Consider the following 230686-nt stretch of genomic DNA (forward strand, 5'->3'; position numbering starts at 1 on the left):
GCCCCCTCGGTGACGAACATTCCGATGCCGCGGCGCTTCTCCAGCACACCTTTGTCGACGAGTCGGTTGATGCCTTTGGCGGCGGTAGCCGGATTGATGGAGTAGAAGGTCGCGAGCTCGTTCGTCGATGGTGCTCGGGAGAGCTCGGGCAGGGTGCCGTTGAGGATCGAGTCCTCGACCTTCTCGGCGATCTGAGTGAACAGGGGTTTGGCGTCGTCGATCACATTCGCCTCCATGTAGGTTGGTTAGTTACTTAACTAATGAACCATGGTGCCAATGGTGGTGTCAAGGGCCGGAGACGATTCGATCGGGTAATCCTGGAACCCGCCCCAATTACTACCTGACGGCGGCTCAGCAACCTCGCGCGAGGTTGCTGAGCCGCCGTCAGGTAGCAATAGAGATGTGTCGGGGGTCAGCGGCGCCGGCTGTGGCGGATCATGTCCGTGCACAGCAGGATCACGGCGATCCAGATGACGAAGAACCCGATCCAGCGGGTCGTCGACATCATCTCGCCGAGCACCGTGACGCCGAGGGTGAATTGGATGGTCGGAGTGAGGTACTGGAGCATGCCCACCCAGGACAGCGGGATGCGGCGGGCGGCGGCGCTGAAGAGGATGAGCGGGATCGCGGTGGCGGGCCCGGTGATGATGATGACGAAGACGTGCCAGCCGCCGAAGCCGGTGAACGTCTGCAGTCCCAGCGAGCCGAGGGCGATGAGGTAGATCGCCGAGGGAACAGCGAGGACGAGACTTTCGACGGCCATGCCTTCGAGCGCGCCGACTCGGCTGCCGACCTTGTTCTTCACCAGCCCGTAGAGGCCGAAGGACAGGGCGACGGTGAACGCGAGGTAGGGGACTCGGCCGAGGCCGATGCCGACGATGATGACCGCGAGCAGACCGAAGCCCACGGCAGTCCACTGCAGCGGGCGCAGCTTCTCACCGAGGAAGATCACGCCCAGGCCGATGGAGATGAGCGGATTGAGGTAGTAGCCGAGTGAGATCTCGACGAGCTGGTTGGTTTCGACCCCGTAGATGAACGTCGTCCAGTTGATGGCGATGAGCACCGAGGCCAGAAGCAGCAGGCCGAAGAGGCGTGGTGAGCGCAGAATCTGCCAGGTGCGCAGGAATCCGCCGGTGAAGACGAGGAGGATGGCGCAGAAGACCAGCGACCAGATGACGCGATGGGAGACGAGTTCGAGGGCGCCGGTGGGAGCCGCGGCGGCGAAGAGCAGCGGCATCACACCCCACAGCAGGTAGGCGGAGAATCCGTTGATCAGGCCGGCACGGCGAATTGCGCTCTCATCGGGGGCAGGGTTCTGGCTCACATGCTTCAGTCTAGTGAGGGCTGGGTTCGAGGGAGCCGGCGGGATCGCCGGTGAGATGGCAGGGCGGCGAGGGGTGCAGTCTGCCGACCGGGCGGCGGTGATGCGAGTTTGGTCACGTCATTGTAAGGATGACCTACATTGACGATAGACTCGGTGGGACTGAATAGAGAGGTGTGAGAATGACTCGTCCCTTCCGGGTGGCCATCGTCGGCGCCGGTCCTGCTGGGATCTACGCGGCCGATCTCATGACAAAGGCGGAGCGTGATTTCGATCTGAGCATCGACCTCTTCGATCGTCTGCCGACTCCCTTCGGGCTCGTCCGCTACGGCGTCGCTCCCGACCACCCGCGGATCAAGGGCATCATCAACGCCCTGATCAAGGTCCTCGACCGAGGCGACATCCGCCTGTTCTCCAATGTCGAGTACGGAGTCGACCTCCACCTCGAAGAGCTCACCGACCGCTATGATTCGGTGATCTTCTCCACCGGCTGCTTCGTCGACGCCGCCCTCGATCTGCCCGGCATCGATCTGCCCGGATCCTACGGCGCCGCGGACTTCGTCAACTGGTACGACTCGCATCCCGACGTCCCGCAGTCCTGGCCGTTGGACGCCGAACGCGTCGCCGTCATCGGCAACGGCAATGTCGCCCTCGACGTCGCCCGCGTGCTGGCGAAGCAGGCCGACGATATGCACACCACGGAGATCCCCGATCACGTGTACGAGGGGCTGAAGTCCTCGAAGGTCACCGATGTCCACATCTTCGGCCGTCGCGGACCGGCTCAGGCGAAGTTCACGCCGCTGGAGCTGCGCGAACTCGGCGCCGTCAAGGACGTCGACCTCATCGTCTACCCGGAGGACTTCGAGTTCGACGAAGGGTCGATGCAGGCGATCGAGTCGAGCAACCAGACCAAGCAGGTCGCGAAGACGCTCACGGACTTCACCATGCGCGAACCCACCGGAGCGAAGCGGCGTCTCCACCTGCACTTCCTGCACTCACCGGTCGCCATCCTCGGCGAGGACAAGGTGACGGGGCTGCGCACCGAACGCATGGAACTCGACGGTTCCGGCGGAGTCAACGGCACCGGCAGCTTCCACGATTGGGAGCTCGATGCCGTCTACCGTGCCGTCGGCTATGCGGGCACTCAGCTGCCGCAGCTGCCCTTCGACGATCGCAAGCGTGTGATCCCGAACCACGAGGGTCGCGTCGTCGACTCCGATGATCAGACCACGGCCGCCGAAGCCGATGTCGTTCAGGGCGTGTACACCACCGGGTGGATCAAGCGCGGACCCGTCGGACTCATCGGCCACACAAAGGGCGATGCGCTCGAGACCATCGGCCACATCCTCGACGACCGTGCCGCCGGTGTGCTCACCGAGCCGGTGTACCCGGACGAATCGGCCATCATCGAGCTCCTCGAATCCAAGGGCGTCGACTTTGCCGATTGGGAGGGCTACCACCGCGTCGAGGCCGCTGAGAAGGCGGCCGGCGAGGTCGAGGGCCGTGAGCGCATCAAGCTCGCCACCCGTGAAGCCATGCTCGCCGAGGCGCGTGGACACGTCACCGCCGAATCCGTCGGCCAGCCGTCCGCAGGCAGCTGAGCCTGCGGAGCATTTCGCGACATTTCCTCCACTCCTGGGGTCATCTGGCACCGGCAGTGACTTCTCGCCTCGTTGCAACGGGGAGACGAGTCGCTGCCGGTGCCTGATGCTTTCACCACGTAGAGTCGGAGACGTCCAGATCACGCCAGCGCACACCAAGTCATGCCCGCGTGCAGCAGATCGCACCAGCGAGCGTGGACCATTGCACCGAAGGCCGGCAGGGGAGACCGCGTGAGAAACGAATCGCAGCTCAAGACGATCGTCGAACGTGCCTATGTCGAACGGCTCAACGCCTGGCAGACGGCGGCGGTGCGGATCAAACACTGGCTGACCGAACAGCAGAAGGGCCTGCTCAAGGACAAGGACATCTCCCGCCTCGACGTCGACGGCCATCGGATCAAGGACGCGGCACGGACCCTGGCGAAGTTGACGGAGAAGACCGACGGCGATCCGGATCTGACGATCACCTCCACCGAGGATGTCGAAGACCAGATCCGCGACATCGTCGGCGTCAAGGTGCTGTGCAAATCACCGCGCGATCAGTCGATGATGTTCGCCGCGCTGCGCGATCCCGAGCAGCTGGGCGCCTTCGAACTCATCGAGTGGAAAGACTATACGGACCCGCCGAAGGCCAGCGGGTACCGCGCCTGCCACGTCATCCTGCGCATTCCTTCCGACCAGGGGCCGCCTGTCTTCGCCGAGATCCAGGTCAAGACCCGGCTCCAGGACGCCTGGAGCGAACTGACCCACGAGGACATGTACAAACCCGGCGCTGCGATGAAGCCGAGCAAGCTGCACGGCGAATTCGCCCGTGCCATGGCGAACATGCTCGCGACCGTCGATGACATGGCCGATACCCTGGCCGTCGAGCTCACCGCGCTGACGAACCCGGAACCCGTCGTCGAACTCGACGAACTGCGGGAACAGGACACGGGCATCGACGTCCGGGTCCGCGCGACCGGCCCGAAATACGCGCTCGCCGTCGACGGTTCGGGACGGCAGGGGCTCATCCCAGCCTTCGCCATCCGTCGCCTCAGCGGCCAGAAGGGCACCATCAAGGTCAACGATTTCATCCACCTCGACGATCGCCTCCGGGCCAGCGTTGAAGAAGACTCGAAAGGTCTGTACTACATCCCGCTCGAGCTCCCCGAACACTGACCGGCCTCTTTCGGGTCACAGCGTTACGGGCGAATACGATACCGGCCCGGTCCGCACTCAGCAGTGCGGACCGGGCCGGCGTGGTGCGCTGTCGATCAGCGGTAGTTCGTGAACTGCAGGTCGACGTCGAGGTCCTGTTCCTTGAGCAGAGCGATGACTTCCTGCAGGTCGTCACGCTTCTTCGAGCTCACGCGCAGCTCGTCGCCCTGGATCTGGGCTTTGACGCCCTTGGGGCCCTCGTCGCGGATGATCTTCGAGATCTTCTTCGCATTGTCCTTGTCGATGCCCTCCTTGAGGGACGCATCGATGCGGTACTCCTTGCCGGAGGGGTACGGTTCGCCGTCTTCCAGGGACTTCAGAGAGATTCCGCGCTTGACCAGCTTCGACTGGAAGACGTCGAGAATGGCCTTGACCCGGTCCTCGCTGTTGGCTTTCAGCTGCACGGCTTCGCCGCTCCAGGCGATCGACGCATCGGTGCCGCGGAAGTCATAGCGGGAGTTGATCTCCTTCGCGGCCTGGTTGAGTGCGTTGTCGGCTTCCTGGCGGTCGACCTTGCTGACGATGTCGAATGAGGATTCGCTGGCCATGAATGCTCCTTTGTCTGCGATCGTTGATGCCCGTCGGAAACGGGCGTGGCTGTTGCCCCCGAGTCTAGTCGAGGCCCCGAACTGTGATCTGCGTCTACCGAGTTGGAGATTCGGGTCCGAGCCTTGTATTCTTTTCAGGTGCTCATCGAGCGCCACCTGCGGCAGATTGCCCGAGCGGCCAAAGGGAGCTGACTGTAAATCAGCCGGCATTGCCTTCATAGGTTCGAATCCTATATCTGCCACGCAGAACGGAGAAGCTCCGTGACCGAGAGGTCACGGAGCTTTTCTCGTTTTCCGCGCTTTCCCTTGCCCGGCGCCCGGCCGACGCCTACCGTGTGAGGACAGGGTGGAAATGCTCCGCTGAGGAGGGCGAACCGATGAGCGATGACACGGATGACACGCAGTCGCCTCGGCGTCTGAATTCGCTCGAGGACCGAAACGCTGTCGTCGAATCCGCTCTCGACCGAGCCATCAAGCGCGGTGATTTCGATGATCTGCCGGGTCTGGGCAAGCCGTTGTCCGGGTTGCACAGCTCATCTGATCCTGATTGGTGGATCAAGCAGAAGATGGATACCGAAGGCATCAACGGCGTCGCTCCGGCGGCGTTTCAGCTGCGCAAGGAGAACGCCGTCCTCGAAGACACGGTCGACGCTTTCTCCACCGAGTCCGAGGTCCGCGACTACCTCGCCGGCTTCAACGCCCGGGTGCGCGAGGCCGTGATGGATCTGCGCGACGGCCCGCCCGTGTTCACTCCGCCCCGCGATGTGGAGAAGGAGATAACCGCATGGCGGCGGCGTCGGAATGCGAAGAAGAACGACACCGTCACCGAGGCGGAACCGGGGGACCAGCCCGCCGCTCCGGAATCGGTGGGTTCACCTCGGCGATGGTGGCATCATTTCCGTCACTGATGCGGGAACGAGCGGTGGCGCTGTCTTCAGTGAGGTTGACGGTGATCGTGGTGCACACCAAGCCGAGGATGGCCAGTGGAAGGTCGAGTCCGTAGCTCGAGATCGCCAGGGATTGGACGACGAAGAGAGCAACGGCGGTGACGGTGACGACATCGGAGGGCCACCTCGGGGAGAGAACCGGGCGGGGGCTCTCCCAACGTTTCGTGATCGTCGAGATCGCCCACACGACGAGCAGGACGGCGATGACGAAGACCGGACGCGTCAGCCACCAGGCTCCGGTGCCGGGATCGGGCATCGGCAGCCACAGCAGCTGGACTCCGGTGAGCAGGACGATCGCCGGCACGTGCCATAGGTAGACGGACATGAGTCGGCTGCCGAGGAAGAACACGATGGCCTGGGCGAAGCGACGGTCCATGATCGCTGTCAGCGGTCGGTGGAGCAGGGTCAGCAGGGCGGCTTGGATGACGGCGAGGACGGCCAGCGGCAGGGTCGGCGGCCATTGGTTCGTGAGCATGGACGCCGAGTACTCCCCGAGGATGACGAGCAGTCCCAGGCAGGCGAATCCGGCGACGATCATGACGAGGTTCCACCAGCGGAGACGGGAGAACCAGCCGTCGCGCAGGCAGAAGCCGATCTGCTGGGCGAAGAGCCAGACGAAGCCAACGTTGGGCAGTCCGAAGAGTTCGTCGCCGATGCCGTAGCCGTCGGCGGGGATCCGATCGAGTCCGAGGCTTTGGATGCCGACGACGAGGCGGACGACGTCGACGAAGAACGCTCCGGCGAAGAGGACGACGAGGGCCAGCCACGGATTGCGTTCGTGCCAGCGAATCATCCAGGGTGCCAAGGCCTGGGCGAGAGCGTACGCGGCGAGGAACCACAGGACGGAACCGACGGGGACGGCGATGGCATCGGCCAAGTCCGGGTCGACGCCGAGGACTAGGACGGCGGTGAGAGCGGCGGTGAGGACGATGAATAGCGGCAGCGCCGGAAGCGCGAGGCGTCGCAAGCGGGTGCGGACGAAGGTCGAAGCCGATTCGCCGCGACGTTGTGCAGATTCCCAGCCGACCTTGGCTGCGAATCCACCGACGACGAAGAACATCGGCATGATCTCGGCGATCCAGGTGGCCGGGGCGAACCAGCGCTCGCCGGAGACCGGGTTGAAGATGAAAGGTGAGCCGTCCGGGTTGCGGCCGACCCCGACGAGCAGGAGGTGGACGAACACGACGACGAGCACACAGAAGACGCGGGCGAGGTCGAGGGTGAGATCACGGTGGCGGGGGATCGAAGTGTTCACAGTGTCTACGGTAGGTGGGTTCGCGCCTTGGCGGGTGGCGACGATGTGTCAGATCAGTTGCATCGCTGCGGCGGGGGAGTGCGGGCCCGCAAGCGTGTTGTTCGCCGGCAGCCGCACAGCGTCGTGCTTCCCCCGCGCGGCTATGACATTCGCGTCGCCTTCGCCAGTCGTTCGATCGCGAGGTGAGCAAGAAGCGCCGCTTGATCGCCGAGAACCGAATCGTCGAAGATGACGAAGGGGGAGTGGTTGTTGCCCTGGCGCTCTGCTGGAACGTCCGTGCGCTCGGCGCCGAGCATGAGATACGTGCCCGGCACCGCGGCTAAGACGAAGGAGAAGTCCTCACTCGGCATGATCGGCTGTTCGAGGAGCTTCACCCGATCCTCGCCGAGAAGGACTCGGAGTTCTTCCATGGCCCATGCGGTCTCGTCATCGTCGTTGACCGTGACCGGGTACTGGACATCGAAGTCCACTTCGGCGCTGCATCCATGGGCGGCGGCGATGCCGTCGGCAAGCTGCTTCGAGCGGGTGCGGACGATGTCGAGTGATGAGTCCGACAGTGTGCGCACAGTCGCACCCAAGGTGGCCGAGGCGGGGATGACGTTGATCGCGTCCGAGGCGCTCAACTGGGTCACTGACAGCGCGATGGGGTCGAAGGCGTCGATGCGGCGGCTGACCATATTCTGCAGGGCCGTGACTAGTTCGGCCAGCGCCGGCACCGGATCGACGGCGGTCTGCGGTTGGGAACCGTGACCGCCGCGTCCGTGGATCGTCACCCGCAGTGTGTTCGAACCCGCTTGGAGGGTGCCCGGCCGGGTGGCGACCACGCCGCGCGGACCGGGGAGCACATGCGCCCCGAATGCAGCGATCACCCGCGTCCCGGCTGCGTCGAGCACGCCTTCGTCGATCATCACCGACGCTCCGTTCCAGCCCTCTTCCCCGGGCTGGAACATGAAGACGATGTCCCCGGCAAGCCGGTCGCGCAGAGCGTGAAGGAGTTGCGCGACTCCGACGAGTCCGGCTGTGTGCAGGTCGTGGCCGCAGGCGTGCATGCATCCGTTCGTCGAGGCGAAGGGCTCATCCGTCTCCTCTGTCACTGGAAGGGCGTCCATGTCTCCGCGCAGCAGCACCGCTGGAGCGTCGGCCGGTCTGTTCGGATGGGTTCCGCGCAGAACGGCGATCACCGAGGTGGCGCCCTCACCCGTGGTCACCTCGAGGTCGAGGCCGGACAGGGCGGCCAGGACCACCGCCTGCGTGCGGGGCAGGTCGAGACCGATCTCCGGGTCCGCGTGGAGGGAACGCCGCAAGTTCTGGAGCTCAGGGAGCAGGGTCTGTCCTTGTGCGATGAGATCGTGCATGGGGTCCTTTCGTATGAGAGCCCGGGGTGTGCCGAGGGCCTGGAACTGGCGGGGATTGGGGCCGGTCGGGGTCAGAGCATACTGACGAGGACACTGGCAATGACGACGGACCCGGCGCTGACCGAGGTGAATCCGCCGACGAGCATCGGCGGGAGCATGACATTGAGCAGCGCTTCCTTTTCGTCGTCGTCACGGGCAATGGAGCGTGCTACCTCGTTGGTGAGCAGATAGTCGGCAGGGAAGCCGTACATCGCCGTCAGTGCCACTGACACTCCCAGTCCAGACTTCCAGCGCAGAAGCTTTGTGGCGACGAATCCGCCGAGGACGATGCCGGCGCCGCCGACGATGAGGATCGTGATGGTGGGGACGAATGCGTTGATGACGTCCTGCACCGAGGCGGTCACAAGCGGGGCCATGACGATGGCGATGACGCCGGCCATGGCGATGCCGAATGAGTTCGACCGTTCCATGGCCTTATCGGGGGACAATCCCACCGCAGTGGCGAGAATGCCGAGGAACAGGGCGAGGATCGACGACGGAATATGGGTGGGGACCGCCAGAAGTGTCGCTGCCGATCCGCCGACGAGAATGAGGAAGAGCATGAACAGCTGATTGTCGACGAGGAAGTCGGGAAGGTTGACGAGTTTCTTCTTCTTGGCTGCCTCCTCTTCCTCTTCCTTGTGGGCGCGAGCGAGTTCCTGAAGTTCTCCGCTGTCGCGCAGCTTCTTTGCATAACGACGCAGAAAGTAGTTCGTCAACGGCATCGAGGGCAGTGACTGGAGCATCAGAACAAGCGCGGGAAGAACGATGATCGACGAGGCGGCACCGTGCGCCGTCAGCCCTTCCGTCGTCAAGCTGGTGGCGACGATGCCGCCGGCCAAGGGGCCGGAACCGGCCACGAAGGTCTCGAAACCGAAGAGCGGGGCCACGACAGCCAGGATGAGCAGCACCGCCACGAGCATGCCCGAGACTGCGATGATGACCGAACGCCATTGCTTGAGCATCACACGCAGGGGGATGAGTGACCCCATATGGAAGAGCAGCGGCGCGACGAGGAACGAGTAGGCCTGAAGCAGCAGGGAGTCATCGATGACGGTTTCTGGGACTACGCCGATCTTGGCGAAGATGAAGATCCCGAGCATCGCAACCAGAAGGCTGGGGACACGCGCCTTCGACCAGATCGAGACCAGCTCACCGAGCGCGATGAAGGCGAGGACGATAGCGGCAGCGTAGATAGCTTCCATGGTGTGCCCTTCGAGTTGGGAGTGTGATGCTTCCCACAACCTATCCGTTCAGAATCGGTCTGTGGGGGATTCGACCGGAGTTTCCGATAGTTGGGACTTCTGACGTCGTGCAGGCAGTGGAATGAGGGCTCAGGGCATAGGCTGAAGCCATGAGTTTTCTGCAGTTCCTCCACGAACGGGGCATCGTCGAGCGCCCCGGATCCGGAAGTCGCCCACTGGTGATCGCGCACCGCGGCTATTCGGCTGTTGTGCCCGAGAACAGCCTCGCCGCGGTCGACGCGGCGCGCGCCCTGGGGGTCGACTTCATCGAGGTCGACACCTCGACCAGCGCCGACGGTGTTCCCGTGATCCTCCACGATCCGGATCTGGACCGAACCACGAATCGCAGAGGTCCCGTCGTCAATCTCACCGCCGAAGAGCTGTCGTTCGTCGACGCCGGTTCGTGGATGGGCCCCGGATTCAACGGAGTGCGCATCCCGACCCTGTCGGCCGTGATGAGGGATATCCAGCACCGAGGCGGGGAACTCCTCCTTGAGCTCAAAGGGGAGTGGTCATCGGGTGCGGTGGCGAGGATCTCCGAACTGGTGGTCGAAACCGGGATTGCCGACCGGATGATCGTCCAGTCGTTCAACATCGAGACGCTGGAGACCTGTCGGGACTTGCTGCCGATGGTCGCTCGCTTCCTTCTGCGCATGGTTCCCAAGCCCGAGGACATCGAGGTCGCTCGCGAACTCGGGGCGGTGGCGATCAATCCTTCGTACAAGGGATTCTCGATGCGCAAATCGGTCGTCACAGAGATCATGGACAACGACCTCGGCGTTTTCGTCTGGACTGCCGATGAGATGAACGAATGGCGGGAACTCCTCGGTGCCGAGGTCGATGGGATCATCACGAACCATCCGGGTCGACTGCAGGGATTCCTGGCCGGGCGATTCGACCCGGTGAAATAGATGCTTTCGCTAATGGCACCGATGCGGGGTAGGGATCGGTGGACGTTTTCGCCTCCGATTCCAGGGCGTGTGAGTGACGTCACTGAAATCCGATTTGCCCAGAGCGAGCGAACCCGTGTAAATTCTTACCTGTTGCCCCGATAGCTCAGTCGGCAGAGCATCTCCATGGTAAGGAGAAGGTCAAGGGTTCGATTCCCTTTCGGGGCTCTCGTGCCGCCTAGAATGCGGTGCTGGGGCGGGGTAGCTCAGCTGGTTAGAGCGCACGACTCATAATCGTGAGGTCGGGGGATCGAGTCCCCCTCCCGCTACCGATAAGCCCCTCACCAGGGATTGAGTCCCGGTGAGGGGCTATTTTTCTGCCCGATTCCCGACATCTATGCGGTTACGATGCGCTTTGAAACCATTCGTCGAGCACCCCAACCACGCCCTGCGGCCCAATACTGAGCTTCTGCACATAGTGCTTCGCAGTCACTCCCACCTCCGAATGCCCGAGCTGCTGAGACGCATTGTCGAGGCCGTCCGAACTGTATATCGTCGTCGCGACGGTCTTGCGGATCGTCTTCGGCGTCACCCAATCTAGTTCCGCGATCTTCCGCACTTGCCGGAAGTGAACACGGTACGCCGACGGGTTCCGCCACGTCCCCACCTCGGACGCGAACACTGCCTCCGATTCGGGAAGGAACTCGCGCTCCGCGGCCTTCCTCCGCAACGCCTCCGCCGCAATCGACGGGAGGTAGAGGGTCCGTTTCGAGGTCTCCGACTTCGGCGCCGGTTTCCAAACCACGCCTTGGCCATTCGCCTGTGTTACGGTGCCCATGACTGACACTGTCGGCACTTCCACGTCGAGGTCGATGTCCTGCCATCGAATGCCGAGCAGTTCGCCGGTGCAAACGCCGGTGCCGAGCATGACGTCGATACTGTCGAGGATGTCGCGCCGGTACGGCCTGAATGACTTATGTGGGGTCGCCTCCCCCTGTCGGGCCGCATTGCGCAGCGCTACCACCTCAGCTTGAGTCATGGCTCGCACCTGCCCCGCCTTCGGCTTAATTGGGGAGATGTCAAGCCCCGGGTTTCGTAGAGGCTCCTATTCTTGGTTTCCTAAGCAGCCGCGGGTTCTGTCCCGGACTGGTTGATCCATTCGGAATGGACCTCGACGGGCGGTCGGTAGTTAATCGCTGAATGCAACCTGGACTGGTTGTACCAAGCCACCCACTTCGACGTCTCCGCCATCACCTCGATCAACCCCGACCACCCCTTCCGGTCGATGAGTTCGGCCTTGTAGACCGAGTTCAGCGCCTCGGCCATGGCGTTGTCGTACGAATCCCACGCGACCCCACCGACGCCACGACCTCGGATTCCGCCAGGGTCTCGCCATAGCGAATCGATCGGAATTGCGCTCCGCGATCCGAGTGGTGCACCAGCCCGGAAACGTCTTCACCGGCCCGATATTTCGCAGCGAGAGCCATCGTCAGAGCGTCCCTGGCCAGGGACTCCCGCATGTGGTTCGTCACCTGCCAGCCGACGATCTCCCTGTGGAAGACATCGAGGATGAACGTCGTGTATACCCACCCAGCAGTCGTCGGAACATAGGTGATGTCCGCGACCCATAGACAATTGGGTGCCGGTGCTGCGAACTCACGCTCGACAAGATCATCCGGACACTCCTCAGCCCTAGCCGAAGCCGTCTTCGGGCGCTTCCTCCAGCGTCGAATACCGTCGATGCCTAACTGGCGCATCAACCGCTCCACCGTGCAGCGGGCCACCGGGCCGAACTGATCGGCGTACTCGCGGTTGATCGCCTTCCACATCTTCCGCACCCCGTAACACGAGTAGTTCGCCTCATAGACATCCTGGATGACGACCATCAGCGCCTGGTCTCGGCTGGCCCTGGCCGATGGTTCGCGTTTCTTGAACGCGTAATACGAGCTCACAGCAATCCGTGCCGCATTCCCGGACAGGGCGCGTACGATTGGCTCGACTCCGAACTCGTGACGATTGTCGTCGATGAAGACGACAATCACTTCGATGGGCGGTCGAGCTCCGCCGCGAAGAAAGCCGACGCTCTCTTCAAGATCTCGTTGGCCCGCTTCGCTTCAGCCAACTCCGCCCGCAGCCGACGGTTCTCCGCTTCCAAATCGACTGACTCAGTCGGTGTGGCCTTGCCGGAGTCTTTGTGCTTACGGACCCAGACTCGCAGGGTCTCTTTGCTCAGACCGAGCTCGCCGGCGACACGGGTGATTGCCCCGTCCGCCGTCTCCGGATCGGCCTGAGCATGAATGACGAGTTCGACGGCGCGAGCCTTGAGTTCGTCGGTATATTTCAATGGCAAGAGAGAATCTCCCTCTTCCAATCTCCCCGCCTCTATTATCCCCGGGGCGACTCATCTCGGTCACACCACACTGCGGCACAGGTGCTCATGCTGGGCGCATCGTTGAGGGCATGGCAATAGGGTAGCGGATGCAATGTAGGCCCCCACCGTGGTTACGGCGGGGGCCTACGTTGTTTCATGGTGGGATCGCCGTGGTTTGACGGGCCCGAGTGGGGGCTACTTTTCGCCTAGCACTCTCTTGACGAAGCTGGTGGCACGCTCGTTCAGTTTGTCGACGCGCATTGACACATGGGCTTCGAAGTCATTGTGACCTTCGACTGCGCGTGGAGGATTCCTGACGATCTCGGAGCACTCGAAATTGCCGTGTATGAGCGTCCCGAGCGAATTGCCGTTTCGTCCCGAAGGCCCGGCCTTCTTCGCTGTGAACATCCGTACGCCGGTGGTCTCGTGCAAGTCCTCGCACCAACTGCACATCGCTTGGGACTTCGCCATGGGCACTGCCCTGAGCATCAGTCCGCGTGGGACGTCGTCTACGGGGACGACTATATAGGCCCGTTGAGGAATTTTCGCATCAGCCCAACCAAAGTAGTCGAGCTCGGCCCACTCGATCTCAGCGAGATTGGGTGGCAGTGTGATCTTTTCCACTTCGCGGCGAGAGGTGTTGATAAAGGACTTCTTAATCTGGGTGGCATTGAGTTGCTGCATGACTGGCTTTCTCTGATTTCAGTAGTTGCCTGAAGTTGATTAGCCGTGAAGCCGGTGCAGTTTAGCCTTCGCGCATTCTTGCGGGCAGCTCTTTGGGGGTGCTGGCGGGCTTTGTTCGCACCAAGCATGACCGGTGAACGCGAGTGGCTAACTGAGAATGGTTAGCTTGGCTATCAGCTACGGCAACAGGGAATGGGTGGAGGCTAGGTCGACTGTGTTTAGGCACAGGTCACCTATCACCCGACCGGCTGTGAATGCGGAGTTCGGGTGATTCTAGGGCAGCAGGACTAGAAGCAGGCCACGAGGGCCACCATTCCTTTCTTCCTGAGATTTCAGGTGGTTCGGCGATAGTTTCCGAGTTTGACTATATCCAAGTCCGCGTCACTGGTTCAACATGGTTCTGTTGCGTACTGCTGGCGTCGATGCTTTCGGTGGGAAGTCGGTGCTAGCTCGGGTCGCGTGCGCTCGTGTCCGGTTCGGCATTTGGCTGTGGGTGGAGTATGGCGGATGCATAATAGAACACATGATCGAATATGAGGACTACGGCACAGCTACCTGGCGGTACTGGCAGAAGATCCGCAACGACGCCGGCGCCCGCGGTTCCTTCCAGAGCCGTCCGCCCGTGCCGGTGCGTGCTCATGTCATGTTCGAGCGCGACGGTGAAGTATGGCTCGACGGCACCGCGACGCGACTCGGTTTCGATGGTGCGATATTCGTTGAGATCAAAGATCGACGAGTCCAGGCGATCGGGGCGTGGTTGCCGCCGGATGATGTGTGGTGGGAGGGGAAGCCTGTCAGTTCTCAGTTGCGTTCTGCTCCATATACTTGAGCGCGATTGGGCATGTCACGTTCACCTTTAGCCACCGGCCGCGAGCATCTTCCAGAGCTCGTTTCATAATCTCCTGGCAGTGAGCGTCCTTGTCGGTGTCCTCGATCGCCTCGCAGTAGACGAACATGACTTCGTTGACTTCGTCGTCGATCTTGTAATGCAGCGATGCAACGAGTTTCCCGGGCAGGTACAGGTCGAATTTCGACTGTTCCTGGTTGTTGAGCATGGTGTACACGAGACACACTCCTTCTGTGGAATTGTCAAAGCACTGAATGAAAAAGACTCTAAACTGCTGGTCAGACTGCTGCAAGAGGGGTTTAGAGTCTTCCGACGATCTTCGCAACAGGCACATCTTCAACCCTTGTTCGGCTCTCGAGCTTCTCTGGCAGAGGCAACGTCATCGACGACAACAGCAATATGACGCATGCTCGTGATCAACGCCCCGTAGAGGGGCCACGAAGCGGTCGGGAGATGCTGGTCATCGGAGAGGGCTCTCGCCAGTGAGTCGAGGCGTTCATGCACGGGTTCAACGTCAGAATCGGGATCGCTGATCGAGCGCCCGGCATCTTTGACAATGTTTCCCCACTCGCGGCGAAAGCTGTCATCCCACTCGCCCTCGGCGTACGTCGCGTCGCGGAGCGTGCGCGTCAGATTCCTCAGATGCGAGATCCCTTCATCGACCCGCTGCAGGATATTCTCGTAGCTCGTTTCCTCCGCCTGAGACTGTGCTTGGTTGCGAACCCGAGGATTAAGCGACTTCCTCAAATCGCCTCTCGGGTTTGCTCGCCTGCTTTCCCTTGCGAAGCGAACGGACTGCCATGCTGTGTTGAGCTCGTCGCTCATGGACTCGGTCTCGCGGAACCACTCATCGGCGCGGTCTGTGTCCCAGGAGTCGCTGAACTCGTCGGACATGCTGGTCAGGACGTCGCCCATGCGCCGATTGATACTGTCGACGTAGCGAGAGGCCTGCCGGTCCCGGATCGGGGGAATGATGATCAAGTTGACGGCGAGCCCGACAGCGACGCCCAGCGCGATCTCAATGATTCGTTCTAGAAGGAGGGGCTGCTGACTGTCGAATCCGCTTCCGAGGATGAAAATCGCGGTGGTGGCGATGGCGATCCCCTCGTCTCGGATCCATGTCACCCTGGCTCCGAGAAGACCAACAAAGAGCGCCAGGGCGAACGTCCACAGGCTGACTCCGAGGTAGTTGCCAATCAGGAAGGACAAGCCCACGCCGATTGCAGAGGCCACTGTTGACTGGGCGCCTCGCGAAAGTGATCGGTAGACCGTCGCGTGGACGGTGAGCAGTGCAGTCCATGGCGCGAGGAAAGGCATCGCCGAGTCGAGTATTGCGTTTGACAGCCACCATGCTGCCGTTGCCGCGACGACAGATTTGACGATCTGGAGGAGATCGGTCGTGACTTCTGGGCGTTGGAGTAGTTCAGTGATCTTCTTCGTTGGAGTTGGCAAGGTCGCTCCGTTGCAGGTCCGTCGCTGTCATGATTACACGGTAAGCAAAGCTCGGTTTGAGACTAGCATTTGCCCTGGTCGAAGTCGTTTTGCTCTTGACGACTCAGGACTGAATTCGGTCGGCTGAGCGTCCTAGCGTCTCAGGCAACGATGTTCTCGGCAATCAAGGGGTGACGGTAGACCCTGTTCACGAGCACGACTGTCCGAGCGCACTCCTAGCCGAGACCCAGAGGCGTCCTTGGACTCTATTCACGAGCGCCGAAGGAGGCAAACATGACCACCTACGAAGAAGCAATCAAGCGGGCAGCAAAGCCACTCGCGGAGGCGTTCTTCCGCATCCAAGAGGGCACAGCGCGGGAAGCAGCTGAACTCGCCTACACGCCCGGTGGGCCGGGGCTCGACGAGCTCGAGGAGCGCATTCAGGCATGGCGGGACGAGTTCATGGTGCAGGATTAGACGGTTGCGACGATAGGTTCGGAAGTGCCTGCTGATGAGGAGGAAGATGCGTTTACGATGCGCTTTGGGTGGAAGTCGGCGAGACTCGCATTGTCGGGGGACTCGTGCTTTTCTCGTGCATCGTTCCTGGTCAAGCGGTCATTTCATATGCTTTCATGGTCTTTCATGTCCGCTCTGGTTTCGACCAGATTGGAATCGTGAGGTCGGGGGATCGAGTCCCCCTCCCGCTACCGATCAACTCCCTCATCAGGATGACGAATCCGATGGGAAAGTTTCTGTATTCGCGAACTCCTCGAGACGGTATTGCGCGACTCATTCCGGCCGTGCCAGTCTTGCCGAGTGAAGCACACAATGACTCTCGATTTCACCAGCGAAGCCCATGCACTTGCCGATGATCTGCGCGAACTGCGCCGCGACCTGCACCGGGACCCCGAAATAGGACTCGATCTGCCGAAGACCCAACGTCGGATCCTCGACGCCCTGGAAGGTCTGCCGCTTGAGATCACGCTCGGTCAGGAGCTCAGCTCGATCATCGCCGTCCTGCGCGGAGCGCACCCCGGCCCGACGGTGCTCCTGCGCGGGGACATGGACGCTCTGCCCGTCGACGAGGCGACCGGACTCGACTTCGCGTCGACGAATGGGAACATGCATGCCTGCGGGCATGATCTCCACGTTTCCGGACTCGTCGGAGCCGCGAAGCTGCTGTCCGCTCATCAGGCCGAGCTGAAGGGCACGGTGGCCTTCATGTTCCAGCCCGGCGAGGAAGGGATGGGCGGGGCGAAGATCATGCTCGAAGAAGGAATGTTCGACACCATCGGCAAAAAGCCCGATGCGGCTTACGCGATCCATGTGGCACCGGGGGTGCCGGGAACCTTCGTCACCAGACCGGGCACGATCATGGCCGGGGCGAATACTCTGCACGTGACGATGCACGGCAGCGGAGGCCACAGCTCGCGACCGGAAGATGCGGTCGACCCGGTGCGTCCGATTCTCGAACTCGGACAGGCGCTGCAAACGATGGTCACCGGATCATTCAGCGTGTTCGATCCCATCGTCGCCCAGGTGACGCAGTTGGAAGCGGGGGATGCCGTCAATGTCATCCCCGCCTCGGCGAAGCTCGGAGCCTCTGTGCGCACGCTCTCCCTCGAGTCGACGCGGAGGTTCCCCGAGCGCGCCACACAGTTGGCGGAGTCGATTGCGGCCGCACACGGGTGCACGGCCGAGGTGGTGTGGACCGAGCAGTATCCCGTCACGGTCAACGACGGCGCCGAAGCCGACTTCGCTCTAAGAGTTCTGGCCGATCGTTTCGGTGCCGAGCGGGCGGTGCAGGTGCCGGACCCGCTCATGGGGTCCGAGGACTTCTCCTTCGTGCTCGAGCAGGTGCCCGGTGCTTTCATGTTCTTCTTCGTGACGCCCGAAGGCATCGATCCGGCCTCGGCGGCGACGAACCACTCGCCGGAAGTCCAGTTCGACGATGCGCACCTGCCCGACCAGGCTGCGGCGCTCGCAACCCTGGCCTGGGAGCGGTCACTGCGCGGATGATCACCGCGAGGCCGACGACAACTGGTTCATCCCACTTCCACGGACCGAGGTATGGTTTTTGTGCGATTCGGCGCCTACTCTCGAAGTGACTGTTCGACCGACGTGGGAGATCGACGATGATCAGCACAGAACTGTCCGACTGGCTCCTCGACTCGGACCCGGCCCTGCGCTGGCAGGTCGAACGTGACCTGCTCGGAGCAGAGGAGACGACCTGGCAGGAGACCCGCGCACGCGTGGAACACGAAGGCTTCGGCGCAGAGCTGCTGGCCCATCAAGACCCGGACGGACAATGGGCAGGCGGGGCCTTCTTCCCCTCCGACTTCGCATTCGACGACGACGGATCACAGCCGTGGACGGCGACGACGTGGGCCCTGAAGGACCTGCGCGAGTGGGGGCTGACCGCCTCGGCGTTGGAGGGAACGGCAGAGAAACTCGAATCCGCACGCTGGGAATACGAGAATCTGCCGTACTGGGGCGGGGAAGTCGATGTCTGCATCAATTCCTGGACGCTGTCGAACGGCCTGTGGCTCGGCACCGATGTCGACGGCATCGTCGACTGGTTCCTGGGCCACCAGCAGCCCGACGGCGGATGGAACTGCGAATGGGTCGAAGGCTCGAAGGTCTCGTCGTTCCACTCCACCCTCAACGCCCTCGTCGCGCTGCTCGACTATCAGCTGGCTACAGGCGACGCCGCACGTGTCCGGCAGGCCCGAACCAGGGGAGAGGAGTACCTGCTGTCGCGGGACCTGTTCCGCACGCGCAGCACCGGTGAACCTTTCGACGACCGTGCCCTCGCTCTCTTCCACCCCCACCGCTGGTTCTACGGAATCCTGCCCGCACTCGACTACTTCCGCGAAGCGACAGGCGCGGACGGAACCGCCCCGGACCCGCGAATGGAAGAAGCGGTCGGGATGATCAGGGACAGACGCTCCGCCGACGGCAGCTGGACTCAAGACCATCGCCTCGACGGCGACGTCTGGTTCCACGTCGACGCTCCGGTCGGCGAACCCTCGAAATGGGTGACCCTGCAGGCCCAGCGTGTCCTCGACTGGTGGGACGGAACACAACCCGACTGAGCATCCACAGCTGCGGCCCAGAAACGCCACAGTCCTACGCCAGAGCCGGTCACCACGATGGTGTCATCACACATCATCGAAGGAAGGACAGCTCATGGCTCGCGTACCCGAACCCGACCAGACCCCCAACGGACCCGCTTACGAAGGCAGGCTCCTCGACCGTCCCGACGAGGAGGTCGTCGACCAAGGCGCCTCCTTCGACATCCGCACCCTGTTCAGCCGCCGAGGAGTCCTCGGACTCGTCGGCGCCGGCGTCGGCACGATGGCCCTGGCCGCTTGCACGTCCGGGGCCGCGGGGTCGACGAAATCGAGTTCGAGCGGCAGCGGATCGGTCACCGAGATCCCCGACGAAACGGCCGGTCCGTATCCGGCGGACGGATCGAATGGACCGGACATCCTCGAGGAGTCGGGAATCGTGCGTTCGGACATCCGCTCGAACATCGACGGGACCGACACCGTCGACGGTGTGCCCCTGACTTTCACCCTCAAGGTCACCGATATGGCCGGTGACAATGCTCCATTCGAAGGCGCAGCCGTCTACGCCTGGCATTGCGACGCTCAGGGCCGCTACTCGATGTACTCCGACGGCGTCGAGGACGCGACCTGGCTGCGCGGTGTCCAGGTCGCCGATGCGGCGGGAGAAGTCACCTTCACCTCCGTCTTCCCCGGCTGCTATTCCGGCCGGTGGACCCACATCCATTTCGAGGTCTATCCGGACGTCGATTCGATCACCGATGCCGAGAACGCCATCGCCACCTCGCAGATGGCCCTGCCCGAAGACGCCTGCAATGCGGTCTTCGCTCTCGAGACCTACGACGGATCGGCGAAGAACCTCTCTGCCATCTCCCTCGACGACGACAACGTATTCGGTGACGACGGAGGTGAGCACCAGCTCGCCACGATCAGCGGCGACACGGACTCCGGATACACCGCCACGCTCGATGTTCCCGTCGACACCGACACCGAACCGACCGGCGGCGCAGCCCCGGGAGGCGGCGGTGAAGGACAAGCTCCACCCGACGGCGCTCCCGAAAAGCCCTGACAACTCCGAGAAAGGCTCACCATCATGCTGCACAACCTCACGGGCTGGCACGCCCTCGTCATCCTCGCCATCATCATCCTCGTCTTCGGCGCAGCCAAGCTGCCCGCGCTCGCCAAGAGCCTCGGACAGTCCGTGCGCATCCTCAAGGACGAATCATCCGGCTCACGGGCGGGTGATGAGACGGAACCCGACTCATGAGCACCGCCGCGGAGAAGATGCCGCTGTCCGCGCACCTGCGGGAGGCGCGGACACGGGCGGTGCGCGCGGCGGTGGCGCTGCTCATCGGCACGGTCATCGGCTATCTCACCTCCGATTTCGTCATGGACGTCCTCCGGGCCCCGATCACTGAGCTCGCCGAGTCCCGCAGCGCTTCGCTCAACTATGACAGCGTCACCGGCGCCTTCGACCTTCAGCTGCGCATCGCCGTGTACTCCGGGATCGTCCTCTCCAGCCCGGTGTGGCTGGGGGAGATCTTCGGATTTCTCACCCCGGGACTGACGGCGAAGGAGAAGAAGGTGACGTTCGGCTTCCTCGGTGCCGCAGTGCCCCTCTTCGTCGCCGGCTGTCTCACCGGCCTCTATGTCTTCCCCCGGATGGTCGAAGTGCTCACTTCGTTCGCCTCGAGCGAGGACAGCACCATCCTGCAGGCGTCCTACTATTTCGACTTCGTGTTCAAGATCGTCATCGCCACCGGCGTCGCCTTCGTGCTCCCGGTCTTCCTCGTCGTCCTCAACTTCATCGGCCTGCTCTCTGCACGATCGATCGCGAAGGCCTGGCGAGTATCCATCGTGGCCATCGTGGTCTTCGCCGCACTGGTCACCCCGGCCGCCGACGTGCTCTCCATGTTCTTCGTCGCGGCCCCGATGGCGCTGCTCTTCCTCGCTGCGCTCGTCATCGCGTGCATCCACGACCGAGCACTGGGGTACTCCAGGTCCGTCGGCGATCCGCGCTCCGATGATGACCGGGCAGGTCGAGAGCAGGACACGCCAACGGAAAGGACTCGGGCATGTTCGGCTTGAGTTTCGAGAAACTGATCATCGTCGGCATCTTCGCTGCGATCGTCATCGGCCCACAGCGGCTGCCCCACTACGCGCAGAGACTCGGCGAGATCGCCCGCCTGCTCCGTGCCCAGGTCGACACGGCGCGGACTCGGGCCGCCGAATCGATGAGTGCCGAGGACTGGAGAGCGCTTGATCCACGACAGTACGATCCGCGCCGGATCGTCCGAGAGGCCCTGGACGAACCGGGCAGCGACCGGAGCCCGGAGACTGCGGACCCGGGTTCGGCCGAGCGTTCCGTACGGGCCCCGGACGGGAACAATCGATCACTCGCCGAGGCGGCCGGCAGCGTTGTCATTACCGGTTCGTCCGGACATCCGCGGAGACGATTCGTCGCCCGCACGGACGAAGGCCGTACGGGCGACGACGAATGTGCAGTCGCAAGCTCAGGGACTGATCGATGACCGGGGGTGGGGCCACCTCGGTGATCAGTCCTTGAAGTCGAGATCTTCTTTGTCGATGCCGGGGAACATGAGTTCGTACTTGACCATCTTGTCCTTGTGGTCGACGATCTTCACCGATCCGAAGAGCTTCTTCCGACCTTTGTAGGCGTCTTTGTCTTTGATGGTGACCTGGCACGACTTGTATCCGTACCACTCATCGAGCTCCATATCGGAATCGCATTTGGCTTCCTTGACCTTCAACCCGAGCTTGTTCTCGAACAGGTCGATGAGGTCGGCTTCGATCGAAGCGGCGGGAACTGTGCCATTGCCCTTCTTGTCGATCTTCATCCCGTCGTCACTGGCCCAGTTCGTCGTCTTTGCGGAATCGGCGAACGGGTCGGTCGATTTCGTGTCGGTGGGCTCCGCCTCGGCGGGTTCCGATCCCGGGGCGTCGGCCTCTTTCGATTCGACGGCTCCTCCGCCGAATCCGCCTTCTTCGGTCTGCGCGGCCTCGGACTTCTGATCCTCGGCGGGCTCGTCCCCTCCAGAGCCTCCGCAAGCGGTCAGGGACAAGGCGAGAACGGTTCCAGCGGCCGCCGTCAGCAGACGGGGCATCCAGGCGGACCGGCGAATCGGGGTCATCGTGTTTCTCCTTCGCGCTCAGGCGATCACAAGCGTTGTCGATACACCACGATTCTGCCACGGCCGGTTGCCGCGAACCCGGGGTCGGTGTGCGGATCCGGCGACACCTGTGGCGATTCGGGCACATCGGGGCTCAGCGACAGCTGAGTTTCAGGCAGGGAAGTGACCATCCCACACCGTTCCCTGCACACCCACCCGCTGCAGCAGGCTGTTATGCGAGGAACGGTGAGGGATGGCCGAGGAAGTGTAGGAGCAGATGCCGCCGGTGTGGAGTGCGTGCAACGGTGCGGGCTGCCCCCGGCTGGTGAGGTCGCACCGCAACGACCGGCTCCGCCTACACCGCGGTGAAGCGGCTCTCAAGCCCCGAATCCGGCGGTGGGAGGGAGCCAGATCCGGCCTGCTCCACGGCGACCTGCTCCGGCTACTCCGCGGCGGGGGAGTTGACGGCCTTCGCGAGAGCCTCGAATGCGCGGATCGTCGGGAACATCTTCGTCGCATCCTGCGGCAGCCCCCAGCTCGAGAGCTTGACGCCGAGGACGTTGGCACCCGGGTTCATATAGATCATCTGCCCGTGGATGCCGAGGGCGAGGAACGCATGAGAATCGGGGAACGGGAACCAGAACTGGTTGTGATACGCCCCGCCCGGCATCCGATTGTCTCCGGGCCCATCGGCGAACGCCTGACGCACATCCTCGGAGGTGGTCAGCGTATCGCCGATCCACGTCGTCGGCGCCACCTGCTGTCCGGTCAGCGACTGCCCGCGGTTGGTGTAGACGTAGCCGAATCGGGCGAGATCACGCAGAGTCGTGTTGATTCCGCCGTCGAACATCCCGACCCCGTATTGGTCGGTGGCGATGATCGCGTCCTGTTCGGCGCCGATCCGAGACCACAGCACCCGCGACATGAGCGACTGCATGCGCTCGCCGGCGATCTTTTCGCACACCCATCCGAGCACATCGGTCTCGCACGACCGGTATTCGAAGACCCCTCCGTGCTCGGACTTCGCCTCCAGGGTGGTGAGGAACTCGTACATGCCGATGCCCGGGTTCTCCCGTTTCGCCTCGGACCAGCCGATCGACTCTTCGATCTGCCGGACCTCGGACTTCGGGTCGAGGTAGTCCTCGGAGAAGCGGATGCCCGATCGCATATCGAGGACATGGCGCACGGTCGCCCCGGCGTAACCGGACTCGGCGAGTTCGGGCACATAATCGGTGACGAGGCGGTTCGGGTCGAGGTCACCCGAACCGGCGAGGACCCCGGCGACAGTGCCGACGAGCGATTTGGACACCGACATGAGCAGATGCTCGGTCGACGCGGTCATCTCCCCGAAGTACTCCTCGGTGAGCACGGTCCCGTTGTGCATGAGCATCCAGGCATCCGTGTCGGTGGATTCGATGACGCTGCGGACGCTGCGGGCCTCCGAGTACTCCGTCGCGGGAACCTCGATCTCGCCGAGATCCTGTGGAGCGGCGGGCAGCTCGGCCACCGGACCGGTGCCCCGGGAGATCGGCGTCGTGGGAAGGACCCGTGCGACGTTCTGGAATGACCAGCGCACATTGTCGGGATCCTGCCAGTTGTCCCGGTCGATTCCGGCCGCCGGATCGACGGGAGCCGATGGGGTTACGGGCTGGTCCGCCGGGGGAGTGGCCGCGGTCTGTTCCGGTGACGGTTCGATCACTCTTCACCTCTGATTCTCGCATCGGTCTGTCCGCGGAACGGCTCCGCGGGCGGCAGCTGGGAGCCGCCTCGGGTCGTGTTGAGATTATCACCGAGGCGGCTCCGCGCTTCGCGTCTATCTGCCCTTCGCGTATGAGGGAGCGGCCCCGGGCTCAGTCGCCTTTGGCCCCGGGTCCGCCGAGGGCCGGCGACGGATCGTCGGCGACGACCGGAACTCCGGCGTACATCGCCCTGATCGAATCGATGAAGTGCTTGGCCCGGATGCTCAGCGCATCGGGTCCGCCGACGTTCGTCTGCAGCGGATTCTTCGTCACCAGGACTCCGAGGTCTGCACCCTTCCACCGGTAGTCCCCGGCCCCGAAGATGCGCAGGAAGAACACCTCGCTGCCGTTCTGCAGGGGATGCCAGTCGAGTGCCGCACGTTTGTACGTCAGCGTCCCGTACTGGTCGAGATAGTACTGACCGGTCAGCGGGGAATGCGTGATGTACTCCGTGATCGGAGCCGTCTCCTTGATGATCATCTGGCTCCACTCGTCGGCGCCGGAGAGCTCCTCCCACCGCTCGTTGATCTCGGTGACGTCGAGGTCGAATTCGACGTCGAGGTATTCAAGCAGGTGGAACAGGAACAGGGGCACATCGGCATAGGCGCCTGCCGTGACGTTCGTGATCGCCGAAGCCCCGGAGATGCGCGGATTGAGCTCACCGAGGTAGCAGTCGTCGTTATCGAGATCGACGAGGACATCGACTTCGAAGAATCCTCGATAGCCGCGTTTGCGCAGACCTTCGCCCATCTTGCGCACGAGCTCACGGGTCTGCGCCCGCTGCTGTGCGTTGAGCACATCGGGCTTCATCTCGTTGCCGCACCAGCCGCCCTTGTACGGGGTGAGCTCGGCGAAGCCGGCCAGCTCTGTCAGATACGGACCGACGACGACACCGCTGGAGGTGATGACCGCCTCGACGGCGACCGGAGTGTTGTTGATCCGCTTCATCACCTTCAGCTGCTCGCCGATGATGTCGTCCTTGTGCGCCTCCCAACCCGAGGCATCGGCGATGAAGAACGTCGTCTTCCCGGAATCGCCATACGGGGTCTGCACGACGAGATCCGTACCCAGCCCCGCCTCGGCGGCCCGCTCATTGAGCTCTTCATAGGTGTCGGCAGTGGTCAGCACGTTCGGGACTGAGAACGCACCGGCCTCATTGCCGAGCTTCGTCGTCTCGATCTTCGAATCGAGCTGATTGCGCAGGGCTGCCGACGGCAGGATGAGGTCGTAGCCGAGCTCTCGGCAGATCCGCTCGGTCTCCTCGTCGAAGAAGACCATCGCGACCTTGACCCGCTCACCATGGGGGACGTTGCGCGTCATATGGGCGCGCACCTCGGCGTTGAGCAGCAGCCAGTTGTTGATCGCCTCACCCGATTCGAACTCGACATAGGGCTTGTAGCGCGGGGAGAAGACTCGCGGATGTCCGCCGTCCCAACCGTCGTAGTAGGTGATGTACGAGAAGTTGCGCACCCACCGGTCGAGACCGAGCAGGTTGAAGGGAGTGGCTCCGACGAAGAAGATCGGGGTCTGGTTCGTGCGGAAGAAGTGCCGGACCTCGGAGACGTTGCGCAGCGGTCGACGCAGCTGGACTCTGTCGGCTTCTTTGCCGGCGTAGGCGGCGTCGGTGGCCACCGCCACTTCGACCTGCAGCGGGTCGACGTCGGCCGGCGCCGGTGCCGGATCAGAACCGCCGGCTGTTGGTGCAGGCGCAGCGGGGGCGCCGGGGCCAGGTGTGTGCGGTGAGGGGACCGCTACTGCGTCTTTGACTCGTGCGCCGGGGGTCACCGTCTGTGCCTCGGGACTCTTCGGGTCAGCGCTGGGGGATTCGTTCGTCATCGCACTACTCCTTACCGAATGTGATGTGGACAACATATACCAGTTTCGAAGCCATGAGCCCGATGGTGCAGCAATTGTGTGAACCGGATACGAACGCGCGATCAATTATTCGCCGGTGAGCCTCATCCTGAGGCCGTGCTTTAGGCTGGTGTCGATACTGACCCCAGTGGAAGAGAGAGCGCATATGCCGGTGAATACGGAGAAGCAGGGGGCCACGTTCTCCCTGCCTCAGCCCTATGAGGTCTCCAGGGAGGCGATCGCGGAATTCGCGCTCGCCACCGGAGCGAAGGCCGATTACCATTTCGACGCCGAGGCGGCCACCGCGCTTGGGTACCGCGACGTCGTCGCCCCGACCACCTTCGCCGTGATCATCGCGCAGAAATCGGAATCCGCCTATATCTCCGACCCGGATTCGGGCATCGACTTCGCGAAGGTCGTCCACGGCTCCGAACAGTTCTCGTTCACCCGTCCCATCGTCGCCGGTGACGTCCTGTCCGCGCTCACCCACGTCGACGGAGTCCGGGCCGCCGGCAGCAACGCCATGATCACCACCCGCACCGAGATCACCGATGTCGCGGAGCAGCCCGTCGTCACCGTGACCTCGACCATCGTCGTGAGAGGAGACGGAGAATGAGCGCCATCGACTTCTCCACACTGACCATCGGAGACACCGTCGTGGAATCCGAGATCCCACTGTCGCGCGCCTCCCTCGTCGACTATGCCGCAGCCTCGGGCGATCACAATCCGATCCACTGGAACGAACGCTTCGCCCGCGAGGTCGGCCTCGACGATGTCATCGCCCACGGGATGCTCTCGATGGCGGCGGTCATCGCTCCGGTCGCCGAATGGCTCGGCGACCCCGGTGCGATCGTCGACTACCGGACCCGTTTCTCCGCCCCCGTCGTCGTCCCCGACGCCGATACCGGATCACCGACGACCCCGACAACTTCGCTCAAGCTCACCGCCACCGTCGGTGCCGTCGACCCTGCCGTCGGCACGGCCCGCATCGACATCTCCGTGAAGTCCGGCGAGGCCGATGTCCTCAGCCGCACTCAGGTTCGGATCTCGGCGTGACCGAAGCCCACCGGCAGGAACTCTCCAGCTTCACCACCTTCCGCCTCGGCGGACCGGCTCCGCAGGTCACTGTCGCGAACACCCGAGACGAACTGCTCGACTTCTGCGCCGCCCACCCCCTCGAACTCAGCGGTCAGGAACGGTCCCGCGTCTTGTTCATCGGCGGCGGATCGAACCTGCTCATCGCCGATACCGGATTCGACGGTGCGGTCTGCGTGGTCCGGACCACCGGAGTGGAGACGACCCAGACCACGACGACCGACACCCGGGTCACCGCCGAGGCGGGGGAGGACTGGGACGCCTTCGTCGCCCACACCCTCGACCTGGGGCTGTCCGGACTCGAAGCGCTGTCCGGGATCCCCGGATCGGTCGGTGCGACCCCGATCCAGAACGTCGGTGCCTACGGCACGGAGGTCGGCGAGCTCATCTCCTCCGTCGAGGTCTTCGACCGGGTGGCCGGTCAGATCCGCCACCTCACCGCAGTCGAACTCGAATTCGGCTACCGCACCTCGGCGCTCAAGCGCGCCCAGATCGCGGCCGGAACCCCGCAGTTCGTCGTGCTCTCGGTGACCTTCGACCTCCAGCGCAGCGACGAGTCGCTGCCGGTGCGCTACGCTCAGCTCGCCTCGACCCTCGACGTCGAGATCGGCACCCGCGTCCCGGCCGCACGGGTGCGCGAGAACGTCATTGCGCTGCGCAGGTCGAAGGGCATGGTCCTCGACCCGGCCGACCACGACTCCTGGTCGGCGGGATCGTTCTTCACCAACCCCATCGTCGAGAACGCCGAGATCCTGCCCGCCGAGGCTCCTCGGTACCCGGTGACCGACCCGCTCAGCGGAGCGAAGATCGAAGGGAAGACGAAGACCTCAGCGGCCTGGCTGATCGAGCACGCTGGGTTCTCCAAGGGCTTCAGCCTCGGTGAGGGACTGGCTTCGCTGTCGACCAAGCACACCCTGGCGCTGACGAATCGGGGACACGCGAGCACGGCCGATGTGATCGACCTCGCGTCGACCGTCGTCGCCGGCGTCGAGGACGCCTTCGGCATCACCCTCGAACCCGAACCGACCTTCATCGGCTGCTCCATCGACGACGGGAAACGTCCTTAGGCTGGTGGCCGTGTCATCACGTCGGAGAATCACCGCACTCGTCATCACCCTGGCTGCGGTTGCGCTTGTGACCCTGCCCTGGGCGCTGTTCACCTCCCGGGCCGATCTCACCTTCGGTCCGCATGAGGCGCAGTACCGGATCACCGCGGATTCCCGACTCACCGTCGACTTCGGCCCCTTGGGCAGACTTCTCGTCCCCACCGAGGATGTCATCCCCCTCGGCCTGGGACTGCACGTCGATATCGGTGAGATCCCCGTGTCCGGTGACTCCGGCGATGACGAACGACCTGCGGCCGATCCCGCGGAAGTGGCGGACACCGGCGGGGGAACCGTCGACGCGCTCGGGGGCGACATCGCCTCCTATGCCTCGCTGTTCTCGGCCCCGCAGGCGCAGATCGACCAGGTCACCGACGGACTCAGCCGGGAGATCCTCACCCGATGGGCGCTGGCCGTGTGCATCGTCACCGGGGGACTCGTCGGCCTGGCCCTCTTCCTCGGGCCTGCCCGGGTCGACACCATCATCCGCGCCTTCGTCGGCAAGGAACTCCTCGGCATCGGACTGGTGCTCGTGCTCGTCCTCACCGGACTGGGCACCGTCGTGCTCAACCGTCCGAAGCCGATCGCGGCCGATCCGGCGTTCGAGGGCACGCCGCTGGCCGGATCCCAGGTCACGGGCCGCCTCGGCGGAATCATCGACACCGCGTTCGGCGCTGTGCAGGACTTCGCCGACGACAACGACGCCTTCTACGACGAGGTTCTCGCAGCCCTGCGGACAAAATGGAACGACCGCCCGATCACCGGCAACTGGACCGATCGGGGACTCGTCCCGCCTGCCGGAGTCGACGCACCCGCTGCCGAGAGCGCTGGGGGCGAAGGGCAGAAGGGTGTGTCCACGTTCGTCTACGGCTCCGATATCCACTGCAATATCGGAATGGCGCGCGTCGTCGGTGCGGTGGCGGAGATGAGTCGGGCCGATGCCTATATCGACGGCGGAGACATCTCCATGACGGGCACCTCGGCCGAGAACTACTGCCTCGACGTCGTCGACGACGAACTGCCGGAGAAGCTGCCGCGCATGATCGTCAAAGGCAACCACGATTCGATGGGCACGACCCGGCATGCGAAGAGCCGCGGTTGGAAGGTGCTCGAGGACTCCACCGCGGAGATGGCCGGGGTGACCTTCTTCGGTGCCGCCGACCCGCGCCGGACCGTGTTCGGGTCGGGTCCGCAGCTGGAGACGGACCTCACCGCCGACCAGTACGCGCAACGGCTGCGTGACGACGCCTGCCGGGCCGATTTCGACATCATGCTCATCCACGATCCCGCCGTGGGCGGGCCGAGCCTGCGCTCGGGCTGCGCCGACTACGCTCTCAGCGGACACTGGCACCGACGGGTCGGACCGGAGAACTTCGGTTCGGGAACCCGCTACGTCAGCTCGACGACCGGGGGTGCACTGGCGAACGCACTGACACCGGGACCGCTGAAGATGAATGCGGAGCTGAGCATCATCCGCGTCGACAATGATACGAAGCGCCCCATCGACGTGCAGATCATCACGGTCACGCCGGACAAACAGGTGCAGATCGACCCCTGGGTGCGGTTTCCCGAACCCAGGCCACTCGTGGGCCAGCCGCCGGTCGACGAACCCGGTGGGTGAGTGAGCGTCGACACGTTCGGGACACTGCTTCGACACTCGGTTCGACGAACAACGGTCGAGCACGGTATGCTCGTTTCTCGTGGTCGGACACCACAGGGATCGACATGATCGCTCAAGTCCGATCAGAGGGGTGTGGCGCAATTGGTAGCGCAACGGTCTCCAAAACCGTAGGTTGCAGGTTCGAGTCCTGTCACCCCTGCGCAGTTGACTCTGCCGAAGTCTCATCGGCCAGGCGCCGTCCTCGACCGGCACGAACAATTGTGAAGCCAAACGAAACCGACCGAGTGAGGATGTGTGAGCGACACACCGGCAAAGCAGACTGGCAGCGCACCCAACAGTGCCTCCGGTCCAAAGAAGCTCGGATTCTTCGGACGAATCCTGCAGTTCTTCCGCGAAGTGGTGGCAGAGCTCAAGAAGGTCGTCACTCCGACCCGGAAGCAGCTGCTCAACTACACGCTCGTCGTGCTGGGCTTCATCCTGTTCATGATGCTTCTCGTCACGGGCCTCGACCTGGTCTTCGGCAAGCTCGTCGGCTGGGCGTTCGGCGGAACTCCGCTATGGCCCCTGTGGTGATACGGCCTCTGCCGTGAACCACCCCAAGCTCAAACTTCACTCCCTACCGGGAATCACAAAACGCGAAGCGAGGAATTGATCGGTGTCGGAAACCAACTCACCTGAGCAGGAGACCCCTGAGACCCAGGACGTCACTCCCGAGGAGTCGGGTGCCGCTGTGGTGCCCGAAACCGAAGAGGCGGCCAACGACGCCGAGGCGACCGCCCCCGTCGAGTCCGCTGACGCTGGCTCCGCAGAAGCTGCCGACTCCGCTGACGCGGCCGATTCGGCTGACGCAGCCGACGGCGAGCAGGACGATGCCGCCGAAGACGTCGCCGCCGCCGACGAGGTCGACCCGGCCGAAGAATTCAAGGCCGAGTTGCGCATGCAGGAGGGTGACTGGTACGTCATCCACTCCTACGCAGGCTACGAGAACCGCGTCAAGCAGAACCTCGAAAACCGCACCGTCAGCCTCAACCTCGAAGAGTTCATCTTCGAGTCGCAGGTGCCGATGGAAGACGTCGTCGAGATCAAGAACGGACAGCGCAAGCAGGTCCGTCGTGTGCGCATCCCCGGCTACGTGCTCGTGCGCATGGAACTGACCGACGAATCGTGGGGCGCCGTCCGCCACACCCCGGGTGTCACCGGATTCGTGGGCAACGCCTACGACCCGACTCCGCTGTCGATCGACGAGGTCTTCTCGATGCTCGCCCCGATCTTCGAAGAGCGCCAGGCCGAAGCCGCCGCTGCCGAAGGCCCCGCCGCCGAGGCCGCTGCGAAGTCCGCACCCATCACCGAGGTGGAGTTCGAGGTCGGCGAGTCCGTGCTCGTCAAGGAGGGCTCCTTCGAGGGCCACCCCGCCACGATCCAGGAGATCCGTCCGGAATCGCAGAAGCTCACCGTGCTGCTGTCGATCTTCGAACGCGACGTTCCCGTCGAACTCGGCTTCGACCAGGTCTCGAAGCTCTGATCGCCACATAGTTTCACTGGTCGCCTCGGTACGATCGTGCCCGAAGGGGCCCGGAGATTTCCGGGCCCCTTCGGCGTCCCCGCGTTCCCTGGCTCGGCCGCCTCGACGAGGGGAATGTCTCGATCAAGGCTGCGCCGGTTGTCGAACCGTCTACGGGGCGATATCCGGGCCCGCGCTTGAACGACGGCGCCGAGGCGGTCACATCAGCCGGCGACGCTGTCCCGCCTCGGCGAGGGGATGATCGGGTGATGCCCCTCACGAGCATTTGCCCGCGGGTGGGCGCGCATGGAATACTGGTGTGGTTTGATTGCGGCCCTTATCGGAAGGCCGCCGTCGAACGATGTGCCGTATATGTCTGGCACATCGAAACCTCAAGATTAAGGACCGTACATGCCTCCCAAGAAAAAGGTAGCCGGCCTCGTCAAGCTCCAGATTCAGGCAGGTGCCGCTAACCCGGCTCCTCCGATCGGTCCGGCGCTTGCCCAGCACGGCGTCAACATCATGGAATTCTGCAAGGCCTACAACGCCGCCACAGAATCCCAGCGTGGAAACATCGTTCCCGTCGAGATCACCGTGTACGAAGATCGTTCGTTCGACTTCGTGCTCAAGACCCCGCCGGCAGCCGAGCTGATCAAGAAGGCCGCCGGAGTGAAGTCGGGTTCGGCTACTCCGCACACCGTCAAGGTCGCTCACCTGAGCGCCGACCAGGTGCGCGAGATCGCCACCACGAAGATGCCTGACCTGAACGCCAACACCCTGGATCAGGCCGACCGCATCGTCGCCGGAACCGCGCGTTCCATGGGCATCACCACCGACATCGAGGTCTGAGGCCTCACCCCACACAGTGGCAGGGCCCACGCAGCCCACACCACGACTGCAAGGAGTAAAGCAGATGGCAAAGCGTTCGAAGGCCTATCAGGCCGCGGCTGAGAAGATCGCCGCAGATGTGAACTACGAACCGGCTCAGGCGATCGCCCTGGCCAAAGAGACCAACGTGGCGAAGTACGACGCCACGGTCGAGGTCGCTCTCCGCCTGGGTGTTGACCCTCGTAAGGCGGATCAGATGGTGCGCGGCACCGTCAACCTTCCGCATGGTACCGGTAAGACCGCTCGGGTCCTGGTGTTCGCTGCCGGCGACCGTGCAGAAGCTGCCCGTGAAGCAGGTGCTGACTACGTCGGCTCCGATGACCTGCTGGAGAAGGTGGCCGGAGGGTTCACCGACTTCGATGCCGCTGTTGCGACCCCCGACATGATGGGCAAGGTCGGTCGTCTCGGTAAGGTGCTGGGTCCCCGCGGCCTGATGCCGAACCCGAAGACCGGCACCGTGACCATGGATGTCGCCAAGGCCGTCAACGACATCAAGGGCGGAAAGATCGAATTCCGCGTCGACAAGCACTCGAACCTGCACTTCATCATCGGAAAGGTCTCCTTCTCCGAGGAAGCTCTGCATGAGAACTTCGATGCTGCGATCGAAGAGATCCTGCGTCTGAAGCCGTCCTCCTCGAAGGGCCGCTACATCAGCAAGGCCACGATCACGACCTCGAATGGCCCCGCCGTTCCGGTCGACCACTCGGGTCTGCGCATCTGATCTGATCGATGCACCGGCAGAGGGCGGGAAGCGATTCGTTCGCTTCCCGCCCTCTTCCTTCCCAATTGCTACCTGACGGCGGCCCAGCAACCTCGCGCGAGGTTGCTGGGCCGCCGTCAGGTAGTTCGGGGAGTGGACGAGCTCTTGTCCACGGACGGGTTCACGATTAGATTATGAGCAGTTGAGGCTCTCTTCCGACACCCGCCGATGGAGGTGGACCGTCCGCCATGGATTCGACGCTGCTGCTCGAAGACACCTATCAGCGTGCCGTTCGCCGCGCACATGAGCGTCTGGCCGGGCCATCGGATCCGCTCCTCCCCGCACCATCGTCGGAGCCTGGTGTGCGCGCCTCGGTGTTGGAATCCTGGGACCGGTCTCTGGCCCGGCTGCGCGACCCCGACAGCGTGCAGGTCCAAGTCCCCTTCGAAGCCGATCGCCTCGCCGAGGTGCGCCGACGCCATCCCTTCCACGCGATCATGCCGCTGCTGCGATCCCACCTCATCGAACCAGCCAAGGATGCCGGTCTGCTCGCCGCCCTCGGCGACGAACAGGGGCGATTGCTGTGGGTCGAGGGGGAGCGAGGCGTGCGCAACCGTGCCGAAGCCATGGGATTCGTCTCCGGCTCGGACTGGTCCGAAGAGGTCATGGGCACTTCCGCCCCGGCGCTGGCCCTGCTCTCGGGCCGTCCGGTGCAGGTCAGCCGCGCCGAACATTTCGCCCCCGACGTCCATTCCTGGAGCTGCAGCGCGGTCCCCGTCACCCACCCTCTGACCGGGCAGGTCATCGGCATCATCGATGTCACTGGGGGAGACGACGCCGTGTCCTCCATCGTCCTGCCGCTGCTGTCCTCGACAGCCAAGGCCGCAGGTGCCCAGTTGTCCCAGCTCTTCACCCCGCAGCAGATGCACACCGGCACCGAGGCGGCCGGAACCAGACTCACCGTGCTCGGTCCCAGCCCCGCCTTGGAAAGCCCGAACGGCACCCGGATCCCGCTGACCCGCAGGCATGCCGAGATCCTGCTCCTGCTGCACCGATTTCCCGACGGCATCAGCGGAGCCGGGCTGGTGGAGCGGCTGTGGACTGTCGGCGGCAGCGAAGTCACGGTCCGGGCGGAGATCAATCGTCTGCGCAGAACGATCGGCAGCCTCGGCGATATGCGCATCGATGCGCGCCCCTATCGACTGCGCGGGGACGTCGATTCGGATCTTGAGCGAACCGTTCAGGCACTGGCCAAAGGTGACGCGGATTCGGCCCTCGAACAATTCATCGGAACCGTCCTGCCGGGCTCCGAAGCACCGGGGGTGCGGGAGATCGGAGCGGAAGTCGACGCACTCATGCGCGAGACCCTGCTGCAGGACGGAACCTGGCAGCAGCTGTGGCGGTTTGCCGATCTTCCGGACTTCCGTGACGACGTCGAAGTCCTCATGACCGTGCTGCGTCTGGCCCCGCCCGAGGCCGCCGAACGCAACGCCGCGGTCGTGCGTCTGGAGGCGCTGGGTCTCTGAACTCGGCGAACCCATCGCGGTTCGGTGTGCGGGACGGTCCGACCGCCTCGGCGATATGATGCAACCCACATGCAACGTTGCGCTCGGTAGCGTCGTGGTCACACGGAGACAATCCGGTGGAATCAGACGCATCAAAGGAGTTGCAATGACTGTCTACGCACAGCCTGGTCAGGACGGGTCGCTCGTCACATTCAAGTCCCGCTACGAGAACTTCATCGGCGGTCAGTGGGTGCCGCCGGTCAAGGGCAACTATTTCGAGAATCCCAGTCCGGTCACCGGCAAGACCTTCACGGAGGTCCCGGCCAGCACCGCCGAGGATATCGAACTCGCTCTCGACGCCGCGCACAAGGCGGCTCCGGCCTGGGGCAAGACGGCGGTGGCCGAACGGGCCAACATCCTCAATCGGATCGCCGATCGCATCGAGGAGAACCTCGAGACGCTCGCCGTCGCCGAGACCTGGGACAACGGCAAGGCGATCCGCGAACCCCTCAACGCCGACCTGCCGCTGGCAGTCGACCACTTCCGCTACTTCGCCGGAGCGATCAGGGCGCAGGAGGGCGGACTCTCGCAGATCGACGAGGACACGGTGGCGTATCACTTCCACGAACCGCTCGGCGTGGTCGGTCAGATCATTCCCTGGAACTTCCCGATCCTCATGGGCGTGTGGAAGATCGCCCCGGCGCTGGCCGCGGGCAATGCGATCGTGCTCAAGCCCGCCGAGCAGACTCCGGCGTCGATCCTCGTCCTCGTCGAACTCATCGCCGACCTGCTGCCCGAGGGCGTGCTCAACGTCGTCAACGGCTTCGGTCTCGAGGCCGGCAAGCCGCTGGCGTCGAACAAGCGGATCTCGAAGATCGCGTTCACCGGGGAGACGACGACCGGCCGCTTGATCATGCAGTACGCCTCGCAGAACATCATCCCGGTCACCCTCGAGCTCGGCGGAAAGTCGCCGAACATCTTCTTCGAGGATGTTTTGGCCAAGGACGACTCGTATGCGGACAAGGCCCAGGAGGGGTTCACGATGTTCGCTCTCAACCAGGGCGAGGTCTGCACCTGCCCGTCGCGTGCGCTCATCCAGGAATCGATCGCCGATCCCTTCCTCGAGAAGGTCGTGGCCAGGACGAAGAAGATCGTCCAGGGCAACCCGCTCGACACGGACACGATGATGGGCGCCCAGGCCTCGAATGACCAGTTCGAGAAGATCATGTCCTACCTCGACATCGGCCGTCAGGAAGGCGCTGAGGTGCTCACCGGCGGCGGCAAGGCCGAGCTCGACGGGGATCTGGCCGGCGGATTCTACGTGCAGCCGACGATCTTCAAGGGCACGAACAAGATGCGCATCTTCCAGGAGGAGATCTTCGGGCCCGTCGTCTCGGTCGCGACGTTCTCCGACTACGCCGACGCCCTGTCCACGGCCAATGACACGCTCTACGGCCTCGGCGCCGGAGTCTGGTCCCGTGACGGCAACACCGCCTACCGGGCCGGTCGCGAGATCCAGGCCGGGCGTGTGTGGGTGAACAACTATCACGCCTACCCGGCGCATGCGGCCTTCGGTGGGTACAAGGCTTCGGGCATCGGACGCGAGAACCACAAGATGATGCTCGACCACTACCAGCAGACGAAGAACCTGCTCGTCAGTTACTCGGAGAACGCTCAAGGCTTCTTCTGACCCCAATTGCTACCCGACGGCGGCGCAGCAACCTCGCGCCAGGTAGCTGGGCCGCCGTCGGGTAGTTCTTCCACCTCAAGTTCAAACCCCGCATAGCTTCATCAACCATCATCACAAAGGAGAGACTGATGTCCGCAATGAAAGCTGCAGTAGTCGAGGGCTTCGGCCAGGAACTCGTCGTCGGAGACAATGCGATTCCCGACCCCGGCCCGGGCCAGGCCTTGGTCAAGCTCGTCGCCTCCGGCGTCTGTCACACCGATCTCCACGCCGCCCATGGTGATTGGCCGGTCAAGCCGAAGGTGCCCCTCATCCCGGGACACGAAGGAGTCGGCATCGTCGAAAAGGTCGGCGAGGGCGTCACCGATGTCGAGGTCGGTCAGATGGTCGGCAATGCTTGGCTGTGGACTGCATGCGGGACCTGTGAGCACTGCCGTCAGGGATGGGAGACCCTCTGCGAATCCCAGGTCAACGGCGGCTACGGCGTCGACGGCTCCTTCGGCGAGTACATGCTCGTCGATACGAAATTCGCTGCCATCATCCCCGACGGTGCCGATCCCTATGAGATCGCCCCGGTCCTCTGCGCCGGCGTCACCGTGTACAAGGGACTCAAACGCACCGAGGTGCAGCCGGGCCAATGGGTCGTCATCTCCGGAATCGGCGGACTCGGACACATCGCCGTCCAATATGCCGTCGCCATGGGCATGCGCGTCGTCGCCGTCGATGTCGCCGACGACAAGCTGGCGCTGGCGAAGAAGCACGGTGCCGAAATCACCGTCAACGCGTTCGCCGAGGATCCGGCAGAGATCATCCAGGACAAGATCGGCGGCTCACACGGAGTCCTCGTCACCGCCGTCCACCCAGCGGCGTTCGGTCAGGCGATCGGAATGACCCGCCGAGGCGGCACCATCGTCTTCAACGGACTGCCGCCCGGTGACTTCCCGGCACCGATCTTCGACATCGTGCTCAAGGGCCTGACGATCCGCGGTTCGATCGTCGGCACCCGACAGGACATGGTCGAGGCGCTGGAATTCTATGCCGCCGGCAAGATCCACCCGACGTTCACGAAGCGACCGCTCGAGGACATCAACGCGATCTTCGACGAGATGATCCACGGCAAGATCGACGGCCGCGTCGTCATCGAATACTGACGAACCTGCACACCCGCGCCCTAGAACTACCTGACGGCGTCGCAGCAACCTCGCGCCAGGTTGCTGCGCCGCCGTCAGGTAGTGTGGGAGGGGTCTCGGTGGTCGGATTGGACTTGCCGGGACAGACTTCGTTAGACTTGAACCACCAAAGACCGTCGGTCTCTGTGGAATCATCGGAATTCGCCATCGAATCCCGATGCCCGCAGGCGAAGACTCCTAGAGAGTGACCCACGCAGGTGAGCTCGAAATCCTTCCGTCGGATTCCTCTGGAATCGACGGCCAAGCGTTTCACGCCTTCCTGCGTGGAGCGCTTTTCTGTTGTCGGGACAGACCGGACGACTTATGAAAGGAACACCATGGCGAGGCCAGACAAGGCAGCCGCAGTCGAGGAGATCAAACAGCAGTTTGAGAACTCCGACGCTGTGTTGCTGACCGAGTACCGCGGTCTCACCGTCGCGCAGATGAAAGAACTGCGCGTCTCTCTCGGTGAGAACGTCAGCTACGCCGTGGTAAAGAACACGCTGACCAAGATTGCAGCCAAGGAAGCCGGAGTCACCGGTCTCGATGAGCACCTCAATGGGCCCACCGCGATCGCGTTCGTCAACGGCGAACCACCTGAGGCTGCCAAGGCTCTGCGTAACTTTGCCAAGGCGAACGACAAGCTCGTGGTGAAGGGCGGCTACTTCGATGGAGCCGCGCTCAGCCCCGAACAGGTCAACCAGCTCGCCGACCTCGAATCCCGCGAAGTGCTGCTTGCAAAGGCAGCCGGTGCCATGAAGGCAAGCCTCCACCAGGCGGCTTACCTCTTCACCGCTCCGCTGGTCAAGGCCGTGCGCACTGTCGATGCCCTCCGCGAGAAGCAGGACGACGCTCCTGCCTCCGACGCCTGAGCATCACCACAAACCGAACCGGTCGCTGATCGTGACCAAAACAGGAAGGACTAGCCACCATGGCTAAGCTCACCACCGACGAGCTCCTCGAGGCTTTCAAGGAGCTCACCCTCATCGAACTGTCCGAGTTCGTCAAGAAGTTCGAAGAAGAGTTCGACGTCGAGGCTGCCGCTCCGGCCGCCGTCGCCGCTGCTCCTGCCGCTGGCGGAGCCGCTGAAGCCGCTGCTGAAGAGCAGACCGAATTCGACGTCATCCTCGAATCGGCCGGCGAGAAGAAGGTTCCCGTCATCAAGGAAGTCCGTGGACTCACCTCCCTCGGACTCAAGGAAGCCAAGGACCTCGTCGACGGAGCTCCCAAGGCCGTCCTCGAAGGCGCTTCGAAGGAAGACGCCGAGAAGGCCAAGGAGACCCTCGAGGCTGCCGGCGCCACCGTCACCCTCAAGTGATCTTCTGCGCAGCAGCCTGACTGCTGCATAGGCTTCGAACCCCCACGGTCCGCCGTGGGGGTTCTCTGCATCCCCATCGGGAATGACCACTCCAACAGGAATGCCCTAGGAACGTCCTCATTCGCCGAGGATGTCCGCCCGTCCCGTGTCGATGTGCCCGATTCGGAACACCGATCGACAAGGGCCGGGCAGAAGCTGAACTATCCTTGACTGGTGACTGAGACGACGAGCTACGCCCGCGCACAGCAGCAGCTGCGCGATCGCATCCGCGGAACCTGGGCGCAGCATCCCCTCTACATCGACGAGATCATCAGGCCCGGACTGACCGAGAATCAGATCAAAGCCATTCGGCAAGCCTCACAGCAGACCGAGGACACCGGCCTCACCCACTATCTCGCGATCATTCCCGGACTCCTGACCATGGGCTACGGCGATTGGGCGAAGTTCACCTCCGACTTCGCCTTCGACATGCATCAGGAATCGGGGGAGAGGCAGACCCTCGTCCTCTTCAGTGAAGGCGAGACCTCCGCCCGCTCGTTCGCCTACCTCGTCACCGACAACGGACCCGTCGTCCCCACGGGTGCCCCGGAACTCATGAAGTCCAGCAGCGACGACTTCATCCCCGTCGAACTCGCCGTGCGCTACTATCTGCAGGTCCTCGTCGCCGCAGCCAAGGGCACCGAACCTCCCCAGGCACCGGATTTCGACACCCGCGACGTGGGTGACCGCGATGAGGACTACATCGAACGCTTCGGCCTCGACAACTCCGACCCCGATGCGCTCGTCTTCGGTGCCACGGCCGTCGCAGCCCTCGGTGCGACCCTGTGGCTGCTTCGTCGCCGTCATCGCTATTCCTGGCGGTCGAAGCTGACCACGACACCCGAACTGGTCACGTCGCGCAAACTGAAGAAGGCCGTCACCGAGGCGGCTGCCCCGATCCCCGAACCCGACCATCCCGATGACGACACGTGGGCCCTGTATGACCGAGGCAGACGAATCCAGGATGCGCTGGCGGCTCTGACCGCGGCCCACCCGGATTGGGCAGAATCGGTCGACTTCGCCCACCGCAACGGCGTATTCGTCCTCGTCGCCCTCGACCGTTGGCTGCGCCGACAGCTGCGCAGGCGCTCCAGCCGAGTCGAAGACGAACCGCGTTTCTGCTTCCTCTTCCCGCATCATCGCAAGGACATTGAGGACCATGTGCTCAAACAGTCGGGCCGCAGCCTCACCGTAGGGCTGTGCGCCGACTGTCGTCGGGAGCTGGCGAGCGGCCACGACCCGGAACGACTGATGGTGCCCAAACGTCCCGGCTCCACCCGTGCAGTTCCGTACTTCCAGCGCGATGACGCTTACGCACTCTCCGGTTTCGGCAGTTTCCAACCTCTCGACGAGGCGGTGCTGGATGAAATGAGCCCACAGCGCTCCGCCGCTGTCGGAAGGAGCCGATGATGGCCGCCGGAAGCGTGCGTTCGTACACCCCACTCGACTGGCTCATCGCCGTCGTCGCGGTCGCCGCAGTGTCGATCGGCGCCACTCTGCTGAGCACACATCTGTTCGATCAGGCGAAGGCCGAGAGGATCACCGCAGCCGACAGTGACGCGATCGTCGTCGACTCGATCTACGACGACCGCATCGAAGGCGCCCACGACCCGAACTACTCAACAGACCGCTACCAGGCGATCGCGAAGTCCTTCGCAGCAGATCCCGTCTACTTCGACGGCTACCCGGAGTTCGAGATCGACGAGGGCGATGTCGACTCCATCCGCGCGGAGATCGCCGACGCCGACAGTCCGATCTATGTGGCATTCCTCAACGTCTCGGATCTCGACGATGCCGATGGAGACCTCGATCTGTTAGCGGCTCGGATCGCCACCGAGATGGATGACCCCGAGGCTGCAGTGCTCACGGTCGACGCCACCGGACGCATGGGACTGGCGGAGAAGGGCCTCATCCGACCTTCGCTGCTGACTCTGTCGGGGGACTTCGACGACAGCGACTCCGGCGCCGCGCTCGCGGGAGTGCGCAAAATAAGTGCTGCCGAGACCGAGGACGTCGCATCGCGCTACTCGCACCGTCACGATGACGACGGGAACCCAGAGGTGACCTCCGAGGACACGACGAAGGACCCGCACACGCTGTCGTACAGCACCGGCGGCGCTGTGGCGGGAGCCGTCTTCGGCATCCTCGTCGGCGCGGGAATCGGTGTCGGAACATACTTCATCCGCCGCGCACTGAAGAAACGGACAGCGAAGCAGTGACCCAACAGGCCCAGACGATCGCCGAGGCGCTCAACACCGATCCCGTCTACGTGACGAATGCCGCGAAGGGGGAGATCAACGAAACGCTGCTGCAGAAGGCGGAGTCGAAGATCGACAGCCTCGACTTCGATGTCTACGTCATCGTCACCGGAGGCGAGGGAGCCGACCGGGACCTGCTCGAGCAGGTCAAGGTGTTCAACGGCGGTGAGGGTGCGTTCATCATGATCGACACGAAGACCGACCTCGCCGTCGACTACACCTTCGAGGACCAGCACGATCTGCAGATACAGGTGATGGAGCAGATGTCCGTCGGGCGCGAACAGTGGAGCCTCAGCACTCCGTCGCAGACGAAGCTGAACATGCTCCTCGACCTCTACGCCGATCCGCAGGAAGCACCTGAGTACGAAACCGGACAGGAGGCACCCGGCAGCGAGGTGCAGACGGTCGACGGTTCGAACTCGACGGCCACTCTGTTCCTCGGGGGAGCGGTTCTGGTGCTGGCGCTGGTCATCGCCGTCATCTGGTTCGCGAGGTCTCGGCGAGAGAGGGCGAAAGCCGCCCGCACCCGCCGCCGCTTCGAACTGCCCGCACGACTGCTCGACCGGGTCGATGACCTGCAGCGGAAGACCCTGCGAGAAGGACTGAACGAGGACACGACAGAGCTGGCCGACGAGATCACGCAGCTGCAGACCCAGGACCTCAGCACCACAGATGCCGAGGGAGTGGAAAGAGCGCTCGACGCCTACCAGATGGCCAGATCCATCGTCGACGACACCGAGTCCGAACGCATCGACCTCGCCGGGGCCATGGTGCTGCTGCGCCAGGCCGGACGCGAGATCGCCGAGGTGAAGCTGCACAGATCGACCAAGCGCGGGGCGAGGACCGGAAAGTCCGATTCTGCCCGCGCCTCCGGCTCGACGAAGTCAGAAAAGACGCGGGGACTCCCGCAGAGTCTGTGCACGGTCAACCCCCTCCACGGAGAGGCACGATCGAACCGGCTGGTGAGCACCGAGCGCAAAGGCCACCTGGCGGGAACGAGCGTTCGCGTCCCCGTCTGCAGCAGCTGCCTGTCCGATCTGCACTCCGGCCGCGAACTGCAGTGGATCTTCGACGGCGACCGACCCTACGTCGAGGGCCGCAGCGTCTGGGCACAGACTCTGTTCGGAGCGATCGGCGGCGATCTCGTCACCGCCCTGCACCGGCACGGCTCCTAGGGAACCGGCCGGCTGAGTCCACTCAGTCAGTGCACGTCCGACCATTGCTCAGGCAGGTCCGGAATCAGACCAGGCGGTGCTCCCGGGGAATCGTCCGATCATGGTCACCCGGCATGGAGCGGGCGGGCAGAGCCACCTCGGCATCTCCCTGATCGACTCTCAGACCCTCGATATCGGCGAGCTGACGGGCAACGAAATCACGGTCGACCGTGACCCCATGACCGGGAACGAAGGTCGTCGCCTCAGGAAACGACAGCAGGGTGTGCAGGCTCGATGCCCATTCGCTCAAGGACGCATCGGCGCCGGCCTGAGGGGCATCGGCCTCCTCGACGAGGTCGCCGGTGAAGACGATGCCGAGCTCGGGCAGCCGGACGAGGAGGTCGGCCGTCGAATGTCCTCCGAGCACATGGAACTCGACCGGACAGTCACCGAGGTCGAGGTGCCACACATCACCGGGTGTCGGATCGACGGGCGAGACGTCGACGATGAGCTCACCGGGATCCGTGGGTAGGCTCGACCGATAATCATCCGGGAAGTCACCGCCCGCGACTCCGTCGAGAGCGATCCAGGCCGTGGCCTCCTGATCGGCGGCGAACGATGACGATGCGTACACGGCGGTGACCCCGGCGGAGACGGCTGCGGCGGCGCCGAAGAAGTGATCCCAATGATCATGGGTGATCGCGAGCTCGATCGCGCGCGACCGATCACCTCCGATCTCCTCGCCGAGGCGGCCCGCCCGCTCCACCAGATGTGCGGCGGCCGCGGGGCCGGGTCCCGCGTCGACGAGCAGAGAGCGATCGGTGCCGACGATGATTCCGCAGTTGACCGCGGCCGGATCGAAGCTGAGGATACTCACTCGTGTCATGGTCGCAGTCTAGAATGTCTCCCACCGGCTGTCAGCGCGACGATGCGCGAAGGAGACATTGCAACGCGAGGCGGCCCTCAGGGACGACAGGGGCCACAGATGGAGATCACCCGGATCAGGTCCGGACACGGCGATCCGGCGGAAATCGAGTTGTTGCTGCCCGAGCTGCTGGCTTTTGACACAGTGATCAATCGAGCATCCGGGCTGGGGGAGGACTTCGACCCGATTCCCGAAGACCTGCGGCACTCGCTGACCAGCAGGAGCGAGTACCGGGCCACGCTCACATGGATCGGTCGCCGCGACGGAGACATCGTCGCCAGGGGAACTGCAGACCTGCGTCTGACGAGCAACACCGACACCGCAGAGCTCTGGTGCGCGGTCCGACCCGATCTGCGCCGACGAGGACTGGGCGCGGCCCTGCTCGAGCGGATGGAGTCCGACCTGGCGGCAGACGGACGGATCGAGCTGTCGACCTATTGTGAGATCCCGGAGTCTGTCAGAACTGCCGACCTGCGCGGGGCTCATCTTGCCGCCGAGACCGGTGCCGGGACGCTGCCGGTCGCTCTGCCGGAAGTGTCGTTCCTCAGCGCTCGCGGGTACGGGCTGGCTCAGATCGAGCGGTGCTCGGTCGCTCCGACCGCCACCGCGGCCGAGCTCGGCTTCGGTGCCATGGTCGACGACTACGTCATCGAGACATGGCGAGGTCCGGTCCCGGAACAGCGGCTCGAGCACATCGCACTGTGCAAGCGCCGGCTGAGCACCGACGTGCCGGGAGCGGCGAAATTCGGAGGAGAGGAGACCTGGGACGGTGAGCGGGTGAGGGCCCTCGACGCAGAGAAGGAAGCAAAGGGCGAATCCATGGCCACGGCGCTCGCCCTCCTCGACGGGGAGCCGGCGGGATACACGCAGGTCGGACACTCGGCCGATCGGCCGACCGTCGGGTGGCAGGGCGGAACCCTGGTGCTGAGCGAGCATCGTGGCCACCGCCTCGGCGCCCGGCTCAAGATCGCCAATCATCGCAGCCTCGCCGAGAACACGGCGGTCGACCGGGTGTACACGTGGAATGCAGTCGAGAACTCGTGGATGCTGGCGATCAACGATCAGGCAGGATTCGCCACGTGGGCCTGGGTGGGGCTGTGGACGAAGAATCTGCACTGAAACCGTCTTGCCAGACTTGACCAGATGCTATAAGCTTGATATTTGCATCGTTCTGCCTGTGGTGTGCCTTCATATAGCGGTGGGCACAGCATTTCCACTCAAGTGAACCATGCCGACGCCGGGAGTCGAAATCTGACACACCCCGTGTATGTCGGGGTTGTCCGGACGTCGCCGGAGCGAGTGGGCAGACGAAGTATCAGATGGTGAAGCACTCGGAAGGAACCAATTGGCCGCCGCCAACGACAACACCAGGACCGCTAATCCCCCCAAGAGAATTTCCTTCGCGAAGATTCGCGAGCCCCTCGAGGTTCCCGATCTGCTCGGTCTGCAGACGGACAGCTTCGACTGGCTGATCGGATCGGAGGCGTGGCAGGACCGCGTCGCCGAGGCCATCGAGATCGGGGATGACTCCGTCGCAACCACCTCGGGACTCGAAGACATCTTCGAAGAGATCTCGCCGATCGAAGACTTCGGCGGATCCATGTCGCTGTCGTTCCGCGAGCACCGGTTCGAAGCTCCCAAGTACTCGATCGATGAGTGCAAGGAACGCGATATGACCTACTCGGCGCCGCTGTACGTCACCGCCGAGTTCATGAACAACAACACGGGCGAGATCAAGAGCCAGACCGTGTTCATGGGTGACTTCCCCCTCATGACCGACAAGGGCACGTTCATCGTCAACGGCACCGAACGCGTCGTCGTCTCCCAGCTCGTGCGTTCGCCCGGCGCCTACTTCGAATCCAGCGTCGACAAGACCACGGACAAGGACATCTTCACCGCGAAGATCATCCCGTCCCGCGGTGCCTGGCTGGAGTTCGAGGTCGACAAGCGCGACCAGGTCGGTGTCCGCCTCGATCGCAAGCGCAAGCAGTCCGTGACTGTTCTGCTCAAGGCCCTCGGCTGGTCCGAAGCGAAGATCCTCGAAGAGTTCGGCGAGTTCGAATCGATCCGCGAGACGATGGCCAAGGACACCGTCACCACGCAGGACGAAGCGCTGCTCGACATCTACAAGAAGCTGCGCCCGGCAGAGCCCGCGACCGCTGAGGCCGCTCGCAACCTGCTCAACAACCTGTACTTCAACCCGAAGCGCTACGACCTGGCCAAGGTCGGCCGCTACAAGGTCAACCGCAAACTCGGCGTCGAAGCCCCGCTGTCGGACTCGGTGCTCTCCACCGAAGACGTCGTCGCCACCATCCGCTACCTCGTGTCTCTGCACGCCGGAGTAGACACGGCCAAGGGCACCCGCGACGGCGAAGAGGTCGAGATCAGCGTCAAGCTCGACGACATCGATCACTTCGGCAACCGCCGCATCCGTGCCGTCGGCGAGCTCATCGAGAACCAGATCCGCACCGGTCTGTCCCGGATGGAGCGCGTCGTGCGTGAGCGCATGACCACTCAGGACGTCGAGGCGATCACCCCGCAGACCCTGATCAACATCCGCCCCGTGGTGGCTGCGATCAAGGAGTTCTTCGGCACCTCGCAGCTCTCGCAGTTCATGGATCAGAACAACCCGCTCGCGGGTCTGACCCACAAGCGCCGTCTCTCCGCACTGGGACCCGGCGGTCTCTCGCGTGACCGTGCCGCCATGGAAGTCCGTGACGTGCACCCCTCGCACTACGGCCGCATGTGCCCGATCGAGACCCCCGAAGGTCCGAACATCGGTCTGATCGGTTCGCTGGCGTCCTACGCCCGCATCAACCCCTTCGGCTTCATCGAGACGCCTTACCGCAAGGTCGTCGACGGTGTCGTGACCGATGAGACGCAGTACCTGACCGCCGATGACGAACTCGAGTTCAACATCGCCCAGGCCAACGCACCGCTGACCGACGACCAGCGTTTCGCCGAGGTCGAGGTCCTGGCCCGTCCGAAGGGCGGCGGCGGTGAGGCCGAGCTGGTCCAGCACGACCAGATCGACTTCATGGACGTCTCCGCACGTCAGATGGTGTCTGTGGCTTCGGCTCTGATTCCGTTCCTCGAGCACGACGACGCCAACCGCGCCCTCATGGGTGCGAACATGCAGCGTCAGGCCGTGCCTCTGGTGATGGCCGAATCCCCGGTCGTGGGCACCGGCATGGAATACCGTGCCGCCGTCGACGCCGGCGATGTCATCACCGCTGAGAAGTCCGGTGTCATCACCGAGGTCTCGGCCGACTACGTCACTGTCCTCGCGGACGACGGAACCCAGCTGACCTACAAGGCTGCGAAGTTCAAGCGGTCGAACCACGGCACCTCGTACAACCAGCGCATCCTCGTCGACGAAGGCGATCGCGTCGAGGCCGGAACCGTCCTCGCCGACGGACCGTCCACCGAGAACGGCGAGATGGCTCTGGGCAAGAACCTCCTCGTGGCGTTCATGTCCTGGGAAGGCTACAACTACGAGGATGCGATCATCCTCTCGCAGCGTCTCGTCCAGGACGATGTGCTCTCCTCGATCCACATCGAAGAGCACGAAGTCGATGCTCGCGACACCAAGCTCGGTGCCGAAGAGATCACTCGGGACATCCCGAACATCTCGCCCGACGCCCTGGCCGACCTCGACGATCGCGGAATCATCCGCATCGGCGCCGAGGTCACCGACGGTGACATCCTCGTCGGCAAGGTCACACCGAAGGGTGAGACCGAGCTGACCCCGGAAGAGCGCCTGCTGCGCGCGATCTTCGGTGAGAAGTCCCGTGAGGTCCGCGACACCTCGCTGCGCGTTCCCCACGGCGAGATCGGCACCGTCATCGGTGTGCGCGTCTTCGACCGCGAGGACGACGACGAGCTCTCGCCCGGCGTCAACCAGATGGTCCGTGTCTATGTGGCTCAGCGCCGCAAGATCACCATCGGTGACAAGATGGCCGGTCGTCACGGAAACAAGGGCGTCATCTCGACGATCCTGCCGGTCGAGGACATGCCGTTCCTCGCCGACGGCACCCCTGTCGACGTCATCCTCAACCCGCACGGTGTTCCCCGTCGTATGAACATCGGACAGGTCTTCGAGGTCCACCTCGGATGGATCTCGAAGCAGGGCTGGAAGATCGAGGGCAACCCCGAATGGGCTGCCGAGCTGCCGGAGGCCGCTCGCGAAGCCGAGGCCGGCACCAACCTGGCCACCCCCGTCTTCGACGGTGCGCACGAGCAGGAGCTGCGTGGACTGCTGGATTCGACGACCCCGAACCGCGATGGGGACCGCCTCATCGATTCCTCGGGCAAGGCCCAGCTGTTCGACGGACGCTCCGGTGAGCCGTTCCCGTACCCGATCTCGGTCGGCTACATGTACATGCTCAAGCTCCACCACCTCGTCGACGACAAGATCCACGCGCGTTCGACCGGACCGTACTCGATGATCACCCAGCAGCCGCTCGGCGGTAAGGCGCAGTTCGGTGGTCAGCGCTTCGGTGAGATGGAAGTCTGGGCCCTCGAGGCCTACGGCGCCGCCTACACCCTGCAGGAGCTTCTGACGATCAAGTCCGATGACATCCCAGGCCGTGTGAAGGTCTACGAAGCCATCGTCAAGGGTGAGAACCTGCCCGACCCGGGAATCCCGGAGTCGTTCAAGGTCCTCATCAAGGAGATGCAGTCCCTGTGCCTCAACGTCGAAGTCCTGTCTTCCGACGGAGGCCATGTCGAGATGGGCGAGTCGGAGGACGAGGTCTACCGCGCCGCCGAAGAGCTCGGCATCGACCTCTCCCGCCGCGAAGCACAGACCGTAGAAGAAGTCTGAGGACTTCCACTTCAACCGACACAACTTTTTGATGAACGATTCGTTCATCGCCAGGAAAGAGGATTTACGTGCCTGACGTCAATTTCTTTGATGAACTGCGCATCGGTCTTGCCACCACGGAGAACATCCGCGGCTGGTCACACGGTGAGGTGAAAAAGCCTGAGACCATCAACTACCGCACCCTGAAGCCGGAGAAGGACGGACTCTTCTGCGAGAAGATCTTCGGCCCCACCCGCGACTGGGAGTGCGCCTGCGGAAAGTACAAGCGAGTCCGCTTCAAGGGCATCATCTGCGAACGCTGCGGCGTCGAAGTGACCCGTGCCAAGGTGCGTCGTGAGCGGATGGGCCACCTCGAGCTCGCCGCTCCCGTCACCCACATCTGGTACTTCAAGGGTGTGCCCTCGCGTCTGGGCTACCTGCTGGACCTGGCTCCGAAGGACCTCGAGAAGGTCATCTACTTCGCGGCCTACATGATCACCTCGGTCGACGAGGATTCCCGTCACCGTGATCTGCCCAGCCTGCAGAACAAGATCGACGTCGAGAAGCAGCAGATCGGCACCCGCCGTGACGCCGACATCGACCGTCGTGCCAAGAAGCTCGAAGAGGATCTCGCCGCACTCGAGGCCGAAGGCGGAACCGCCCAGGCCAAGAAGAAGCTGCGCGACACCGCCGAGAAGGAAATGGACAAGCTGCGCAAGAACGCCGACCGCGAGGTCGACCGTATCGAGCAGGTGTGGGACCGGTTCAAGAACCTCAAGGTCAACGACCTCGAAGGTGACGAGAGCCTGTACCGCGAGATGTTCCACCGCTTCGGCCTGTACTTCACCGGTGCCATGGGTGCCGAAGCCATCCAGAAGCGCCTCATCGACTTCGATCTCGAAGGCGAAGCCGAGAAGCTGCGTGAGCTCATCGCCACCGGCAAGGGACAGCGCAAGACTCGTGCGCTCAAGCGCCTCAAGGTCGTCAACGCGTTCCTGACCACCGACAACAACCCCGAGGGCATGGTCCTCGACGTCGTTCCGGTGATCCCGCCGGAGCTGCGCCCGATGGTGCAGCTCGATGGTGGACGCTTCGCGACCTCGGACCTCAACGACCTCTACCGTCGCGTCATCAACCGCAACAACCGCCTCAAGCGTCTGCTCGATCTCGGTGCTCCCGAGATCATCGTCAACAACGAGAAGCGGATGCTGCAGGAAGCCGTGGATTCGCTGTTCGACAACGGACGTCGCGGACGTCCGGTGACCGGACCGGGCAACCGCCCGCTCAAGTCGCTGTCGGATATGCTCAAGGGCAAGCAGGGACGCTTCCGTCAGAACCTGCTCGGTAAGCGTGTGGACTACTCGGGCCGTTCGGTCATCGTCGTCGGTCCGCAGCTGCACCTGCACCAGTGCGGTCTGCCGAAGACCATGGCTCTCGAGCTGTTCAAGCCTTTCGTGATGAAGCGTCTGGTCGATCTCAACCACGCTCAGAACATCAAGTCGGCCAAGCGCATGGTCGAGCGCCAGCATCCGCAGGTGTGGGACGTCCTCGAAGAGGTCATCACCGAACACCCCGTGCTGCTCAACCGTGCACCGACCCTGCACCGTCTGGGCATCCAAGCGTTCGAGCCGCAGCTCATCGAGGGTAAGGCCATCCAGCTGCACCCGCTCGTCTGCTCGGCGTTCAACGCTGACTTCGACGGTGACCAGATGGCTGTGCACCTGCCGCTGAGCCCCGAGGCGCAGGCCGAGGCCCGCATCCTCATGCTCTCTGCCAACAACATCCTCAAGCCCTCGGACGGCAAGCCCGTGACCATGCCTTCGCAGGATATGATCATCGGTCTGTTCCACCTCACCTCCGAGCGCAAGGGACTGGCCGGCGAGGGCCGTGCGTTCTCCGGTATGGGCGAAGCCATCATGGCCTTCGACCGCGGAGAGCTCGACCTCGGTTCACCGATCACCATCCGCCTGGAAGACGTCGTTCCCAACGCGGACATGGAGCTTCCCGAGGGCTGGGAGGCCGGCGACCCGTTGGACGTGCAGACCACTCTGGGACGCGCGACGTTCAACGAGTACCTGCCTGCCGACTACGCGTTCGTGAACTCCACGATCGACAAGAAGGCCCTGAGCCGGATCGTCAACCACCTCGCCGAGGAGTACCCGAAGGTCGAGGTTGCGCACACGCTGGACAACTTCAAGGCCGGCGGCTTCCACTGGGCCACCCGCTCGGGCATCACCATCGCGATGTCGGACGTCGTCTCACCCGAGGCGAAGACCGAGATCATCGACGATGCCGAGGTCATCGACACGAAGGTTCAGCAGCAGTACGAACTCGGTGCACTCACCGACGACGAGCGCCGCAACGAGCTCGTCAAGCTGTGGACGGAGACGACCGAGAAGGTCGACCAGATCATGCGCACGAACTTCCCCGAGGAGAACTCGGTGCTGCGTCTGGTCGAGTCCGGTGCCTCCGGTAACTGGATGCAGGTGCGTCAGCTGGCCGGTATGCGCGGCCTGGTGACGAACCCGCAGGGTGAGATCATCCCGCGTCCGATCGTGTCGAACTACCGAGAGGGACTCGCCGTGCTCGAGTACTTCATCGCCTCGCACGGTGCTCGTAAGGGTCTGGCCGATACCGCTCTGCGTACCGCTGACTCCGGTTACCTGACCCGTCGTCTCGTCGACGTCTCGCAGGATGTCATCATCCGCGCTGCAGAGGCCGAGTCGAACAAGGGCATCACTCTGCCGATCGCCGAACGCGATCACGAGGGCAACCTGGTTCCGCACGAGTACGCCGAGACCAGCGTCTACGGTCGTCTCTCCGTCTCCGATGTCACCGACGCCGAGGGCAATGTGCTCCTGCCGGCCAAGTCCGATGTCACCGGTGCAGTGGTGGACATGCTCGTGGCCAACGGCATCGAAGAGCTCAAGGTCCACTCCGTGCTGACTGCCGATTCCGATGCGCAGATCTCCGCCGAGCACTACGGTCGCTCGATGGCGACCGGCCAGCTCGTCGACATCGGCGAGGCCATCGGCACCGTCGCAGCACAGTCGATCGGTGAGCCCGGTACCCAGCTGACGATGCGTACGTTCCACACCGGTGGTGCCGCCGCTTCGACAGGTGATATCACGCAGGGTCTGCCGCGTGTGACCGAGCTCTTCGAAGCTCGCACGCCGAAGGGCTTCGCCCCCATCGCCGAGGCGACCGGACGGGCGAAGATCGACGACAGCCGCAAGACCCGCTTCGTCATCATCACCCCTGATGACGGCAGCGAAGAGATCGAGCACGCGGTGTCCAAGCGTGCCCGTCTCATGGTCGAGGACGGTCAGCACGTCAAGGCCGGAGAGCAGCTCATCGTCGGTGCCGTCGACCCGAAGCAGGTGCTGCGCATCCGCGGTCGCCGTGAGGCCGAGCGCTTCCTCGTCGAGGAAGTTCAGAAGGTCTACCGTTCGCAGGGCGTGGGCATCCACGACAAGCACATCGAGGTCATCGTGCGGCAGATGCTGCGTCGCGTGACCGTGATCGAGTCGGGCGATACGAACCTGCTGCCCGGTGAGCTCGTCGACCGCGGCCGCTACCAGGCGGAGAACCGTCGTGTGGTCGCCGAAGGCGGCCAGCCGGCATCGGCTCGTGACGAGCTGATGGGTATCACGAAGGCTTCGCTGGCCACCGAGTCGTGGCTGTCGGCCGCATCCTTCCAGGAGACCACCCGCGTCCTCACCGAGGCGGCCATGGAAGGCAAGTCCGATACGCTCATGGGTCTCAAGGAGAACGTCATCCTTGGTAAGCTCATCCCTGCCGGCACCGGCCTGCAGACCCACCGCAACCTCGTGGTGGAGCCGACCGAAGAGGCCAAGGCCGAGATGTTCACCAACAGCTACGGCGACTTCTACGCAGGCATCGGAGCCGATTCCGGTTCCGCCATCCCGCTGGAGGACTACGACTACGGAGCGTTCAGCTGATCAGCTGATCTCCCGGCCGTAAGGCAGGCAGGAGGGGCATCCACTGTTCGGTGGATGCCCCTCCTGCTATTCATGTCTGCGGCATCGAGGAACGGGTGGAGTGTCGAAACACGGGCGTGTGCGCCCGTATCTCGACACTCCACCCGTTTCTCGATGAAGATGTCGCGAGCGTTCAGCCGAAGAGCACCTGCGCCTCTTCCCAGCGATGCAGCGGCACCGATTTGAGACTGTGCACGGCCGAGGACATCTCCACGGAGACGATGTCCGTGCCTTTGAGGCTGGCCATCTTCCCCCAGTGGCCATGCTGGGCGAGGTCGACCGCCGCCATGCCCAGCCGGGTGGACAGTACGCGGTCGTACGCAGTGGGGGAGCCGCCTCGCTGCAGGTGTCCCAAGATCGTGGCCCGGGATTCGATACCGGTGATCTCTTCGATCTTCGGAGCGAGGTAGTTCGCGATCCCGCCGAGGCGGACCCGGCCCTTGTTGTCCACGCCGTGGTCGGCGACCTGGGAATCGAACCCCTCGGGAACGAACCCTTCCGCGACGACGACGATCGGTGCGCGTCCGCGATCTTTGGCCGAGGTCACCCATTCGGCGATCTGATCGAAGTCGACGGGGAACTCGGGCATGAGGATCGCATGGGCACCCGCGGCCATGCCCGCGTGCAGAGCGATCCAACCGACGTTGCGTCCCATCACCTCGATGACCATGCAGCGGTGGTGCGATTCGGCTGTGGTGCGCAGCCGGTCGATCGCTTCCGTGGCGATGGACTGAGCGGTGTCGAAGCCGAAGGTGTAGTCGGTGTTGCCGAGATCGTTGTCGATGGTCTTGGGCACGCCCACGATGTGCAGACCCTCCTCGTTGACCAGACGCGAGGCCCCTGCGAGCGTGCCCTCGCCGCCGATGGCGATGAGCGAATCGATGCCGTGGGCGGCCATGACCTCGCGCATGCGCTCGGGACCGCCGTCCTCATACGGGTGGGTGCGTGAGGTGCCGAGGATGGTGCCGCCGCGACCGGAGAGGCCTCGGACATCGAGCATGGTCATATCGAACATGTCGTCGTGGAGCAGACCTCGCCAGCCGTCGCGGATGCCGACGAATGAGGCATTGTGGGTGCGGATTCCCTTGCGGACGATGCCGCGGATGACAGCGTTGAGGCCCGGGCAGTCTCCGCCCGATGTGAGTACACCGATCTTCATTCCAGTTGACCCTGATCCTTTGCTCGGTAGCCTTTGGCCAGATGGACATCGTGTCCGGCCATGAGTGAGAAGCCCTTGAGGACGACGGTGCCGTTCGATCCGTCGCCCCGCGCGGACTGACGGACCTCATTGCCCGCCATGATGTTGATCGTCTCGTCGCGGATGCGCACACCCGGCGGGACGTAGATGTCGTTGCCGCCCCACATCGAGTAGGAAACCAGCTCGATGGTCACACCCGGTCCCATGACGGCGCACAGATCGATATTGTCCCCGCCCATGAGCGCATAGGTGGTGACCTGTCCGGTGCCTGGTGCCACGTCGATCTCACGACCGGACATGATGGCCACCGAGTTCGTGGGCGGGGCGGAACCAGGATCGACGGCCGGGCTGAGCTCGGCCGGTTCCCGTCGCTGCAGAGCCGACCCCGGGCCCGATCCCTGATCGTGACCGGTCTGGCTGGCGAGCCTCTGGTGGAGTCGGTGACCCTCCGGCAGATCGTCGATCAGCGGCATGAGGTCGTCGAGGAACTTCGCGGAGATGGCATCATCCTGCCGCTGCGCGGTCTCCTCGGGGTCGAGGCGTCCGTTCGTCACCGCCTCCGTGATCACGGAGAGGACCTCGTCCCGGTCCTTGTCGGAGGCACGGATCCGGCGCTTCGGGGCAGGGGAGTCATCGTCGGCCATGGCCACCAGTGTAGCGGGAATCACCCCCACGGACCGGGCCTTCCGCCGAGGCGGTCGGACAGGGCTCTGTGTCGTGTCGTCCCGTCCACAGCCGGGCCACAGCTGCGACCGATGGTGGGCCTAAGCAGGGACGCGAATGTGGTCTCCATGAGATACGAGAGCAGCGCCGGGAACCAGCCCGCAGCGCACCCAGCAGCCCCGTCCCTGCGAACGCCCACGACCGTCGACCTCGTCGTCCCGGTCTACAACGAGGAGGCTTCGCTGGCCGCCTCGATCGAGACTCTCCTGGCCGTCGAACCCTCCAGAGGCACCGAGGTCACGATCATCATCGCCGACAATGCGAGCACGGATGAGACTCCCATCATCGCCGCGACCCTGGCGGCGACGCATCCGCAGGTCGAATACGTCCGCCTCGAGCAGAAGGGCCGCGGACGCGCATTGAACCAGGTGTGGCAGGCCTCGTCGGCGGACGTCGTCGCCTATACGGACGTGGATCTGGCCACAGACATCCGTGTCCTCGACCCGATGGTCGAGATCATCCGGTCGGGACTGGCCGATGTCGCCATCGCCTCGCGCCTCCAACCCGGTCTTGCGGTCGAGCGCGGGGTCACGCGAGAGATCATCTCCCGCTGCTACAACCGACTGCTCAAGCTCAGCCTCGGTGTCGGGTTCAGCGACGCCCAATGCGGTTTCAAAGCGCTGTCGGCACGGGCTGCGAAGGAACTGCTCCCGCAGGTCGAGGACAGTGAGTGGTTCTTCGACACTGAGCTGCTCGCCCGCGCCGAGTGGGCCGGGTACCGCATCCACGAGTTCGGTACGGACTGGACGGATGACCCTGACTCCTCCGTCGACGTCGTCAGCACGGCGTGGAAGGACATCAAGGGCATCGTCCGGCTGCGCACCGGCGGACGCATCCGGACCAGTCACGAAGTCCCCGCACCGAACACCGGAGCACAGATCCTCCACTTCATCGACGTCGGGATCATCAGCACCGTGCTCTACGCCGTGCTGTTCCTCCTCGGCATCCAATTCGTCTCGGAACCCGCGGCGAACATCCTTGCGCTGCTCCTTTCGACGATCGCGAACACGGCTCTCAATCGAAGCCACACCTTCGGAGTGAGATCTCCGCACCGCCGCCTGACCTCCCAGTTGAAGGGCATGGCGGCCTTCGGCCTGTGCCTGGCCTTCACCTCGGCAGGTCTGGCCGTCGCCGATGGTTTCACCGGGCCGTGGGCAACTGTCGGCACGCTCGCCGTGCTGACGGCGGCGAACCTCGCCGCCACCGTGGTCCGGTTCGTGCTCATGCGCACATGGGTCTTCGCCCGCGGTTCCCACCAGAGCGTCCACCGCGCCACCACGACTGCTGTAGCCGGAACGGCGCACCCGAACGACAAGGACATCGACCATGTCTGAGACCCCCACCCGATATGCCCGCACCCGCGGACTGCGACGGCATTGGTACCCGATCACACTCACCGTTCTCACCCTCGGCACGATCGCGGCATTCCTCGCCAACCTCAGCGCCAACGGGTGGGCGAACTCCTTCTATGCGGCGGCCGTGCAGGCCGGTTCGGAGAACTGGGAGGCGTTCCTCTTCGGCTCCCTCGACTCGGCGAACGCGATCACCGTCGACAAACCCCCGGCCTCCCTATGGCTGATGGCCCTGAGCGCCCGCGTCTTCGGCTTCTCATCGTTCTCGATGCTCCTGCCCCAGGTCCTCCTGGCCGGGGTGAGCGTGCTCCTCATCGTCCATTCGATGCGGCTGAGCCTGCGGCACCATGTCGGACCAGGGCTTGAGAAGGCCGCCGCTCTGGGGGCCGGCGCGATCTTCGCCGTCTCCCCGGTCGTGGCGCTGATGTTCCGGTTCAACAACCCGGACGCGCTGCTGGTGACCCTGATGATCGGTGCGGTCGTCGCGACCCAGCACGCCCTGCGCACGCTCACCGAGGCCCACCGGCGACGCTCGGCCCTCCGCATCGTCGGCTGGCTCGTCCTCGCCGGAGTCTGCCTCGGGCTGGGCTTCCTGACCAAACAGTTCCAGGTCCTCCTCATCGTCCCCGGCCTCGCTGTGGCCTGGGTGCTCTTCGCCCGCACCTCCTGGCCACGTCGTCTGCTGTGGCTGCTCGTCCCGCTTGGGTCGATGATCGTCAGCGCCGGCTGGTGGATCGCCCTCGTCGAGCTCACTCCCGCCGGCTCCCGACCCTACGTCGGCGGCTCCCAGTCGAACTCCTTCCTCGAACTCACCTTCGGCTACAACGGCTTCGGACGGCTGACCGGCAACGAGACCGGGTCCGTCGGCGGAGGAGGCGGCCAGGGCGGCGGATGGGGCGAGACGGGCATCACCCGCCTGTTCACCGGCAGCTTCGGCCAGCAGGTGTCGTGGTTCCTGCCCACCGCACTATTCCTCCTGATCGTGACGGTCGTTCTCCTCATCCTCGCCGAGGCGGCCCGCCGTCGCCGTGTCCCCACCGTCACGGACGGAACCGTTCCGACCGGAACACGTTCGACGGACACCATCCCGGACACCGTCACGGACGGTGACAAGGACACTGGCCGTGCGGTGCGCTCGTCCGCCGCAATCGGCACGGGCAGCCTCGGCGCGGGACTGCTCATGTGGGGTGCATGGCTGACCGTCACGTGGCTCGTGCTGTCGAATATGAACGGGATCGTCCACGAGTACTACACGGTTGCGCTCATTCCCGCGATCGCCGCCGTCATCGGCCTCGGCGTCGCCGTGCTGCTCGCCCATGACGGGTTCCTCCCACGTCTGCTCCTGGCGGTGGCTTGGGCCCTGACCGGAGCGTGGCAGTTCATCATCAGCTCGCAGATGACCGGGTTCCCGGGCGTCCTGCGCTGGTGCGTGCTCATCGTCTCGATCCTCGGCGCTCTGGTCCTCATCGTCACCGCACACCGGCGGATCGGCACGGCGCTCGCCTCGGTGCTCGTCGCGCTGGCCATCCTCGGCAGCGCTGCGATTCCGGCTCAGCTGGCCGTGCGCACGATCGCCGGGACGACGCAGGGTTCGATCGTCACGATCGCCGGCACGAGCTCGGGCATGGGCGGTGGACCCGGCGGTGGCGGAATGCCCGGCGGCGGAGCCAGGCCCGGCGGAGGCGCCGACGGCACGGATGGCACGACCGGCGGTACGCCCGGCGGGACAGGCAATTCCGAAGCCGGCACGGGCGGCACCGGGGGGATGCCCGGCGGCGCCAAGACAGACGGCGGCACCGGCGGCGGAGGCGGAATGAGCGGTCTGCTCAACGGCTCCGAACCCTCGGACGAACTCACGCAGCTGCTCGAACAGGATGCCGCGGACTACACATGGGTGGCTGCGACGACCGGAGCGAATCAGGCGGCGGGATATCAGCTCGCGCTCGAAGAGCCCGTGATGGCGATCGGCGGGTTCAACGGCACCGATCCTTCGCCGACCCTCGCCGAGTTCAAACAGCTCGTGGCCGACGGCAAGATCCACTACTACATCGGATCGGGCTCCGGCGGCGGTCAGGGTCCCGGCGGCGGGAACTCGGACTCCGCGTCGTCCCAGATCGCGGCCTGGGTGGAGGCGAACTACGAGGCGACGACCGTCGACTCCGTTTCGCTCTACGATCTCAGCGCGGGTTGAGGGGATAATCGAGCTATGAACCCGACAGCGAATCCGCCGGCGCGCATCCTCATCGTCGACGACGAGGCGAACCTCTCCGAGCTCCTCGTCATGGCCTGCCACGTCAGAGGTTGGGAAGCCGAGGGCGTCGGCACCGGCCGCGAGGCCGTGGCGCTGGCCAGGAGCGAACGCTTCGACGCCATCGTCCTCGACGTCATGCTGCCCGACCTCGACGGGTTCGCCGTGATCGAGAAGATCCGAGCCGAGGGCATCGACACTCCGGTGGTCTTCCTCTCTGCCAGAGACGAGGTCGACGACAGGCTGACGGGTCTGCGGTTGGGCGGGGACGACTACGTAACGAAGCCGTTCAACCTCGATGAGGTCATCGCCCGGATCGAGGTGCGTCTGCGCCGAGGGGTCTCGAACGGTCCGGTCGACGAGGATGATGTGCTGCGCGTGGGTGACCTCGAACTCGACGAACGCTCTCATGAGGTCACCCGGGCCGGCCATCCGATCGAGCTGACGGCTCGCGAATACGAGGTGCTGCTGCTGTTCATGCGCAACCCGCGGGTGGTGCTGTCGAAGGCCCAGATCCTCGACCGCGTGTGGGACTACGACTTCGGCGGCAACGGCAACATCGTCGAACTCTACGTCTCCTACCTGCGGAAGAAGATCGACACCCCGTTCCCCGACCTGCCGAACCTCTTCCACACCAAGCGCGGAGCCGGCTACATCATGCGGGCGGAACAGTGACTCTGCGTCGCTGGCGGCTGCAGACGAGGCTCATCGTCCTCGCCGGTCTCGTCCTCCTCCTCGTCGGCGCCGGAATCGGCACCGCCTCCTGGCTGAGCGTGCGCGGATCTCTGATGACCGACCTCGACGCCCAGCTGACTTCGATGACCTCACATGCACGCTCGGGTGACGGCCCCGGTGCGGGCCCCGGGACGAGCGGCAATCCGGGCACCTCCGGTGGGGGCGACGACTCGATGGCGGCGGTCGATTCGGCTCTGCGCTATCTCTTCCAGCCGGGGGTCGGCGACGGAGCTCTCGTCGTCGTCGATTCCGGCGACGGGGGAGAGGGGCTCATCGCCGAGGCGGGGCTGACCCGTCCGCGCTCTTTGTCCGCCGAAGCGATCGATGCCCTGCTCGACGTCGATGCTCACGGCGGCGAATCCGCCCATGAGTCCGTGCGGGTGCCCGGGTTCGGTGCCTACCGGGTCGTGGCCTTCGATGACGGCGCAACCACCACCGTCTACGGTGTCCCGCAGGGCAGTGTCGATTCCGCGCTCGAACGCACCGCCTGGACGACCGCGATCGTCGTCCTCATCGGCGTCATCGCCACAGCCGCGCTCATGGCTGTGATCATCCACCGCCAGCTGCGGGACCTGCGCGACGTTGCCCGCACTGCCAGGGAGGTCACCGACCTGGAGCTGAGCGCCGGCAAACCCGAGCTCGCGCTGCGGGTTCCCGCCGAGCTGGCGGTGCCGGGCACGGAGGTCGGCGATGTGGGAGCCTCGGTCAATCGGATGCTCGACCACGTCGGCTCCGCCCTCGAGGAGCGCTACCGCGGCACGGAGCAGATGCGCCGCTTCGTCGCCGACGCCTCCCATGAGCTGCGCACTCCGATCGCGACGATCCGCGGCTGGGCCGACCTCACCCGCCCGTACCGTGATGATCTGCCCGCCGAGGTGGCCACCTCCTTGGGCAAGATCGATTCCGGAGCGATGCGGATGTCCTCCCTCGTCGATGATCTCCTCCTCCTCGCCCGACTCGAAGCCGGCCGCCAGCCGACGAGGGAGGACACCGTCGACGTCTCCTCCCTGCTCGTCGAACTCGTCGAGGACGCCCATGTGGTCAATCCCGACCATTCGATCTCCCTCGATGTTCCCCCGGAGGCCCTCGAGGTGCGCGGAGCAGCCGATCAGGTCCGTCGGGTCGTATCGATCGTGCTCACCAACGCCTGTGTGCACACGCCCCCGGGCACCAGCGTGCACGTCGAGGCACTGGCGGCCCGGAAGCCGGTCTCCGGGCAGCTGCCCAGCGATGTCGTGGCGATCCGCATCAGCGACGACGGTGGGGGCATTCCGCCCGAGATCCGGGACCGGGTCTTCGACCGCTTCGTGCGTGGAGACCCCTCGCGGGCACGGCAGGACGGAGCCAAGGGAGGTTCCTCGGGGCTGGGACTGTCGATCGCCACCGGACTCGTCGAACTCATGCGCGGCGGCATCTCGATGTCGACCACGGACGCTGGTACGAGCTTCGAGCTGCGCCTGCCTGCCGCCTGAGGCGAGTCGCACAGGTTGGCCACAGGCACGACTGGGAGGGGCTACAGCGAGTCGGCGGAGAGTGGAATCACCGACAACCAGAGGAGATTCCATGACCGAGAACCAGAACCCCGACCAGAACCCCAATCCGGACCGCAACCACGCGGAGAACACAGCGTCGGGCCCGAACGCCGCTGACAGCACCCGTAGGGTCGAAGCTCAGGAGGGCATGGCAGGACCTCATGCCGGACCCAACTGGGCGATGCAATCGGATCCGGGAGTCCCGGGCAGGGCTAACGAATGGGGCGAGCAGACGACCCGCTCGGCACCCGATCCGCGGGCCGGGAGCCCGGAGGGACAGCGGCCGTGGGTGAACCCCTATGACCGGTCCGCTCCGATCGCCCAGTCCGGCGGTTCCGAGGGACCACGCAAGCAGAAGCGACGCGTCCCGCTCATCCCCGCAGTGCTCGCCGGATCGGCTCTCTTCGTCGTCGGCGGTCTCGCCGGAGGAGCGATCGGTGCATCGGTGGCCATGGCGACGAACGATTCGGGGACGAGCCAGGGGCCGGGAGGCCAGAACGGACCCGGCGGAATGGGCGGCCAACAGGGCGGTGCTCAGGATGGCGGCGGACAGTCGAATGGCGGCGGAATGCCCGGAGGACAATCGAACGGCGGAGGCATGCCCGGCGGACAGGCCAACGGAATGCAGGGTAATCAGAGCGGCAGCGCCGACTCCGGGAGCTCCTCTGACGGATCCAGCTCGGACGGAACCAGCTCGGACGGCAGCGCCTCGGGCTCCGACGGATCGGACGCGAGCGCTGACACCACCTCGGCGGACACCGACGAGACAACGATCGAGAACGCAGCCGTCACGCACTTCGACAGGATCTTCACCGGATTCGCCGTCCTCAACCGGGAGGAGTGAACGCCGCCTGATATCGGCGAAGCAAAGACGATGCCCCCACCGATCGGTGGGGGCATCGTCATGCTGCCGCGTCGGTCACCTCGGTGACCGTCGCCGGATCAGCGCTTGAGGTCGAAGCGGTCGGCTTCGACGAGCTTCGTCCAGGCCTTGACGAAGTCGGCGGCGAACTTCTCGTTCGCGTCATCCGAGCCGTAGACCTCGGCGATCGCGCGCAGCTCGGAGTTCGCTCCGAACAGGAGGTCGATCCGGCTGCCGGTCCACAGCTTCTCGCCCTCGGGGGAGAAGCACTCGTAGACATTGGCCGTCTCTGACGGTCCGACAGGCTTCCAGACGTTGCCGAGGTCGAGCAGATTGACGAAGAAGTCGTTCGTCAGCTCGCCGGGGCGGTCGGTGAAGACACCGAGTTCGGAGTCCTCGTAGTTCGCACCGAGGACGCGGAGTCCGCCGATGAGGACCGTGAGCTCCGGCGGGGTCAGACCCAGCAGGCTGGCCTTGTCGAGCAGGAGGTACTCGGCCTTGAGCGGAAGCCCCTCGGCGAGGTAGTTGCGGAAACCGTCGTGAGTCGGCTCGAGGTAGCCGAACGAGTCGACATCGGTCTGCTCCTGGGTGGCGTCGCCGCGACCGGTGGAGACCGGAACCGTGATCGGGTGACCGGCTGCCGCGGCAGCGATCTCGACTCCGACGGCACCGGCGATCGCCAGCACATCGGCAAACGACGCGCCGGTGGACTCGGCGATGCCCTCGAGCACGGGAAGCACCTCGGCGAGCTTGGCAGGTTCATTGGCCTCCCAGCTGCGCTGCGGTTCGAGACGGAGTCGACCTCCGTTGACGCCGCCGCGCATGTCCGAGACGCGGTGGGACGAGGCCGCGGCCCATGTCGTCGACACGAGCTGCGAGACGGTCAGCCCGGACTCGCGGACGGAGGCCTTGACGGCTTCGAGGCCGGCGTCATCAAGCGGGGTGCCGGCCGGAACCGGGTCCTGCCAGATGAGCTCCTCGCTCGGAGCTTCGGGGCCGAGGTAACGGGTCGCCGGGCCCATATCGCGGTGGGTGAGCTTGAACCAGGCGCGAGCGAAAGCATCTTCGAACGCCTTCTGGTCGTCCTTGAAGCGGCGCGAGATCTTCTCGTACGCCGGGTCGAAGCGCAGCGACAGGTCGGTCGTGAGCATACGGGGCTCGCGGCGTCCGTCGCCCTGGGCCATGGGGACCATATCGTCCCCGCCGCCGTCCTTGGGCCGCCACTGCAGGTGTCCGCCTTCGTTCTCGAAGACCTCCCACTCGTAGGCGAAGAGAATGTGGAAGAACTCGTTGTCCCAGCGGGTCGGGTGGTAGGTCCACGTGACCTCGATGCCCGAGCCGATGGAGTCGTTGCCCTGCCCCGTGCCGAAATCGGATTTCCAGCCCAGGCCCTGCTCTTCGAGCGGAGCGGCTTCCGGATCGGTTCCCTTGTGCGATTCGGGACCGGCACCGTGCGTCTTGCCGAAGGTGTGTCCGCCGGCGATGAGAGCGACGGTCTCCTCGTCGTTCATGGCCATGCGTCCGAAGGTCTCACGGATGTCGATCGCGGCCTTGACCGGATCGGGTTCGCCCTCGGGGCCCTCGGGGTTGACGTAGATGAGGCCCATGGTGGTCGCCGCCAGAGGCTTCTGCAGCTCACGGTTGCCCACGTAGCGCTTGTCGGTGCCCAGCCATTCGGTCTCGGAGCCCCAGTACACATCGTTGTCGGGTTCCCAGACGTCCTTGCGGCCGCCCGCGAAGCCGAAGGTCTTGAAGCCCATCGATTCGAGAGCGACGTTGCCGGCGAGGATGAAGAGGTCGGCCCATGAGATCTTCTTGCCGTACTTCTTCTTCACCGGCCACAGCAGACGGCGAGCCTTGTCAAGCGAAACGTTGTCAGGCCAGGAGTTCAGAGGCGCGAAGCGCTGCTGACCCTCGCCGCCGCCTCCGCGGCCGTCCTGCACGCGATAGGTGCCGGCCGAGTGCCAGGCCATGCGGATCATGAACGGACCGTAGTGTCCGAAATCAGCGGACCACCAGTCCTGGTTGTCCTTCTGCAGGGCTTCGATGTCTGCCTTGAGCTGGTAGTAGTCGAGGCTGTTGAACTCTGCGTCGTAGTCGAAGTCAGGATCCATGGGGTCGCGTGCCGGCTGCCCCTTGGCGAGGATCTTGAGGTTGAGGCGGTTGGGCCACCACTGAGCGTTGGCATCGCCCTGAACGGGGTTGACCAGCTGGTCGGATTCCGGCGCCGTCGCCGGCTCCGTACTGGTGTGGACGACTGGGCAGCCGCCGGTGGTCGGAGTGGTCATTGTGTTCCTTTCACAGTCGAGCCGCGGTCGACGACTCGGATGACGGGATGAGCCGCCCTCGTAAAGAGGGCATAGTCGTGTCCTCGGGAGAAGACGGGTGATGGCGAACGGAAGCCCGGAGTCACACGGTCGAGAGCTGATCGTCGCCGGTCAGCTGAGCACCGGTGGCCGTGCAGTCGGGGCACAGGCCCCAGAATGTCACTTCGGCCTGATCGATGACGAAGCCGGCATCGTTGGACGGGGTCAGGCACGGGGCCTGACCGATCGTGCAGTCGACATCGACGATGAGACTGCATGACCGGCACACCAGGTGATGGTGATTGTCCCCGATGCGGCGCTCGTACCGAGCCACAGAGCCCGAAGGCTTGATGCAGCGGAGGAGCCCTACCTCGGTGAGAGTGTGGAGCGAGTCATAGACAGCTTGGTGGGAGACCGCCGGCAGCGATTCCCGCACCGAGCGGATGACGCTCTCGGTATCCGCATGCGGATGATCGCGCACGGCATCGAGGACTGCGACCCGCTGTTTCGTCACACGCAGTGACGTCTGACGCAGAGCCGCGGCAGCGTCTTCGTCGTGTTCATGCTTCGTCCCGTTCACAGCAACAGAATGCCTGCTTCTTTTGAATGAGTCAAGGAAAGTATGGATCAGCCCTCGCCGAGGCGGCCGCCCGGTCACGCTGTGAGTGCGGGAGTCCGGGTGGTGCGGTTCGCCGGCAGTCGAGGAGTATGTTGCGGTTCCGTGTCGTCCGAGGTGAGAGACGTGGTCCTCGCGGCTCGCGATGTGCTGCGTGATTTCCGCGGCAGGGCGGGGTATGATGGCTGACCGCCATTTTGACCAGACGTGCTCGAGAGAGATATTCTGGTAGGCGACTGATTGTGTTATCTGCGTCGTCGATCGATCCTGCCGGGTGTTCTGTGAGGCCCGGAATCCTTGAGAGAAGTCGTCGCTGCAGGCCGCCGAGAAGTCGTCGCTGCGCTTCCGTGTCCTTGCGACACACCCGGGCGCAGGGGTCGGTGACTCGCGTGGTTACTGGCATCGGGAGCCAAGCTTCACCCGGTGTCCGGTCGGATATGTCCCACGGTTCACAGAGACGACTGCGGTCGTGGCCGAAATTGGGAATTAGGTCTATCGAGAAGCAAATGGAGAACGCTTAGTGCCGACTATCCAACAGCTCGTCCGCAAGGGACGGCATGTCAATACAGCAGGATCGGACGCTCCTGCCCTCAAGGGCAGCCCGCAGCGTCGTGGAGTGTGCACCCGTGTGTACACCACTACCCCCAAGAAGCCGAACTCGGCTCTTCGCAAGGTCGCTCGTGTCAAGCTTTCGAGCCAGATCGAGGTGACCGCATACATTCCGGGCGAGGGACACAACCTGCAGGAGCACTCGATCGTGCTCGTGCGCGGTGGCCGCGTCAAGGATCTGCCCGGTGTTCGCTACCGGATCGTCCGCGGTTCGCTCGACACCCAGGGTGTCAAGGGTCGCCAGCAGGCCCGCAGCAAGTACGGTGCGAAGAGGGAGAAGAAGTAATGCCACGTAAAGGTCCTGCACCCAAGCGACCGATCGTCGTTGACCCGGTCTTCAGCTCACCGCTCGTCACGCAGCTGATCAACAAGATCCTGCTCGACGGCAAGCGCTCGACCGCAGAGCGGATCGTCTACGGTGCCCTCGAAGGCACCCGCGAGAAGAACGGCAACGACCCCGTTGTCAACCTGAAGAAGGCTCTCGACAACATCCGTCCGTCCCTCGAGGTCCGCTCCCGCCGTGTCGGCGGTGCGACCTACCAGGTGCCGATTGATGTTCGTCCGGCTCGTTCGACCACTCTGGCTCTGCGGTGGCTCGTGGGATACTCCCGCCAGCGCCGTGAGAAGACCATGACCGAACGACTCATGAATGAGATCCTGGATGCCGGCAACGGCCTCGGCGCAGCAGTCAAGCGCCGCGAGGACACTCACAAGATGGCCGAGTCCAACAAGGCCTTCGCCCACTACCGCTGGTAATCGCCTGCCCTGTGCGCCGGTCGGCGGACCTCGTCCGCGAGTTCTGTCGGCCGGCAGCGCAGGGGAGTCGAGCAAATCATCGATTGAGAGAGAGACACCGTGGCACTTGACGTGCTCAGCGACCTGAACAAGGTCCGTAATATCGGCATCATGGCCCACATCGATGCCGGTAAGACAACTACGACCGAACGCATCCTCTTCTACACCGGCGTGAACTACAAGATGGGCGAGACCCACGACGGCGCCGGCACCATGGACTGGATGGACCAGGAGAAGGAACGCGGCATCACGATCACGTCGGCCGCGACGACCTGCTACTGGGACGACAACCAGATCAACATCATCGACACCCCCGGTCACGTTGACTTCACGGTCGAGGTCGAGCGTTCGCTGCGCGTCCTCGACGGCGCTGTCGCTGTGTTCGACGGCAAGGAGGGCGTTGAGCCCCAGTCCGAGACCGTGTGGCGTCAGGCCGACAAGTACGATGTTCCGCGCGTCTGCTTCGTCAACAAGATGGACAAGCTCGGTGCTGACTTCTACTTCACCGTCGACACCATCAAGGAGCGCCTCGGCGCGAAGCCGCTGGTCATCCAGCTGCCGATCGGTGCCGAAAGCGACTTCGCCGGTGTCGTCGACTTGCTTGAGATGAAGGCCTACGTCTGGCCCGATGAGACCAAGATGGGTCAGGACATGACCGAGGTCGAGATCCCCGAGGATCTCAAGGACAAGGCTGTTCAGTACCGTGCGCAGCTCGTCGAGGACGTCGCCGAGAGCTCGGAAGAGCTCATGGAGAAGTACCTCGAGGGCGAAGAGCTCACGACGGCTGACGTCAAGGCCGGTATCCGCGAACTCGTCATCAAGTCCGAGGCCTTCCCGGTCATGTGCGGTTCCGCGTACAAGAACAAGGGCGTGCAGCCCATGCTCGACGCGGTCATCGACTACCTCCCGTCGCCGCTCGACGTGCCTCCGATGATCGGTCACAACCCGAACAACGACGAAGAGGAACTGACCCGCAAGCCTTCGACGGACGAGCCGTTCTCGGCTCTGGCCTTCAAGGTCGCCTCCCACCCGTTCTTCGGCTCGCTGACCTATGTGCGCGTGTACTCCGGTCACGTCAAGTCCGGTGAGCAGGTGCTCAACACCTCGTCGGGCAAGAAGGAGCGCGTCGGCAAGCTCTTCCAGATGCACTCCAACAAGGAGAACCCTGTCGAAGAGGCGTTCGCCGGCCACATCTACGCCTTCATCGGTCTCAAGGAGACCACGACGGGTGACACCCTCAGCGACCCGGCGAACCCGATCGCTCTCGAATCGATGACCTTCCCGGAGCCTGTGATCTCCGTGGCCATCGAGCCGAAGACCAAGGGCGACCAGGAGAAGCTGTCCTCGGCCATCCAGAAGTTCGTCAAGGAAGACCCGACCTACCAAGTCGAGCTTGACGACGAGACCGGCCAGACCGTCATCCGCGGAATGGGCGAGCTGCACCTCGACATCCTTGTCGACCGCATGCGTCGCGAGTTCAAGGTCGAGGCGAACGTCGGCAAGCCGCAGGTCGCCTACCGTGAGACCATCCGCCGCACTGTCGAGAAGTACGATTACACCCACAAGAAGCAGACGGGTGGATCGGGACAGTTCGCTAAGGTGCAGGTCACCTTCGAGCCCCTCGAGGTCGAAGGCGATACGATTTACGAGTTCGAGAATGCCATCACGGGCGGACGCGTTCCGCGCGAGTACATTCCGAGCGTCGACGCCGGCATCCAGGACGCCATGCAGTTCGGTGCCCTCGCCGGTTACCCCATGGTGGGTGTCAAGGCCACTCTGGTCGACGGCGCCTACCACGATGTCGACTCTTCGGAGATGGCATTCAAGATCGCCGGTTCGATGGTCTTCAAGGAGGCCGTCCAGCGGGCGAACCCGGTTCTTCTCGAACCGGTCATGGACGTCGAGGTGCGTACCCCTGAGGAATACATGGGTGACGTCATCGGCGACCTGAATTCCCGGCGTGGACAGATTCAGTCGATGGACGATGCTTCCGGCGTGAAGGTCGTCAAGGCTGTGGTCCCGCTCTCGGAGATGTTCGGTTACATCGGTGATCTGCGGTCGAAGACCCAGGGCCGTGCGGTGTACTCGATGACGTTCTCCAGCTATGCGGAGGTCCCGAAGGCTGTTGCCGAGGAGATCATCCAGAAGGTGCGCGGCGGAGAGTAATCTCCGAATTCCGGTCGCCCCGGTGATCAAGAACATGGTCGCCGGAATGAAAGATAACCAACAAAAGGTCTAAGATATGAACCGCATATCTTTTGACAACCACGAGGAGGAACCCAGTGGCAAAGGCTAGTTTCGAACGGACTAAGCCGCACGTCAACATCGGCACCATCGGCCACGTTGACCACGGAAAGACCACCCTGACCGCCGCGATCACCAAGGTCCTGGCGGATCAGTACCCGGATCTCAACGAGGCACGCGCCTTCGACCAGGTCGACAACGCACCTGAGGAGAAGGAGCGCGGCATCACCATCAACGTCTCGCACGTTGAGTACCAGACGGAGAAGCGTCACTACGCTCACGTCGATGCCCCGGGTCACGCCGACTACGTGAAGAACATGATCACCGGTGCCGCTCAGATGGACGGTGCGATCCTCGTCGTTGCCGCCACCGACGGCCCGATGCCCCAGACCCGTGAGCACGTGCTGCTCGCTCGTCAGGTCGGCGTTCCCTACATCGTCGTGGCTCTGAACAAGTCCGACATGGTCGATGACGAAGAGCTCCTCGAGCTCGTCGAATTCGAGGTTCGCGATCTGCTCTCCAGCCAGGAATTCGACGGAGACAACGCTCCTGTCGTTCCGGTGTCCGCTCTCAAGGCGCTGGAAGGCGACGAGAAGTGGGTCAAGAGCGTTCAGGAACTCATGGCAGCCGTCGACGAGAACGTTCCCGAGCCGGAGCGCGATGTCGACAAGCCGTTCCTCATGCCCGTCGAAGACGTCTTCACGATCACCGGTCGTGGAACCGTCGTCACCGGTCGTGTCGAGCGCGGCGTCCTCCTGCCGAACGACGAAATCGAAATCGTCGGCATCAAGGAGAAGTCGTCCAAGACGACCGTCACCGCTATCGAGATGTTCCGCAAGACCCTGCCGGATGCCCGTGCAGGTGAGAACGTCGGTCTGCTTCTGCGCGGCACCAAGCGCGAAGACGTGGAGCGCGGTCAGGTCATCGTGAAGCCGGGTTCGATCACCCCGCACACCAAGTTCGAAGCTCAGGTCTACATCCTGAGCAAGGACGAGGGCGGACGTCACAACCCGTTCTACTCGAACTACCGTCCGCAGTTCTACTTCCGGACCACGGACGTCACCGGCGTCATCACGCTGCCTGAGGGCACCGAGATGGTCATGCCCGGCGACAACACCGACATGTCGGTCGAGCTCATCCAGCCGATCGCTATGGAAGACGGCCTCCGCTTCGCTATCCGCGAGGGTGGACGCACCGTCGGCGCCGGTCGAGTCACCAAGATCAACGCCTGATCTGACTCACTGAGTACCACCGGCTAGGGCCGCAGTTCTTCGGAACTGCGGCCCTTCCGCATGTTCAGGCCGCACTTGCCGACGACCGGTCAGATGATGCTGTTTGGGGGAGTTGCGCAGCGCCGTCTGATTGAGGGCCGGCATGAATCGGGTTCGCGCCGTCCTTGAGAGTTCCCTCACAGGCACCGTTCGCGGAATTGCGCGGGTGAAGTGCTCTGTGACAAGATAGTGAAGTTGCGTTTTGGGCGTTGACCCCTGCACTGCGGTAGTGATACCGCGAACAGCCTGAAACACTATCGGATCGATGAATCTGCATCATGCGGGTTCGGACCGAGCAGCCAATGAGTAGAAGCGCCGTCGGCGCTTGGGGGGAGAAGTGAGAATTTCTCCGCCAGGATTAGCCGACACGCCCGACCTCGGGGGTCGGTCATGGTCAGCCGGCACAGACGGCAGAGTGTCTCCGACGTTCTGCGAGTTGATGGCCGGAAGCAACTAAAGAAAGAGACGACGCCATGGCGGGACAGAAGATCCGCATTCGGCTCAAGTCGTACGACCACGCTGTGATTGACAGTGCTGCACGCAAGATCGTGGACACCGTCACTCGCGCAGGTGCGACTGTTGTGGGCCCCGTGCCGTTGCCAACGGAGAAGAACGTTTACTGCGTCATCCGTTCGCCGCACAAATACAAGGACAGCCGTGAGCATTTCGAGATGCGCACGCACAAGCGTCTGATCGACATCGTCGACCCGACGCCGAAGGCAGTCGACTCGCTGATGCGTCTCGACCTCGCTGACGACGTCAACATCGAGATCAAGCTCTAAGGGAGGCAGCAATGGCGAACACTCGTTCATCCGCTCTCCCGACTACCCGCAAGGTCAAGGGCCTTCTGGGAACCAAGCTGGGCATGACCCAGGTCTGGGATGAGCAGAACAACCTCGTGCCGGTGACCGTGGTGGCCACCGGAAACAACGTCGTAACTCAGGTCCGCAACGAGGAAACCGATGGTTACCCCGCTGTGCAGATCGCGTTCGGCGAGATCGATCCTCGCAAGGTCAACAAGCCGACTGCAGGCCACTTCGAGAAGGCTGGTGTGACTCCACGCCGTCACCTCGTCGAGCTGCGCACTGCAGATGCTGCTGACTACGCGCTCGGCCAGGAACTCGGCGTCGACACGTTCGAAGCCGGACTCAAGGTTGATGTGACCGCGAAGACCAAGGGCAAGGGAACCGCCGGTGTTATGAAGCGTCACGGCTTCGCCGGTGTCGGTGCCTCCCACGGTCAGCACCGCAACCACCGCAAGCCAGGTTCGATCGGCGGAGCCGCGACACCTGGTCGCGTGTTCAAGGGTATGCGCATGGCCGGCCGTATGGGCGCTGTCAAGCACACCACCCAGAACCTCACGATCCACGCCGTGGACAACGAGAACAACTTCCTGCTCATCAAGGGCGCCGTTCCCGGCCCCAAGGGTGGAGTCGTCCTCGTTCGCTCGGCCGCGAAGGAGGCCTGAACGTCATGACTGATGTCAAGACAGTCGACGTCATCGATGCCGCTGGTGCCAAGGCCGGCTCCGTTGATCTGCCCGCCGAGGTCTTCGGCGTGCCGACCAATGTGCCCCTGATCCACCAGGTCGTCGTTGCTCAGCTGGCTGCGGCCCGTCAGGGTACGCACAAGACGAAGACCCGCTCCGAAGTTCGCGGTGGCGGTCGCAAGCCCTACCGTCAGAAGGGAACCGGCAACGCCCGTCAGGGTTCGATCCGCGCTCCTCAGTACAACGGCGGTGGAATCGTGCACGGACCGGTCCCACGCGATTACTCGCAGCGGACCCCCAAGAAGATGAAGGCCGCCGCTCTGCGCGGAGCCCTGTCCGATCGTGCACGCCTCGATCAGGTCTTCGTGATGAAGAACCTGGTCACCGGCGACGCCCCGTCGACGAAGCAGGCGAAGGCCGCACTGGCCGGACTGTCCGAGCGCAAGAACACCCTCGTGGTGCTCGAGCGTGACGACGAGCTCACCTACCTGAGCGTGCGCAACCTGCCCCACGTCCACGTGCTCACCGCCGATCAGCTCAACACCTATGATGTGCTGCTCGCCGATGACATCGTGTTCACCGAGGCAGCTCTGGCCGCGTTCCTGAGCGGAAACCGCAAATCGGAGGACGCATCATGAGTCTGAACTTCAAGGACCCGCGCGACATCATCGTCGCACCGGTCGTCTCGGAGAAGACCTACAGCCTGATGGACGAAGGCAAGTACACCTTCCTCGTCGACCAGGACTCGAACAAAACCGAGATCAAGCAAGCCATTGAAACGATCTTCGATGTGCAGGTCGCCAAGGTCAACACCCTGAACCGTCAGGGCAAGCGCCGCCGCACCCGCACCGGTTGGGGAAAGCGCAAGGACACCAAGCGTGCCATTGTCGCCCTCAAGGACGGATCGATCGACATCTTCGGTGGATCGCTCTAAGCGATCCTTCGTCAAAGAAGGACAAGACTCATGGGAATCCGTAAGCACAAGCCGACGACGCCGGGCCGCCGTGGCTCGTCGGTCGCCGACTTCGTCGAAGTGACCCGGTCTACACCGGAGAAGTCGCTTCTGCGCCCGCTGCCCAAGCGCGGCGGCCGCAACAGCCAGGGACGCGTGACCACCCGCCATCAGGGCGGCGGTCACAAGCGTCAGTACCGTGTCATCGACTTCCGCCGCCATGACAAAGATGGCGTTCCGGCGAAGGTCGCGCACATCGAATATGACCCGAACCGTACGGCTCGCATCGCTCTGCTGCACTATGCAGACGGAGAGAAGCGCTACATCATCGCCCCGCAGAACCTCAAGCAGGGCGCACAGGTGGAAGCCGGTCCGGGTGCAGACATCAAGCCGGGCAACAACCTTGCCCTGCGCAACATCCCAGTCGGCACCGTGGTGCACGCAGTTGAAATGCGTCCCGGTGGCGGTGCCAAGATTGCTCGTTCTGCCGGTTCTTCCGTGCAGCTCGTGGCGAAGTACGGCCGTTTCGCACAGCTGCGGATGCCTTCGGGCGAAATCCGCAACGTCGATGCGCGCTGCCGTGCGACGATCGGCGAGGTCGGCAATGCCGAGCAGTCGAACATCAGCTGGGGCAAAGCAGGCCGCATGCGTTGGAAGGGCAAGCGCCCGACCGTCCGCGGTGTCGTGATGAACCCGATCGACCACCCGCATGGTGGTGGCGAGGGCCGTACTTCGGGTGGTCGTCACCCGGTCAGCCCGTGGGGTCAGTTGGAGGGCCGCACACGCCGGCCGAACAAAGAGAGCGACAAGTACATCGTGCGCCGTCGCCGGACCGGCAAGAAGCGCTGATTGGAGTACTGACTTATGCCTCGTAGCCTCAAAAAGGGTCCTTTCGTCGACGAACACCTCTTCCAGAAGGTGGCTCGTCAGAACGAGAAGAACACCAAAAATGTCATCAAAACATGGTCTCGTCGCTCGATGATCATCCCGGACTTCCTGGGACACACCATCGCAGTACATGACGGACGCAAGCATGTCCCCGTCTTCATCACTGAGTCGATGGTCGGACACAAGCTCGGCGAGTTCGCACCGACACGGACGTTCCGTGGCCACGAAAAGGACGATCGCAAGGGTCGCCGCCGCTGAGGCGGGGCACTCTTTCGATCCTAGAGAAGAGAGAAGGAAGCGATGGAAGCCAAGGCTAAGGCGCGGTACCTGCGCGTTACGCCTCGCAAGGCTCGGCGCGTCATCGACCTCATTCGTGGTCAGCAGGCGACCGAAGCACTTGCAGTGTTGAAGTTTGCAGAACAGTCGGCATCAGATCCGATTTACAAGCTCGTGGCCTCCGGCATCGCCAATGCGCGTGTCCGGGCCGACGAGGAAGGCGTTGCGTTCGACGAGAACGAACTGGTCATCTCCGAAGCGTTCGTGGACGAGGGGCCGACCATGAAGCGGTTCCGTCCGCGTGCCCAGGGTCGCGCTTTTCGCATCGAAAAGCGCACCAGCCACGTGACAGTGGTCCTGGCCAGCGGTGACGACCTGCCTCAGCGCAAGAGCCGGAAGGGGAACCGTTAATGGGCCAGAAGATCAATCCGAATGGATTCCGACTCGGAATCACCACGGATCACAAGTCGAAGTGGTTCGCTGACTCGACCAAGCCGGGGCAGCGCTACCGCGACTACGTGCTCGAAGATGTCAAGATCCGCCAGATGATGAACACCGGCCTCGAACGGGCCGGCATCTCGAAGGTCAACATCGAGCGCACGCGTGACCGTGTCCGCGTCGACATCCACACCGCACGCCCGGGCATCGTCATCGGCCGTCGCGGAGCCGAAGCAGACCGCATCCGCGGTCAGCTCGAAAAGCTCACCGGCAAGCAGATTCAGCTCAATATCCTTGAGGTGAAGAACCCCGAGGTCGACGCTCAGCTCGTCGCCCAGGGCGTTGCCGAGCAGCTCGCCAGCCGTGTGGCCTTCCGCCGCGCGATGCGCAAGGCGATCCAGAGCGCCCAGCGCGCAGGTGCCAAGGGCATCCGCGTGCAGTGCTCCGGCCGCCTCGGCGGTGCCGAGATGAGCCGGTCCGAGTTCTACCGCGAAGGTCGTGTGCCGCTGCACACCCTGCGCGCGAACATCGACTTCGGCGTTCACGAAGCCCACACCACTTTCGGACGCATCGGCGTCAAGGTGTGGATCTACAAGGGCGACATGACCGACAAGGAGCTTGCCGCCGAGCAGGCGAAGGCTCCTGCTGCTCGTGGCCCGCGTGGCCGTGGGCGCGGTCGTGGAGGCCGCGGACGTGGTCAGGAAGGCGCACCGCGCCGAGGCGACCAGGCCCGTAATACTGAGAACAGCGCCGAAGCCCCCGCGGCTGAGGCCGGATCGGAGGGCTGAGAAATGCTGATCCCTCGTCGAGTGAAATTCCGCAAGCAGCACCACCCCAACCGGGGCGGCGCCGCCAAGGGAGGCACGACGGTGTCCTTCGGTGACTACGGCATCCAGGCTCTCGAGCCGGCTTATGTCACCAACCGTCAGATCGAGGCCGCACGTATTGCCATGACCCGCTACATCAAGCGCGGCGGCAAGGTGTGGATCAACATCTACCCTGATCACCCGCTGACGAAGAAGCCTGCCGAAACCCGCATGGGTTCCGGTAAGGGTTCGCCGGAGTGGTGGATCGCCAATGTCAAACCCGGTCGAGTCATGTTCGAACTCGGCGGTGTGTCCGAGGAAGTTGCTCGCGAGGCTCTGCGCCTGGCGATCCACAAGCTTCCGCTGAAGGCCCGTATCGTGGCCCGCGAAGGTGGTGAGTGAGAATGGCTATCGGTTCGAAGAACCTTTCCATCGACGCGCTTGACGGTTACGACAACGAGCGTCTGCAGGAAGAGCTCAAGAAGGCCAAGGCCGAGCTGTTCAACCTGCGTTTCCAGTCGGCCACCGGCCAGCTGGAGAGCCACGGTCGCCTCAAGGCCGTGCGTCGCGACATCGCTCGTATCTACACCGTGCTCAACGAACGGGAGCTGGACATCCGTCCGAACCCCGCTGATGCCAAGGAAGAGAGCAAGTGATGGCGGAGACCACGAACACCGAGGCCACTGCTGCGGAACGCAACTCCCGCAAGACCGCACGTGGCTACGTCGTATCCGACAAGATGGACAAGACCATCGTCGTCGAGGTTGAGGAGCGCATGAAGCACCGCCTCTACGGCAAGGTCATGCGCAAGTCGGTCAAGTACAAGGTTCACGACGAAGAGAACACCGCCGGCATCGGCGACCTCGTCCTCGTGGCCGAGACGCGGCCTCTTTCGGCCGCGAAGCGTTGGCGGCTCGTCGAAATCGTCGAACGCGCCAAGTAGCCAACGCCACCCCACCCACCCGGTCCCGCCCGCGGCCTCCTGCAGGCCGCGGGCGGCTACCGGGAACGGGGTGAAATGTCAATGAATCCGTTCCGCAAGGCTCGCGCTCAGGCGTGAGAACCAGCGCGACGACAGGAGAAAATAGTGATTCAGCAAGAGTCGCGACTCAAAGTCGCCGACAACACTGGCGCCAAGCAGATCCTGGCAATCAGGATCCTGGGTGGCTCCGGTCGGCGCTACGCCTCGATCGGTGACACCATCGTGGCAACCGTCAAGGATGCAATCCCTGGCGGCAATGTGAAGAAGGGTGACGTCGTCAAGGCCGTCATCGTTCGCACTGCCAAGGAACGTCGTCGTCCCGACGGCTCCTACATCAAGTTCGATGAGAATGCAGCTGTCATCCTCAAGAACGATGAGGAACCACGCGGAACCCGTATCTTCGGGCCCGTGGGACGCGAACTCCGCGACAAGAAGTTCATGAAGATCGTCTCCCTGGCACCGGAGGTGTTGTGAGCATGGCGAACAAGCTCAAGATCAAGAAGGGCGACCTCGTCCAGGTCATCGCCGGCGCTCGGCAGTCCCGTGGTGGCGATCGTGGGAAGCAGGGCAAGGTCCTTGCCGTCTACCCCGAACGCAACCGCGTCCTCGTTGAGGGCGTCAACCGCGTGATCAAGCACAAGAAGGCTACGCAGACTCAGGCCGGCGGCACCGCTGGTGGCCGTGAGACCCACGAAGCCCCCATCCACGTGTCCAACGTGGCGCTCGTTGATCCCAAGGACAACAAGCCCACCCGCGTCGGATACCGCGAAGAGAGCGTCGAGCGCGACGGTCGCACCAAGACCGTTCGGGTTCGCATCTCGCGTCGCACCGGGGAGGAGATCTGATGACGGAAACAACCACCAGCCGTCCCGCACCGCGTCTCAAGCAGATTTACCGCGAAGAGATCGTTGCGAAGCTGCAGGAAGAGTTCAACTACGCCAACCCCATGCAGGTTCCCGGACTGACCAAGGTCGTCGTGAACATGGGCGTGGGAGACGCAGCACGCGATTCCAAGATGATCGAAGGCGCGATCAACGACCTGACTCTGATCACCGGTCAGAAGCCTGTCGTGACCCGTGCCCGCAAGTCCATCGCACAGTTCAAGCTGCGCGAAGGTCAGCCCATCGGCGCCCACGTCACCATGCGTGGAGCCCGGATGTGGGAGTTCATCGACCGCGTCATCACTCTGGCACTGCCGCGTATCCGCGACTTCCGCGGACTCTCGGATCGTCAGTTCGACGGAAACGGTAACTACACCTTCGGCCTCACCGAACAGTCCATGTTCCATGAGATCGATCAGGACCGGATCGACCGCGTCCGCGGTATGGATATCACCGTCGTCACCACCGCGGCAACCGACGACGAGGGACGTGCACTGCTGCGTCACCTCGGGTTCCCGTTCAAACAAAAATAATCGCTACGTTGCAGGTCCAAGCACAGTACGTGGGCGGAAACCGTAACGAGGAAGGGCAAGTGCCCAAATGACAATGACTGATCCAGTCGCAGACATGCTTACGCGTCTGCGCAACGCCAACTCGGCTTATCACGAGGACGTCAGCATGCCGTTCTCGAAGCTCAAGTCGAACATCGCCGAGATCCTCAAGACCGAGGGCTACATCACCGGCTGGAGCGTCGAAGACGCCGAAGTCGGCAAGACTCTGCTCCTGGACCTGAAGTTCGGACCCAACCGGGAACGTTCGATCGCCGGCCTGCGCCGTGTGTCGAAGCCGGGACTGCGCGTCTACGCGAAGTCCACGAACCTGCCCAAGGTTCTCGGCGGCCTCGGCATCGCCATCCTGTCGACCTCGTCAGGCCTCCTGACGGACCGTCAGGCCGCCAAGAAGGGTGTGGGTGGGGAAGTCCTCGCCTACGTCTGGTAAAGGAAGGAGAGAAGAACATGTCACGTATTGGCAAGAACCCGATCTCCGTTCCCAGCGGCGTCGAGGTCAAGGTCGACGGCCAGGATGTCGCCGTCAAGGGACCTAAGGGCGAGCTGTCCGTCACCATCGCCGAGCCGATCACCGTATCGCTCGAAGACGGTGTCATCACGGTTGCCCGTCCGGATGAAGAGCGCGAATCGCGTTCTCTGCACGGACTGTCCCGCACGCTCATCAACAACATGATCGTCGGTGTGACCGATGGCTACTCCAAGGCCCTCGAGATCGTCGGAACCGGTTACCGTGTCCTGGCCAAGGGATCGAACCTCGAGTTCGCCCTCGGCTACAGCCACCCGATCGTCGTCGAACCGCCGGAGGGAATCTCCTTCAGCGTCGACGGTCAGACCAAGGTCGCTGTCCACGGAATCGACAAGCAGCTCGTCGGTGAGACCGCTGCCAACATCCGGAAGCTGCGCAAGCCCGAGCCTTATAAGGGCAAGGGTGTGCGCTACGCCGGCGAAATCGTCCGTCGCAAGGTCGGAAAGGCTGGTAAGTAAAGATGGCCTTTGGCAAGAAGGAAAGCTACGGCAAAGGCAGGGCAGCTGCTCGCAAGCGTCGTCACGCTCGACTGCGCAAGCATGTCAGCGGCACGACCGAGCGCCCTCGCCTCTCAGTGACTCGCTCCACGCGCCACGTCTTCGTCCAGGTCATCGACGACACCGTCGGCAAGACCCTGGTCTCGGCCTCCACCATGGAAGCCGACCTGCGGACATTCGAAGGCGATAAGACCGGCAAAGCCCGCAAGGTGGGCGAGCTGGTTGCTCAGCGCGCCAAGGACGCCGGAATCGATTCCGTCGTCTTCGACCGTGGAGGCAATGCCTACCACGGCCGTGTGCAGGCAATCGCCGAAGGTGCCCGTGAAGGAGGATTGGCCCTATGAGCACTGAAGAGAACAAGGAACAGCAGGCAACTGCTGAGACCCGCACCGACAACAGCGGTGACCGTTCCTCCCGTGGCCGCGGCCAGGGTGGACAGGGCGGTCAGGGTCGCGGACGCGGCGAAGGCCGTGGACGCGGCGGTCGCAACGACCGTGAAGACAAGAACCAGTTCATCGAGCACGTCATCACGATCAACCGCGTGTCGAAGGTCGTCAAGGGTGGACGTCGGTTCTCCTTCACGGCTCTCGTCGTGGTCGGTGACGGCGACGGCATGGTCGGCATGGGCTACGGCAAGGCGAAGGAAGTTCCTGCCGCCATCGCCAAGGGTGTCGAGGAAGCGAAGAAGAACTTCTTCCGCGTTCCCCGCATCCAGAAGACCATTCCGCACCCCATCCAGGGCGAGGAAGCCGCAGGCGTCGTCCTGCTGCGTCCGGCCGCTCCGGGTACCGGTGTCATCGCCGGTGGACCCGTTCGTGCGGTCCTCGACGCGGCAGGCGTCCAGGACGTCCTGTCCAAGTCGCTGGGCTCGGCGAACGCGATCAACATCGTGCACGCTGCGATTGCCGCACTGAAGGGCCTTGAGCGTCCGGAAGAGGTCGCGGCTCGCCGTGGCCTGCCCGTCGACGAAGTTGCTCCGCACGCACTGCTGCGAGCAGCTGCTGAAAGTGGGGCGAAGTCCTGATGGCAAAGCTCAAGATTACTCAGCGCAAGTCCGCAATCGGATACCGTCAGAGCCAGCGTGACACGCTGCGTTCGCTCGGTCTCAAGCGGACCAACGACGTTGTGGTGCAGGAAGATCGCCCCGAGATCCGGGGAATGATCAACGCTGTCCGCCACATCGTGACTGTGGAAGAGGTCGATTGATATGTCGAACAACGACTCGCTGAAGCTGCACGATCTGCGCCCTGCCCCCGGAGCCAAGACCGCCAAGACCCGCGTCGGTCGTGGTGAGGCTTCGAAGGGTAAGACCGCCGGACGCGGAACCAAGGGCACGAAGGCCCGCTACCAGGTTCCGCACGGCTTCGAGGGCGGCCAGACCCCGATGCACATGCGTCTGCCCAAGCTGCGTGGATTCAAGAACCCCGCCAAGGTGGAGTTCCAGGTTGTCAACCTCGACAAGCTGTCCAGCCTGTTCCCCGAGGGCGGAGACGTCACCGTCGCCGATCTCGTGGAAAAGGGCGCAGTGCGCGCAAAGCAGCCCGTCAAGGTTCTCGGCACCGGTGAGATCACCGTTGCCCTGAACATCACTGCAGACAAGTTCTCCGGCTCCGCAGCCGAGAAGATCAAGGCTGCAGGCGGAAGCACCAACGAGGCCTGATCCGTTCCACTCGGAACGGTTTCCCGGCTTCAACGCTGGTCAAGGGGGCGGTCACTTCGGTGGCCGCCCCCTTCTGCTTCCCTGAACGCCGGCTGCGGTGGTCCGCATACCGGACCGAAACCGCCCAGACGCGCTCTCGAACACTGCGTGAAACCGATCCGATGCCATCTCAACCCCTGTCTGAATCCGCTCTGTGACCGCCTCGAACACAGGTCGCGCAGAGTCCCCGCAGGGCTTCGCCGGTTTCGGCCTGGAGGGCATACCCTGGTAGTCTTTTGCAGGTATTTGTCTCAATCGCCAGGTCGCGACCACGACTCTGACTTTTCATCCCCCAACGAGGAGGACGCTTGATCGGCGCAATCCGGAGGGCCTTCAGAACGCCCGACTTGAGGAAGAAACTCCTCTTCACCCTGGGCATTCTTGTCATCTTCCGACTCGGCTCGTTCATTCCTTCGCCTGGAATCGACTACACCAAGGTGCAGGAATGCGTGGCTTCGCCTCAGCTCAATGAGGGCGGATTCGCCATGATCAACCTCTTCAGCGGCGGCGCGCTGCTGCAGCTGTCGATCTTCGCCCTGGGCATCATGCCGTATATCACCGCGAGCATCATCGTCCAGCTGCTGCGAGTGGTCATTCCTCGCTTCGAAGCCCTCCATAAGGAAGGCGCCTCTGGTCAGGCGAAGCTGACTCAGTACACTCGCTACCTCACCATCGGTCTCGCGATCCTCAACTCGACGACCCTCGTGGCGACCGTGCGCTCCGGCGCACTGTTCGGCGACGTCCAGAACTGCCAGGACCTCATCGCCAACGACACCTGGTGGGGCATTGCCGTCCTCGTCCTCACTCTGACCGCGGGAACCGGCCTGATCATGTGGCTGGGCGAGCAGATCACCGAACACGGTGTGGGCAACGGAATGTCGCTGCTTATCTTCACGTCCGTCGCTTCTGCCTTCCCGTCCTCGCTCGGTGCGATCTTCCGCGAGCAGGGCGTCGACATCTTCATCATCGTCATGGCAGTGGGACTCGTCCTCATCGCCCTCGTCGTCTTCGTCGAGCAGTCGCAGCGCAGGATCCCCGTCCAGTACGCCAAGCGCATGGTGGGCCGTCGGATGTTCGGCGGAACGTCGACCTACATTCCGATCAAGGTGAATATGGCCGGTGTCATCCCCGTCATCTTCGCCTCCTCGGTGCTCTACCTGCCGAGTCTGATCTCGCAGTTCTTCGACCCGGAATCCAAGGCAGTCGAATGGATCAACACCTACTTCACCCGCGGTGACCACCCCCTCTACATCACCGTGTATGCGCTGCTGACGATCTTCTTCGCCTACTTCTACGTCGCGATCACCTTCAACCCTGAAGAGGTAGCGGACAATATGAAGAAGTACGGCGGCTTCATCCCGGGTATCCGTGCCGGTCGCCCGACCGCCGAGTACCTCAGCTACGTACTCAGCCGCATCAACTTCCCCGGCTCGCTCTACCTGGCCTTCGTCGCCCTCATTCCGCTGATCGCTCTGGTGCTCATCAACGCCAACCAGAACTTCCCGTTCGGCGGCACCTCGCTGCTGATCGTCGTCGGCGTCGGCCTCGAAACGGTCAAGCAGATCGACGCGCAGATGCAGCAGCGCCACTATGAGGGTCTGCTGCGCTGATTCGACCGGACGCTGACGTTCAGCGGACATTCCATTGGAAGGACACCTTATGAGTTCACGCATCATCCTGATCGGCCCTCCCGGCGCCGGCAAGGGCACCCAGGCCGCACGCCTGTCGGAGGCGCTCGGCGTCCCAGCGATCTCGACCGGAGACATCTTCCGGGCGAATGTGAAGGGTGAGACCGAACTGGGCAAGCTGGCCAAGCGCTACATGGATGCGGGCGAGTACGTGCCCGACGAGGTCACGAATTCGATGGTCGCCGATCGACTGGCACAGGATGACGCAGCCGAAGGTTTCCTCCTCGACGGGTATCCTCGCACCAGCGCCCAGGTCGACGAACTCGACAGGATCCTCGCTGCCGAGGATAAGGCGATCGAGCACGTGGTCGAGCTCACGGCCGACACCGACGAGGTCGTCGCTCGTCTGCTCGCGCGGGCTCAGACCGAGGGCCGCAGCGACGACAGCGAAGACGTCATCCGCCATCGCCTCGACGTCTACGAAGAGCAGACTCAGCCGCTGACCGATATCTACCGCAGTCGCGGACTGCTTCGTCAGGTCGACGGACTCGGCGAAGTCAACGACATCACCGAACGCATCCTGTCGACCATTCGATGATCTTCGGACCACGTATCGAGCTGAAGACTCCCGCAGAGCTTGAGCTCATGCATCGGGCCGGGCAGCTGACAGCAGAAGTGCTCTCAGCGGCCCGGTCCGCGGCCGTTCCCGGAGCCACCACCGCCGAGGTGGACGCCGCTGCAGAAGCCGTCATCGACGCCGCCGGTGCCCGCTCGAACTTCAAGGGCTATCAGGGGTTCCCTGCGGTCGTGTGCATATCCGTGAACGAGGAGATCGTCCATGGCATCCCGGGGTCCCGTGTCCTCGAAGCCGGGGATATCGTGTCGATCGACGGCGGCGCCGTCGTCGACGGCTTCCACGGGGACTCAGCGCTGACCATGATCGTCGGCGGCGACGAAGCAGGCACCACCGCCGACCGTGAGCTGTCCTCTGCCACCGAGGCGGCTATGTGGGCAGGTATCGCGGCGTTCGCGACCGGTACGAAGGTCAGCGACATCGGAGACGCCATCGATGACTTCGTCTCCGAATCATTCCCCCATCTGGGCCTCGTCGAGGAATTCACCGGGCACGGCATCGGCACTTCCATGCATATGGCACCTGAGGTCCTCAACTACCGTGCACGCTCCAACGGCCCGAAGATCAAGCCCGGAATGTGCCTGGCGATCGAGCCGATGCTCACCACGGGTGGTGCGGACACACGCACTCTCGCCGACGACTGGACTGTCGTGACGGCGGATGGGTCACGGGCGAGCCACTGGGAACACAGCGTGGCCCGCCATGACGGGGGAGTCTGGGTACTCACAGCCGTCGACGGGGGAGCGGCCGGGTTGGCGCCGTTCGGAATCACTCCCGTGGCTCCGAAAAACGCCTGAGGGGGAGAAATCAGGTGGTCGGCATCTGCCTTCTCAGGGCAGACCTGCCGACGAAGTAGACTGCGGCGAAAGTTCCGGACGCCGCCATCAGTGCGAGTGCGAACATCCACGTCGCCGTCTCGGCGATGGTGAATCCGAAGATCTGGAATGCACAGAAGGCGATGAAAGCCGTGATGGCTCCCGCCAGCAGTCCGGACGTGCGGGCCGTCTGGTATGCGCGCTGATCTAGTGTGTGCTTCTCGTCATCCATGTCGTGGCTCCTCGTCGCTTGGCTGCGATCTCGGTTCTGTCGGCACCGATCCTTGTGTCTTCACGGTAGGATCTGGCCATGACGAGTGTCCACGATGTCCCGAAACGTCGGACAGATGTGGGTGATCGGTATCGGATGACGCGGATCGCCTTCGACGTGATCTCCGTTTTCGGATGCCTGCAGGCCGGTGGACTGCCGGGACCCGTCATCGTCGGGGTGCTGCGTGAACACGGGTATTCCTCCTCGAGCGTTCACAATCAGCTCGTGCGGATGGTCCAACGAGGCATCATCAGCAGCGAACGGATCGGGCGGGTCTCCATCTACCGTCTGAGCAAACACATCCTCTCGGACTTCGGCGACATCGCAGGCGATCACGTCTTCCCCGACTATGAGGGCCGCTTCCACACCATCGTGTATTCGGTTCCGGAGGCTGAACGCGGGCTGCGCGACCGGCTGCTGTACATTGCGCGGAGCTTGGGATACAGGCAGCTGAGACCGGGAATCCTCATCGGCTTCGCAGACCAGTCCATTCAGCTCTCGACGCGACTGCCGGACATCTCTGTTCCCGGCTGGTCAGAGGCAGGAGTGCTGACACCCGAGTCCCTCGCGGCGGCACGCAGGATGACGACTCGGGCATTCGAACTCGACGCCGCTCTCGCTCAGCTGCCGCCCCTGGAAGAGCGCATGAACGCATTGAGTTCGGGAGGTTCGGCACCCGGCACGGGATGCGCAGGGCTGAGCCTGGGAAGCTTCTTCGATCTGTACTACGACGTCGCCCGTGCAGTGATGACCCACCCGCTGCTGCCGGAAACTCTCGTCGACGGGACTCAGCCGGCTTTGCGGTTCCGTGCGCTGATGCGGCAGTGCAATCTCGAATACTATCTGCGTTTCGATCAGCTGATCCGCGAGTGCGCGGGAGCAAGCTCATCCTTCGAACTCATCGAATGGCTGCCCGAAGACTGATCAGTGTCGGGCGTGGAGGCCATCGGACATGTCGGTCAGCGGGCCCAGGGCATGGTGGTCAGAGTATCCGGGCGATCCTCTTGACCGCTTCGGTGAGCAGAGGTCGGGGGAGTGCGAAGTTGAAGCGGATATGTCCGGCCCCGACCTCACCGCAGAGTCGACCTTCGGTCACGGCCACCTCGGCGCGGGATCGGATGTGATCGGACAGGTTCGACTCCAGTCCACAGCCGCGTAGATCCAGCCAGGCCAGATAGGTGCCTTCCGGTTCGATATAGGCGGCACCCGGCAGCAGTGACCCGACGAGATCGGTGAAGTGGTCGCGGTTGCCCTTGAGGTAGCCGTTGACTTCGCTCAGCCAGTCATTCGCACGCGTGTAGGCGGCGGTGGTGGCGAGTATCCCCGGGTTCGACGCGGCTCCGGAGACGAACTGTCCCTTCTTCGCCCAGACCTCACGGTCGCTGGGGGAGGTGAGGATGAGCTGGGCGCATTTGAGGCCGGGGATGTTGAAGGCCTTCGACGCGGCTGTCGCGGTGGCGGTGTGGGCGGCGGTCGCCTCGGTGAGAGTGGCATAGGGAATGTGCCGCGCGGGGGCGTAGACGACCGGTGCATGGATCTCATCGGAGAACACCCGGGCACCGGCCTTCTCCACGACGTCGGCGAGGGCCAGCAGTTCGGCCTCGGTGCAGACCTTGCCGATCGGGTTGTGCGGATTGCACAGGACGAACGTGGCTCCGGGAGTGAGGGCAGAGGCGATGGCATCGAGGTCGAATGACCAGCCGGACTCCGATCGGAGCATCGGGACTTCGATGAGTTCGCGGCCGGTCACTCGCGCGACATCGAAGAACGGCATATAAGCCGGTGTCGGCAGCACGATCGGAGTGTCCGGTGGGGTGAGGTGGGTGAGGACGCCGAGGAACGCGGCCAGCACATCACTGGCCGGTTCGATATGACCGACGGGGATCCGCCACCCGTAGTGCTCGGAGCAGAAACGCGAGGTCGATGTTCTCAAGTCAGCGGTCAGGTCGGCGGGAGCATAGCCGTAGAGGTCACGGTCGTCGATGGTCTGCAGCGACTGCCGCACCGCGGGCGCCACCCCGAAGTCCATCTCGGCGATGAAGGCGCCGATGGAGCCGGGGAAGGACGACCACTTGCGGCCGCCCTTCGCGACAAGGGACTCCTCGGTGATGGCATCAAAATCGGACATCTCTGTACTCCTCTTCGGGGACTGCGTCTGGTGCGGTTCTCACGCTAGCAGTCGGGGCGGCGGAGGTGCGCTGCATTCGTCGTCAGGGGACATGGGAACGGTGCGCCGCCTCGGCGAAGATGGGATTGTAAGGGACTTCACGCTCAGAAGCGAACACCGTGTGGAAGATTCTTTCTCCGTAGTGTAGGGTTGATGATTGGTCTGTTCTCATTCAACTCACCCTTTTTCAGATGTGGGCGGCTTCTGCCATCCACTTCTTTTATGTGGTGACGAGGACTGCAGACCGAGGGGTCACCGGCATTGAGTCGGTGATACACGATTACGTCGAACGCGAAGGTTTCGCGGGAATACGAGGTTAGCGAACGATATGGCCAAAAAAGAAGGGGTCATTGAGATCGAAGGCACCGTTGTCGAGGCTCTGCCGAACGCATCGTTTCGGGTCGAGCTGAGCAACGGGCACAAGGTGCTCGCACATATCTCCGGAAAGATGCGTCAGCACTATATCCGCATCCTTCCCGAGGACCGGGTCATTGTGGAGCTGTCTCCATACGATCTCTCGCGCGGACGAATCGTTTACCGCTACAAGTAAGGATCTTCGATCATTCGCGTCCTGTCCGGCCGGGCAGGGACCGAAAGAAGGAAAAACGATGAAGGTTAAGCCCAGCGTCAAGAAGATCTGCGAGAACTGCCAGATTACCCGCCGTCACGGCCGGGTCATCGTCATCTGCTCCAACCCGCGCCACAAGCAGCGCCAGGGCTGAGCAGCTCGTTTCGAGCAGATCGAGGCTCCACAGCGGAGCCTCAGCAGCACCACACCCGCGCAAACCTCGCCATCTGCGTTCGGAGCCAAGCGAAGTGAGAGCTTCCGGGGAACGGACACAGGACGATACCTCCGGTCGGGGGCCGGAGACCTTGGGAGACCAAGGACAGGTTTGCATCAGCACCTCCGAAACAACAACAGGAGACAGTACCCATGGCACGACTTGCCGGAGTCGACATCCCGCGTGAAAAGCGCGTGGAAGTCGCCTTGACTTACATCTATGGTGTGGGCCGCACCCGTGCGCGCCAGACCCTGACCGAAACGGGAATCAGCCCTGATACCCGTGTGAAGGACTTGAGCGACGCAGAGCTCGTCCAGCTGCGTGACTACATCGAGGGCACATTCCAGGTTGAGGGTGACCTCCGTCGTGAGGTGGCCGCCGATATCCGCCGCAAGGTCGAAATCGGAAGCTATGAAGGCCTGCGTCACCGCCGCGGTCTGCCGGTTCGCGGTCAGCGGACCAAGACGAATGCGCGTACCCGCAAGGGCCCCAAGCGCACCGTGGCCGGTAAGAAGAAGTAACACGCTCACCCGGTTGGCTGAGGCCAACCACCTCGATCAGGAGTAGGACAATATGCCTCCCAAGTCACGCGCCGCTACAGTGCGCAAGCCTCGCCGCAAGCTGAAGAAGAATATCGTTGCCGGCCAGGCTCACATCAAATCAACCTTCAACAACACCATCGTGTCGATCACTGATCCGACCGGTGCTGTCATCTCCTGGGCCTCCTCAGGCGAGATCGGCTTCAAGGGTTCGCGCAAGTCGACCCCGTACGCCGCTCAGATGGCTGCTGAATCGGCTGCTCGCCGGGCGCAGGAACACGGCCTGAAGAAGGTCGACGTGTTCGTCAAGGGACCGGGCTCGGGCCGCGAGACCGCCATCCGTTCGCTGCAGGCCGCCGGCCTGGAACTGGGAACCATCCAGGATGTCACCCCCGTTCCGTTCAACGGCTGCCGTCCCCCCAAGCGCCGCCGCGGCTGATCCTTCCGTGGAACTGCAACGGATGACGGGTGAGAGCCCGACATCGGTCGCAGAACGGATTCCCAGATAACCCGAACCGTTCTTCATGGCCTCGTCGCCATGACGTGCAGTGCGAACGTCATATAGCGGATGTTCGCTGAAAGGAAGCCCACGTGCTCATTGCACAGCGCCCAACGCTCACGGAAGAAGTCGTCTCCGATAACCGCTCACGGTTCGCCATCGAACCGCTCGAGCCCGGATTCGGCTACACCCTCGGCAACTCGCTTCGCCGGACCCTGCTGTCCTCGATCCCTGGTGCCGCCGTCACATCCATCCGGATCGACGGAGTGCTCCACGAGTTCAGCACCGTGCCGGGAGTCAAAGAGGATGTCACCGAGTTCATCCTCAACCTGAAGTCCCTGGTCGTATCGTCCGAATTCGACGAACCGGTCGTCGCCTACCTGCGCAAGCAGGGACCTGGCACCGTGACCGCTGCCGATGTCTCTGCTCCTGCCGGGGTCGAGATCCACAATCCGGACCTGCACATCGCCACACTGAATGGTGAGGGTCGTCTGGACATGGAACTGACCATCGAACGTGGACGCGGATACGTTTCGAGCGCTCAGAACAAGAACGCGGATGCAGAGATCGGCCGGATTCCGGTCGATTCGATCTACTCCCCGGTTCTCAAGGTCACCTACAAGGTCGAAGCCACGCGTGTCGAACAGCGCACCGACTTCGATCGTCTGGTCCTCGACGTCGAAACCAAGCCCTCGATGACCCCGCGCGATGCCATCGCATCTGCGGGCAAGACCCTGGTCGAACTCTTCGGCCTGGCTCGAGAGCTCAACGTCGAAGCTGAAGGCATCGAGATCGGGCCCTCGCCTGTGGACGCGGCACTCGCCGCCGACCTGGCGCTGGCGATCGAAGATCTCGACCTGACCGTGCGCTCCTACAACTGCCTCAAGCGCGAAGGCATCCACACCGTCGGCGAACTCGTTGCTCGCAGCGAAGCCGACCTGATGGATATCCGCAACTTTGGTTCGAAGTCGATCGACGAGGTCAAGGCGAAGCTCAACGAGCTCGGCCTGAGCCTCAAGGACAGTCCTGCCGGGTTCGAAGCCGGTCTCGTTGATGAGGACCAGTCCTACGTCGAAGACGAACAGTACTGATTAAGACCTAGGAGTAACTGACAATGCCAACCCCAACCAAGGGTCCCCGCCTCGGCGGTTCGCCCACACACGAGCGCATGATGCTCAACAACCTGGCAGCCCAGCTGTTCGAGCACAAGCAGATCAAGACGACCGTGACGAAGGCTAAGCGTCTGCGCCCGGTTGCCGAGCGCATGATCACGAACGCCAAGAAGGGTGACCTGGCCGCGCGTCGTCGCGTGCTCGGCCAGATCTCCGACAAGTCGATCGTGCACGAGCTCTTCACCTCGATCGCCGAAACGATGGCCGAGCGTCCCGGTGGATACACCCGTATCACCAAGATCGGCCCTCGCCCCGGCGACAACGCCCCGATGGCCGTCATCGAACTGGTCCTCGAGCCCTACTCGCCGAAGCAGGCAACCGTAAAGGAAGCCGAACAGGCCACCGCCGCTGCCGCTCCGGCAGAAGAGGCACCGGTTGAGGCTGAAGTCGTCGACGAGGCTCCGGCCGAAGACGCCGCAGTCGAGGCGGAGGCAGTCGAGGCTGACGCCGAGACCGCTGAAGAGTCCTCCGAGGCTGCCGAGGAGAAGTAAGCTCCTCGACCGACTGACGGCTCGGATCTCCGCAGCCGTGAGCCGCACACTTCAGGCGGGCACCGACACAGGTGCCCGCCTGAAGTGTATTCACCGCTGGCGCGGGGATCGACAAGGACGTGGGGTCCGCTTCGGCGGGGTCAGTGTCCACGGACCTGTCCGGCCGCCTCGGCGTGAATAATCGCTCTTCGAACCAATCATCGGTTTCAATTCAGATGATTGGAACGAAAAGCGATTATTCCGGTACGCAACCTGAGGCTCTCAACGTAATGTGATGTCATCGCATGAGTGACCGGCGCCCCTTCTGATCGGGCGGGCATCTGCAGCCGTACCGCGATCCGTTCAGTGCGCCGACGGTAAGTAAGCCATGGGTCAAACTGACGTCTCGATATGACGAGGGCCAGAACACCGTCGTGTCCCGGCCCTCGATCAGTTCGCGTCGGCTCTCACTTCACGCGTCGGTTCTCACCTCACACGGGAGAGTTCCACGGATTCGTCGAATTCGATGTCAGAGGCCTCATCGTGCTTGTAGGTGAAGCGACTGACGACGACGGCGACGATGAGGTTGACGATGAAGCCGGGAATGATCTCGTAGATCGCATCCGTCATCGGGGTGCTCACCTGGCCCCAGACGAAGGCCACGACCGCGCCGGAGAGCAGACCGAACAGGGCGCCCCAGTTGCTCAGACGCTTCCAGAACAGAGTGAGCAGGACGATCGGTCCGAAGGAGGCGCCGAAGCCTGCCCACGCGAAGGCGACGAGGTCGAGGATGCTGTTCGACGGTGAGATCGCGAGGATCACTGCGATGACGGCGACGACGAGCACGCCGAGGCGGCCGAGCAGCACGTAGGTCTTGTCCTGCAGCGTCCGCGTCGATCCGGTGCGCAGGGCGACGATCTTGAACAGGTCCTCGATGAGTGCCGACGACGTGACGACGAGCTGCGAGGAGATCGTCGACATGATGGCTGCCAGCACCGCAGCCAAGACGAGGCCGGCGATGAACGGGTGGAAGAGGATCTGCGCGAGGTCGAGGAAGACGGTTTCCGCGTCGGCGGGTTCCATATCCGCGTGCTGCGAGAAGTAGGAGATGCCGACGATGGCGGTGGCGACGGCACCGAGTGCCGAGATCGCCATCCAGCCGACGCCGATGCGCCGGGCGACGGTGGCATCGGCGGGAGTGCGCAGAGCCATGAAGCGCACGATGATGTGCGGCTGGCCGAAGTAGCCCAGTCCCCAGGCTAGGGCGGACACGATCGACGCGATCGTCGCGAAGGTCCAGAAGTCGTCTGAGCCGAAGAGGCTGAGCAGACCGGGATCGATTTCGGTGACGTTGTTGATCACCGTCGTCGGCCCGCCGGCGTTGATGACGGCGACGATCGGCACAGCCACCAGAGCAGCGAACATCAGCAGACCCTGGGCGACATCCGTGAGAGTCGCGCCGAGGAAACCGCCGAAGAGGGTGTAGATCATCGTGATCGCGGCGACGAGGAGCATTCCGCCGAGGTAGTTGAGTCCGAAGCTCGACTCGAAGAATTTGCCGGCCGCCACCATGCCCGACGAGACGTAGAAGGTGAAGAAGACCAGAATGATGATGCCGCAGACGATGCGCAGCAGTCGTGTCCGGTCTTTGAGCCGCTGTTCGAAGAAGCTGGGGATCGTGATCGAGTCCCCGGCTTTCTCCGTGAACGCACGCAACCGAGGGGCGACGATCTTCCAGTTGACCCAGGCACCGACGGTCAGGCCGATGGCGATCCAGGCTTCGATGAGCCCGGAGACGTAGATGGCGCCGGGCAGACCCATGAGCAGCCACCCCGACATATCGGAGGCGCCGGCGCTCAGCGCGGCAACGCTGGGTCGCAGTCCACGTCCCGCGAGCATATAGTCGTCGAGGTTGTTCTTCGTCTTGCGGTAGGCAAACCAGCCGATGGCCAGCATGCCGATGAAGTAGAGGACGATCGCGATCGTGCGGAGAGTGGTTTCCGACATTTGAGCTCAGCTCCTTCGATAGGCCGAGCCGACCTTACAGGACAAGAGGTCGCAGGTGTGAATTCCCTGTGCGCCTACCTATTGCGAGGATACACCGCGACACTACCGGAGCGGCAGATTCAGTCGAAGACGACCGTGCGGTGGCCGTCCATGAGCACCCGGCCTTCGGCATGCCAAGCGACGGCCCGAGCGAGCACGGCTGCCTCGACGTCCTGACCGCGCCGGACGAAATCGGCGATCGCCTGATTGTGATCGACGCGGGCCACATCCTGTTCGATGATCGGCCCCTCGTCGAGGTCGCTGGTGACATAGTGGGCGGTCGCGCCGATGATCTTCACGCCACGGGCGTGCGCCTGATGGTAGGGCTTCGCGCCCTTGAAGCTCGGCAGGAACGAATGGTGGATATTGATGACCCGGCCCTCAAGGCGGTCGCAGAGGTCGGGGGAGAGGATCTGCATGTACCTGGCCAAGACGATGAGTTCGACATCGAGCTCATCGACGAGAGCCGAGAGCCTCGCCTCGGCGTCGGCCTTCGTCTCCCGGGTGATCGGAATATGGTGGAAATCGTGGCCGTGGAATTCGGCGAGCGGACGCAGAACGTCATGGTTGCCGGCGACGCCGACGATGTCGATGGGCAGCTGACCGGCGGAATGCCGAAACAGCAGAGTATTGAGGCAGTGCGCGGCCTTGGACACCATGATCAGGGTGCGGGTCTTCTTCTCCACCGGCTGCAGGCTCACGGTCATCGCGAACCGGGGAGCCACCTCGGCGAGGGCCTCTTCCACGGTCTGGGCCGTGGTCTGTGCGGGCGTCGAGAACTGCAGACGCAGGAAGAACTGACGGGAATCGGGGGAGGAGAACTGCTGGGATTCGGTGATGTTGCCGCCCAGGCCTGTGAGCACCCCGGTCACGGCGTGCACGATGCCGGTCGAATCGGGGCAGGTGACTCTCAGGATCCATTCGCAGCTCATGGACTCGATCCTAATCGGTGGCTGCGCTCAACGCCCACTCCGAGTCGGCATCCGGATGGCGGTCGCGGCCCCGGAAGCAGGCGGCGTCGCTGTTAGCATGGTGCCGGGTGACGGCCGCGGTTTGCGCGCTGCCTCGCTCCCATCATCGGATGCCACAGGAGAGTACTCATGACCGAAAACTCGATGCAGGCTTCGCTTGCCGACATCGACCCGCAGATTGCCGAAGTCCTCGACCTCGAGCTGGGCCGCCAGCGGTCGACGCTCGAGATGATCGCCTCGGAGAATTTCGTCCCGCGCGCCGTGCTGGAAGCACAGGGGTCGGTGCTGACGAACAAGTATGCCGAGGGGTATCCCGGCAAGCGCTACTACGGCGGCTGCGAATACGTCGACGTCGCGGAGAACCTCGCCATCGACCGCGCCAAGAGCCTCTTCGGCGCCGACTACGCGAACGTCCAGCCCCATTCCGGTGCCTCGGCCAACGCCGCTGTCATGCACGCTCTGGCCCGTCAGGGTGACAAAATGCTCGGGCTGTCCCTGGCACACGGCGGTCACCTCACCCACGGTATGAAGATCAACTTCTCCGGGCGCCTCTACGATGTCGCCTCCTATGAGGTCGACCCCGATACCTACCGCATCGATATGGACAAGGTGCGCGAGAAGGCTCTCGAACACCGTCCCGAGGTCATCGTCGCCGGGTGGTCGGCCTATCCGCGTCAGCTGGACTTCCAGGCCTTCCGCGATATCGCCGACGAAGTCGGTGCGAAGCTGTGGGTCGATATGGCCCACTTCGCCGGACTCGTCGCCGCCGGTCTGCACCCGAACCCGGTGCCGTTCGCCGATGTCGTGTCCTCGACGGTGCACAAGACCATCGGCGGACCCCGTTCCGGATTCATCCTCGGCAAGGAGGAGTACGCGAAGAAGCTCAACTCCGCTGTGTTCCCGGGACAGCAGGGCGGACCGCTCATGCATGTCATCGCCGCGAAAGCCGTGGCCTTCAAGCTCGCGGCCTCTGCCGAGTTCAAGGAACGTCAGGAACGCACGGTGCGCGGTGCTCAGATCCTGGCCGAGCGCCTGCTGGCCTCCGACGTCGCCGACGCCGGAGCCACCGTGCTCACCGGCGGCACCGATGTCCACCTCGTGCTCGTCGACCTGCGCAACTCCGCCCTCGACGGACAGCAGGCCGAAGATCTGCTGCACTCGGTCGGCATCACCGTCAACCGCAATGCCGTGCCCTTCGACCCGCGCCCGCCGATGGTCACCTCGGGGCTGCGCATCGGCACCCCGGCACTGGCCACCCGCGGATTCGGGGATCAGGAATTCACCGAGGTCGCCGACGTCATCGCCGAGGCGCTCAAGCCTGGTGCCGACGTCGAGGCACTCGCCGCCCGCGTGCAGAAGCTCAGCGACGACTTCCCCCTCTACGAAGGACTGGAGCAGTACTGATGAGTGCACAGATCCTCGACGGCAGAGCCTGCGCGAAGCAGATCAAGGCCGAACTCACCGAGGCGGTGGCGACCCTGGCAGAGTCCGGAATCGTTCCGGGCCTCGGCACAGTGCTGGTGGGGGAGGACCCCGGTTCGAAGTGGTACGTCGCGGGCAAGCACCGTGACTGTGCCGAGGTCGGAATCAGTTCGATCCGCCGCGACTTACCCGAGTCGGTGAGCCAGGAAGAGCTGCTGGCGGTCATCGACGAGCTCAACAACGATGACGCCTGCACCGGCTACATCGTGCAGCTTCCGCTGCCGGACCATATCGACACGGACACGATCCTCGAAGCCATCGATCCGGCCAAGGACGCCGACGGCCTGCATCCGACGAACCTCGGCCGGCTCGTGCTCAACGTGAACTCGGAGATCACCACTCCGCTGCCGTGCACTCCGCGCGGTGTCATCGAGCTGATCACCCGCAACGGCATCGATCTGGCCGGCAAGCATGTCGTGGTCATCGGTCGCGGGGTCACCGTGGGCCGGTCCATCGGCGCACTGCTGACTCGGCGTGAGCACAATGCGACCGTGACTCTGACGCACACCGGTACGCGCAACCTCGATGAGCTGTTGGCTCAGGCCGATGTCATCGTCGCTGCCGCTGGTGCGGCTCGCATCGTGAAAGCGGAGGCGGTCAAACCCGGAGCGATCGTCCTCGACGTGGGAGTCTCGCGTGAGACTGACCCTGAGACGGGCAAGTCGAAGATCGTCGGAGACGTGGATCCGGCGGTCGCCGAGGTGGCGTCCTGGGTCTCACCGAACCCGGGAGGCGTCGGACCGATGACTCGAGCCCTGCTGCTCAAGAACGTCGTCGACACCGCCCAACGCTCAACCGACTAACCCCTATTACTACCTGACGGCGGCCCAGCAACCTCGCGCGAGGTTGCTGGGCCGCCGTCAGGTAGTTCTGGGAGGGTGGGCGGTGCCGGGTGCTCAGTCCTCGGGGAACTTGAGCTCGAAGAAGACGCGCGGGTTGCCCGGGCCGGCATAGTCCTCGATGAGCTCTCCGTTGAAGCCCATGGAGGAGTGGAACGAGATCGCACCCGAGGACTCCGGCATCGTCGTCGCCTGCACCGAGGAGGAACCGAGCTGACGGGAATGGTCGATGAAGTGCTGGTAGAGATGACGACCGATTCCCTGGTGACGGAAATCCGACCGCGCTGCCACCAGGTGGATGTAGGCAGGACCATCATGGGGAATGACTCCGAGCAGGTATCCGACGATCTCCGAACGGTAGCGGGCGACGAGCCCCGAGGTGACGAACTGACGGAACCAGTAGGCATCATGGTCACCGCTGAGATCGCGGTCTCCCCAGAAGTTGGCTTGGGCGTCGAGCAGGAATTCGCGCATCTCGCGGGCGTCGACCTCATCGAGCGGACTGATGCTCAGCTGCTCGGTGTCGATAGTTTCGTCAACGGCCATTGCGCCTCCTGATGTGTTCGTACTTACCCTCACTCTATAACGCCCCGTCCCGGAAGAATAGTGCGCTCCATGTCATCATAGATCACATGATTCGGATTGCTTCAGTCAACGTCAACGGAGTCCGCGCAGCATGGCGAAAGGGGATGCCCACCTGGGTCGATGCAGCGAAACCGGACTTCATCACCCTCCAAGAAGTGCGCGCCGCGAACGATATCGCGCACGGTGTCCTTGCCGACACCGGATACACCACGATCAGCCATGATGCCGAGGCGAAGGGCCGCGCCGGCGTCGCCGTGATGGCCCGCACCGAACCCGAGGCAGTGCGCGAAGGACTCGGCGACGACGGCTACTTCGACCGGGCCGGACGCTGGGTGGAGACGGACTTCCGCCTCGGCGACGGATCGCTTCTGACCCTTGTGTCCGCGTACGTCCATTCCGGTGAGGCCGACACCCCCAAACAGGACGACAAGTACCGGTTCCTCGACCGCATGATCGAACGGATGCCGCAGCTGGCGAAGACCGCCGACCATGTGCTCATCACCGGCGACCTCAACGTCTGCCACACCGAACGCGACCTGAAGAACTGGAAAGCCAACCGGAAGAAGTCCGGATTCCTCCCGGAGGAACGAGCCTACTTCGACAAGTTCTTCGGTGAGATCGACTATGTCGACGTCCACCGCGAACTCAGCGGCGACATCGACGGACCCTACACCTGGTGGTCGATGCGCGGTCAGGCCTTCGACAACGACACAGGATGGCGCATCGACTATCAGATGGCCACTCCGGCCCTGGCCGAAACCGCGGTCAAGGCCACCGTGGACAAAGCCGACAGCTGGGCCGAACGCTGGTCGGACCACGCTCCGCTGGTCATCGACTACGACCTCCCGTCCGTCCAGGCCTGACCGCAGCCCGAACGACAGACGAAGAGCCCGGGGCTCAGGACGAAATGTCCTGAGCCCCGGGCTCTTCGTCTGTCGTCTCTGCGTTCAGAGACGCAGGCACCTTCAGAATCTCAACAGCAGCGGGCCTTGGGATTGCGGTCCTGCTCATCGGTGAGATCTCGCCAGAAGGCTTTCTCCTCCATCGCACCCTCACGGGTGCCGTGTCGGCGCTCGTAGGATTCGAGGTAGTGGATATAGGCGTTCTCGCCCATGATCTCCTTGAGGTACCAGTGGAGCCAGGCCCCGCCTCGGCGCAGGGATCCCCACGGATCGCTGGCGATGCGGGTGAGCGGATGTGCGGTGCTCATTCCTTCTGCCTTCCTGCTGCGTGTTCGTCCCACTGCGCCTGCAGCTCGCGCTCGGGTTTGCGAGCGATGAGACCGGCTGGAGCGAACATCTTCGTCTCGACGAACGGCTCCTCCGTCGTCGGCAGGGACCCCTTCCTGATGGCCTCGATGGACTTCCAGACTGCCATGACGACGACCATCGCGACAAGAAGTGCGAAGACGATCGACAGGGTGCCCTGGACGAATGTGTTGCGCACGACTGCGCTCATCGCCGCGACGCCCTCGGTATTGCCCATCGAGGTCTCTCCGGCGGCCAGCGCGTCCTTGTAGGCGAAGTGCTGAGCCCAGTAGCCGAGCTTCGGGTCGGAGGAGAAGATCTTCTGCCACGAGGCGACCATCGTGACCACCAGATCCCAGACCAGCGGGATGCCGGGGATCCATGCCCACTTGGCCAGACCCATCTTGCACACGATGGCGAAGACGACGGCCAGAGCAATCGCGGCCAGCAGCTGGTTCGAGATGCCGAAGAGCGGGAACAGCGTATTGATTCCGCCGAGGGGGTCGGTGACACCCATGAGCAGGATCGATCCCCAGGCGGCGACCATGATCGCCGTCGTCAGCCACGCGCCCGGAGTCCACGAGGGGTCCCGGAACTTCTTCGAGAAGTTGCCGAGTGCATCCGAGAGCATGAAACGGGCCACGCGGGTACCCGCATCGATCGTGGTGAGGATGAACAGGGCCTCGAACATCACGGCGAAGTGGTACCAGAACGACATCCAGGCCGGCCCGCCGAAGACGTTGTGGAGGATGTGCGCCATTCCCATCGCCAGCGTCGGGGCTCCGCCGGTGCGAGAGACGATGCTCTCCTCACCGACGTCCTTGGCCGCCTGATCGAGGATCTCCGGACTCGTCTCCACTCCGGACATGCCCAAGGAGTTGTTGATGAAGTCCGATGCGCCCTGCACCGTTCCGCCGGTGAGCGGTTCGGCGGCATTCATCGCGAAGTAGAGTCCCTTGTCGAGGCAGATCGCGGCGACCAATGCCATGATCGCGACGAAGGACTCCATGAGCATGCCGCCGTAGCCGATGAGGCGAGCCTGCGTCTCCTTCTCGATGAGCTTCGGAGTCGTGCCTGAGGAGATGAGGGCGTGGAAGCCCGACAAGGCTCCACAGGCGATGGTGATGAACAGGAACGGGAACAGGGCACCGGCGAACGCCGGACCGGCCGAGTTGAAAGCGAACTCGGTCAGCGCAGGCATCTGCACGGTCGGGTTGACGATGAGGATGCCCACGGCCAGAAGCACGATGGTGCCGATCTTCATGAACGTCGACAGGTAGTCGCGCGGGGCCAGCAGCACCCACACCGGAAGCACGGCGGCGAGGAATCCGTAGATCATCAGGCACCAGGCCAGAGTCACCTTGTCGAGGTGGAAGATCTCGGACCAGAACGGCGAGTTGTGGACCCAGCCGCCGGCGATGATCGCGATGACGAGCAGCACGATGCCGATGACCGAGGTCTCGACGACCTTGCCGGGGCGCAGGTAGCGCATGTAGATGCCCATGAACACGGCGATCGGGATCGTCATCGCGATGGAGAAGACGCCCCAGGGGCTTTCGGCCAGCGCGTTGATGATGACGACGCCGAGGACCGCGATGAGGATGACCATGATGAGGATGATGCCGATGGAGGCGATGATTCCGCCCGTTCGACCGAGTTCATCGCGGGTCATCTGTCCCAGCGATCGGCCGTTGCGGCGCATGGAGAAGAACAGCACCATATAGTCCTGGACACCGCCGGCGAGCACGACGCCGAAGACGATCCACAGGGTTCCGGGCAGGTAGCCCATCTGGGCTGCGAGGATCGGCCCCACGAGGGGGCCGGCACCGGAGATCGCCGCGAAGTGGTGGCCGAACAGGACCCGACGGTCGGTCGGCGCGAAATCGCGGCCGTTGTCGTTGAGCTCTGCCGGGGTGGCTCGCTTCGGGTTCGGGCGGCAGATCTTCCATTCGATGAGCTTCGCGTAGAAGCGGAAGCCGATGAGGTAGCTGCCGACGGCTGCGGCGACGAACCAGCTGGCCGACAGCTCTTCACCGCGCACGAACGCGATCATCGACCAACCCGCGCCGGCGATGAGGGCGATGACCACCCACAGTACGATCTTCGCCGGTGTCCAGCGTGGCTTCTCGACCACGGCGACCGGCGGAAGGTCGCCCTCGGTCTTGACGTATTCGACCGACATAGTCCTCCTCCTTGAGAGACGACGCATCAGGTCCGTAAGAGATGACGCATCGGGATTGTTGAGTTCTCAGCATGATCAGACCTTCGCTGGCCGCTGCTCGACAGATGTTCGAGAACTGGGAGACACCTTGGCGAATCATGTGATCTGGTACGAACTATACCGCTGGTGCGCGGCTAAGCGTGATCCCCGACACCAGACCGGATGCCTGAACAGACCCGACAGGGGAGATGGCATCATAGGACTATGACGAACTCTTCACAGCCACGCACTGTCTCTGGTATCCAAGCCACCTCCGATTCCCTTCATCTCGGCAACTACATCGGAGCCCTGCAGCAGTTCGTGACTCACCAGGAGTCGCACGATGCCTTCTACTTCATCGCGAACATGCACGCGATCACCGTCGAACAGGACCCTGCCGAACTGCGGGAACGCACCCTGCGCACGGCGGCGCAATTCATCGCCGCCGGTCTCGATCCGGAGGAGTCGACGATCTTCGTCCAGTCCCAGGTGCCCGCCCATCCGCAGCTGTCCTGGATCCTCGAATGCACCACCTCGATGGGTGAGGCCAGCCGGATGACCCAGTTCAAGGACAAGTCCGCGAAGCAGGAGCATGTGTCCCTGGGGCTGCTCACCTACCCGGCGCTGATGGCCGCCGACATCCTCCTGTACAATCCGCAGCTCGTTCCCGTCGGTGAGGACCAGCGCCAGCACCTCGAGCTGACCCGCAACCTCGCTGAACGCTTCAACTACCGGTTCGGCAAGACCTTCACCGTCCCCGAGGCGCAGATCCTCAAGGCGACCGCGAAGATCTATGACCTGCAGAATCCGGGCGCGAAGATGTCGAAGTCCCAGCCCAGCCCGCAGGGACGCATCGACATCCTCGACGATGCGAAGGCCCTGACGAAGAAGATCAAGTCCGCCGTGACCGACGACGGAACCGAGATCGCCTTCGACCCGGAGAACAAGCCGGGAGTGTCGAACCTGCTGACGATCTATTCCTCCCTGACTTCGCGTCCGGTCGACGATATCGTGGCCGAGTACGAAGGGAAGATGTACGGTCACCTCAAGGTCGACCTCGCCGAGGTGGCTGTGGAGACCCTGACGCCGGTGCGGGAGCGGACGCTGGAGCTCCTCGAGGACCGGGCCCAGCTGCAGGCGATCCTCGATCGCGGGGCGGAGAAGGCCAGCGCCATCGCCGAGGCGACCCTGCGCGAGGTCTATGACAAGATCGGCTTCATCTGATCGTGGCGAAGAAGAAACCCGAAGAGGGGCCGCTCAACCTCACACCGGATATGCTCCACACTGCTGCGCGGGTGGAGGACCGGTTCAACGGCTGGATCCAGAATCGGGCCACCGACCACGCCTACCATCGCACCGTCATCGCCTACGACACCTACGGCGGGACCGGTTGGGTGCGGGTGCTCGGACGCCTGGTGCTCACCCCGAACGGTCAGCCGGCCGCCGATGTCCACGCGAGCATCCGCGGGTGGAAGTCCTTCGTCAGTGTGCCTCTGCCCAATGACACCGCATGGGTGCGCGTGAACGACGAAGAGCATATGGTCACCTCCGATCGCGGAGGCATCATCGACACCGTGATCCCCGGAGACTTCGAACCGGGGAAGACGGAGATCGAACTGTGGACCGACGGCTCGCTCGTCGACTCTGCTGCCGTGCGCATCATCGGTGAGGACTCGACCTTCGGCATCATCTCTGATATCGACGACACGGTCATGGTCACTTCGCTGCCGCGTCCCTTCCTCGCCGCGTGGAACACCTTCGTCCTCAGCGAGCACGCGAGGTCCCCGGTGGCGGGAATGGCCGTGCTCTATGACCGGATCACCTTCATGCGTCCGGACACTCCGATGGTCTATCTGTCGACGGGGGCGTGGAACTCGGCATTGACGCTCAAGCGCTTCCTGTCCCGCAATCTCTATCCGATGGGCCCGCTGCTGCTCACCGACTGGGGGCCGACGACGACTCGGGTGTTCCGGTCGGGCAAGGAGCACAAACGCAATTCTCTGGAACGTCTGGCCAGGGAGTTCCCGTGGATGAAGTGGCTGCTCATCGGTGACGACGGGCAGAACGATGAGGAGATCTATGGGGAGTTCGTCGAGAATCATCCGAAGAACGTCGCCGCTGTGGCGATCCGACAGCTCACCGTCGGTGAGGCGGTGTGGGCCGGCGGACGGTCGAAGCGCCACGGCCGCGGCCAGGGTGTGCCGTGGATCTACGCCCCCGACGGTGCCGGTCTGGCTTCCCGTCTGACAGAACGAGGAATCATCTCGACGGTCTGAACGGGCTGAGGTGGTCTTTGAGGCGCTCGGTCGGATCAGCTCAGCTGCGCCTGCAGCTGCTGCTTCGCCTCATCGAACTGAGCGGCGAAGGTCTCGACGAGCTCGGCGGTCGTCCGCTGCTGGCCGAGCGCGCCGATGCCTTGTCCCGAGCCCCAGATGTCCTTCCAGGCCTTCGAATCCGAACCCGAAGACGAGCTGAAGTCCATCTTCGTGGGATCGGCGTCGGGCAGATTGTCCGGGTCGAGGCCCGAGGCGACGATGGACCCACGCAGGTAGTTGCCCTTCACACCTGTGAAGTAATTCGAGTACACGACGTCGTCGGCGCCGGATTCGACGATCATCGACCGATAGTCGTCGACGACATTCGCCTCGGGCGTGGACAGGAAGGCCGAGCCGATGTAGGCGAAATCGGCACCGGCGGCCAGAGCCGCAAGGATCGAACGGCCGTGGGCGATGGCGCCCGACAGCAGCAGGGGACCATCGAACCAGGAGCGGATCTCCTGGACCAGGGCGAACGGCGACTGCGCCCCGGCATGCCCGCCCGCACCGGCGGCCACGGCGATGACGCCGTCGGCACCCTTCTCGACGGCCTTGTTGGCGAATCGGTTGTTGATGACGTCGTGAAGGACGACGCCGCCGTAGGAATGGACGGCTTCGTTGACCTCTTCACGGGCACCGAGCGAGGTGATGACGATCGGCACTTGGTGGCGGACCACCTCGGCGAGGTCCTCCTCGAGGCGATTGTTCGACCGGTGGACGATGAGGTTGACTGCGAACGGAGCGGCGGGCTGCTGCGGATTCGCCGCAGTGTGGGCGGCGTTCGACTCGGAGATCTCATCGAGCCAGTCGGTCAGCTGCGAGGCCGGACGGGCGTTGAGCGAGGGGAAGGATCCGACGATCCCCGCCTGGCACTGGGCCTTGACCAATTCGGGTCCCGAGGCGATGAACATGGGGGATCCGACGACGGGCAGACGGAGTTGGGAGCGCAGATCGGTGAAGCTTGTCACGGTGCCTCCTTGCGAAGATGAATGCATACACTCACTCTAACTGAACGATTGTTAAATGCGAGACGGAACACATTCTCTTTCGTCTTCTGGCCCGCATTTCGGCTGATCAGACGACGAAGGCGCAGACTCTCTGAGGAGTCTGCGCCTTCTGCAGTGATAAGAAGCTGGATCAGGAATCCGTGAAGTTCGGGTCCCGCTTCTCGACGAAGGCGGCCATGCCCTCGGACTGATCGTTCGTGGCCAGGGACGAATGGAAGAGTCGGCGCTCGTAGCGCAGTCCCTGCTCCAGGGTCGTCTCGAATGCGGTGTTCACCGCTTCCTTGACCATCGCCGAGGCGATGCGGGACTTCGATGCGATCGTCTGCGCGATTTCGTTCGCCGTGTCCAGGAGCGCTTCGGGTTCGACGATGCGAGCGACGAGTCCGGAGCGCTCGGCCTCCTCGGCGCCCATCATCCGACCGGTCAGGCACATGTCCATGGCCTTGGCCTTGCCGATGGCGCGGGTCAGTCGCTGCGATCCGCCCATGCCCGGGAGCACGCCGAGGTTGATCTCGGGCTGTCCGAACTTCGCCTTCGTCGAGGCGATGAGGATGTCTCCCATCATCGCCAGTTCGCAGCCGCCGCCCAGGGCGTAGCCGCCGACGGCGGTGATGACGGGCTTGCGCACGTCGGTCAGTCGGGTCCATCCGGCGAACCAGTCGGCCTTGTAGGCGGTGGCGAAGTCGAGGCTCGACATCTCCTTGATGTCGGCTCCGGCGGCGAAGGCCTTCTCGCTGCCGGTGATGATGATCGCCTTGACCGAATCATCTGCGTCGTAGGCGGTCGCGGCATCGGTGATGTCGGTGAGCACCTGCAGATTGAGCGCATTGAGCGCCTTCGGTCGGTTGATCGTGATGGTCGCGACGCCGTCGGCGACGTCGGTGAGGATGGTTTCGAATTCGCTCATGAGAACACCTTGTCTTCGTGGTCGGTGGTGAGGATGGACTGAACCTGTTCGTCGGTGACCTCGGCCAGGGAGGCGGGATTCCACTGCGGGTTGCGGTCCTTGTCGATGACCTGCGCGCGGATGCCTTCCTTGAGGTCCGGCAGGCCGGTGAGAGTGACGGCGACCCGGTAGTCCTGTTCGAGGACGTCGGCCAGGGTCATCGATGCGGCGTTCCGGACCGCTGCCAGCGTCACCTTCACCGAGGTGGGGGCCTTGGTGCCGATGAGTTCCGCGGTGGCCTGGGCATCGGGGTTTGCGTGCGCGGCGAGAGCCGCGACGATGGCTTCGGCGTCGTCGCCGGCGTAGCAGGCGTTGATCCAGGCGGCCGCCTCGGCGAGTTCGTTCTCCGGAACATCGGTCGCGTACCGGCCGATGATCGCGTCGAGGTCCTCACCGGCGGTGAGCTCGGAGATGAGATCGGGGATCTGCGCATCGGGGACGAAGTAGTCGGCGAGGCCCAGTGCGATCGCAGCGCCGGCCCCGACGGGCTGCCCGGTCAGCGCAAGGTGGGTGCCGAGCTCTCCGGGGGCGTTGGCCAGCAGGTGGGTGCCGCCGACGTCTGGGAAGAGCCCGATTCCGGTCTCCGGCATTCCGACCTTCGTCGAATCGGTGACGATGCGGTGCGATCCGTGTCCGGAGATGCCGACGCCGCCGCCCATCGTGATGCCGTTCATGATGACGACGTAGGGCTTGGGGAACTCGGAGATCGCGAAGTTCATCTTGTATTCGCGATTCCAGAATCTCGCGTTCTCGTCGCTGCCGGCCACGATGTCGTTGTACACGGCCTTGATGTCGCCGCCCGCACACAGTCCGCGTTCTCCGCGGCCGGTGACGAGGACGAGGTTGACCGCCTCGTCGTCGCGCCATGCGTTGAGGGCGTCGTCGATGGCGCCCACCATGTCCTGGCTGAGCGCGTTGATCAGCTTCGGTCGGTTGAGTTCGATTCGGCCGACCCCGTTGGATACCGAGGTGATGACGGAGGTGTCCGCCTGCTCTGCCGAAGGTTCTGTCATATCAGCCCACTCCTGTGCTCTTGCGCGAGATGATCACGCGCATGATTTCGTTGGTGCCTTCCAGAATCTGGTGGACTCGCAGGTCACGCACCAGCTTCTCAATTCCATACTCTGTCAGATAGCCGTAGCCGCCGTGCAATTGGAGTGCCCTGTTTGCGACATCGAAACCGGTGTCGGTGGCCTTGAGCTTGGCCATGGCTGAGAGCAGAGAGGTGTTCGGATCGCCTGCGTCGTAGGCGCCTGCGGCCCGCCACAGTAGGGAGCGAGCCCCTTCGAGGTCGGCCTGCATCTGAGCGACCTCGAAGCGCAGAGCTTGGAAGCCGGAGAGTTCGGTGCCGAAGGCCTGACGCTCACCCATATAGGCGATGGCCTTCTCGAGCGCGGCCTGACCGCCGCCGAGCGAGCAGGCGCCGATGTTGAGACGTCCGCCGTCGAGCCCGGACATCGCGATCTTGAAGCCCTGACCGGGTGCGCCGAGCATGTTCTCCTTCGGAACCCGCACGTTCTCCATGATCACCTGTCGGGTCGGCTGGGCGCGCCAGCCCATCTTCTGCTCATTGGGCCCGAAGCTCAGACCCTCCATACCTTTCTCGAGGATGAAGGCGGAGATTCCACGCGCTCCGTCTTGGCCGGTGCGGGCCATGACGAGGTAGGTATCCGAGGTGCCGGCGCCGGAGATGAATTGCTTGACTCCGTTGAGCACATAGTGGTCGCCGTCCTCGCGGGCGGAGGTGCGCAGGGCGGCCGCATCGGAGCCGGCATTGGGTTCGGTCAGGCAGTAGCTGCCGAGGTGCTCCATGGAGACGAGCTTCTCGAGGTACGTGGTCTTCTGCTCGTCGTTGCCGAACTTGTCGATCATCCACGCGACCATATTGTGGATGGAGATATAGGCGGCGACGGAGGGGCATCCGGTCGACATCGCCTCGAAGATCAGCGCCGCATCCATGCGGCCCATTCCGGTGCCGCCGGACTCCTCACTGACGTAGATGCCGCCCATTCCGAGTTCGGCGGACTTCCTGATGACGTCGACGGGGAAGAAATGTTCGGCGTCCCATTCGAGGGCATGGGGAGCGACTTCGGTATCGGCGAACTCGCGCACCATCCCAGCGACGGTCTGCTGTTCGTCGGTGAGACCGAAAGGTAGGGCAGCGGCTGTACTGCGGGACATGATTCCTCCAAGAATCGGACGCGTATTCGGTGATCGACACCACGATACGTCCATATTACTTGGACGTCCAACTAATTCCTCGCCGAGGCGGTCCCGATGGCCGATGGTCCGTTCAGTGGACTGCTTCGGTCGGCTCAGGCGCCGGCTTCGAGCCCCGAACGCAGCGTTGCGAGATGGGGGAGCAGAGAGTCGAGGTCGATGCCGGCGAAATCGGGGGAGGAGAAGACCTCGGCGTTGAGTGCCTTCGTCGCCTGAGCGGCGAGCTCGCGACCGGCATCAGTGAGGTCGACGAGCGTCGTTCGGCGATCATCGGGGTGGCTGCGCCTGGCGACGAGGCCGGCCTTCTCGAGGCGGTCGACAGAGTTCGTCGTCGAGGTCGCATGCACCTGCAGTCGAGCGGAGATCTTCGACATCGGCAGGGTCCCGGCTCGTGTGAAAGATAGGAGTGTGAGGACTTCATAGCGCGAGAACGTCAGCGCGAAGGGCTTGAGGGCGGCATCGACTCGAGCCAGGAACAGCTGGTGGATCCTCATCACTGAGATCACTGTCGTCATTCCGTCGGCTGCGTCGTCCCATCCGTGGGCCAGCCATTGCCGACGGGACTCTTCGATCGGGTCGAACCTCGTGCCTGTATTCTCTTCTGCCGCCATTGTCGACAGTGTAGTGAAGTGAGAAGATGGGCGCATGTGCGGTCGACTCAATATGTCTCTCGATCCGGCGGATCTCGCTGATGAGCTGCGGTTGGATGTCGTCTCCTATGACTACGCGCCGCGCTTCAATGTGCCCCCGGGGTCATTCGTGCCGATCGTCGTCGAGCGACTCGATGAGGATGGTCAGTTGCATCGCCGTCTCGAAACCGCGTCCTGGGGGCTGGTACCGGCGTGGGCGAAGGATCCCAAGATCGGCTTCAAGGCATTCAATGCCCGTTCCGAGACAGTGCTCGAGAAGCCGATGTTCCGGCAGGCTGTCCGACGTCGTCGCTGTGCTCTGCCGATTCCGGGCTATTACGAATGGGAGAACACAGAAGACGGCAAGCAGCCGTGGATGATGACCGCTGCCGGCGAGGATCCCCTCTTCATGGCGGGACTCTTCGAGTTCTGGAAACAGCCGGATGAGACCTGGTTGGTCTCCACGACGATCCTGACGATGGAGTCCGCGGGGCACCTCAGCGATGTCCACCATCGGATGCCCGTGTTCCTCGGGCGCGACCAGATCAGTGACTGGATCGACCCCGGAGTCCTGACGAATGATGTGCCGGATCTGTTGGCGGCGACACTCGATCAGGTTGATCCCGCCAGCGTCACTCGGCACAAGGTCGGCAAAGCGGTCGGAAACGTCCGCAACGATTCTCCCGAACTCGCCGAACCCGTGGCGTAGGTCTCTCTTAACGCTGTGCGGCGGAGACGTTCGCCCGAGATCTCGGGGTTCTTCGGAGCGGGGTTGTGGGCACGTGCGGAGCGGTTTTGCAGGTGGGCGAAGATGTGTGTATTGTTGTCCAGGTTGCCAGGCCGCAAGGAACGGTAGCAGTCGCTCTGATCGGGAACGATACGGGCAAACCGAAGATGAACTTCGAGTTGCGCGGATCAGAACAACCATGTAGAGTAGACATCCGCTGGCACAGCGAGTCGCAAGACGAAAAGTGCAAACAGAAACTGATACCCCCAGTGAACACGCTCGTTTTTCGGGTGGTGGTGATGGGTGTGTGTTTGTGGTTTGAGAATCCAATAGCGTGTTTGTTTGAACAAGTTGTGATGCCAGAACAATTTATTTTCTGGTAAGACAATCACCTGGCCAAACATTGGTTCACCCCGTGGTGGGTGGTTCTTCGCCGAACCTCCCGCATCACATTGGGTGGCTGTGTGTTTGGTCAGTTATTTTGTGGTCAACCTTCTCACCCCGTGAGGGGTTGGCTGTCTTGCTGGGATTCATTCGTAACATAAAGTTTTTTATGGAGAGTTTGATCCTGGCTCAGGACGAACGCTGGCTGCGTGCTTAACACATGCAAGTCGAACGCTGAAGCCGACAGCTTGCTGTTGGTGGATGAGTGGCGAACGGGTGAGTAACACGTGAGTAACCTGCCCCTGATTTCGGGATAAGCCTGGGAAACTGGGTCTAATACCGGATACGACCAATCCTCGCATGAGGGTTGGTGGAAAGTTTTTCGATCGGGGATGGGCTCGCGGCCTATCAGCTTGTTGGTGGGGTAATGGCCTACCAAGGCGACGACGGGTAGCCGGCCTGAGAGGGCGACCGGCCACACTGGGACTGAGACACGGCCCAGACTCCTACGGGAGGCAGCAGTGGGGAATATTGCACAATGGGGGAAACCCTGATGCAGCGACGCAGCGTGCGGGATGACGGCCTTCGGGTTGTAAACCGCTTTCAGCAGGGAAGAAGCGAAAGTGACGGTACCTGCAGAAGAAGTACCGGCTAACTACGTGCCAGCAGCCGCGGTAATACGTAGGGTACGAGCGTTGTCCGGAATTATTGGGCGTAAAGAGCTCGTAGGTGGTTGGTCACGTCTGCTGTGGAAACGCAACGCTTAACGTTGCGCGTGCAGTGGGTACGGGCTGACTAGAGTGCAGTAGGGGAGTCTGGAATTCCTGGTGTAGCGGTGAAATGCGCAGATATCAGGAGGAACACCGGTGGCGAAGGCGGGACTCTGGGCTGTAACTGACACTGAGGAGCGAAAGCATGGGGAGCGAACAGGATTAGATACCCTGGTAGTCCATGCCGTAAACGTTGGGCACTAGGTGTGGGGGACATTCCACGTTCTCCGCGCCGTAGCTAACGCATTAAGTGCCCCGCCTGGGGAGTACGGTCGCAAGGCTAAAACTCAAAGGAATTGACGGGGGCCCGCACAAGCGGCGGAGCATGCGGATTAATTCGATGCAACGCGAAGAACCTTACCAAGGCTTGACATACACTGGACCGTTCTGGAAACAGTTCTTCTCTTTGGAGCTGGTGTACAGGTGGTGCATGGTTGTCGTCAGCTCGTGTCGTGAGATGTTGGGTTAAGTCCCGCAACGAGCGCAACCCTCGTTCTATGTTGCCAGCACGTGATGGTGGGAACTCATAGGAGACTGCCGGGGTCAACTCGGAGGAAGGTGGGGATGACGTCAAATCATCATGCCCTTTATGTCTTGGGCTTCACGCATGCTACAATGGCTGGTACAGAGAGAGGCGAACCCGTGAGGGTAAGCGAATCCCTTAAAGCCAGTCTCAGTTCGGATCGTAGTCTGCAATTCGACTACGTGAAGTCGGAGTCGCTAGTAATCGCAGATCAGCAACGCTGCGGTGAATACGTTCCCGGGCCTTGTACACACCGCCCGTCAAGTCACGAAAGTCGGTAACACCCGAAGCCGGTGTCCCAACCCTTGTGGAGGGGGCCGTCTAAGGTGGGACTGGTGATTGGGACTAAGTCGTAACAAGGTAGCCGTACCGGAAGGTGCGGCTGGATCACCTCCTTTCTAAGGAGCACACATTCAGATCCTCATGGCATGACCCGCATGTGGTCATCATGAGAGCTCAAGGGTGGAACATCACTTCTTCCGCTCGTCCACTCAGCGTTGTTGGGGTTAGTGCCTCGACGACGATGAGTATCCGGATGGGCTAGAACAAACACGTTATTGGGTCCTGGAATCACAAACCCCACACAGTGTGTGGGTGTGGTTTCAACCAACAGGACCAACCCGACCACCAGGCAGCCACAGTGTGGGTGTGTGGTGGTGGGTGTTTGGTAGTGGTTTGAGAATCGTATAGTGGACGCGAGCATCAAACAACACAATTCTTTGTGTTGTTTATGTAATGTGATTTTTCTTGTCATCATCTAGTAAAGGTGAATGAAACAATATTTTTCGCGCACATGAGCCGATCCCTTTTGGGGGTTGGGTGAGTGTGTAAGAGCGCATGGTGGATGCCTTGGCATCAGGAGCCGATGAAGGACGTGGAAATCTGCGATAAGCCTCGGGGAGCCGATAAACAGGCGTTGATCCGAGGGTCTCCGAATGGGGAAACCCCGCCACTCGTGAGGGTGGTGACCCGTGTCTGAATATATAGGGCATGTGGAGGGAACGCGGGGAAGTGAAACATCTCAGTACCCGCAGGAAGAGAAAATAACAATGATTCCGGGAGTAGTGGCGAGCGAAACTGGATGAGCCTAAACCGTGTGCGTGTCAAGCGTGCTGGTGTTGCGTACACGGTGTTGTGGGGTGTACATGGTCCGGTCCAGCATGGCCGGTCTGTGAGTGTGGTTGGTGTAGTCGAACCTGGTGGGAAACAGGACCGGAGTGGGTGAGAGTCCCGTAGACGAAACATCAACCGTTCACAGTATGTAGACGCCCGAGTAGCACGGAACTCGTGGAATTTCGTGTGAATCTGCCAGGACCACCTGGTAAGGCTAAATACTTCCTGATGACCGATAGCGGAATTAGTACCGTGAGGGAATGGTGAAAAGTACCCCGGGAGGGGAGTGAAAGAGTACCTGAAACCATGTGCTTACAATCCGTCAGAGCAGTATCTAGATGACTGTGATGGCGTGCCTTTTGAAGAATGAGCCTGCGAGTTAGCGGTGCGTGGCGAGGTTAACCCGTGTGGGGTAGCCGTAGCGAAAGCGAGTCCGAATAGGGCGATTGAGTCGCGTGTCCTAGACCCGAAGCGGAGTGATCTAGCCATGGGCAGGGTGAAGCGTGTGTAAGAGCGCGTGGAGGCCCGCACCCACTTCAGTTGAAAATGGAGGGGATGACCTGTGGTTAGGGGTGAAAGGCCAATCAAACTCTGTGATAGCTGGTTCTCCCCGAAATGCATTTAGGTGCAGCGTTGCGTGGTTCTTGCTGGAGGTAGAGCTACTGGATGGCTGATGGGCCCTACCGGGTTACTGACGTCAACTAAACTCCGAATGCCAGTCAAGGTTCAGCGTGGCAGTGAGACAGTGGGGGATAAGCTTCATTGTCGAGAGGGAAACAGCCCAGACCATCAACTAAGGCCCCTAAGCGTGTGCTCAGTGGGAAAGGATGTTCAGTTGCGAAGACAACCAGGAGGTTGGCTTAGAAGCAGCCATCCTTGAAAGAGTGCGTAATAGCTCACTGGTCAAGTGATTGAGCGCCGATAATGTAGCGGGGCTAAGTACACCGCCGAAGTTGTGGCAGCACCACGTATAACCGTAATGGTGTGGTGTTGGGTAGGGGAGCGTCGAGTTGCCGGAGAAGCTGCCGTGTGAACGAGTGGTGGAGGCGATTCGAGTGAGAATGCAGGCATGAGTAGCGAAAGACGGGTGAGAAACCCGTCCACCGGATGACCAAGGGTTCCAGGGCTAGGCTAATCCGCCCTGGGTAAGTCGGGACCTAAGGCGAGGCCGACAGGCGTAGTCGATGGACAACCAGTTGATATTCTGGTACCGACACACAACCGACAGTACCAAAACACACGAAACTAACCCCTAAACTCGCCCTTTTCGACTTCGGTCGAGTTGGGTGGAGCGCGGGGGGACCTGAGTGTGGAGTCGGTAAGCGTGAGGTGTGACGCAGAAAGGTAGCCAGGCCGTGCGATGGTAGTCACGGTCTAAGGTTGTAGCACGTGGGGGTAGGTAAATCCGTCCCCACAGGTGTGTGAGAGCTGATGGGCGCCCCACATTGGTGGGGTGATCTGGTGATCCTCTGCTGCCGAGAAAAGCATCGACGTGAGGGTGTGTGTTGCCCGTACCCTATAACCGACACAGGTGGTCGAGTAGAGAATACTAAGGTGATCGAGAGAATCGTGGTTAAGGAACTCGGCAAAATGCCCCCGTAACTTCGGGAGAAGGGGGACCATCCCGGTGAACCCAACTTGCTTGGGGATGTGCTGGTGGTGGTCGCAGAGGCCAGAGAGAAGCGACTGTTTATTAAAAACACAGGTCCGTGCGAAGATGTAAGTCGATGTATACGGACTGACGCCTGCCCGGTGCTGGAAGGTTAAGAGGACCTGTTAACCCGTAAGGGTGAAGCGGAGAATTTAAGCCCCAGTAAACGGCGGTGGTAACTATAACCATCCTAAGGTAGCGAAATTCCTTGTCGGGTAAGTTCCGACCTGCACGAATGGCGTAACGACTTCTCTGCTGTCTCAACCACGAACTCGGCGAAATTGCATTACGAGTAAAGATGCTCGTTACGCGCAGCAGGACGGAAAGACCCCGAGACCTTCACTATAGTTTGGTATTGGGATTCGGTGTGGTTTGTGTAGGATAGGTGGAAGACTTTGAAGCCCTGACGCTAGTTGGGGTGGAGTCGATCGGTGAAATACCACTCTGACCATAGTGGATTCCTTAACTTCGGACCCTGATCGGGTTCAGGGACAGTGCCTGATGGGTAGTTTAACTGGGGCGGTTGCCTCCTAAAGAGTAACGGAGGCGCCCAAAGGTTCCCTCAGCCTGGTTGGCAATCAGGTGTCGAGTGTAAGTGCACAAGGGAGCTTGACTGTGAGACGGACGTGTCGAGCAGGAGCGAAAGCTGGGACTAGTGACCCGGCCATGGCTTGTGGAAGCGTGGTCGCTCAACGGATAAAAGGTACCTCGGGGATAACAGGCTGATCTTGCCCAAGAGTCCATATCGACGGCATGGTTTGGCACCTCGATGTCGGCTCGTCGCATCCTGGGGCTGGAGTCGGTCCCAAGGGTTGGGCTGTTCGCCCATTAAAGCGGTACGCGAGCTGGGTTTAGAACGTCGTGAGACAGTTCGGTCCCTATCCGCTGCGTGCGTAGGAAATTTGTGGAGGTCTGTCCTTAGTACGAGAGGACCGGGACGGACGAACCTCTGGTGTGCCAGTTGTTCCGCCAGGAGCATGGCTGGTTGGCTACGTTCGGGATGGATAACCGCTGAAAGCATCTAAGCGGGAAGCCGGCTCCGAGATGAGATTTCCAACCAACTTTTGTTGGGGGAGGTGTCCTATAGATGATGGGGTTGATAGGCCGGGTATGGAAGCACTGTGAGGTGTGGAGTTGACTGGTACTAATACACCGATCACTCACCAACTTTTCCCTTTTGTGGGGTTGGTGTGTGCGAGAGTTTGTTTCTATGAGTAGTCTTTTCTAGTTGTGATGAGAGAATGCGCCCCGTTTTGTGGGTGTGCATGACATAGTTTTTGGTGTTCGCGTTCGCTGTGCGGTTCTTGGACCACTACCACCCAAACTTGGGTTTGGGTGAGTGTGGTTTGTTGGTTTTGCGGTGGTGATAGTGGTGGGGAAACGCCCGGTTAACCGTTCCGATCCCGGTAGCTAAGCCCATTCGCGCTGATGGTACTGCAACTTGGTGGTTGTGGGAGAGTAAGTGACTGCCGCAATATTTTTTAAGGTGATGGCCTCGTCCAACTGTGTTGGGTGGGGCCATTGCTGTATTCACGAACGTGTGGTGTTTGTGTTCGTGTGTGGGTGGGTTGCTCGGTGCTTGTTGCTACCTGACGGGGGTTGGGCTACCTGGCGCGGGGTTGCTGGGCCGCCGTCAGGTAGTAATAGTGAGGAAGGTTTGGAAGGCGTCGGCGCCGGTGATTTGTAGGTCGTTGCCTGTGCGGACATAGTCCTTCGAGTGGAGGACCATGCGGTGTTCGGTCAGGACCGTGCCCTTCTGCCCGACAGTACTTCGATCGCCATTGGGGGAGTAGCCGAGCTTCTCCGATACCCGCCGGCTGGCGTCATTGCCGTCGAAGTACGCTGTGTCGAATCGTGCGGCACCGAAGTATCTGGCGAAGGCTTCGATGATCATCCTTCGCATTCTGGTGCCGTATCCGCAGCCCTGTTCAGGCAGCGCCAACCATGATCCTGTCGAGACTGTCCTCGTGAGTGGAAACCGATGTCCGTTCACACCCTGAACTCCGATGGCGCGGCCATTGACCCTGACCGTGAACTCGATGCTCCACTCATCAACGGTGAAGTTCGCCCGAGTGGACCAGTGGTACTGAGCGAGACTTCGTGCTATCTGCTCATCGGTGCCCGAATCCCAATCGACGATGAATGCTTCGACTCCATCACGTCTCACTCCGCCTCGCGCGATCTCTGCGAGTTCCGGAATATCGGCCTCTCGAACGGGCGAGAGCTCCATATCATCTGATTGCAGATGAAGTGCGAACGGCGGCCAGATCTCCGAGATGTCCATGTGCCCTGTGCCCATTCTTTCCTGTTCAGTGGTCCTAAAACTGCGCGGAAGACTTATATCCCACTTGAAGTGAGCGGACAACGTTGTCCATTATCTGGTCGCTCGGATTGTTGTTATACGGGTCACGGTATGTTTGTGCGCATGAGTCTACATCCATCACTGCAGCCAATCTTCGACACAGTGCTCCAACGTAACCCTGGAGAGTCGGAGTTTCACCAAGCGGTACAGGAAGTTCTCTATTCCCTGGGCCCCGTCGTGGACAAGCACCCCGAATACCTGGAACTCTCCGCGCTCGAACGGCTCTGCGAGCCCGAACGCCAGATCATCTTCCGGGTCCCCTGGATCGATGACTCCGGTGACGTGCAGATCAACCGTGCCTTCCGAGTGCAGTTCAACTCGGCTCTCGGCCCATACAAGGGCGGACTGCGGTTCCACCCCTCGGTGAACCTCGGCATCGTCAAGTTCCTCGGCTTCGAGCAGATCTTCAAGAACGCCATCACCGGCCTGCCCATCGGCGGCGGCAAAGGCGGATCGGACTTCGATCCGAAGGGCCGCAGCGACCGCGAAGTCATGCGGTTCTGCCAGTCGTTCATGACGGAGCTGTACCGTCACATCGGTGAATACCGCGACGTGCCCGCAGGTGACATCGGAGTCGGCGGTCGGGAGATCGGCTACCTCTTCGGTCAGTACAAGCGCATGACGAACTCATACGAAGCAGGTGTGCTCACCGGCAAGGGACTGTCCTACGGCGGTTCGATGGTTCGCACCGAAGCCACCGGCTTCGGCGTCGTGTACTTCCTCAAGGACATGCTCGCCGCTGCGAAGAAGAACATCGACGGGCGCACCGTCTCGATCTCCGGATCCGGAAATGTCGCAGTGTTCGCGGCCGAGAAGGTCACGGCCTTCGGCGGCACCGTCATCACGATGTCCGACTCGGCCGGCTTCATCCATGACCCGGACGGAATCGACACCGAACTCGTCAAGCGCATCAAGTTCGAAGAGCGGGGACGCATCTCCGAATACGTGGAGCAGCGCGGGGGACGCGCGACCTACCACGAGGGCGGCAACGTCTGGGACGTCGAGGTCGACGTCGCACTGCCATGTGCGACTCAGAACGAGCTCGACGGAGACTCGGCCGCGACTCTGGTCAAGAACGGAGTCATCGCCCTCGCCGAAGGCGCGAACATGCCCTGCACGCCGGAAGCCGTGAAGATCTTCTCCGATGCCGGTGTTCTCTTCGCCCCCGGCAAGGCCGCAAACGCCGGCGGTGTCGCGACCAGTGCGCTCGAAATGCAGCAGAACGCCAGCCGCGACTCGTGGGACTTCGACTTCACGGAGGCGCGCTTGGCCGAGATCATGGGCGATGTCCACGACAGCTGCGCGGCTGCGGCCGACGAGTTCGGCCAGCCCGGAGACTATGTCGCGGGTGCCAACATCGCTGGCTTCATCCGCGTCTCCGAGGCAATGCTCGCCCAGGGAGTCGTCTGATCGTCTGATCCATCGGCGGTCGGGCGACCAAAGCACCGGTGCCCAGCCGACGGGCCGACCGCGATCAGCACTGGCAGCCGAGGCTGACGACCCAAACCACAAGACAGGCCCTGCTCAGGACCGACGAACTTCTCCACGAAGCCGTCGATCCGGAGCAGGGCCTCTGTCGTGCCCGGTAGGCGCGTGGTCTATTCAGATGGCCGCGTCGTACCGGTCAGCCCATGTTGACCGTGCTGGGCGGGCCCGTGCCTGCGGCACGGTCAGAGCCCGACGGAATGGTCAGCGTTTTCCGATGGTTCCGTAGCCTTTTCGCCAACGCAGCAGGGGGCGACTCGTTCCCGCATCGGTACCCGCGCCCATGGACACCACCTCGCCGACGACGAGATTGTGGGTCGCGACCTCGAGAACCTCGGTGAGCTCGAGCTCGAACCAGGCGATCGCCTCGGTGAGCACCGGTTGTCCGGCCTGCGGTGCGGGAAAAGTATCGATGCCTTTGAGTGATCCGTACAGCGGCTGGCCCGAAGCGCCGAGGCGTTCGGAGATGTCGCGCTGGTCGGAGTTGAGCAGCGAGATCGCAAAGTGGGAACTCGTCTCCAGAGTCTCCATCATCCGTGAGCCGGAATAGACGCTGACCGCCATCGTCGGGGGATCGTACGACACGTCGAGAAACGAATCGACGGTGATCGCATGCAGGGCACTGCCGCGGGTAGCGGAGACCACGGCGACCGCCGCAGCGATGTCGTCGCTGAGCTCGCGGTAGCGTTCTGTGAGGGAATCGTCGTAGGCCTGGTCCATGACTCTCATTCTAGGGAACTACAATGGAGCCATGACCATTCCAGCTTCAGGCGGTTCAGCAACGATCGAGCGCGAGCAGTCCGAGCAGCTAGTCGAGCCCGGCGATCACGAGCGTTTCAGCCACTACGCGCCCAAGGACAAGATCATGGAGTCCATGGTGACCGGGACTCCGCTGATCGCCTTGTGCGGAAAGGTGTGGGTCCCCACGCGCGACCCCGAGCGGTTCCCGATCTGCCCCAAGTGCAAAGAGATCTACGAGACGATGTCCGAAGGACCGCAGGAGTAGATGTCCGCGGATCGTCTCCCAACAGCACCAGGGACCTCCGCGGCAGAACAGCTTCCACCGGCATTCCCCGAGCGCGCAGCGTGGGGAACGGCGGGAAAGCTGCGTGCCTGGCAGGCTGAGGCTCTCGAACTCTACTTCCAGAAGCAGCCCAAGGACTTCCTCGCAGTCGCGACCCCAGGGGCCGGTAAGACCACCTTCGCCCTGCGGCTGGCGGCCGAACTGCTGGCCCAACGAGTCGTCAACCGTGTCACGGTCGTCGCTCCCACCGAACACCTCAAGGTGCAGTGGGCCGACTCGGCTGCACGCGTGGGCATCAAGCTCGACCCGCACTTCAAGAACTCCCAGGGCAAACACGCACCCGGCTACCACGGCGTGGCTCTGACCTACGCGCAGGTCGCTGCCAAACCCGTTCTCCACCACAACCGGACGGCCGCCGGCCGCACTCTGGTCATCCTCGACGAGGTTCACCACGGAGGTGACGCCCTGTCGTGGGGCGATGCCGTGCGAGAGGCGTTCGGCCCCGCGGTCCGTCGGCTGTCCCTGACCGGAACACCGTTCCGTTCTGACACCTCACCGATCCCATTCGTCACCTACGCCCCCGACGAGAACGGCATCCGCACCTCGGTGGCGGACTATTCCTACGGCTACGGTCGAGCGCTCAAGGACTCCGTCGTCCGCCCCGTCCTCTTCCTCGCCTACGCCGGCGCCATGACTTGGCGGACCAAGGCCGGCGACGAGATGTCGCACGTCCTGGGTGAGGAGACGACGAAGGACATCAACTCGCAGGCCTGGCGCACGGCCCTCGACCCGAAGGGCGACTGGATACCGGCGGTCCTCAAAGCCGCAGATATGCGATTGACCGAGGTCCGGCGCACCGTCCACGACGCCGGCGGCCTCGTCATCGCCACCGACCAAGAGGCGGCCCGAGCCTACGCCAAACGACTGCACGAGATCACCGGTGAGAAGCCGACCGTTGTGCTCTCCGACGAAGCGGGAGCCTCGGCGCGGATCGAACAGTTCCAGAACTCCACCGACCGGTGGATGGTGGCCGTGCGGATGGTCTCCGAAGGCGTCGACGTTCCCCGACTGTGCGTCGGCGTCTACGCGACCTCCTCGTCGACGCCGCTGTTCTTCGCGCAGGCCATCGGGCGCTTCGTGCGTGCCCGCAAACGCGGCGAGACCGCCTCGGTGTTCCTGCCCTCGGTGCCCGTGCTGCTGGCCCTGGCCAACTCGATGGAAGCCGAACGCGACCATGCCCTCGATCGCCCGAAGAACGAGGACGAGAACGATGTCGTCGTCTTCGACGATCAGGCCATGGAACAGGCGAACCGAAACGAGGGCGCCTCGTCGGACCAGCTCGGCTCCTTCGAAGCCCTCGGCGCCGAAGCCCTGTTCGACCGTGTCCTCTACGACGGCGGTGAATTCGGCACCGGCGGAGCCATCGGCTCCGAGGACGAACTCGACTTCATCGGCATTCCCGGCCTGCTCGAACCCGATCAGGTGCGTGAGCTGCTGAGCACTCAGCAGGCACGGCAGGCGAAGCGCAAAACAGCGGCGGCCCCTCCTGCCCCTGAGACGGAGACGAGCGAACTCGAGCACCGAGCGATGAAGGAAGAGCGCAACCAGCTCCAGAGCCTCGTGGGCGCCTGGTCCAGACGCACCGGAACGCCGCACCAGAACGTCCACGTCGAACTGCGCAAGGCATGCGGGGGACCGGCCGTCGCCCAAGCCACGAGGGAGCAGATCCAGGCTCGGATCAAGAAGCTGCAGGGCTGGTTCGTCGGCAAGAAGTGAGCGCCGGATGTCGGCAGGGGCAGACCCTGTCGGCGTGAGGCCGACGAAGCCGCCGAGGCAGACAGTGCGTCCGCCTCGGCGGCTTCGTCGATTCGCGGTGGGCCGAGTGCGGATCAGGCGGAGTAGAACACGGTGGGAATGGCGGGCTCGCCGTCCTGCAGGCGCCTGGCCGAACGCGGCAGCTCCGCCAAGGACTCGTCATGTCGGGCGCAGGCCTTCTTCACTCCTGCCGCACCGATGAACGACTCATCGACCTCACCGTCGACGACGAGATCGGCGCTGAGCCGACGGCCTTCGCCGAGATCATCGGGCAGGCTCGGAATGCCGACCGCTTCCTCCACGGCGATCGGACCATCGATGAGGCGCAGCGCTTCCTTGTGTCCGCCGCGTGAGGGCTTGCCGGAGGAGTTCTTGGCCACCGAGGTCCATTCGCCGGCCTCATCGGCACGAGCCACGAGCTTGTACACCAGCCCGGCGGCCGGGGCACCTGAACCGGTGACCACCCGCGTGCCGACACCGTAGGAGTCGACGGGGGAGGCGGCCAATGCGGCGATCGCATACTCGTCGAGATCGCTCGTGACGGTGATCGTCGTGTCGCGGGCGCCGAGGCGGTCAAGGCTCTCGCGCACCTCACTGGCCTGTTCGATGAGATCGCCGGAATCGATGCGCACTCCGCCGAGGTTCGGCCCGGCCAGTTCGATCGCCGTGGTCAGCGCCTCCTCGACGTCGTAGGTGTCCAGGAGCAGAGTCGTATCGGTGCCCAGCGACTTCAGCTGAGCGGCGAAGGCCTCCCGCTCGGAATCGTGGAGCAGAGTGAACGAGTGGGCCGAGGTGCCGATCGTGCGCAGACCGTACTGCAGACCGGCCGCCAGGTTCGACGTCGAGGCGAAGCCGCCGATGACCGCGGCCCGAGCCGCAGCCACGGCCGCATGCTCGTTCGTGCGTCGCCCGCCCATCTCCGCGCAGGGTCGATCGCCGGCCGCCTGCGCCATTCGGGACGCCGCCGAGGCGACCGCACAGTCATAGTTCATCGCCGACAGGATGAGCGTCTCCAAGATGACGCCCTCGGCGAACGTCGATTCGATCGTCAGCAGCGGTGAGCCGGGGAAGTAGATCTCCCCTTCTGCATAGCCGCGGATATTGCCGGAGAACCGATAGTCGGCCAACCAGTCGATGGTGCGCTTGTCGACGATGTTCTCCCTGCTGAGGAACGAGAGCTCGGCATCGTCGAAGCGGAAGTCGCGGATCATCTCGAGGATCCGGCCGGTGCCGGCGACGACACCGTAGCGGCGACCTGCGGGAAGGCTGCGGCCGAAAACCTCGAAGAGGCTCCTCCGGTGAGCGGCACCGGATTCCAGGGCCGCCTGCACCATCGTCAATTCGTACTGATCCGTGAAGAAAGCCGTCGAATCGGTCCGTGTGAGATCACTCATAGGCGCGATCTTACGTCACGACAGCGTCAGTGTTCTGCCGTATGGTGGAAACGTGAGCAACCCAACGACACCAGTCCTGGAGCCGGAGGTCGACGTCCGACCCTCCGAGAACCTGGCCAAGCCCTGGCGGACCGTGGTCTTCAACGACCCGGTCAACCTCATGAGCTATGTCAGTTTCGTGTTCCAGACCTACTTCGGCTACTCCGAGGAGAAAGCCCACTCACTCATGCTCGAAGTCCATGAGAACGGGCGCTCCGTCGTTGCCACCGGAGGCCGCGAAGCCATGGAACGAGACACCCAAGCGATGCACGAATACGGCCTGTGGGCCGCGTGCCAACCCGATTCAGGATCCGACTGACACATGGCCGCTATCGACGCACGAGGGGACGACGTCGTCCTCACCCTGCAAGACAACGAACGCTCGCTCATGCTCACGGTGTTCACCGATCTCGCGGCTCTGCTGGCCGAAGACAGCGACAGCGATGACGACCGTCCGGACTCGGAGAACTGGGAAGCCCGGCTCGGACTCGTCGACCGCCCCCGTCCGGAGGACCCGGCGCTGCTGCGGCTGCTGCCCGACGTCGATCCCGAGGACGACGAGCGTTCAGCGGAGTTCCGCCGCCTCACCGAGTTCGATCTCAAACAGGCCAAAGCGCACAATGTGCGCATCGTGCTGCTGGGACTGAGCAAGGGCAATGACATCTCCCTGACACGGGACGAGGTGCTCGCCTGGATGAAGGGCCTCAACGATCTGCGACTCGTCCTCGCCGTCCGCCTCGGGATCGACACCGAGGAGGCGCAGGAGGAGAAGTACGCCCACCGTGAGGACCTCTCCGAATCCGAAGACCTCACCCTGACCCTGTACGACTTCCTGACGTGGATTCAGGACCGACTGACCACGACCTTGCTCGACCAGACGCAAGGGGATGACGAGATATGAGACTCACCGCAATCGGCACCGCAGGCTCTTTCCCAGGACGCGGCGCCCTCGCCAGCTGCTACCTCATCGAAACCGATGAGGACGCACCCACTCGCATCATCCTCGACCTCGGGTCCGGTGCGCTCAGTCCCCTGCAGGAGACGATCGACACCGATCGCCTCTCCGGAATCGTGCTCAGCCACCTCCACCCGGATCACTGCATGGACATGACCGGCCTCTACGTCAAACACTGCTTCGACCCGAAGTTCTTCAACGGCGACATCTCCGACACGGGAACGATCCGCACGCGCACTCCGGTGTTCGCTCCGGCCGGTGCGAAGGAACGCCTGTCCCGGGCTTATTACACGGATCCCGGAAAGTCTCCGGTGGCCAACGGGGGAGACGACTCGGACTTCGACCACGCCTTCGAGTTCACCGACATCGACCACGGCAGTCGCCACCAGATCGGCTCCCTGACCATCGAATCCTTCCTCGTGGACCACCCCGTCGAGGCCTATGCGCTGCGGATCACGGATGCGGCCGGCAAGGTCATCACGTATTCGGGCGACAGCGATGAGTGCGACAACCTCGTCGCAGCGGCGAAAGACGCCGACCTCTTCCTCTGCGAAGCCGCTTTCCAGGAAGACCGCGACACTGCGCGCGGCATCCACCTCACCGGCAAGCGCGCCGGACGGGTGGCGCAGAACGCCGAAGCGTCCGCGCTCGTGCTCACCCATATCCCGGTCTGGACCGACTGCTCCATCGTTCGCGGTGAGGCGGCCGGGGAGTACCGTGGACCCATCGAGCTGGCGAAGCCCGGAGCCACCTGGACCGTGTGAACCGGCGACGATCGCCGGCGACCAGCAGACACCACCACCGAGACGAAAGAGGCAGACAGTGCGAGCAGACGGCCGTGCAGCAGACGAACTCCGTGAAGTCCGGATCACTCCGGACTGGATCAACACAGCCGAAGGGTCCGCGCTGGTGGAATTCGGCAACACCCGCGTCCTCTGCGCGGCCTCGCTGACCGAAGGAGTCCCGCGCTGGCTCAAGGGCCAGGGCCGCGGCTGGGTCACCGCCGAATACGCCATGCTCCCGCGAGCCACCGATTCCCGCAGCACCCGCGAATCGGTCAAGGGCAAACAGGGCGGACGCACTCACGAGATCTCCCGTCTCATCGGCCGCAGCCTGCGCGCCGTCATCGACATGGACAAGCTCGGAGAGAACACCCTCGTCCTCGACTGCGACGTCCTCCAGGCCGACGGCGGCACCCGCACTGCCTCGATCACCGGTGCCTACGTTGCGCTGGCGAAGGCCATCGACAAGGGGCGCTCGACCGGGCTGATCCCCGCCGCCCACCAGCCGCTCATCGACTCAGTGGCGGCCGTCAGCGTCGGCATCATCGACGGAGAACCCCTCCTCGACCTGCCGTACGTCGAAGACTCCCGCGCCGAGACGGACATGAACGTCGTCATGACCGGGTCCGGAAAGTTCATCGAAGTCCAGGGCACCGCGGAGGGCGCACCGTTCGACCGCGATGAGCTCGGCAAACTGCTCGACCTCGCCGGCCACGGGTGCACCGAACTCACCCGCATCCAGTCCGAAGTGCTCGCCGGATGACGACCGTCGTCCTCGCCACTCACAATGAGGGCAAGAAGCGAGAGCTGCTGACCATTCTCGGACCCGTCCTCGGCGCCGACACCCAGGTGCTCACCGCCGCCGAGGCGGGACTCGGCGATGTCGCCGAAACCGGAGTCACGTTCACCGAGAACGCGCTCATCAAGGCGCGTGCCGCGGCCGCTGCGACAGGACACACCGCCATCGCCGATGACTCGGGAATCAGTGTCGACGTGCTCGGCGGTGCACCGGGCATCTTCTCCGCTCGCTGGTCAGGCCGGCACGGAGACGATCGTGCGAACCTCGAACTCCTGCTCGCTCAGCTGGGCGACATCGCAGCCGAACACCGCGGAGCGCAGTTCCGCTGCGCGGCGGCCGCGGTGACCGCCGACGGTCGCGAATTCACCGCCGAAGGAGTCATGCCCGGGCGCCTGGCCACCGAACCCAAGGGTGAGAACGGCTTCGGCTACGACCCGATCTTCGTTCCCGAGGGTTCCGAACTCAGCGCCGCCGAGATGAGGCCTGAGGAGAAGAACTCACGCTCTCACCGCCGGTTCGCCTTCGACGCACTGGCCGCGATTCTCGCCGACGAGCCGAATCTCTGAAGCACCTGCTCGAGACGCCCAGCATCTGAACACAGCCGCCTCACCAGCTGAGAACTTCGGATACACTGACGATGCTTGAGTGTTGGCGAACGACCCTCTTCGTGGTCGGCGAAATCGAGGAGAACAATGAAGACTCCGCGCATCATGACGTGGGTGGCGGCAGCGGCCGCCACGAGCCTGCTGATCACAGGCTGTTCGGCCGGAGCCTCCGACACAGGAGGCGATGCGCAGAAGAAGGACTCGATGACGATCGCTTTCACCGCCGAACCGGTCAACCTCGACTTCACCTCCACCTCGGGAGTCGCCATTCCCGAAGCGCTGATGGAGAATGTCTACGAATCGCTCGTCCGCCTGGACGGCGAAGGGGAGATCCAGCCCGCACTGGCCAAGGACTGGACACTGTCCGATGACCGCAAGACCTACACCTTCGAACTCCAGGACGGTGTGACGTTTTCCAATGGTGCGGACTTCACCAGCGAAGACGTGAAGTACTCCTATGAACGAGTGCAGAAGGACTGGAAGAATGCGCTGAAGTCGAAGATGGACATCGTCGAGTCCATCGAGACCCCGGACGACTCCACCGTCACGATCGAACTGAAGAAGCCGTCGAACACCTGGCTGTTCAACCTCACCAGCCTCGTCGGTGCCGTCTTCGACACCGAAGGCACCGACGATCTGGCGAACGAAGCCATCGGCACCGGTCCCTTCGCGATCGAGAAGTTCACACGCGGACAGTCCATCGACTTCGCCGCCCGCGACGACTACTGGGGCGAGAAACCGTCTCTGAACTCGGTCCAGTTCAAATACTTCAAGGACGCGGTTTCGGCTTCGAACGCCTTGAAGTCCGGAGAGATCGACCTCGTCTCCAACCTCCAGGCACCCGAACTGGCCGGAGAGTTCCAAAGCGACGACTATCAGATCGTCTCCGGCACCACGAACGGCGAAGTCGTGCTGTCGATGAACAACGCCGAGGGCATCTTCAAAGACAAGAAGGCCCGCGAAGCCGTGATGCACGCGATCGACCGCAAGGCCGTCCTCGATACGGCCTGGGCGGGCTACGGCGAGCTCATCGGCTCGATGGTGCCACCGACCGACCCGTACTACGAAGATCTCACCGGGGTGTGGAAGTACGACCCGAAGAAGGCCAAACAGCTCGTCGATGAAGCCGGGATCAAGGGCGAGGAATTCGCCTTCACCGTGCCGAACCTGCCGTACGCGAAGGCGATCTCCGAAATCGTCTCCGCGCAGCTCGAAGAGGTCGGACTGAAGGCGAAGATCTCGACGCAGGAGTTCCCCGCCGTGTGGTTGGACAAGACCTTCACCGAACACGACTACGACATGTCGGTGATCAACCACGCAGAACCGCGCGACATCCTCACCGTGTTCTCGAAGGACTACTACATCGGCTACGACGATTCGACGATCAAAAAGCTGGCAGACAAAGCCGATACCGGAACCGAAGACGAGTACATCTCGGGAATGAAGAAGATCGCGCGGACGATCACCGAGGATGCCGCCTCGGACTTCCTGTTCCTGTTCCCGAATCTCGTCATCGCCAAGTCCGGAGTCGAGGGGATACCGGCCAACCGCGTCTCCGACGCGTTCAAGATCGCCGACCTCAGCTGGTCCTGACCGCGCACGTCGATGCTCACCTACGCAATCAACCGCGCGATCCAGTTCGCGCTGTCCCTCCTCGTCGCCTCGGTGGTGATCTTCGCCCTGATGAGCCTGCTGCCGGGCAACGCGGCACAAGTGGCACTGGGAACGAACGCCACCCCGGAGGCAGTAGCGTCGCTCGAAGCCCAATACGGGCTTGATCGGCCGCCGCTCATCCGGTACTTCGACTGGATGGGAGGAATGCTCACCGGAGACTTCGGCGCCTCCTACGTCACCGGTGCCGAGATCACTCCCGTCATCGTTGACAGTGTCCAGGTCACGGCGATCCTCGTCATCGCCGCCATCGCCGTGTCCATCCTCATCGCCGTGCCCCTGGGCACCTTCGCCGCCCTCGAGCAGCGCAACTGGATCGGCGTGACGATCTCGGCCATCAGCCAGGTCGGCATTGCGATCCCGAACTTCCTGGCCGCGATCATCCTCGTCATCATCTTCTCGCTGACCCTCGGATGGTTCCCGTCCCAAGGCTGGATGGCTCCGGTCGAAGGCCTCGGAGGCTTCCTGCTCCGCCTCGTCCTGCCGGTCGTGTCCCTGGCACTCGTGCAGGCCGCGATCCTCACTCGCTACGTTCGTTCGGCCGTGCTCGATGTGATGCGGGAGGACTATATCCGCACCGCCCGCGCCAAGGGACTGACCAAGACGAAGGCACTGTTCGCGCACGGACTGCGCAATGCGGCGATCCCCGTCATCACCGTCGCCGGCGTCCAACTGGCCACCCTGCTGGTCGGGGCCGTGATCATCGAACAGATCTTCGTTCTGCCCGGAATCGGCTCCGAACTCGTCCGCGCCGTCGCCAACCGCGACCTCGTGGCGGTGCAGGGCATCGTCATGGTCCTCGTCCTGCTCGTGCTCATCATCAACCTCATCGTCGACATCCTCGTGCCCATCGTCGACCCCCGGATCAGGAATGCCGCATGAACACGACCCCGACCGGCGCCCAGAGCCCCAGCGGCCATGTCGATCCCGTCGCTCACGACGCGACCGACGCGACCGCCTCGGCGAAGATCGGTCCGGCCCGGTCCCGCAGGAGCGGACGGCGGGCGAACGCATCGATGATCATCGGTGCGGGCCTCGTCGTGCTCATCGTCGGACTCGCTCTCATCTCCTTCGTGTGGACCCCGTACGACCCGACCACGATCGACCCCGCCGCCCGGCTGCAGGCCGGCAGCCTCACCCACCCGTTCGGCACCGACACCTTCGGACGGGACACGCTGACCTGGGTGATGGTCGGGGCACGGATCACGCTGCTCGTCGGGGTCGTCGCCGTCGGCATCGCCCTGCTCATCGGCACCCCGATCGGAATCATCTCCGCATTCTTCGCGAAACAACCGTGGGGAATGTGGATCGACGCGGTGATCATGCGGGCCAACGACATCCTGTTGGCCTTCCCCGCTCTGCTGCTGGCAATCATCTTCGCCGCCGTCTACTCGCCCGGGACGGGACCGGCCATGGTCGCCGTCGGCATCGCCGCGATTCCCGGCTTCGCGCGCGTCGCACGCTCCGGGACGCTGCAGGTCCTGGGCTCCGAATACGTCCGCGCCGCGCGAGCCTCGAACCGTCGGATCCCGGCCATCGCCGTCGTCCACGTGCTGCCGAACATCGCCGGAATGGTCATCGTCCAGGCGTCCGTGGCGTTCGCGATCTCCGTCCTCGCCGAGGCGGGACTGTCCTTCCTCGGACTCGGCACCCAGGCCCCGACTCCGTCGTGGGGCCGGATGCTGCAGGAGTCCCAGCAGTACCTGTCCACCCACCCCGAACTCGCCCTGTGGCCGGGAGTGTTCATCGCGCTCGCCGTGCTCGGGTTCAATCTCTTGGGCGATGGGCTGCGCGACCGGTTCGACCCGAAGATGGAGGCCCGAGGTGCCTGAGAACCTGCTCGAGGTCCGTGACCTCACCATCACCCCTGCCGGAGCGGACGCTCCGGTGCTCCACGATGTCAGTCTCAGCCTGGCACCGGGTGAGCGGGTCGGACTCATCGGCGAATCCGGGTCGGGGAAATCCCTCACCGCCCAATCCGTGATGGGCCTGCTGCCCGAAGAGCTGCACGCCCGTGGCCAGGTGCACCTGCAGGGGCATTCCGGGAACCTTCTCGAGGCGAACGAGAAGACCCTGGCCGGGCTGCGCTCGGACATCGTGTCCATGGTGTTCCAGGAACCCATGAGCGCCCTCAACCCGCTCATGCGCATCGGCGACCAGATCGCCGAAGTGCTGCGCATCCACGGAAAGGCGCCGCGGGGGCAGACCCCGACACGTGTGCGCGAACTGCTCCACGACGTCCACATGCCCGACCCTGACAGCGCCCGGTTCGCCTACCCGCACCAGCTGTCGGGCGGGCAGCGGCAGCGCGTCATGCTCGCGATCGCCCTGGCCAATTCGCCGAGGCTGCTCATCTGCGACGAGCCCACCACCGCCCTCGACGTCACCGTGCAGAAGCATATGCTCGACCTCATCGCCGAGCGGGTCTCGGCAGTCGAGGCAGGGCTGCTGTTCATCACGCACGACCTCGCGGTCGTCGCCGGAGTCTGCGATCGGGTCATCGTCATGTACCGCGGCCGCATCGTCGAGTCCGGCAGCGTCGACGAGATCTTCACCGCACCCAAGCACGAATACACGCGAGGACTCCTGGCATCTTCGGATCTCGAAGCCACCGACGACCGCGGCCGACTCTTCACGCTCAAGACCGCGCTCGCCTACTCGGGGCCGCAGATCGGCGAAGCAGAGTCTTCGGCCGAGGTGGGGGAGCCGGGGGATCTTCGCGACGAACCGCAGACCTCGACCCGACCGGATCACCCCGGCACGTCCGTCGCGGGGTCGACGGACGAAGACAGCGTCAGGACCGCCTCGGCGGGGGACGGCGTCAGGACCACCTCGGTGAGGGACGGCGTCAGGACCACCTCGGTGAGGGAATCGGGGCCGCTCATCGAGGTCTCGGACGTCACCCGGGTCTTCCGCGGACGCGGACTCTTCGGTCGCAGACGATCGGACGTCACCGCCCTGGGCGGGATCGACTTCAGTGTCGCGGCCGGAGCCCGCCTGGGCATCGTGGGGGAGTCGGGATCGGGGAAGTCAACGCTGCTGAACATCCTCTCCGGCCTCGATCGACCGACGACCGGGCATGTGCGCGTCGGCGACATCCGAGTCGAAGCCGCGAGCTCACAGGCTCTGCGCCGCTTGCGCGAGAATCTGCAGATCGTGTTCCAGGACCCGTTCGCCTCGCTCGACCCGCGGATGCGCATCGCCGATATCGTCGCCGAACCGCTCATCGCCGCCGGAGTCGACAAGGACGAACGCGCAGCACGGGTCGAGGAGATGATCGCCGCCGTGGACCTCGACGCGGACTCCCTGCGCCGGTACCCGCACCAGTTCTCCGGCGGGCAGCGACAGCGCATCTCGATCGCCCGGGCCCTCGTGACCAGACCGCAGATCCTCGTCGCCGATGAACCGGTCTCCGCCCTCGACGTCTCGGTGCGTGCGCAGGTCCTCAACCTGCTCACCGACCTCGTCGACGAGTACGCACTGACTCTCCTCTTCGTCTCCCACGACCTCGGCGTCGTCAAACACCTGTGCTCCGAGGTCATCGTCATGATAGCCGGACAGATCGTCGAATCGGGTGCGACGGAGGACATCTACGCGAACCCGCAGGAGGAGTACACGCGGCGCCTCATCGCCGCCACCCCGAGCCTGGCCGAAGCGCTCGCCGGATAGACCGGCTCGCGCGCGGGACGCGACGAACCATCGAGAGAAAGGGCAGCATATGACCACATCGCTTGCCGACCGCAGTGCGGCCGAAATGGCAGCCGGATTCGCCGGCGGGGACTTCGACCCGGTCGAGGTGCACTCCGCGGTCGTCGACCGCATGAACGACTGCGAACCGACCATCAACGCCCTGTTCCACCGCGACGACGAACGCTCCCGGGACGCCGCCGCTGCCAGCGCAGCACGCTGGCGAGAGGGCCGACCGCTGAGCGACCTCGACGGGGTGCCCGTGACGATCAAAGAGAACATCGCCCGCCGCGGAGTTCCGCTGCCCAGCGGCCACGCCTGGGTGGAGATGCCGGTGGCCGGCCACGACGCCCCGATCACCGAGCGTCTCGAAGCAGCCGGAGCCGTCATCCTCGGGTCGACGACGATGCCCGACTGGGGAATGCTCTCCTCGGGAGTGTCCTCTCTGCACGGAATCACCCGTTCACCGCTGGACCCGAGCCTGACCACTGGAGGGTCGAGCGCAGGAGCCGGAGCCGCGGCAGCCGCCGGATACGGGCCCATCCACATCGGCTCCGACATCGGCGGATCCATCCGCCTGCCGTGCACGTGGCTCGGTCTGGCCGGGCTCAAGCCCAGCTTCGGCCGCGTGCCGCTCGACGCCCCCTATCTGGGCAGGTGCGCGGGACCGCTGGCGCGGACGATGGCCGATGTCAAAGCCGCCATGGACATCATCTGCGCCCCGGACGATCGCGACTATTCGCGGCTGCCGCGCTTCGCCGCCGATGATGCGCAGTCTCTGCCGGGCAGCGACTCGGCTGAAGCCTTCGACCCGCGGGGACTGCGCATCGGCGTGCAGCTCGACGCAGGGTGCGGGGTCGCCGCAGATGCGCAGGTGCGTTCCGCCGTCACCGAGGCAGCAGAGAGGTTCTCTGCGGCCGGAGCAGAAATCGTCACGGTCGATCCATTCATCGACGATGATCTGCTCCGCGACATGGATCTGTTCTGGCGGGTCCGGTCGTGGGCCGACCTCAAGGCGCTGCCCGTCGACGAACAGGCGCTCATCCTGCCCTATATCCAGCAGTGGGCACAGGACGGAGCCGATACCAGCGGAGTCGACCTGATGCGCTGCTATCACAGCGTTCAGGAGATCCGGCGGCGGACGATCGATGCCACTGCCGAGTTCGACCTGGTCATCTCGCCGACGGCTCCGGACGCGGCATTCCCAGCCGAGCAGCCGATGCCGTACCCGCAGGTGCACGAACCGATGGGGCATATCGGGTTCACCATGCCGTTCAACATGTCAGAACAGCCGGCGGCGACGGTACTGGCCGGATCCATGGACGACAGGCGGACCATCGGAGTGCAGATCGCCGGACGACGGTTCGCCGACGAACTCGTCATGGCCGCCGGTGCCTGGTTCGAAGCCGCGGCCGACTTCGAACTGCCGACTCGGTCGGTCGGGGTCTGAGAGAACGACGACAGCGGGCCTGTGACGACCGGGAATCGGTCGTCACAGGCCCGCTGTGACTTGAACGTCGCCTCGGTTACGGTGGTGTCTCAGCTCGGGGAGGTGCGGTGCACCGTCTCGGAGGTAGAACCTGGGATCAGAAGTCGAAGAATTCGACCGAGAGCTTGTCTCCGTCGATCTTCACGTTTCCGGACACCGACAGGGAGTTGCCGTTGGAGAAGTACGAGGAGCCGGCGCGCTTGCCGTCGACGGAGAAGTTGAACTTACCGGGCTTCTCGGTGAAGAACGAGCCGGTGCTCGTGTCCCCGGCGCCGAAGCTGGCCTTCACCTTCGGCATCTCCTTCATGTCCCATTTGGCGGTGTTCTTCTTCGCCAGATCATCGAGCTTCTTGTCCGAACCGCCGACGGGGATCTCGGTCGGGTCGTACTTGATGAAGTCGCACTTCGGTTCGATGCTCTTGTTGTCGAAGCACTTCTTGAGTTCCTTCTCGACCTGTTTCTGAACTTCCTTGTCGAAGGCACCGGTCGGGGACAGATCGAGGTTGAGGGTGGTGGGGGACACCTGGCCCTTGTTCGGCTGTCCGCCGGGGGCGAAGGCCTTCGGGAAGTTCACCTTGGCCGTATCGGAAGCCTCGGAGATCCACTTGCTCTTCGGAATCGTGAAGTCGTAGCTGCCGGGGTAGACGGCGAACGACGTGGTGCCCGACTTCGCCTTGTAGTCCTTGCCGTTGACGGAGAGACCGTCGGCACCGGGAACATCGAGGGAGATGACGTTGAGGTCGGGGCCCTTCATCGTCCACTTGTCGAAGAACAGGTCCTGTTTGCCGTCCTTCGTCGCGGCGAGCTCCACATTGTAAGGGCTGCCGTCGAGCTCGTAGGACACGACGACGGTGCCCTTGTCCCCGTCGGTCTTCGACGATTCGACCTTGGCCTTCTCGATCCTCGCCGATGAGGAATCGGTGAATTCCTTCTGCAGCAGATCGAGGTTCGTGCCCTCAGGCCGTGTCGAGGGGGCGATCTTCTCCGCGGCTGCGAAATCACCCTTGTTCAGGGCTTCGACGTAGTCCTCGGCGACCTTGTCGGGTCCGTACTTGTTCTTGTTCACGCTGCCGATGACGAAGAACCCGACGAGGACGAGGATGATGACCAGCGCGACCGCACCGAGAGTGATGAAGAGCGGAAGCTTGCTCTTCTTCTTGTCGGGGCGATTCTCGGCACGCGTCGCGGTGCTCTGACCGCCTGCGAAACCCGGAGCCGGTGCAGGCTGCGGAATCGCCTGCGACGGACCGGACCCGGTCTGTTGGGCGTTCGGACCCGACCCCGTCTGATACTGCCCGGACTGGTTCTGGGCGGAGTTGTACTGGCCCGGCGGGTTCTGGGCGCCGGGGTAAGGTGCCTGATTCGACGTCCCCGGATATGCCGCATTCGAATACTGACCGCCTGGCTGCTGACCGCCCTGCGGCTGAGCGCCTTGCGATTGAGCCCCGGGGTAGCCGCCGTTCGGCTGCTGCGGGCTCTGGTATTGGCTGTTCGGATACTGCCCGTTCTGAGGCTGGTCGCTCGGAGACGGGGCGCCGGGATAGGGACCCGCCTGTGGGCCGCCCTGACCATTCGCTCCGCCCTGCTGGCCGGAGTTGAAGGACTGATCGTTCTGGGCGCCGGGACCCGAGTACTGAGGCGGTTCGTTCTGCTGAGAAGCAGCCGGAGCGACCGTCGGTCGTTCCGGCGCATCGCTGCCAGGAGCTCCCAAGGGCGGTGCCTGGTCATCGGGCACCGAGGAACCGCTGCCGGACTGAGCCGAACCGTCGGTTGCGGTGGGGGCATCATCGGAGGAGGTGTCATCGGAGACCGAATCCGGAAGGCCCTCATCCGTCGGCGGCTCCGACTCGGGCTTCGGTCCGCCGTTCTCCGGAGGCTCGCTGGGTGGTGGCGGGAAATTGGGGTGATCGTTCCCGTTGCTCATCGTGGGGTCATCCTTTGCGTGTACAAGCCTGTCCTGGCGCAATTGTACTTCCCGGAGCAGGGAATCGCGTGGTCAATACCGGGAAGCCGAGCCGGGTTAGGCGAAAATGGTCCTGATGCACACTTCTCCTCACCCTCAGCCCTACCGTCGGACGATCTTCGCAGCCCTCATGGAAGTCGTGAAGATCGACCTCATCGTCGTCCCCGCTGGATTCGTCGTCGCCATCGTCTTCTGGATCATCGGGCTCGGCTCGCAGCTGCCGTACTCGGCGATTCCCGAATGGGCGTTCGCACTGTGGGCGACGGTGTCAGGACTGAGTGTCTCGACCCTCGGATTCGACTTCTCGCTGGCACCGAGCCTCGTGACTGTCGGCCTGTGGCTGTTGGTGGCAACGGGGGCCAAACGAGTGGCCCGCAGCACGGCAGCGGACAGCCCGGCCGAGAGCGACGACGATTTCGGCGGATGGTGGGCGCTCATGGGGACAGCTCTGGGCACCTTCGTCGTGGCCTACACCGGTCCTCTGCTCGTCGTAGCGATCCTGGTCGGGCAGGCCACGGTGACTCCGCTCGGATTCCTTCGGCTCTTCCTCTTCCTCGTCACAGCTGTGGCGTGGGCCTTCATTCGGGTGCGAGGAATCGGTGACATTCCCGGATTGGCTGTGGTCGCCGACGACACCTGGAATGTCTCCGTCGGACTCGCACGCCGTCTGCTGTGGGCCGCTGCGGCACTTGGTGCGATCGTGCTCGTCGCCGGAATCGTGATCCGCTGGAGCGATGTCGCCGACACTGTGCAGGTCTACAGCTCACCGGTCGCCGCCGGCATCGGCCTCATCGTCGTTCAGGCGCTCTTCGCCCCGAGCATCCTCTTCTCAGCCTTGTCATGGACCGCCGGGACGGGAGTGAGCATCGGCGGGGCCGGGACGAGCTCTGCATTCTCGTCGTCTACGGTGCCCGTGCCCGATGTGCACGTGCTGCAGCTGCTGGACGGTGACTATCCCGCGTGGACGGCGGCCGCACCGGCACTTCTCGTGCTGCTCGGCCTGCTGTGCGTCATCCTCGGTCGCGAGCGAGCACGCGACATCGCCGCAGAGTCGTGGACGGGACTGGGGCTTGCGATCGGGATTCTGTTCGTCGCCCTCGAGGTACTCGCACTGTTCGCCGGTGGAGCCCTGGGCCCGCTGGGCCTGTCCGGATTCGGACCCTCGGCACTGACGTCGGCGCTGGCGATCACTGGGTGGATCGGTGTGGGAATGGCCGCCGGCCTCCTGCTGATCAGACTCTCCGGTCTGCACGTCGAATATTCCGAATTCGCCGAGGACCACGAAGAGGACGCTGACGACGAGGAGGGCACGGCGGACGCGTTCGAAGAGGACCGTACAACGGATGCGTTCGATGAGGACGAACCGGAATCGCTCGCTGACGACATCGTCGACGAAGACGAACCGCGGTAGACGAGGGCGCCGCCTCGGTGACGGAGTGGGCTGCCTCGGTGAGGCAGCGTACTCACCGCGGCTGTGGCGTGAACGGAAGTCCGCCTCGGTGACGGGTCAGGCGTGAACCGAGGGCATCCTCGGTGAGGGGTCAGCGCTGAACGATCAGGGCCTTGCCCCGTGGATCACTTGGTGCCGGGCAGATCGAGATCCTGACCGGTGACCTGCTTGAACCAGTCACCCAGACCCGACTGATACTCACTCGAGCACGAGAGCTGCGCCTGCTGTGTGATCGCATCGCGCAGGCATTCCTCGTACTTCGACTGCACCGGCCAGAGGATGACCGAGGACATCGTGGAGAAGATGAGGTAGATGCTGAGCAGACCGCCGAGGATGCCCAAGGACATGTTCCGGCGCTGCTTGGTCTTGACGACGGCGACGATGTACTTCACCGACCAGACGACGGCAGCGATGGCGAAGCCGATGGCGGCGAGCTTGAACGGCAGCTGATACGTGAACGTCAGCACCGAAGCGAGGATCAGCAGTATCAGGACGAGCCCGTGTCGTGCCGGTGCGGCCTGTGCCTCCTCTTCGGGAGTCGGCGCCTTCTTCTCTTCGGTATTCTGCGGTGACGTCACCGGATCAGTTTCTCACAGTCGACTGACAAATGCCTCGGCGGGCTGTGTCCGCACGATGACAGCAGGGCATCGTCCATGTGCTGCAGACGTTAGACTGTGCGGGTGCGCATCGTTCTTCTGGCATCAGGATCCGGTACCCTCACGCAGTCCGTCATCGACGCTTTCGCCGACGGGACCCGCGGAGTCGACATCGTCGCCATCGGGGCCGACTCGGCCACCGCAGGGGTCCTGACCCGAGCCGAACAGCATGAGATTCCCTCCTTCGTCGTCCGGCCCAAGGACTTCGCCGACCGCGACGAGTGGAACCTGGCGCTGAAGGACACGGTGGCCGAGCTCGCACCGGACTGGGTGGTCTCCGCCGGTTTCATGCGCATCCTCGGTCCCAGCTTCGTCGACGCCTTCCCGTCCCGGATCATCAACACCCACCCGGCGCTGCTGCCGTCGTTCCCGGGTGCACACGGGGTCCGCGACGCGCTCGCCCATGGGGTGAAACTGACCGGCGGAACCATCCACCTCGTCGACACCGGAGTCGACACCGGACCGATCATCACTCAGTACGCGGTGCCCATCGGCGATGACGACACCGAGGAGACCGTGCACGAGAACATCAAAGCCCGGGAACGCGAAGAACTCGTGCGCCTGCTGACACATCTGGCCCACACCGACCTCGTCGTCGAAGGGCGACATGTCCGCGGATATGTCGCCTCGGCGATGACCGCCCACTGACCCCGCCGTGAGAAGAACCGACCGGCAACCGAACCTCGAGGAGGATCTGTGACAGGAACCCGCGCGATCAAGAGAGCGCTGATCAGCGTTTACGACAAGACCGGGCTGGAGGAGCTGGCTCGCGGCCTCCACGCCGCCGGAGTCCAGATCGTGTCGACCGGATCCACGGCAGCGAAGATCGCCGAGGCGGGAGCCGCGGTGACGAAGGTCGAAGACCTCACCGGGTTCCCCGAATGCCTCGAAGGGCGGGTCAAGACCCTTCACCCACGCGTCCACGCCGGCATCCTCGCCGACACCCGCAAGCCTGAGCACCTGGAACAGCTGTCCGAACTCGAGATCGAGCCCTTCGACCTCGTCATCGTCAACCTCTATCCGTTCGCCGACACCGTCGCGAGCGGAGCCGGCTTCGACGACTGCATCGAACAGATCGACATCGGCGGACCCTCAATGGTGCGTGCGGCGGCGAAGAACCACCCCACGGTCACCGTCGTGACCGATCCGGCCGACTACTCGGCCGTGCTCGACGCAGCCGCCGGGGACGGCTTCGACATCGATGCCCGCCGCACCTTCGCCGCCCGCGCCTTCGCCCACACTGCGGCCTACGACGCGGCAGTCGCCTCCTGGTTCGCCGCGGAACTCGCCACCGATGAGAAGGCCGCATTCGCCGGCCTCACCGGAGAGAAGATCGCCGACCTGCGCTATGGAGAGAACCCGCACCAGGCTGCCGCCGTGTACTCCGACGGCACCGTCGGAATCGCCGGTGCGAAACTGCTCGGCGGCAAGGCGATGTCGTACAACAACTACACGGACACCGATGCCGCGATTCGCGCGGCATTCGATTTCGAGCAGCCGGCCGTCGCCATCATCAAGCACGCGAACCCCTGCGGAATCGCCGTCGGAGAGACCGCGGCCGCAGCGCACAAGGCCGCCCACGAATGCGATCCGCTGTCGGCCTATGGCGGCGTCATCGCCACGAACCGCGAGGTCGACGCAGAGCTCGCAGCATCGATCAAGCCGATCTTCACAGAATGCTTGGCCGCTCCGTCGTTCAGCCCCGAGGCACTTGAGATCCTCACGGCGAAGAAGAACCTGCGACTGCTCGAACTCGGCGACATCGCTGTGCCCACAGACGAGATCAAGCCGATCAGCGGTGGATTTCTCGTGCAGGACCGCGACGCCTTCCAGGCGGACGGCGACTCCGTCGAGAACTGGACCCTGGCCGCTGGTCCGGCAGCTGCACCCGAGGTCCTCGCGGATCTCGAATTCGCGTGGAAGGCCGGACGGGCTGTGAAGTCCAACGCGATCCTGCTCGCCAAGGGCGGAGCCTCGGTGGGTGTGGGCATGGGCCAGGTCAACCGCGTCGACTCGGCCAAACTCGCCGTCGAACGTGCCGGAGCCGAACGCGCCACCGGTGCGGTCGCAGCCTCCGACGCCTTCTTCCCCTTCCCCGACGGTCTGCAGATCCTCATCGACGCAGGAGTCACCGCCGTGGTGCAGCCCGGCGGATCGATCCGCGACGATGAGGTCATCGCGGCCGCGGAGGCGGCAGGGATCACGATGTACCTGACCGGGAGCCGCCATTTCTTCCACTGAGATGAAGCGACCTCACCCCCGCCATGCACGGCGGGGGAGAGGACCGGTCGCGAAGCGATGGATCTACTGGAAACGGCGATACGCGCATCCCACCCGGCGTGACTGGGTGCTGCTCGGCTGTCTCCTGGGAGTCGCCGCCGCCGCGGCGTGCTCCGTCATCGACTTCCGCCTCGGTGCTGTCGTCCTCGCGGTCGTCCCCGCCGGCCTCGCCGGGTTCCGTGCGATGCCGCCGCCGTGGACCGAAGTGTGGGCGAATCGGTCGAAGGCCGTCGACATCACGACCTGTCTGCTGTTCGCCGGACTGCTGGTCGGGCTTGCGTTCCTCGTACCGCTGACCCGCTGAGGAGCCGGTCTCGGCGACGTTCTATATGTGCATTTGCTGAGAAATGGGACGCGCAGGTGTCGTCACGTCGACAATAGTGGCAAGGTGAGTGGCGTCAGAGGTTCGCTTCGAACCTTTTCCGATGAAAGGAGACAGCATGGGACTCGACGATCTTACTAACAAAGCCAAGGACGCCTTGAATAGCGATAAGGGTGAAGAGATCAGCGACCAGGGCCTGGACAAGGCCTCGGACGCAGCCAACAATGTCACCGGTGGAAAGTTCGAAGACCAGATCAATCAGGGTCGCGACGGAGCCGATGACAAGCTCGGCAACGAATGATCTTTAATCCATAGCCGCGTCCGGCATGGATGAGCGCCGAGGAGAATGTGATTCTCCTCGGCGCTTTCTTGTGTTCTGGCTAGCGTCAGTCGATACAGTTTTCGGGACACTAGTGGCTTCGCTGCGCGAGCGAACGGCTCAGTGCAGTGGATGCACGGCTCGGCCGTGCATCCACGTGCACCGTTGCCTCAGCTGAGTTTTTCGATCGGGGCGTAGCGCAGCAGCAGCCGCTTCGATCCGGCCGAACCGAAGTCGACGACGGCCACGGTCTTGTCTCCGACACCGTTGACTTCGGTGACGGTGCCGAGCCCGAAGGACTCGTGCGAGACCTTCTCGCCGACCTCGACGGAGATGACCTCACGATTGGGTCGGATCCGATTGGGGAATCCGGCAACCGGTGTCGACGAACTCGCACTCGCGCGTGAGCGGGAGCTGCCACCGGACGACCGTGATGACCCGAAGCCGCGCGATCCTCCCGAGTATCCGGACGAATAGCCGCCGGAGCCAAAACCTCCGGAACCGAAGCCGCCCGAAGCGAACCCGCCGGAGAAGCTGCCCGTGTTCTCCCAATTGATGAGGTTCTCCGGGATCTCGGACAGGAACCGGCTCGGCGGATTGTATTGAGGCTGACCCCACATACTTCGAGTCTCGGCGCGAGTGACGAGCAGACGCTGCCGTGCACGCGTGAGCCCGACATACGCCAGACGTCGCTCCTCCGACAGCTCCTGCGGATTCTCGAAGGAACGCGAATGCGGGAATCCTCCGTCTTCGAGCCCGGTGAGGAAGACCACCGGGAACTCGAGTCCCTTGGCCGTGTGCAGAGTCATCAGTGTGACCTGACCGAGTTCGGCGTCGGGGATCTGATCGGTGTCCGAGGCCAGAGCCACCTGTTCGAGGAACTGATCGATGGCCGCCGCGCCGACGCCCGGGTCGGTGGAGGCGTCAGCGGAACCGGCGTCATCGACGTCGGGGTCGACCGCCTCGGCGGCGGTTTCGGTCTCTGTAGCGGTCGTCTCAGGCGCGGTGGTCGCCTCGGTGTCGGTACCTGTGTTGGTGTCGCTGTCATCCGGGGTGTCCGGTTCCGCAACCGCGGCAGCCTCCCGAGTGGCGACGAAATCCTCGGCCACGGCGACGAGTTCGGCGAGGTTGTCGACACGGGATTCGTCCTGCGGATCGGTGCTCTTCTGCAGCGATTCGAGGTACCCGGACTGTTCGAGGATCGCCTCGATGACCCGGGAGAGCGGGGAGGACTCGGCTGTGGAGCGCAGATCCTGCATGAGATCGTAGAACTTCTGCACCGAGGTCAGGGCGCGCGAACTCAGGTGCGGGATCTCGTCGAGGCGTCCCAGTGCGGTGAAGAAGCTGATGTTCTCCCGGTCGGCGAAGTCGGCGATGATGCCCTCGGTGCGGTCGCCGATGGAGCGTTTGGGCACATTGAGGATGCGGCGCAGATTGACGTCGTCATCGGGGTTGGCGACGACGCGCAGGTAAGCGAGGGCGTCCTTGATCTCCTTGCGCTCGTAGAAGCGGGTGCCGCCGACGACCTTGTACGGGATTCCGGAACGGACCAGCGCATCTTCGATGGCGCGCGACTGAGCGTTCGTGCGGTAGAACACGGCGAAGTCACCATAGGTGTACTTCTCCTCGTCGATGAGGTCATCGATGCGGTCGACGATGAACCGGGCTTCACCTTGTTCGTTCTCGGCCACCCAGCCGACGATCTGCTCGCCTGAACCCTCCGAGGTCCACAGCTTCTTCTCGCGGCGGTCGTCGTTGTTCGCGATCACGGCATTGGCGGCGTCGAGGATGTTCTGCGTCGACCGGTAGTTCTGTTCCAACAGAATGGTGTCAGCGTTCGGGAAGTCCTTCTCGAACTCGACGATGTTGCGCACCGTGGCGCCGCGGAAGGCATAGATCGACTGGTCGGCGTCGCCGACGACGGTGAGTTCGGCACCCGTCGGCCCTCCTGCGCCGTCACCGGCCAGGGCTTTGATCAGGGCGTACTGTGCGGGGTTCGTGTCCTGGTACTCGTCGACGAGGATATGGCGGAACCGGCGGCGGTAGGAATCGGCCACCTCGGGGAAGGCGCCGAAGAGGTGGACGGTCTCCGCGATGAGGTCGTCGAAGTCGAAGGCATTGGCCAGCCGCAGACGGGAGGTGTAGCGCTTGAAGACGTCGGCGAGCACCTCATCGGCGGGATTGTTGGGCCGCGGGATGAAGTCGTCCGGGGTCTGCAGGTCGTTCTTGAGGTTCGAGATCCGGTGCAGGATGGCCCGCGGGGCGTACTTCTTCGTGTCGAGGCCGAGCTCCTTGAGGATCTGGGCGACGAGCCGCTGCGCATCCTGGGCGTCGTAGATCGTGAAATTCGACTTCATGCCCAGCACCTTCGCCTCGCGGCGGAGGATGCGCACACACGAGGAGTGGAAGGTCGAGACCCACATGGCGCGGGAGGCAGGGCCGACGATCGAGGACACACGTTCGGCCATCTCTTTCGCAGCCTTGTTCGTGAACGTGATCGCCAGGACTTCGCCGGGGTGGGCGCGACCGGTGGCCAAGGCGTAGGCGATACGTCGGGTGAGCACGGTCGTCTTGCCCGATCCGGCTCCGGCGACGATGAGCAGCGGGGATCCCGTATGGATCACGGCCTCGCGCTGCCTGGGGTTGAGCCCGGTGAGGAGTTCGGCCGCTCGGGAGTCGGCGCCGGCGGCATGGTCGGTGTGTTCAGCTGCAGCAGTCATGTCGCCCCCAACGATACCGTCAGCCTCAGACACGAGCTCACACCCCTCAGAACTACCTGACGGCGGCCCAGCAACCTCGCGCGAGGTTGCTGGGCCGCCGTCAGGTAGCAATTGGGGAAGGTCAGTGGATGAAGACGGCCACGATGACGTTGATGACCGCGAAGGCCACCACCAGGTGCGCCATGGTCGCCGACGGGTTCGCCACCTTCACGCCTGCCCCGCCCTCTGCAGGGGCAGAGGCGGCGAAGGCCTTCTGCTTCTTGTTGCCGATGAACGCGAAGACAGTGACGAGGATCGCCACGACCAGTTTGATGCCGAGCTTCATATGGTTGACCTCGCCATCGCCCATCTCGGCGAGACCCATGAGCAGCAGGCCGGTGACCAGCTGCAGATAGGCGCCGTGCAGCATTCCGGGCATCACTTTGGGGGAGCGGATGACGGTGAAATAGCCGCCGACGATGATGGCCATACCCAGCAGATGCAGGGTCAGAAGAATCTCGCGTAGAATTTCCATACAGTTAATCGTAGTGGCATGATGGTGTCTCGTGAGCGCGGGCCCCTCTACTGGTGCACGCTGTTCCGCCCTGGTGTAATGGCAGCACGCCGGCCTTTGGAGCCGTGCAGTATAGGTTCGAATCCTATGGGCGGAGCTGGCCCAACCCGACATGCGAAGGATTCAACTATGTCGCAGACTCATCCGACCGCCGTCATCGTTCTGGCAGCGGGCCAAGGCACTCGAATGAAGTCGGCTCTTCCCAAGGTGATGCATCCCATCGGCGGACGCTCCCTGCTCCATCACTCCGTCGCCGCGGCGGCTGGAACCTCTCCCGACCACCTCATCGTCGTCGTCCGCCATGAGCGCGATCAGCTCGTCGCCCACCTCGACTCCCTTCCCGTGTCCTCCCAGAGAACCCTGCTCATCGCCGATCAGGATGAGGTTCCGGGCACCGGTCGCGCCACTGAATGTGCGCTCACCCAGCTGCCCGAGGACCTCAGCGGAACCGTCGTCGTCACCTACGGCGATGTGCCGCTGCTGACGACGGAGACCATCAACGGCCTCGTCGAGATCCACGAATCCAACGCCAACGCCGTGACCGTCCTGTCCGCCGAGGTGGACGACCCGACCGGGTACGGCCGCATCGTCCGCGACGCGAACGGATCCCTGCTGCGCATCGTCGAGCAGAAGGACGCCGGAGACGAAGAACGGGCCATCCGTGAGATCAACTCCGGCATCTACGCCTTCGACGCCGCGGCGCTCAAAGAGGGCCTGGCCTCGCTGACGACCGACAACGCGCAGGGTGAGAAGTACCTCACCGACGTCATCGGACATTCCCGTGAGACGGGTCGCCCCGTCGCCGCCACGGCCACCGACGACCTGTGGCAGGTCGAGGGAGCCAACGACCGCGTGCAGCTGGCGAACCTCGGCAAGGAGCTCAACCGCCGGCAGTGTGAGAAGTTCATGCGTGCCGGTGTCTCCATCATCGACCCCGACACCACGTGGATCGACGTCGACGTGTCCATCGCCGCCGATGTGACGATCCTGCCGGGCACCCAGCTGCTGGGCGCCACCGACATCGGTGCCGGCGCCGTCGTCGGCCCCGACACCACCCTCAAGGACACCGAGGTGGGGGAGAACGCCAAGGTCGTGCGCACCCACGGTGAACTCGCCGTCGTCGGTCCGGAAGCCAACGTCGGACCGTTCGCCTACCTGCGTCCGGGTACCAAGCTCGGCGAGTCCGGAAAGATCGGCACCTTCGTGGAGACGAAGAACGCCGATATCGGCAAGGGTGCGAAGGTGCCCCACCTCTCCTACGTCGGCGATGCGGAGATCGGGGAGGGCTCGAACATCGGAGCCGCCTCGGTGTTCGTCAACTACGACGGCGTCAACAAGCACCGCACCGTCATCGGCAAGCATGCACGCATGGGCTCGGACAATATGTATGTCGCCCCTGTCACCGTGGGCGACGGCGCCTATTCGGGTGCAAGCACGACGGTGCGCAAGGATGTCCCTGCAGGAGCGCTGGCCATCTCGGTGGCCCCACAGCGCAACCTGGAGGGCTGGGTTCAGACAAACCGTCCGGGCACGCCTGCAGCGCAGGCGGCCGAAAACGCATCCGAAGGGGAACGGATCAGTGAATGAGATAACGACGGCGGGCGATAAGAAGCTCGTCCTGGTGAGCGGTCGGGCAAATCCCGAACTCGCCGAGCAAGTCGCGGAGAATCTGGGGACCGAACTCCTCCCCACCGACATCTACAACTTCGCGAACGGCGAGATCTACGTCCGCTACTCCGAGTCAGTGCGCGGCAGCGACGTCTTCGTCCTCCAGTCCCACTGCGCTCCCATCAACGAATGGCTGATGGAGCAGCTGATCATGGTCGACGCCCTCAAGCGTGCATCGGCCAAGCGCATCACCGTCATCGCACCGTTCTTCCCGTACGCCAGGCAGGACAAGAAGCACCGCGGACGTGAGCCCATCTCCGCTCGCCTCGTCGCCGATCTGTACAAGACCGCCGGCGCCGACCGCATCATCACCGTCGACCTGCACACCGCACAGATCCAGGGCTACTTCGACGGCCCCGTCGACCACCTGATCGCGATGCCGATCCTCGCCGGCTACGTCAAGGACAAGTACCCCGGCGACCTCGCCGTGGTCTCGCCCGACGCCGGTCGCATCAAGGTCGCGGAGAACTGGTCGAACTCGCTGGGCGGAGTGCCGCTGGCCTTCATCCACAAGACCCGCGACATCACCCGACCGAACGAGACCAAGGCCAACCGCGTCGTCGGTGAGGTCGAGGGCCGCACCTGCGTGCTCGTCGACGACATGATCGACACCGGCGGCACCATCGTCCAGGCCGCCGATGCCTGCATGGCCGCCGGCGCCAAGGGCGTCATCGTCGTGTCCACCCACGCCGTGTTCTCCGGCCCGGCCGTCGAACGCCTGTCGAACTCCGTGGCCGAAGAGGTCATCGTCACGAACACTCTGCCGCTGAGCGAGGACAAGATCTTCGACAAGCTCACCGTGCTCTCGATCGCCCCGCTCATCGCTCGTGCCGTGCACGAGGTCTTCGAAGACGGATCGGTCACGAGCCTCTTCGAGGTCTGATCCCGAAGGCTGAGACCCCGTGATCCGCGCAGTCGCGCCGGATCTGATGCGAACCCCGAGTCGATGCGGCTCGGGGTTCGCATCGTCTGGACTGCCGTGAGGTCCTACACTGGAGGCAAGACTTCGGCGAAGGGATCAGGGACGATGTCCTCACACGATTACAACCGGTACCGCGTGGACGTCCCCGGCGGGCAGCTGTCCGTGGGAGTGTGGGAGCCGGTGGCGAGCGGCCCCGGGCGTGTGCCCACCGTGTGCGTCATCCACGGCATCACCTCCAACCACCTGTTCTTCGCGGGCCTCGTCTCCGCCCTGCCCGGCGTCCGCATCATCGGGCCCGACCTGCGCGGACGAGCCGACTCGCGCACCCTGCCCGGCCCGTTCGGGATGGCCGCCCACGCCGAGGATGTCACCGCCGTGCTCGATGCCTTCGCCCCGGAGGGTCCGGTCACCCTGGTCGGTCATTCCATGGGCGGGTTCGTCGCCATGACGCTGGCCGGAATGTCGGCTGAGCAGAACGTCGACACCGGCGCCGAGGCGGCTCGCCGTTTCCGCGGACCCGTCCTCATCGACGGGGGACTTCCCCTGCCTGTGGGGCAGCCCCATGGAGACGGCCCCGTCGATGACCTCAACGATGAGGACCTCGACACCGATGATCTCATCGCCGCCGTCCTCGGCCCGGCCGCCGAGCGGCTGTCGATGACCTTCGGCAGCGTCGAGGAGTACTTGGCGTTCTTCGCCGCTCACCCCGCTTTCGTCGACGGCCTCGACACCGTGGCGACCGAGAGCTTCGTCTACGATCTGGCGGCCAAGGACGACCATTCGTTCCAACCGTCGACGTCGGTGGAGGCGATGCAGGCCGATTCGGCCGACATGTACACCGGTTCCGCCTACCGTGATGCCCTGGAGGCGATCATGGGCAGTGACGGAACCCAGTCCGACGTGGTCTTCCTCTTCGCCGAGCGCGACCTCGTCGCCGCCGAACCGGGCCTGTACCCGCCGGAGACGACCAACGATTTCGCTCGGCAATGGCCGCAGATGGACATCGTCGATGTGCAGGGGACGAACCATTACGACATCCTCCTCACCGAAACCGGAATCGATGCGTGCGCTGCAGCCGTGACCTCTCGGATTGGTGCCGAAACGGACGGTGCCGTAGAATAGTCGGGTTGCCTCGGCGAGGGAGACTGATGTCTCCGTGATCGACGCGGTCCTGACCCACGAAACGAACCCATCGGGTTCGTGGTTCGCGTGGGTGCTCAGGCTGTTTCGCCGTGGTGCTCGAAGGTAAGTTCACCACGAAGGAGAGAAAATGGCTGACTTCAAACTTCTGGCCGAAGCTCGCAACGAGTTCGGCAAGGGCGCAGCGCGCCGCGTCCGCCGCGCGGGACGCATCCCCGCTGTCATCTACGGCCACGGCGGAGACCCCGTGCACGTCTCGCTCGAGGGCCACGCCACCATGCTGGCTCTCAAGCACGCCAACGCGCTGCTCGAGATCGAAAGCACCGACGGATCGAAGAACGTCCTCGCCATCGCGCGCGACGTCCAGATCGAGCCCGTCCGTCGTGATATCGAGCACCTCGACCTCATCATCGTCAAGCGCGGCGAGAAGATCGAGGTCGATGTGCCGATCCACGTCGTCGGTGAAGCCGCCCCCGGCACCATGGTCTCGCAGGAAGAGTCGACCATCGCCGTCAAGGCCGATGCGACCAAGCTGCCCGAGCTCATCGAGGTCTCCATCGAAGGCCGTCCCGCCGGCGAGCACGTCCTGGCCGGTCAGGTCGAACTGCCTGCAGGCGTCGAGCTCATCGCCGACGAAGAGCAGCTCATCGTCAACGTCTCCGAAGAGATCGAGATGGACACCGAGTCCGACGCCGAGGAAGAGACTGAAGAGTCGGCCGAGGAAGAGGCTGCTGAGGAGTCCGGTGAGGAAGAGGCCTCCGAAGAGGAGTGATCTTCACTCCTCCCAGCTCTCAACGTGCCGTGAGGAGCACTGACTGACTACGCTGTTCGGTGGGTCGCCTGTTGGGCGGCCCACCGAATGCGTTTCTCAAGAGAGAACCCGGCACGCGCCTCGCCCGGCGGCGAGCAGAAGCCCCACCGCCCGGTCAGCGGGCACGGACAGGACGGACAAGGACGGCAATGTCGAACGAAGCATGGTTGGTCTTCGGACTGGGCAATCCCGGACCCAAGTACGAAACGACACGGCACAACATCGGACAGATGGTCATCGCCGAACTCGCCTCCCGCATCGGAACCACGCTGACGCGGTCGAAGCTGCGCGCAAACGTCGGCACCGGGCGGCTGCCTGGGGGCAGCGTCCCGGGGCTGCCCGGTCCGCGGGTGGTAGTGGCCACCTCGACGGGTTATATGAACGAATCCGGCGGCCCTGTGCGCGCGCTGGCCGACTTCTACGGAATCGCCACCGACCGGATCATCGCCGTCCATGACGATGTGGACATCCCCTTCGATGCCATCAAAGCCAAGCTCGGCGGGGGAGAGGGCGGGCACAACGGTCTGCGTTCGATGACCTCGGTGCTGGGGACGAAGGACTATCTCCGGGTGCGAGCGGGAGTCGGACGTCCCCCGGGGAGACAGGACACCGCCGACTATGTGCTGCGCCCGTTCACGAAGGACGAACGCACGACCCTGCCGTTGTTCATCTCCGACCTCGCGGACGCTGTCGAAGAGCTCATCGTCAATGGGCTCACCGATATGCAGCAGAAGTTCCACTCGCGCTGATCGCACCTGGGGTGCTGACCAAGCAGCGGGCGATGCCCGGGACTCAGGCCGTCTTCTGCTTCTCCGGGCGACGGTGCAGCCACCATGCGGCGACGATGCCGCCGGCGAATCCGAACAGGTGGCCCTGCCAGGAGATGTCGTTCGTCTGCGGCAGCATGCCGAAGATCATCGATGCGCCGTACGTGACGAAGATGAACAGGCCGATCGCGAAGTAGATGATCTTGCGCAGCAGGTCATCGGTGAACCAGGTGCGCAGCGCGAGGTACCCGAAGAATCCGAAGACGATGCCGGACGCACCGACGATGTGCTGGCCGGGCAGTGTGGTCAGCCACGCCCCGAGACCGGAGCTCAGTGCGGTGATGCCCGTGACTGTCCAGAAACGCCGCTTGCCTTCGAAGGCGATGACGATGCCGAGGACGAGGAACGGGAAGGTATTGGCCAGCAGATGGCCGAATCCGGAATGCAGCAGCGGCGAGGTGACCAGGCCGTAGAGCGAGAGCGGATTCCATGACTGCAGACTGAAGACGTCGAGGTCGACAGGGAGGATCGCATCGACGATCTCGATGACCCACATGACGGCCAGGACGATCAGCACCGGAGCGAACCGGGAAAGCAGATGCGACCGGTCGACGGTGGTGTTCAAGTGCGCAACTGGGGGATTCGCGGAACGGCCGGAGCGGGGAGATCCGGAGTCGGTGGAATCAGGGCCGAAGAGGAGTCGGGATTCCTCGGCGGAGAAACGGGGGGAGTGGTCGGTCATGGTCCAATTGTGGGTGATGAAGATTGGAGAACCCCGAACATCCGGGCCCTTCGGGCAATCGTGATCGTTCCGTTAGGCCCGTTATCGCCTCGAAATAATCTTCGCCGGACCCGAATCACTTGCTTTGGGATTCTGCTCTGGTCGACCCGAGGGACTTGCCGTTCGCGTCGAGAGCTTCGACGACGATCGTCGAACCGTTCGGGGTGATGTCCGCCGCCGTCTCGAAACCGCTGCGCTCGACCTCGGTGTTCTCGACGAGGTGCTCCTCGTCGTCACCGCTGAGCACCCTCCATGAAGCCACCTCGGTGGCACCGTTCCAGCTCATGTGCACCCGAGTGATGTCGGCCTGCGGCTGCGACTTCGTGGCCGTCGGGGGAGCGGTCGGCTGGGCATGCCAGTCGAAGCGGTAGGCGCGGTAGTTCGATCCGCCGGTGAAGGTGAGGTCGGCGAGCAGCTTCCCGTCCTTGGAGAACTCGGAGACATAGGGCTCCGAACCCCAGCCGAGGACGACGTTGCCGTTGGGCAGCTCCTGGAAGTTGCCCTGACTGCCCGACGAACGGTCGTCGGGGGCGGGATACTCCGTGACCACCTCGGCGCGCTTCTTCTTCTCATCGACGTCGAGGCGCAGTCCGCGGGTGTCACCGAGCCGGGGAGCGGCGTGGTTGTCGAACAGGGTCAGCGTTCCATCGGAGCGGCGCTGGGCATCGTGCTGCCAGGCGAACTGTGCGCCCTCACCCATCTCGAAGTCCGAGGCTTTGCCGCCGAGGACCCAGTTGAGGTCGGCACTCTTCCGGTCGAGCTGGTACACCGCATGGGTATTGCGTGCCGAGACGAGGAGGGCCTTGCCGTCGTCGTCCTCGGACACGGAGTTGAGGTGGATGTAGTCGAAGGGCTCGTCCTTCGTGCCCTCACCCTCCTTGAGCTCCGTCTCGGTCTGGTCGATGGGCACGGCGTCGAGGGAGCGCCATTCGAGCAGGGGATCACCGGTTGCGATGTCGACCTCCTGGACGATGCCCTCCCAGGCCCAGCCGTCCTCGGCTCCGCCGACTGAGCTGAGATCCGTCTGCGTCTTCACATAGGAGATGAGGAACATGGTGTCATCGGAGGTGATCGTCGTCTCGTGCAGGTCGGACGTGTCCTTGGGAAGCTCTCCGCCCATGCCGACACGGGCGATCTCCTGATACGAGGTGTCGAGGACGACGACCTCACCGGCGGTGTGCGGGGTCTCGGCCAGACCCTCCCACCACGTGAGCACCGGCTTCCCCTGATACTCCTGGACGCGCAGATCCCACAGTGCCTCGGAGTCGTCTCTGATCCACACCGGGTCACCGGCGGAGTCGAGGATGAGCCCACCCACCCAGGACTTGTCATCGGTCTGCGTCTGTCCCTTCGGGGCGAGGAAGGTCTCCAGGTCTCCGTTGTCGTCGGGGAAGGCCCCGGAGTCGATATCGACCTTCGGCGGGGCGAGTTCGGGGCGGGAATGGAAGTCCCACCGTTCGGCGACTGCGATGTCGTCATCGGCATCGGCCGTGCACCCTGCGAGCAGGAGCGTCGCCGCAGCCAAACCTGCAAGGACGGTTCTCTTCATGGCCATATGCTCATCCTCACACGATTTCGACTCCCGCGCTCCTCGGGCTCCTCGATCAGGCACCGAATGGGTCGTGTCAGCCGCGTGGCCTAGACTGTTCGGGTGCTCAACGGACTCGATCTCACCCGCCGGAATCCCACCATCACCGAACTCGTCGCGGCCTTCAACGACGCGAACACCGACGGTGGCACGATCGATGCGATCAAGGGACTGTGGCCGTCGATCCTGCGCCGCACCGACGGTGCCGCCTCGGCGCCTCAGCTCATCGTCACCGCCACGACACGTGAGGCCGAAGACCTCGCTCAGGCGCTGGCCGACTGGGTGCCGTCGGCGTCGATCGCGATCTTCCCCAGCTGGGAGACCCTGCCGCACGAGAAGCTGTCGCCGCGGTCGGACACCGTCGGCCAGCGTCTCGAGGTGCTGCGCCGCCTCGCCCACCCCACTCCCGGCCGGGAGCTCACCTTCATCATCGCGCCCGTGCGCGCCTTCCTCCAGCCGCTGGCCAAAGGGCTCGGCGAGATCGAACCGGTCGAGCTCGCCGTCGGCGACGAATACGAGATCGATGACCTCGCCGAACGGCTCACCGAACTCGCGTACTCCCGAGTCGACATGGTCTCCAGACGCGGCGAATTCGCTGTGCGCGGCGGAATCGTCGATATCTTCCCGGCCACCTCGGAGCGAGCGCTGCGTGTGGAGTTCTTCGGAGACGAGGTCGACGAGATCCGCGAATTCTCCGTCAGCGACCAACGCTCCATCCCCGCCGACGACGGTGACGAACCCCTGGGCCTGTCGGCACCGCCGTGCCGGGAGCTGCTCCTGACCGATTCGGTGCGGAAGCGGGCCGCAGAACTCGCCGAGGATGTGCCCAGCGCCGCCGACATGCTCGACAAGATCGCCGGCGGAGTCGCCGTCGAAGGGATGGAATCGCTCTCCGCCGTCCTCGCCGACGGAATGGAGCCGATCATCGCTCTGCTGCCGGCCGGATCGAAGATCATCATCACCGAACCCGAACGCGTCGACGCCCGCGCCGCGGACCTCGTGGAGACGACGAACGAATTCCTCGAGGCCGCCTGGACCGGAGCAGCCGGTGGGGGAGAGACCCCGATCGACCTGTCTGCCGCCAGCTTCCGCACCGTGGCCGAGATGGCCGAAGGCGCTCGCCTCATCGGCCTGGCCTGGTGGGAGATCGGCGGATTCGCCACCGACGAGGAGCTCGCCGGTCCCGAGGAGAACATCTTCTCAGTTCCTGCCCGCGTCCCGAAGGGCTATGCCGGAGACGTCGAGGCGATCCTCGCCGACGTCAAGGGACTCATCCACGACAAGTGGCGCATCCTCGTGCTCACCGAAGGCCAGGGCCCCGGTCGTCGCATGGTCGAGGTGTTCTCCGAAGCCGGAGTGCCCGCCTCATTCGTCGACGACCCGACCGATCTGCCCGAAGCCCTGGTGACCGTGACGACGGCCGTGTCCTTCGGCGGCTTCGTCTTCGACGATCTCAAACTCGCCGTGCTCACCGAGGCGGATGTGCTCGGTCGGGCAGCGGCCACCTCGACGCGGGATATGCGCAAGCTGCCCACCCGCCGGCGACGCAACCAGGTCGACCCGCTCAACCTGGCCCCCGGCGACTACGTCGTCCACGACCAGCACGGCGTCGGACGATTCGTCGAAATGACGCAGCGGACCACAGGCCGAGGTGCGAACAAGCACACTCGCGAGTACCTCATCATCGAATACGCGCCTGCCAAACGCGGACAGCCCGGTGACCGCCTCTACGTTCCCAGCGATGCTCTCGACCAGGTCACCCGCTATGTCGGCGGGGAGAGCCCGAACCTCAACAAGATGGGCGGCGCCGACTGGCAGACGACGAAGGCGAAGGCCCGCAAGGCCGTCAAGGAGATCGCCGGGGAACTCATCCGACTGTATTCGGCCCGCCAGGCCACCGTCGGCCACGCCTACGGACCGGACACCCCCTGGCAGCGCGAACTCGAAGACGCCTTCCACTATGTCGAGACCGCCGATCAGCTGACCACCATCGACGAGGTCAAATCGGACATGGAGAAGACCGTGCCGATGGACCGTCTGATCTGCGGCGATGTGGGGTACGGGAAGACGGAGATCGCGGTCCGTGCCGCGTTCAAGGCGATCCAGGACGGCAAACAGGTCGCCGTGCTCGTGCCGACGACTCTGCTCGTCCAACAGCACTATGAGACCTTCGCCGAACGCTACTCGGGGTTCCCCGTCACCATCGGCGCCCTCTCCCGGTTCCAGACCAAACAGGAATCGGAGAAGGTCAAAGAGGATCTGGCCGCCGGCAAGCTCGACCTCGTCATCGGCACCCACCGACTGCTCAGCGGCGAGGTGCGGTTCAAAGAACTCGGCCTCGTCATCATCGACGAGGAGCAGCGCTTCGGCGTCGAACACAAGGAGACTCTCAAGGCGCTGCGGACGAACGTCGACGTCCTCGCTATGTCGGCGACCCCGATCCCGCGCACCCTGGAGATGGCGGTGACCGGCATCCGCGAGATGTCGACCCTGGCCACACCTCCGGAAGAGCGGCACCCGGTGCTGACCTATGTCGGCAAACGCGAAGACAAGCAGATCAAGGCTGCGATCCGACGCGAGCTCATGCGCGAAGGCCAGGTCTTCTACATCCACAACAGGGTCCGCGATATCGAAGCCGTCGCCGGACACATCGCCGAAATGGTGCCCGAGGCGCGAATCGCCATCGCCCACGGCAAGATGAACGAGACCCGACTCGAACAGGTCATCGTCGACTTCTGGGAGAAGAAGTACGACGTGCTCGTGTGCACGACGATCGTCGAAACCGGAATCGACATCGCCAATGCGAACACGCTGATCATCGACAACGCCGACAAGTACGGGCTCTCCCAGCTGCATCAGCTGCGCGGACGCGTGGGACGTGGACGTGAACGCGCCTACGCCTACTTCCTCTACCCGCCGGACACTCAGCTGACCGAGACCGCACACGATCGTCTGACGACTCTGGCCGCGCACACCGAACTGGGTGCCGGAATGCAGGTGGCGATGAAAGACCTCGAGATCCGCGGGGCCGGCAATCTGCTCGGCGGCCAGCAGTCCGGCCATATCGAAGGCGTCGGCTTCGACCTCTACGTCCGACTCGTCGGAGAGGCCGTGGCGAAGTTCCGCGGCGAGGAGACCGAACCCGAGGCGGACATGCGCATCGAACTGCCCGTCGACGCCCACCTGCCGGCCGACTACGTCGACCACGAACGACTGCGTCTCGAGGCCTACCGAAAGCTGGCCGCAGCGACCGACGAAGCACAGCTGCAGGAAGTCCTCGACGAGCTCATCGACCGCTACGGCCCCTACCCGGAGCCCGTCGGTGTCCTCGCCGATGTCGCCAGGCTGCGCATCCGCGCCCGCGCTTCCGGGGTCAACGACATCGTCATGCAGGGCAACTTCATCCGCTTCGGACCCGTCGAACTCTCCGACTCCCAGGTGGTCAGGCTCAAGCGTCTGTACCCGAAGTCTCTGCTCAAACCGGCGCTGCGTTCGGTTCTCGTCCCGAAGCCGATGGCGGGCACCGGATTCGATTCCAAGGAGATGACCGATTCGGACATCCTGCGGTGGTCGCACCAGTTCCTCGACGCCATCCTGCCTGTCATCGCGTCCGAAGCCACGGAGGTCAAGGAGGCCGGAGCTGCGAAGAACGGTTGAGAACTCTCCGACTGTTCACCGCTGTTCGGCCCACGAGCCAGAGCGGTGGCGTAGAGTGCGAAATGCGGAGACATCCGCAGCAAGTGCAGATCACGCAGGTGTCTACTAAGGAGAATCCCCATGGGTGTTGACGACAAGTTCGAGAACAAGGCCGAAGACCTCGGCGGCCGTGCCAAGGAGACCGTCGGTGATGTGACCGGTGACGACCAGCTCAAGGCCGAAGGTGCCACCGATCAGCTCAAGGCCAAGGCCAAGGATGTCGGTGAGTCGGTCAAGGACCTCGGTGCCTCGGTCAAGGACAAATTCTCGAAGTGACCGACGAATCGGCCCTCACCGCTTCTGCGGTGGGGGTCTTTCGTGCCGGCGGGAGGATATTTCGTGGGTGAACGTGACGAACCGGAACTCCAAGCGGTGATCGAAGCCATGGCGACTCTGCGGAGACGCTGCCCCTGGTCGAGCCGACAAGATCATCAGAGTCTCGAGAAGTACGCACGGGAAGAGACCGACGAACTCATCGTCGCCCTCGGGGATTTCACGACAGAACCCACTGCTGAGAATCGGGCGGCCGTCGTCGACGAGCTCGGCGACGTGTTCTACCAAGTGCTCTTCCACTCCGCCCTGCTCGATGAAAGCAGCGGGCGAGACTACGGTCACAGCCTCGGCGCCATCATCGATGGTCTCGAGGCAAAGCTCATCCGTCGTCACCCCCTGGCCTTCACCGACGATCCGGGAGATGAGATGGCATCGTTGGAAGACGTCGAACGCGAGTACCGCCGGATCAAAGCGGAAGAGAAGGCCGCAGTGCGAGGAGAGGACGGAAGTCGATGAGTCTGGAGAGGCTCGAGATCGAAGGCACGTTCAACTTCCGTGACCTCGGAGGGCCCGCCGCCGAGGCGGGGGAGAGCCGAGTGCGATCCGGGAAGGTGTTCCGCGCCGACGGTCTGGCGCAGCTGAGCGATCGGGCGCGCGCCGATATCGGCGAACTCGGCATCGGCACCGTCATCGATCTGCGCGATATCGGCGAGAGGGCGAAGCTGCCCGATGCGCTCGACGGCCTCGACATCCGACATATCGAGCTGCCCGTCTTCGACGACCACTTCTTCCCCAGCCGACCGTTGAGCAGGGAAGAGATGAAAGCCGCCGCCGAGGCGACTGGGATGGATCTCAGCGACCGGAGCCTCGGCCGCATCTACGAACTCATGATCACGCACTTCGGTCACCGACTGGCTGCCGCCGTCGACCTGATCGCCGAACACTGCGCTGATGGTGTGGTGTTCCACTGCTCTGCCGGGAAGGATCGCACCGGTGTGATCGGAGCATTCCTGCTCGACCTCCTCGGTGTGGGACGGCAGGAGATCGTCGACGAATATGCGATCACCTCCACACACCTGTCCGGGGGTTTCCTCGAGGCGATCACCAGGAACTTCTCCGATGCCGGGATCTCCGGCAACCTTGCCCAGACCGCCACCGCTGCTCCTCCCGAACTCATGCACGAGGTCCTCGACCGGATCGAGGCCGAGCACGGGACCGCCTCGGCGAAGGACGGGGGACAGCCGGGGGGAGTCGAAGCCTACCTGCTCGCGCACGGGATGGACCCGGCGACGCCCGAGCGACTGCGGCAATGCCTGCTCGAGTCCGAGCCCAACCGGGGCCCGGACCGAGGGTGAGCCTGGGCGCGCGGTGCATTAAGCTGTCCTCCAGGCACATGTTCCCCATGTGAAACCAAACGCTAAGGAGTACTCAGTGGCCGAGATCGTTGCCGCAAACGCCCGTGAAATCCTGGATTCCCGGGGAAATCCCACCGTCGAGGTGGAAGTGCTGTTGGCCGATGAGTCCGTCGGTCGCGCCGGCGTTCCGTCCGGTGCTTCCACCGGAGAATTCGAAGCCGTGGAGCTGCGCGACGGAGATCCAGAGCGCTACCTGGGCAAGGGCGTCACCCAGGCCGTCGACGCTGTCGTCGACGAGATCCACGAAGTCATCGTCGGGCTCGAAAGCGACGATCAGCGTCTCGTCGACCAGGCGCTCATCGAACTCGACGGCACCGACAACAAGTCCCGCATCGGCGCGAACGCGATGCTCGGCACCTCGCTGGCCGTGGCCCGCGCGGCAGCGGTCTCGGCCGATCTGCCCCTCTACCGCTACCTCGGCGGACCGAATGCGCACGTCATGCCCGTGCCGATGATGAACATCCTCAACGGTGGATCCCATGCCGACTCGAACGTCGACATCCAGGAATTCATGATCGCCCCGATCGGCGCCGCCAGCTTCCACGAAGCGCTGCAGTGGAGCGTCGAGGTCTACCACGCGCTCAAGGGAGTGCTCAAGGAACGCGGACTCTCGACCGGACTCGGCGATGAGGGCGGGTTCGCTCCGAACCTCGACTCGAACGCCGCGGCGCTCGACCTCATCATCGAGGCCATCGACATCGCCGGGCACCGTCCCGGACGCGATATCGCCGTCGCCCTCGACGTGGCATCCTCGGAGTTCTACACCGACGGTGCCTACGAGTTCGAAGGCAGCAAGAAGACCGCCGAGGAGATGGCCGCCTACTACGAAGAGCTGCTGGCGAAGTACCCGCTCGTGTCGATCGAGGACCCCCTCGATGAGAACGACTGGGACGGCTGGGCGACTCTGACCGAGACGATCGGCTCGAAGGTGCAGCTCGTCGGCGACGACCTGTTCGTGACCAACCCCGAGCGTCTGCAGCGCGGTATCGACAACGCCACGGCGAACTCGCTGCTGGTCAAGGTCAACCAGATCGGCACCCTGACCGAGACCCTCGACGCTGTGTCTCTGGCGCAGACGAACGGCTACACCACGATGATCTCGCACCGTTCCGGCGAAACCGAAGACACGACCATCGCCGACCTGGCAGTGGCGACCAACGCCGGTCAGATCAAGGCCGGCGCGCCGGCACGATCGGAGCGCGTCGCGAAGTACAACCAGTTGCTGCGCATCGAAGAGCAGCTCGGAGATGCCGCACGCTACGCAGGTCGCAGCGCCTTCCCGCGCTTCGAAGCCTGAGGCGAGCAGGGGTCTGAACTCCCCGAGGCGGGGCCGGACGATCACAACGATCGTCCGGCCCCGCCTCGTTGTTTCCAGCTTCGGCGTTCCCTCATCCGAGGCTGCACTTCTCACCGGGAAGTCTCCTCACCGCGAAGTCTCCTCACCGTGAAGTCTCCTCATCGCGATGATTCTCCGTTGCCGGGCCCGGTTCTCCGCGTCACCATCTGTCACCGGTGGTCTCATATCCGCCCACTGGCGGCTGAGCCACGCGTTCCTCGCAAATGGCACCGGTGCACCACTCTGACGAGTCACTGCGGGTGAGGGTTGGCCACGTACCTGTATGGGCTGTCAGCAACGGTGAGGGATGAAACTCTCTGAATTGCGCCATTTGCGCCCATATGCCCGACGCAGAGGGAGTTCGTATAAGCAACGGTGCGGGATGCGACTCAGGCCTGAGGTGTACCCACTGTGCGGGACGTGCCTGCGGGTCCGGCCGCGCCCGGGTTGAGTGGTGTGCTGCGGCACGAATGACCGCGGCGGGGATCAGGCGGTGGCGTTCTGCGTGCGGCGGATGACGCGGAGGATGTCATAAAACTTTGCTTCCTCGAACAATTCCTTCCAACTGATCCGAATCACCTGCCAACCTTGGTCGCGCAGCCACTGCTCGCGACGGCGTTCCTGTTCGAGCTCCTCGCGGGGGACACCGGAGCCGAGATAGAGCTTGCCGATGCCGTCGATCTCGATGATGAGTCGAGCCCGGCGGTGACAGAAGTCGACGCGGATATCGCGCCTCAATGAATCGGCGTGAAACGTGACTTGGGGTTCCAGCCCTGTGATCCCGTGTTCGTAGAATCGCACTGCGGCGACCGCCTCGGCGGGGGATTCTCGACGAGAATCGGACAGATCGATGGCCAATCGTACTTTGGCGGAGTTGCGCTTCTCCAAGCATTGGGCGAATGTCGTGAGGATCTTCTCTCTGGTTGTCAGCTCGCGGTGCAGCGCATCATCGATCATCGGCACGGAGACGTCGAGATTGTAGCTGCGGGCGACGTCGATGAGTGTGCGTTCGAGCGTGGTCACCTCGGCGCCGTCGATCGTAGCGCGATGGTTCTTCGGGATGCGACTGCCGCGGACGTGGATGGTCTTGAACTTGCGGTTGGTGCCGGGCCGGACGACCTCGACTTGATGAGTGACAGGGTGGGAGATAGGCAGATTGTGGATGAGGGCCGCGGAGATGTGCGAGAAGATCTCCGCTGGTGGGTTCGCTTTCGCATCGTCGGTTCTCCGATCAGAACGTTGAGCGAAGTGAGCCATCACCGAGGCGCTGAGATCGTTGATCTCGTCCCGAATGTCTCCGTGTTCGATGAAGACCTGGTGGATCTGCTCGTCGATGCTCGCCCAGAGCGGGCGATGGAAGCCCAGCTCACAGACACGGCGGACCAGATATGTGCCCTGCGACAGTCGTCGGAGGCAACATCTGCGGGCGCGCCTGATGTCCCCATAATTGAATCCGAGTCGAATGATGTCATCAGTGCTCAGTAATTTATACATGCATCCAAAATGCAATAAACGTCAGTAAACGGCAATCCATAGTTTCTAGGCTGTGGATAACTCTGTGGATAGATCTCTGATGGAGGAGGGGCTGCGTGAGATGACTGGTCGCATTCTGCCTGCTTGCCGGTGACGGTTTGCGGGCATCGGGCACCAGGAGACGCATAACGCACCGCTGGAACAGTGCGGGTTGGCGCCGACAGCGAGGAATGCGTTGGCAGGTGTAGGAGAAGTGGCTGCCGGGAGGACTCAGAGGTGAAGGTGAGGGATGCACGGCGGCAGCCGGGCAGACCGTGAGACGTGACGGAGGATACGTGAGAATCGAACACGCCACGAGCTCGAAATCCTCGCGCAGGGAATGCGGACACGGCACACTTGGAGATGTTGCGACACTCTTCCCCGATCCCCAGTCGCAGAGGAAAGAAGCATGGTCCCGAGCAAGCCCAGACGAAGTGCCCCGAAATCGGCTCCTGGCAAAGCCACCCCTCGTCGACGCCCGAAACCGGTCATCGAGGCCGATGCCGGCACGGACGCCGAGGCGCGTGGCCGCCGCATGTCGGTGCGCACGGGCGTCTTCCTCCTCGTCGTCGCCATCGTCCTCCTCGCGTTCCTCTCGCCCCTGAACTCCGCACTCAAACAGGCCCAGCAGATCGCGGCCCTGAATAACGAGATCGAGACGACGAAAGCCGAGGTCAAGAGCCTCGAAGAGAAGAACGAGAACCTCAGGGACCCCGCCTACATCAAACGCAAGGCTCGCGAAGACCAGTACTACGTGGAAAAGGGCAAGAACGCGGTCATCGTCACGAATCAAGAGGCCGTGGACGAGGAATCCGAGACCGAACGGCCGGTTCGCAAGCAGGCCTGGTACCTTGAGTTGCTGGAGTCCATTCAGGAGACCGGCAACACCGTGGAGAAGAGCTGATGATCACAGAGTGCACCGAGGCGGATTTCGCTGTCCTCCAAGACCAACTCGGACGCATTCCCCGAGGCGTCGTCGGCATCGCCGCCCGCAGCGCATCCGGTGAACCTCTCGTCGTCGCCACCGCCCCGCGCCTCGAGGACGGCACGCCGTTCCCGACGACCTTCTACCTCACCCACCCTGCCTATGTGGCCGAATGCTCGCGGCTGGAAGCATCGGGAATCATGGCCGAATGGACCGCGGAGATCGGCGAAGACGACGAGCTCGCTGCCGCCTACGCCGCCGCGCACCGGGCCTACCTCGACGTCCGCTCTGAGATCGGCTCCGCAGCGGGCCTGGCGGAGGTCGAAGAGATCAAGGACTACTCCGCGGGCGGAATGCCGAACCGGGTCAAATGCCTCCACGCCCTCGTCGGCCACTCGCTGTCCGCCGGGCTCGGCATCAACCCCATCGGCGACCGCGCACTGTCGTTCATGAGCGATGTGCCACCGCTGGCCGAGACCGCTGCCACCACCGAATCCACCGACTAGGATCTGCCATGCGTGTTGCTGCCTTCGACTGCGGGACGAACTCCCTGCGCCTGCTCATCGCCGATGTCGCCGCCGACGGCACCCTCACTGACCTGCGTCGCGAAACCCGGATTGTCCGTCTGGGCCAAGGCGTCGACGCCACCGGCGAGTTCGCACCTGAGGCGCTCGAGCGCACCTTCGCCGTGGCGAAGGAATTCGCCGAGGTGGCCGCCGACTACCAGCCGGAGAAGCTGAGGTTCGTCGCGACCTCGGCCAGCCGCGACGTGAAGAATCGCGATGAGTTCTTCGCCGGGATCTTCTCGATCCTCGGCGTCGTCCCTGATGTCATCGCCGGTGAAGAAGAGGCCCGCCTGTCCTTCCTCGGCGCCACTGTCGGCTTGACAGATGCTGACGGACCTTATGTCGTCATGGACCTCGGCGGCGGCTCGACCGAGCTCGTCCTCGGCCAAGACGATGTCCAAGCGGCAGTGAGCATGGACATCGGGTCGGTGCGTCTGACCGAAAGGCACATGCCGGTCGAAACCCCCAACCAGGACCAGATCCAGGCAGCACTGGCCGATATCGACGGCCAGCTGGACCAGGCCGCGCAGATCGTCGACTTCGCCGCCCCGCGCACCTTCATCGGAGTCGCCGGCACCGTCACCACCATCACCGCAGGCATCCTCGGACTCGAGAGCTATCAGCGAGAGCGCATCCACGGAGCACATATCAGCGTCGCGGACGTCGCAGGCGAATCCCGAAAACTGCTGGCCATGCACCGCCGGGCACGCACGGAGCTGCCGTATATGCATCCAGGACGCGTCGACGTCATCGGAGCCGGATCGCTGCTCTTCGCCAGGATCGTCGCCCGCTTCGACCAAGCCGTGACGGCCGACGGAGGATCGCTGGATATTCGGATCTCCGAAACCGACATCCTCGACGGGACCGCGCTCGACCTTGCGCTGACGAGCTCGTGAGAGCCGCCGCGCGACTCCTTGCCGTCACGACCGTCGTCCTCGGACTCGTCGTCGGCACCACCCAGCCGGTCATGGCCGCGCCGAAGGCCGGACCCGGCCAGTGGTTCATCAAGGACTACGGAATCGACAAGGTCTGGAAGAAGTCCACGGGCAAGGGCGTCAAGGTCGCGGTCATCGACTCCGGCGTCAACGCCGACCACGAAGACCTCAAAGGCGTCGTGAAGAAGTCCAAGGACTTCAGCGGGTTGGGCAAGGACGGAAAGACCCCGCTCGGCGGAAAGACCACGATCCACCACGGCACCGCCGTCGCCGGAGTCATCGCCGGCCGAGGAGTCGGTGCCGGACCGACCGGCGTCGCCCCGGACGCAGAGATCCTGTCGGCGTCGATGTGGCTGGGCCCCGACCGCCCCAAGGAATCCGGATCGACTCGAGAACAGGCCGATGAGGCCATCCGATGGGCCGTCGACTCCGGTGCGAAGGTCATCAACATGTCCTTGGGATGGGACGATCCGGGCTGGCCCGAGAGCTGGGACGAATCCTTCGCCTACGCATACAAGAAGGACGTGCTCGTCGTCGCCTGCGTCGGCAACGCCTCGCAGGGAGCGACCCAGGCGTGGTCGCCGTCGACGGTACCCGGCGTCATCGGGGTGGGCGGACTCGACCAGAACGGGAAGGTCCTCGACGACTCGACTGCCCCCGGCACCGCCGTCGACCTCATGGGGCCGGCCAAGGACATTCCCATTCCGTACTACAGCGGCGGCTATGCCGAAGGCCAGGGATGCTCCTTCGCCTCACCCGTCGTGTCCGGTGTGGCAGCGCTCATCCGCTCCGAGAACCCCGACCTCAGCGCCGATGAGGTCCGAGCCAAACTGCAGTCGAGCGCCAGACCGGTGGACGGTCACAAGGGCGTGAGCAAGAAGGGCAAGCCCGACCCGATCGTCGGCTGGGGGCGCGTCGACCCGCAGAGCGCCATCAAGGCGAAAGTCCCCAAGAACGTCTCCTCCGCCGAGGATGAGCTGGCGGATTGGGTGAAGATGCATCGTCGCGGGGATGCGAAGGCAGAAGAGACCGAAACCGCAGCACCGGATGAGACCGAGAGCCCGAAGGCTCTCGCGCCGACCGATATCGTTGCCACGCAGTCGACGCCGACTCTCGGCTTCGCCGTCCTCGGTGCCGGAGCCCTGATCGCCGTGGTCCTCATGATCGTCTCGATCGTCTCCTTCGCCCGCCGTCGCCGCTGAATGCGAGTGACGAAACTGCTCTGATCTGGGGCGTTCGAGTCCGTGAGGCAAACAATTAGTGAAAGTTTTCACAAGGGTCTAGCATGGGATTATGGCACTCATCAGAAACTCAAAACTGCGTCCACGAATCCTCGTTGTCGGTGGCGGCTCAGTCGGCCTGCTCGCCGCTCAGAATCTGCTGAAGAACCTCGGTCGGGGCGAAGCCACCGTCACCGTGGTCGATCCCAACCCGTACATGACCTACCTGCCGTTCCTCCCCGAGGTGGCAGCCGGGTCGATCGAGCCACGTCACGCTGTGGTGCCGCTGCGCCGCAACCTGCCGGGTGCCGAGGTCATCACCGCGAAGGTCACCTCGATCAACCACGCCGAGAAGTTCGCCACCATCGAACCTGAGAACGATGAAGCGTTCGAACTCGACTACGACCACATCATCCTCGCCTCCGGTTCGGTTGCCCGTGCACTGCCGATCCCGGGCCTGAAGGAGAACGCGATCGCGCTCAAGCGCATCGAGGAAGCCGTCGCGCTGCGCGATCACCTCCTCTCCCGCCTGGCCGACGCCGCTCTGATGGAGGACGACGAAGAACGCCGCAAGGCTCTGACCTTCGTCTTCGTCGGCGGCGGATTCGCCGGCATCGAGCTGCTGACCGAACTCGAGGACATGGTCCGTTCGGCAATCGCCCAGTACGAGACGCTGACCGAAGCCGATGTCCGCTTCGTCCTCGTCGAGGCCCTCGGTCGCGTCATGCCCGAGGTCGGCGAAGCTCAGGCCCGTTGGGTCGTCGAGCACATGCGCGAACGCGGAATCGACGTCTACCTCGAGACCTTCCTCCAGGACTGCACCGACAAGCACGTCAAGCTCTCGAACGGCGAAGAGTTCGACGCCGACACGATCGTGTGGTCCGCCGGTGTCAAGGCCAACCCGATGCTCATCGACTCCGACCTGCCGATCAACGAACGCGGCAACGTCACCGTACGCGCCGACCTGCGGGTCGAGGGCGATGACGGTGTCGTCGAGGGTGCTTGGGCTGCCGGCGACAACGCCGCCGTTCCCGACCTGTCCGGCGGCGGAGTGGCAGGCTTCTGCGTGCCCAACGCTCAGCACGCTGTGCGTCAGGCTCCCGTGCTCGCCGCCAACGTGCTTGCCGCACTGCGCGGAGAGACCGAGTTCAAGCAGTACTTCCACAAGACCATCGGTACGGTGGCAGGCCTGGGTCTGTACAAGGGTGTTTCGCAGATGGGTGACTTCGAAGCCCGCGGACTCCTCGCCTGGCTCATGCACCGCGCCTACCACGGCTACGCGATTCCGACCATGGATCGCAAGGTCAGGGTCTTCGGCAACTGGTTCGTCAGCGCCGTCCTCGGCCGCGATGCCATGCCGCTGGCTGACCTCGATGTTCCGCGCAAGAACTTCGTCGAGGCCGCCAACTCGAAGCCGGCGCCGAAGAAGGAACCTGCCAAGGCCTGATTCGAGGCAGCCGGTGCCATCCGGCGACAAGCCCTGATGAGACGACCGACGCCGGGGATGCATCTGCATCCCCGGCGTCGGTCATTTCTGCGGACTCTGCTGCGAGTGCGTCCTGCTCAGTTCGCCACGGTGAAGCGGGTGTCGATGTGCGCAGGCTTGGCGATCTCATCGACCATGGCGACAGCGAAGTCCTCGGCCGAGATCGAGTCGCCCGCTGGCACCTCGAGCTCGACGTTGTAGGAACCGGTGCGCTCACCCGGAGCGATCTCCGGGGCGGGGGAGATGAGCGTCCACGGGGACGGATTGGCGGCACGCAGCAGTTCGAGAGCCTTCGTGCCGGTTTCGGCCTCGGCCTTGTATGCGGGAGGGAAGCCCTCGGTGTCTTTGAGCATCGTGTCCCCGGCGAGCAGCGAACCGGCACCGCCGACGACGAACAGTCGAGTATCGCCGCTGGCCTCGGCCACGGTCGACAGAGCGTCGAGCCATTCCTGGTGGTCCCCGCCCGTGCGGCTGGGGCCGGTGGTGGAGACGATGACATCGTGATCGGCGGCCATCCGTGCTCCGAGCTCCGCATCGGCCATATCGCCGGCGATTGAGCGGGTCGCTCCGGCCACCTCGGTGCCGGACCGGGTGATGGCGGTGACCTCGATCCCTTGGGAGGCCGCCTCGGCGACGACGCGAGAGCCGATCATTCCCGATGCTCCAAAGAGTGCGATCTTCATAAGAGTCCCTTCGTTCTTCGTGCGGCGCGACTGCGGTGCACGGTGGATGTCGTAGTCTGACTTTCCTAAGGTATCTTTTGGATATCGAGTACCTCAAGGATACTATTGGGTTATGAGTATGAAAGTTCGCTGGGAAGGCGATGCCTTCGACCCCGAATGCCCGACCCGAGTGGTTCTCGACCGCGTCGGTGACAAGTGGACGGTGCTCATCGTCGACATTCTCGATTCCGGTCCGAAGCGCTTCAACGAGATCCGCCTGGCCATCGGCGGGATCACCCCGAAGGTGCTGACCTCGACCCTGCGGTCGCTCGTCGCCGATGGCCTCATCGAGCGCGAGGTCTTCGCCGAGGTGCCGCCGCGGGTGGAATACTCGCTCACCGATCTCGGGCGATCGCTGCAGGATCCCGTGGCCGCGCTCCGGAAGTGGGCAGAGGCCAACGTCGCGGAGATCGTCGAGAACCGGGACCGCCATGACGAGGTTGAGCTGGCAGGCCGCGCCTGAGACTCCGCATGCCGCGCAGGCCTGAGGCCCCGCGGGCCGAGTGCGCCTGAGCCCTGGTCTCATGCGCTGAGTGCGTAGTCGTGGGAGGACTCGCCGACGACGCGCAGATCGCCGGCACCGAGGCTGTAGACGCTCTGCCATTGGGTGTGGGCCTGGCGGACGTCGTCGAGGAGTCTGATGGCGTCGTCTACGGAGACCCGGCCGCCCGCCGATTCGAGGGCGTCGGCGCAGGCCGCGTACCGGGGCTGTCTGCTGCGCTGCGCCTCGGCGACGGTGGACATGTGGAAGTTCTCCAGACACATCCACGGTTGTTTGGCCGGAGGGCGGATGACCTGCAGCTCACCGGCGTCGAATTCGACAACGGCCTTCGCTCCGGAACGGTCGGCGATCAGGTAGTGCAGGCCTGGCCCGCCGGCGAAGTCGACGTTGTAGGCAGCGAAGATCTCGAGCGCATCGTCGACGTCGTCGGCGTGGTCGAGGATCATGCGCTGGATGCTCAGTCCGCCGATCCATTCGCGGCCTTCGGTCACGCCCGGTTCCGCTTCGTAGTCGGCGGCGAGTCCGATGAACACGCCCGCATCGTTCATCCCGTCGAAGGAATACGCCTGGATGCGGCCGAGTTCTTTCGTCTTCTCCGCATCGTCGAGGTCGGCCTCGGAATCGATGCCGGCATACCTCAGATCAGTCACGGACAAGGTCGTTCGGCCGCTGCTCAGCGTCGATTCCACCACCGAGGCAGGCGCCGGGTCCCAGTCGAAATTCCGAGCCACCAGCGCGTCGCCGTCGGGAATCGATGGTCGCCTGAAGCTGCGCATCGGTCTGGGCGACCGTCAGGGGAGTGGTGGTCGATCTCTGAAGTGCCATGAGCGGTCCGTCCTTGGACGCAGGGGCCGAGAGGTGAACGGTCGATGCGGGGTCATCGGTGTGGGGTGAACACTATCAAAGTCGTCTCTGCGGCTAGCCGAGTTCACCGAGAACCGTGACGAACTCACGCAGTCTTCCGGCGACACGGTAGAGACGCGGGGACCCAGAATACACCCAGTTGTTCGTGATGATCGAGGCACTGCCGCCGTTGGTGGCGATCTTGAACTCGGCGACGTCGAGCGTCGCGAGGTGATCCTCGACGAGGCGGCTGCGCAGCTGCGGTCCCATCTGCACCCAATGATCGGCGGCCTCGAAATCAATCTCCTCCCAATCGGCGCCGGCTTCCCGGTAAGCCAGGGGGCGAGCATTCGCCACTGATGCCTCGGTAGTGGACGTCTCTGCGGGGGAGGCAGGGAAGGAGAGGATGACTGCGGGCCCCGGGTGGGCGAGAGCGGCAGCGTCGTCGATCGACGCGATCGGCTGCGGGGTCCTGTCGGAGCTGAGGAGGATGAGTGGCATACGTCGATCTTGCCGTACTTTCCTCTGATCGGCGAGGGCGATCCGTTCCCGTCCGCCAGGATCGTCCCGGTCTGCCTCAGTCCCCGTGCGTCAGGACGGGCGGCTGAGAATCCAGAACGTCGTTTCGCCGAGGCAGCTGATGTCGAGGCCGACAGCGGACGCCTCCTCGGTCACCGTGGCGATCGAGGGGTGGTGATAGATGTGGTCCATGGCGTCATCGGTGAGTACGCGTTCGCCCTCGAGTACGAGGTAGGTCATCCGCCATTGCATCCGCTCGCCCCCGATCGGCCAGGCTTCGGCGATGGCCTCGTACCGGATCTGGCCGATCGTCGCCGCCGTGAAGACGAACGGTTCGACGCGGGTGGGGGCCTCCGGCTGCTGGAGGTCGATGAGCGCCGCGCTTCCGACGGTGAGCCTGGCAGCGAGTTCGGCGAAGACCGCGGCTCGCTCGCCGGCATCGAAATGCCCGAGCACGCCGAGGAGGATCGCACCGCCGATCGACAAAGGCAGAGGGGCGGAGAAGAAGCCCTCCGGCCGCACTGTGACCCGAGGGAACCATTCCGGCTGCGCGGCGATGCGCTGGAGAGCGAGGGCACGCATCGACGGGCTCGGCTCGATTGCGAAGACCTCCGCTTCGGGAAGTTCGGTGAGGACCCAGGCGCTGTTGAGTCCCGATCCGCATCCCACGTCGAGAATCGGTCCCGCTGAGGGCTTCAGATGTGCCTGGAGAGCCTCCAACGCTGCCACCTGGTCGGGCCTGTAAGCCGCGGTGAAGAGGTCATAGGCACCGGCACTCGCCGAGTAGCGATCGTGCACGGAGGAGGAGCTGGGTGGAATGCCGTGTGACGGGTGATCAGCAGCCATGTCGCCACGCTACCCTGGTAATGATAATCAGTAGCAATAAAATTTCGGCAAGAACCGGAACGAAGAAGATGGGTAACTGTGGGGTTCTCGACTCCATATCGGAATCAACTCATCCGCGCGAAAAGCATCATTGCAGGTCAGAGTGATTCCTATGGTCCCCCCAGTGGGACTCGAACCCACACTGAATCGATTTTAAGTCGACTGCCTCTGCCGATTGGGCTATAGGGGGAATGCTCAGAACACACTTTATCGGCAAAGCCCGGCCACCGCGATCTGAGACATTCCGCGGACGATCCGGTGGCGCGGCTAACCTGGAACGATGACGACGAACGGACCCACCCGGCAGGCCTGGGTGATCCTCGTCGTCGGCGTTCTCACGCAGATGGCGGCGACCATCGCGATCGCCGGACCTGCCTTCCTCATCCCCTATATGCACTCCGACCTCGGGTTCACACTCACCCAGGCTGGCACCGTCGCTGCCGCACCGAGCTTCGGACTCATCCTCACCCTCATCGCCTGGGGCGCATTCGCCGACCGTTTCGGCGAACGGCTGGCGATGACTTTGGGGATCGGGCTGACCGCCGTGTTCTCGGCCGCCGCGGTCCTCGTCGTCGACTCGCCGATCTGGATGGTCATCGTCATCGCCGCCTCCGGTGCCGCGGCCGCCTCGGTGAACTCTGCATCCGGCCGCGTCGTCATGGGTTGGTTCCCCCGTCACCGCCGAGGACTTGCCATGGGCATCCGCCAGATGTCCCAGCCCCTGGGCACGAGCGTGGCCGCTGTGACCATCCCGGGGATCGCCGCTGCCGGCGGATTCCCCGCCTACCTCTGGTTCGTCGCCGCCGTGACCGGCGTACTCGCCCTCGTCTGCTTCGCCCTCATCCGCAACCCACCGGACCCGACCCCCACTCGCGCCGAGGTGGCCGACCCCGACCGCGACACCGAACCGGAGACGGAACGCCACGGACAGAACGAACCGGGCACCGCCTCGGCGGGGGAGGGGAAGCCCAGCGCCGCCTCGGCAATCAATCCCTACCGCAGCGATTCCTTCCTGTGGCGCATCCATGCGGTCTCCGCGCTCCTCGTCGTCCCGCAGTTCGCGTTCTCCACCTACGGGCTCGTCTGGCTCATCGTCGTCCAGGGGATCGGCGCGGGCGTCGCCGGAGCGATCGTCGCGATCGCGCAGATCGTCGGCGCAGTCGGCCGCATGGTCGTCGGCGCGCTCTCCGATCGCACGGGATCCCGCGTCGGCCTCATGCGCATCGTCGCCGTCGCGGCCCTGATCTTCGTGGTGGCCATCGCCATCCTGTCGCTGACGGACCTGCCCGCCGTCGCCGCAGTCGTCTTCATCCTCGCCTCGGCCGTCTCCGTGGCCGACAACGGACTGGCCTTCGCCTCGGTCGCCGAAGCCGCCGGACCACGTTGGTCGGGCAAGGCGCTGGGAGCCCAGAACACGGGACAGTTCGTCATGTCGGCCCTGCTCGGCCCCGGATTCGGTGCCCTGGTGACGGCGTTCGGCTATCCGCTGTCCTTCGGACTCATCGCCCTGGCCCCACTATTGAGCGTCGGAATGATCCCGCGACGCGACGTCGATCGCATAACCTGATATTCATCTCGGCACATTATCGTGCACGAGGCACACACCGGTGTCGACAGCGAAAGGGAAGGATCTCGTGAACAATCTGTTCCAAGAGAATCTGCGGGAGTACATCGACAAACTCCGCCTCGAAGGGTACACCGTCGAGGACAGTCAGACCACGGATCCGCACCTCATCGACCCCATGGGCCGGGCCGTCGAAACGTGGCGGGAAGGGTACCCGTACGGCGAACAGATGGACCGCGAAGAGTACGAACTCGAGAAGTACAGACTGCAGGTCGAACTGCTGAAATTCCAGTACTGGGGTCAGGACACCGGCGCCAAACACGTCATCGTCTTCGAGGGTCGTGACGCCGCCGGCAAGGGCGGAACGATCAAACGCTTCACCGAACACCTCAACCCGCGTGCCGCCCGCGTCGTCGCGCTCAACAAACCCTCCGACCGCGAAGCCGGACAGTGGTACTTCCAGCGCTACATCTCCCACCTGCCCACGAGCGGGGAGATCGTCATGTTCGACCGCTCCTGGTACAACCGGGGCAACGTCGAGAGAGTCATGGGATTCTGCACCGACGACGAATACGAGACCTTCATGGAACAGGCTCCCGTGTTCGAGAAGATGCTCATCGACTCCGGAGTCCACGTCACGAAGTTCTGGTTCTCCGTGACCCAGCGTGAACAGCGGACCCGGTTTGCGATTCGTCAGATCGACCCGGTGCGGCGGTGGAAGCTCTCACCGATGGATCTCGAGTCCCTCGATCGCTGGGACGACTACACGGAGGCGAAGGAAGAGACGTTCCGCCGCACGGACACCGACCACGCTCCGTGGATCACGATCAAGAGCAATGACAAGAAACGCGCCCGCCTCAATGCGATGCGCTACTTCCTCAACCAGTTCGACTATGAGGACAAAGACCCCTCGGTCGTCTACGAAGCCGACCCGCTTCTGGTCCGCCGCGGCCGCGACGCCGTCGACGACTGATTCCAGCTTCGACGACCAGTTCGACAGTCGTCCACCGTCACCGAGGCGGCTGACGGGACACGGAGATCGGAGATCGGGGATCGTGGGCATGGTCCGCGGATGATTCCGGGCAGAAATTCGGCCGGGTGGAAGGGGAAAGACCACCCGGCCGGAACCGTGGAGCGGGGCTGGAACCCGCTGTACAGTGACGTGCTGCTGTGCCGCCGGAGGCCGATGCTCCGGACTGCGGCGAAACCGAATCAGATCTCTGCCTCGGCGTCCTTCCGTGCCTTGCGCAGCGCCCGGCGCTTCTTGTGACCGGTGAAGCTGAGCAGGAAGAGGATGATCGCCAGGAGCACGAACAGCCCGCCGCCGGCGATGCCCGCATCGACCCAGAACTGAGGCGGGAAGAGGCGGATGAGCGAATCATCGGCATAGAACTCCCAGGTCCCATCGGCGAAGAACACCTTGTGGAAGCCGCGGAAGAAGCTGTCCCAGCCGAGGACGGCGACAACGGCGACAGCGGCCATGAAGATGATGCTGAAGATCGACCCCAGACGCACACCTGCATGGATGCCCGACCCGTTCTTGCGGCACATGTAGATGCCGAAGAGCACAGATCCGATGATGCCGACGAGAGCCACGAGGTAGAGCAGCGAGATCAGACCCTTGACGTCAGCCATATGGCTGAGTTCGTCGGAGATGAAGATCGGCTCCCCGTTGGGCATGACGATATCGGCGAGGTAGCGCCGGGAATCGAAGTTGTGCAGGTAGTCGATGACATAGGTCCCGTAGTGCTCACGGTCGGCGGCACTGAAGCCGAACTGGTCGGCCGGGAAGCCGGGCCGGAAGTATTCGAACTTGAGGAAGATCCCCGAGGCGACGAAGCGCACCGCCAGAGCCAACAGGACGAAGGGGGTGGCGAGCATGATCCAGATCGTGCCGATGACATCGAGCACGGACCGACGTCGTTCGGGCACCTCGGGATCACGGGCATCGGTCGACGTCGCCGCCTTCGACACCGCAGCCCAATCGGCTTCGCTCATCACCGCGGTGCGCGCATTCTGCGGCACCTCGCGTGTGGCACCGGTATCGGTCGAGGATGATGCCCCGGCCGTCGATGCAGCGGCGGCCGAGCTCGTGCCGGCGGACTTCTGCGCGGCGGTGTGTTCGGCGGTACGCGTGCTCGCGGTCGCGGGCTGAGAGGCCGGATTCGTCGAATGGGCGGGGGTCACCCTCACCGGACCCGTCGAGGGCTTCGCATCCGCGGAATGCTTGGGGGCATCCTCGGCGATGGGATCCGTGATCGGATCGAACGCCTCGGTGTCGGTCGAGGGATCATTGGCCGCCTCCAGAGGGGCCTGCGACTGCTTTTCGGCAGCACTGGCAGACCCTGAACTCATCCGCCTGCTCAGGAGGTCTTCGGTCTCGTTCTTCTCGTCTCTGGACACATCCCCATTGTCAGTGACCACAGGGTCCAAGCCCGGGAGGACACGCCACGGCGGCCGATTTCGCGGCGTCAGCCGAGGAGGGCGGCGATGATGACGAGAGCCGGAACGGAGAGCACGGTGGTGATGAAGACGGCATCGCGCATGAGAGCCTCGGACTGTCGGTACTGCATCGAGTAGATATAGACGTTCTGCGCGGTCGGCAGGGCGGAGGTGACGACGATGGCGAACAGGTCGATCCCGTCGTAGCCGAGCAGGGGACCGCCGACGGCCCAGGCGATGACCGGCTGAGCGATGAGTTTGGCGCCGGTGATGTAGCTCAGCTGTGCGCGGCTGCCCTTGACGGGGATTCCCCACCCGTCCTTGAGCGAGATGCCGAACGCCAACAGGGCACCCGGGACCGCGGTCGCGCCGATCATGTCGATGGGTTCGAAGACGAAGCGCGGCAGCTCGAAGCCCGTCGCCGAGGCGGCCACACCGGCTGCAGCACCGAGGACGATGGGGTTCTTGAGGACTTGGAGGATCGCGGAGTACCAGTGCGAATCATGCTGCTTCTTGCCCGCACCGTCGAGCACGGCCATGCCGATGGGGGCGAGGACGAGCAGCTGGAAGAGCAGGACCGGGGCGACATAGCCGATGTCGCGGAGGACATAGGCGGCGATCGGGATGCCGAGATTGCCGATGTTGACGTAGCTGGTCGCCCACGCGGAGAACATCGCCTCCCCGGTGCTGCGCTTTCTGATCCACTTGGTGAGGACGAAGAGGGCGGCACCGACGATGAGCGCCGAGCCGCCGGTGGCGAAGAGGGCGGTGTTGAAGATCAGCCCGAGGTCGGTCTCGGCGACCGTGACATAGAGCAGGGTCGGGGTGCCGGCGTAGAAGACGAGCTTCGCGATGACCTGCTGACCGTGCGGACCGAGAACGCCGGAGCGGCCGAGGACGAACCCGACCAGAATCACTCCGGCGATGACGGCGAAACCTTCGAATACGGCCAGCATGGGCTGCTCGGGTCCTCGCTTCCTGCGTCTGGGAGTGCTGCGGTCAGTCTGGTACGGCTGGTGTCAGCCCCGTAGTGCGGGTATCAGTTCGGGACGGTCGGGGTCCGCGCCGGGCGGAATTCGCGGCGGCGTGCGGAGGTCGGGCCTCCTCCGCGATGGGGTCAGTCCGCCTCGGCGATATCGGAGACGACATAGGAGGCTGCGGCACTGACCGCGCTGACGGCGAACACGGCCGGCCATGCGCCGATCTTCTTCGCCAGAGGATGGGAGGCGCCGAACCCGCCGAGGTAGGCCAAGCTCAGCCCGGTGGCGGCCGGCCAGCCCTTCTTCACATACCAGGAGCGGGCGGCGTAGGCGCCCGCTGCGGCGAGGACGACTCCGCCGAGGGGGCGGATCCCGGTCTCGCGGGCGGTGAGGAAACCGCCGATGAGGCCGACGGCGACGAGTGGGGCGGTGGAGACTTCGCGTGCATCCTTCATACGCACCAGTTTAGGCGTGCAGGTCAGCGGACCGGACGGCGGTCTCATAACGCGGCATGCGCGACGGGCGTGCGCGGTGTCGGTCGGGAGCGCGGGCGGAACCGGTCAGGAAGCCCGGGAGGTTGAGCGGGTGGGATGCCGGTCAGGAGGTCCGGGAGGTTGAGCGGGCGGAGAGCCTCAGAACAGGCTGATCTTGATGACCGAAGCGATGCTCAGCACCGCAATGAGACACACCGAGGTGGTGAGGAAGATGACCGCCCACGGCGACGGCCGGCCGCGTTCGGCCCGAATCGAGACCGAACCGAGTCGGTACCGCCTGACCTGCATGGCGATGGCGACGATGGCCATGCCCATGCACACGACGAAGAGCGCCACCGACCAGCCTTGGAAGACATTGATGAAGCGCATGAAGATGAGGCTGACGACCGTCATCGTCAGACTCGTGCGCAACCATGATTGGACGGTGCGTTCCGGCTGCAGAGCCGGATCGTCATGCGGCTGCGGTCGCGGTGAGCGGGTCGGCATCACAGCAGGCCGGCGAACACCAGCACGAGGAGACCGGCACCCAGCGCCGAGGCGAGGCTCACGATGGGGATGATGAGCGGCAGCGGCAGCGAGGTCTTGCGACGCATCGCCGATTCGATGCGATGCCAGCGGACGGCGGCACCGGCGGCGAGGATGAAGCCGATGACCATGAGGACGATCGACAGGGTCGCCCGCAGACCGGTGCCGAAGATCTCCGAGGTGAAGGCTTCGACGGCGATTCCGCCGCCGATGAACGCCAGCGCGGTGCGGATCCAGGACAGGAAGGTCCGCTCGTTGGCCAGGGTGAAGCGAGGATCGGGGTCGACTCCGTCGGGGAAGACCCGTCGGGCGATGCGACTGCGGGAGTCCTGCGATGAATTGTTCTCACTCACCCTTCGAGGATAACCGTAGACGGCGCAGAGATGGTGTGGAACGCTATGCTCATGAGCGACGACGAGACGATGAAGTCCTTCCTGCAGCAGTCCCTGCATCGCGGTCGGACGACCCTGCGATGGAAGCTGTCCGGGCTCGACGAGAGGTCACTGAGGTGGCCGCACACACCGACCGGATTCAACCTCCTCGGCGCACTCAAACACATGGCGCAGGTCGAGATCGCCTACTTCGGCGAGACCTTTGGCCGAACCTGGCCGAACCCGGATGAAGTCGTCACCGACGCGGACATCGATCTCGATCCGCAGGCCGACTGGTGCGCGACCGAGTCCGAGACGACCGAATTTCTGCTCGACCTCTACACCCGCGTCGCCGACTTCGCCGACGAGACCATCGACTCGCTCAGCCTCGACTCGCCGGGACGGGTGCCGCACTGGCCCGACGGCCGTGACGAGACCACCCTGGGGCAGATCATGGTCCACGTCCTCGTCGACCTCACCCGCCATCTGGGGCAGATCGACATCGTCCGAGAAGGCATCGACGGTGCCGCCGGACTCTCCGAGGCGGCTCCGAACCTGCCACCGGCTGCCGACCCGGAAGCGTATCTCGAACGTCTGCGAGGCATCGCTGACCGGTTCTGAGGCGCGGGGTCCGGGGCCGGCCGTCGCGAAGGGTGGTGACCGATGACACGACAGCGCCGTTGTCACCTATCATGACCGTGGACATGCTGAGACCGCTGCGCCCCCGATGTGCGGGAGAACCCGATGGAGGATCCCCGACCACACGGTGAGACTGTGCGCGGCCGAAGATGAAAGCGAAAAACTCCATGAGCGAGCAGTCGAACGGTTCCGGCCCAGGCGACGCGGGCGACGCAGAGACCGTTTCCGGAATCGAAGAGGCCTCCGGCCCGGCCAAATGGAAGGTCATCGGTCCCGGCCTCGTCGTCGCGGCCACCGGCGTCGGTGCCGCAGATATGGTGGCGACCCTGGTGGCCGGCAGCCAGTTCGGCTACGGACTGCTGTGGGCTGTGATCGTCGGCGTCATCCTCAAGATCGTCCTCGTCGAAGGCGCCGGCAGGTTCAGCCTCGCGACCGGAAAGACGATCTTCGAGGGCTGGCGATCGCTCGGCAGGTGGACCACCTGGTACTTCGGGCCGTACATCATCATCTGGGGCTTCGTCTACGGAGCCACGGCGATGAGCTCGGCGGCGCTGCCGCTGGCCGCGCTCTTCCCCGGTCTCAACCTCACAGTGTGGTCGGTGCTCATGGGCCTGGCCGGCTTCGCCATGGTGTGGTTCGGCCGCTACTCCGTGTTCGAGAAGATCACCGCCGTCCTCGTCGGGATCATGTTCATCACCGTCGTGGGGCTGGCGATCATCGCCGCCCCCAATATCCCCGACATGCTCACCGGACTGATCCCCATCATTCCAGAGGGCGGAGTGATCTACACGCTCGCGCTCGCCGGAGGAGTCGGCGGCACCATCACCCTGGCCGCCTACGGCTACTGGCTGCGCGAGAAGGGCTGGCACACTCCGAAGTGGATGCGGGTGATGCGCATCGACAACTCGATGGCGTACGTGATGACCGGCATCTTCGTCATCGCTATGCTCATCGTCGGCGCCGAGGTCGTCCGTGCCGCAGGAGTCTCGATCTCTGCCGAGGACAAGGGTCTGCTCGACCTCGCCGACGTCCTCAAAGCCCGCTACGGCGAGGTCGTGGGCATCGGCTTCCTCGTCGGATTCTGGGCCGCTTCCTTCTCCTCGATCATCGGAGTGTGGAACGGAGTGTCGCTGATGTTCGCCGATTTCTGGGGGCATATGCGCAAGAAGCCGGGCGGACACCCGGACACCCTGACCGGCGGCAAGTACTTCAAGTTCTATGTGCTGTGGCTGACGTTCCCGCCGATGCTGCTGTTCATCCTCGGCAAGCCCATCGGACTCATCCTCGCCTACGGCGTCCTCGGCTCGCTGTTCATGCCGTTCCTCGCCATCACTCTGCTCGGCCTCCTCAACGGCAAGAAGATCCCGAAGGAATGGGCGAACAAGCTGCACACGAACATCGCTCTGGCGATCACGGCACTGCTGTTCATCATCCTCGGCATCCAGCAGCTCTACTCGGCGCTTGCCCCACTCTGGGGCGGCGGGGAGTAACCCGCCTCGGCGGGGCCGGGTCTGGGCATTGCCGCTAAGCTGGGAGACGCAATGGCAGAAGAGAACCCGACCCCGTCGACCACTCCAGCGAACACGAATCCAGGACGGCCGCCTCGGCGCGGGAAGAACGGACGTGGGCGTTCGCAGCAGCGACGCAGAACCACGGCGGCGCACCATCAGCAGCGCCGAGCCCGGCTCAAGGACGCCCGCGCAGCCCATCCGGTCACCGTCACCTACCCTGAGGATCTGCCGGTCACCGCGGCGAAGGACGAGATCGCCGAGGCGATCCGGGACAACCAGGTCGTCATCATCGCTGGTGAGACGGGATCGGGAAAGACCACCCAGCTGCCGAAGATCTGCCTCGACCTCGGCCTCGGGGTCGACGGACTCATCGGCCACACCCAGCCTCGGCGCATCGCCGCCCGGACTGTGGCCGAGCGCATCGCCGACGAACTCGACGAGGAGCTCGGCAGCACCATCGGCTACCAGGTGCGGTTCACCGCGCAGGTCGCCGATTCCACTCGGGTGAAGGTGATGACCGACGGCATTCTGCTGTCCGAGCTCTCGCGCGACAAACTGCTGCGCGACTACGAAGTCATCATCATCGACGAGGCACACGAACGCAGCCTCAACATCGACTTCCTCCTCGGCTACCTCAAGGAAGTGCTCGACCGACGTCCCGACCTCAAAGTCATCATCACCTCGGCGACGATCGACCCCGAATCGTTCTCCGCTCACTTCGATGACGCTCCGATCATCTCCGTCGAAGGCCGCACCTTCCCCGTCGAGGTCCGATACCGGCCCCTCGGGGACGATCCTGCCGATGACGATGTCGACGGGCCTGGCGAATCCGGGAACTACGAAACCGGAGTCGAGGAGCAGACCGATGGAATCATCGCCGCCGTCGACGAACTCGCGGCCGAGGCACCCGGCGACATCCTCGTCTTCCTCTCCGGCGAACGGGAGATCCGCGACACCGCCGATGCCCTGACCGACCACCTGCGCAGACGTCCGCGGATGAGCAGCTGGGAGGTCGTTCCGCTGTTCGCCCGACTCTCGGCGGGGGAGCAGCAGAAGGTCTTCCAACCCCATTCACGACCGCGCATCGTCCTGGCCACGAACGTCGCCGAGACCTCGCTGACGGTGCCCGGAATCAAATACGTCATCGACGTCGGCACCGCCCGCATCTCCCGCTACTCCAACCGCACCCGGGTGCAGCGACTGCCGATCGAGCGGATCTCCCAAGCCAGTGCGAACCAGCGCAAGGGCCGCTCGGGGCGCACCAGCGATGGCATCTGCATCCGCCTGTACTCGGAAGACGACTTCGAGTCGCGTCCCGAATTCACCGATCCGGAGATCCTGCGCACAAACCTCGCCAGCGTCATCCTGCAGATGGCTTCACTGGGATTCGCCGCAAGCGATCAGGAGATCCTCGACTTCCCGTTCCTCACCCCTCCAGAGGCCAGGGCCGTCCGTGACGGACGGACGATGCTCACCGAACTCGGGGCGCTGACCAGCGACTCGGCAGGGAAGATCCACGTCACCGAGATCGGCCGGAAACTCACCGTGCTGCCGATCGACCCCCGCCTGGCGCGGATGGTCATCGCCGGGGCGGAAGCCGGCTGCGGGGGAGAGGTCACCGTCATCGTCGCCGCGCTGTCCATCCAGGACCCCCGGGAACGTCCGGCCGAGGTCCGAGCCGCCGCCGATGAGAAGCACGCCCGATTCACCCATCGAGGCAGTGACTTCCTGTCCTACCTCAACCTCTGGAACTACCTGCAGAGTCTGCAGGCGGACATGGGATCCTCGAAGTTCCGTCGCCGCTGCAAGGACGAATTCCTCAATTTCTTCCGCATCCGCGAATGGCAGGACCTCGTCGGTCAGCTGCGCTCACTGCTCGGCTCGGCCGGCATTCGCATCGAGAAATTCGTCTGGCAGGCGGGCGACGATGCCGACACGGCCGGATCCGCGCTCGATGGCGAGGGCGGCAAGACGAATGCTGCTGGGTCCGGTGACGGTTCCGACCGTCGTCAAAGCGGTCGCAGCGGTCGTGGCCGTGAGGGTCAGAATGCTCCTGGCGGTCAGGGCACCCGCGGCGGTCGGGGCGAAGGAAATGCTCAGAGCGGACGAGGCGCGAACGGCAAGATCGGATTCGCCGAACTCAGCGCCGCCAAACGCAGCGCGAAGAAGCAGAGCGCGACCGGTCCGGCCGGAGACACCGGGAAGCAGGTGGCAGCCGCCAAACTCGACCCGCATGCCGCCGCCATCCACCGGTCGCTGCTCACCGGTCTGCTGACGATGATCGGCTCACGGTCGGAGCGGCACAAGGACTATCAGGGGGCTCGCGGCACCCGGTTCGCGATCTTCCCCGGATCCGGACTCTTCAAGGTCAATCCGGACTTCGTGATGGCTGCCGAACTCGTCGAGACCTCCCGCCTGTGGGCCCGCACCGTCGCCGCGATCGATCCGGACTGGGTCGTCGAAGCCGCCGGTGATCTGGTCACCCGCCAACATTCGGATCCGCACTGGTCGACGAAGGCCGGCGCATCGATGGTGTACGAGAAGATCTCGCTCTACGGGGTCACACTCGTCAGCGACCGCCGCGTCGGCTACGGCACCATCGACGCCGAGGCCGCCCGGGACGCGTTCATCCGCAAGGGTCTCATCGAAGGCGACTGGCACGAACGCTTCGGCTTCCTCGAACACAACGCGGCCGTCATCGACGAGGCCGAGGAACTGGCCTCGCGGACACGGAACCGTCGCGTGCTCGACCAAGACGATGCCCTCTACGAATTCTTCGACGAACGGATTCCGGAGGGGATCACCTCGGCGGCGGATTTCCGGGGATGGTGGAAGAAGCAGAAGCGACGGGACGCGCACCTGCTCGACCTCACCACCTCGGTGCTGCTCAGCGACGACAGTGAGGAACTGACCGCCTCGGTGGCCTCGGATTTCCCGATGGAATGGGAACTGACCGACGGTACGCGGGCGAAGCTGCGCTACTCCTTCGACCCCGGCAGCACCGAGGACGGGGTGACCGTGGAGATCCCCGCCGAGGCGGTGCCCGCGGTCGACGCGGACGAATTCAGCTGGCAGGTCCCCGGCCTGCGCGAGGAACTCGTCGCCGCCTATATCCGGTCATTGCCGAAGAGCAAACGCCGCTATTTCGTTCCCGCTCCCGACGTCGCCCGCGAGATCCTGCCGGCGCTCACCCCATACCAGGGGAGCCTGCCGGACGTGCTCGCTGCGTACTTGAGCGAACGCGCCGGCGGGGGAGGGCTGAACGACCTCGTGCCGATCACGGTCACCGCCGACGATTTCGACCGATCGCGGATCCCCGCTCATCTGCGGCTGACCTTCCGGGTCGTCGATGGGAAGAAGACCGTCGGTCTCGGCGAGGATCTGACCGCTCTGAGAACGAAAGCCACTCCGCAGGTGCGCAAGGCCCGCCAGAAGCAGAGCGCGTTCACCCCGAAGATCGGCCTGACTGACTGGACGTTCGGTGAACTGGCCGACCCCGATCAGGGCGCGGCGGGCGTCATACCGGGACTCGAAGACCGTTCGACCTCGGTCGACCTCGTCGCCTTCGACACCGCTGCACAAGCGCGCCTGGCCACGCGAGAAGCGATCATCACCCTGCTGGGCCAGCACACGTCTGACGCACTGAAGTACCTGCAGGACGGGCTGACCACTCAGGAGAAGCTCATCCTCGCCGGTCACCAGAAGACCGCCGACGAGCTCCTGGTCGGGCTGATTCGAGTCGGGATCCGCGGACTCGTCGTCGACCGATTGGGGCCGGCCGAGACGTCATGGGTGGCCACCGCCGATGAGTTCGCACGGCTGCGCAAGGACGTCGACGCCGAGCTGCCGCTGACCTGTTCATCACTGCTGCCGTCCCTGATGAAGGCGCTGCAGGCGGCGACCGAGCTCGACAAACTCGTGTCGAAGGCCTCCTCGTTGGCGATCCTGTCGAACCTCGCCGATGTGCAGGCGTGGCGAGCCTCCCGAACCAGTGCAGCCGCTGTTGCGGCGATGACTCCGCAGTTGCTGCGCGAGCTGCCCCGCTGGGTGCAGGCCGAAGTGGTGCGCATCGACGGAATGCAGGACTCGCCGATCCGTGACAAGCAGCTCATGGATCGGGTCACCGGCTGCAGCAGCGATGTGGTCAAGAAGATCGGCAATCGATTCCCGGCTCTGGCGAAGGCCGAGTGGTCGCAGCTGATCGTGTCGCTGCCTGCCGAGTGGGTCGAAGTCGTTGTGATGCTCGAAGAGCTGCGGGTGTCACTGTTCGCAAACTCGTTGGGCACGGCACATCCGGTGTCGGAGAAGCGCATCGCGAAGGCCCTCGCCCAGCTCTGACCCGAGCATCCCTCACCCTTAGCGGCACAACACCTCGTTGCGTCGAGGTATTGCGCGGAACTTCGGGCAGCGATTTGGGCATCCCTCACCGTCAGCGGCACAACGCCTCGTTGCAGAGGGGCGTTGTGTCACGAAGAGTGACCGACGCGCGAGCACCTGTAGGCAGCGCCACCAGCGAGGTGGTTTGGCGACGAAGCGTTGGGATTGCGACCACCCGTGCGCGGTGCGGGCCCGACGGCGAAGGTCAGACGTCGGCGAAGAAGCCGCTGAAGAGCCACCATAACGGCAGAGCTCCGGCGGCAAGAAGGGTGGCGACACTCCACCAGATGCGCCACTTCCACGTGCGACGGCGAGTGCCGATGAAGAGGAACGCGAGATAGAAGATGAGGCAGAAGGCCCCCGACAGGCTGAGCAGCACCATCCCGGCCGCCTCGCTGCCGGAGGTGCCGAGATCGAAGAGGTACTTCGTCGTCTGCGCTATCTGCCAGGAGAACCAGATCGCCGCGCACAGCAGCGGGACACCCAGGACCCCCGCGACGATGAGCGGCAAGGCTTTGAGCCAGCGTTCCTTCGGCTCCGAACGGCCGGCGTATTCGACGAATTCCTCAGACATCGCACCCCAGCATATGGGCCGATTCCGACAGGACGCTGGATGCAACGCCCGCCGGCCACCCCGCGCATACGGTTCCGGCCACCGGACGCCCGGCACAAGCTGACCCCACACTGTGACTGAACGGACACGCCGGACGAGCGCGAAGAACGATAGGATATTGCGGTGACTTCTGGCCAGTATTCCGTCAAGGACATCCGACACGAGGCGTCCCGCCGCCGCACGTTCGCTGTCATCTCCCACCCCGACGCGGGCAAATCGACGACCACCGAGGCGCTCGCCCTCCACGCCCGCGCCATCGGCCAGGCCGGAGCCACCCACGGCAAGGCCGGTCGCCGCGCCACCGTCTCCGACTGGATGCAGATGGAGCAGGATCGCGGAATCTCGATCTCCTCGGCCGCTCTGCAGTTCGAGTACCGCGACGCCGTCTTCAACCTCGTCGACACCCCTGGTCACGCCGACTTCTCCGAGGACACCTACCGTGTGCTCTCCGCCGTCGACTGCGCCGTCATGCTCATCGATGCCGCCAAAGGCCTCGAGGCGCAGACGATGAAGCTCTTCGAAGTCTGTGCCCACCGCAATATCCCGATCATCACGGTCGTCAACAAGTGGGACCGTCCCGGCCTCGACGCGCTCGAACTCATGGACGAGGTCCAGCAGCGCACCGGCCTCCTGCCCACCCCGATCACCTGGCCAGTCGGGCAGTCCGGAGACTTCCGCGGAGTCCTCGACCGCATCAGCGGCGAGTACACGAAATACACCCGCACCGACGGAGGCGCCACGATCGCCGGTGAAGACACCTATTCCGCCGAGGCGGCCGCCGACCTCGAGGGCGATGCCTGGACGACCGCTGTCGATGAGTCCGATCTGCTGGAGATGGAAGACCAGAACCACGACCAGGACACCTTCCTCGCCGGCAAGTCGACCCCGGTGATGTTCGCCTCGGCCGTGCTCAACTTCGGCATCCACAAACTTCTCGACCTCCTCGTCGACCTCGCCCCGCCCGCCGAGGCCCGCCCGGACAAGGACGACCAGCCCCGCCCCGTCGACGATCCCTTCTCCGGATTCGTCTTCAAGGTGCAGGCCGGAATGGACTCCCACCACCGCGACCGACTCGCCTACATCCGAGTGTGCTCGGGCGTCTTCGAGCGCGGAACCGTGCTCACCCATGCCAGCACCGGCAAACCCTTCGCCACGAAATACGCTCAGCAGGTCTTCGGTCGCGACCGCGATGTTGTCGACGAAGCGTTCCCGGGAGATGTCGTCGGATTGGTCAACGCCTCCGCTCTGCGCGTCGGTGACTCCCTCTACCTCGACAAGAAGGTCGAGTTCCCCGGCATCCCGACGTTCTCACCCGAACACTTCATGGTCATCCGTGCCAAGGACTCCTCGAAGTACAAACAGTTCCGCCGCGGCATCGAACAGCTCGACCACGAAGGCGTCATCCAGGTGCTGCGTTCGGACCTGCGCGGTGATCAGGCACCCGTGCTCGGCGCTGTCGGACCCATGCAGTTCGAAGTCGCCGAAGACCGGATGACCAACGAATTCAACGCTCCCTGCACCCTGGAGCGCCTCAACTTCTCCCTCGCCCGACGCACCACTCCCGAATGCGTGCCGACCCTGGCCCGGGAACGCTCGGTCGAGGTCCTCCACCGCTCCGACGGAGAGCTGCTGGCGCTGTTCTCCGACCGGTGGCGGCTGCAGGGTGTGCAGAAGAACCACCCCGACCTGGTCCTCGAACCGCTGGTCGTCAGCTGAGACGAGCACTGTCGCGATCGGATGCCGGTGTCCGGCATTTTGACGCGGAGATTATTATGGATAGTTGGGGCCGAAGCGAAGCCCTAGAGGGCAAACCGCCCGCGTGGGACACTCCCGCCGCTCGGTGAAACCCAAACAGACAAAGGAGAATTGTGGGAACGAAATCGATTCGAGTCGCGATTGCCGGATTGGGCAACTGTGCCTCGTCCCTGATCCAAGGCGTGGAGTACTACCGGAACGCGTCGCCCGGGACGAAGGTTCCCGGCCTTATGCACGTGGAATTCGGGGACTATCACGTCGGTGACATCGATTTCGTTGCCGCCTTCGACGTCGACGGCAAGAAGGTCGGCGTCGACATCGCCGAGGCGATCACCGCCAGCGAGAACAACACCATCAAGCTCGCCGATGTGGAGCCGACAGGCATCGAGGTCCTGCGCGGACCGACTCTCGACGGGCTCGGCGAGTACTATCGCGACACGATCGTCGAATCCGACCGCGAGGCCGTCGACGTTGTCAAGGCTCTCAAGGACGCCGAGGCGGATGTGCTCGTGTGCTACCTGCCCGTCGGTTCGCAGAAGGCCGTCGAGTTCTATGCTCAGGCCGCGATCGACGCGAAGGTTGCCTTCGTCAATGCCCTGCCCGTGTTCATCGCCGGCACCAAGGAATGGGACGAGAAGTTCCGTGCCGCCGGAGTCCCGATCGTCGGCGACGACATCAAGTCCCAGATCGGTGCGACCATCACTCACCGTGTGATGGCGAAGCTGTTCGAAGATCGCGGCGTCGTCCTCGACCGGACCTACCAGCTCAACGTCGGCGGCAACATGGACTTCAAGAACATGCTCGAGCGGCAGCGCCTCGAGTCGAAGAAGATCTCGAAGACTCAGGCCGTGACCTCGAACACCTCCGCCCAGCTGTCCGACCGCGACGTCCACATCGGACCCAGCGACTACGTCGAATGGCTCGACGACCGCAAGTGGGCCTTCGTCCGCCTCGAGGGCCGCAACTTCGGTGACGCTCCCGTGTCCCTGGAATACAAGCTCGAGGTGTGGGACTCGCCGAACTCCGCCGGCGTCATCATCGACGCGGTGCGTGCGGCGAAGATCGGCCTCGACCGCGGAATCGGCGGAGCCCTCATCTCCGCCTCCTCGTACTTCATGAAGTCGCCCCCGGAGCAGCAGGACGACGACGCCGCCCACGAGGCCGTCGAAGCGTTCATCCGCGGCGACCTCGAACGCTGATATCGCCGAGGCGGCCCACCCTTATCTGAGGTGCTGAGTCGCCTGCCGGCTGAGAGGGCGCCGAGCGCAGACACCTGCGGTCGGCGCTCTCGCACATTCACCGACGTCGGTGAGAACGGAACCGCACGACCGCCTCGGCGGGGGACAGGTGAGTCTGGCAACCTCCGAATATCCGGAATATGAGATTCCCGCGACACAACGCCGATTGTCCATGAGACTTGCACCTTGAGGTGATCGCTCTCACATGAGCGATATCCGGCTCAACACATTCGCCAGTGCCACCCCGACCGAGGAGAACCGATGTCGAGCACAACACCTGCAACCGCAGAGAAGAGGAAAGACAGTTCCGAGCTGAGCTGGCTGATGCGCGTCCTCGTCATCATCGAGAAGGCCGGCAACAAACTGCCACACCCGTTCTGGCTGTTCCTCTCGCTGGCCGTCATCGTCATGATCCTCTCGGCGATCTTCGCGTCCACCGGGCTCAACGCCGTCAACCCGGCCACGGACGAGAAAGTGACGGTGACGAACCTCTTCTCCACCGAGTCGCTGCGTGAGATCGTTGCGGGGGCAACGAACAACTTCGTCACCTTCCCGCCGCTGGGCCTCGTGCTCATCGTGCTCATCGGCGTGGCCGTAGCCGAGCAGTCCGGACTCATCCCGGCGATGCTGCGCGGAACCATCGCCGGTGCCTCGCCGAAGTGGATCACGTTCATCGTGGCCCTCGCCGGAACCGCCTCGTCGATCGCCTCGGACGCGTCCTACATGATCATGATTCCGCTCGGCGGACTCGCGTTCAAAGCAGTCGGCCGCAATCCGCTGCTCGGCTGCCTCGTCGCCTATGCCGCGACCTCGGGAGGTTATTCGGCGGCTCCGATGGTCAACTCGCTCGACACGATCCTCGGCGGACTGTCGACCTCTGCCGCACAGATCATCGACGCCGACTACTCCGTCAGCCCGGTCGCGAACTTCTACTTCAACTTCATCTCCATGTTCGTCGTCGCCGCCGCGGTGACCCTGGTGACCGAGCTGGTCCTGTCCAAGCGAGCCGACCAGATCGAACTCGACGAGGAGACCGACGACGACCCGGACAACTTCGACGTCAAGATGGCCCTCGACGCCAACGAGAAGCGCGGAATCATCATCGCCGTCGTCGCCATCGTCATCTGTGCGGCGGTGCTGTTCGCCCTCGCCTGGCCCACCGGGTCCTTCCTCCGCGATGAAGCCGGAGGATTCGGTCCCGAATCGGGTCTGATGGCCGGAATCGCCGCGATCATCGGCTTCGGCTTCTTCATCGTCGGCATCGTCTACGGCTACGCCACCGGATCGATCAAGCACACCGCAGACATTCCGGAGATGATGGGCAAGGGGCTGCTGCCGTTCGTGCCGGTCATCGTCCTGTTCTTCGCCGCCAGCCAGTTCCTCGCGCTGTTCAAGATGTCCAACCTCGGCGAGATCATGGCGATCAAGGGCGCCGAGGTCTTCGGGGCGCTCAACACCGGACCGTTCGTCATCCTCCTCGGCGGATGGCTGCTCGTGGCGTTGGGCGCGCTGTTCCTCACCTCGGGTTCGGGGCTGTGGACTCTCATGGCACCGGTGCTCGTACCGATGTTCATGCTGCTGTCGATCTCCCCGGAGACCACCCAGGCTCTCTACCGCATCGGTGACTCGACGACGAACATCATCTCCCCGATGAGCCCCTACTTCGTCGTCGTCCTCGGCTTCATCCAGCGATACAAGAAGGACGCCGGAATCGGCACGGTGCTCTCCTTCACGATCCCGCTGTCCTTTGCTATGTTCATCCTCTGGGGACTGCTGTTCTTCATCTGGTGGGCCACCGGAATTCCGTGGGGACCGGGCGCGGCCACTCACTATCAGATGGGCTGAGTCGGTCACCCGATGGGCCGATCCGGGAATTCTCGCGCCCGATCAGGTGTTGTCCACCACAGCATCACGATCGTGCAACGTCGGACGCTGTCGGCGGGGATCCTCAGTTCCCGTCCAGACCGTCCGGTTAGACTGTGACCGTGAACGATCATCTGTGCAGCCTCCCGGCTGCGCACATTCTACTCAGATCGAAAGGATCTCGACCGTGAGTAACCCCATGATGAACCGGGCGATCAACCAGGGCGCCCAGGCCGGACGCAACCAGCCGGTCATGTCCGATCAGGAGCTCAACAACCTCTTCAACCAGCCTGCCGCGGAGAACCGCAACGCCGGGCCCCAGGTCGCCGACCGTGCGATGACCTATGACGATGTGATGATGAAGACCGGTGTGCTCTTCGCCATCCTCCTCGCCGGTGCCGTCGTCGGCTGGCTCGTGCCGATCTTGGCTCTGCCTGCCGCGATCATCGCGCTCGTCCTCGGCCTCGTCAACGCCTTCAAGAAGGAACCGAGCAAGGCTCTCATCATCGGCTATGCCGCATTCGAGGGTGTCTTCCTCGGCGGAATCTCCGGAATGTTCGAGGCGGCCTTCCCTGGCATCGTCGTTCAGGCCGTGCTCGCCACCTTGAGCGTCTTCGGCGTCATGCTCGCCCTGTTCAAGTTCAAGGGCGTGCGCTACGGCTCGAAGATGATGAAGTTCATGATGATCGCCGTCGGCGGATACGCGATCTTCTCGATCATCAACTTCTTCTTCGCCATGTTCACCGGCTCCGGCGGCGCCCGCAGCGTCGAGATCTCGCTGTTCGGCATGACCTTTCCCCTCGGCGTCATCATCGGCATCGTCGCCACCGTGCTCGCCGCGATGACCCTGATCATGGACTTCCAGATGATCGAAGAGGGCGTCAAGCACAAGATCCCGGAGAAGTACTCCTGGATGTGCGCCTTCTCGCTCATGGTCACCCTCGTGTGGCTCTACATCGAAATCCTGCGCCTCATCTCCTACTTCAGAGACTGAGAGACGTGACCGCCCCACACCTGTGGGCTGCGGCCGAATGCTGAACGAAGGGCGGATCCCCGAGAAGGGGGTCCGCCCTTCGTCGTCCGTTGCGAGCTGCCCATTGCTTGTGATCACTTTTCTGCCTATCGTCTGAGATACCGACGAGAAGCGTCGGCGGACCGTCTTCAACGTTGTAAGGCGGATCAAAGACCTCATGGCCTGAGAGGACGATTCGATGACGAATCCGATGCGCGGCGTGTTCGCCGTTCCGACGACCCCCTATACCGAGGAGGGAGACCAGAACCTCGACGCCTTGGGCGGTCGCATCGAGGAGGTGCTCACCTCAGGAGTGACCGGGCTTCTCGGCCTCGGCGCCACGGGGGAGGCGCTGGCACTCAGCGCCGCTGAGCGGGAAGCACAGATCAAGACCATCGTCTCCGCCGTCGACGGTCGGGCGCACGTGGTCATCGGCTGTATGGCCTACACTCCGGCAGAGATGTCGGCCCAGATCACTGCGGCCGCCGGCTGGGGCGCCGATGCCGTTATGGTCACCCCGCCCTTCTACGGCGGACTCGAACCAGACGCCGTCATCGGCGCCTTGCACCCGGTGCTCACCGCCACCGAGGTGCCGGTCATGGTCTACAACAATCCCCACTCCACCGGCACCGACCTGCTCCCGGACCACCTCGCCGCGCTCCAGGACACCGGCCGACTCTGGAGCGTCAAAGAGACCTCCGGCGAAGCCACACGGATTCGAGAGCTGCGCGACCGCCTCGGCGAGGACACCGAGATCTTCGTCGGTGCCGACGGAATCGCCCTCGAGGGCTTCGCCCAGGGCGCCAGCGGCTGGGTGGCCGCCTCGGCGTGGCTGCTGCCCGAGCACTGCCAGAGACTGTGGGAGCTGGCCGACAGCGGTGACTGGGCCGGCGCCGTCGACCTGTGGAGAAGCCTCGGGCATGCCCTCGGACTCATCGAGGGCGACTCCGCCTTCATCTCACTCATCAAACAGGCGCTCGGCCGAACCGGCCGCGAACAGGGACCGGTGCGTCCACCCCTGCCGACAGCCGGCCCTGACTCATTGGCGTCGCTGCTCGACGCGATCGCCGAACTGGAGAGGAAACACGCAGCATGAGCACCACGACTTCAGCAGACAACACACTCATCGACCGCGGTCGAACCGCGCTGCGGGCCATCATCGACGGCAACGTCGGACAGTGGATCGGCGGCCGCGCCGTCACCGGCACCGGCGACGAGATCGGTCTCATCTCACCGAGCGACGGAACGGTCATCGGCAGCCTTTCCGCGGCCAGCGTCGAGCAGCTCGATGACACCGTCGCCACAGCACGCGCCGCCTTCAACGAGGCCGACTGGGCAGGAGACGCGAAGCTGCGGGCGCGAGTGCTGCGCCGCCTCGCCGACCTCGTCGAAGCCGATGCCGAAGAGATCGCCTACCTCGACGGCATCGAAGCCGGAAAAGTCGCCCTCGGCAGCGTCGAGGAAGACGTCCCCGATGTCGCCGCGAACCTCAGATTCAGCGCCGATCTCGTCTCCCGCGATGACGGACGCTACCTGCAGAACCCCGACGGCTGGGGCTGGGTGACGAAGGTGCCCAGCGGAGTCGTCGGAGCGATTCTGCCGTGGAACTATCCCGTGGCCATGCTCGGCTGGAAGGTCGCCCCGGCTCTGGCCGCCGGCAATGCGATGGTCGTCAAGACCTCCGAGGATTCGACGCTCAGTGCGCTCCATCTGGCGAAGCTCGCCACCGAGGCCGGGGTGCCCGACGGCATCCTCAACGTCCTCACCGGCACCGGCTCAGGGATCGGCGCCGCGATGGGTCTGCACAACGACATCGACGTGCTCACCTTCACCGGATCGGGACCCGTCGGCAGGTCCTTCCTCGAATCCTCAGCGCGGTCGAACCTCAAGAAGGTGTCCCTCGAACTCGGCGGTCGAGCTGGCTACATCGTCGACTCCGCACACGCCACGGATTTCGAGGCGATCGCCGCCGACATCGCCGGTGCGTCCTTCGGCACCAGCGGCCAGAACTGCACCGCCGCATCTCGGGTGATCTACGTCGGCGACGATGACGAGAGGTTCGCCGAATTCCGCACCGCACTCATCACCGCGACCGAGGCACTCACCGTCGGCGATCCGTTCGCCGCCGAAACGGACGTCGGACCGGTGATCAACACCCGCGCCCGCGACCGCATCACCGCCTGGATCGACGAAGCCGTCGAGAAGGGAGCGCGGATCCTCAACACCCGTGCCGACGTCCCCGACACCGGCACCTGGTACCCGCCGACCGTCATCGAAGGCGTGCCCGATGACAGCGAACTCGGCCGCGGCGAGATCTTCGGCCCCGTCACCCAGCTGCTGCGACGCAGCAGCCGCGACGACGCTGTCGACCTCATCAACGGCGAACCCTATGGGTTGGCCTCGAGTGTGTGGTGCGAGGACATCGCCCAAGTGCGGTGGTGGGCAAGCCGGCTCCGCGTGGGCACCCTCGCGATCAACGGCTACAGCGAAGGCACCGAAGCTACGCCGTTCGGCGGACTGCGACAGTCCGGATTCTGGGGCCGCGACAACGGCCCGGAAGCCCTGGACACCTATCAGGAGACCATGACCGTCTGGGTGGCCGACACCTGATCATCGTCTGAGGTTCCGCCGCTGTTCCCATCGACGAGGACTATCATGTGTCCATGACCACGGCAGCGGCGGAACTCGAGACCGAAGTGCGCCGTCTGCGCATCCGGGTCATCTCCCTGACCACTGCCCAACTCGACGAGGCGGCCCCACCGTCACCGAGCAGACGTGCTGTCATCCGTGAGGCCCTGACCGAATTCTCATGGATCGGCTCCGAGGCCCGGCCGGTCCCGGAACTCGGCGATCAGAACCTCGCGGACCAGGTCGTCGTGCTCGTCGAACACGGACTGCGTTCGGCTCGGACACTGCCCGAACCCGATCGCGAGAACCGCATCAGCGCCCTCATCGAGGCGGCCGTGCGCCTGCGTCGAAACCTGGCCTGAGCATGGGGGAGAAGGAGGGCATGGTGGGGAGCACTCAGCGCACGTGGCCCTCTGTGCTCGCCGGGGTCGTTGCGACACTCATATATTTCGGCACGGCCGAACTCATCGCCCGCAGCCTTGACGTGGCGTCGGCCCCTGCTCTGCTCATCGGCCAGGCGCTCATCCCGCTGATGCCGACCGTGCTCATCAAGTCCGCCATCGCGGTCTTCGGCACTCACGACAAACTCGCCCTCGTCATCACCATCGTGGCAGGAGGGGCAGGGTGCGGTGCGATCATCGGGTGGATCGGCGCTCGCCGCCGCGGTCTCGCGCTCGTCCTGCTCATCGGTTTCGGACTGCTGCCTGCCGTCGTCGGCTTCAGCTCCGGCGCCGGGCTTGTGGCCACCCTGCCGAGTCTCGGCGGAATCGCCGTCGGGGCCGCAGCCTTCCTCGTCCTCTTCCGCCTCGCGACTGTTCCGGCTCGCACCGGTGGAAGCACTGAGACTCGCGCCGATACGGGGGAGGCGGAAACTGACACGCAGCATCGAACTCCGGCCGGACCGGGGCGACGAGCCTTCTTCGGGCTGGCTGCGGGACTGAGCGCGGTCGGCATCGCCGCCGTCGCGGCCGGGCAGTCCGCGGCCACACTGGCCCGCAGTGCGGCAGGAACGGTGACGAAGCTCGTCCTCCCACGTCCGGCCGCCTCGGCGCCGGAGATTCCCACCGGCGCGGAACTCGACGTGCCCGGACTGACCCCGCTGGTTACGGAGACCCAGGATTTCTACCGCATCGACACAGCGCTCTTCCCGCCGTCGATCGACGCGGGAACATGGATGCTGCGCGTCCACGGCATGGTCGAGCACGAGTTCACGATCACGATGGCCGAACTCCTCGACCTCCCGCTCCAGGAGCACTATGTGACCCTGGTCTGCGTCTCGAACGAGGTCGGCGGCGACCTGGTGGGCAATGCGAAATGGCTGGGCTATCCGATCCGGGGCCTGCTGGCCCGGGCGAAACCGCGCTCCGGTGCGGACATGGTGCTCTCGGGCTCCGATGACGGATTCACCGCCTCCACCCCACTCGAAGTGCTCACCGACGATCGCGCGGCCCTGCTGGCCGTGGCGATGAACGGTCATGCTCTGCCACGCGACCACGGATACCCGGCACGCCTGGTCGTCCCCGGACTCTACGGGTACGTCTCGGCCACGAAATGGGTGACCGATCTCGAAGTCACCCGGTTCGCGGACAAAGAGGCATATTGGACGACGCGCGGCTGGGCCGCGCACGGACCCGTGCTGGTGGCCTCGCGCATCGACGTGCCCCGCCCCGGGGCCACTGTCACGCCCAAGAGCGGCGACCGGGTCGTCACCGCAGGCATGGCGTGGGCCCAGCACACAGGCATCGAGAAGGTGCAGGTGCGCATCGACAACGGCGACTGGGCGGAAGCGGAACTCAGCGAGGAGCTCACCGCCGATACCTGGCGTCAGTGGCGGTGTGAGCATGCGGGGCTGAGCACCGGCACGCACACGGTCAGCGTGCGCGCGGTCGATCAGGACGGCAACGTGCAGACCTCGGAACGCCGGCCCGCCATTCCGGGAGCAGCGACGGGACTCCACGAGCGCCAGTTCACCGTCGAGTGAGGCCGCGCTGCGGAACGGTCAAGCAGAGCGGACCGACAACTCGGTGATACAGTCGTGCCCGCATTCCCACCATGCGAACTCGGCGCGGCAGTCTCAGGCTTTTCGCGATAACTTGTAATCTCACTCACATCATCTGTATTCCCCCATCACAACGAGGTGGTCAATGTGTTCGGTCTTCCGACGGCGACGGTCGTCATCATCGTCGGCATCCCCGCGATCTGGGTGATCTACACCCTCGTCTTCGTCTTCCTCTCCCGCGGTTGGAAGGCCGAGGACGTGGCTGAGGATCAGGCCCTGGCGAGAGCCGCGAACGGAGCGGACGGACGAGACGGCGGAGCCGCCTCGGCGAAAGGAAACGGGGGAGCGGCATGAACATCGAGACCTGGTTCCTCGTCATCTACTTCGTCGCCATGGCCGGGATCGGCGTGTGGACGCTCAAGATCGGGTCGAAGGGCAGCGAGGGATATCTGCTCGGCGGTCGCAGCCTGGGCGCTGCGGTCACGGCTCTGCGCCTGCAGTCGTCGTCGATGTCGGGATACATGTTCCTCGGTGCGGGATCGCTGGCGTATACGAAGGGCTACTTCTCTCTGTGGTACGCGATGGGCGACATCGGCGGCGGTGTCCTCAACCTCTCGATCCTGGGCCGGCGGATGCGCAAGCTCTCCCAAATCCTCGGGTCGCTCACCTCGATCGAGTACCTCGAGCACCGATATCCGTCGAAGTGGATCCGCGCGATCGCCGCGCCGGTCGCCCTGTTCTGCATCTTCTTCTACGTGATGAGTCAGTTCATCGCCGGCGGGCGCGGACTCGAGATGGTCACCGGCATCCCATATGCCTGGGCGCTGCTCATCGCGGTCGGCGTCATCGTCTTCTACACCTTCCTCGGCGGCTACCTCGCCGTGGCCTACACCGACTTCGTGCAGGCGATCATCATGCTCATCGGCATGGTGTGGATCCTCATCGGATGTCTGCAGGCCGTGGGCGGGTGGACAGCCGGCAACGAGGCGGTCGGACAGATCAACCCGAACCTGCTGACCATGTGGGGACCGGACGGGATCGAATCCGTCCAATGGGGAGTCATCGTCGGCGCCGTCCTCGTCTTCTCCATCGGCTATATGGGCTGGCCGCACGTCAATGTCAGCCATATGGCCATGAAGCGGCCCTCGGTGGCCAGGCGGGCCAGCCTCTACGCCACCGGCTTCAACCTGCTGTTCATCCCCGCCCCCTACATCGTCGGCATCATGGCGCTCATCCTGCTGCCGACCCTGGACAATCCGGAGCTCGCGGTCTTCGAAGTCGCAGATACTGTGCTGCCGAACTTCGCCGTGGGCATCGTCATGGCCGGAATCATGGCCGCGATCATGTCCACAGCCGACGCTCTGCTGCTGCAGTCGGGCACGATCGCCAGCCAGGATCTGTTCCAACGCTTCTTCAAGAAGGACATGTCCGACCAGCAGTCCGTCTGGGTCTCCCGGTTCACCGTCCTCGTGCTGGCGATCATCGGCTACTTCGTCGCCGTGAACGATCCGCCGGCCGTCGCCGAGGTGGTCATCTTCTCCACAACGGTGCTCGGTGCCGCGTTCGTCCCCGTCTACATCGCCGCCGCCTGGTGGAAGAAGGCGAACGTGCCCGGAGCCATCTGGTCGATGATCGCCGGAACCGTGTCGTCGGTCGTGTGGCAGCTGACGGGACTCGTCGACGTGACCGGAGTCGACCCGATGGGAGTCGGCATCGTGTGCTCGACCCTGGCCCTCATCCTCGTCTCCCTGGCCACTCAACGTTCGCATCCGGTGCCTGCCCACGTCCTCGAAACGATGAAGGAGACCGACAAGATCGGCGCGATCCCAGCACACATGCTCACCGGTCAGAACGATTCCCTGGCCGGCCAGGTTCCGAAGGACGCCTGAGATGAGCACCGAGATCGGAACCGGGCGCCCGGTCGGCCCGGAACTGCAGGCTGAGGATCCGGTGCGGATGGACCCGCACGTCACCGCCGCCGAGGCGCTCGCCGTCTTCCAGCGCAAACTCCCTGACGCACTCGCCGAGGTCCAAGCGGTGCATCATCCGTTCTGGTGGGCTGCCCTCGACGTGCGTACTCGCGGACTCCTCCGGCGGAGCGCAGCCGGGCCGGAGCAGCGCATGGATGTGCTCGTCAATGCAGTGTCGGGTAGGGGCATGATCGCCGACTTCACCCCTCGTGGCACCACGGTGGGATCATCGGAGTGGTCCCGTCTGATCGGCGAGCAGTCGGGACCGCTGCCGACTCAGGACGAGGCGGAGCGGACCGCGCGATCATTGGCGCGTGCGAAAGTCGTCAAGACGGTGAAGCTCGGAATGGGCATCGAGATCGCTCCGGCGGGCGGTCTGCGCGGAGTGCTCAAACCCAACTGGATCGTCTCCGGAGGGAATGCGAAGCATGAGGCCACGATCCTCGTCGATGGTCTCGATGGGTCTCACTACATTGTGCGAGTGGACAAGGTCGGGCGGAGCTGAGGGCTCGGCTGTCAGGTCTGCGGGGATGCTCAGCCCCAGTTCTCTGCGTCCGAGATGCAGAACGGATGACCGGCGGGATCGAGGAGCACGACCCAGGTCTCACCGGGCTGCGGTTCGGCCCGGGTGGCTCCGAGTTCGACGCAGCGGTCGGCTGCCGCATGGATGTCGTCGGCGGCGAGGTCGAGGTGGAACTGCTTGTGTCCGTCGTCGGGCCAGCTCGGTCTCTGGTAGTCCGGGATCGTGCCGATGCCCAGTGCATGGCTGGGACCGGTGAGCATGGCATAGTTCTCGTCCGAATAGGCGATGGGCCAGCCGAGGACGGAAGAGTAGAACTCTCCGAGAACGGCAGCGTTCGGGGCGTCAAGAGTGACCATCGCCAGTGTGGCGACGGGTGCTGTGGTGGAGTTGTCGCCGGTGGTCGCGGCGGTGTCGGTCTTCTGTGTTTCAGTCATGTCTGACATTCTTGTGCCATGGATGACGACGTCACTAGGAAAAATGCGTCAATGCCGCAGCACTTCTTCGGACGTGTGCTCAAGCCGGGGGAGATGCTCGAGCATGCGCGCTATTCGTCCGTTCGTGTCGTCGCCGAGCGCCTGCGCCCCTTCGTCAAACGCTATTGGGCCGTCGAATGGGATCTGCCGGAGGGCGAGAGCTATCAGACGGCGACTTTGTCCGAACCGACCATCCATCTGACCTTCGAGTTCGGCAACAGCCGACGGGCGCACGTGGACGGCCCCGGGGCATGGGTGACCGGTCCGGTCACCAGGCGACGCTTCGACGTGGGGATCTTCGGATGCGGCGGAGTCTTCGGCGTGAACTTTCAACCGGGTGCGACACTGGCCTTCTCCGAGGCGAAGCCGGCGAGCATTCGTGATTCGACCGTCCCAGCCGAACTGTGGTTTCCGAGGTTGGATGCCGACCTCGGACTCTCCGAGATGTTTGCGCAGTCGCAGAGAGCGGGGGCGCCCGACTTCAGCGAATTGGCCGCCTCGGTGGAAAGCTGGCTGCTGTCCTGGCGGCCGCAGATGACCCCGTCGTTCGAACGGTTGAAACGGGTGCTCGACATCCTGTCCGACCCCGAAGTCGTGAGCCTGAAGATCCTCGCGGAGAGAACCGCTATCGGAGAGCGTACGCTTCAGCGGATGTTCAGCAGCTTCTGCGGAGTCGGGGTGAAGAAGGTCTTGGCCAGGGCACGGATCATCGACGCGGTCGCAGCGATCGACCGCGGGTGGGACGGAACTCTGGCCGACCTCGGCGCACACTTCGGATGGTTCGACCAATCGCATTTCAGCACGGACTTCGTTCGCGTCACGGGTTTCAGCCCTGCCGAGTACGCGCAGCGGAAGACCGCGCGGGCCACGCGAGGCTGACCTGGTTCAGCGTGGACTCTGATCGAACGTGCTTCTGACCAGCAGCTCGCCCTTGCTGACGGTCGGTCGGCCCAGGGCGAATCCGTGCTCGATGGAGTGCCCTGCGTCGACGAGCAGCAGATCGGCGTCACAGCCCGGACGGATTCGTCCCTTGCGCGGGAGCTTCAAGGCGTCTGCAGTATTGGCGGTGACGAACGAGAGGATCTGGGACAGCGGCAGGCCGCTGGACTCAGCGCACGCCCACACTTGGTCGAACAGCGTCGACTGGTCTGCCACCTGCAGTTCCGTCAGGCGTCCCTGGGCATCGAACTTCGGCAGGCTTCCGTTGGCGTCCGAGGACAAGGTGAGCCGGGCGAGATCGCCGCCGAATTCGACGAACTTCTTCACCGCTTCGACGGTGGATGCTCCGGCGGTCATGTCGACGAAGGCGCCTTTGGCTGCGAGGTCGACCGCCTCGGCGATCAGCTCGTCATCTCGGGTGATGTGGGTGGCATACACGGCGGGCGGGGCAACCGGATAATCGTCGAGGAGGCGATGAAGGGGTGTGAGCCGAGTCGAATGCGATCCGACGTGGAAGTGAGTGACACCGGCCTTTCCGCTGAGCAGCCCGCCGACATGGCATTGGCTGACGATATCGGCGAGTTCTTCGATCGTCGGTTGGAACGACCGCCTTTCGGAGATGGCGATCTCGCCGGCCCCGATCACTTTGTCGATGAGGACGATGTCGTCGGCGACGGAACCGGTGACGGTTCGTGCCGGAAGCTGGTAGCTGCCGGTGTAGACGAATGTCGTGATGCCCTCTTCTTCGAGGCCTCGTGCTTTGGCGAGGAGGCTGCGGTGAGAGCGGGTGATGGAGTCGGTGCCGAGGCATCCGACGACAGTGGTCACTCCTGCCCGGATGATGTCGCCGACGTCGATTTCGGGAGTGCGGGTCGCGTATCCGCCTTCGCCTCCGCCTCCGATGATGTGCACATGGGGGTCGATGAAGCCGGGCACGGCAGTCAGCCCGTCGGCCTCGATGACTGCCGAATCCGGCAGCTGCGCGACTATGTCGCGGTCCACCTGGCCGAGGTGGGCGATACGTGAGCCCTCCACGAGGATGTCGCACACTCCGAGCGGTTCGGGGGCGCAGACTTCCGCCCCGCGAATCAGGATGACCATGACTCTCGTGTCCTTTCGATGCCGCTCGGGACCGCCGGCTGCTCGGCAGGTCAGTCGCTGCCGGGGATGATTCCCTTGCCGTCGACCTGGGGAATCGCGGCCAGGAGCTTCTTCGTATACGGGTGCTGCGGGTCGTTCCAGATCTGGTCGGTCGGGGCGACTTCGACGAGGCGTCCGGCTTCCATCACTGCGACCCTGTCTGCGATATCGCGAACAACTGAGAGATCGTGGCTGATGAAGATCATTGAGGCGCCGGAGTCGATGGCGAGGTCGCGCATCATACGAGCGATCCGTGCCTGGAGGAACGCATCGAGTGAGGCGATGGGTTCATCACCGACGAGCACTTTCGGACCCGCAGCCAGGGCGCGAGCGATGGCGATGCGCTGCCTCTGTCCGCCGGAGAACGAATGCGAATAGCGCTGTGCGGAGTCGGCCGGCAGGTCGACGGCTTCCAACAGCGATTCGACGGTCCATGTGCCGTCAGGATTGAGGGCCAGCGCATCGTCGAGCTGGTCGCGGATCCGCCTGCGCGGATTGAGCGACGCGTAGGGGTTCTGGAAGACCATCTGAATGCCGAGCAGTTCCTTCGCTCTCTTCTTCAGCCCGAGCGCTCTGACCGGATGGCCGTCGAAGGTGATGGAGCCGTCTGCCGGCTTCTCCAACCCGCAGATGAGTTTGGCCAGCGTCGATTTGCCGCAGCCGGATTCGCCGACGAGCCCGAGCACCTCCGAGCGGCCCAGCTGCAGAGACACTCCGTTGACGGCTCGGAAGCGACCGCCGCCGTCGAGCTTGTATTCGCATGCCACGGAATCGAGTTCCAGGAGGGGAGCACCTGCTGCGGGGGAGTGAGCGGTGCGGCCGACCGGGGCTTGGTCGGTCGATGTCATGGGGAGACCTCCGCTCCTGGCAGCGATTCGATGAGCGAACGCGTGTATTCGTGTTGAGGAGCGGTGATGACCGCCTCCCGTTCACCGGTTTCGACGACGACGCCGTTCTTCATGACCACGATGGTGTCCGCGACCGAGGAGAGCACTCCGAAGTCGTGGGTGACCAGAAGCACGGCGAGGTCGAGATCGTCGCAGAGTTCACGCAGTAGCCGGAGGATGCCTGCCTGCACGGTGACATCGAGTGCTGTGGTCGGTTCGTCGGCGATGAGCACCTTCGGATCGCAGATGATCGCCGAGGCGAAAGCGATTCGCTGCAGCTGTCCGCCGGAGAACTGGTGCGGATACTTCTTCACCGCCTCCTCCGGGTGCGGCACCCTGGTTCGGCCGAGGATCTCGACGGCTTTGGCCAGGGCGGCTTCCTTCGACACTTTCTGGTGGTGTCGAAGGTGGTCGGTGATCTGGTCGCCGACCGTGAGCATGGGATGGAACGCCGAGGCCGGATCCTGAAAGACCATCGACAGCTGCACTCCGCGCAGGCGGTTGTGCTGCTTGGCAGGCATTCCCACCAGTTCGACTCCGTCGAAATCGATGCTTCCGCTCAGCTCCGCACCCGCGGGCGAGAGCCCCATGACGGCCAGACCGGTCTGGGTCTTGCCGGACCCAGACGCTCCTGCCACACCGGTGATGCGACCTGCTTCGAGGTCGAACGACACGTCTTTGAGGATATGAGTGGTCTTCTTGCCTGCGGTGACCGACAGATTGAGGTCTCTGATGCTGATCATGCTCATGAGGTCGTCTCACCGACTTCCTGGGCGGTATGGGGATCGAGGGTGTCGCGCAGACTGTCGCCGATGAAGTTGAACGCCATGACGATGGTGAGGATGCAGAGGCCGGGGAAGAAGGCGATCCACCAGGCCGCGAACTGAGAGACGCCTTCGCTGATCATTGCGCCCCAATCGGGGGTCGGCGGAACGGCACCGAGAGACAGGAACGACAGTCCTGCCATGGTGAGGATCGCCGAACCGACGTCGAGGGTGGCGAGCACGACGACGGGTGAGATGACGTTCGGTGCGATTTCACGGGCCAGTGATCTGCCCGCGCTGAACCCGAGCAGGCGTCCGGCGATGACGTACTCGCTGCCCCGCGCAGTCATCACCAGCGATCTGGTGACACGCGCGTAGGACGGCCAGGAGACGAGCAGGATCGCGATGATCGCGTTCTTCAGGCCCGGTCCGAGGGCGGCTGCGATGACCATGGCGAGGATGATCGTGGGGAACGCGAACACCAGATCGGCGATGCGCATGATGATCTCGTCGACGGCTCGACCGAAGTATCCGGCGATGGCGCCGAGCACCGAGCCGAGCAGCGCCGAGCAGATGACGACGAACACCGCGGCGGGCAGAGTGGTGCGGGCGGCGACGAGGATACGGGAGAGCACGTCTCGGCCCAGTGTGTCGGTGCCGAGCAGATTCTCCCCGTTGGGAGCCGAGAGCCTCGGAAAGTTCTGGGCCAGAGGGTCGAATGGGGCGAGGAGCGGTGCGAAGATCGCTGCGATCAGCCAGAGCAGGAGAATTCCGGCGCCCACGATCCCCAGCGGAGTGCGCAGGGCCTTCGGGAAGCGGATCTGCCACCTTTTGAGTCCGGGATCGACTGGGTCGCGGCGGGCCGCCTCGGTGGTGGGGGCGTTGGTGGGCTGTTTCGGGGTGCCGATGCTCATCTCACCCTCACTCTCGGATCCACGAAGCCGTAGATCAGGTCGACGATGAAGTTCACGAGGATATAGACGATGCCGATGACGAGGCCGACGCCCATGATGACGGGCAGGTCGAGCGTCGTCGCTCCGCGGTAGGCATATTGGCCGAGTCCGTTCCAGGCGAAGACGGTCTCAGTCAGCACAGCACCGGAGAGCAGGGAGCCGAAGGCCAGACCGACGACGGTGATGATCGGGACCAGCGCGCCGCGGAAGATGTATTTGAAGACCACTGTCCGTGCCGGCAGCCCTTTCGCCTTGGCCGCGGTGACGTAGTCGAGCCTGATGATGTCGAGGACGCTCGAGCGGCTGAACCGTGTGAGCAGGCCGATGGTGAAGAGGGCGAGCACGCAGGACGGCAGGATGAGGTGGCCGAGTGCATTGGCGAATGTCGCCATCTGTCCCGCCAAGAGCGAGTCGACAGTGTAGAGGCCGGTCACTTTCGGCGGCGGGGTGATCCAGGGGTCGAGTCGTCCGGCGCCGGGGACGACTCGAAGTCTGAAGAAGAAGACGAAGTAGGCGACGGTGGCGATCCAGAACGTCGGTGCCGAGATGCCGATGAGGCTGAGGGTGCGGATGGCGTGGTCGACGAGACTGTTCTGTTTGAGAGCGCTGAGCAGTCCGAGCAGCAGTCCGAGGATCACTGAGATGAGAATCGCTCCGATGCCGAGCTCGATCGAGGCGGGAAAGACCTGCCCGATCGAGGCGAGCACGGGGGTGCGGGTCTGATTGGAGACTCCCAGATCTCCCTGCAGCAGATTGCCCAGGTACGTGAAGTATTGGACGAGGAGCGGTTGGTCGAGTCCGAGCTTCTCCCGTGTCTGGGCGACGATCTCGGGATCTGCCGCGGCCCGGTCGCCGAGGATGGCGGCGACCGGGTCGGTGGGTACGAGATTGGTGAGCAGGAACGTCACCACGGTCACGCCCCAGATCAGGATGATCGAGATCCCGATCCGGATGAGGATGAACCGGAGCAGAGGGTGGAGCTTCGGCGGTTTGACTCGCTGCGCCGCGTCCGCCTCGCCTGGAGCGGACGCGGCATGAGCATCGTGCGGTGCTGTGGTGGCTTCCGCCATCCTCACTCTGCCTTTGCGAAGTCGAACGAGATGTCGGCGTTGGAGACGAACTTCTCAATGCTCGATCCGACGGCGACGGTGCTGACCGGCTGGACGAGCGGGATCCACACCGCGGTGTCGGTGGTCGCCTTGAACAGCTTCGCGTAGGCCGCATCGCGTGCATCCCCCTTCGCCTTGGCCGCTTCGTCTGCAAGCTTCTTCAGCTTCGGGTCGTCGCTCCAGTTCACGCGATCGGCAACGTCGCCTCCGGGAATGAAGACGTTGTAGTTCGTCGGATCGGGGAAGTCCGCACCCCAGGTTCCGATGCCCATCGGCTGTTTCGCCGAGCGGAAGCCGTCGAGCTGGGTCGAGCTCGGGGCAGGTTTGAGGTCGAGGTTGATGCCGGCCTCCTTCAGCTGCGCCTGCAGGGTTTCGGCGAGCTGTGCGAGGTCGACGCCATTGACGGCCTGATCGCTCGAGTAGTGGAAGGGGACCTTCTCACCGTCGTAGCCGGCCTCCTTCAGCAGCTTCTTCGCCTTCTCGAGGTCGCGTTCAGGAGCCTCGTCCTTCGGGACGGCGCCGACGAACTCGTTCGGCACGAGACTGGCCATGCGCTGGGACCCCTTCCCGGCGAGGTCGATGAGTTTGTCGTAGTCGATCGCCGCCATGACGGCCTTGCGGAAGTTCGGGTCCGCTGCAGGGCCGCCGATCTTCTCATCGGCATTGTTGAAGATGTAGAGGCTGCGGGTCGAGGGCAGGCTGGAGATCTTGCCCATCGACTCATTGATCTGCTTCGCCTGATCGGAGTTGAGGTCGTAGGCGACCTGCGCCTGACCCGATTGGATGTCGGTCAGTTGGGTCTCTGCGGAGACATTGCGCAGGACCACTCGCTTGTACTTCGGTTCCGGACCGTTGTAATGCTCGTTCGCGGTCAGCACGACCTGGCTGTCGGCGTCGTACTTCTCCACCTTGTACGGTCCCGAGCCCTGTGAGTTCTCATTGAGGAACTGTTCGGCTCCGTCCTTCTCATCTGTGGTTCCCTCGTTCTCCTTGACCACCTTCGAATTGACGATGCCGATCGAGGAGTTGGGGAGGATGTAAGGCAGCGCAGGGTTGGGTTCGGCGCTGGTGAGCGTGACCGTCTTGTCGTCGACCTTCTTCACCTTGACCCCGTCGAGGAAGAACGAGGGATTGCCCTTGATGCCCTGCAGCCGTTCGAAGGAGAAGACGATGTCGTCGGCGGTGACGGGATCGCCGTTGGAGAATTTCGCATCCTCGTCTTTGAGGGTCAGCGTCATCTCCTTGCTGTCCTCGGACATTTCGAATGAGCAGAGGCCATCGGTCGGCTTGGTGAGGTCACCGTCCTCGAATTCGAGCGCTGTCTGGTAGATGGCGCTGTCGATCGTCGAACCGGTGAACTCGAATTGTCGATGCGGGTCGATCGTCTTGAGGTTGAAGGCGGTCTCGGCCACGATCGTGTCGCCGGCGCCGCCGGCTTCGTCGGAGCCGCTGCCGCAGGCGGCGAGTCCGGCGGTCAGTGCGAGGGTGGAGCAGATTGCGACGAAATTGCGGGTCAGACGCATCATGTGTGATCTCCCTAACAGTAAGTGTTGTGAGTCACATTAGAGTCGAAAGGCCTCCCATGCAATTCAACCTGCCACAAAGCTGGAGGATTTCCACTGTGCGCTTCCGCCAACGGCACAAGCAGTGGAATGAGGTCTCTGATCTGCGGCTTATGTCGACAGGCGATTGCCTCGCCGTCCGCTGGCCGAGTACGCGCAGTAGAAGACCGCGCGGGTCACGCGAGGCTGACCGGGGACAGGCCGAGCGCCACATCGGTCGTGGCGTGGGAACGGGCGACCGCCTCGGCGGTCCAGTCGGTGCGATCGAGGTCGGGGACAGCCTTGGCGATCTGGGACTTCCATGTGCCGTGCCACTGGACTGGGAAGGCCCGCTTGAGCAGATCGACCATGATCGGCACCGCCGTCGATGCTCCGGGGGAGGCTCCGAGCAGGCCCGCGATCGAGCCGTCAGAGGAGACGACGAGTTCGGTGCCCTGCTGGAGGACGCCGATCTTCTGCCGATTCGGTTTGACCAGCTGTGCCCGCTGTCCAGCCGGCAGCAGGGTCCACTCATTGCGTCGGGCCAGCGGCAGATAGCGCCGCAGCTGCGCGAACTTCCGGGACGGGCTGGTGGCGAGCTCCTTGACGAGGAACGACACGAGACTGAGGTTCTGCAGACCGGCGGCCGCGATGACATGCAGGTTGTCGGGCCGCACCGTCGTGAAGAAGTCGGAGAGGCGGCCGTGCTTGAGCAGCTTCGTGCTGAAGGTCGCATAGGGGCCGAACAGCAGATGCTCCTTGCCGTTGACGACTCTGCGGTCCAGATGCGGCACCGACATCGGCGGGGCGCCCACATCGGCCTGGCCATAGACCTTCGCCTCATGGCGGGCGACGACCGCCGGAGTCGAGCACCGGTAGAAGGCGGCCCCGACCGGCAGAACCGCGTAGCCGCGGACTTCCGGGATCTTCGCCTTCTGCAGGAGTCGCAGCGCGAAGCCGCCGGCCCCGACGAACACGGTCTTCGCGTGCACGGCGAACGGTCCCGCCGGCGTCGAACCGCTGACCGTCCAGCCCGATGTGCGCGATTCGAGCCCGGTCACTGTGTGCCCCGTGCGCACCTCGACGGCCCCGATGCTCAGCAGCGCCGACGTCAGAGCGCCGAAGTCGACATCGGTGCCGCGTGGGTGGCGGGCCGCCGCCATGGGCTCTTCGGTGTAGGCTCGTCCCTCCATTGTCAGGGGAGCCCACCGGGCGATGGTGTCCGGATCCTCTGTGTACTCCATTTCGGAGAACAGCGGGTCGGCTTTCAGGGTGTCGACGCGTCGACGCAGGTAGCTGACGTCCGTGTTCCCGAAGACGAGGTTCATGTGTGGGGCCGAGTGGATGAATTCCGCTGGGTCCAGGAGCCCGAGTCGGACGAGATGGGCCCACCATTGGCGGGTGAGCTGGAACTGTCCGGCGATCTCTGCCGGTTTCGCACCGTCGGCTGGATCGGGCATGTAGTTGAGCTCGCAGTACCCCGAATGCCCGGTGCCGGCATTGTTCCACGGGTCGCTGCTCTCTCCGGCGATGTCCTCGGCCTTCTCCAGGACGAGGATCCGCAGATCAGGATCGAGCAGAGTCAGCAGAGAACTGAGAGTTGCGGACATGATGCCCGCGCCGATGAGGACGACATCGGCGTCCGGCAGCTGGTCGGTGTGCTTGGGGTTCGCAGTCATATTCTCACCATGCGTCCCCATGAATCATCCGTCCAATGAGTGGACGGAACTGTATGATCCGAATATGGAACGATCATCCGATTCCCGCGCGGCGCCGCTGACAGCGCTGCGGGAACTCGTCGAACTGGCCGATCAGGACGGACATCTGACCGAGGCCGCCGCCGCCCTCGGCATACCCCAATCCACGATGAGCCGACGTATCCGCGCCCTCGAGAGCCACCTCGGGGTGCCGTTGACCGTTCCGCGCGGACGCGCCATCGGTCTGACGACGGCGGCACTGGATCTCGTGGACGCGGTGCGTGCCCCGCTGACGGAGATCGATGCGGCGCTGGTCGATCTCGCCGAGGCGGCCGATCCTGAACATGGCACGATCCGGTTCGGATTTCCGCTCACGATGGGCGCCGGTGAGGTGCCTGACCTGCTCGCGGCGTTCAAACGGGCCCATCCCGGCATCCGCCTCGATCTCAAACAAGCCCACGGTGCCGAGCTCGTCGTCGATCTGCAGCGGGGCACTCTCGATCTGGCGATCATCATTCCGCCGCCGCCCGAGGTCAGCCACGAGGTGCTCGCACGGCAGACGATCATCGCGGCTCTGCCCGATGTGCACCCGCTGGCAGGCGTCCGCGGCATCACCCTGGATCGGTTGGCGAACGAGGAATTCATCGCCACCCCTGCAAGTTACAACCTCCGGGTGCTGACCGACCGCTGGTGTCGGGCCAGTGGATTCGATCCTGAGGTGAAGATCGAGGTCACCGAGTTCTCGACGATCCGCGAATTCGTCGGCCGTGGAATGGGTGTGGCATTGATCCCGCCGGCGGTGCGTCCGATCGACGGAATCACCGAGGTGGCTCTGGACGGATCCGATTATGTGCGTGAGATCGCGCTGTGTTCGGCCGTACGCCGGCCCGGCCGCGTCGTCGAGCGCCTCCGCGACTTCATCCGCGAGCACGCGGCCGCGTGGACAATCGAGGGCTGATGCTCAGGCGCGGGTGCGCGCCAGCAGGTAGACGAAATACGGGGCGCCGATGAGGGCGACGATGAGCCCGGCTGGTATCTGCGCCGGAGCGATGAGCGTGCGCCCCACGGCGTCGGCGACGGCGAGGCCCACGGCTCCGAGCAACATCGCTGTGGGCGCGACCCGGATATGACGGGCGCCGACCAGAGCGCGCGCAGCGTGCGGGGCGACGAGACCGATGAATCCGACGACGCCGACGGCTGACACGCTCACCGCCGCGAGCACAGCAGCGGTGATGAGCACCGCCAGGCGCACCGGTTCACGCGGAACCCCGACCAGCCGTGAGGTGTCATCATCGAGGGCGAGCAGGTCGAGTTCGCGCGTCCATACGAACGCCAGCGGTACGGCGATGAGCAGGGCGAGGGCGACCGGTGCGATGTCCGCCCACGCCCTTCCGTACGTCGATCCGGACAGCCACGTGAAGAGGGCCGGTGTGTCCCAGGGATTTGCACGGACGAGAAACAGTGTGGTCAGGGCCGTGAAACCGAACCACAGGCCGATGCCGATGAGGACGAGGCGATCGGTATTCATCCCACCCCGCCACGAGAGCCCATAGACGATGGCGAAGGCGACCAAGGCGCCCACGATGCCGACCGCAGAGACGAGCCCGACCCCGGCGCCGGGGATGAGAGTGACGACGATGACGGCACCCAACCCGGCTCCACCGGTGATGCCGAGCAGGCCGGGTTCGGCCAGAGGGTTGCGCGCGCTCGCCTGGACAAGGGTGCCGGAGAGTCCCAGCGCGGCACCGGCGGCCAGGGCAGCGGCGACGCGGGGCGCCCGTGAGTCGAAGGCGAAATCGATGACAGGTGCCGCCCGGTCCTGGAACCACAGCAGCACATCGCCGAGGAGGTAGAACCGTTCCCCGGTGAGCAGACCGGTCACGGCGACGAGGATGAGGACCACGACGCCGATGCCGATGACGAAGCCGGCCCGTCGCGGACCGACCACGGTCGAGTTCGCCGCCGAGGTGGCCGCGGCCGGTGATGCCGTGCGCATCGATCGCGCCAGCAGAACGAGGACGATCGCCCCGAGCACAGTCGTCGTCACTCCCGACGGGAGGGTGATCGCCTCGGTGGCGCCGACGATCGCGCGCAGGAGGGCATCGGCGACGATGACGATGATCGCGCCGATGAGACCGGCGGCGGGAAAGAGCACGGCATGACGGCCGAGACTCGGTACGACGCGGGCAAGGAGTCGGGCGATGACCGGGGCACAGAGGCCGACGAAGCCGATCGGACCGGCCAGGGTCACCGCAGTGGCGGTGAGCATGACAGCGAGGAGGATCCCGGTGGCCCGCGTCGACCGGACCGGAACCCCGAGCACCGAGGCGGCGTCGTCGCCGAGACCGAGCAGGTCCAGACGCCTCGACAGCAGGATCGCACCGCCGGCGATGACGGCGATGACGGGAATGCTGCGCAGGGCTGCGGTGCCGTCGAGCTGATTGAGAGTGCCCGAACCCCAGGAGAAGAGACTCGTCGTCTCTTCGGCGAAGAGGATGAGCAGAGTCGATGTCGCCGCCTGCAGCGCCATCGCCGTGGCCGTGCCCGCCAGCACGAGCCGAGTCGTCGAGGCTCCTGCGCCTCCATCCAGGCCGAGGACCAGGGCTGCGGCAAGCAGGCCGCCGAGGAAGGCGATCCCTCCCGAGGCCCAGATCGGAATCGCAATGCCGAAGGCAGTGACCACAGTGACGGCGAAGTACGCACCGCCGGTGACCGCCAATGTGTCCGGCGATGCCAAGGGGTTGCGCGCCAGCGATTGGAACAGGGCGCCGGCCACACCCAAGGCGAGGCCGACGAGGATGCCCGCCCCCACACGCGGCAGCCGGGATCCGAGGAGGATGTCACGGGCACTGGGGCCATCCTCGGCGGGGGAGAGCGTGCCGGTCACGGCCGTGAACAGTTCCCTGATGCCGATGCCCGAGGTTCCCTGCGTGATATGCCAGGCTGAGGCGATGACGAGGACGGTAATGAGGCCGAGCAGAGCGGCGGCGGTCGACAGGGCACCGACGACTCCGCGGCCGCGGACCGGAACCATGGTCGGTTCCGGTGCCGCAGCCGTCTGCTGGGAGGTGCTCGGGCGGGTCAGGGGAGAGGCCACGGTCTACTTGGTCAGTGCGTCGACGTAGGCGTCGAGGGCCTGCTCGGACGACTTGGGTCCGCCGAAGGTCCAAATGCCTGCCGGGAAGGCCGTGGTGCGGTCGTCTTTCACTGCGGGGATGTTCGCCCAGATGTCGTTCTTCTTCAGCAGCTCCACATAGTCCTCGGACTCAGGGTCCTCGGTCCCGGTGTAGAAGAAGTTCGCGTCACCGACCTTCGAGATGCCTTCGATATCGGTCTGGCCGAGTCCGTACGCGGGGTCGACCTCACCGGTCCACGCGTTCTTCAGGCCCAGCTCCTCGCCGAGTTCGCCGATGAGCGACCCCTGTCCGAAGGGACGCAGCGCCACATTCGAACCGTTGACCCAGCCGTCGAAGTAGACGAATTCGGTGGTGGCCGGGTCCGCCTCGGCGATGGCCTTCTTCGATTCTTCGAGCTTCGCATCGAAATCGCCGAGGACGGTTTCGGCACGCTCGGTGCGACCGGTCGCCTCGGCGACGGTGGTGAACGTGTCCTTCATGTACTTGACGGGATCCTTGCCGTCGGCGCCGGCCATCGCCATCACGGGGATTCCCTGCTTCTCGAGCTGACCGACGATCTTGTCCTTGCGGTTCGTCGTTTCGATGATGACGAGATCCGGATCGGCCGACAGGATCGATTCGACGTTGGGTTCCTGGCGAGTGCCGACGTCGGTGGTGGAGTCGGGCAGCTTCTCTGCCGTGTCCCAGGTGGTGAAGCCCTTCGCATCGGCGACGGCGGCGGGATCGACGCAGAGGGAGAGAAGATCCTCGGTGTACTGCCATTCGAGAGAGACGACCTTCGCCGCCGGCTTGTCCAGTTCGATCTCGTGGCCGGTGTCGTCGGTGACGGTGACCGGATCCGCCGAGGTGGTGCTCGAGTCGTCAGCGCACGATGCGGAGGTCTGTCCCTTTGCATCAGCAGGGGCGTCGGTATCGGTGGTGCCGCACCCGGTCAGGGCCAGTGCGCAGACCGCCGTTGCCGATGCGAAGGCGGCGAACGAGGTGCGCGACAGAGGTGTTCTGGTCATGATGTTCTTTCTGTGAACCGATCCGCGATCGGAGATGAGGTGGTGCGATTTCTGGGTGTGAACGTCAAAATGTGCGGTGGGGTGCTCAGAGAGCTGCGGCCGGGCGACGAGTCCGTCGGTGGAGAGCTTCGACCCGGACCAGGCCGGTGTCGGCATCGATCCGTGTCGAGATGGGCAGCCCGTAGACCTCGCTCAGCGTCTCGGCGGTGAAGACGTCTTCGCAGGTGCCGACCGAGCGGATGCGGCCCTGTTCGAGCAGTACCACGTGATCGGCGACGGTGGCGGCATGTTCGAGGTCATGGAGGACGACGCCGATGGCGATGGAGTGGTCGTCGGCGAGTTCGCGCATGAGGTCGAGGATCTCCGCCTGGTAGCGCAGGTCGAGATGGTTCGTCGGTTCGTCGAGCAGGAGGATTCCGGTGTCCTGGGCCAGACAGGTCGCCAACCAGACGCGTTGGAGCTCGCCGCCGGAGAGCTGGTCGACCGGACGGTCGGCCATCGCCATGGTGCCGGTGAGGGAGAGGCTGCGATCGATGGCAGCGCGATCGACGTCGGTGAGCCCGGCGAAGCGCTTACGGTGCGGGTGGCGGCCGAAGGTGACGATCTCACGGACACTGAGGCCCGACGGGTGCGGGCGCGACTGGGACAGCAGGGTGACGAACCGGGCAAACTCTCTGGCCGTCAGAGTGCTTGATGGAGTGTCTGCGTCGGCCTCGGTGATGACGACATCGCCCGAGGTGATCGGGTGCAGCCGGGCCAGTGAGCGCAGGACGGTGGACTTGCCCGATCCATTGGGTCCGAGCAGGGCGGTGACCCGTCCGGGGACGATCGTCAGGCTCACGTCATGGACGACCTCGGTGCGGTCGTAGCCCAGATTGAGGCCGGTGGCAGTCAGTGCAATCGCATTCACAAATGATTAGCCTAACCTAAGTCGACGCTTGAGGGTATCTGTGTGGTGCAGATCACTCGCGTCAGTGCCTGCCGATAGTGTGGGCCTGCGACCGTAGGATGGGACCGATTGAGGAGGAGCAGATGAGATTCATCGCCACGGGGGACTGGCAGCTCGGCATGACCGCGCACTACCTCAGCGAAGAGGCACGGCCCAGGTTCCACCGCGCCCGCCTCGACGCCGTTGGCCGCATCGGAGCGCTCGCCGCCGAGACAGGCGCGGAGTTCGTCCTCGTCTGCGGAGACGTGTTCGAAACCAACCAGCTCGACCGCGCCATCATCGTCCGCACCTTCGAAGTCCTCAACGTATTCACCGTGCCGGTCGTGCTGCTTCCCGGCAACCACGATCCCTTGGACGCCGCATCGATCTATGACTCCCCGGCCTTCTCCTCACGGGTGCCCCCGCATGTGCATGTCCTGCGCGGCAGCGACCCCTTCACCGTCGTTCCCGGGGTCGAGATCATCGGCGCCCCCTGGTCCTCCAAACATCCCCAAGGGGATCTCGTCGCCGCAGCGACGAAAGACCTCGCCGAGGTGGCTGCCGGTGATATCCGGATCATCGCCGGCCACGGAGCCGTGAGCGTCCTCGACCCCGATCGGGAATCGCTGGCCACCATCGACACCGACCATCTGCAGGCACTGCTGCGGGAGAACCGTGCCCAGTTCGTCGCGCTCGGCGACCGGCACGCGACCTTCGAGGTCGCCGACCGCATCTGGTATCCCGGAGCACCGGAAGTGACCTCTCGGCGGGAGACCGACCCGGGCAACGTGCTCCTCGTCGACATCGATGCCGACACCCACCGGGCCGAGGTCGAGAAGGTCCACGTCGGCACATGGGCATTCACCGTCATCGAAGCCGACCTCAACTCCGCCGAGGATGTCGCCGAGTTCGAAGAGCGGATGAATGCCATTCCCGACAAGGATCGCACCGCGGTGTGGCTGATCCTGCGCGGCACCCTGCCGACGGCGGCGAAGGCCCGACTCGACGAACAACTCGACCACTTCTCCGACCTGTTCGCGCTCGTCTCACTCTGGGAGCGTCACATGGACCTGGCCGTCGTCGCTGCGGACGACGATTTCGCCGATCTCGGACTGAGCGGATACCTGGAGGAGACCCTCGACGAACTCTCCGAACGAGCCACAGCAGACGACGACTCAGCAGTCACGGCCCAAGACGCACTCGGTCTGCTCTACCGATTCGCCAGGAGCGGCTCATGAGACTCCATTCCATCCGCCTCATCGACTACCGCGCGATCAGCGACGCCACCGTCGACTTCAGCTCCGGGGTGACGATCGTCGAAGGCCCGAACGAGGTCGGGAAGTCCTCGATCCATCAGGCCATCACTCAGCTGCGCGAGGACAAGGACAGCTCTCGCAAGGCCAGCGTCAAAGACACCCAACCGGTCGGTTCCGACGTCGGTCCGCAGGTCGAACTGCACCTGAGCACCGGGGACTACGAACTCCGATACAGCAAACGCTGGATCAAACAGCCCTTCACCGAGCTGAGCATTCTCAAGCCCGTCCCGGAACAGCTCAGCGGCAGCGAAGCACATGAGCGGTTCTTGGCGATCCTCGACGAAACCGTCGATGTCGACCTGCTCGACGCTCTCGACGTCGCTCAGGGCCGCAGCCTCGACCAGGCTCCCCTGGCCGAGATCAAGGCACTGCACGGTGCTCTGGGCGAGGCCGGGGATGAACCGGCTGACCACGATGCCTTCCTCGACAGAGTCGAAACCGAATACCTGAGGTTCTTCACGGCAAAGGGCAAGGAGACGGGTGAGCTGCGCAGGCTCACCGAAGAACTCCCCGGTGCCGAAGAGCAGCATCGTGAACTGCAGGCTCGCAGCGCTGATATGGACGGGTTCGTCGACCGGCATGCTCGAGCAGCCGAGCGGCTGACGAATGGGCGCACTCAGCTGGAATCGGCCGTGACCGAACGCGAAGAGGCCGAACAGGCTGTGCAGTCCGTGTCCGGACTCAAGACCGAACTCGATCGAGCTCTCGAACGCGCGGGCGTCGCACAGAGAGAGCGTCAGCGTGCCGAGGAGGCGCGAGACCGGCGTCAGGCACTCATCACCGAGGTCACCATGGCCGAAGAGTCGGTGAAGACTGCCGACGAAGCACTCGAGAAGGTCACGACCGCACAGCAGGAAGAGGACTCGTCTCTTGCCGAGGCGCAGAAGGGCCTCGAGGCCAAACAGACCGCACTCCTCACTGCTCAGGATGAAGCGAAGACCGCAGCCGCCGATCTCGCTCGGGCCCGCGCACGCAGAGAGGTCGACACTCTGCGGAAGAGGCTGGCCGACATCCGCGACCAGGAACGCAGAGCAGCCGAGGCGAAAGCGACGATCGGGTCGATCACCGTGACCGCGAAAGACGTTGAGAAACTCGGAGGACTGTTCACCGAGCTGCGCATTGCGCAGAACGCGAAGACCGCGGCCGCCGCACAGATCGTCGCCCGCCGCCTCGGCGATACCGCCGTGAGCATCGACGGAACCGATGTGCCGAAGGGGTCCGCCGAGGAATTCGCCGTCACCTCGGACCTGCAGATCCTCATCGACTCCGTCGTCGACATCACCGTGCGACCGGGACAGTCACCAGCCGAACTCGACCGGGCCGTCGACTCCGCGCAGACCTTTCTCGACGCGGAACTCGACCGGCTCGGCGTGACCTCCCTAGAACAGGCACGCGAACGCAGCGAGGTGCGCACCGATGCCGAGGCCGTGCTGGCCGAAGCCTCATCGACTCTGCGAGTGCTCATCGGCGACGACGACCGCGACGGACTCGATGCCGCGCTCACCCGAGCCGAACACGTGGCGGGGGACCCCGCTGATACGAGCGGAACCGCCGCATCGATCGACGACCTCGAAGCACGAGTCGAATCGACGTCAGCAGCCGTCGACGACGCGACTGCACAGGTCGAGACGGCCAGAACCACGTTCGAACGCATTCGCACCGACCGGGATGAGGCACGTGTGGCAGCCGTGCGTGCACAGTCGACGCGCGAACAGGCGGCGACGACGCTGCAGAACCTCAGCACCCGCCTGAGCATGGACAGGGAAGCGAACTCCGATGGTTCCCTCGACGAAGCACTGACCGCTGCCACGGCGACACTGACACAGGCTGAGGACGAAGCCGCTGCCGCACGCTCCGCATACGAGGCCGCCGACCCCGAGACTCTTGAGATGCGACTGCAGAACGCTCTCCAGCTCGTCGACAGCAAACAGAAGCAGCAGGAGAAGGACCGGCAGGAGGTTGATCAGCTCTCGGCTCTCATCGATGACCGTGCGGCCGAGGGCATCTACGACAAGCTCAAAGCTGCAGAGCAGAACGTGGAGTCCATTCGGTCGAAGCAGGCTCGCATGCAGCGGCAGGCAAATGCGATCCGGCTGTTGCGCGACACCGTGCTCGCACACAAGGAAGAGGCTCAGCGGAGGTACGTCGCCCCGTTCAAGGAGGCGATCGAGAAGCTGGGTCGGGTGATCTTCGGTCAGGGACTGTCGGTGGAGATCTCCGAGAACCTCGAAATCGTCTCCCGCACGCTCGACGGACGCACCGTCGCCTTCGACGCGCTCTCGGGTGGGACGAAGGAACAGCTGGCGCTCATCGGCCGACTCGCCGTCGCCACCCTCGTCGATGCGGAAGCCGGGGCCCCGGTCATCCTCGACGATGCCTTCGGCTTCTCCGATGAGCAGCGCCTGGCCGCCCTCAACGTCATCCTCGGCAATGTCGGCCGCACGGCTCAGGTCATCCTGCTCACCTGTCAGCCCGACCGCTTCGCCTCCATCGGCGGCGCCGAAACCGTCAGCCTGAGCTGAAACACAGCCTCCCGCCTCGGCAAACTGCAGGTGATCCGGGCGCGCAGACCACAGTTCGTCCCCTGCATCTGTTTCGATCCAGATGCAGGGGACGCGATGTGAACGGGCAGTGCACCTAATGTGGGAGCACCTGCGCCAAACGTGATGCGATGAGCAGGCCAGGCTCCATTGCGGAGGCACTGCCGGCAGAATTCCTCGGCGAGAAGCCGAAGGAGCATGGATGCTGCCTTCAGTCGGCGGGAGTGGCCGCCCGCTTCGCCGCCTGGGCGGCGTCGACGGCATCGGCGCGGATGGTCCGTCGCAGGATCTTGCCCGAACTCGTCTTCGGCAGCTGATCGATGAACGTCACCTGGTGCGGAGCCTTATAGGAAGCGAGCTTCTGCCGGCAGAATGACACGATCTCCTCAGCGGTCGCCTCGGCGCCGGGCTGCAGGGTGACGAAAGCCGACACATCCTCGCCGCGGTAGTCATCGGGGATTCCCACGACAGCTGCCTCCTGGACGGCCGGGTGCATGTAGAGCACATCCTCGACTTCCCGCGGCCAGACCTTGAAGCCGGAGGCATTGATCATGTCTTTCTTCCGGTCGACGATGAACAGCCACCCGTCTTCATTCATGAACCCGACATCGCCGGTGTGCAGCTCGCCGTTGGGGATCTGCTCGGCGGTGGCCTGCGGGTTGTTGAGGTAACTGGAGACCACCTGCGGTCCGGAGATCGCAACCTCTCCGACCTCCCCGGAGCCCACGGGCTGACCGTCGTCATCGAGGATGCGGATCATCACGTCCGGCTGCGGCAGACCGCAGGCGAGGTTCCCGCTGTCCGGGTCGACCGGGGCTTGGAATCCATGCGGCACGGTGGCGACCTGAGCGCAGGTCTCCGACAGGCCGTAGCCCTGACCGACATAGATCTCGGCACGCTCTTCGAACTTGTTGACCAGTCCTTCGGGCAGCGGTGCACCGCCGGACATGAGGGACTTGAAGGATGCGAACTTCTCGGCGCTGAAGTCGGGGTGCGCCATCATCGCCGTATAGATCGTGGCCGGGCCGGCCATGTACGCAGGCTTCTCCCGATCACACAGAGCGATGAGCGAACCGGGTTCGAAACGATAGTTGAGGATGAGCCGGGCACCACCGGCCACGGCCGCAAGGAACTGGCAGATGAATCCGGTGATGTGGAACAGGGGAGCCAGTGAGACGTAGCCGTCGCCGGGACCCAAGATCGGGTTGCGCAGGCAATAGCGCGAATTGCTCGAGATATTCGCATGAGTCGCCGCCGCTCCCTTCGACCGTCCCGAAGTGCCGGACGTGTAGGCGATGAGACCGAGGTCCGAAGGAGCGGGAGAGTACGGAGTGAAATCGGTATCGAGGTTGCCCTCCACCGTCTCTGCGAACGCAAAGCGTCCTTCGGCCGGCGGCAGGTCCTCGAAGCGCGGCAGCTTGTCGAACATCGCATAGATCGCATCAGGGCCATCCGTCTGGAAGCTCCGGTCATCACTGAGCACAACCAGCGGCAGGTCCGACGTATAGTCCTTGACCCGGTCGAGATAGGCAGCCTGAGAGACGATGAGCCCCTTGACCTCGGAGTCGGCGAAGATGTGCTCGAGCTCGCCGCGGTACATGGGGTTGAGGGGGACGACGGTGCCTCCGGCCTTCCAGATCCCATAGGTGGAGATCACGAACGCAGGGGTGTTCTGATCATAGATGCCGACACGGTCGCCGGGCTTGATCCCGTGGGCCGAGAGGAAGGCAGCGAAAGCTGTCGACCACCGGTCGAACTCCGCCCAGGTCAGGGTGAATCCGTAGTAGTTGATGCCCTCCTCGTCGCCACGAGCGTCGACTGTGTCAGCCAGATCGGCCAAGGGCGTGGAATCCGGCAGCACATAGGGCTCCTGAGCGAGATCGCCCAAAGTGGTGATCCATGGGCGATCCTCAAACCAATTGTTCGTCATTGAACATCCTTTCGCAGGCGGTACCGGGCCCGTGCACACTGCTGCGGGCCCGGTGGGGTCTCACTGTATCGCGGAAGAGCCGACCTCAGCCGCGGTATTTCCTGATCTCATTGCGGGCGATGGAGCGCTTGTGCACTTCATCCGGTCCATCGGCCAGGCGCAGGGTGCGCATATGCGCCCACATCCGGGCCAGTGGGAAGTCCTCGGTGACTCCGCCGCCGCCGTGGACCTGAACCGCCCGATCGATGACCTTCAGTGCCATCGTCGGTGCGACGACCTTGATCTCAGCGATCTCGTTCTTCGCCACCTTGTTGCCGTGCTTGTCCATCATGTCCGCGGCGTGCAGGGTCAGCAGCCGAGCCTGATCGATTTCGATCCGGGACTCGGCGATCCAGTCTTGGATGTTCGCCCGATTCGACAGCTTCTCACCGAAAGTCACGCGGGAATCGGCGCGCTTGACCATGAGTTCGAGCGCCCTCTCGGCGGCTCCGATGGCACGCATGCAGTGGTGGATCCGACCCGGACCCAGGCGCGCCTGACTGATGGCGAAGCCTTCGCCCTCACCCTTGAGAATGTCCTTGAACGGCACGAGCACGTTCTCGAAGACGATCTCGGCATGGCCCTCCCGGTCGGCGTAGCCGTACACGGGCAGGTTGCGCACAACGGTGACTCCGGCGGCATCGATCGGCACGACGAGCATCGACTGCTGACGGTGCACCTCGGCGGTGGGATCGGTCTTGCCCATGACGATGAGCACCCGGCAGTTCGGATGCATCGCGTTCGACGCAAACCACTTGCGCCCATTGAGCACGAATCCGTCGTCGGTGCGCTCCATGCTCATCTCGACGTTCGTCGCATCGGAGCTGGCCACGGCCGGCTCCGTCATCGCGAAGGCCGAAGCGATCTCACCCTCGAGCAGGGGTTTGAGATATTTCTCCTTGTGCTCATCCGTGCCGAAGACCGTGAAGACCTCCATGTTGCCGGTGTCCGGTGCATTGCAGTTGATCGCTTCGGGGGCGATCTCCAGGCTGCGCCCGGTGATCTCGGCCAATGGAGCGTATTCGAGGTTGGTCAGTCCCGGTCCCCATTCCGGGTGCGGGTGGAAGAGATTCCACAGGCCCTGCTTCTTCGCTTCGGCTTTGAGGTCTTCGAGGATCTGCGGCTGCGTGTGGGGGCTGGCTGCCGCGGCCATCTGCTCGGCGTAGACCGGCTCGGCAGGGTAGACGAATTCGTCCATGAAGGCGTTCAGACGCTCCTGATATTCGCGTCCGCGTTCGCTGATTTCCAACACGTGGGCTCCTTGCTTCTCGGTGGGTCTCACACTGCTGTGAGGTCTGGTCTCGGGCGAGTCTCACTCGGTGGTGGGCACGGTGTCACTGTTCGCTGAGTCGGGCTTGGTATCGGGACATTCCGCGCAGCCAGCGGTCGTAGTCACTGCCTTTCATCCGGTACATCTCGAGCACTTCGGGGTGCGGCAGGATGAGGAACTGCTCGTTCTCGACGGCGTCGAGGACGATGGCGGCCACCTCGGCGGGCTCCATGACGGTCCCGGCTGAGGTCACGGCCTTCTGGGCGGCGCCGCCGGCGGATCCGGCGTCGTCGAGCAGGCTCGTGTTCACTCCCATCGGGCAGACCACCGAGGCGCGGATTCCGTCGTCGCGATAGGTCATGGCCAACCATTCCGCGAATCCGACTGACGCATGCTTGGTCACCGAATATGCGGCCGAGCCGATCTGCGTGAGCAGCCCTGCCGCCGAGGCGGTGGCGATGAAATACCCGGAACCGGCCTCTTGCCAACGGGGGACGAGCGCCTGCGCGGCGCGGACATGGGCGCGCGTGTTGACGTCGATGATCGCGTCCCAGTCGGCGTCGGAATCTCCGAGCATCGCCGGACCGATGATTCCGGCATTGGCGAAGTACAGATCGATCCCGCCGAGGCTGTCGTCGGCAGAATCGATGAGCGCACCGATTCCTTCGACCGATGACACGTCGCCTGTCCACGCGAATGCCGAGGTGCCGAGCACGGCGGCGGTGTCGACGACCGTGGGGGAGAGGTCCGCGAGAACGACTGACGCACCGCGTTCGATGAGCTCGGCGGCCAAAGCGGCACCGATTCCACCGGCGGCCCCGGTGACCACTGCACGCTTGCCGGCCAGGGGCGAGGTCATGATCTCTCCAACAGGTCGAGGGCTTGGCGAGCGAGGTCTTCGACCCCGGCTCCGGCCTCTTCCGGGTCGAGATCGAGGTCACCCATCTTGCCAGTCGCCAGTCGCGTGTAGACGCCTTCACGGATGCAGGCCAGTTTCCACATCGCGAAGGCCGAGTAGTAGCTGACATCGTGGACTTCGTGACCGCTGACTTCCTGATAGCGGTCGATGAGTTCGTCTGTGGAGGGGAATCCGTCATCGGTTCGGGGCACCCAGATGCTGGTGTACTGCTCGGGCACCGTGAGCATGGCGGCGAAATAGCCGAGGTCGGTGAGCACCTCGCCGATGGCGGTCAGCTCCCAGTCGACGACGGCATTGACCGTCCCGGAAGGGGTGAAGATCATATTGTTCGGTTTGAAGTCCCCGTGCGCGATTCCCACCGGCGATCCCGCAGGGTCGGGCATGGCCTCGCGGAGGACATCGTGGACCTCATGGATGATCGGAGTCTCGCGCATCGCGATCTTCTCGACCTGCCCGATCCAACGACGCAGCTGTCGGTCGATGAGTCCGCCGGGTCGACGCAGATCGGACAATCCGACAGCATCGACGTCGACGGAATGGATCGCCGCCAGCGCGTCGACCATGCCGAATGCGCAGTCGCGGCGGTTCGCAGGTGGGATGGACCCCCACTCGGTGGGAGTGTTGATCGGGAATCCCGGGCAGTGGTCCATGAACACGAAGGGCACGTCGAGGACCTCGGGGTCGTCGACGATGTGGAGGACGGTCGGCACCGGGACGTCACTGTCATTGAGCGCTGCCATGATCCGGCCCTCACGGGCGACATTGTGCGCGCTGCCGCCCTCGTGGCCCAGGGGCGGGCGGCGCAGGACCCAGCGCGGGCTGCCGTCGACGAGGATGGTGAACGTCAGATTCGACCGACCGACCGACATCACTTCGACATCGAAATCGCTGATCCCGAATCTCCGCTCGATCCATCTGCCGATGCTGTCCGCATCGAACCCTGCCGGTGATTGTGTCATCCTTGACCTTCCCGAGTGAACAGTCGTTCAGTAGAGTTCACAGTATTCATCCCGAGCGGGGGAGTCAAGCCGTGAAAGTGATCACGGTCATAGCCGCTCGGTGTGATAGAGGTGAGAAGACCGCCGACACCGGAGCTCGAGTGTTCCGCGTGCGTCACAACGATAGCGAGGAAACAATGAAAGCCATTCGCGTCACCGCTCTGACCGGCCCCGATGATGTGGAGCACCTCGATGTGGAGCGCCCGTCGCCGGGGCCCGGTCAGGTGCTCATCAAGGTCGCATTTGCCGGCGTAACGTTCCCCGAGGTGCTGCAGACCCGTGGGATGTACCAGGTCAAGCACGACCTGCCCTTCACCCTGGGTTCCGAGGCCTCCGGTGTCGTCGCCGAGGTGGGCCCGGACTCCCGCTACTCCGTCGGGGACCGCGTTGCCGCGATCACCGGAAAGGGAACCTTCGCCGAATACCTCGTCGCCGGTGACGAGGCCACCGTGAAGGTCCCGGATTCGGTGTCCTTAGCCGACGCCGCAGGCATGCCGATGAACGTGCTCACCGCTGACTTCGCACTGCGGGTGCGCGCGAATGCCCAGCCGGGCCAGAGCCTCCTCGTCCACGGAGCCGCAGGCGGCCTCGGGTCGGCCGCGGTGCAGCTGGGTCTGGCGATGGGCCTCGAGGTCATCGCCGTCGTCTCGACCGAGGCGAAGGCCGAAGCTGTTCGTGAGATCGGCGCCACGCACGTCGTCCTCGCAGATGGCTTCAAAGACGCGACGAAGGAGATCTGTCCGGGCGGCGTCGACTTCGTCTTCGACCCCGTCGGCGGCGACCGATTCACTGATTCGACGCGAGTGCTCGCTCCGTTCGGTCGGCTTCTTGTTCTCGGCTTCACTGCCGGTGAGATCCCTTCGATCAAGGTCAATCGCCTGCTGCTGAAGAACATCTCCGTCGACGGCGTCGCCTGGGGCGCGGCGGCCTGGGGCCATCCGAACTTCATCCACGACCAGTGGGAAGCAGTGCTCGGGCACGTCGCCGACGGCAGCCTCAATCCGCGCATCCACGCGAAATACCCCCTGGCCGAGGCATCCTCGGCGATCAGTGAACTCGACGGCCGCTCCGTGATGGGCAAGGTCCTCCTCGAAGTCGCGGGAGAGTAGCCGCGAGCATCATCACCTCTTACGGTGGCGTTTGGCGATATCGCGTCCGATGAGTTCCTTCATCACCTCGTTCGCTCCGCCGAAGATCGCCTGGATGCGGTTGTCCTTGTAGGCGCGGGCGATGGGGAACTCGAGCATGTAGCCGTAGCCGCCGAAGAGCTGCAGGCAGCGATTGACGACCTCGATCTCGAGGTCCGAACCCAGGTACTTCGCCTTGGCGGCGTCGACCGCGGTGAGTTCGCCCTCGTTGAGAGCCAGGGCGCATCGGTCGACGAACGCCTCCAGTGCGTCGACTCGGGTTTCGAGCTCGGCGAGTTCGAAACGGGTGTTCTGGAAGTCGCCGACGGTCTGACCGAAAGCGGGGCGGTCGAAGACGTATTCGGCCGTCCATTCCAACGCCGCGCGCGCCGATGCCAGGGTCCCCGATCCGATGAGGAGGCGCTCGGTGGGGAGGTTGACCATGAGGTGGATGAACCCCTGATCGAGTTCGCCGAGGAGGGCATCGGCCGGCACCCGGACGTCGGTGAACGAGAGTTCGGCGGTGTCCTGAGCGTCTAGGCCGAGCTTTCTCAGTTTGCGGCCCTTCTCGAACCCAGGTGTGCCTGCCTCGACGATGAACAGCGAAGTGCCCTGAGACGCCTTCGCCTCCGGGTTCGTGCGGGCGACGACGATGACGAAATCACAGTGGATGCCGTTGGTGATGAAGGTCTTGGCGCCGTTGATGATCCAATCGTCGCCGTCGCGGACGGCCTTCGTGGTGATGCCCTGCAGGTCCGAACCGGCATCCGGTTCGGTCATGGCGATCGCCCCGATCATCGCGCCCGAGGTCAGTCCAGTCAGATACTTCTCTTTCTGCGCCCGAGTGCCCAACTCCATGAGATAGCCGGGGACGATTCCGTCTGAGACGCCCCAGCCGCTCGTGGCCGCACCGACCCCACGGCGGGCGATCTCTTCGGCTCGCACCATCTCGAACCGGAAGTCGGAGACGCCGCCACCGCCGAACTCCTCGGGGATGGCCAGGCCGATGATGCCCGACTGCGCTGCCTTGCGCCACATTTCCCGATCGACGAGGTGGTTCTCCTCCCATTCCTCGAAGTGGGGGACGACTTCGCGGTCGAGGAACGCTGCGACCGATCCTCGGAATGCCTCGTGATCCTCGTTGTACAGGTTCCTCTTCATCGATTGCGTCCTCTTCTCAAGCAGTGGTTGTCGCTGGGCGGGCAGACAAGCCGGTCCTCGGGCCGCGGCAATGTGTGTGCCCGGTCACTGAGCGTGCGTTCAGTCTGACATTCGCCTGAAAAACAGTCAATGCAGACTGGAACTGTGAGATAGTCGGAAGCAACCCGGTTCGACCGCAGGGCTGCGGTGCCGAACAGCTCCGGAACGGAACGCGGCAGAAGGGGAAGCGATGGATGCCGGCAACCAGGCCGAACGCACTGCGCGCTCACGCGACCTGATCCTCGATGCCACGATCGAATGCCTGCTGCGCGAAGGATATTCGGCGACGACGACGGTGAGAGTCCAATCGATCGCGGGGGTGACCAGGGGGCGTCTGCTCCACCATTTTCCCTCGAAGCAGGACCTGCTCACGGCCGCGGTCAGCCGCCTCGGCGAACAGAGACTCAGCCGACGGTTGGAAGATCACGACGACGAATTCGGTCGGATGCTGGAAACGGAACGACCCGACGCCGCCGACGCCGACGCCGAGGGCAGGAGCGATTGGGCGATTCGGACCCTGTGGACGGGGCTGATGCACGGCAGCTTCTTCTCTGCCCTCGAACTGTGGACGGCTTCGCGCACCGACGATGAACTGGCCGGAAACGTCCGTGAGCACGAGAAGATCGTCCTCGACCGCGTCAGGGACAACGCCCGTGAGCTCTTCGGACCGGCGGTCACGCGGAACCCGGAGTTCGATGAGGTCTTCACGATGATCTTCGCGAGCATGCGCGGAATGGCCGTGACCTACACGTTCTCCCGGCGTGACCCGCATCGGGAACCGATGCTCGCCACCTGGCAGAGGACCGCGCGTACCCTGCTCTTGGGAGCGGCACCGGACTGACATCGCGGACCCACCGACGAGAGCCGGTGAGAAGCTGATCGATCAGCGGCCGTATATCTCGTCGAAGATGGTCAGGTCGCCGACGACGATGAGCTTCGTCGTCGCTCTCGACATACCGACGTAGAGCATGTCGATGGCCCGCTGGGGGTCTCTGAACCCGTTGAGGCAGAGCACCACGGCGGGCCTTTCGAGTCCTTTGAAACCGAGCACATGCCCGTAGAAGACGTCCTCTTCAGCGAAGAACTGATCCCAGTAGGCTGCGATCCCTTCGCTCTCCACGATGTTCTTCTGCTCCGGATGCCTGGATCCGGTGGTCAGCAGTGCGACCTGGCCGGCATTCCACCCGGCATCCATGAGCGCTTCGACTTGCCCATCCGCTTCGGCCACGGCATCCTCGACGCCGACGTCGATCCACTCGATCTCGTCACCGGGTCCGTTGCGTGCGATCGGCGGTTCCAATGCGAGATCGGCGATTCCAGCGACGATCTGGGATGAGTTGCGCAGATTCTCGTCGAGCTGGATGGGGTTCATCGTGATCGGTGATTCGCCGTGACGGTCGAAGATCCGTTGGCGCTCATCGGTGAAGACGTAGAGGGTGTCGGCAAGCTGATTGCGCAGGCAGGATTGGACGGCTTCCCACCACAGCAGGCTGAAGTCCTGGCCTTCGTCGATGACGATGGCGTCGAAGAGGCTCTTGCGCGGACGCTCGTCGGCGAGTTCCTTGAGCATCGTGGGCAGTCGCTGTTCCCAGTACTCCGAGTCGTCGTCGCTGCCGGTGGGTGCGCCCCAGCTGATGGGCAGGTCGTGGAAGAGTCCGACGAACGCGGGCCGGTCGACTTCGGGCCATTGTGCGGTGAAGAGCTGGAGGAAGCGGCCGAGCCCGCGGGAATAGCACATGAGGGCGACCTTCTTCCCCTCCTGCGTCAGCGCTCTGGCTTTGAGCAGTGCCAGATAGGTCTTGCCTGATCCTGCACCGCCGCTGATCTCGGCACGATTCTGGTGGCGGAGGATGCGGATGAGCTTCGCCTGCTCACGGCTGAGGGCATCGGCTCGGTCAGAGATCTCGGAGGCTCTGAGCTTGAGATTCTCCACCGCCTGATTTGTTCTGCGGAGGTTCTTCAGCACGAACTCGTGGCCGGCGGTGAGGTCGTGGCGTTCGGGGTCGAAGTCGAAGCGCAGCTGAGTGGCGATCTTCGATGCCAGGGAATCGATCTCGGTGCCGTCGACGAGTTGGCGCTTCGGCGCGTCCGGCTGGTCCCAGCCGCTCGGCAGTTCCGTGTAGGGGAGGACCGCAAGGTGGCTGATCGGACCGGGAAGTCGAGAGAGCCGCGGGCGCAGATAGTCCACGAGGGTGTGTTTGGCGATCATCGCCTGCTCGAGTGGAGGGGTGGGCAGTCGGTTTCGCTTTCCCTGGGTGCCGGAGGTGAACCAGGCACCGTCGACGACGTCGACGCGTCCGCCTTTGACCTCGACGACGGCGATGCCGGCTCCCGGCCACAGGATGAGGATATCGATCTCGACATCCTTGTCATCGCCGGTCAGTCGTTGACCATGGATGATCGCCGCTGCATCGGGCAGCTGGCGGCACAGCGCATTCCACACGAGCTCCTCGGCTGTGGACCCATTGAAATCTGGCTGTTCGGGAATCAACGTGACCATGATCCGAGACTAACCCAGACTCGGTCGCAGAAGACCGGCGACACTGCAACGGAAGTTCCGATGCGGTGTCGCCGGTCTGGTCTGCGGGGAGTGACGCTTCGCTCAGATGCGGTCGCGAATGGCGGGGACGGTCATTTCGCGTCGTCGACGAGCTCCGATTCGTCGAGGATGACGTCCGCGCCGGTCTCGGGGAGACCGCAGCCGCGCAACGAGGCACCGTTCGTCTCCTTCATGAAGATCGTGGCAATCAAACCGATCGCGCATGCGGCCATAACCAGGTAGGCGGGAATGATGGTGTTTCCCGTCGCGCCGATGAGTCCATCGCTGATCGAGGGCGCGGTGCCACCGAACAGTGCGGTGGAGACGTTGTAGGCGATCGCAAAGCCTGCAAAGCGCACAGGTCCGGGGAACATCGCCGGGAACGTCGCCGAGATGGTCGAGATCTGCGGGATGTAGAGGACACCGAGGACGGCCAGTCCGATGAGTGCCCACACGAAGCCATTGGCCATGAGCATGAACATCGGAATCGCCGCGACGAAGAGGCTGATCAGTGAGAAGTACCAGACGGGCTTGCGTCCTACCTTGTCCGAAAGCATTCCGCCGAACGGGATGAGGATCATCATGAATGCCTGGGCGAGGAACATCACGGTCAGTGAGGCGTTCGCGCTCATGCCGACCGGGTTCTGCAGGTAGGTGGGCATGTAGGACAGCAGCGTGTAGTTGACCACGTTGACCGCGACGACCATGCCGCCGAGGACGAGGAGTTGCTTCTTGTAATTCGCGAACAGGGTCGCGAAGACTTCCCTGACGGACTTGCCTTGATCGCTGTTGTCCAGCTCTTCATAGACAGGGGATTCGTCGAGCTGTGAGCGCAGGTACAGGCCGACGACGCCGAGCACACCGGCGAAGACGAACGGAATCCGCCATGCCCAGTCCGTCATCGTCTGTTCACCGAGTCCGAGCTGCAGAAGGAGGACGAAGAGCGAACCGGCGGCCATTCCGGCCAGAGTGCCGAATTCGAGGAAGCTGCCGAAGAATCCGCGCCGGTTGTCCGGGGCGTATTCGGCCATGAAGGTGGCGGCACCACCATACTCACCGCCTGAGGAGAAGCCCTGGATGACGCGGAGCAGAACGAGGATGATGGGTGCGGCGACGCCGATCGTGGCGTAGGACGGCAAGAGCGCGATGCAGAAGGTGGAACCGGCCATGAGCAGAATCGTCAGCGCCAGTACGCGTTTGCGGCCGAGGCGATCGCCCATCGGGCCCCAGATGATTCCGCCGAGTGGGCGGAAGATGAAGGACACGGCGAACGTCAGCAGCGCCATCAGCTGAGCATGCTCGCCGGGGAAGAAGTGCTGAGCGAGATAGGTGACTGAGACGGCGTAGAGACCGTAGTCGAACCACTCCGTCGCATTGCCCAGGGCAGACGCGGCGACGGCCTTGCGGACCGTCTTGAGATCGGGTTCGGGCGGGGAAGCAGGTGATGCGGATCCTGAGGTATCGGGGATGCTCATGAATTCCTCCAGTCATTCGGATCACAGTCGAAGTGATCCTTCTTTCGAACCGAAGCCACGTTACGAGCCTGTGCTCAGCTTCTCAATCGAAAAATCCTGTCAAATCATCGGCGTGTCAATAGGGGAATAATCGGTTTTGGCGTATCTGACCTGGAGGAACGTTCTGCAGTGTCAATATAGGAGCGGCAAGGATTCTTCACAGGGAACAGTGAAGTTATCGTTATAGCAATCGGGTTGACAGAAAATTCAATCAATGACCGAATTTAACTGCGCAGACGAAAAGAGTAGTCTTCTCTTTCGCCTCAATCGACCGCAGCGCGCACCCCTGTTCGCGGAAAGAGCGGAGGGACCGCGCATAAGCACGGTCCCTCCGCTCAATCGGCTCTGGCCGAGCGACTCAGAAGTCCGAACTGCGGTGCTGGATCAGGATGCCGCAGATTCCTTTGCCGCGGCTGCTGCACGCTGATCCATCGCCGGAGACGTATCGATCCCGCGAGCGTTGAGGCGACGCTTGACCAACGGCCACACGGCGAAGAGCACCGCAGTGGCGACGAGGCTCGTCCACACCTGTGCGCGGCCGTCTTCGCTGAGGAGCATGATGACGACGACGCCGATGACGACGATGATGAGGAAGATGTTGAGGATCGGCGTCAGCCACGATTTCAAGGTCAGTGCTTCTCGCTCGGCTGGGCTGAGTTTGAGACGCATGCGCCACTGGGCGAGGGCAATGAAGACATAGACGAAGAGAGCTACGAGACCGCCGGAGTTCATGATGAAGTCGAAGATCCCCGACGCCGGGACGGTGAAGTTGGCGACAACTGCAGCCAGTGCGCCGAGGCTCGAAGCGATGAGAGCGGCCACTGGGACGTTCGTCTTCGAGCGCTTGCGGATGAGCGCGGGAGCGTACCCCTTGTCGGCCAGGGAAGCGAACATACGGGAGGCCGAATAGAGGCCGGAGTTGAGCACCGAGACGACGGCGGTGAACAGGACGATCGTCATGATCGCCGAGGCGCCCGGCAGACCGAAGAGACCGTAGACATGAGCGAACGGAGCGATCGTATCGGGATCGGGCAGCTCATCCCAGGGAACTGCGGTGACGATGATGAGCACGCCGCCGACGAAGAACAGCATGATCCGCCAGATGACGGTCCGAGTGGCCTGGTTGATGCCGCGAGCCGGATCGACTGACTCGGCCGATGCCATGACAGCGATCTCGGTGCCGAAGTAACTGAAGATGACGGTGGCCACGCCGATCATCACGGCACTGAAGCCCATGGGCATGAAACCACCGTGGTCCCACAGGTTGGATACGGAATTCGTCGCATTGGGCCAGGCGCCGAGCACGAAGAGCGCACCGACGACGAGGAAGACGACGATCGTGATGACCTTGATGCTCGCGAGCCAGAACTCGACCTCACCGAAGACGCGGACCGAGAGGATGTTCGTGCCGATGAAGACGATGACGAGGAGGAGGGACCAGAGCCAGGTGGGAATCGCGGGGAACCAGCCTGCCATGATTCCGCCGCCGACGACCGCTTCGTAGGCGATGACGCCGACCCAGAAGTACCAATACAGCCAGCCGACGAGGTAGGCGGCCCACCCGCCCAAGGACTCGTTCGCATACTCCATGAAGGAACCGACGGCAGGTCGGCGTGCCGACATCTCACCGAGCATCCGCATGGCGAGGAAGACGAGAAGTCCGCCGATGAGATAGGAGAGGATCGCAGCCGGTCCTGTCGAGCGGATGACGTTTCCGGATCCGACGAAGAGGCTTGCACCGATGATGCCGCCGAGCGTGATCATGGTGATGTGCCGGTTGCGCAGCTTGCCGCCCCCAGCGGCGTTGTCAGTGTCAGCACCTGAGTTGTGGGGTTCGCTCATAGAGCTTTCTCCTTGTGAGACCAGGGCTCGGATTTCGCAGGAATGCCGAGCCTCCAGGCAGTCACTGTTGAAACTGCCTCCGGGATTCTACACAGAAGTCGCGAGAATCAGATGTCGTCGATCACACGGTGGTCGGCGAATGGAGTCGTCAGCCCAGAGTTGTCAATCGTGCCGGTGGGACGCGTGCTCGTCGATCCACGTCCAACCGGACGGCATCGGTGCCCATGCGGCGACGTCGCGGCCGGCTTTCGAACTGTCGGCGAGGACGACGACTGCTCCGGCCCGCTCGGCGATGAGCTCTTTCGTGCGTGCTTCGTCGAGGCTCGGTTCGCCGAGACCCTGTGCCGGATCCACGGCATCGGCACCGAGGAATGCGATGTCGACATGGATGCGCGACAGCGCATGATCGGACAGCGCGCCGGTGGTGCCGTGCGAAAGGGTCGAGACCTCGCCGCCGACCATGATCACTGTGGGGCCGGCGGGATGAGCCAAGGCCAGCGCGATCTCGAGACCGCGAGTGAACACGGTGATTCCTCTGCGGTCTCTGATCCGCTCGGCCAAACGCACGGTCGTCGAACCGGCGTCGAGGAAGACGGTGCGCACTCGGGCGTCGTCGAGTCGTTCGAGCGCGCGTGCGGCGATCGTGTCCTTCGCCTCCGCCTGCTGCTCCATGCGCTCGCCCAAAGGCGGTTCGACATAGCCTGCGGCTGCGGCTCCGCCGATGGTGCGGATGATCTCGCCGTCTGCGGCCAACTCACGCAGGTCGCGGCGGATCGTCGATTCCGAGGTCTCGAGTGCCTCGGCCAGGCGAGGGATGCTCCACGAACCGGTCTTGAGCAGGCCGAGTATGGCTTCGCGGCGGCGCTGGGTCCCCGATCGGATCGCCATCTGTTCTCCCTCTCCTTCGGCGATGATCCGGCCGCAGCGACGCCGCGGCCGGAGATACGACTCAGCCTACTGCGGCAGGTACTCCGCGCGGATGCCGTCGACGAACGGAGCGTATCCGATGGCCGCGCGGTAGGCTGAGCGCATGGTGCCCGCATCGGCGATACCCTGACCGGCGATGTCGAAGGCTGTTCCGTGATCGACGGACGTGCGCAGGATCGGCAATCCGACGGTGACCGAGATGGTGCCGTCGAAGTCGAAGGTCTTCGACGCGATGTGCCCCTGATCGTGGTACTGAGAGAGGATGCCGTCATAGCGGCCGGTCAGCCCCTGGTGGAAGACGGAATCGGCCGGGATCGGTCCGGCGACTTCGAAGGCGCCACCTGCGTTGACCTTCTCCACGGCCGGGCGGAGGATTTCGATCTCCTCGTCGCCGAAGGCACCGTTCTCGCCACCGTGGGGGTTGAGCGCGGCGACGGCCAGTCTCGGCGAGGCCACGCCGTAGAGCTGGAGGGCACGGTGGGCGCGTTCGATGGAGTCGACCTGCGTGTCCACGGTCAGGGCGTCGAGAGCCTTGCGCAGGGACATGTGGCGGGTGGCGAAGAAGATCTGGAGTTTGTGGTCGGGAACCTTCTTGTTCTCCACGACGAACATCGTGTCCTGCTTCGTCACTCCGGTCAGTTCACCGAGCATTTCGGTGTGCCCGAGGTGCTGCGAACCGGATTTCCACACGGCTTCTTTGTTGATGGGGCCAGTGACGATGCCGGCGACCTGCTGATCCATGGCCGCCTTGGTGGCGAGCTCGATCGCGGCCACCGAAGCCCTGCCGGCGCGGGCATCGACGACTCCCCAGTCGGGAAGGTCATCCCCGAGAACGCCGATATCGAAGACATCGATGACGCTTTCACCGGCCGACGGGGTCGACCAGTCGGAGATGGAGCGCAGTTCGACGTCGAGTCCGAGGACGTCGACGGCCCGTTTCATCACGGCCAGATCCGCCACAGCGATTCCATGCTGATCGTCTCTGCCGGCGAACTCCGCAAGCACCGTGGCGGTGATCTCCGGTCCGATTCCGACCGGGTCACCCACGGTCACGGCGAGTGCTGGTGCTGTCATTTCTGTCTCCTCAGATGGTTCGGATGAATGTCGGTGGGTGGGGCGCTGGGGTCGTCGTGCACGATTCAGTCTCGCCTGACACGAGCAGTCGTCGACAGGAATTCGAGGCATTCGACGGCGGTGCCGGTGTCACCGATGAGCCCGCCCTTCGTGACGATCGGCAGTCCATCAGCGCTTCCGCCGACGAGGCGACCGCCCACGGCCAGAGGCACGATCTCCTTGTCGATCTCCATCCCCATCGCACCGAGCTCGCGCATCACCGTGGCGGTGACGTCCCCGCCGGTGGTGTAGAGGCCGGAGACCAGGACTGCGGACATGACCGCCGAGGCGATCAGTGCCAGGCGCCGTGTCGTCTCTTCGGATTCAGCATCGGTGAGTTCGCGCAGGTCGCTGGTCTCGAGAACGGTGGCGATGATGATCGCCCGCGCCGAGGCGGTCCGATCGATGAGGGCGAGTGCGGCCTCCACATCGGGCAGACCCGCATCGTCCAAAGGTGCGCGCAGGACCGTGATCGTGGGGTCCTCGGCCACTGCTGCAAGCTGTGCACGGGTGACCTCGGTCGCCGATCCCGAAATGCCGAGCAGAATGCCATTCGCGCGAGCCGGCAGCCGAGACTGAGCCAGGGCGAGGCTGCCGGGTCCGGGGTCGATGGTCACCCAGTCCAACCGCTCACCGTCGGCCAGACCTGCCCGGTCACGGATGTCGGGGGAAGCCGCCTCGGCGAGTTCGTGGCTGATCTCAGCGATGACGGACCCGACGAGGTCGATGTGGTCGGTGGTCAGGGCATCGGCGATGAGCACGTCCGTTCCTTCGCCGATGGCGTCGAGTACGGCGGTGCGTACTGCATCCCGACTGGCCAGCACCGTGGCGATATCGATGAGGCGGCTGTTGAGATCCGTGCCGGCGGCAAGGATGTCCTCGATGACGGAGGTGCGCATGGGGGAGCGGACGTCATGGGCGAGCTCGGTGTGTTCGAGCAGTCGGTCGCCCAGCAGCTGTCGCCCCTGCACGGTGGTTCTGCCTGCGGCAGGGAACGCCGGCACGCACAGGCCCAGTACGCGATGGCGTGGCCCGTCGGTCGCGGCGAGAGACCGTCTGCGGGCCGAGATGGCGGCGGCCGCGGCGGGTCCGACGTTGCCGCGCAGGGTGGTGTCGATTCGGCATGCCACGAGGTCGACGGTCCCGGCGGTTTCGATGAGTTCGGTGTAGAGCTCGCTTGCCTGCTGTGCGGGCAGGTGCCGGGAGTCGGTGTTGACGACGACCGCGTCGAAGTCGTCGAGCAGTCCGCTGATGTCGACGCTGCCGGCCGGGCCGGTATCGGTGACGGTGATCGTCCGCAGCCCCGCCTCGGCGAACAGGGCTCCGCACGCATTTCCGCCGGTGAGGTCGTCGGCGACGATGAGGATGCGCGGACTCGCCTGGGCCGAGGCGGCTGCGGTCGTTTCGGAGTCGGACATTCGGGAGGCGCTCATACGACCAAGTCGAGCACGAACAGCAGCGGAAGGGAACAGATCCACACGGCGGTGGTGATTCCCGACCAGCCCTTGATGGCATTGATTCCGTCGAGGCCGGTGAACCGGGTGACGACCCAGAAGTAGGAGTCGTTGAAGTAGGAGAAGACCATCGAACCGGCGGTGCAGGCCATCACGGCCACGAGGGGGTCGAGTCCCAGCGGGGCGATGAGCGGAGCCGTCACCGAGGCGGCGGTGATCATCGCGACCGTGCCCGATCCCTGAGCCAGACGCACGAGCGAGGCGATGAGGAACGGGACGAGGAGGGCCGGCAGGCTGATCGAGGCGATCGCCTCGGCGAGGGCATCACCGACGCCCGATTCGCGCAGCACCAGTCCGAAGCTTCCCCCGGCGCCGGTGATGAGCAGGATGAGTCCGGCCGAGGCGGCACCGTCGGCCAGCCAGCTCTGCACCTGATTGCGTGGGGTCACGCGGGGCAGCAACGTGTAGACGGCGAGGACGAGGCCGATGATCAGAGCGACGACGGGGTTGCCGAGGAAGGCCAGGGGTGCAACCCAGGCGGAGGGCTCGTAGGCGTCTCCGGCGAGTTCGCCCTGAGCGTTCTTGTCGATCGCGGTGCTCACGGTGTTGGCGACGATGAGCAGGAGCGGGACGATGAGCGGAAGGAAGCCGAGGAAGGCGCCCGGCTTCTTCGATGAATCGGGAGCGGAATCGGGCCCCGCCGCGTCTCCGCCTTCGGCGGTGAGGACGGTGCCTCCGGCGGAACCGGACGCGGTTTCGGCGACCGCCTCGGCGTAGACGTCATGCTTGACCTGGGCGTTGAGGACGGGTTCGAGCTTCGGTCCGATCCAGCGGGCGTAGACGACGACTACGGGCAGCAGGACGACGGTGAAGACGAGACCGGCGAGGATGACTGCACCGATATCGGCGCCGAGGATGCCGGTGGCTGCCAGCGGTCCGGGCGTCGGCGGCACCATGTGGTGGGTCAGCGTCATTCCGCAGCCGAGTGCCAGGGCGAGGGTCACATAGCCGCCCTTCTTCACGCGGGCGATCGAGCGGGCCAGCGGGTTCATGATGACGTATCCGGAGTCGCAGAAGACCGGGATGGAGACGAGGGAGCCGACGGTGCCCATCGCCCAGGGCTCACGGCCTTTGCCGAAGGCGCGCAGAAAGGCACGGGCCAGGGAGTCGGCGGCACCGGAGACTTCGAGGATCTTGCCGATGCCGACACCGAGTCCGATGACGATGCCGATGCTGGCCAGGGTGTCGCCGAAGCCCGTGGTGATGGAGTCGACGATCGAGAGCAGGTCCTGACCGGCGACGATGCCGGTGACGACCGCTGCCAGGAGCAGGGCGATGAAGGCGTCGAGCCGGGTCGCGAGCACGATGACGACGATCGTCCCGATTCCGGCGACCAGCGCCAGGATGAGTTGCAGGTCCATCAGGTCCTCCGCAGTGAGGCCCGGCTCAGGGAGCCAGGGTGTGTGATTCTCAATGGCTTCGACCTGATGTGCGATGCCCGTTGGGCAGTCGACGATCAGCATCGAAGTTGAACAGTATGAGCAAGTATGTGTCATAACTGCGCATTTATGCAATGTATGCGGAGTGTCCCAACGAGTCTGCGTCGGGTTCGTGGGATTGGACCTTGCTGATTGGGCAATCAGCCACGTGGATCGACGATGATCTTCACGTGTTGCTCGTTGTTGTTGATGAGTTCGTCGAACCCGCCTGAGACGAGTTCGTCCAGGCCGATGCGTGCGGTGATGAATGCGGAGAGATCGATGGTTCCGTCGGCGGCTAGTCGGATCGTCTCAGGGTGGTCACCGGAGTAGCCGATCGTCCCTCTGAGATCGATCTCTTTGAGGACCAGCTTCGGCATATCGACTTCGGGCTTATGCCCCCAGATGGAGACGTTGACGATGACGCCGCCGGGGCGGGTGGCGTCGATGAGCATGTCCAGAACCGCGGGAACGGAAGAGCATTCGAATCCTACGTCGGCTCCTCGCCCATCCGTGCGCTCGCGAACGGCTTCTGCGACATCGGATTCTCGCGGATCGAGAACTTCATCGGCAACGCCTGTCGACAGTGCCATCTCCTTCCGCGCCTCAGAGAGTTCGGAAATGTAGACGGTCAGCCCCTTGGCTTTGAGGACGGCGGCGGTGAGGAGGCCGATCGGACCTGCGCCGCCGACGACGGCGATCTGGCCGGCTTCAGCTTCAGATCGCACAACTGCGTGGTGTGCGACTGACAACGGTTCGATCAGTGCAGCTTGATCGAGTGGAATGTCGCCGATGGGGTGCACCCAGCGACGCTGGACGACGATCTTCTCCGACAGCCCGCCACCGCGGCCGCCGAGGCCGATGAAGTTCATGTTCTCGGACAGCTGATAGCTCTGGCCGGGGCCGGTGTCGACGTCGTCGGCGATGATGTAAGGTTCGACGACGACGTTCTGGCCGACCTCCAGATCGCTGACACCTTCACCGAGTTCGGTGATCGTGCCGGAGAATCATGTCCCATAGTCACTGGCGCGGATTCGCCGGAGATCGGATGTGGATGGCCCGCCGGTGGGACGAAGATCGGCCCTTCGAGGTATTCGTGGAGATCAGTTCCGCAGATCCCGCACCATGCCACGTCGATGGCGACTGTGCCCGGTTGCAGTTCGGGCTCTGGAATATCGTCGATCCGGATGTCTTTGCGTGCGTGGAACCGTGCTGCTCTCATGCTGAGTCCTTTCGTGCGGCCCGTACGAGCCGTTCGGCGTTCTTCGACGCTAGAGCGCTTGCGACATGAGAGCCAGGGTTGCATGGGATTGCACGTGAGGGGACTCACCGTTGATTTATACCCCTAGGGGGTATAGTTTCGAGGCATGGACAACCAGCAGAATCATCAGCATTCCGGTCACGAGGGACATTCCGGACATTCGGGCCACGGCGGTCATGCAGGGCATGCGGTTCACGGCGATCACGTCGCGCAGTTCCGTCGCCTGTTCTGGATCATGCTCGTCATCGCCGTGCCCGTCGTCGCATTCAGCCCGATGTTCGGCCACCTCGTCGGTTATGAGATTCCCGAAGCCGGCATCCTCGGTGCACTCCGATGGCTCGCGCCGATTCTCGGCACCGTCATGTACCTCTGGGGCGGTCAGCCGTTCCTGACCGGCGGCCTCGACGAGATCAAGGGACGCAGCCCCGGCATGATGCTGCTCATCGCCTTGGCGATCACGGTCGCTTTCATCTCCTCCTGGGGCTCGTCGTTGAGCCTGCTTGATCCGCAGCTCGACTTCTGGTGGGAGCTGGCCCTGTTGGTCGTGATCATGCTCGCCGGTCACTGGATGGAGATGCGCTCTCTGGCACAGACCACCTCGGCGCTTGACAGTCTCGCCGCACTGCTGCCCGATGCGGCGGAGAAGATCGTCGATGGGGAGACGGTGGCCATCGCTCCGGCCGAACTCGTCGTCGGTGACATCGTCCTCGTCCGACCCGGCTCCTCGGTTCCCGCCGACGGTCGGATCATCGACGGTTCGGCCCATATGGACGAATCCATGGTCACCGGAGAGTCCGCTGCGGTTCGACGGGGCGAACGCGAAGCCGTTGTGGCTGGCACCGTCGCCACGGATTCCGGACTCCGGGTCGAGATCACCGCGATCGGTGATGACACAACATTGGCGGGAATCCAGAAGCTGGTCTCCGATGCTCAGAACTCTTCGTCGCGTGCTCAGCGCATCGCCGACAAGGCCTCGGCGTGGCTGTTCTGGTTCGCTCTCGGCGCTGCCGTGATCACCGCGGTCGTCTGGTCGCTCATCGGTATGCCGGACTCGGCGGTCGTGCGCACGATCACCGTGCTCGTCATCGCCTGTCCGCACGCCCTGGGCCTGGCCATCCCTCTGGTCGTCTCCATCGCCACCGAGCGCGCCGCCCGGGCCGGAGTCCTCGTCAAGGACCGGCTCGCACTCGAGACGATGCGCACGGTCGATTCCGTGCTCTTCGACAAGACCGGCACCCTGACGAAAGGTGAGCCGACGGTCACCGGCATCGAGGCTGTCCCGAGTGCCGGGACCGCGCGGACCGAGGGTGAATTGCTCGGTCTGGCCGCCGCGGCCGAAGCCGACAGCGAGCACCCGTTGGCCACCGCCATCGTCAAGGCAGCCGCTGAGCGAGGGATCGACGTGTCGAAAGCATCCGACTTCTCCTCGTCACCTGCGGTCGGTGTCAGAGCCGTTGTCGCGGGCGAGACGGTCGAGGTCGGTGGACCCAGGCTGCTTGAGGCGAATGAGGTCCCCGAAGCGAAGGCCGCGGAGGCCTGGCGCGCCGAAGGAGCCATCATCCTCCATGTGCTCGTCGACGGTGCCGTTGCAGGTGCCCTGCGGTTGGCCGACGAGATCCGGCCGGAGTCTCGCGAGGCCGTCGATGCGCTTCATGCCATCGGAGCGCAGGTCGTGATGATCACCGGAGACGCCGAGGCGGTTGCTCGGTCCGTTGCCTCCGAGCTCGGCATCGACCGTGTTTTTGCCGGTGTCCATCCGGCTGACAAGGCGGCGAAGGTCTCCGAATTGCAGAGGGAGGGCCGTCATGTGGCGATGGTCGGTGACGGCGTCAACGATGCGCCCGCTCTGGCGCAGGCCGATGTTGGCATCGCCATCGGCGCGGGAACCGATGTGGCCATCGGTTCTGCCGGAGTCATCCTCGCCTCCGATGATCCGCGTTCAGTGCTCTCGATCGTTGAGCTCTCTCGCGCGACCTACCGGAAGATGAAGCAGAACCTGTGGTGGGCGGCCGGATACAACCTGCTGTCGGTGCCGTTGGCGGCAGGAATCCTCGCTCCCATCGGGTTCGTTCTGCCGATGAGCGTGGGCGCGATCCTGATGTCGATCTCGACGATCGTCGTCGCCCTCAACGCTCAGCTGCTGCGCCGACTCGACCTGCATCCGCATGCGGCTGTCGAGCGAGTGCATTCCAAGAGCTGATCTCGGCAGAGACGACTGAGGCGGGTGATGCCGTTGAGCACCACCCGCCTCAGCGTGTTCTGACCGGTGGAGCTATTCGCACCGGCGGAGTGTCAGCGCGCCAGCGTCTCGTCGATGGAGCTGGTTCCGGTGGCCAGAGTGACCTGCGTGCCCCACGGGTCGACGACTCGCACCGAACGTCCGTCATCAGCGAAATCGAGGCTGTGCGCACGCAGACGCGCGACCAGTGCATCGAGATCCTCGCGGCCGGGAACGGTGATCGCCACATCCCCGAGACCGAGGGTGGCCGCCCGGGGGCCGGCACCGCGGCTGTTCCAGGTGTTCATGGCGACGTGGTGGTGGTATCCGCCGGCCGCAGCGAAGAGGACTCCGGGCATCGACGACAGTGACGGTTCGAAGCCGAGGGCGTCGACGTAGAACTCGCGAGCCTGCGGGATGTTGCCAACCTGCAGGTGGACGTGGCCGACGATGCCGGGTTCGGCGGCAGTGTTCGCGAGGACGTCCTGGTTGAGGTGGCGCTCGAGGAAGCGGTTCGGATCGAGGTAGAGCGTATCCATCTGGACCTCACCGTCAAGTGAGTGAGTCCATTCCGAGCGGGCTCGGTCGATGTAGAGCTCGATGCCGTTGCCTTCGGGGTCGGTGAAGTAGAAGGCCTGGCTGACCAGGTGATCGCTGGAGCCGACGAAGGTGCTGTTGGTGTTCTGCGCGGCGTGGGCGACCGTGGCCGCCAGGGCTTCCTTGGTGTCGAACAGGAACGCGGTGTGGAACAGTCCGGCCTGCTTGGGGTCGACGCCGGGCAGGCCCGGGGTAGCCACGAGTTTGACCAGGGGAGTAGTGCCGCGGCCGAGCACGCGGTGGACCTCGCCGTCGCGAGAGGTCTCCTCGAGGGGCTCCATGGCGAGGGCGTTCGAGTAGTAGTTCGACATCTTCTCGAGATCGCCGACGCGCAGGGTCACGGCGTCCATTCCGGTGGCAGCGCTGAGTCGCTTCTCGTCGACGACGGGCGTCTGCAGATCGGTGGGCTTTGGTGCCTGGATGGGAGTGGTGGTCATGCTGTTCTCCTGAGCGGATCGGCGGTTGCTTCCAGTGTAGGTCAATATGATTGAAGGTTCAACTAGATGAGAGATGGATCTATTCCCGTTCCGCGCCGAGGTGATCCGGATCCCACCGGAGCACCACGCTCTATGCAATCGGGGCGATGCGGTACCAGCGTACGCCCGCCGATAGGCTGGTGCCATGAGGTTCGATTCGAAGTCCGCCCCTGCTCTCGCCGGGCTCCTGACCGCCGCACTCATCGCCCTCAGCGGCTGCGGCTCCGATTCTGGTTCATCGTCTGAACCCGAAACGACTCCGACGGCGACACTGGACGTCGTGGAGCAGGGCTTCGATTCCCTCGACGAGCTCTCGGATTATGTGGCGCAGTCCTTGGACGGCGTCGAGGTGAGTCTCGAATCCGAGACGAACCCCGACTTCAACCAGGAGACCGAACCCGAACGCCTTCATGTCCACTTCGCCTCGACCGAGGACAGAGTCAAAGACTTGGAAGCCACGGCGTTCATCGTCCAGGCGACGTCACGGGCAGGTTTCGACTATGACATCCTCGTGGTCACCGGAGTCGTGTCGGCAGGGGAGTGGGCGTACCTCTACGACCGGTCGATTGTCGAAGAGCTCACCGCTGATGGTCAGATCGCTGTTGCCGATATCTGGGACTCAGCCGAACAGAGCTTCGACACCATTCATCGCTGAGTCTCTGCCGCCCTACTTCTCGACGGCGACGCCGTCGGCATCGGCGAAGACCATCGCTCCCGGGCGGATCGTCGCGCCGCCGATCTCCACGGTCACGTCAATCTCACCGGCACCGTCTTTCGCGCTCTTGCGCGGGTTGCTGGCCAGAGCCTTGATGCCGAATTCCATCTCTGCCAGAGCCTCACGGTCGCGGACGGCACCGTTGATGACGACGCCGTTCCAGCCGTTTCGGACTCCCGCCTCGGCGATCATGTCACCCATGAGGGCGGTGGCGATCGATCCGTCACCGTCGATGACGAGCACGGCGCCGTCGCCGGGCTGGTTGAGGGTCTGCTTGACCAGCCCGTTGTCTTGGAAACAGCGGATGGTGCGGGCCGGTCCGGAGAATGACGTTTTGGCTCCGAAGTCGCCGAAGTTCAGGGCGATCGAATAGAGCTCGTCACCGCGTTCATCCCACAGGTCTGCTGTCGAAACTGTCATCGGTGTGCCTTCCGTTGGTGGTGGGAGCTGAAGTGGTGCTCAGGCAAACGCCTGGGCGCGGGCGTAGAGTCCGGGGACTCCGCCGGAGTGGATGAAGACGACCGCATCCTCGGAAGAGAAACGGCCGGACCTGATGAGATCGATGAGGCCGGCGGCTGCCTTGCCGGTGTAGACAGGGTCGAGGACGATGCCCTCGGTGCGGGCGAAGAGACGCACAACCTCGACCATCCCGGGGGTCGGCAGTGCATATCCGGTCCCGACATAATCACCGAGTCCCACTGTGGCTGTGCGAGGGACCGGGGGCAGGCCGAGGAACCGTGCCGTGGAATCGACGAGGTCGACGATCTTCTGTTCCTGCTCCGCCTGCGTCCGGCTGACATTGATGCCGATGACCGGAACATCGCTGTCAGCGCTGT

General features: G+C 64.0%; 214 protein-coding genes, 6 tRNA genes, 3 rRNA genes, 1 pseudogene and 1 other annotated feature (2 of these 225 running past the window's edge). Of the genes and pseudogenes, 142 read left to right on the top strand and 82 right to left on the bottom strand.

What is annotated here, in order from left to right; all coding sequences use genetic code 11:
• Positions 1-224 carry the 5' portion of a GntR family transcriptional regulator gene (locus tag AC3CD9_RS02060; protein WP_172174274.1) on the bottom strand. Its footprint begins 178 nt before the window's first position, so 224 of the gene's 402 nt are visible here — the first part of the coding sequence; it begins with the start codon at positions 222-224; the stop codon falls past the left edge of the window.
• Positions 225-412: 188 nt separating this feature from the next.
• Positions 413-1324 (bottom strand): EamA family transporter RarD, encoded by a 912-nt coding sequence (gene rarD / locus AC3CD9_RS02065; RefSeq protein ID WP_139468592.1) that lies wholly within the window; start codon positions 1322-1324, stop codon positions 413-415.
• A 179-nt stretch (positions 1325-1503) separates the two neighbouring features.
• Here rarD and AC3CD9_RS02070 point away from each other — a divergent pair, with 179 nt between their 5' ends.
• Positions 1504-2922: an FAD-dependent oxidoreductase gene (locus AC3CD9_RS02070; RefSeq protein WP_488366087.1), complete on the top strand. Its 1419-nt coding sequence runs from the start codon at positions 1504-1506 to the stop codon at positions 2920-2922.
• Positions 2923-3153: 231 nt separating this feature from the next.
• Positions 3154-4080, top strand: a complete 927-nt coding sequence (locus AC3CD9_RS02075) for a GTP pyrophosphokinase (RefSeq protein ID WP_488366088.1) — start codon at positions 3154-3156, stop codon at positions 4078-4080.
• A 95-nt stretch (positions 4081-4175) separates the two neighbouring features.
• On the opposite strand, the gene AC3CD9_RS02080 is transcribed toward AC3CD9_RS02075, so the two are convergent.
• On the bottom strand, positions 4176-4667 hold the full coding sequence (locus tag AC3CD9_RS02080) for a YajQ family cyclic di-GMP-binding protein (protein ID WP_488366089.1): 492 nt from the start codon (positions 4665-4667) through the stop codon (positions 4176-4178).
• A gap of 160 nt (positions 4668-4827) precedes the next feature.
• Between AC3CD9_RS02080 and AC3CD9_RS02085 the strand changes: the two genes are divergently transcribed.
• Both AC3CD9_RS02085 and AC3CD9_RS02090 read left to right on the top strand, forming a co-directional pair.
• Positions 4828-4909: transfer RNA gene (locus tag AC3CD9_RS02085), tRNA-Tyr, on the top strand.
• Positions 4910-5044: 135 nt separating this feature from the next.
• Positions 5045-5575: a DnaJ family domain-containing protein gene (locus AC3CD9_RS02090; RefSeq protein ID WP_488366090.1), complete on the top strand. Its 531-nt coding sequence runs from the start codon at positions 5045-5047 to the stop codon at positions 5573-5575.
• Here AC3CD9_RS02090 and AC3CD9_RS02095 read toward each other — a convergent pair.
• From AC3CD9_RS02095 to AC3CD9_RS02105, 3 genes are all read right to left on the bottom strand, one after another.
• Positions 5490-6869 (bottom strand): acyltransferase family protein, encoded by a 1380-nt coding sequence (locus tag AC3CD9_RS02095; protein ID WP_488366091.1) that lies wholly within the window; start codon positions 6867-6869, stop codon positions 5490-5492. The genes AC3CD9_RS02090 and AC3CD9_RS02095 overlap by 86 nt on opposite strands.
• Positions 6870-7009: 140 nt before the next feature.
• Positions 7010-8224 carry a M20 metallopeptidase family protein gene (locus tag AC3CD9_RS02100; protein ID WP_488366092.1) on the bottom strand — a complete coding sequence of 405 codons (1215 nt, stop codon included), beginning with the start codon at positions 8222-8224 and terminating at the stop codon, positions 7010-7012.
• A gap of 71 nt (positions 8225-8295) precedes the next feature.
• Entirely contained in the window at positions 8296-9468 is a 1173-nt protein-coding gene (locus tag AC3CD9_RS02105) for a hypothetical protein (protein WP_488366093.1), read from the bottom strand.
• 149 nt (positions 9469-9617) lie between these two features.
• Between AC3CD9_RS02105 and AC3CD9_RS02110 the strand changes: the two genes are divergently transcribed.
• The 3 genes from AC3CD9_RS02110 (at position 9618) to AC3CD9_RS02120 (ending at position 10726) form a co-directional block, all read left to right on the top strand.
• Positions 9618-10418, top strand: a complete 801-nt coding sequence (locus AC3CD9_RS02110; protein WP_181271802.1) for a glycerophosphodiester phosphodiesterase — start codon at positions 9618-9620, stop codon at positions 10416-10418.
• 134 nt (positions 10419-10552) lie between these two features.
• A tRNA-Thr gene (locus AC3CD9_RS02115) sits at positions 10553-10625 on the top strand.
• Between the two features lie 27 nt (positions 10626-10652).
• A tRNA-Met gene (locus AC3CD9_RS02120) sits at positions 10653-10726 on the top strand.
• Positions 10727-10800: 74 nt separating this feature from the next.
• On the opposite strand, the gene AC3CD9_RS02125 is transcribed toward AC3CD9_RS02120, so the two are convergent.
• The 5 genes from AC3CD9_RS02125 to AC3CD9_RS02145 all read right to left on the bottom strand — a co-directional run bounded on the left by AC3CD9_RS02125 (position 10801) and on the right by AC3CD9_RS02145 (position 13452).
• Complete coding sequence (locus AC3CD9_RS02125) at positions 10801-11436, bottom strand: tyrosine-type recombinase/integrase (RefSeq protein WP_488366094.1); 636 nt, start codon at positions 11434-11436, stop codon at positions 10801-10803.
• Positions 11437-11516: 80 nt separating this feature from the next.
• Positions 11517-11723 carry an integrase core domain-containing protein gene (locus AC3CD9_RS02130; RefSeq protein ID WP_167194571.1) on the bottom strand — a complete coding sequence of 69 codons (207 nt, stop codon included), beginning with the start codon at positions 11721-11723 and terminating at the stop codon, positions 11517-11519.
• Positions 11708-12439, bottom strand: a complete 732-nt coding sequence (locus AC3CD9_RS02135; RefSeq protein WP_434594399.1) for an IS3 family transposase — start codon at positions 12437-12439, stop codon at positions 11708-11710. Before AC3CD9_RS02135 ends, AC3CD9_RS02130 begins: the two co-directional genes overlap by 16 nt.
• Positions 12347-12475: a sequence feature (AL1L pseudoknot), on the bottom strand. Its footprint overlaps the gene before it by 93 nt.
• Complete coding sequence (locus AC3CD9_RS02140) at positions 12436-12747, bottom strand: transposase (RefSeq protein WP_434594402.1); 312 nt, start codon at positions 12745-12747, stop codon at positions 12436-12438. It overlaps the preceding feature by 40 nt. The genes AC3CD9_RS02135 and AC3CD9_RS02140 overlap by 4 nt, the downstream gene beginning before the upstream one ends.
• Before the next feature lie 216 nt (positions 12748-12963).
• Entirely contained in the window at positions 12964-13452 is a 489-nt protein-coding gene (locus AC3CD9_RS02145) for an FBP domain-containing protein (RefSeq protein ID WP_139907991.1), read from the bottom strand.
• A 523-nt stretch (positions 13453-13975) separates the two neighbouring features.
• Between AC3CD9_RS02145 and AC3CD9_RS02150 the strand changes: the two genes are divergently transcribed.
• Positions 13976-14281, top strand: coding sequence for a hypothetical protein (locus tag AC3CD9_RS02150; protein ID WP_181271799.1), 306 nt, complete (start codon positions 13976-13978; stop codon positions 14279-14281).
• On the opposite strand, the gene AC3CD9_RS02155 is transcribed toward AC3CD9_RS02150, so the two are convergent.
• Together AC3CD9_RS02155 and AC3CD9_RS02160 are read right to left on the bottom strand one after the other, a co-directional pair.
• Complete coding sequence (locus AC3CD9_RS02155) at positions 14247-14516, bottom strand: GNAT family protein (RefSeq protein ID WP_181271798.1); 270 nt, start codon at positions 14514-14516, stop codon at positions 14247-14249. The genes AC3CD9_RS02150 and AC3CD9_RS02155 overlap by 35 nt on opposite strands.
• Positions 14517-14635: 119 nt before the next feature.
• Positions 14636-15751 (bottom strand): FUSC family protein, encoded by a 1116-nt coding sequence (locus AC3CD9_RS02160; protein ID WP_181271797.1) that lies wholly within the window; start codon positions 15749-15751, stop codon positions 14636-14638.
• Positions 15752-16024: 273 nt separating this feature from the next.
• Here AC3CD9_RS02160 and AC3CD9_RS02165 point away from each other — a divergent pair, with 273 nt between their 5' ends.
• The 7 genes from AC3CD9_RS02165 (at position 16025) to AC3CD9_RS02195 (ending at position 21329) form a co-directional block, all read left to right on the top strand.
• Positions 16025-16207, top strand: coding sequence for a hypothetical protein (locus AC3CD9_RS02165; protein WP_181271796.1), 183 nt, complete (start codon positions 16025-16027; stop codon positions 16205-16207).
• 351 nt (positions 16208-16558) lie between these two features.
• Positions 16559-17749 (top strand): M20 metallopeptidase family protein, encoded by a 1191-nt coding sequence (locus AC3CD9_RS02170; RefSeq protein WP_488366095.1) that lies wholly within the window; start codon positions 16559-16561, stop codon positions 17747-17749.
• Positions 17750-17865: 116 nt separating this feature from the next.
• Complete coding sequence (locus AC3CD9_RS02175) at positions 17866-18825, top strand: prenyltransferase/squalene oxidase repeat-containing protein (RefSeq protein WP_488366096.1); 960 nt, start codon at positions 17866-17868, stop codon at positions 18823-18825.
• A 94-nt stretch (positions 18826-18919) separates the two neighbouring features.
• Positions 18920-19867, top strand: coding sequence for an intradiol ring-cleavage dioxygenase (locus tag AC3CD9_RS02180; protein WP_488366097.1), 948 nt, complete (start codon positions 18920-18922; stop codon positions 19865-19867).
• Positions 19868-19891: 24 nt separating this feature from the next.
• Positions 19892-20065, top strand: a complete 174-nt coding sequence (locus AC3CD9_RS02185; RefSeq protein WP_488366098.1) for a twin-arginine translocase TatA/TatE family subunit — start codon at positions 19892-19894, stop codon at positions 20063-20065.
• Positions 20062-20886 (top strand): twin-arginine translocase subunit TatC, encoded by an 825-nt coding sequence (gene tatC, locus AC3CD9_RS02190; RefSeq protein WP_488366099.1) that lies wholly within the window; start codon positions 20062-20064, stop codon positions 20884-20886. Before AC3CD9_RS02185 ends, tatC begins: the two co-directional genes overlap by 4 nt.
• Positions 20874-21329, top strand: a complete 456-nt coding sequence (locus tag AC3CD9_RS02195) for a twin-arginine translocase TatA/TatE family subunit (protein WP_488366100.1) — start codon at positions 20874-20876, stop codon at positions 21327-21329. The genes tatC and AC3CD9_RS02195 overlap by 13 nt, the downstream gene beginning before the upstream one ends.
• Positions 21330-21353: 24 nt before the next feature.
• On the opposite strand, the gene AC3CD9_RS02200 is transcribed toward AC3CD9_RS02195, so the two are convergent.
• From AC3CD9_RS02200 to AC3CD9_RS02210, 3 genes are all read right to left on the bottom strand, one after another.
• Positions 21354-21950, bottom strand: a complete 597-nt coding sequence (locus AC3CD9_RS02200) for a hypothetical protein (protein WP_488366101.1) — start codon at positions 21948-21950, stop codon at positions 21354-21356.
• A 421-nt stretch (positions 21951-22371) separates the two neighbouring features.
• Entirely contained in the window at positions 22372-23628 is a 1257-nt protein-coding gene (locus tag AC3CD9_RS02205; RefSeq protein WP_488366102.1) for a serine hydrolase domain-containing protein, read from the bottom strand.
• A gap of 151 nt (positions 23629-23779) precedes the next feature.
• Entirely contained in the window at positions 23780-25504 is a 1725-nt protein-coding gene (locus AC3CD9_RS02210) for a biotin carboxylase (RefSeq protein WP_488366103.1), read from the bottom strand.
• 184 nt (positions 25505-25688) lie between these two features.
• On the opposite strand from AC3CD9_RS02210, the gene AC3CD9_RS02215 reads away from it, so the two are divergent.
• The 17 genes from AC3CD9_RS02215 (at position 25689) to AC3CD9_RS02295 (ending at position 41581) form a co-directional block, all read left to right on the top strand.
• Positions 25689-26138, top strand: a complete 450-nt coding sequence (locus AC3CD9_RS02215) for an FAS1-like dehydratase domain-containing protein (RefSeq protein ID WP_488367489.1) — start codon at positions 25689-25691, stop codon at positions 26136-26138.
• Positions 26135-26578 carry a MaoC/PaaZ C-terminal domain-containing protein gene (locus tag AC3CD9_RS02220; protein ID WP_172173636.1) on the top strand — a complete coding sequence of 148 codons (444 nt, stop codon included), beginning with the start codon at positions 26135-26137 and terminating at the stop codon, positions 26576-26578. The genes AC3CD9_RS02215 and AC3CD9_RS02220 overlap by 4 nt, the downstream gene beginning before the upstream one ends.
• A complete protein-coding gene (locus AC3CD9_RS02225; protein WP_488366104.1) occupies positions 26575-27684 on the top strand; it encodes a UDP-N-acetylmuramate dehydrogenase in 1110 nt (369 codons plus the stop codon). The genes AC3CD9_RS02220 and AC3CD9_RS02225 overlap by 4 nt, the downstream gene beginning before the upstream one ends.
• A 10-nt stretch (positions 27685-27694) precedes the next feature.
• The gene (locus AC3CD9_RS02230) at positions 27695-29341 is read left to right on the top strand and encodes a metallophosphoesterase family protein (RefSeq protein ID WP_488366105.1); all 1647 of its coding nucleotides are present in this window, start codon (positions 27695-27697) and stop codon (positions 29339-29341) included.
• 126 nt (positions 29342-29467) lie between these two features.
• Positions 29468-29540 (top strand) — tRNA-Trp (locus tag AC3CD9_RS02235).
• A 95-nt stretch (positions 29541-29635) separates the two neighbouring features.
• Positions 29636-29914: a preprotein translocase subunit SecE gene (secE, locus tag AC3CD9_RS02240; RefSeq protein ID WP_488366106.1), complete on the top strand. Its 279-nt coding sequence runs from the start codon at positions 29636-29638 to the stop codon at positions 29912-29914.
• Positions 29915-29996: 82 nt separating this feature from the next.
• Positions 29997-30863 carry a transcription termination/antitermination protein NusG gene (gene nusG, locus AC3CD9_RS02245; RefSeq protein ID WP_488366107.1) on the top strand — a complete coding sequence of 289 codons (867 nt, stop codon included), beginning with the start codon at positions 29997-29999 and terminating at the stop codon, positions 30861-30863.
• 390 nt (positions 30864-31253) lie between these two features.
• On the top strand, positions 31254-31691 hold the full coding sequence (rplK, locus tag AC3CD9_RS02250; RefSeq protein WP_025776636.1) for a 50S ribosomal protein L11: 438 nt from the start codon (positions 31254-31256) through the stop codon (positions 31689-31691).
• Positions 31692-31755: 64 nt separating this feature from the next.
• Positions 31756-32451 carry a 50S ribosomal protein L1 gene (gene rplA, locus AC3CD9_RS02255; protein ID WP_488366108.1) on the top strand — a complete coding sequence of 232 codons (696 nt, stop codon included), beginning with the start codon at positions 31756-31758 and terminating at the stop codon, positions 32449-32451.
• A gap of 227 nt (positions 32452-32678) precedes the next feature.
• The gene (locus AC3CD9_RS02260; protein WP_488366109.1) at positions 32679-33956 is read left to right on the top strand and encodes a helix-turn-helix domain-containing protein; all 1278 of its coding nucleotides are present in this window, start codon (positions 32679-32681) and stop codon (positions 33954-33956) included.
• Positions 33957-34101: 145 nt separating this feature from the next.
• Positions 34102-35625, top strand: a complete 1524-nt coding sequence (exaC, locus tag AC3CD9_RS02265; protein WP_488366110.1) for an acetaldehyde dehydrogenase ExaC — start codon at positions 34102-34104, stop codon at positions 35623-35625.
• 128 nt (positions 35626-35753) lie between these two features.
• Entirely contained in the window at positions 35754-36773 is a 1020-nt protein-coding gene (gene adhP / locus AC3CD9_RS02270; RefSeq protein ID WP_488366111.1) for an alcohol dehydrogenase AdhP, read from the top strand.
• Positions 36774-37129: 356 nt separating this feature from the next.
• Positions 37130-37663, top strand: coding sequence for a 50S ribosomal protein L10 (rplJ, locus tag AC3CD9_RS02275; protein ID WP_062244493.1), 534 nt, complete (start codon positions 37130-37132; stop codon positions 37661-37663).
• 59 nt (positions 37664-37722) lie between these two features.
• Positions 37723-38109, top strand: a complete 387-nt coding sequence (gene rplL / locus AC3CD9_RS02280; protein ID WP_488366112.1) for a 50S ribosomal protein L7/L12 — start codon at positions 37723-37725, stop codon at positions 38107-38109.
• Between the two features lie 213 nt (positions 38110-38322).
• Entirely contained in the window at positions 38323-39558 is a 1236-nt protein-coding gene (locus AC3CD9_RS02285; RefSeq protein WP_488366113.1) for a hypothetical protein, read from the top strand.
• Positions 39558-40367 (top strand): hypothetical protein, encoded by an 810-nt coding sequence (locus AC3CD9_RS02290; RefSeq protein WP_488366114.1) that lies wholly within the window; start codon positions 39558-39560, stop codon positions 40365-40367. The genes AC3CD9_RS02285 and AC3CD9_RS02290 overlap by 1 nt, the downstream gene beginning before the upstream one ends.
• Entirely contained in the window at positions 40364-41581 is a 1218-nt protein-coding gene (locus AC3CD9_RS02295; protein ID WP_488366115.1) for a hypothetical protein, read from the top strand. Before AC3CD9_RS02290 ends, AC3CD9_RS02295 begins: the two co-directional genes overlap by 4 nt.
• A 64-nt stretch (positions 41582-41645) precedes the next feature.
• Here AC3CD9_RS02295 and AC3CD9_RS02300 read toward each other — a convergent pair whose 3' ends face one another.
• A complete protein-coding gene (locus AC3CD9_RS02300) occupies positions 41646-42446 on the bottom strand; it encodes an MBL fold metallo-hydrolase (RefSeq protein WP_488366116.1) in 801 nt (266 codons plus the stop codon).
• A gap of 99 nt (positions 42447-42545) precedes the next feature.
• Here AC3CD9_RS02300 and AC3CD9_RS02305 point away from each other — a divergent pair, with 99 nt between their 5' ends.
• The 3 genes from AC3CD9_RS02305 to AC3CD9_RS02315 all read left to right on the top strand — a co-directional run bounded on the left by AC3CD9_RS02305 (position 42546) and on the right by AC3CD9_RS02315 (position 51251).
• On the top strand, positions 42546-43604 hold the full coding sequence (locus AC3CD9_RS02305; protein WP_488366117.1) for a GNAT family N-acetyltransferase: 1059 nt from the start codon (positions 42546-42548) through the stop codon (positions 43602-43604).
• A 226-nt stretch (positions 43605-43830) separates the two neighbouring features.
• The gene (gene rpoB, locus AC3CD9_RS02310; protein ID WP_139907294.1) at positions 43831-47310 is read left to right on the top strand and encodes a DNA-directed RNA polymerase subunit beta; all 3480 of its coding nucleotides are present in this window, start codon (positions 43831-43833) and stop codon (positions 47308-47310) included.
• Positions 47311-47378: 68 nt separating this feature from the next.
• Complete coding sequence (locus tag AC3CD9_RS02315) at positions 47379-51251, top strand: DNA-directed RNA polymerase subunit beta' (RefSeq protein WP_488366118.1); 3873 nt, start codon at positions 47379-47381, stop codon at positions 51249-51251.
• Positions 51252-51423: 172 nt separating this feature from the next.
• Here AC3CD9_RS02315 and AC3CD9_RS02320 read toward each other — a convergent pair whose 3' ends face one another.
• Together AC3CD9_RS02320 and AC3CD9_RS02325 are read right to left on the bottom strand one after the other, a co-directional pair.
• Entirely contained in the window at positions 51424-52449 is a 1026-nt protein-coding gene (locus AC3CD9_RS02320) for an ATP-dependent 6-phosphofructokinase (RefSeq protein WP_139468563.1), read from the bottom strand.
• Positions 52446-53132, bottom strand: a complete 687-nt coding sequence (locus AC3CD9_RS02325) for a DUF1707 SHOCT-like domain-containing protein (protein WP_488366119.1) — start codon at positions 53130-53132, stop codon at positions 52446-52448. Before AC3CD9_RS02325 ends, AC3CD9_RS02320 begins: the two co-directional genes overlap by 4 nt.
• 147 nt (positions 53133-53279) lie before the next feature.
• Between AC3CD9_RS02325 and AC3CD9_RS02330 the strand changes: the two genes are divergently transcribed.
• From AC3CD9_RS02330 to AC3CD9_RS02350, 5 genes are all read left to right on the top strand, one after another.
• Positions 53280-54545, top strand: a complete 1266-nt coding sequence (locus tag AC3CD9_RS02330) for a glycosyltransferase (RefSeq protein WP_488366120.1) — start codon at positions 53280-53282, stop codon at positions 54543-54545.
• The gene (locus AC3CD9_RS02335) at positions 54538-56754 is read left to right on the top strand and encodes an ArnT family glycosyltransferase (RefSeq protein ID WP_488366121.1); all 2217 of its coding nucleotides are present in this window, start codon (positions 54538-54540) and stop codon (positions 56752-56754) included. The genes AC3CD9_RS02330 and AC3CD9_RS02335 overlap by 8 nt, the downstream gene beginning before the upstream one ends.
• Before the next feature lie 15 nt (positions 56755-56769).
• Positions 56770-57486, top strand: a complete 717-nt coding sequence (locus tag AC3CD9_RS02340; protein ID WP_488366123.1) for a response regulator transcription factor — start codon at positions 56770-56772, stop codon at positions 57484-57486.
• Positions 57483-59018 (top strand): sensor histidine kinase, encoded by a 1536-nt coding sequence (locus AC3CD9_RS02345; RefSeq protein WP_488366125.1) that lies wholly within the window; start codon positions 57483-57485, stop codon positions 59016-59018. Before AC3CD9_RS02340 ends, AC3CD9_RS02345 begins: the two co-directional genes overlap by 4 nt.
• A 91-nt stretch (positions 59019-59109) precedes the next feature.
• Positions 59110-59922 carry a hypothetical protein gene (locus AC3CD9_RS02350; protein ID WP_488366126.1) on the top strand — a complete coding sequence of 271 codons (813 nt, stop codon included), beginning with the start codon at positions 59110-59112 and terminating at the stop codon, positions 59920-59922.
• Positions 59923-60020: 98 nt separating this feature from the next.
• Here AC3CD9_RS02350 and katG read toward each other — a convergent pair whose 3' ends face one another.
• Both katG and AC3CD9_RS02360 read right to left on the bottom strand, forming a co-directional pair.
• The gene (gene katG, locus AC3CD9_RS02355) at positions 60021-62228 is read right to left on the bottom strand and encodes a catalase/peroxidase HPI (protein ID WP_488366127.1); all 2208 of its coding nucleotides are present in this window, start codon (positions 62226-62228) and stop codon (positions 60021-60023) included.
• Between the two features lie 121 nt (positions 62229-62349).
• Positions 62350-62826, bottom strand: a complete 477-nt coding sequence (locus AC3CD9_RS02360; RefSeq protein ID WP_488366128.1) for a Fur family transcriptional regulator — start codon at positions 62824-62826, stop codon at positions 62350-62352.
• Positions 62827-63382: 556 nt separating this feature from the next.
• Between AC3CD9_RS02360 and rpsL the strand changes: the two genes are divergently transcribed.
• The 27 genes from rpsL (at position 63383) to map (ending at position 80843) form a co-directional block, all read left to right on the top strand.
• Entirely contained in the window at positions 63383-63757 is a 375-nt protein-coding gene (gene rpsL, locus AC3CD9_RS02365; protein WP_025777935.1) for a 30S ribosomal protein S12, read from the top strand.
• A complete protein-coding gene (rpsG, locus tag AC3CD9_RS02370) occupies positions 63757-64227 on the top strand; it encodes a 30S ribosomal protein S7 (RefSeq protein ID WP_039206341.1) in 471 nt (156 codons plus the stop codon). Before rpsL ends, rpsG begins: the two co-directional genes overlap by 1 nt.
• Before the next feature lie 99 nt (positions 64228-64326).
• On the top strand, positions 64327-66432 hold the full coding sequence (fusA, locus tag AC3CD9_RS02375; RefSeq protein WP_488366130.1) for an elongation factor G: 2106 nt from the start codon (positions 64327-64329) through the stop codon (positions 66430-66432).
• Positions 66433-66548: 116 nt separating this feature from the next.
• Positions 66549-67742, top strand: coding sequence for an elongation factor Tu (gene tuf, locus AC3CD9_RS02380; RefSeq protein ID WP_173156442.1), 1194 nt, complete (start codon positions 66549-66551; stop codon positions 67740-67742).
• Positions 67743-68254: 512 nt separating this feature from the next.
• Positions 68255-68563 carry a 30S ribosomal protein S10 gene (gene rpsJ, locus AC3CD9_RS02385; protein ID WP_009379191.1) on the top strand — a complete coding sequence of 103 codons (309 nt, stop codon included), beginning with the start codon at positions 68255-68257 and terminating at the stop codon, positions 68561-68563.
• Between the two features lie 11 nt (positions 68564-68574).
• Positions 68575-69249: a 50S ribosomal protein L3 gene (gene rplC, locus AC3CD9_RS02390; RefSeq protein WP_488366132.1), complete on the top strand. Its 675-nt coding sequence runs from the start codon at positions 68575-68577 to the stop codon at positions 69247-69249.
• A gap of 5 nt (positions 69250-69254) precedes the next feature.
• Complete coding sequence (gene rplD, locus AC3CD9_RS02395; protein ID WP_101546943.1) at positions 69255-69908, top strand: 50S ribosomal protein L4; 654 nt, start codon at positions 69255-69257, stop codon at positions 69906-69908.
• Positions 69905-70204 carry a 50S ribosomal protein L23 gene (gene rplW / locus AC3CD9_RS02400; protein WP_025777929.1) on the top strand — a complete coding sequence of 100 codons (300 nt, stop codon included), beginning with the start codon at positions 69905-69907 and terminating at the stop codon, positions 70202-70204. Before rplD ends, rplW begins: the two co-directional genes overlap by 4 nt.
• Before the next feature lie 30 nt (positions 70205-70234).
• Positions 70235-71071, top strand: coding sequence for a 50S ribosomal protein L2 (rplB, locus tag AC3CD9_RS02405; RefSeq protein WP_025777928.1), 837 nt, complete (start codon positions 70235-70237; stop codon positions 71069-71071).
• A 15-nt stretch (positions 71072-71086) separates the two neighbouring features.
• Complete coding sequence (gene rpsS, locus AC3CD9_RS02410; RefSeq protein ID WP_025777927.1) at positions 71087-71368, top strand: 30S ribosomal protein S19; 282 nt, start codon at positions 71087-71089, stop codon at positions 71366-71368.
• 42 nt (positions 71369-71410) lie between these two features.
• The gene (gene rplV, locus AC3CD9_RS02415) at positions 71411-71797 is read left to right on the top strand and encodes a 50S ribosomal protein L22 (RefSeq protein ID WP_025777926.1); all 387 of its coding nucleotides are present in this window, start codon (positions 71411-71413) and stop codon (positions 71795-71797) included.
• Complete coding sequence (gene rpsC, locus AC3CD9_RS02420; protein ID WP_139468552.1) at positions 71797-72612, top strand: 30S ribosomal protein S3; 816 nt, start codon at positions 71797-71799, stop codon at positions 72610-72612. Before rplV ends, rpsC begins: the two co-directional genes overlap by 1 nt.
• 3 nt (positions 72613-72615) lie before the next feature.
• Positions 72616-73032 (top strand): 50S ribosomal protein L16, encoded by a 417-nt coding sequence (gene rplP / locus AC3CD9_RS02425; RefSeq protein WP_025777924.1) that lies wholly within the window; start codon positions 72616-72618, stop codon positions 73030-73032.
• Between the two features lie 2 nt (positions 73033-73034).
• Positions 73035-73286: a 50S ribosomal protein L29 gene (rpmC, locus tag AC3CD9_RS02430; RefSeq protein WP_025777923.1), complete on the top strand. Its 252-nt coding sequence runs from the start codon at positions 73035-73037 to the stop codon at positions 73284-73286.
• Positions 73286-73573, top strand: coding sequence for a 30S ribosomal protein S17 (rpsQ, locus tag AC3CD9_RS02435; protein WP_025777922.1), 288 nt, complete (start codon positions 73286-73288; stop codon positions 73571-73573). The genes rpmC and rpsQ overlap by 1 nt, the downstream gene beginning before the upstream one ends.
• A gap of 144 nt (positions 73574-73717) precedes the next feature.
• Positions 73718-74086, top strand: coding sequence for a 50S ribosomal protein L14 (gene rplN / locus AC3CD9_RS02440; RefSeq protein ID WP_025777921.1), 369 nt, complete (start codon positions 73718-73720; stop codon positions 74084-74086).
• Between the two features lie 2 nt (positions 74087-74088).
• Positions 74089-74457 (top strand): 50S ribosomal protein L24, encoded by a 369-nt coding sequence (rplX, locus tag AC3CD9_RS02445; protein WP_139468550.1) that lies wholly within the window; start codon positions 74089-74091, stop codon positions 74455-74457.
• Positions 74457-75026, top strand: coding sequence for a 50S ribosomal protein L5 (gene rplE / locus AC3CD9_RS02450; RefSeq protein ID WP_039206325.1), 570 nt, complete (start codon positions 74457-74459; stop codon positions 75024-75026). The genes rplX and rplE overlap by 1 nt, the downstream gene beginning before the upstream one ends.
• Before the next feature lie 67 nt (positions 75027-75093).
• A complete protein-coding gene (gene rpsH / locus AC3CD9_RS02455; protein WP_025777918.1) occupies positions 75094-75492 on the top strand; it encodes a 30S ribosomal protein S8 in 399 nt (132 codons plus the stop codon).
• Positions 75493-75509: 17 nt separating this feature from the next.
• Positions 75510-76046, top strand: coding sequence for a 50S ribosomal protein L6 (gene rplF, locus AC3CD9_RS02460; RefSeq protein WP_025777917.1), 537 nt, complete (start codon positions 75510-75512; stop codon positions 76044-76046).
• A 2-nt stretch (positions 76047-76048) separates the two neighbouring features.
• The gene (rplR, locus tag AC3CD9_RS02465) at positions 76049-76429 is read left to right on the top strand and encodes a 50S ribosomal protein L18 (RefSeq protein ID WP_092015640.1); all 381 of its coding nucleotides are present in this window, start codon (positions 76049-76051) and stop codon (positions 76427-76429) included.
• The gene (rpsE, locus tag AC3CD9_RS02470; protein WP_216657189.1) at positions 76426-77109 is read left to right on the top strand and encodes a 30S ribosomal protein S5; all 684 of its coding nucleotides are present in this window, start codon (positions 76426-76428) and stop codon (positions 77107-77109) included. Before rplR ends, rpsE begins: the two co-directional genes overlap by 4 nt.
• The gene (gene rpmD, locus AC3CD9_RS02475; RefSeq protein WP_025777914.1) at positions 77109-77291 is read left to right on the top strand and encodes a 50S ribosomal protein L30; all 183 of its coding nucleotides are present in this window, start codon (positions 77109-77111) and stop codon (positions 77289-77291) included. The genes rpsE and rpmD overlap by 1 nt, the downstream gene beginning before the upstream one ends.
• 1 nt (position 77292) lies before the next feature.
• The gene (gene rplO, locus AC3CD9_RS02480; RefSeq protein WP_101546948.1) at positions 77293-77745 is read left to right on the top strand and encodes a 50S ribosomal protein L15; all 453 of its coding nucleotides are present in this window, start codon (positions 77293-77295) and stop codon (positions 77743-77745) included.
• Between the two features lie 347 nt (positions 77746-78092).
• The gene (secY, locus tag AC3CD9_RS02485; RefSeq protein WP_139468549.1) at positions 78093-79394 is read left to right on the top strand and encodes a preprotein translocase subunit SecY; all 1302 of its coding nucleotides are present in this window, start codon (positions 78093-78095) and stop codon (positions 79392-79394) included.
• 49 nt (positions 79395-79443) lie between these two features.
• Positions 79444-80010, top strand: coding sequence for an adenylate kinase (locus AC3CD9_RS02490; RefSeq protein ID WP_139468548.1), 567 nt, complete (start codon positions 79444-79446; stop codon positions 80008-80010).
• Positions 80007-80843: a type I methionyl aminopeptidase gene (gene map, locus AC3CD9_RS02495; RefSeq protein ID WP_488366133.1), complete on the top strand. Its 837-nt coding sequence runs from the start codon at positions 80007-80009 to the stop codon at positions 80841-80843. Before AC3CD9_RS02490 ends, map begins: the two co-directional genes overlap by 4 nt.
• Positions 80844-80853: 10 nt before the next feature.
• Here map and AC3CD9_RS02500 read toward each other — a convergent pair whose 3' ends face one another.
• Positions 80854-81093 carry a hypothetical protein gene (locus AC3CD9_RS02500; protein ID WP_488366134.1) on the bottom strand — a complete coding sequence of 80 codons (240 nt, stop codon included), beginning with the start codon at positions 81091-81093 and terminating at the stop codon, positions 80854-80856.
• A 78-nt stretch (positions 81094-81171) separates the two neighbouring features.
• On the opposite strand from AC3CD9_RS02500, the gene AC3CD9_RS02505 reads away from it, so the two are divergent.
• Complete coding sequence (locus AC3CD9_RS02505; protein ID WP_488366135.1) at positions 81172-82056, top strand: PaaX family transcriptional regulator; 885 nt, start codon at positions 81172-81174, stop codon at positions 82054-82056.
• 58 nt (positions 82057-82114) lie between these two features.
• Here the strand turns inward: AC3CD9_RS02505 and AC3CD9_RS02510 are convergent, their stop codons facing one another.
• Complete coding sequence (locus AC3CD9_RS02510; protein ID WP_488366136.1) at positions 82115-83260, bottom strand: MalY/PatB family protein; 1146 nt, start codon at positions 83258-83260, stop codon at positions 82115-82117.
• Positions 83261-83627: 367 nt separating this feature from the next.
• Here AC3CD9_RS02510 and infA point away from each other — a divergent pair, with 367 nt between their 5' ends.
• From infA to rplQ, 6 genes are all read left to right on the top strand, one after another.
• On the top strand, positions 83628-83849 hold the full coding sequence (gene infA / locus AC3CD9_RS02515; RefSeq protein WP_009379245.1) for a translation initiation factor IF-1: 222 nt from the start codon (positions 83628-83630) through the stop codon (positions 83847-83849).
• Positions 83850-83907: 58 nt separating this feature from the next.
• Entirely contained in the window at positions 83908-84021 is a 114-nt protein-coding gene (gene rpmJ / locus AC3CD9_RS02520) for a 50S ribosomal protein L36 (RefSeq protein ID WP_009884960.1), read from the top strand.
• Between the two features lie 212 nt (positions 84022-84233).
• Positions 84234-84602, top strand: a complete 369-nt coding sequence (gene rpsM, locus AC3CD9_RS02525) for a 30S ribosomal protein S13 (RefSeq protein ID WP_025777905.1) — start codon at positions 84234-84236, stop codon at positions 84600-84602.
• 52 nt (positions 84603-84654) lie between these two features.
• Entirely contained in the window at positions 84655-85059 is a 405-nt protein-coding gene (gene rpsK / locus AC3CD9_RS02530) for a 30S ribosomal protein S11 (protein ID WP_025777904.1), read from the top strand.
• Positions 85060-85211: 152 nt separating this feature from the next.
• Positions 85212-86210 (top strand): DNA-directed RNA polymerase subunit alpha, encoded by a 999-nt coding sequence (locus AC3CD9_RS02535; RefSeq protein WP_025777903.1) that lies wholly within the window; start codon positions 85212-85214, stop codon positions 86208-86210.
• A 23-nt stretch (positions 86211-86233) separates the two neighbouring features.
• Positions 86234-86782, top strand: coding sequence for a 50S ribosomal protein L17 (gene rplQ, locus AC3CD9_RS02540; protein ID WP_488366137.1), 549 nt, complete (start codon positions 86234-86236; stop codon positions 86780-86782).
• Between the two features lie 465 nt (positions 86783-87247).
• Here the strand turns inward: rplQ and putP are convergent, their stop codons facing one another.
• Both putP and purU read right to left on the bottom strand, forming a co-directional pair.
• The gene (putP, locus tag AC3CD9_RS02545; protein WP_488366138.1) at positions 87248-88768 is read right to left on the bottom strand and encodes a sodium/proline symporter PutP; all 1521 of its coding nucleotides are present in this window, start codon (positions 88766-88768) and stop codon (positions 87248-87250) included.
• 119 nt (positions 88769-88887) lie between these two features.
• Positions 88888-89739 (bottom strand): formyltetrahydrofolate deformylase, encoded by an 852-nt coding sequence (gene purU / locus AC3CD9_RS02550; RefSeq protein ID WP_488366139.1) that lies wholly within the window; start codon positions 89737-89739, stop codon positions 88888-88890.
• 168 nt (positions 89740-89907) lie between these two features.
• Here purU and glyA point away from each other — a divergent pair, with 168 nt between their 5' ends.
• Together glyA and AC3CD9_RS02560 are read left to right on the top strand one after the other, a co-directional pair.
• Positions 89908-91182 (top strand): serine hydroxymethyltransferase, encoded by a 1275-nt coding sequence (glyA, locus tag AC3CD9_RS02555; RefSeq protein WP_488366140.1) that lies wholly within the window; start codon positions 89908-89910, stop codon positions 91180-91182.
• A complete protein-coding gene (locus tag AC3CD9_RS02560; RefSeq protein ID WP_488366141.1) occupies positions 91182-92063 on the top strand; it encodes a bifunctional methylenetetrahydrofolate dehydrogenase/methenyltetrahydrofolate cyclohydrolase in 882 nt (293 codons plus the stop codon). The genes glyA and AC3CD9_RS02560 overlap by 1 nt, the downstream gene beginning before the upstream one ends.
• A 93-nt stretch (positions 92064-92156) precedes the next feature.
• Here the strand turns inward: AC3CD9_RS02560 and AC3CD9_RS02565 are convergent, their stop codons facing one another.
• The gene (locus AC3CD9_RS02565) at positions 92157-92645 is read right to left on the bottom strand and encodes a GNAT family N-acetyltransferase (RefSeq protein ID WP_488366142.1); all 489 of its coding nucleotides are present in this window, start codon (positions 92643-92645) and stop codon (positions 92157-92159) included.
• A gap of 86 nt (positions 92646-92731) precedes the next feature.
• Between AC3CD9_RS02565 and AC3CD9_RS02570 the strand changes: the two genes are divergently transcribed.
• Positions 92732-93547, top strand: a complete 816-nt coding sequence (locus AC3CD9_RS02570; protein ID WP_488366143.1) for an exodeoxyribonuclease III — start codon at positions 92732-92734, stop codon at positions 93545-93547.
• A 110-nt stretch (positions 93548-93657) separates the two neighbouring features.
• On the opposite strand, the gene AC3CD9_RS02575 is transcribed toward AC3CD9_RS02570, so the two are convergent.
• Both AC3CD9_RS02575 and AC3CD9_RS02580 read right to left on the bottom strand, forming a co-directional pair.
• On the bottom strand, positions 93658-93894 hold the full coding sequence (locus tag AC3CD9_RS02575) for a CstA-like transporter-associated (seleno)protein (protein WP_139468536.1): 237 nt from the start codon (positions 93892-93894) through the stop codon (positions 93658-93660).
• Positions 93891-96113, bottom strand: a complete 2223-nt coding sequence (locus AC3CD9_RS02580) for a carbon starvation CstA family protein (RefSeq protein ID WP_488366144.1) — start codon at positions 96111-96113, stop codon at positions 93891-93893. The genes AC3CD9_RS02575 and AC3CD9_RS02580 overlap by 4 nt, the downstream gene beginning before the upstream one ends.
• Positions 96114-96356: 243 nt before the next feature.
• Here AC3CD9_RS02580 and trpS point away from each other — a divergent pair, with 243 nt between their 5' ends.
• Entirely contained in the window at positions 96357-97355 is a 999-nt protein-coding gene (trpS, locus tag AC3CD9_RS02585) for a tryptophan--tRNA ligase (protein ID WP_488366145.1), read from the top strand.
• Positions 97356-97357: 2 nt separating this feature from the next.
• Positions 97358-98407 (top strand): App1 family protein phosphatidate phosphatase, encoded by a 1050-nt coding sequence (locus AC3CD9_RS02590; protein WP_488366146.1) that lies wholly within the window; start codon positions 97358-97360, stop codon positions 98405-98407.
• Positions 98408-98442: 35 nt separating this feature from the next.
• Here AC3CD9_RS02590 and AC3CD9_RS02595 read toward each other — a convergent pair whose 3' ends face one another.
• The 5 genes from AC3CD9_RS02595 to AC3CD9_RS02615 all read right to left on the bottom strand — a co-directional run bounded on the left by AC3CD9_RS02595 (position 98443) and on the right by AC3CD9_RS02615 (position 103230).
• Entirely contained in the window at positions 98443-99414 is a 972-nt protein-coding gene (locus tag AC3CD9_RS02595; protein WP_488366147.1) for an NAD(P)H-dependent flavin oxidoreductase, read from the bottom strand.
• Between the two features lie 169 nt (positions 99415-99583).
• The gene (locus AC3CD9_RS02600; RefSeq protein ID WP_488366148.1) at positions 99584-100360 is read right to left on the bottom strand and encodes an enoyl-CoA hydratase; all 777 of its coding nucleotides are present in this window, start codon (positions 100358-100360) and stop codon (positions 99584-99586) included.
• Positions 100357-101412: an enoyl-CoA hydratase/isomerase family protein gene (locus AC3CD9_RS02605; RefSeq protein ID WP_488366149.1), complete on the bottom strand. Its 1056-nt coding sequence runs from the start codon at positions 101410-101412 to the stop codon at positions 100357-100359. Before AC3CD9_RS02605 ends, AC3CD9_RS02600 begins: the two co-directional genes overlap by 4 nt.
• A 1-nt stretch (position 101413) precedes the next feature.
• Positions 101414-102580: an acyl-CoA dehydrogenase family protein gene (locus tag AC3CD9_RS02610; protein ID WP_488366150.1), complete on the bottom strand. Its 1167-nt coding sequence runs from the start codon at positions 102578-102580 to the stop codon at positions 101414-101416.
• 134 nt (positions 102581-102714) lie between these two features.
• Positions 102715-103230, bottom strand: coding sequence for a MarR family winged helix-turn-helix transcriptional regulator (locus tag AC3CD9_RS02615; RefSeq protein ID WP_488366151.1), 516 nt, complete (start codon positions 103228-103230; stop codon positions 102715-102717).
• 52 nt (positions 103231-103282) lie between these two features.
• Between AC3CD9_RS02615 and AC3CD9_RS02620 the strand changes: the two genes are divergently transcribed.
• From AC3CD9_RS02620 to rrf, 4 genes are all read left to right on the top strand, one after another.
• Positions 103283-103957, top strand: coding sequence for an SOS response-associated peptidase (locus tag AC3CD9_RS02620; protein ID WP_488366152.1), 675 nt, complete (start codon positions 103283-103285; stop codon positions 103955-103957).
• A gap of 568 nt (positions 103958-104525) precedes the next feature.
• Positions 104526-106050: ribosomal RNA gene (locus tag AC3CD9_RS02625) — 16S ribosomal RNA — on the top strand.
• Positions 106051-106469: 419 nt separating this feature from the next.
• Positions 106470-109584: ribosomal RNA gene (locus AC3CD9_RS02630) — 23S ribosomal RNA — on the top strand.
• Between the two features lie 188 nt (positions 109585-109772).
• Positions 109773-109891 (top strand): 5S ribosomal RNA (gene rrf, locus AC3CD9_RS02635).
• Together the 16S, 23S and 5S rRNA genes form the textbook arrangement of a ribosomal RNA operon.
• Positions 109892-110049: 158 nt before the next feature.
• Here the strand turns inward: rrf and AC3CD9_RS02640 are convergent.
• Positions 110050-110781 (bottom strand): GNAT family N-acetyltransferase, encoded by a 732-nt coding sequence (locus AC3CD9_RS02640; RefSeq protein WP_488366153.1) that lies wholly within the window; start codon positions 110779-110781, stop codon positions 110050-110052.
• 60 nt (positions 110782-110841) lie between these two features.
• Here AC3CD9_RS02640 and gdhA point away from each other — a divergent pair, with 60 nt between their 5' ends.
• Positions 110842-112188, top strand: coding sequence for an NADP-specific glutamate dehydrogenase (gdhA, locus tag AC3CD9_RS02645; RefSeq protein WP_488366154.1), 1347 nt, complete (start codon positions 110842-110844; stop codon positions 112186-112188).
• 279 nt (positions 112189-112467) lie between these two features.
• Here the strand turns inward: gdhA and AC3CD9_RS02650 are convergent, their stop codons facing one another.
• The gene (locus AC3CD9_RS02650; protein WP_488366155.1) at positions 112468-112983 is read right to left on the bottom strand and encodes a flavin reductase family protein; all 516 of its coding nucleotides are present in this window, start codon (positions 112981-112983) and stop codon (positions 112468-112470) included.
• A 31-nt stretch (positions 112984-113014) separates the two neighbouring features.
• Between AC3CD9_RS02650 and AC3CD9_RS02655 the strand changes: the two genes are divergently transcribed.
• Positions 113015-113269, top strand: a complete 255-nt coding sequence (locus tag AC3CD9_RS02655) for a DUF3039 domain-containing protein (RefSeq protein WP_035320920.1) — start codon at positions 113015-113017, stop codon at positions 113267-113269.
• Complete coding sequence (locus tag AC3CD9_RS02660; RefSeq protein WP_488366156.1) at positions 113270-115063, top strand: DEAD/DEAH box helicase; 1794 nt, start codon at positions 113270-113272, stop codon at positions 115061-115063.
• A 113-nt stretch (positions 115064-115176) separates the two neighbouring features.
• Here AC3CD9_RS02660 and AC3CD9_RS02665 read toward each other — a convergent pair whose 3' ends face one another.
• Positions 115177-116496, bottom strand: coding sequence for a nicotinate phosphoribosyltransferase (locus AC3CD9_RS02665; protein ID WP_488366157.1), 1320 nt, complete (start codon positions 116494-116496; stop codon positions 115177-115179).
• A 52-nt stretch (positions 116497-116548) separates the two neighbouring features.
• On the opposite strand from AC3CD9_RS02665, the gene clpS reads away from it, so the two are divergent.
• The 10 genes from clpS to AC3CD9_RS02715 all read left to right on the top strand — a co-directional run bounded on the left by clpS (position 116549) and on the right by AC3CD9_RS02715 (position 126484).
• Positions 116549-116854, top strand: a complete 306-nt coding sequence (gene clpS / locus AC3CD9_RS02670) for an ATP-dependent Clp protease adapter ClpS (protein ID WP_101545203.1) — start codon at positions 116549-116551, stop codon at positions 116852-116854.
• 3 nt (positions 116855-116857) lie between these two features.
• Positions 116858-117436, top strand: a complete 579-nt coding sequence (locus AC3CD9_RS02675; protein WP_488366158.1) for a DUF2017 family protein — start codon at positions 116858-116860, stop codon at positions 117434-117436.
• The gene (locus AC3CD9_RS02680) at positions 117433-118254 is read left to right on the top strand and encodes an MBL fold metallo-hydrolase (protein ID WP_488366159.1); all 822 of its coding nucleotides are present in this window, start codon (positions 117433-117435) and stop codon (positions 118252-118254) included. The genes AC3CD9_RS02675 and AC3CD9_RS02680 overlap by 4 nt, the downstream gene beginning before the upstream one ends.
• Positions 118255-118312: 58 nt before the next feature.
• Positions 118313-119035, top strand: a complete 723-nt coding sequence (gene rph, locus AC3CD9_RS02685) for a ribonuclease PH (RefSeq protein ID WP_139469689.1) — start codon at positions 118313-118315, stop codon at positions 119033-119035.
• The gene (gene rdgB / locus AC3CD9_RS02690) at positions 119032-119637 is read left to right on the top strand and encodes an RdgB/HAM1 family non-canonical purine NTP pyrophosphatase (RefSeq protein WP_488366160.1); all 606 of its coding nucleotides are present in this window, start codon (positions 119032-119034) and stop codon (positions 119635-119637) included. The genes rph and rdgB overlap by 4 nt, the downstream gene beginning before the upstream one ends.
• A 126-nt stretch (positions 119638-119763) precedes the next feature.
• The gene (locus AC3CD9_RS02695; RefSeq protein WP_488366161.1) at positions 119764-121269 is read left to right on the top strand and encodes an ABC transporter substrate-binding protein; all 1506 of its coding nucleotides are present in this window, start codon (positions 119764-119766) and stop codon (positions 121267-121269) included.
• A gap of 12 nt (positions 121270-121281) precedes the next feature.
• Positions 121282-122229, top strand: coding sequence for an ABC transporter permease (locus AC3CD9_RS02700; protein WP_488366162.1), 948 nt, complete (start codon positions 121282-121284; stop codon positions 122227-122229).
• Between the two features lie 134 nt (positions 122230-122363).
• A complete protein-coding gene (locus AC3CD9_RS02705; RefSeq protein ID WP_488367490.1) occupies positions 122364-123179 on the top strand; it encodes an ABC transporter permease in 816 nt (271 codons plus the stop codon).
• Positions 123172-125016, top strand: coding sequence for a dipeptide ABC transporter ATP-binding protein (locus AC3CD9_RS02710; RefSeq protein ID WP_488366163.1), 1845 nt, complete (start codon positions 123172-123174; stop codon positions 125014-125016). Before AC3CD9_RS02705 ends, AC3CD9_RS02710 begins: the two co-directional genes overlap by 8 nt.
• A gap of 49 nt (positions 125017-125065) precedes the next feature.
• Positions 125066-126484 carry an amidase gene (locus tag AC3CD9_RS02715; protein WP_488366164.1) on the top strand — a complete coding sequence of 473 codons (1419 nt, stop codon included), beginning with the start codon at positions 125066-125068 and terminating at the stop codon, positions 126482-126484.
• Between the two features lie 136 nt (positions 126485-126620).
• Here the strand turns inward: AC3CD9_RS02715 and AC3CD9_RS02720 are convergent, their stop codons facing one another.
• Complete coding sequence (locus AC3CD9_RS02720; RefSeq protein ID WP_488366165.1) at positions 126621-128447, bottom strand: zinc ribbon domain-containing protein; 1827 nt, start codon at positions 128445-128447, stop codon at positions 126621-126623.
• Positions 128448-128562: 115 nt separating this feature from the next.
• On the opposite strand from AC3CD9_RS02720, the gene AC3CD9_RS02725 reads away from it, so the two are divergent.
• Entirely contained in the window at positions 128563-129897 is a 1335-nt protein-coding gene (locus tag AC3CD9_RS02725) for a cell division protein PerM (protein WP_488366166.1), read from the top strand.
• A 164-nt stretch (positions 129898-130061) separates the two neighbouring features.
• Here AC3CD9_RS02725 and AC3CD9_RS02730 read toward each other — a convergent pair whose 3' ends face one another.
• On the bottom strand, positions 130062-130514 hold the full coding sequence (locus tag AC3CD9_RS02730) for a hypothetical protein (protein WP_101545186.1): 453 nt from the start codon (positions 130512-130514) through the stop codon (positions 130062-130064).
• Between the two features lie 102 nt (positions 130515-130616).
• Here AC3CD9_RS02730 and purN point away from each other — a divergent pair, with 102 nt between their 5' ends.
• The 4 genes from purN (at position 130617) to AC3CD9_RS02750 (ending at position 133495) form a co-directional block, all read left to right on the top strand.
• Positions 130617-131240: a phosphoribosylglycinamide formyltransferase gene (purN, locus tag AC3CD9_RS02735; RefSeq protein WP_488366167.1), complete on the top strand. Its 624-nt coding sequence runs from the start codon at positions 130617-130619 to the stop codon at positions 131238-131240.
• Between the two features lie 48 nt (positions 131241-131288).
• Positions 131289-132833, top strand: coding sequence for a bifunctional phosphoribosylaminoimidazolecarboxamide formyltransferase/IMP cyclohydrolase (purH, locus tag AC3CD9_RS02740; RefSeq protein WP_488366169.1), 1545 nt, complete (start codon positions 131289-131291; stop codon positions 132831-132833).
• Between the two features lies 1 nt (position 132834).
• Positions 132835-133176 (top strand): hypothetical protein, encoded by a 342-nt coding sequence (locus AC3CD9_RS02745; protein WP_488366170.1) that lies wholly within the window; start codon positions 132835-132837, stop codon positions 133174-133176.
• A gap of 136 nt (positions 133177-133312) precedes the next feature.
• Positions 133313-133495 carry an antitoxin gene (locus AC3CD9_RS02750; RefSeq protein WP_139469677.1) on the top strand — a complete coding sequence of 61 codons (183 nt, stop codon included), beginning with the start codon at positions 133313-133315 and terminating at the stop codon, positions 133493-133495.
• A gap of 188 nt (positions 133496-133683) precedes the next feature.
• Here AC3CD9_RS02750 and AC3CD9_RS02755 read toward each other — a convergent pair whose 3' ends face one another.
• Both AC3CD9_RS02755 and AC3CD9_RS02760 read right to left on the bottom strand, forming a co-directional pair.
• Positions 133684-136233: a UvrD-helicase domain-containing protein gene (locus tag AC3CD9_RS02755; protein WP_488366171.1), complete on the bottom strand. Its 2550-nt coding sequence runs from the start codon at positions 136231-136233 to the stop codon at positions 133684-133686.
• Positions 136234-136354: 121 nt separating this feature from the next.
• On the bottom strand, positions 136355-136747 hold the full coding sequence (locus AC3CD9_RS02760) for a hypothetical protein (RefSeq protein ID WP_488366172.1): 393 nt from the start codon (positions 136745-136747) through the stop codon (positions 136355-136357).
• A gap of 64 nt (positions 136748-136811) precedes the next feature.
• Here AC3CD9_RS02760 and AC3CD9_RS02765 point away from each other — a divergent pair.
• The 6 genes from AC3CD9_RS02765 (at position 136812) to pth (ending at position 142076) form a co-directional block, all read left to right on the top strand.
• Positions 136812-136883: transfer RNA gene (locus tag AC3CD9_RS02765), tRNA-Gln, on the top strand.
• A gap of 32 nt (positions 136884-136915) precedes the next feature.
• Entirely contained in the window at positions 136916-138373 is a 1458-nt protein-coding gene (glmU, locus tag AC3CD9_RS02770) for a bifunctional UDP-N-acetylglucosamine diphosphorylase/glucosamine-1-phosphate N-acetyltransferase GlmU (protein WP_488366173.1), read from the top strand.
• Positions 138366-139337, top strand: a complete 972-nt coding sequence (locus AC3CD9_RS02775) for a ribose-phosphate diphosphokinase (protein ID WP_025777652.1) — start codon at positions 138366-138368, stop codon at positions 139335-139337. The genes glmU and AC3CD9_RS02775 overlap by 8 nt, the downstream gene beginning before the upstream one ends.
• A 144-nt stretch (positions 139338-139481) precedes the next feature.
• On the top strand, positions 139482-140498 hold the full coding sequence (locus tag AC3CD9_RS02780) for an alpha/beta fold hydrolase (protein ID WP_488366174.1): 1017 nt from the start codon (positions 139482-139484) through the stop codon (positions 140496-140498).
• A 148-nt stretch (positions 140499-140646) separates the two neighbouring features.
• On the top strand, positions 140647-141288 hold the full coding sequence (locus tag AC3CD9_RS02785; RefSeq protein WP_488366175.1) for a 50S ribosomal protein L25/general stress protein Ctc: 642 nt from the start codon (positions 140647-140649) through the stop codon (positions 141286-141288).
• 188 nt (positions 141289-141476) lie between these two features.
• Positions 141477-142076, top strand: coding sequence for an aminoacyl-tRNA hydrolase (pth, locus tag AC3CD9_RS02790; protein WP_488366176.1), 600 nt, complete (start codon positions 141477-141479; stop codon positions 142074-142076).
• 43 nt (positions 142077-142119) lie between these two features.
• On the opposite strand, the gene AC3CD9_RS02795 is transcribed toward pth, so the two are convergent.
• Positions 142120-142836, bottom strand: coding sequence for a rhomboid family intramembrane serine protease (locus AC3CD9_RS02795; protein ID WP_488366177.1), 717 nt, complete (start codon positions 142834-142836; stop codon positions 142120-142122).
• Positions 142837-142951: 115 nt separating this feature from the next.
• Positions 142952-144430: an arylsulfotransferase family protein gene (locus tag AC3CD9_RS02800; RefSeq protein WP_488366178.1), complete on the bottom strand. Its 1479-nt coding sequence runs from the start codon at positions 144428-144430 to the stop codon at positions 142952-142954.
• A gap of 96 nt (positions 144431-144526) precedes the next feature.
• Here AC3CD9_RS02800 and mfd point away from each other — a divergent pair, with 96 nt between their 5' ends.
• From mfd to eno, 5 genes are all read left to right on the top strand, one after another.
• A complete protein-coding gene (gene mfd, locus AC3CD9_RS02805) occupies positions 144527-148120 on the top strand; it encodes a transcription-repair coupling factor (protein ID WP_488366179.1) in 3594 nt (1197 codons plus the stop codon).
• 120 nt (positions 148121-148240) lie between these two features.
• Positions 148241-148435: a CsbD family protein gene (locus AC3CD9_RS02810; RefSeq protein WP_139469666.1), complete on the top strand. Its 195-nt coding sequence runs from the start codon at positions 148241-148243 to the stop codon at positions 148433-148435.
• A 63-nt stretch (positions 148436-148498) separates the two neighbouring features.
• Positions 148499-148948 carry a MazG nucleotide pyrophosphohydrolase domain-containing protein gene (locus AC3CD9_RS02815; protein WP_488366180.1) on the top strand — a complete coding sequence of 150 codons (450 nt, stop codon included), beginning with the start codon at positions 148499-148501 and terminating at the stop codon, positions 148946-148948.
• On the top strand, positions 148945-149787 hold the full coding sequence (locus AC3CD9_RS02820; RefSeq protein ID WP_488366181.1) for a tyrosine-protein phosphatase: 843 nt from the start codon (positions 148945-148947) through the stop codon (positions 149785-149787). Before AC3CD9_RS02815 ends, AC3CD9_RS02820 begins: the two co-directional genes overlap by 4 nt.
• A 76-nt stretch (positions 149788-149863) precedes the next feature.
• Positions 149864-151144, top strand: coding sequence for a phosphopyruvate hydratase (gene eno, locus AC3CD9_RS02825; RefSeq protein WP_264801084.1), 1281 nt, complete (start codon positions 149864-149866; stop codon positions 151142-151144).
• 525 nt (positions 151145-151669) lie between these two features.
• Here the strand turns inward: eno and AC3CD9_RS02830 are convergent.
• Positions 151670-152677, bottom strand: coding sequence for a DUF559 domain-containing protein (locus tag AC3CD9_RS02830; protein WP_488366182.1), 1008 nt, complete (start codon positions 152675-152677; stop codon positions 151670-151672).
• A 427-nt stretch (positions 152678-153104) separates the two neighbouring features.
• Here AC3CD9_RS02830 and AC3CD9_RS02835 point away from each other — a divergent pair, with 427 nt between their 5' ends.
• The 5 genes from AC3CD9_RS02835 to AC3CD9_RS02855 all read left to right on the top strand — a co-directional run bounded on the left by AC3CD9_RS02835 (position 153105) and on the right by AC3CD9_RS02855 (position 157788).
• Complete coding sequence (locus AC3CD9_RS02835) at positions 153105-153599, top strand: FtsB family cell division protein (protein WP_488366183.1); 495 nt, start codon at positions 153105-153107, stop codon at positions 153597-153599.
• Positions 153599-154126 carry a DUF501 domain-containing protein gene (locus AC3CD9_RS02840; protein ID WP_488366184.1) on the top strand — a complete coding sequence of 176 codons (528 nt, stop codon included), beginning with the start codon at positions 153599-153601 and terminating at the stop codon, positions 154124-154126. Before AC3CD9_RS02835 ends, AC3CD9_RS02840 begins: the two co-directional genes overlap by 1 nt.
• An 8-nt stretch (positions 154127-154134) precedes the next feature.
• Positions 154135-155082, top strand: coding sequence for a Ppx/GppA phosphatase family protein (locus AC3CD9_RS02845; RefSeq protein WP_488366185.1), 948 nt, complete (start codon positions 154135-154137; stop codon positions 155080-155082).
• On the top strand, positions 155079-156323 hold the full coding sequence (locus AC3CD9_RS02850; RefSeq protein ID WP_488366186.1) for a S8 family peptidase: 1245 nt from the start codon (positions 155079-155081) through the stop codon (positions 156321-156323). The genes AC3CD9_RS02845 and AC3CD9_RS02850 overlap by 4 nt, the downstream gene beginning before the upstream one ends.
• Before the next feature lie 91 nt (positions 156324-156414).
• Positions 156415-157788: an NAD(P)/FAD-dependent oxidoreductase gene (locus tag AC3CD9_RS02855; protein WP_139469659.1), complete on the top strand. Its 1374-nt coding sequence runs from the start codon at positions 156415-156417 to the stop codon at positions 157786-157788.
• A gap of 116 nt (positions 157789-157904) precedes the next feature.
• Here AC3CD9_RS02855 and AC3CD9_RS02860 read toward each other — a convergent pair whose 3' ends face one another.
• Positions 157905-158510, bottom strand: a complete 606-nt coding sequence (locus AC3CD9_RS02860; protein ID WP_488366187.1) for an NAD(P)-dependent oxidoreductase — start codon at positions 158508-158510, stop codon at positions 157905-157907.
• Positions 158511-158628: 118 nt separating this feature from the next.
• On the opposite strand from AC3CD9_RS02860, the gene AC3CD9_RS02865 reads away from it, so the two are divergent.
• Complete coding sequence (locus AC3CD9_RS02865; protein WP_488367491.1) at positions 158629-159012, top strand: winged helix-turn-helix transcriptional regulator; 384 nt, start codon at positions 158629-158631, stop codon at positions 159010-159012.
• Between the two features lie 59 nt (positions 159013-159071).
• Here the strand turns inward: AC3CD9_RS02865 and AC3CD9_RS02870 are convergent, their stop codons facing one another.
• The 5 genes from AC3CD9_RS02870 to AC3CD9_RS02890 all read right to left on the bottom strand — a co-directional run bounded on the left by AC3CD9_RS02870 (position 159072) and on the right by AC3CD9_RS02890 (position 161488).
• Positions 159072-159782, bottom strand: a complete 711-nt coding sequence (locus tag AC3CD9_RS02870) for a carcinine hydrolase/isopenicillin-N N-acyltransferase family protein (protein ID WP_488367492.1) — start codon at positions 159780-159782, stop codon at positions 159072-159074.
• Positions 159694-159876, bottom strand: coding sequence for a hypothetical protein (locus AC3CD9_RS02875; RefSeq protein WP_488367595.1), 183 nt, complete (start codon positions 159874-159876; stop codon positions 159694-159696). The genes AC3CD9_RS02870 and AC3CD9_RS02875 overlap by 89 nt, the downstream gene beginning before the upstream one ends.
• A gap of 93 nt (positions 159877-159969) precedes the next feature.
• Positions 159970-160395, bottom strand: coding sequence for a hypothetical protein (locus AC3CD9_RS02880; protein WP_488366188.1), 426 nt, complete (start codon positions 160393-160395; stop codon positions 159970-159972).
• 90 nt (positions 160396-160485) lie between these two features.
• Positions 160486-161259, bottom strand: a complete 774-nt coding sequence (locus AC3CD9_RS02885; protein WP_488366189.1) for a class I SAM-dependent methyltransferase — start codon at positions 161257-161259, stop codon at positions 160486-160488.
• 152 nt (positions 161260-161411) lie between these two features.
• Positions 161412-161488: transfer RNA gene (locus AC3CD9_RS02890), tRNA-Leu, on the bottom strand.
• A gap of 90 nt (positions 161489-161578) precedes the next feature.
• On the opposite strand from AC3CD9_RS02890, the gene AC3CD9_RS02895 reads away from it, so the two are divergent.
• Both AC3CD9_RS02895 and ppk2 read left to right on the top strand, forming a co-directional pair.
• Positions 161579-162865 carry an MFS transporter gene (locus AC3CD9_RS02895; protein WP_488366191.1) on the top strand — a complete coding sequence of 429 codons (1287 nt, stop codon included), beginning with the start codon at positions 161579-161581 and terminating at the stop codon, positions 162863-162865.
• A gap of 67 nt (positions 162866-162932) precedes the next feature.
• Positions 162933-163835 (top strand): polyphosphate kinase 2, encoded by a 903-nt coding sequence (gene ppk2, locus AC3CD9_RS02900; protein WP_488366192.1) that lies wholly within the window; start codon positions 162933-162935, stop codon positions 163833-163835.
• A 239-nt stretch (positions 163836-164074) separates the two neighbouring features.
• Here ppk2 and AC3CD9_RS02905 read toward each other — a convergent pair whose 3' ends face one another.
• From AC3CD9_RS02905 to AC3CD9_RS02925, 5 genes are all read right to left on the bottom strand, one after another.
• Positions 164075-165265 carry a TIGR01906 family membrane protein gene (locus AC3CD9_RS02905; protein WP_488366193.1) on the bottom strand — a complete coding sequence of 397 codons (1191 nt, stop codon included), beginning with the start codon at positions 165263-165265 and terminating at the stop codon, positions 164075-164077.
• Positions 165266-165333: 68 nt separating this feature from the next.
• Entirely contained in the window at positions 165334-166260 is a 927-nt protein-coding gene (locus AC3CD9_RS02910) for an AEC family transporter (protein WP_488366194.1), read from the bottom strand.
• Positions 166261-166421: 161 nt separating this feature from the next.
• Positions 166422-166739: a hypothetical protein gene (locus AC3CD9_RS02915; protein ID WP_229663872.1), complete on the bottom strand. Its 318-nt coding sequence runs from the start codon at positions 166737-166739 to the stop codon at positions 166422-166424.
• A gap of 177 nt (positions 166740-166916) precedes the next feature.
• Positions 166917-167264 carry a DUF202 domain-containing protein gene (locus AC3CD9_RS02920; protein WP_488366195.1) on the bottom strand — a complete coding sequence of 116 codons (348 nt, stop codon included), beginning with the start codon at positions 167262-167264 and terminating at the stop codon, positions 166917-166919.
• Complete coding sequence (locus AC3CD9_RS02925) at positions 167264-167656, bottom strand: YidH family protein (RefSeq protein WP_139469651.1); 393 nt, start codon at positions 167654-167656, stop codon at positions 167264-167266. The genes AC3CD9_RS02920 and AC3CD9_RS02925 overlap by 1 nt, the downstream gene beginning before the upstream one ends.
• A gap of 51 nt (positions 167657-167707) precedes the next feature.
• Between AC3CD9_RS02925 and AC3CD9_RS02930 the strand changes: the two genes are divergently transcribed.
• The 3 genes from AC3CD9_RS02930 to hrpA all read left to right on the top strand — a co-directional run bounded on the left by AC3CD9_RS02930 (position 167708) and on the right by hrpA (position 174162).
• Positions 167708-168295: a DinB family protein gene (locus AC3CD9_RS02930; RefSeq protein ID WP_488366196.1), complete on the top strand. Its 588-nt coding sequence runs from the start codon at positions 167708-167710 to the stop codon at positions 168293-168295.
• 185 nt (positions 168296-168480) lie between these two features.
• Positions 168481-169803, top strand: coding sequence for an Nramp family divalent metal transporter (locus AC3CD9_RS02935; protein ID WP_488366197.1), 1323 nt, complete (start codon positions 168481-168483; stop codon positions 169801-169803).
• A 51-nt stretch (positions 169804-169854) separates the two neighbouring features.
• Complete coding sequence (gene hrpA / locus AC3CD9_RS02940; RefSeq protein WP_488366198.1) at positions 169855-174162, top strand: ATP-dependent RNA helicase HrpA; 4308 nt, start codon at positions 169855-169857, stop codon at positions 174160-174162.
• Positions 174163-174406: 244 nt separating this feature from the next.
• On the opposite strand, the gene AC3CD9_RS02945 is transcribed toward hrpA, so the two are convergent.
• Positions 174407-174775 carry a hypothetical protein gene (locus AC3CD9_RS02945; RefSeq protein WP_262777855.1) on the bottom strand — a complete coding sequence of 123 codons (369 nt, stop codon included), beginning with the start codon at positions 174773-174775 and terminating at the stop codon, positions 174407-174409.
• A 162-nt stretch (positions 174776-174937) separates the two neighbouring features.
• Between AC3CD9_RS02945 and AC3CD9_RS02950 the strand changes: the two genes are divergently transcribed.
• From AC3CD9_RS02950 to AC3CD9_RS03000, 11 genes are all read left to right on the top strand, one after another.
• A complete protein-coding gene (locus AC3CD9_RS02950) occupies positions 174938-176530 on the top strand; it encodes a peptide chain release factor 3 (RefSeq protein WP_488366199.1) in 1593 nt (530 codons plus the stop codon).
• 152 nt (positions 176531-176682) lie between these two features.
• Positions 176683-177768, top strand: coding sequence for an inositol-3-phosphate synthase (locus tag AC3CD9_RS02955; RefSeq protein ID WP_101545123.1), 1086 nt, complete (start codon positions 176683-176685; stop codon positions 177766-177768).
• A 300-nt stretch (positions 177769-178068) separates the two neighbouring features.
• Positions 178069-179652 (top strand): AbgT family transporter, encoded by a 1584-nt coding sequence (locus tag AC3CD9_RS02960; protein WP_488366200.1) that lies wholly within the window; start codon positions 178069-178071, stop codon positions 179650-179652.
• 217 nt (positions 179653-179869) lie between these two features.
• Positions 179870-180664: a Bax inhibitor-1/YccA family protein gene (locus AC3CD9_RS02965; protein ID WP_488367493.1), complete on the top strand. Its 795-nt coding sequence runs from the start codon at positions 179870-179872 to the stop codon at positions 180662-180664.
• A gap of 217 nt (positions 180665-180881) precedes the next feature.
• Complete coding sequence (locus tag AC3CD9_RS02970; protein WP_488366202.1) at positions 180882-181778, top strand: dihydrodipicolinate synthase family protein; 897 nt, start codon at positions 180882-180884, stop codon at positions 181776-181778.
• Complete coding sequence (locus AC3CD9_RS02975) at positions 181775-183292, top strand: aldehyde dehydrogenase family protein (RefSeq protein WP_488366203.1); 1518 nt, start codon at positions 181775-181777, stop codon at positions 183290-183292. Before AC3CD9_RS02970 ends, AC3CD9_RS02975 begins: the two co-directional genes overlap by 4 nt.
• Positions 183293-183345: 53 nt before the next feature.
• Positions 183346-183672, top strand: coding sequence for a hypothetical protein (locus AC3CD9_RS02980; protein WP_488366205.1), 327 nt, complete (start codon positions 183346-183348; stop codon positions 183670-183672).
• A gap of 20 nt (positions 183673-183692) precedes the next feature.
• Positions 183693-185291, top strand: coding sequence for a molybdopterin-dependent oxidoreductase (locus AC3CD9_RS02985; RefSeq protein WP_488366206.1), 1599 nt, complete (start codon positions 183693-183695; stop codon positions 185289-185291).
• A 165-nt stretch (positions 185292-185456) separates the two neighbouring features.
• Positions 185457-185663 carry a hypothetical protein gene (locus AC3CD9_RS02990; RefSeq protein ID WP_488366207.1) on the top strand — a complete coding sequence of 69 codons (207 nt, stop codon included), beginning with the start codon at positions 185457-185459 and terminating at the stop codon, positions 185661-185663.
• On the top strand, positions 185660-187198 hold the full coding sequence (locus tag AC3CD9_RS02995; RefSeq protein ID WP_488366208.1) for a sodium/proline symporter: 1539 nt from the start codon (positions 185660-185662) through the stop codon (positions 187196-187198). Before AC3CD9_RS02990 ends, AC3CD9_RS02995 begins: the two co-directional genes overlap by 4 nt.
• Before the next feature lies 1 nt (position 187199).
• Positions 187200-187784, top strand: coding sequence for a hypothetical protein (locus tag AC3CD9_RS03000; protein ID WP_488366209.1), 585 nt, complete (start codon positions 187200-187202; stop codon positions 187782-187784).
• Positions 187785-187813: 29 nt separating this feature from the next.
• Here AC3CD9_RS03000 and AC3CD9_RS03005 read toward each other — a convergent pair whose 3' ends face one another.
• Positions 187814-188236 (bottom strand): VOC family protein, encoded by a 423-nt coding sequence (locus AC3CD9_RS03005; RefSeq protein ID WP_488366211.1) that lies wholly within the window; start codon positions 188234-188236, stop codon positions 187814-187816.
• 51 nt (positions 188237-188287) lie between these two features.
• Between AC3CD9_RS03005 and AC3CD9_RS03010 the strand changes: the two genes are divergently transcribed.
• Positions 188288-189154 (top strand): DUF6597 domain-containing transcriptional factor, encoded by an 867-nt coding sequence (locus tag AC3CD9_RS03010; RefSeq protein WP_488366212.1) that lies wholly within the window; start codon positions 188288-188290, stop codon positions 189152-189154.
• Between the two features lie 6 nt (positions 189155-189160).
• Here AC3CD9_RS03010 and iadA read toward each other — a convergent pair whose 3' ends face one another.
• The 7 genes from iadA to AC3CD9_RS03045 form a co-directional block, all read right to left on the bottom strand.
• A complete protein-coding gene (gene iadA / locus AC3CD9_RS03015) occupies positions 189161-190315 on the bottom strand; it encodes a beta-aspartyl-peptidase (RefSeq protein WP_488366213.1) in 1155 nt (384 codons plus the stop codon).
• Positions 190316-190365: 50 nt separating this feature from the next.
• Positions 190366-191202: an ABC transporter ATP-binding protein gene (locus AC3CD9_RS03020; protein ID WP_488366214.1), complete on the bottom strand. Its 837-nt coding sequence runs from the start codon at positions 191200-191202 to the stop codon at positions 190366-190368.
• Positions 191199-191990 carry an ABC transporter ATP-binding protein gene (locus AC3CD9_RS03025; protein ID WP_488366215.1) on the bottom strand — a complete coding sequence of 264 codons (792 nt, stop codon included), beginning with the start codon at positions 191988-191990 and terminating at the stop codon, positions 191199-191201. The genes AC3CD9_RS03020 and AC3CD9_RS03025 overlap by 4 nt, the downstream gene beginning before the upstream one ends.
• Positions 191987-192919, bottom strand: a complete 933-nt coding sequence (locus AC3CD9_RS03030) for an ABC transporter permease (RefSeq protein ID WP_488366216.1) — start codon at positions 192917-192919, stop codon at positions 191987-191989. Before AC3CD9_RS03030 ends, AC3CD9_RS03025 begins: the two co-directional genes overlap by 4 nt.
• Positions 192916-194028, bottom strand: a complete 1113-nt coding sequence (locus tag AC3CD9_RS03035) for an ABC transporter permease (protein ID WP_488366217.1) — start codon at positions 194026-194028, stop codon at positions 192916-192918. Before AC3CD9_RS03035 ends, AC3CD9_RS03030 begins: the two co-directional genes overlap by 4 nt.
• A gap of 2 nt (positions 194029-194030) precedes the next feature.
• Positions 194031-195593 carry an ABC transporter substrate-binding protein gene (locus AC3CD9_RS03040; RefSeq protein WP_488366218.1) on the bottom strand — a complete coding sequence of 521 codons (1563 nt, stop codon included), beginning with the start codon at positions 195591-195593 and terminating at the stop codon, positions 194031-194033.
• Between the two features lie 212 nt (positions 195594-195805).
• Positions 195806-197287 carry a malate:quinone oxidoreductase gene (locus tag AC3CD9_RS03045; RefSeq protein ID WP_488366219.1) on the bottom strand — a complete coding sequence of 494 codons (1482 nt, stop codon included), beginning with the start codon at positions 197285-197287 and terminating at the stop codon, positions 195806-195808.
• Positions 197288-197351: 64 nt separating this feature from the next.
• On the opposite strand from AC3CD9_RS03045, the gene AC3CD9_RS03050 reads away from it, so the two are divergent.
• Entirely contained in the window at positions 197352-198263 is a 912-nt protein-coding gene (locus AC3CD9_RS03050) for a LysR family transcriptional regulator (protein WP_488366220.1), read from the top strand.
• 3 nt (positions 198264-198266) lie between these two features.
• On the opposite strand, the gene AC3CD9_RS03055 is transcribed toward AC3CD9_RS03050, so the two are convergent.
• From AC3CD9_RS03055 to AC3CD9_RS03065, 3 genes are all read right to left on the bottom strand, one after another.
• A complete protein-coding gene (locus tag AC3CD9_RS03055) occupies positions 198267-200402 on the bottom strand; it encodes an iron ABC transporter permease (RefSeq protein ID WP_488366221.1) in 2136 nt (711 codons plus the stop codon).
• 3 nt (positions 200403-200405) lie between these two features.
• Positions 200406-201449: an ABC transporter substrate-binding protein gene (locus AC3CD9_RS03060; RefSeq protein WP_488366222.1), complete on the bottom strand. Its 1044-nt coding sequence runs from the start codon at positions 201447-201449 to the stop codon at positions 200406-200408.
• 85 nt (positions 201450-201534) lie between these two features.
• A complete protein-coding gene (locus AC3CD9_RS03065; protein WP_488366223.1) occupies positions 201535-202359 on the bottom strand; it encodes an ABC transporter ATP-binding protein in 825 nt (274 codons plus the stop codon).
• Positions 202360-202481: 122 nt separating this feature from the next.
• Between AC3CD9_RS03065 and AC3CD9_RS03070 the strand changes: the two genes are divergently transcribed.
• Positions 202482-203615, top strand: a complete 1134-nt coding sequence (locus AC3CD9_RS03070) for a metallophosphoesterase family protein (RefSeq protein WP_488366224.1) — start codon at positions 202482-202484, stop codon at positions 203613-203615.
• Positions 203612-206215 carry an AAA family ATPase gene (locus tag AC3CD9_RS03075; protein ID WP_488366225.1) on the top strand — a complete coding sequence of 868 codons (2604 nt, stop codon included), beginning with the start codon at positions 203612-203614 and terminating at the stop codon, positions 206213-206215. Before AC3CD9_RS03070 ends, AC3CD9_RS03075 begins: the two co-directional genes overlap by 4 nt.
• Positions 206216-206444: 229 nt before the next feature.
• Here the strand turns inward: AC3CD9_RS03075 and AC3CD9_RS03080 are convergent, their stop codons facing one another.
• The 4 genes from AC3CD9_RS03080 to AC3CD9_RS03095 all read right to left on the bottom strand — a co-directional run bounded on the left by AC3CD9_RS03080 (position 206445) and on the right by AC3CD9_RS03095 (position 211350).
• The gene (locus AC3CD9_RS03080; RefSeq protein WP_488366226.1) at positions 206445-208163 is read right to left on the bottom strand and encodes a class I adenylate-forming enzyme family protein; all 1719 of its coding nucleotides are present in this window, start codon (positions 208161-208163) and stop codon (positions 206445-206447) included.
• 85 nt (positions 208164-208248) lie between these two features.
• Positions 208249-209454, bottom strand: a complete 1206-nt coding sequence (locus AC3CD9_RS03085) for an acyl-CoA dehydrogenase family protein (RefSeq protein WP_488366227.1) — start codon at positions 209452-209454, stop codon at positions 208249-208251.
• Between the two features lie 82 nt (positions 209455-209536).
• Positions 209537-210331, bottom strand: a complete 795-nt coding sequence (locus AC3CD9_RS03090; RefSeq protein WP_488366228.1) for an SDR family oxidoreductase — start codon at positions 210329-210331, stop codon at positions 209537-209539.
• On the bottom strand, positions 210328-211350 hold the full coding sequence (locus AC3CD9_RS03095) for a phosphotransferase family protein (RefSeq protein ID WP_488366229.1): 1023 nt from the start codon (positions 211348-211350) through the stop codon (positions 210328-210330). The genes AC3CD9_RS03090 and AC3CD9_RS03095 overlap by 4 nt, the downstream gene beginning before the upstream one ends.
• Positions 211351-211526: 176 nt before the next feature.
• Between AC3CD9_RS03095 and AC3CD9_RS03100 the strand changes: the two genes are divergently transcribed.
• A complete protein-coding gene (locus tag AC3CD9_RS03100; RefSeq protein ID WP_488366230.1) occupies positions 211527-212498 on the top strand; it encodes an NADPH:quinone oxidoreductase family protein in 972 nt (323 codons plus the stop codon).
• 12 nt (positions 212499-212510) lie between these two features.
• Here AC3CD9_RS03100 and AC3CD9_RS03105 read toward each other — a convergent pair whose 3' ends face one another.
• Positions 212511-213677, bottom strand: a complete 1167-nt coding sequence (locus AC3CD9_RS03105; RefSeq protein ID WP_488366231.1) for an acyl-CoA dehydrogenase family protein — start codon at positions 213675-213677, stop codon at positions 212511-212513.
• 229 nt (positions 213678-213906) lie between these two features.
• Between AC3CD9_RS03105 and AC3CD9_RS03110 the strand changes: the two genes are divergently transcribed.
• The gene (locus AC3CD9_RS03110; protein WP_488366232.1) at positions 213907-214557 is read left to right on the top strand and encodes a TetR/AcrR family transcriptional regulator; all 651 of its coding nucleotides are present in this window, start codon (positions 213907-213909) and stop codon (positions 214555-214557) included.
• 42 nt (positions 214558-214599) lie between these two features.
• Here AC3CD9_RS03110 and AC3CD9_RS03115 read toward each other — a convergent pair whose 3' ends face one another.
• The 8 genes and pseudogenes from AC3CD9_RS03115 to AC3CD9_RS03150 all read right to left on the bottom strand — a co-directional run bounded on the left by AC3CD9_RS03115 (position 214600) and on the right by AC3CD9_RS03150 (position 225805).
• The gene (locus AC3CD9_RS03115) at positions 214600-216216 is read right to left on the bottom strand and encodes a nuclease-related domain-containing DEAD/DEAH box helicase (protein WP_488366233.1); all 1617 of its coding nucleotides are present in this window, start codon (positions 216214-216216) and stop codon (positions 214600-214602) included.
• A gap of 131 nt (positions 216217-216347) precedes the next feature.
• Positions 216348-217730 carry an MFS transporter gene (locus AC3CD9_RS03120; protein ID WP_488366234.1) on the bottom strand — a complete coding sequence of 461 codons (1383 nt, stop codon included), beginning with the start codon at positions 217728-217730 and terminating at the stop codon, positions 216348-216350.
• A gap of 423 nt (positions 217731-218153) precedes the next feature.
• Positions 218154-219611, bottom strand: coding sequence for an amino acid permease (locus tag AC3CD9_RS03125; RefSeq protein WP_488366236.1), 1458 nt, complete (start codon positions 219609-219611; stop codon positions 218154-218156).
• Between the two features lie 162 nt (positions 219612-219773).
• Positions 219774-220499 carry a DeoR/GlpR family DNA-binding transcription regulator gene (locus AC3CD9_RS03130; protein WP_488366237.1) on the bottom strand — a complete coding sequence of 242 codons (726 nt, stop codon included), beginning with the start codon at positions 220497-220499 and terminating at the stop codon, positions 219774-219776.
• 66 nt (positions 220500-220565) lie between these two features.
• On the bottom strand, positions 220566-221612 hold the full coding sequence (gene pdxA / locus AC3CD9_RS03135) for a 4-hydroxythreonine-4-phosphate dehydrogenase PdxA (RefSeq protein ID WP_488366239.1): 1047 nt from the start codon (positions 221610-221612) through the stop codon (positions 220566-220568).
• Positions 221613-221677: 65 nt separating this feature from the next.
• Positions 221678-223084 (bottom strand): four-carbon acid sugar kinase family protein, encoded by a 1407-nt coding sequence (locus AC3CD9_RS03140; protein ID WP_488366240.1) that lies wholly within the window; start codon positions 223082-223084, stop codon positions 221678-221680.
• Positions 223081-224526: a GntP family permease gene (locus AC3CD9_RS03145; protein ID WP_488366241.1), complete on the bottom strand. Its 1446-nt coding sequence runs from the start codon at positions 224524-224526 to the stop codon at positions 223081-223083. The genes AC3CD9_RS03140 and AC3CD9_RS03145 overlap by 4 nt, the downstream gene beginning before the upstream one ends.
• A gap of 218 nt (positions 224527-224744) precedes the next feature.
• A pseudogene (locus tag AC3CD9_RS03150) lies at positions 224745-225805 on the bottom strand (2,3-butanediol dehydrogenase).
• A gap of 145 nt (positions 225806-225950) precedes the next feature.
• On the opposite strand from AC3CD9_RS03150, the gene AC3CD9_RS03155 reads away from it, so the two are divergent.
• Positions 225951-228044 (top strand): heavy metal translocating P-type ATPase, encoded by a 2094-nt coding sequence (locus tag AC3CD9_RS03155; protein WP_488366242.1) that lies wholly within the window; start codon positions 225951-225953, stop codon positions 228042-228044.
• A gap of 92 nt (positions 228045-228136) precedes the next feature.
• Here AC3CD9_RS03155 and AC3CD9_RS03160 read toward each other — a convergent pair whose 3' ends face one another.
• Entirely contained in the window at positions 228137-229096 is a 960-nt protein-coding gene (locus AC3CD9_RS03160) for a VOC family protein (protein ID WP_488366243.1), read from the bottom strand.
• Between the two features lie 184 nt (positions 229097-229280).
• On the opposite strand from AC3CD9_RS03160, the gene AC3CD9_RS03165 reads away from it, so the two are divergent.
• Positions 229281-229790, top strand: a complete 510-nt coding sequence (locus AC3CD9_RS03165) for a hypothetical protein (protein WP_488366245.1) — start codon at positions 229281-229283, stop codon at positions 229788-229790.
• A 12-nt stretch (positions 229791-229802) separates the two neighbouring features.
• Here the strand turns inward: AC3CD9_RS03165 and rraA are convergent, their stop codons facing one another.
• Positions 229803-230270, bottom strand: coding sequence for a ribonuclease E activity regulator RraA (gene rraA, locus AC3CD9_RS03170; RefSeq protein WP_488366246.1), 468 nt, complete (start codon positions 230268-230270; stop codon positions 229803-229805).
• A gap of 39 nt (positions 230271-230309) precedes the next feature.
• Positions 230310-230686, bottom strand: partial view of a D-cysteine desulfhydrase family protein gene (locus tag AC3CD9_RS03175; protein WP_488366247.1) — the end only. Its footprint extends 646 nt past the window's final position; 377 of the gene's 1023 nt are visible here — the last part of the coding sequence; its start codon lies beyond the right edge, outside the window; it ends in the stop codon at positions 230310-230312.

Source organism: Brevibacterium sp. MGP-B1, assembly GCF_057766545.1.

Coding starts and splice junctions, on each gene's coding strand:
- AC3CD9_RS02070 (WP_488366087.1), top strand. CDS start 1,504: ATGACTCGTCCCTTCCGGGTGGCCATCGTCGGCGCCGGTCCTGCTGGG.
- AC3CD9_RS02080 (WP_488366089.1), bottom strand. CDS start 4,667: ATGGCCAGCGAATCCTCATTCGACATCGTCAGCAAGGTCGACCGCCAG.
- AC3CD9_RS02090 (WP_488366090.1), top strand. CDS start 5,045: ATGAGCGATGACACGGATGACACGCAGTCGCCTCGGCGTCTGAATTCG.
- AC3CD9_RS02100 (WP_488366092.1), bottom strand. CDS start 8,224: ATGCACGATCTCATCGCACAAGGACAGACCCTGCTCCCTGAGCTCCAG.
- AC3CD9_RS02105 (WP_488366093.1), bottom strand. CDS start 9,468: ATGGAAGCTATCTACGCTGCCGCTATCGTCCTCGCCTTCATCGCGCTC.
- AC3CD9_RS02110 (WP_181271802.1), top strand. CDS start 9,618: ATGAGTTTTCTGCAGTTCCTCCACGAACGGGGCATCGTCGAGCGCCCC.
- AC3CD9_RS02125 (WP_488366094.1), bottom strand. CDS start 11,436: ATGACTCAAGCTGAGGTGGTAGCGCTGCGCAATGCGGCCCGACAGGGG.
- AC3CD9_RS02130 (WP_167194571.1), bottom strand. CDS start 11,723: ATGGCCGAGGCGCTGAACTCGGTCTACAAGGCCGAACTCATCGACCGG.
- AC3CD9_RS02145 (WP_139907991.1), bottom strand. CDS start 13,452: ATGCAGCAACTCAATGCCACCCAGATTAAGAAGTCCTTTATCAACACC.
- AC3CD9_RS02150 (WP_181271799.1), top strand. CDS start 13,976: ATGATCGAATATGAGGACTACGGCACAGCTACCTGGCGGTACTGGCAG.
- AC3CD9_RS02165 (WP_181271796.1), top strand. CDS start 16,025: ATGACCACCTACGAAGAAGCAATCAAGCGGGCAGCAAAGCCACTCGCG.
- AC3CD9_RS02170 (WP_488366095.1), top strand. CDS start 16,559: ATGACTCTCGATTTCACCAGCGAAGCCCATGCACTTGCCGATGATCTG.
- AC3CD9_RS02175 (WP_488366096.1), top strand. CDS start 17,866: ATGATCAGCACAGAACTGTCCGACTGGCTCCTCGACTCGGACCCGGCC.
- AC3CD9_RS02180 (WP_488366097.1), top strand. CDS start 18,920: ATGGCTCGCGTACCCGAACCCGACCAGACCCCCAACGGACCCGCTTAC.
- AC3CD9_RS02185 (WP_488366098.1), top strand. CDS start 19,892: ATGCTGCACAACCTCACGGGCTGGCACGCCCTCGTCATCCTCGCCATC.
- tatC (WP_488366099.1), top strand. CDS start 20,062: ATGAGCACCGCCGCGGAGAAGATGCCGCTGTCCGCGCACCTGCGGGAG.
- AC3CD9_RS02195 (WP_488366100.1), top strand. CDS start 20,874: ATGTTCGGCTTGAGTTTCGAGAAACTGATCATCGTCGGCATCTTCGCT.
- AC3CD9_RS02200 (WP_488366101.1), bottom strand. CDS start 21,950: ATGACCCCGATTCGCCGGTCCGCCTGGATGCCCCGTCTGCTGACGGCG.
- AC3CD9_RS02210 (WP_488366103.1), bottom strand. CDS start 25,504: ATGACGAACGAATCCCCCAGCGCTGACCCGAAGAGTCCCGAGGCACAG.
- AC3CD9_RS02215 (WP_488367489.1), top strand. CDS start 25,689: ATGCCGGTGAATACGGAGAAGCAGGGGGCCACGTTCTCCCTGCCTCAG.
- AC3CD9_RS02220 (WP_172173636.1), top strand. CDS start 26,135: ATGAGCGCCATCGACTTCTCCACACTGACCATCGGAGACACCGTCGTG.
- rplK (WP_025776636.1), top strand. CDS start 31,254: ATGCCTCCCAAGAAAAAGGTAGCCGGCCTCGTCAAGCTCCAGATTCAG.
- rplA (WP_488366108.1), top strand. CDS start 31,756: ATGGCAAAGCGTTCGAAGGCCTATCAGGCCGCGGCTGAGAAGATCGCC.
- AC3CD9_RS02260 (WP_488366109.1), top strand. CDS start 32,679: ATGGATTCGACGCTGCTGCTCGAAGACACCTATCAGCGTGCCGTTCGC.
- exaC (WP_488366110.1), top strand. CDS start 34,102: ATGACTGTCTACGCACAGCCTGGTCAGGACGGGTCGCTCGTCACATTC.
- adhP (WP_488366111.1), top strand. CDS start 35,754: ATGTCCGCAATGAAAGCTGCAGTAGTCGAGGGCTTCGGCCAGGAACTC.
- rplJ (WP_062244493.1), top strand. CDS start 37,130: ATGGCGAGGCCAGACAAGGCAGCCGCAGTCGAGGAGATCAAACAGCAG.
- rplL (WP_488366112.1), top strand. CDS start 37,723: ATGGCTAAGCTCACCACCGACGAGCTCCTCGAGGCTTTCAAGGAGCTC.
- AC3CD9_RS02290 (WP_488366114.1), top strand. CDS start 39,558: ATGGCCGCCGGAAGCGTGCGTTCGTACACCCCACTCGACTGGCTCATC.
- AC3CD9_RS02300 (WP_488366116.1), bottom strand. CDS start 42,446: ATGACACGAGTGAGTATCCTCAGCTTCGATCCGGCCGCGGTCAACTGC.
- AC3CD9_RS02305 (WP_488366117.1), top strand. CDS start 42,546: ATGGAGATCACCCGGATCAGGTCCGGACACGGCGATCCGGCGGAAATC.
- AC3CD9_RS02320 (WP_139468563.1), bottom strand. CDS start 52,449: ATGAAGATCGGTGTACTCACATCGGGCGGAGACTGCCCGGGCCTCAAC.
- AC3CD9_RS02325 (WP_488366119.1), bottom strand. CDS start 53,132: ATGGCCGACGATGACTCCCCTGCCCCGAAGCGCCGGATCCGTGCCTCC.
- AC3CD9_RS02330 (WP_488366120.1), top strand. CDS start 53,280: ATGAGATACGAGAGCAGCGCCGGGAACCAGCCCGCAGCGCACCCAGCA.
- AC3CD9_RS02335 (WP_488366121.1), top strand. CDS start 54,538: ATGTCTGAGACCCCCACCCGATATGCCCGCACCCGCGGACTGCGACGG.
- AC3CD9_RS02340 (WP_488366123.1), top strand. CDS start 56,770: ATGAACCCGACAGCGAATCCGCCGGCGCGCATCCTCATCGTCGACGAC.
- AC3CD9_RS02350 (WP_488366126.1), top strand. CDS start 59,110: ATGACCGAGAACCAGAACCCCGACCAGAACCCCAATCCGGACCGCAAC.
- katG (WP_488366127.1), bottom strand. CDS start 62,228: ATGACCACTCCGACCACCGGCGGCTGCCCAGTCGTCCACACCAGTACG.
- rpsG (WP_039206341.1), top strand. CDS start 63,757: ATGCCACGTAAAGGTCCTGCACCCAAGCGACCGATCGTCGTTGACCCG.
- rpsJ (WP_009379191.1), top strand. CDS start 68,255: ATGGCGGGACAGAAGATCCGCATTCGGCTCAAGTCGTACGACCACGCT.
- rplC (WP_488366132.1), top strand. CDS start 68,575: ATGGCGAACACTCGTTCATCCGCTCTCCCGACTACCCGCAAGGTCAAG.
- rplD (WP_101546943.1), top strand. CDS start 69,255: ATGACTGATGTCAAGACAGTCGACGTCATCGATGCCGCTGGTGCCAAG.
- rplW (WP_025777929.1), top strand. CDS start 69,905: ATGAGTCTGAACTTCAAGGACCCGCGCGACATCATCGTCGCACCGGTC.
- rplB (WP_025777928.1), top strand. CDS start 70,235: ATGGGAATCCGTAAGCACAAGCCGACGACGCCGGGCCGCCGTGGCTCG.
- rpsS (WP_025777927.1), top strand. CDS start 71,087: ATGCCTCGTAGCCTCAAAAAGGGTCCTTTCGTCGACGAACACCTCTTC.
- rplV (WP_025777926.1), top strand. CDS start 71,411: ATGGAAGCCAAGGCTAAGGCGCGGTACCTGCGCGTTACGCCTCGCAAG.
- rpsC (WP_139468552.1), top strand. CDS start 71,797: ATGGGCCAGAAGATCAATCCGAATGGATTCCGACTCGGAATCACCACG.
- rplP (WP_025777924.1), top strand. CDS start 72,616: ATGCTGATCCCTCGTCGAGTGAAATTCCGCAAGCAGCACCACCCCAAC.
- rpmC (WP_025777923.1), top strand. CDS start 73,035: ATGGCTATCGGTTCGAAGAACCTTTCCATCGACGCGCTTGACGGTTAC.
- rpsQ (WP_025777922.1), top strand. CDS start 73,286: ATGGCGGAGACCACGAACACCGAGGCCACTGCTGCGGAACGCAACTCC.
- rplX (WP_139468550.1), top strand. CDS start 74,089: ATGGCGAACAAGCTCAAGATCAAGAAGGGCGACCTCGTCCAGGTCATC.
- rplE (WP_039206325.1), top strand. CDS start 74,457: ATGACGGAAACAACCACCAGCCGTCCCGCACCGCGTCTCAAGCAGATT.
- rpsH (WP_025777918.1), top strand. CDS start 75,094: ATGACAATGACTGATCCAGTCGCAGACATGCTTACGCGTCTGCGCAAC.
- rplF (WP_025777917.1), top strand. CDS start 75,510: ATGTCACGTATTGGCAAGAACCCGATCTCCGTTCCCAGCGGCGTCGAG.
- rplR (WP_092015640.1), top strand. CDS start 76,049: ATGGCCTTTGGCAAGAAGGAAAGCTACGGCAAAGGCAGGGCAGCTGCT.
- rpsE (WP_216657189.1), top strand. CDS start 76,426: ATGAGCACTGAAGAGAACAAGGAACAGCAGGCAACTGCTGAGACCCGC.
- rpmD (WP_025777914.1), top strand. CDS start 77,109: ATGGCAAAGCTCAAGATTACTCAGCGCAAGTCCGCAATCGGATACCGT.
- rplO (WP_101546948.1), top strand. CDS start 77,293: ATGTCGAACAACGACTCGCTGAAGCTGCACGATCTGCGCCCTGCCCCC.
- AC3CD9_RS02490 (WP_139468548.1), top strand. CDS start 79,444: ATGAGTTCACGCATCATCCTGATCGGCCCTCCCGGCGCCGGCAAGGGC.
- map (WP_488366133.1), top strand. CDS start 80,007: ATGATCTTCGGACCACGTATCGAGCTGAAGACTCCCGCAGAGCTTGAG.
- AC3CD9_RS02500 (WP_488366134.1), bottom strand. CDS start 81,093: ATGGATGACGAGAAGCACACACTAGATCAGCGCGCATACCAGACGGCC.
- AC3CD9_RS02505 (WP_488366135.1), top strand. CDS start 81,172: ATGACGAGTGTCCACGATGTCCCGAAACGTCGGACAGATGTGGGTGAT.
- AC3CD9_RS02510 (WP_488366136.1), bottom strand. CDS start 83,260: ATGTCCGATTTTGATGCCATCACCGAGGAGTCCCTTGTCGCGAAGGGC.
- infA (WP_009379245.1), top strand. CDS start 83,628: ATGGCCAAAAAAGAAGGGGTCATTGAGATCGAAGGCACCGTTGTCGAG.
- rpmJ (WP_009884960.1), top strand. CDS start 83,908: ATGAAGGTTAAGCCCAGCGTCAAGAAGATCTGCGAGAACTGCCAGATT.
- rpsM (WP_025777905.1), top strand. CDS start 84,234: ATGGCACGACTTGCCGGAGTCGACATCCCGCGTGAAAAGCGCGTGGAA.
- rpsK (WP_025777904.1), top strand. CDS start 84,655: ATGCCTCCCAAGTCACGCGCCGCTACAGTGCGCAAGCCTCGCCGCAAG.
- rplQ (WP_488366137.1), top strand. CDS start 86,234: ATGCCAACCCCAACCAAGGGTCCCCGCCTCGGCGGTTCGCCCACACAC.
- putP (WP_488366138.1), bottom strand. CDS start 88,768: ATGTCGGAAACCACTCTCCGCACGATCGCGATCGTCCTCTACTTCATC.
- purU (WP_488366139.1), bottom strand. CDS start 89,739: ATGAGCTGCGAATGGATCCTGAGAGTCACCTGCCCCGATTCGACCGGC.
- glyA (WP_488366140.1), top strand. CDS start 89,908: ATGACCGAAAACTCGATGCAGGCTTCGCTTGCCGACATCGACCCGCAG.
- AC3CD9_RS02560 (WP_488366141.1), top strand. CDS start 91,182: ATGAGTGCACAGATCCTCGACGGCAGAGCCTGCGCGAAGCAGATCAAG.
- AC3CD9_RS02565 (WP_488366142.1), bottom strand. CDS start 92,645: ATGGCCGTTGACGAAACTATCGACACCGAGCAGCTGAGCATCAGTCCG.
- AC3CD9_RS02570 (WP_488366143.1), top strand. CDS start 92,732: ATGATTCGGATTGCTTCAGTCAACGTCAACGGAGTCCGCGCAGCATGG.
- AC3CD9_RS02575 (WP_139468536.1), bottom strand. CDS start 93,894: ATGAGCACCGCACATCCGCTCACCCGCATCGCCAGCGATCCGTGGGGA.
- AC3CD9_RS02580 (WP_488366144.1), bottom strand. CDS start 96,113: ATGTCGGTCGAATACGTCAAGACCGAGGGCGACCTTCCGCCGGTCGCC.
- trpS (WP_488366145.1), top strand. CDS start 96,357: ATGACGAACTCTTCACAGCCACGCACTGTCTCTGGTATCCAAGCCACC.
- AC3CD9_RS02600 (WP_488366148.1), bottom strand. CDS start 100,360: ATGAGCGAATTCGAAACCATCCTCACCGACGTCGCCGACGGCGTCGCG.
- AC3CD9_RS02605 (WP_488366149.1), bottom strand. CDS start 101,412: ATGACAGAACCTTCGGCAGAGCAGGCGGACACCTCCGTCATCACCTCG.
- AC3CD9_RS02610 (WP_488366150.1), bottom strand. CDS start 102,580: ATGTCCCGCAGTACAGCCGCTGCCCTACCTTTCGGTCTCACCGACGAA.
- AC3CD9_RS02615 (WP_488366151.1), bottom strand. CDS start 103,230: ATGGCGGCAGAAGAGAATACAGGCACGAGGTTCGACCCGATCGAAGAG.
- AC3CD9_RS02620 (WP_488366152.1), top strand. CDS start 103,283: ATGTCTCTCGATCCGGCGGATCTCGCTGATGAGCTGCGGTTGGATGTC.
- gdhA (WP_488366154.1), top strand. CDS start 110,842: ATGAGTCTACATCCATCACTGCAGCCAATCTTCGACACAGTGCTCCAA.
- AC3CD9_RS02650 (WP_488366155.1), bottom strand. CDS start 112,983: ATGGACCAGGCCTACGACGATTCCCTCACAGAACGCTACCGCGAGCTC.
- AC3CD9_RS02655 (WP_035320920.1), top strand. CDS start 113,015: ATGACCATTCCAGCTTCAGGCGGTTCAGCAACGATCGAGCGCGAGCAG.
- AC3CD9_RS02660 (WP_488366156.1), top strand. CDS start 113,270: ATGTCCGCGGATCGTCTCCCAACAGCACCAGGGACCTCCGCGGCAGAA.
- AC3CD9_RS02665 (WP_488366157.1), bottom strand. CDS start 116,496: ATGAGTGATCTCACACGGACCGATTCGACGGCTTTCTTCACGGATCAG.
- AC3CD9_RS02675 (WP_488366158.1), top strand. CDS start 116,858: ATGGCCGCTATCGACGCACGAGGGGACGACGTCGTCCTCACCCTGCAA.
- AC3CD9_RS02680 (WP_488366159.1), top strand. CDS start 117,433: ATGAGACTCACCGCAATCGGCACCGCAGGCTCTTTCCCAGGACGCGGC.
- rdgB (WP_488366160.1), top strand. CDS start 119,032: ATGACGACCGTCGTCCTCGCCACTCACAATGAGGGCAAGAAGCGAGAG.
- AC3CD9_RS02695 (WP_488366161.1), top strand. CDS start 119,764: ATGAAGACTCCGCGCATCATGACGTGGGTGGCGGCAGCGGCCGCCACG.
- AC3CD9_RS02700 (WP_488366162.1), top strand. CDS start 121,282: ATGCTCACCTACGCAATCAACCGCGCGATCCAGTTCGCGCTGTCCCTC.
- AC3CD9_RS02705 (WP_488367490.1), top strand. CDS start 122,364: ATGATCATCGGTGCGGGCCTCGTCGTGCTCATCGTCGGACTCGCTCTC.
- AC3CD9_RS02715 (WP_488366164.1), top strand. CDS start 125,066: ATGACCACATCGCTTGCCGACCGCAGTGCGGCCGAAATGGCAGCCGGA.
- AC3CD9_RS02720 (WP_488366165.1), bottom strand. CDS start 128,447: ATGAGCAACGGGAACGATCACCCCAATTTCCCGCCACCACCCAGCGAG.
- AC3CD9_RS02725 (WP_488366166.1), top strand. CDS start 128,563: ATGCACACTTCTCCTCACCCTCAGCCCTACCGTCGGACGATCTTCGCA.
- AC3CD9_RS02745 (WP_488366170.1), top strand. CDS start 132,835: ATGAAGCGACCTCACCCCCGCCATGCACGGCGGGGGAGAGGACCGGTC.
- AC3CD9_RS02750 (WP_139469677.1), top strand. CDS start 133,313: ATGGGACTCGACGATCTTACTAACAAAGCCAAGGACGCCTTGAATAGC.
- AC3CD9_RS02755 (WP_488366171.1), bottom strand. CDS start 136,233: ATGACTGCTGCAGCTGAACACACCGACCATGCCGCCGGCGCCGACTCC.
- AC3CD9_RS02760 (WP_488366172.1), bottom strand. CDS start 136,747: ATGGAAATTCTACGCGAGATTCTTCTGACCCTGCATCTGCTGGGTATG.
- glmU (WP_488366173.1), top strand. CDS start 136,916: ATGTCGCAGACTCATCCGACCGCCGTCATCGTTCTGGCAGCGGGCCAA.
- AC3CD9_RS02780 (WP_488366174.1), top strand. CDS start 139,482: ATGTCCTCACACGATTACAACCGGTACCGCGTGGACGTCCCCGGCGGG.
- AC3CD9_RS02785 (WP_488366175.1), top strand. CDS start 140,647: ATGGCTGACTTCAAACTTCTGGCCGAAGCTCGCAACGAGTTCGGCAAG.
- pth (WP_488366176.1), top strand. CDS start 141,477: ATGTCGAACGAAGCATGGTTGGTCTTCGGACTGGGCAATCCCGGACCC.
- AC3CD9_RS02795 (WP_488366177.1), bottom strand. CDS start 142,836: ATGACCGACCACTCCCCCCGTTTCTCCGCCGAGGAATCCCGACTCCTC.
- AC3CD9_RS02800 (WP_488366178.1), bottom strand. CDS start 144,430: ATGGCCATGAAGAGAACCGTCCTTGCAGGTTTGGCTGCGGCGACGCTC.
- AC3CD9_RS02810 (WP_139469666.1), top strand. CDS start 148,241: ATGGGTGTTGACGACAAGTTCGAGAACAAGGCCGAAGACCTCGGCGGC.
- AC3CD9_RS02820 (WP_488366181.1), top strand. CDS start 148,945: ATGAGTCTGGAGAGGCTCGAGATCGAAGGCACGTTCAACTTCCGTGAC.
- AC3CD9_RS02830 (WP_488366182.1), bottom strand. CDS start 152,677: ATGTATAAATTACTGAGCACTGATGACATCATTCGACTCGGATTCAAT.
- AC3CD9_RS02835 (WP_488366183.1), top strand. CDS start 153,105: ATGGTCCCGAGCAAGCCCAGACGAAGTGCCCCGAAATCGGCTCCTGGC.
- AC3CD9_RS02840 (WP_488366184.1), top strand. CDS start 153,599: ATGATCACAGAGTGCACCGAGGCGGATTTCGCTGTCCTCCAAGACCAA.
- AC3CD9_RS02845 (WP_488366185.1), top strand. CDS start 154,135: ATGCGTGTTGCTGCCTTCGACTGCGGGACGAACTCCCTGCGCCTGCTC.
- AC3CD9_RS02855 (WP_139469659.1), top strand. CDS start 156,415: ATGGCACTCATCAGAAACTCAAAACTGCGTCCACGAATCCTCGTTGTC.
- AC3CD9_RS02860 (WP_488366187.1), bottom strand. CDS start 158,510: ATGAAGATCGCACTCTTTGGAGCATCGGGAATGATCGGCTCTCGCGTC.
- AC3CD9_RS02865 (WP_488367491.1), top strand. CDS start 158,629: ATGAAAGTTCGCTGGGAAGGCGATGCCTTCGACCCCGAATGCCCGACC.
- AC3CD9_RS02875 (WP_488367595.1), bottom strand. CDS start 159,876: ATGGCACTTCAGAGATCGACCACCACTCCCCTGACGGTCGCCCAGACC.
- AC3CD9_RS02880 (WP_488366188.1), bottom strand. CDS start 160,395: ATGCCACTCATCCTCCTCAGCTCCGACAGGACCCCGCAGCCGATCGCG.
- AC3CD9_RS02885 (WP_488366189.1), bottom strand. CDS start 161,259: ATGGCTGCTGATCACCCGTCACACGGCATTCCACCCAGCTCCTCCTCC.
- AC3CD9_RS02895 (WP_488366191.1), top strand. CDS start 161,579: ATGACGACGAACGGACCCACCCGGCAGGCCTGGGTGATCCTCGTCGTC.
- AC3CD9_RS02910 (WP_488366194.1), bottom strand. CDS start 166,260: ATGCTGGCCGTATTCGAAGGTTTCGCCGTCATCGCCGGAGTGATTCTG.
- AC3CD9_RS02915 (WP_229663872.1), bottom strand. CDS start 166,739: ATGAAGGATGCACGCGAAGTCTCCACCGCCCCACTCGTCGCCGTCGGC.
- AC3CD9_RS02920 (WP_488366195.1), bottom strand. CDS start 167,264: ATGCCGACCCGCTCACCGCGACCGCAGCCGCATGACGATCCGGCTCTG.
- AC3CD9_RS02930 (WP_488366196.1), top strand. CDS start 167,708: ATGAGCGACGACGAGACGATGAAGTCCTTCCTGCAGCAGTCCCTGCAT.
- AC3CD9_RS02935 (WP_488366197.1), top strand. CDS start 168,481: ATGAGCGAGCAGTCGAACGGTTCCGGCCCAGGCGACGCGGGCGACGCA.
- hrpA (WP_488366198.1), top strand. CDS start 169,855: ATGGCAGAAGAGAACCCGACCCCGTCGACCACTCCAGCGAACACGAAT.
- AC3CD9_RS02945 (WP_262777855.1), bottom strand. CDS start 174,775: ATGTCTGAGGAATTCGTCGAATACGCCGGCCGTTCGGAGCCGAAGGAA.
- AC3CD9_RS02960 (WP_488366200.1), top strand. CDS start 178,069: ATGTCGAGCACAACACCTGCAACCGCAGAGAAGAGGAAAGACAGTTCC.
- AC3CD9_RS02965 (WP_488367493.1), top strand. CDS start 179,870: ATGATGAACCGGGCGATCAACCAGGGCGCCCAGGCCGGACGCAACCAG.
- AC3CD9_RS02970 (WP_488366202.1), top strand. CDS start 180,882: ATGACGAATCCGATGCGCGGCGTGTTCGCCGTTCCGACGACCCCCTAT.
- AC3CD9_RS02975 (WP_488366203.1), top strand. CDS start 181,775: ATGAGCACCACGACTTCAGCAGACAACACACTCATCGACCGCGGTCGA.
- AC3CD9_RS02980 (WP_488366205.1), top strand. CDS start 183,346: ATGACCACGGCAGCGGCGGAACTCGAGACCGAAGTGCGCCGTCTGCGC.
- AC3CD9_RS02985 (WP_488366206.1), top strand. CDS start 183,693: ATGGTGGGGAGCACTCAGCGCACGTGGCCCTCTGTGCTCGCCGGGGTC.
- AC3CD9_RS02995 (WP_488366208.1), top strand. CDS start 185,660: ATGAACATCGAGACCTGGTTCCTCGTCATCTACTTCGTCGCCATGGCC.
- AC3CD9_RS03000 (WP_488366209.1), top strand. CDS start 187,200: ATGAGCACCGAGATCGGAACCGGGCGCCCGGTCGGCCCGGAACTGCAG.
- AC3CD9_RS03005 (WP_488366211.1), bottom strand. CDS start 188,236: ATGACTGAAACACAGAAGACCGACACCGCCGCGACCACCGGCGACAAC.
- AC3CD9_RS03010 (WP_488366212.1), top strand. CDS start 188,288: ATGCCGCAGCACTTCTTCGGACGTGTGCTCAAGCCGGGGGAGATGCTC.
- iadA (WP_488366213.1), bottom strand. CDS start 190,315: ATGGTCATCCTGATTCGCGGGGCGGAAGTCTGCGCCCCCGAACCGCTC.
- AC3CD9_RS03020 (WP_488366214.1), bottom strand. CDS start 191,202: ATGACATCGACCGACCAAGCCCCGGTCGGCCGCACCGCTCACTCCCCC.
- AC3CD9_RS03025 (WP_488366215.1), bottom strand. CDS start 191,990: ATGAGCATGATCAGCATCAGAGACCTCAATCTGTCGGTCACCGCAGGC.
- AC3CD9_RS03030 (WP_488366216.1), bottom strand. CDS start 192,919: ATGAGCATCGGCACCCCGAAACAGCCCACCAACGCCCCCACCACCGAG.
- AC3CD9_RS03035 (WP_488366217.1), bottom strand. CDS start 194,028: ATGGCGGAAGCCACCACAGCACCGCACGATGCTCATGCCGCGTCCGCT.
- AC3CD9_RS03040 (WP_488366218.1), bottom strand. CDS start 195,593: ATGATGCGTCTGACCCGCAATTTCGTCGCAATCTGCTCCACCCTCGCA.
- AC3CD9_RS03045 (WP_488366219.1), bottom strand. CDS start 197,287: ATGACTGCGAACCCCAAGCACACCGACCAGCTGCCGGACGCCGATGTC.
- AC3CD9_RS03050 (WP_488366220.1), top strand. CDS start 197,352: ATGGAACGATCATCCGATTCCCGCGCGGCGCCGCTGACAGCGCTGCGG.
- AC3CD9_RS03060 (WP_488366222.1), bottom strand. CDS start 201,449: ATGACCAGAACACCTCTGTCGCGCACCTCGTTCGCCGCCTTCGCATCG.
- AC3CD9_RS03070 (WP_488366224.1), top strand. CDS start 202,482: ATGAGATTCATCGCCACGGGGGACTGGCAGCTCGGCATGACCGCGCAC.
- AC3CD9_RS03075 (WP_488366225.1), top strand. CDS start 203,612: ATGAGACTCCATTCCATCCGCCTCATCGACTACCGCGCGATCAGCGAC.
- AC3CD9_RS03080 (WP_488366226.1), bottom strand. CDS start 208,163: ATGACGAACAATTGGTTTGAGGATCGCCCATGGATCACCACTTTGGGC.
- AC3CD9_RS03090 (WP_488366228.1), bottom strand. CDS start 210,331: ATGACCTCGCCCCTGGCCGGCAAGCGTGCAGTGGTCACCGGGGCCGCC.
- AC3CD9_RS03095 (WP_488366229.1), bottom strand. CDS start 211,350: ATGACACAATCACCGGCAGGGTTCGATGCGGACAGCATCGGCAGATGG.
- AC3CD9_RS03100 (WP_488366230.1), top strand. CDS start 211,527: ATGAAAGCCATTCGCGTCACCGCTCTGACCGGCCCCGATGATGTGGAG.
- AC3CD9_RS03105 (WP_488366231.1), bottom strand. CDS start 213,677: ATGAAGAGGAACCTGTACAACGAGGATCACGAGGCATTCCGAGGATCG.
- AC3CD9_RS03110 (WP_488366232.1), top strand. CDS start 213,907: ATGGATGCCGGCAACCAGGCCGAACGCACTGCGCGCTCACGCGACCTG.
- AC3CD9_RS03115 (WP_488366233.1), bottom strand. CDS start 216,216: ATGGTCACGTTGATTCCCGAACAGCCAGATTTCAATGGGTCCACAGCC.
- AC3CD9_RS03120 (WP_488366234.1), bottom strand. CDS start 217,730: ATGAGCATCCCCGATACCTCAGGATCCGCATCACCTGCTTCCCCGCCC.
- AC3CD9_RS03125 (WP_488366236.1), bottom strand. CDS start 219,611: ATGAGCGAACCCCACAACTCAGGTGCTGACACTGACAACGCCGCTGGG.
- AC3CD9_RS03130 (WP_488366237.1), bottom strand. CDS start 220,499: ATGGCGATCCGATCGGGGACCCAGCGCCGCCGCGAAGCCATACTCGGC.
- pdxA (WP_488366239.1), bottom strand. CDS start 221,612: ATGACAGCACCAGCACTCGCCGTGACCGTGGGTGACCCGGTCGGAATC.
- AC3CD9_RS03140 (WP_488366240.1), bottom strand. CDS start 223,084: ATGAGCGCCTCCCGAATGTCCGACTCCGAAACGACCGCAGCCGCCTCG.
- AC3CD9_RS03145 (WP_488366241.1), bottom strand. CDS start 224,526: ATGGACCTGCAACTCATCCTGGCGCTGGTCGCCGGAATCGGGACGATC.
- AC3CD9_RS03155 (WP_488366242.1), top strand. CDS start 225,951: ATGGACAACCAGCAGAATCATCAGCATTCCGGTCACGAGGGACATTCC.
- AC3CD9_RS03160 (WP_488366243.1), bottom strand. CDS start 229,096: ATGACCACCACTCCCATCCAGGCACCAAAGCCCACCGATCTGCAGACG.
- AC3CD9_RS03165 (WP_488366245.1), top strand. CDS start 229,281: ATGAGGTTCGATTCGAAGTCCGCCCCTGCTCTCGCCGGGCTCCTGACC.
- rraA (WP_488366246.1), bottom strand. CDS start 230,270: ATGACAGTTTCGACAGCAGACCTGTGGGATGAACGCGGTGACGAGCTC.